Annotated in this window: 190 protein-coding genes and 4 tRNA genes (2 of these 194 cut by a window edge); 89 read left to right on the plus strand and 105 right to left on the minus strand. The window is 62.2% G+C overall.

Features of this window, described 5'->3' with window-relative positions; translation table 11 throughout:
* From MUN81_RS16795 to MUN81_RS16805, 3 genes are all read right to left on the minus strand, one after another.
* Nucleotides 1–367, minus strand: partial view of a radical SAM protein gene (locus MUN81_RS16795; RefSeq protein ID WP_245112486.1) — the 5' end (the start) only. 878 nt of this gene lie to the left of the window's left edge; 367 of the gene's 1,245 nt are visible here — the first part of the coding sequence; it begins with the start codon at nt 365–367; its stop codon lies beyond the left edge, outside the window.
* Between the two features lie 5 nt (nt 368–372).
* On the minus strand, nt 373–2,064 hold the full coding sequence (locus MUN81_RS16800; RefSeq protein ID WP_245112487.1) for a hypothetical protein: 1,692 nt from the start codon (nt 2,062–2,064) through the stop codon (nt 373–375).
* A gap of 204 nt (nt 2,065–2,268) precedes the next feature.
* Nucleotides 2,269–2,880, minus strand: a complete 612-nt coding sequence (locus MUN81_RS16805) for a hypothetical protein (RefSeq protein ID WP_245112489.1) — start codon at nt 2,878–2,880, stop codon at nt 2,269–2,271.
* Between MUN81_RS16805 and MUN81_RS16810 the strand changes: the two genes are divergently transcribed.
* The 6 genes from MUN81_RS16810 to MUN81_RS16835 all read left to right on the plus strand — a co-directional run bounded on the left by MUN81_RS16810 (nt 2,879) and on the right by MUN81_RS16835 (nt 7,492).
* Entirely contained in the window at nt 2,879–3,637 is a 759-nt protein-coding gene (locus MUN81_RS16810; RefSeq protein WP_245112491.1) for a prolipoprotein diacylglyceryl transferase family protein, read from the plus strand. The two genes, MUN81_RS16805 and MUN81_RS16810, sit on opposite strands and share 2 nt — an antisense overlap.
* Before the next feature lie 26 nt (nt 3,638–3,663).
* Complete coding sequence (locus MUN81_RS16815) at nt 3,664–4,230, plus strand: hypothetical protein (protein ID WP_245112493.1); 567 nt, start codon at nt 3,664–3,666, stop codon at nt 4,228–4,230.
* A 7-nt stretch (nt 4,231–4,237) separates the two neighbouring features.
* Nucleotides 4,238–5,644, plus strand: coding sequence for a radical SAM protein (locus tag MUN81_RS16820; RefSeq protein ID WP_245112494.1), 1,407 nt, complete (start codon nt 4,238–4,240; stop codon nt 5,642–5,644).
* Between the two features lie 6 nt (nt 5,645–5,650).
* Nucleotides 5,651–5,971: a hypothetical protein gene (locus tag MUN81_RS16825; RefSeq protein WP_245112496.1), complete on the plus strand. Its 321-nt coding sequence runs from the start codon at nt 5,651–5,653 to the stop codon at nt 5,969–5,971.
* A 15-nt stretch (nt 5,972–5,986) separates the two neighbouring features.
* Nucleotides 5,987–6,286, plus strand: a complete 300-nt coding sequence (locus tag MUN81_RS16830; protein ID WP_245112498.1) for a hypothetical protein — start codon at nt 5,987–5,989, stop codon at nt 6,284–6,286.
* Nucleotides 6,287–6,367: 81 nt separating this feature from the next.
* Nucleotides 6,368–7,492 (plus strand): acyltransferase, encoded by a 1,125-nt coding sequence (locus MUN81_RS16835; RefSeq protein ID WP_245112499.1) that lies wholly within the window; start codon nt 6,368–6,370, stop codon nt 7,490–7,492.
* A 16-nt stretch (nt 7,493–7,508) separates the two neighbouring features.
* Here the strand turns inward: MUN81_RS16835 and mutM are convergent, their stop codons facing one another.
* From mutM to MUN81_RS16850, 3 genes are all read right to left on the minus strand, one after another.
* Nucleotides 7,509–8,357 (minus strand): DNA-formamidopyrimidine glycosylase, encoded by an 849-nt coding sequence (gene mutM / locus MUN81_RS16840; protein ID WP_245112501.1) that lies wholly within the window; start codon nt 8,355–8,357, stop codon nt 7,509–7,511.
* 80 nt (nt 8,358–8,437) lie between these two features.
* Entirely contained in the window at nt 8,438–9,346 is a 909-nt protein-coding gene (locus MUN81_RS16845; protein ID WP_245112503.1) for a PhzF family phenazine biosynthesis protein, read from the minus strand.
* Between the two features lie 115 nt (nt 9,347–9,461).
* On the minus strand, nt 9,462–10,430 hold the full coding sequence (locus tag MUN81_RS16850) for a membrane-binding protein (RefSeq protein ID WP_245112505.1): 969 nt from the start codon (nt 10,428–10,430) through the stop codon (nt 9,462–9,464).
* Nucleotides 10,431–10,795: 365 nt separating this feature from the next.
* Between MUN81_RS16850 and MUN81_RS16855 the strand changes: the two genes are divergently transcribed.
* From MUN81_RS16855 to MUN81_RS22750, 4 genes are all read left to right on the plus strand, one after another.
* On the plus strand, nt 10,796–11,260 hold the full coding sequence (locus MUN81_RS16855) for a hypothetical protein (protein ID WP_245112507.1): 465 nt from the start codon (nt 10,796–10,798) through the stop codon (nt 11,258–11,260).
* 29 nt (nt 11,261–11,289) lie between these two features.
* Entirely contained in the window at nt 11,290–11,805 is a 516-nt protein-coding gene (locus MUN81_RS16860; protein ID WP_245112509.1) for an MOSC domain-containing protein, read from the plus strand.
* A 260-nt stretch (nt 11,806–12,065) separates the two neighbouring features.
* Entirely contained in the window at nt 12,066–12,590 is a 525-nt protein-coding gene (locus MUN81_RS22745) for a DUF4394 domain-containing protein (protein ID WP_280638209.1), read from the plus strand.
* Between the two features lie 17 nt (nt 12,591–12,607).
* Nucleotides 12,608–16,372 carry a fibronectin type III domain-containing protein gene (locus tag MUN81_RS22750; RefSeq protein ID WP_280638210.1) on the plus strand — a complete coding sequence of 1,255 codons (3,765 nt, stop codon included), beginning with the start codon at nt 12,608–12,610 and terminating at the stop codon, nt 16,370–16,372.
* A gap of 947 nt (nt 16,373–17,319) precedes the next feature.
* Here MUN81_RS22750 and MUN81_RS16875 read toward each other — a convergent pair.
* The 4 genes from MUN81_RS16875 to MUN81_RS16890 all read right to left on the minus strand — a co-directional run bounded on the left by MUN81_RS16875 (nt 17,320) and on the right by MUN81_RS16890 (nt 22,859).
* Nucleotides 17,320–18,720 (minus strand): RtcB family protein, encoded by a 1,401-nt coding sequence (locus tag MUN81_RS16875; RefSeq protein ID WP_245112510.1) that lies wholly within the window; start codon nt 18,718–18,720, stop codon nt 17,320–17,322.
* A 949-nt stretch (nt 18,721–19,669) separates the two neighbouring features.
* Nucleotides 19,670–19,738: transfer RNA gene (locus MUN81_RS16880), tRNA-Ser, on the minus strand.
* Between the two features lie 365 nt (nt 19,739–20,103).
* Nucleotides 20,104–21,630 (minus strand): TROVE domain-containing protein, encoded by a 1,527-nt coding sequence (locus MUN81_RS16885; protein WP_245112512.1) that lies wholly within the window; start codon nt 21,628–21,630, stop codon nt 20,104–20,106.
* A 50-nt stretch (nt 21,631–21,680) separates the two neighbouring features.
* Nucleotides 21,681–22,859, minus strand: a complete 1,179-nt coding sequence (locus MUN81_RS16890; protein ID WP_245112514.1) for a PcfJ domain-containing protein — start codon at nt 22,857–22,859, stop codon at nt 21,681–21,683.
* Between the two features lie 1,003 nt (nt 22,860–23,862).
* Here MUN81_RS16890 and MUN81_RS16895 point away from each other — a divergent pair.
* Together MUN81_RS16895 and MUN81_RS16900 are read left to right on the plus strand one after the other, a co-directional pair.
* Nucleotides 23,863–24,765 carry a histone deacetylase gene (locus tag MUN81_RS16895; RefSeq protein ID WP_245112515.1) on the plus strand — a complete coding sequence of 301 codons (903 nt, stop codon included), beginning with the start codon at nt 23,863–23,865 and terminating at the stop codon, nt 24,763–24,765.
* 92 nt (nt 24,766–24,857) lie between these two features.
* Nucleotides 24,858–25,874: a J domain-containing protein gene (locus tag MUN81_RS16900; protein ID WP_245112516.1), complete on the plus strand. Its 1,017-nt coding sequence runs from the start codon at nt 24,858–24,860 to the stop codon at nt 25,872–25,874.
* A 19-nt stretch (nt 25,875–25,893) separates the two neighbouring features.
* On the opposite strand, the gene MUN81_RS16905 is transcribed toward MUN81_RS16900, so the two are convergent.
* From MUN81_RS16905 to MUN81_RS16925, 5 genes are all read right to left on the minus strand, one after another.
* Nucleotides 25,894–26,526: an MOSC domain-containing protein gene (locus MUN81_RS16905; RefSeq protein WP_245112518.1), complete on the minus strand. Its 633-nt coding sequence runs from the start codon at nt 26,524–26,526 to the stop codon at nt 25,894–25,896.
* 117 nt (nt 26,527–26,643) lie between these two features.
* The gene (locus MUN81_RS16910; RefSeq protein WP_245112519.1) at nt 26,644–27,570 is read right to left on the minus strand and encodes an alpha/beta fold hydrolase; all 927 of its coding nucleotides are present in this window, start codon (nt 27,568–27,570) and stop codon (nt 26,644–26,646) included.
* 58 nt (nt 27,571–27,628) lie between these two features.
* Complete coding sequence (locus MUN81_RS16915; protein ID WP_245112521.1) at nt 27,629–28,222, minus strand: TetR/AcrR family transcriptional regulator; 594 nt, start codon at nt 28,220–28,222, stop codon at nt 27,629–27,631.
* A 107-nt stretch (nt 28,223–28,329) separates the two neighbouring features.
* The gene (locus MUN81_RS16920) at nt 28,330–30,756 is read right to left on the minus strand and encodes a T9SS type A sorting domain-containing protein (RefSeq protein WP_245112523.1); all 2,427 of its coding nucleotides are present in this window, start codon (nt 30,754–30,756) and stop codon (nt 28,330–28,332) included.
* A gap of 238 nt (nt 30,757–30,994) precedes the next feature.
* On the minus strand, nt 30,995–31,717 hold the full coding sequence (locus MUN81_RS16925) for a PD-(D/E)XK nuclease-like domain-containing protein (protein ID WP_245112525.1): 723 nt from the start codon (nt 31,715–31,717) through the stop codon (nt 30,995–30,997).
* A 137-nt stretch (nt 31,718–31,854) separates the two neighbouring features.
* On the opposite strand from MUN81_RS16925, the gene MUN81_RS16930 reads away from it, so the two are divergent.
* Nucleotides 31,855–32,277, plus strand: coding sequence for an EamA family transporter (locus tag MUN81_RS16930; RefSeq protein WP_245112527.1), 423 nt, complete (start codon nt 31,855–31,857; stop codon nt 32,275–32,277).
* 1 nt (nt 32,278) lies between these two features.
* Here the strand turns inward: MUN81_RS16930 and MUN81_RS16935 are convergent, their stop codons facing one another.
* The 4 genes from MUN81_RS16935 to argB form a co-directional block, all read right to left on the minus strand.
* A complete protein-coding gene (locus tag MUN81_RS16935; RefSeq protein WP_245112529.1) occupies nt 32,279–34,516 on the minus strand; it encodes a TonB-dependent receptor in 2,238 nt (745 codons plus the stop codon).
* A 39-nt stretch (nt 34,517–34,555) separates the two neighbouring features.
* On the minus strand, nt 34,556–35,860 hold the full coding sequence (gene argH, locus MUN81_RS16940; RefSeq protein WP_245112531.1) for an argininosuccinate lyase: 1,305 nt from the start codon (nt 35,858–35,860) through the stop codon (nt 34,556–34,558).
* Nucleotides 35,861–35,949: 89 nt separating this feature from the next.
* Entirely contained in the window at nt 35,950–37,017 is a 1,068-nt protein-coding gene (locus MUN81_RS16945; protein ID WP_245112533.1) for a M20 family metallo-hydrolase, read from the minus strand.
* A complete protein-coding gene (gene argB, locus MUN81_RS16950; RefSeq protein WP_245112535.1) occupies nt 37,005–37,787 on the minus strand; it encodes an acetylglutamate kinase in 783 nt (260 codons plus the stop codon). The genes MUN81_RS16945 and argB overlap by 13 nt, the downstream gene beginning before the upstream one ends.
* 419 nt (nt 37,788–38,206) lie before the next feature.
* On the opposite strand from argB, the gene MUN81_RS16955 reads away from it, so the two are divergent.
* The 9 genes from MUN81_RS16955 to MUN81_RS16995 all read left to right on the plus strand — a co-directional run bounded on the left by MUN81_RS16955 (nt 38,207) and on the right by MUN81_RS16995 (nt 49,935).
* On the plus strand, nt 38,207–38,839 hold the full coding sequence (locus MUN81_RS16955; protein WP_245112537.1) for a GNAT family N-acetyltransferase: 633 nt from the start codon (nt 38,207–38,209) through the stop codon (nt 38,837–38,839).
* 2 nt (nt 38,840–38,841) lie between these two features.
* Entirely contained in the window at nt 38,842–40,032 is a 1,191-nt protein-coding gene (gene argG, locus MUN81_RS16960; RefSeq protein ID WP_196287649.1) for an argininosuccinate synthase, read from the plus strand.
* A complete protein-coding gene (gene argC / locus MUN81_RS16965) occupies nt 40,022–41,002 on the plus strand; it encodes an N-acetyl-gamma-glutamyl-phosphate reductase (RefSeq protein ID WP_245112539.1) in 981 nt (326 codons plus the stop codon). The genes argG and argC overlap by 11 nt, the downstream gene beginning before the upstream one ends.
* Before the next feature lie 73 nt (nt 41,003–41,075).
* Entirely contained in the window at nt 41,076–41,420 is a 345-nt protein-coding gene (locus MUN81_RS16970; protein WP_245112541.1) for a hypothetical protein, read from the plus strand.
* Nucleotides 41,421–41,500: 80 nt separating this feature from the next.
* Nucleotides 41,501–42,640, plus strand: coding sequence for an aminotransferase class III-fold pyridoxal phosphate-dependent enzyme (locus MUN81_RS16975; protein ID WP_245112548.1), 1,140 nt, complete (start codon nt 41,501–41,503; stop codon nt 42,638–42,640).
* A 469-nt stretch (nt 42,641–43,109) separates the two neighbouring features.
* Complete coding sequence (gene carA / locus MUN81_RS16980; RefSeq protein ID WP_245112550.1) at nt 43,110–44,189, plus strand: glutamine-hydrolyzing carbamoyl-phosphate synthase small subunit; 1,080 nt, start codon at nt 43,110–43,112, stop codon at nt 44,187–44,189.
* Nucleotides 44,190–44,836: 647 nt separating this feature from the next.
* Entirely contained in the window at nt 44,837–48,082 is a 3,246-nt protein-coding gene (gene carB / locus MUN81_RS16985; RefSeq protein ID WP_245112552.1) for a carbamoyl-phosphate synthase (glutamine-hydrolyzing) large subunit, read from the plus strand.
* 106 nt (nt 48,083–48,188) lie between these two features.
* Entirely contained in the window at nt 48,189–48,932 is a 744-nt protein-coding gene (locus MUN81_RS16990; RefSeq protein ID WP_245112554.1) for a hypothetical protein, read from the plus strand.
* Nucleotides 48,933–48,990: 58 nt separating this feature from the next.
* Entirely contained in the window at nt 48,991–49,935 is a 945-nt protein-coding gene (locus MUN81_RS16995) for an acetylornithine carbamoyltransferase (RefSeq protein WP_245112556.1), read from the plus strand.
* A 159-nt stretch (nt 49,936–50,094) separates the two neighbouring features.
* Here the strand turns inward: MUN81_RS16995 and MUN81_RS17000 are convergent.
* Nucleotides 50,095–50,167 (minus strand) — tRNA-Lys (locus MUN81_RS17000).
* A gap of 119 nt (nt 50,168–50,286) precedes the next feature.
* Here MUN81_RS17000 and MUN81_RS17005 point away from each other — a divergent pair.
* The 3 genes from MUN81_RS17005 (at nt 50,287) to MUN81_RS17015 (ending at nt 52,656) form a co-directional block, all read left to right on the plus strand.
* Nucleotides 50,287–51,009 carry a hypothetical protein gene (locus MUN81_RS17005; protein ID WP_245112558.1) on the plus strand — a complete coding sequence of 241 codons (723 nt, stop codon included), beginning with the start codon at nt 50,287–50,289 and terminating at the stop codon, nt 51,007–51,009.
* A gap of 57 nt (nt 51,010–51,066) precedes the next feature.
* Entirely contained in the window at nt 51,067–51,891 is an 825-nt protein-coding gene (locus MUN81_RS17010) for an MOSC N-terminal beta barrel domain-containing protein (RefSeq protein ID WP_245112559.1), read from the plus strand.
* Between the two features lie 87 nt (nt 51,892–51,978).
* Entirely contained in the window at nt 51,979–52,656 is a 678-nt protein-coding gene (locus MUN81_RS17015; RefSeq protein WP_245112561.1) for a DUF2461 domain-containing protein, read from the plus strand.
* A 139-nt stretch (nt 52,657–52,795) separates the two neighbouring features.
* Here MUN81_RS17015 and MUN81_RS17020 read toward each other — a convergent pair whose 3' ends face one another.
* A complete protein-coding gene (locus MUN81_RS17020) occupies nt 52,796–53,419 on the minus strand; it encodes a deoxynucleoside kinase (RefSeq protein WP_198975860.1) in 624 nt (207 codons plus the stop codon).
* A gap of 127 nt (nt 53,420–53,546) precedes the next feature.
* Between MUN81_RS17020 and MUN81_RS17025 the strand changes: the two genes are divergently transcribed.
* Nucleotides 53,547–53,999, plus strand: coding sequence for a hypothetical protein (locus tag MUN81_RS17025; protein ID WP_245112563.1), 453 nt, complete (start codon nt 53,547–53,549; stop codon nt 53,997–53,999).
* Here the strand turns inward: MUN81_RS17025 and MUN81_RS17030 are convergent.
* Nucleotides 53,996–54,448 carry a hypothetical protein gene (locus MUN81_RS17030; RefSeq protein ID WP_245112564.1) on the minus strand — a complete coding sequence of 151 codons (453 nt, stop codon included), beginning with the start codon at nt 54,446–54,448 and terminating at the stop codon, nt 53,996–53,998. The genes MUN81_RS17025 and MUN81_RS17030 overlap by 4 nt on opposite strands.
* Nucleotides 54,449–54,564: 116 nt before the next feature.
* Between MUN81_RS17030 and MUN81_RS17035 the strand changes: the two genes are divergently transcribed.
* Both MUN81_RS17035 and MUN81_RS17040 read left to right on the plus strand, forming a co-directional pair.
* Nucleotides 54,565–55,092, plus strand: a complete 528-nt coding sequence (locus MUN81_RS17035; RefSeq protein WP_245112566.1) for a GNAT family N-acetyltransferase — start codon at nt 54,565–54,567, stop codon at nt 55,090–55,092.
* A 23-nt stretch (nt 55,093–55,115) separates the two neighbouring features.
* Complete coding sequence (locus MUN81_RS17040; RefSeq protein WP_245112568.1) at nt 55,116–55,346, plus strand: CDGSH iron-sulfur domain-containing protein; 231 nt, start codon at nt 55,116–55,118, stop codon at nt 55,344–55,346.
* A gap of 59 nt (nt 55,347–55,405) precedes the next feature.
* Here the strand turns inward: MUN81_RS17040 and MUN81_RS17045 are convergent, their stop codons facing one another.
* Nucleotides 55,406–56,446, minus strand: a complete 1,041-nt coding sequence (locus tag MUN81_RS17045) for a hypothetical protein (RefSeq protein WP_245112576.1) — start codon at nt 56,444–56,446, stop codon at nt 55,406–55,408.
* A 68-nt stretch (nt 56,447–56,514) separates the two neighbouring features.
* Nucleotides 56,515–56,769: an acyl-CoA-binding protein gene (locus tag MUN81_RS17050; RefSeq protein ID WP_245112578.1), complete on the minus strand. Its 255-nt coding sequence runs from the start codon at nt 56,767–56,769 to the stop codon at nt 56,515–56,517.
* A 73-nt stretch (nt 56,770–56,842) separates the two neighbouring features.
* Between MUN81_RS17050 and MUN81_RS17055 the strand changes: the two genes are divergently transcribed.
* Both MUN81_RS17055 and MUN81_RS17060 read left to right on the plus strand, forming a co-directional pair.
* Entirely contained in the window at nt 56,843–58,141 is a 1,299-nt protein-coding gene (locus tag MUN81_RS17055; protein ID WP_245112580.1) for an amidohydrolase family protein, read from the plus strand.
* 146 nt (nt 58,142–58,287) lie between these two features.
* Entirely contained in the window at nt 58,288–58,839 is a 552-nt protein-coding gene (locus tag MUN81_RS17060; RefSeq protein WP_245112581.1) for a CinA family protein, read from the plus strand.
* On the opposite strand, the gene MUN81_RS17065 is transcribed toward MUN81_RS17060, so the two are convergent.
* The gene (locus MUN81_RS17065) at nt 58,836–59,450 is read right to left on the minus strand and encodes a hypothetical protein (RefSeq protein WP_245112583.1); all 615 of its coding nucleotides are present in this window, start codon (nt 59,448–59,450) and stop codon (nt 58,836–58,838) included. The genes MUN81_RS17060 and MUN81_RS17065 overlap by 4 nt on opposite strands.
* Nucleotides 59,451–59,625: 175 nt before the next feature.
* On the opposite strand from MUN81_RS17065, the gene MUN81_RS17070 reads away from it, so the two are divergent.
* Both MUN81_RS17070 and MUN81_RS17075 read left to right on the plus strand, forming a co-directional pair.
* On the plus strand, nt 59,626–60,810 hold the full coding sequence (locus MUN81_RS17070; protein ID WP_245112585.1) for a zinc dependent phospholipase C family protein: 1,185 nt from the start codon (nt 59,626–59,628) through the stop codon (nt 60,808–60,810).
* Between the two features lie 155 nt (nt 60,811–60,965).
* Nucleotides 60,966–61,691: a peptidylprolyl isomerase gene (locus tag MUN81_RS17075; RefSeq protein ID WP_245112587.1), complete on the plus strand. Its 726-nt coding sequence runs from the start codon at nt 60,966–60,968 to the stop codon at nt 61,689–61,691.
* Between the two features lie 9 nt (nt 61,692–61,700).
* On the opposite strand, the gene MUN81_RS17080 is transcribed toward MUN81_RS17075, so the two are convergent.
* From MUN81_RS17080 to MUN81_RS17090, 3 genes are all read right to left on the minus strand, one after another.
* On the minus strand, nt 61,701–62,093 hold the full coding sequence (locus MUN81_RS17080; protein ID WP_245112589.1) for a BLUF domain-containing protein: 393 nt from the start codon (nt 62,091–62,093) through the stop codon (nt 61,701–61,703).
* Between the two features lie 166 nt (nt 62,094–62,259).
* Nucleotides 62,260–64,359, minus strand: coding sequence for a M13 family metallopeptidase (locus MUN81_RS17085; RefSeq protein WP_245112596.1), 2,100 nt, complete (start codon nt 64,357–64,359; stop codon nt 62,260–62,262).
* Nucleotides 64,360–64,511: 152 nt separating this feature from the next.
* Nucleotides 64,512–66,578, minus strand: coding sequence for a M13 family metallopeptidase (locus MUN81_RS17090; protein WP_245112598.1), 2,067 nt, complete (start codon nt 66,576–66,578; stop codon nt 64,512–64,514).
* 162 nt (nt 66,579–66,740) lie between these two features.
* Between MUN81_RS17090 and xseA the strand changes: the two genes are divergently transcribed.
* From xseA to MUN81_RS17120, 6 genes are all read left to right on the plus strand, one after another.
* A complete protein-coding gene (gene xseA, locus MUN81_RS17095; protein WP_245112600.1) occupies nt 66,741–68,135 on the plus strand; it encodes an exodeoxyribonuclease VII large subunit in 1,395 nt (464 codons plus the stop codon).
* Entirely contained in the window at nt 68,132–68,437 is a 306-nt protein-coding gene (gene xseB / locus MUN81_RS17100; RefSeq protein ID WP_245112601.1) for an exodeoxyribonuclease VII small subunit, read from the plus strand. The genes xseA and xseB overlap by 4 nt, the downstream gene beginning before the upstream one ends.
* A gap of 100 nt (nt 68,438–68,537) precedes the next feature.
* Nucleotides 68,538–68,849 (plus strand): hypothetical protein, encoded by a 312-nt coding sequence (locus tag MUN81_RS17105; RefSeq protein ID WP_245112603.1) that lies wholly within the window; start codon nt 68,538–68,540, stop codon nt 68,847–68,849.
* A gap of 29 nt (nt 68,850–68,878) precedes the next feature.
* The gene (locus tag MUN81_RS17110; RefSeq protein WP_245112605.1) at nt 68,879–69,574 is read left to right on the plus strand and encodes a hypothetical protein; all 696 of its coding nucleotides are present in this window, start codon (nt 68,879–68,881) and stop codon (nt 69,572–69,574) included.
* A gap of 199 nt (nt 69,575–69,773) precedes the next feature.
* Entirely contained in the window at nt 69,774–70,556 is a 783-nt protein-coding gene (locus MUN81_RS17115; protein WP_245112606.1) for a sensor histidine kinase, read from the plus strand.
* A complete protein-coding gene (locus tag MUN81_RS17120; protein ID WP_245112608.1) occupies nt 70,553–70,966 on the plus strand; it encodes a response regulator transcription factor in 414 nt (137 codons plus the stop codon). The genes MUN81_RS17115 and MUN81_RS17120 overlap by 4 nt, the downstream gene beginning before the upstream one ends.
* Nucleotides 70,967–71,046: 80 nt before the next feature.
* On the opposite strand, the gene MUN81_RS17125 is transcribed toward MUN81_RS17120, so the two are convergent.
* Nucleotides 71,047–73,716: a TonB-dependent receptor gene (locus MUN81_RS17125; protein ID WP_245112617.1), complete on the minus strand. Its 2,670-nt coding sequence runs from the start codon at nt 73,714–73,716 to the stop codon at nt 71,047–71,049.
* A 192-nt stretch (nt 73,717–73,908) separates the two neighbouring features.
* Between MUN81_RS17125 and MUN81_RS17130 the strand changes: the two genes are divergently transcribed.
* Nucleotides 73,909–75,357 (plus strand): hypothetical protein, encoded by a 1,449-nt coding sequence (locus MUN81_RS17130; RefSeq protein ID WP_245112619.1) that lies wholly within the window; start codon nt 73,909–73,911, stop codon nt 75,355–75,357.
* Between the two features lie 61 nt (nt 75,358–75,418).
* Complete coding sequence (locus tag MUN81_RS17135) at nt 75,419–76,837, plus strand: hypothetical protein (protein ID WP_245112620.1); 1,419 nt, start codon at nt 75,419–75,421, stop codon at nt 76,835–76,837.
* 15 nt (nt 76,838–76,852) lie between these two features.
* Here the strand turns inward: MUN81_RS17135 and MUN81_RS17140 are convergent, their stop codons facing one another.
* Nucleotides 76,853–77,209 (minus strand): MGMT family protein, encoded by a 357-nt coding sequence (locus MUN81_RS17140; RefSeq protein WP_245112622.1) that lies wholly within the window; start codon nt 77,207–77,209, stop codon nt 76,853–76,855.
* 181 nt (nt 77,210–77,390) lie between these two features.
* Between MUN81_RS17140 and MUN81_RS17145 the strand changes: the two genes are divergently transcribed.
* The 3 genes from MUN81_RS17145 to MUN81_RS17155 all read left to right on the plus strand — a co-directional run bounded on the left by MUN81_RS17145 (nt 77,391) and on the right by MUN81_RS17155 (nt 83,315).
* Nucleotides 77,391–78,608 (plus strand): efflux RND transporter periplasmic adaptor subunit, encoded by a 1,218-nt coding sequence (locus MUN81_RS17145; protein WP_245112623.1) that lies wholly within the window; start codon nt 77,391–77,393, stop codon nt 78,606–78,608.
* Nucleotides 78,609–78,761: 153 nt separating this feature from the next.
* Nucleotides 78,762–81,851 carry an efflux RND transporter permease subunit gene (locus tag MUN81_RS17150; RefSeq protein WP_245112625.1) on the plus strand — a complete coding sequence of 1,030 codons (3,090 nt, stop codon included), beginning with the start codon at nt 78,762–78,764 and terminating at the stop codon, nt 81,849–81,851.
* A 57-nt stretch (nt 81,852–81,908) separates the two neighbouring features.
* Nucleotides 81,909–83,315: a TolC family protein gene (locus MUN81_RS17155; protein ID WP_245112627.1), complete on the plus strand. Its 1,407-nt coding sequence runs from the start codon at nt 81,909–81,911 to the stop codon at nt 83,313–83,315.
* A gap of 84 nt (nt 83,316–83,399) precedes the next feature.
* On the opposite strand, the gene MUN81_RS17160 is transcribed toward MUN81_RS17155, so the two are convergent.
* From MUN81_RS17160 to mltG, 12 genes are all read right to left on the minus strand, one after another.
* Nucleotides 83,400–84,254, minus strand: a complete 855-nt coding sequence (locus tag MUN81_RS17160) for a T9SS type A sorting domain-containing protein (protein ID WP_245112629.1) — start codon at nt 84,252–84,254, stop codon at nt 83,400–83,402.
* A gap of 154 nt (nt 84,255–84,408) precedes the next feature.
* Complete coding sequence (locus MUN81_RS17165; RefSeq protein ID WP_245112630.1) at nt 84,409–84,870, minus strand: hypothetical protein; 462 nt, start codon at nt 84,868–84,870, stop codon at nt 84,409–84,411.
* Between the two features lie 90 nt (nt 84,871–84,960).
* Nucleotides 84,961–90,366, minus strand: coding sequence for a choice-of-anchor D domain-containing protein (locus MUN81_RS17170; protein ID WP_245112632.1), 5,406 nt, complete (start codon nt 90,364–90,366; stop codon nt 84,961–84,963).
* Between the two features lie 162 nt (nt 90,367–90,528).
* Nucleotides 90,529–91,791, minus strand: coding sequence for a zinc dependent phospholipase C family protein (locus tag MUN81_RS17175; RefSeq protein ID WP_245112633.1), 1,263 nt, complete (start codon nt 91,789–91,791; stop codon nt 90,529–90,531).
* Nucleotides 91,792–91,862: 71 nt separating this feature from the next.
* Nucleotides 91,863–92,588 (minus strand): DUF92 domain-containing protein, encoded by a 726-nt coding sequence (locus MUN81_RS17180; RefSeq protein WP_245112635.1) that lies wholly within the window; start codon nt 92,586–92,588, stop codon nt 91,863–91,865.
* Between the two features lie 17 nt (nt 92,589–92,605).
* Nucleotides 92,606–93,070, minus strand: a complete 465-nt coding sequence (locus MUN81_RS17185) for a hypothetical protein (RefSeq protein ID WP_245112637.1) — start codon at nt 93,068–93,070, stop codon at nt 92,606–92,608.
* A gap of 86 nt (nt 93,071–93,156) precedes the next feature.
* Nucleotides 93,157–93,411, minus strand: a complete 255-nt coding sequence (locus tag MUN81_RS17190; protein WP_245112639.1) for a hypothetical protein — start codon at nt 93,409–93,411, stop codon at nt 93,157–93,159.
* 153 nt (nt 93,412–93,564) lie between these two features.
* Nucleotides 93,565–93,649 (minus strand) — tRNA-Ser (locus tag MUN81_RS17195).
* Between the two features lie 76 nt (nt 93,650–93,725).
* Nucleotides 93,726–93,812: transfer RNA gene (locus tag MUN81_RS17200), tRNA-Ser, on the minus strand.
* Between the two features lie 113 nt (nt 93,813–93,925).
* Nucleotides 93,926–94,906, minus strand: coding sequence for a YihY/virulence factor BrkB family protein (locus MUN81_RS17205; protein ID WP_245112641.1), 981 nt, complete (start codon nt 94,904–94,906; stop codon nt 93,926–93,928).
* A gap of 77 nt (nt 94,907–94,983) precedes the next feature.
* On the minus strand, nt 94,984–95,475 hold the full coding sequence (locus MUN81_RS17210; protein WP_348533142.1) for a thioesterase family protein: 492 nt from the start codon (nt 95,473–95,475) through the stop codon (nt 94,984–94,986).
* 131 nt (nt 95,476–95,606) lie between these two features.
* Nucleotides 95,607–96,695, minus strand: coding sequence for an endolytic transglycosylase MltG (gene mltG, locus MUN81_RS17215; RefSeq protein ID WP_245112644.1), 1,089 nt, complete (start codon nt 96,693–96,695; stop codon nt 95,607–95,609).
* A 204-nt stretch (nt 96,696–96,899) separates the two neighbouring features.
* Between mltG and MUN81_RS17220 the strand changes: the two genes are divergently transcribed.
* Nucleotides 96,900–97,532 carry an L-threonylcarbamoyladenylate synthase gene (locus MUN81_RS17220; RefSeq protein ID WP_245112646.1) on the plus strand — a complete coding sequence of 211 codons (633 nt, stop codon included), beginning with the start codon at nt 96,900–96,902 and terminating at the stop codon, nt 97,530–97,532.
* A gap of 193 nt (nt 97,533–97,725) precedes the next feature.
* On the opposite strand, the gene MUN81_RS17225 is transcribed toward MUN81_RS17220, so the two are convergent.
* Both MUN81_RS17225 and MUN81_RS17230 read right to left on the minus strand, forming a co-directional pair.
* Nucleotides 97,726–98,640 carry a lysophospholipid acyltransferase family protein gene (locus MUN81_RS17225; protein WP_245112647.1) on the minus strand — a complete coding sequence of 305 codons (915 nt, stop codon included), beginning with the start codon at nt 98,638–98,640 and terminating at the stop codon, nt 97,726–97,728.
* 2 nt (nt 98,641–98,642) lie between these two features.
* Nucleotides 98,643–99,512, minus strand: coding sequence for a hypothetical protein (locus MUN81_RS17230; RefSeq protein ID WP_245112649.1), 870 nt, complete (start codon nt 99,510–99,512; stop codon nt 98,643–98,645).
* Nucleotides 99,513–99,666: 154 nt separating this feature from the next.
* Between MUN81_RS17230 and MUN81_RS17235 the strand changes: the two genes are divergently transcribed.
* The 9 genes from MUN81_RS17235 to MUN81_RS17275 all read left to right on the plus strand — a co-directional run bounded on the left by MUN81_RS17235 (nt 99,667) and on the right by MUN81_RS17275 (nt 115,798).
* Nucleotides 99,667–100,083: a hypothetical protein gene (locus tag MUN81_RS17235; protein WP_245112656.1), complete on the plus strand. Its 417-nt coding sequence runs from the start codon at nt 99,667–99,669 to the stop codon at nt 100,081–100,083.
* Nucleotides 100,084–100,231: 148 nt separating this feature from the next.
* Nucleotides 100,232–104,725 carry a CusA/CzcA family heavy metal efflux RND transporter gene (locus MUN81_RS17240; protein WP_245112658.1) on the plus strand — a complete coding sequence of 1,498 codons (4,494 nt, stop codon included), beginning with the start codon at nt 100,232–100,234 and terminating at the stop codon, nt 104,723–104,725.
* 119 nt (nt 104,726–104,844) lie between these two features.
* Nucleotides 104,845–106,026: an efflux RND transporter periplasmic adaptor subunit gene (locus MUN81_RS17245; protein WP_245112660.1), complete on the plus strand. Its 1,182-nt coding sequence runs from the start codon at nt 104,845–104,847 to the stop codon at nt 106,024–106,026.
* A gap of 160 nt (nt 106,027–106,186) precedes the next feature.
* A complete protein-coding gene (locus MUN81_RS17250; RefSeq protein ID WP_245112661.1) occupies nt 106,187–106,864 on the plus strand; it encodes a WbqC family protein in 678 nt (225 codons plus the stop codon).
* A 180-nt stretch (nt 106,865–107,044) separates the two neighbouring features.
* A complete protein-coding gene (locus tag MUN81_RS17255) occupies nt 107,045–109,657 on the plus strand; it encodes an ATP-dependent Clp protease ATP-binding subunit (protein WP_245112663.1) in 2,613 nt (870 codons plus the stop codon).
* Between the two features lie 143 nt (nt 109,658–109,800).
* The gene (locus tag MUN81_RS17260) at nt 109,801–111,945 is read left to right on the plus strand and encodes a S9 family peptidase (protein ID WP_245112665.1); all 2,145 of its coding nucleotides are present in this window, start codon (nt 109,801–109,803) and stop codon (nt 111,943–111,945) included.
* A 150-nt stretch (nt 111,946–112,095) separates the two neighbouring features.
* A complete protein-coding gene (locus MUN81_RS17265) occupies nt 112,096–113,664 on the plus strand; it encodes an acyl-CoA carboxylase subunit beta (protein ID WP_245112667.1) in 1,569 nt (522 codons plus the stop codon).
* Nucleotides 113,665–113,800: 136 nt separating this feature from the next.
* Nucleotides 113,801–114,871 (plus strand): M42 family metallopeptidase, encoded by a 1,071-nt coding sequence (locus tag MUN81_RS17270; protein ID WP_245112668.1) that lies wholly within the window; start codon nt 113,801–113,803, stop codon nt 114,869–114,871.
* Nucleotides 114,872–114,982: 111 nt separating this feature from the next.
* The gene (locus tag MUN81_RS17275) at nt 114,983–115,798 is read left to right on the plus strand and encodes a helical backbone metal receptor (protein ID WP_348533143.1); all 816 of its coding nucleotides are present in this window, start codon (nt 114,983–114,985) and stop codon (nt 115,796–115,798) included.
* On the opposite strand, the gene MUN81_RS17280 is transcribed toward MUN81_RS17275, so the two are convergent.
* Both MUN81_RS17280 and aroB read right to left on the minus strand, forming a co-directional pair.
* Nucleotides 115,782–117,023, minus strand: coding sequence for a 3-phosphoshikimate 1-carboxyvinyltransferase (locus tag MUN81_RS17280; protein WP_245112670.1), 1,242 nt, complete (start codon nt 117,021–117,023; stop codon nt 115,782–115,784). The genes MUN81_RS17275 and MUN81_RS17280 overlap by 17 nt on opposite strands.
* A gap of 94 nt (nt 117,024–117,117) precedes the next feature.
* Nucleotides 117,118–118,164: a 3-dehydroquinate synthase gene (gene aroB, locus MUN81_RS17285; RefSeq protein WP_245112672.1), complete on the minus strand. Its 1,047-nt coding sequence runs from the start codon at nt 118,162–118,164 to the stop codon at nt 117,118–117,120.
* Between the two features lie 135 nt (nt 118,165–118,299).
* Here aroB and MUN81_RS17290 point away from each other — a divergent pair, with 135 nt between their 5' ends.
* Both MUN81_RS17290 and MUN81_RS17295 read left to right on the plus strand, forming a co-directional pair.
* Nucleotides 118,300–118,731, plus strand: coding sequence for a hypothetical protein (locus MUN81_RS17290; protein WP_245112680.1), 432 nt, complete (start codon nt 118,300–118,302; stop codon nt 118,729–118,731).
* 28 nt (nt 118,732–118,759) lie between these two features.
* Nucleotides 118,760–119,191: a hypothetical protein gene (locus MUN81_RS17295; RefSeq protein WP_245112682.1), complete on the plus strand. Its 432-nt coding sequence runs from the start codon at nt 118,760–118,762 to the stop codon at nt 119,189–119,191.
* A 3-nt stretch (nt 119,192–119,194) separates the two neighbouring features.
* On the opposite strand, the gene MUN81_RS17300 is transcribed toward MUN81_RS17295, so the two are convergent.
* On the minus strand, nt 119,195–120,322 hold the full coding sequence (locus MUN81_RS17300) for a chorismate mutase (protein ID WP_245112684.1): 1,128 nt from the start codon (nt 120,320–120,322) through the stop codon (nt 119,195–119,197).
* Nucleotides 120,323–120,469: 147 nt separating this feature from the next.
* On the opposite strand from MUN81_RS17300, the gene MUN81_RS17305 reads away from it, so the two are divergent.
* From MUN81_RS17305 to lysS, 6 genes are all read left to right on the plus strand, one after another.
* Complete coding sequence (locus MUN81_RS17305) at nt 120,470–121,669, plus strand: proline dehydrogenase family protein (RefSeq protein ID WP_245112685.1); 1,200 nt, start codon at nt 120,470–120,472, stop codon at nt 121,667–121,669.
* 289 nt (nt 121,670–121,958) lie between these two features.
* Nucleotides 121,959–122,252 (plus strand): hypothetical protein, encoded by a 294-nt coding sequence (locus MUN81_RS17310; RefSeq protein ID WP_245112687.1) that lies wholly within the window; start codon nt 121,959–121,961, stop codon nt 122,250–122,252.
* Between the two features lie 541 nt (nt 122,253–122,793).
* The gene (locus MUN81_RS17315; RefSeq protein ID WP_245117412.1) at nt 122,794–123,288 is read left to right on the plus strand and encodes a hypothetical protein; all 495 of its coding nucleotides are present in this window, start codon (nt 122,794–122,796) and stop codon (nt 123,286–123,288) included.
* Nucleotides 123,289–123,522: 234 nt separating this feature from the next.
* Nucleotides 123,523–125,691 carry a carboxy terminal-processing peptidase gene (locus MUN81_RS17320; RefSeq protein ID WP_245112688.1) on the plus strand — a complete coding sequence of 723 codons (2,169 nt, stop codon included), beginning with the start codon at nt 123,523–123,525 and terminating at the stop codon, nt 125,689–125,691.
* A gap of 269 nt (nt 125,692–125,960) precedes the next feature.
* The gene (locus tag MUN81_RS17325) at nt 125,961–127,049 is read left to right on the plus strand and encodes a hypothetical protein (RefSeq protein WP_245112690.1); all 1,089 of its coding nucleotides are present in this window, start codon (nt 125,961–125,963) and stop codon (nt 127,047–127,049) included.
* 143 nt (nt 127,050–127,192) lie between these two features.
* Nucleotides 127,193–128,749 carry a lysine--tRNA ligase gene (gene lysS, locus MUN81_RS17330; RefSeq protein ID WP_245112692.1) on the plus strand — a complete coding sequence of 519 codons (1,557 nt, stop codon included), beginning with the start codon at nt 127,193–127,195 and terminating at the stop codon, nt 128,747–128,749.
* 315 nt (nt 128,750–129,064) lie between these two features.
* Here the strand turns inward: lysS and MUN81_RS17335 are convergent, their stop codons facing one another.
* Together MUN81_RS17335 and MUN81_RS22835 are read right to left on the minus strand one after the other, a co-directional pair.
* Nucleotides 129,065–129,421 carry a YtxH domain-containing protein gene (locus MUN81_RS17335; RefSeq protein ID WP_245112693.1) on the minus strand — a complete coding sequence of 119 codons (357 nt, stop codon included), beginning with the start codon at nt 129,419–129,421 and terminating at the stop codon, nt 129,065–129,067.
* 124 nt (nt 129,422–129,545) lie between these two features.
* On the minus strand, nt 129,546–129,983 hold the full coding sequence (locus MUN81_RS22835; RefSeq protein ID WP_348533144.1) for a CsbD family protein: 438 nt from the start codon (nt 129,981–129,983) through the stop codon (nt 129,546–129,548).
* Between the two features lie 243 nt (nt 129,984–130,226).
* On the opposite strand from MUN81_RS22835, the gene MUN81_RS17345 reads away from it, so the two are divergent.
* The 5 genes from MUN81_RS17345 to MUN81_RS17365 all read left to right on the plus strand — a co-directional run bounded on the left by MUN81_RS17345 (nt 130,227) and on the right by MUN81_RS17365 (nt 133,150).
* Complete coding sequence (locus tag MUN81_RS17345) at nt 130,227–130,475, plus strand: kazal domain protein (protein ID WP_245112695.1); 249 nt, start codon at nt 130,227–130,229, stop codon at nt 130,473–130,475.
* 10 nt (nt 130,476–130,485) lie between these two features.
* Nucleotides 130,486–131,442, plus strand: coding sequence for a GNAT family N-acetyltransferase (locus tag MUN81_RS17350; RefSeq protein WP_245112697.1), 957 nt, complete (start codon nt 130,486–130,488; stop codon nt 131,440–131,442).
* 70 nt (nt 131,443–131,512) lie between these two features.
* Entirely contained in the window at nt 131,513–131,884 is a 372-nt protein-coding gene (locus MUN81_RS17355; RefSeq protein ID WP_245112704.1) for a cupin domain-containing protein, read from the plus strand.
* A gap of 37 nt (nt 131,885–131,921) precedes the next feature.
* Nucleotides 131,922–132,779 (plus strand): dienelactone hydrolase family protein, encoded by an 858-nt coding sequence (locus MUN81_RS17360; RefSeq protein ID WP_245112705.1) that lies wholly within the window; start codon nt 131,922–131,924, stop codon nt 132,777–132,779.
* Between the two features lie 89 nt (nt 132,780–132,868).
* Nucleotides 132,869–133,150, plus strand: a complete 282-nt coding sequence (locus MUN81_RS17365) for a hypothetical protein (RefSeq protein WP_245112706.1) — start codon at nt 132,869–132,871, stop codon at nt 133,148–133,150.
* A gap of 154 nt (nt 133,151–133,304) precedes the next feature.
* Here the strand turns inward: MUN81_RS17365 and MUN81_RS17370 are convergent, their stop codons facing one another.
* Nucleotides 133,305–134,861, minus strand: a complete 1,557-nt coding sequence (locus tag MUN81_RS17370) for a M20/M25/M40 family metallo-hydrolase (protein ID WP_245112708.1) — start codon at nt 134,859–134,861, stop codon at nt 133,305–133,307.
* A 325-nt stretch (nt 134,862–135,186) separates the two neighbouring features.
* Between MUN81_RS17370 and MUN81_RS17375 the strand changes: the two genes are divergently transcribed.
* Together MUN81_RS17375 and MUN81_RS17380 are read left to right on the plus strand one after the other, a co-directional pair.
* Complete coding sequence (locus tag MUN81_RS17375) at nt 135,187–135,597, plus strand: hypothetical protein (RefSeq protein ID WP_245112710.1); 411 nt, start codon at nt 135,187–135,189, stop codon at nt 135,595–135,597.
* Nucleotides 135,598–135,711: 114 nt separating this feature from the next.
* Entirely contained in the window at nt 135,712–136,287 is a 576-nt protein-coding gene (locus MUN81_RS17380) for a DUF4890 domain-containing protein (RefSeq protein WP_245112711.1), read from the plus strand.
* A gap of 89 nt (nt 136,288–136,376) precedes the next feature.
* Here MUN81_RS17380 and uxuA read toward each other — a convergent pair whose 3' ends face one another.
* The 8 genes from uxuA to MUN81_RS17420 form a co-directional block, all read right to left on the minus strand.
* Nucleotides 136,377–137,546, minus strand: coding sequence for a mannonate dehydratase (gene uxuA / locus MUN81_RS17385; protein ID WP_245112713.1), 1,170 nt, complete (start codon nt 137,544–137,546; stop codon nt 136,377–136,379).
* Nucleotides 137,547–137,722: 176 nt separating this feature from the next.
* Complete coding sequence (locus tag MUN81_RS17390; protein ID WP_245112717.1) at nt 137,723–138,544, minus strand: SDR family oxidoreductase; 822 nt, start codon at nt 138,542–138,544, stop codon at nt 137,723–137,725.
* Nucleotides 138,545–138,646: 102 nt separating this feature from the next.
* Complete coding sequence (gene bglX / locus MUN81_RS17395; protein ID WP_245112725.1) at nt 138,647–140,902, minus strand: beta-glucosidase BglX; 2,256 nt, start codon at nt 140,900–140,902, stop codon at nt 138,647–138,649.
* A gap of 218 nt (nt 140,903–141,120) precedes the next feature.
* Complete coding sequence (locus MUN81_RS17400) at nt 141,121–141,975, minus strand: sialate O-acetylesterase (protein ID WP_245112727.1); 855 nt, start codon at nt 141,973–141,975, stop codon at nt 141,121–141,123.
* 153 nt (nt 141,976–142,128) lie between these two features.
* Complete coding sequence (locus MUN81_RS17405; protein ID WP_245112729.1) at nt 142,129–143,637, minus strand: hypothetical protein; 1,509 nt, start codon at nt 143,635–143,637, stop codon at nt 142,129–142,131.
* 63 nt (nt 143,638–143,700) lie between these two features.
* Nucleotides 143,701–145,572, minus strand: a complete 1,872-nt coding sequence (locus tag MUN81_RS17410) for a glycoside hydrolase family 2 TIM barrel-domain containing protein (protein WP_245112731.1) — start codon at nt 145,570–145,572, stop codon at nt 143,701–143,703.
* Between the two features lie 128 nt (nt 145,573–145,700).
* The gene (locus MUN81_RS17415) at nt 145,701–147,215 is read right to left on the minus strand and encodes a RagB/SusD family nutrient uptake outer membrane protein (protein WP_245112733.1); all 1,515 of its coding nucleotides are present in this window, start codon (nt 147,213–147,215) and stop codon (nt 145,701–145,703) included.
* A gap of 22 nt (nt 147,216–147,237) precedes the next feature.
* On the minus strand, nt 147,238–150,441 hold the full coding sequence (locus MUN81_RS17420) for a TonB-dependent receptor (protein ID WP_245112734.1): 3,204 nt from the start codon (nt 150,439–150,441) through the stop codon (nt 147,238–147,240).
* A 315-nt stretch (nt 150,442–150,756) separates the two neighbouring features.
* On the opposite strand from MUN81_RS17420, the gene MUN81_RS17425 reads away from it, so the two are divergent.
* A complete protein-coding gene (locus tag MUN81_RS17425) occupies nt 150,757–151,773 on the plus strand; it encodes a LacI family DNA-binding transcriptional regulator (RefSeq protein ID WP_245112736.1) in 1,017 nt (338 codons plus the stop codon).
* Nucleotides 151,774–151,846: 73 nt separating this feature from the next.
* Here the strand turns inward: MUN81_RS17425 and MUN81_RS17430 are convergent, their stop codons facing one another.
* From MUN81_RS17430 to MUN81_RS17455, 6 genes are all read right to left on the minus strand, one after another.
* On the minus strand, nt 151,847–154,021 hold the full coding sequence (locus tag MUN81_RS17430; protein ID WP_245112737.1) for an RICIN domain-containing protein: 2,175 nt from the start codon (nt 154,019–154,021) through the stop codon (nt 151,847–151,849).
* Nucleotides 154,022–154,138: 117 nt separating this feature from the next.
* Entirely contained in the window at nt 154,139–159,544 is a 5,406-nt protein-coding gene (locus MUN81_RS17435; protein ID WP_245112739.1) for a carbohydrate-binding protein, read from the minus strand.
* 371 nt (nt 159,545–159,915) lie between these two features.
* Nucleotides 159,916–160,548, minus strand: coding sequence for a class I SAM-dependent methyltransferase (locus tag MUN81_RS17440; RefSeq protein WP_245112740.1), 633 nt, complete (start codon nt 160,546–160,548; stop codon nt 159,916–159,918).
* Between the two features lie 17 nt (nt 160,549–160,565).
* Nucleotides 160,566–162,803, minus strand: coding sequence for a xanthine dehydrogenase family protein molybdopterin-binding subunit (locus tag MUN81_RS17445; protein WP_245112742.1), 2,238 nt, complete (start codon nt 162,801–162,803; stop codon nt 160,566–160,568).
* A gap of 66 nt (nt 162,804–162,869) precedes the next feature.
* Nucleotides 162,870–165,614 carry a glycoside hydrolase family 2 TIM barrel-domain containing protein gene (locus MUN81_RS17450; protein WP_245112744.1) on the minus strand — a complete coding sequence of 915 codons (2,745 nt, stop codon included), beginning with the start codon at nt 165,612–165,614 and terminating at the stop codon, nt 162,870–162,872.
* A 160-nt stretch (nt 165,615–165,774) separates the two neighbouring features.
* The gene (locus MUN81_RS17455; RefSeq protein ID WP_245112745.1) at nt 165,775–166,179 is read right to left on the minus strand and encodes a hypothetical protein; all 405 of its coding nucleotides are present in this window, start codon (nt 166,177–166,179) and stop codon (nt 165,775–165,777) included.
* Between the two features lie 215 nt (nt 166,180–166,394).
* On the opposite strand from MUN81_RS17455, the gene MUN81_RS17460 reads away from it, so the two are divergent.
* The 8 genes from MUN81_RS17460 (at nt 166,395) to MUN81_RS17495 (ending at nt 172,490) form a co-directional block, all read left to right on the plus strand.
* A complete protein-coding gene (locus MUN81_RS17460) occupies nt 166,395–166,886 on the plus strand; it encodes a group II truncated hemoglobin (protein ID WP_245112747.1) in 492 nt (163 codons plus the stop codon).
* Between the two features lie 60 nt (nt 166,887–166,946).
* Nucleotides 166,947–167,576, plus strand: coding sequence for a hypothetical protein (locus MUN81_RS17465; RefSeq protein ID WP_245112748.1), 630 nt, complete (start codon nt 166,947–166,949; stop codon nt 167,574–167,576).
* Complete coding sequence (locus MUN81_RS17470; protein ID WP_245112750.1) at nt 167,573–169,384, plus strand: ABC transporter ATP-binding protein; 1,812 nt, start codon at nt 167,573–167,575, stop codon at nt 169,382–169,384. The genes MUN81_RS17465 and MUN81_RS17470 overlap by 4 nt, the downstream gene beginning before the upstream one ends.
* A 40-nt stretch (nt 169,385–169,424) precedes the next feature.
* Nucleotides 169,425–169,829, plus strand: coding sequence for a hypothetical protein (locus tag MUN81_RS17475; RefSeq protein WP_245112752.1), 405 nt, complete (start codon nt 169,425–169,427; stop codon nt 169,827–169,829).
* A gap of 58 nt (nt 169,830–169,887) precedes the next feature.
* The gene (locus MUN81_RS17480; RefSeq protein WP_245112753.1) at nt 169,888–170,151 is read left to right on the plus strand and encodes a barstar family protein; all 264 of its coding nucleotides are present in this window, start codon (nt 169,888–169,890) and stop codon (nt 170,149–170,151) included.
* A gap of 2 nt (nt 170,152–170,153) precedes the next feature.
* A complete protein-coding gene (locus MUN81_RS17485) occupies nt 170,154–170,504 on the plus strand; it encodes an MmcQ/YjbR family DNA-binding protein (RefSeq protein WP_245112755.1) in 351 nt (116 codons plus the stop codon).
* An 85-nt stretch (nt 170,505–170,589) separates the two neighbouring features.
* Nucleotides 170,590–171,393, plus strand: coding sequence for an SDR family oxidoreductase (locus MUN81_RS17490; protein ID WP_245112756.1), 804 nt, complete (start codon nt 170,590–170,592; stop codon nt 171,391–171,393).
* 158 nt (nt 171,394–171,551) lie between these two features.
* Nucleotides 171,552–172,490 (plus strand): D-2-hydroxyacid dehydrogenase, encoded by a 939-nt coding sequence (locus MUN81_RS17495; protein ID WP_245112758.1) that lies wholly within the window; start codon nt 171,552–171,554, stop codon nt 172,488–172,490.
* 44 nt (nt 172,491–172,534) lie between these two features.
* Here the strand turns inward: MUN81_RS17495 and MUN81_RS17500 are convergent, their stop codons facing one another.
* Together MUN81_RS17500 and MUN81_RS17505 are read right to left on the minus strand one after the other, a co-directional pair.
* Nucleotides 172,535–173,497 carry a pectinesterase family protein gene (locus MUN81_RS17500; protein ID WP_245112759.1) on the minus strand — a complete coding sequence of 321 codons (963 nt, stop codon included), beginning with the start codon at nt 173,495–173,497 and terminating at the stop codon, nt 172,535–172,537.
* A gap of 90 nt (nt 173,498–173,587) precedes the next feature.
* Entirely contained in the window at nt 173,588–174,538 is a 951-nt protein-coding gene (locus tag MUN81_RS17505) for a pectinesterase family protein (protein WP_245112761.1), read from the minus strand.
* Nucleotides 174,539–174,730: 192 nt separating this feature from the next.
* On the opposite strand from MUN81_RS17505, the gene MUN81_RS17510 reads away from it, so the two are divergent.
* Nucleotides 174,731–175,645, plus strand: a complete 915-nt coding sequence (locus MUN81_RS17510; RefSeq protein ID WP_245112763.1) for a carboxypeptidase-like regulatory domain-containing protein — start codon at nt 174,731–174,733, stop codon at nt 175,643–175,645.
* An 82-nt stretch (nt 175,646–175,727) separates the two neighbouring features.
* Here the strand turns inward: MUN81_RS17510 and MUN81_RS17515 are convergent, their stop codons facing one another.
* From MUN81_RS17515 to MUN81_RS17550, 8 genes are all read right to left on the minus strand, one after another.
* Nucleotides 175,728–176,558 carry an SDR family oxidoreductase gene (locus MUN81_RS17515; RefSeq protein ID WP_245112772.1) on the minus strand — a complete coding sequence of 277 codons (831 nt, stop codon included), beginning with the start codon at nt 176,556–176,558 and terminating at the stop codon, nt 175,728–175,730.
* Nucleotides 176,559–176,672: 114 nt separating this feature from the next.
* On the minus strand, nt 176,673–178,343 hold the full coding sequence (recN, locus tag MUN81_RS17520) for a DNA repair protein RecN (protein WP_245112774.1): 1,671 nt from the start codon (nt 178,341–178,343) through the stop codon (nt 176,673–176,675).
* A gap of 144 nt (nt 178,344–178,487) precedes the next feature.
* Complete coding sequence (locus MUN81_RS17525; protein WP_245112776.1) at nt 178,488–179,408, minus strand: DUF4835 family protein; 921 nt, start codon at nt 179,406–179,408, stop codon at nt 178,488–178,490.
* A 5-nt stretch (nt 179,409–179,413) separates the two neighbouring features.
* Nucleotides 179,414–180,064 (minus strand): phosphopantothenoylcysteine decarboxylase, encoded by a 651-nt coding sequence (locus MUN81_RS17530; RefSeq protein WP_245112784.1) that lies wholly within the window; start codon nt 180,062–180,064, stop codon nt 179,414–179,416.
* Between the two features lie 115 nt (nt 180,065–180,179).
* Nucleotides 180,180–180,788 carry a flavoprotein gene (locus MUN81_RS17535; protein ID WP_348533145.1) on the minus strand — a complete coding sequence of 203 codons (609 nt, stop codon included), beginning with the start codon at nt 180,786–180,788 and terminating at the stop codon, nt 180,180–180,182.
* A 140-nt stretch (nt 180,789–180,928) separates the two neighbouring features.
* Complete coding sequence (locus tag MUN81_RS17540) at nt 180,929–181,276, minus strand: DNA-directed RNA polymerase subunit omega (protein WP_190923106.1); 348 nt, start codon at nt 181,274–181,276, stop codon at nt 180,929–180,931.
* 19 nt (nt 181,277–181,295) lie between these two features.
* The gene (gene bamD / locus MUN81_RS17545; protein WP_245112793.1) at nt 181,296–182,126 is read right to left on the minus strand and encodes an outer membrane protein assembly factor BamD; all 831 of its coding nucleotides are present in this window, start codon (nt 182,124–182,126) and stop codon (nt 181,296–181,298) included.
* Nucleotides 182,127–182,230: 104 nt separating this feature from the next.
* Entirely contained in the window at nt 182,231–184,006 is a 1,776-nt protein-coding gene (locus MUN81_RS17550; protein ID WP_245112795.1) for an OstA-like protein, read from the minus strand.
* 88 nt (nt 184,007–184,094) lie between these two features.
* Here MUN81_RS17550 and tilS point away from each other — a divergent pair, with 88 nt between their 5' ends.
* From tilS to MUN81_RS17565, 3 genes are all read left to right on the plus strand, one after another.
* On the plus strand, nt 184,095–185,426 hold the full coding sequence (tilS, locus tag MUN81_RS17555) for a tRNA lysidine(34) synthetase TilS (protein WP_245112796.1): 1,332 nt from the start codon (nt 184,095–184,097) through the stop codon (nt 185,424–185,426).
* Nucleotides 185,427–185,615: 189 nt separating this feature from the next.
* Nucleotides 185,616–186,560 (plus strand): malate dehydrogenase, encoded by a 945-nt coding sequence (gene mdh / locus MUN81_RS17560; RefSeq protein WP_198975951.1) that lies wholly within the window; start codon nt 185,616–185,618, stop codon nt 186,558–186,560.
* 122 nt (nt 186,561–186,682) lie between these two features.
* The gene (locus tag MUN81_RS17565) at nt 186,683–187,087 is read left to right on the plus strand and encodes a hypothetical protein (RefSeq protein WP_245112798.1); all 405 of its coding nucleotides are present in this window, start codon (nt 186,683–186,685) and stop codon (nt 187,085–187,087) included.
* A 131-nt stretch (nt 187,088–187,218) separates the two neighbouring features.
* Here the strand turns inward: MUN81_RS17565 and MUN81_RS17570 are convergent, their stop codons facing one another.
* The 3 genes from MUN81_RS17570 to mutL form a co-directional block, all read right to left on the minus strand.
* Nucleotides 187,219–188,127 (minus strand): rhomboid family intramembrane serine protease, encoded by a 909-nt coding sequence (locus MUN81_RS17570; RefSeq protein WP_245112800.1) that lies wholly within the window; start codon nt 188,125–188,127, stop codon nt 187,219–187,221.
* Nucleotides 188,128–188,207: 80 nt separating this feature from the next.
* Entirely contained in the window at nt 188,208–189,002 is a 795-nt protein-coding gene (locus MUN81_RS17575) for a rhomboid family intramembrane serine protease (protein ID WP_245112801.1), read from the minus strand.
* Nucleotides 189,003–189,042: 40 nt separating this feature from the next.
* Complete coding sequence (gene mutL, locus MUN81_RS17580; protein WP_245112803.1) at nt 189,043–191,115, minus strand: DNA mismatch repair endonuclease MutL; 2,073 nt, start codon at nt 191,113–191,115, stop codon at nt 189,043–189,045.
* A 288-nt stretch (nt 191,116–191,403) separates the two neighbouring features.
* On the opposite strand from mutL, the gene MUN81_RS17585 reads away from it, so the two are divergent.
* Nucleotides 191,404–194,427, plus strand: coding sequence for a glycoside hydrolase family 3 N-terminal domain-containing protein (locus MUN81_RS17585; RefSeq protein ID WP_245112805.1), 3,024 nt, complete (start codon nt 191,404–191,406; stop codon nt 194,425–194,427).
* 58 nt (nt 194,428–194,485) lie between these two features.
* On the opposite strand, the gene MUN81_RS17590 is transcribed toward MUN81_RS17585, so the two are convergent.
* Entirely contained in the window at nt 194,486–195,256 is a 771-nt protein-coding gene (locus MUN81_RS17590) for a DUF2490 domain-containing protein (protein WP_245112807.1), read from the minus strand.
* A 272-nt stretch (nt 195,257–195,528) separates the two neighbouring features.
* Here MUN81_RS17590 and bshA point away from each other — a divergent pair, with 272 nt between their 5' ends.
* Nucleotides 195,529–196,665, plus strand: coding sequence for an N-acetyl-alpha-D-glucosaminyl L-malate synthase BshA (gene bshA / locus MUN81_RS17595; RefSeq protein WP_198975957.1), 1,137 nt, complete (start codon nt 195,529–195,531; stop codon nt 196,663–196,665).
* Nucleotides 196,666–196,696: 31 nt separating this feature from the next.
* Here bshA and MUN81_RS17600 read toward each other — a convergent pair whose 3' ends face one another.
* Complete coding sequence (locus tag MUN81_RS17600; protein ID WP_190923096.1) at nt 196,697–197,233, minus strand: hypothetical protein; 537 nt, start codon at nt 197,231–197,233, stop codon at nt 196,697–196,699.
* A gap of 253 nt (nt 197,234–197,486) precedes the next feature.
* Between MUN81_RS17600 and MUN81_RS17605 the strand changes: the two genes are divergently transcribed.
* The 3 genes from MUN81_RS17605 (at nt 197,487) to MUN81_RS17615 (ending at nt 200,339) form a co-directional block, all read left to right on the plus strand.
* Nucleotides 197,487–197,834 carry an iron-sulfur cluster assembly accessory protein gene (locus MUN81_RS17605; RefSeq protein ID WP_046243208.1) on the plus strand — a complete coding sequence of 116 codons (348 nt, stop codon included), beginning with the start codon at nt 197,487–197,489 and terminating at the stop codon, nt 197,832–197,834.
* Between the two features lie 67 nt (nt 197,835–197,901).
* Nucleotides 197,902–200,115 carry a penicillin acylase family protein gene (locus tag MUN81_RS17610; RefSeq protein ID WP_245112809.1) on the plus strand — a complete coding sequence of 738 codons (2,214 nt, stop codon included), beginning with the start codon at nt 197,902–197,904 and terminating at the stop codon, nt 200,113–200,115.
* 41 nt (nt 200,116–200,156) lie between these two features.
* On the plus strand, nt 200,157–200,339 hold the full coding sequence (locus MUN81_RS17615) for a hypothetical protein (protein ID WP_245112811.1): 183 nt from the start codon (nt 200,157–200,159) through the stop codon (nt 200,337–200,339).
* Nucleotides 200,340–200,425: 86 nt separating this feature from the next.
* Here MUN81_RS17615 and MUN81_RS17620 read toward each other — a convergent pair whose 3' ends face one another.
* The 9 genes from MUN81_RS17620 to MUN81_RS17660 form a co-directional block, all read right to left on the minus strand.
* Complete coding sequence (locus tag MUN81_RS17620) at nt 200,426–200,932, minus strand: phosphoheptose isomerase (RefSeq protein ID WP_245112813.1); 507 nt, start codon at nt 200,930–200,932, stop codon at nt 200,426–200,428.
* Nucleotides 200,933–201,023: 91 nt separating this feature from the next.
* Nucleotides 201,024–201,437, minus strand: a complete 414-nt coding sequence (locus tag MUN81_RS17625; protein WP_245112815.1) for a GNAT family N-acetyltransferase — start codon at nt 201,435–201,437, stop codon at nt 201,024–201,026.
* Nucleotides 201,438–201,517: 80 nt separating this feature from the next.
* A complete protein-coding gene (locus MUN81_RS17630; protein WP_245112817.1) occupies nt 201,518–202,402 on the minus strand; it encodes a ChaN family lipoprotein in 885 nt (294 codons plus the stop codon).
* A 144-nt stretch (nt 202,403–202,546) separates the two neighbouring features.
* Entirely contained in the window at nt 202,547–203,929 is a 1,383-nt protein-coding gene (locus MUN81_RS17635; protein ID WP_245112818.1) for an ABC transporter permease, read from the minus strand.
* A gap of 132 nt (nt 203,930–204,061) precedes the next feature.
* On the minus strand, nt 204,062–205,000 hold the full coding sequence (locus MUN81_RS17640; protein ID WP_245112821.1) for an ATP-binding cassette domain-containing protein: 939 nt from the start codon (nt 204,998–205,000) through the stop codon (nt 204,062–204,064).
* Nucleotides 205,001–205,151: 151 nt separating this feature from the next.
* Nucleotides 205,152–205,787, minus strand: coding sequence for a hypothetical protein (locus tag MUN81_RS17645; protein WP_245112823.1), 636 nt, complete (start codon nt 205,785–205,787; stop codon nt 205,152–205,154).
* Nucleotides 205,781–206,296 (minus strand): sigma-70 family RNA polymerase sigma factor, encoded by a 516-nt coding sequence (locus tag MUN81_RS17650; RefSeq protein WP_245112831.1) that lies wholly within the window; start codon nt 206,294–206,296, stop codon nt 205,781–205,783. Before MUN81_RS17650 ends, MUN81_RS17645 begins: the two co-directional genes overlap by 7 nt.
* Before the next feature lie 167 nt (nt 206,297–206,463).
* Nucleotides 206,464–207,603 (minus strand): molecular chaperone DnaJ, encoded by a 1,140-nt coding sequence (dnaJ, locus tag MUN81_RS17655; RefSeq protein WP_245112838.1) that lies wholly within the window; start codon nt 207,601–207,603, stop codon nt 206,464–206,466.
* A gap of 144 nt (nt 207,604–207,747) precedes the next feature.
* The gene (locus MUN81_RS17660; RefSeq protein WP_245112840.1) at nt 207,748–208,326 is read right to left on the minus strand and encodes a nucleotide exchange factor GrpE; all 579 of its coding nucleotides are present in this window, start codon (nt 208,324–208,326) and stop codon (nt 207,748–207,750) included.
* Between the two features lie 140 nt (nt 208,327–208,466).
* Here MUN81_RS17660 and MUN81_RS17665 point away from each other — a divergent pair, with 140 nt between their 5' ends.
* On the plus strand, nt 208,467–208,943 hold the full coding sequence (locus MUN81_RS17665) for a hypothetical protein (protein WP_245112842.1): 477 nt from the start codon (nt 208,467–208,469) through the stop codon (nt 208,941–208,943).
* A gap of 117 nt (nt 208,944–209,060) precedes the next feature.
* On the opposite strand, the gene obgE is transcribed toward MUN81_RS17665, so the two are convergent.
* The 8 genes from obgE to MUN81_RS17705 all read right to left on the minus strand — a co-directional run bounded on the left by obgE (nt 209,061) and on the right by MUN81_RS17705 (nt 218,665).
* On the minus strand, nt 209,061–210,125 hold the full coding sequence (obgE, locus tag MUN81_RS17670; protein ID WP_245112844.1) for a GTPase ObgE: 1,065 nt from the start codon (nt 210,123–210,125) through the stop codon (nt 209,061–209,063).
* A 151-nt stretch (nt 210,126–210,276) separates the two neighbouring features.
* Nucleotides 210,277–210,903 (minus strand): adenylate kinase, encoded by a 627-nt coding sequence (locus MUN81_RS17675; protein ID WP_245112846.1) that lies wholly within the window; start codon nt 210,901–210,903, stop codon nt 210,277–210,279.
* Between the two features lie 78 nt (nt 210,904–210,981).
* Nucleotides 210,982–211,521 carry a phosphoribosyltransferase family protein gene (locus tag MUN81_RS17680; protein ID WP_245112847.1) on the minus strand — a complete coding sequence of 180 codons (540 nt, stop codon included), beginning with the start codon at nt 211,519–211,521 and terminating at the stop codon, nt 210,982–210,984.
* Nucleotides 211,522–211,767: 246 nt separating this feature from the next.
* Entirely contained in the window at nt 211,768–214,008 is a 2,241-nt protein-coding gene (locus MUN81_RS17685) for a sodium-translocating pyrophosphatase (RefSeq protein ID WP_245112849.1), read from the minus strand.
* A gap of 228 nt (nt 214,009–214,236) precedes the next feature.
* Complete coding sequence (locus MUN81_RS17690) at nt 214,237–215,688, minus strand: hypothetical protein (RefSeq protein ID WP_245112850.1); 1,452 nt, start codon at nt 215,686–215,688, stop codon at nt 214,237–214,239.
* A gap of 39 nt (nt 215,689–215,727) precedes the next feature.
* Entirely contained in the window at nt 215,728–216,474 is a 747-nt protein-coding gene (locus MUN81_RS17695; protein ID WP_245112852.1) for a glycosyltransferase family 2 protein, read from the minus strand.
* A complete protein-coding gene (locus MUN81_RS17700) occupies nt 216,471–217,541 on the minus strand; it encodes an NAD-dependent epimerase/dehydratase family protein (protein WP_245112854.1) in 1,071 nt (356 codons plus the stop codon). Before MUN81_RS17700 ends, MUN81_RS17695 begins: the two co-directional genes overlap by 4 nt.
* Before the next feature lie 209 nt (nt 217,542–217,750).
* The gene (locus tag MUN81_RS17705; protein WP_245112855.1) at nt 217,751–218,665 is read right to left on the minus strand and encodes a M20/M25/M40 family metallo-hydrolase; all 915 of its coding nucleotides are present in this window, start codon (nt 218,663–218,665) and stop codon (nt 217,751–217,753) included.
* Nucleotides 218,666–218,779: 114 nt separating this feature from the next.
* Between MUN81_RS17705 and MUN81_RS17710 the strand changes: the two genes are divergently transcribed.
* Both MUN81_RS17710 and MUN81_RS17715 read left to right on the plus strand, forming a co-directional pair.
* Entirely contained in the window at nt 218,780–220,033 is a 1,254-nt protein-coding gene (locus tag MUN81_RS17710; RefSeq protein WP_245112856.1) for a tol-pal system protein YbgF, read from the plus strand.
* 1 nt (nt 220,034) lies between these two features.
* Nucleotides 220,035–221,405, plus strand: a complete 1,371-nt coding sequence (locus MUN81_RS17715; protein ID WP_245112858.1) for a hypothetical protein — start codon at nt 220,035–220,037, stop codon at nt 221,403–221,405.
* On the opposite strand, the gene MUN81_RS17720 is transcribed toward MUN81_RS17715, so the two are convergent.
* The 9 genes from MUN81_RS17720 to MUN81_RS17760 all read right to left on the minus strand — a co-directional run.
* Nucleotides 221,402–222,193, minus strand: coding sequence for a formyl transferase (locus tag MUN81_RS17720; RefSeq protein WP_245112860.1), 792 nt, complete (start codon nt 222,191–222,193; stop codon nt 221,402–221,404). The two genes, MUN81_RS17715 and MUN81_RS17720, sit on opposite strands and share 4 nt — an antisense overlap.
* On the minus strand, nt 222,190–223,212 hold the full coding sequence (locus MUN81_RS17725; RefSeq protein ID WP_245112867.1) for a polysaccharide deacetylase family protein: 1,023 nt from the start codon (nt 223,210–223,212) through the stop codon (nt 222,190–222,192). Before MUN81_RS17725 ends, MUN81_RS17720 begins: the two co-directional genes overlap by 4 nt.
* Before the next feature lie 122 nt (nt 223,213–223,334).
* Nucleotides 223,335–224,525: a glycosyltransferase gene (locus tag MUN81_RS17730; protein ID WP_245112869.1), complete on the minus strand. Its 1,191-nt coding sequence runs from the start codon at nt 224,523–224,525 to the stop codon at nt 223,335–223,337.
* Nucleotides 224,526–224,583: 58 nt separating this feature from the next.
* Nucleotides 224,584–225,489, minus strand: a complete 906-nt coding sequence (locus tag MUN81_RS17735; protein ID WP_245112870.1) for a glycosyltransferase family 2 protein — start codon at nt 225,487–225,489, stop codon at nt 224,584–224,586.
* Between the two features lie 12 nt (nt 225,490–225,501).
* Nucleotides 225,502–226,377: a hypothetical protein gene (locus tag MUN81_RS17740; protein WP_245112872.1), complete on the minus strand. Its 876-nt coding sequence runs from the start codon at nt 226,375–226,377 to the stop codon at nt 225,502–225,504.
* Nucleotides 226,377–227,510: a glycosyltransferase family 61 protein gene (locus MUN81_RS17745; RefSeq protein WP_245112874.1), complete on the minus strand. Its 1,134-nt coding sequence runs from the start codon at nt 227,508–227,510 to the stop codon at nt 226,377–226,379. The genes MUN81_RS17740 and MUN81_RS17745 overlap by 1 nt, the downstream gene beginning before the upstream one ends.
* Before the next feature lie 2 nt (nt 227,511–227,512).
* Entirely contained in the window at nt 227,513–228,904 is a 1,392-nt protein-coding gene (locus tag MUN81_RS17750; RefSeq protein ID WP_245112875.1) for an oligosaccharide flippase family protein, read from the minus strand.
* A gap of 100 nt (nt 228,905–229,004) precedes the next feature.
* Complete coding sequence (gmd, locus tag MUN81_RS17755; protein ID WP_245112877.1) at nt 229,005–230,129, minus strand: GDP-mannose 4,6-dehydratase; 1,125 nt, start codon at nt 230,127–230,129, stop codon at nt 229,005–229,007.
* A gap of 36 nt (nt 230,130–230,165) precedes the next feature.
* Nucleotides 230,166–230,686: the 3' portion of a glycosyltransferase family A protein gene (locus tag MUN81_RS17760; RefSeq protein ID WP_245112879.1), read on the minus strand. Its footprint extends 484 nt past the window's final position; the window shows 521 of its 1,005 coding nt (coding positions 485–1,005); its start codon lies beyond the right edge, outside the window; it ends in the stop codon at nt 230,166–230,168.

A 230,686-nucleotide genomic window follows, 5' to 3' on the forward strand; every position in this document is an offset into this window, starting at 1 on the left:
CGCCCCGGAAAGGCACCAGCCGGTTCACCGTAGAGGCTATGTAGGTGTCGTAGGCCGGGCTGGGCATGCCGGGCGCGAAGTATTCGCGGAAATAGCGGCCGTCGACACGGGCCACTTTCTTCACCTGCAGCGCGCCGTAGTAGGCACGTTTGAGCTCCTCAATGCGCATTTTGGCCAGCTGCATGCGGGCCCCCGAGCGCATAAACCGCCAGAGCAGGCGCGCATCGGTGAGGTGAAACATGGCCGTGGCCCAGGCCCGCTGCAGCCGCGAGGCGATGATGGCCGGCGGCAACGTGGGCGTGACCACCGGCGCCTCAGTGGCGGCGGCGTCGAGAAAGGGCAGGTCGGTGATGAGCGTGGCTTCCATGGGCACTAGCGTTGGGCGATGGCGGGGGCAAATTGCTGACTGGCGCGGCGGTATTCTTCCTTCGAGAACTCGACGAAGCGGCCGGGATTTTTGAAGGCGTACAGCTCCGTCAGTTTGGGCATTCCTTTGAACTCGCGGACGTGTTCGTAGTAACCGCGGGTGTGCAGAAACGCCGTGCGACGCGTGCCGGCGGCCAGTGCGGGCAGGCGGGTTTCGTAGGTGAGGTCGACCACGGTGCCAGCGTGCAGCTGCTTGAGGCGCAGGGTGTCGGCCGCGCGCAGGGCGGCGCGGGCGTCGTTGCCGCGCTCGGTTCGGGCGCTTTGCAGGCGGCAGTTGTCGAGCTGCACGGGCACGTTGGGGCTGCAGTCGAGGGCGGCGTAGTCGACCTCCCAAAACATGAAGCCGCAGGCCAGCTTCACGCGCACGGTACCTGCGGCCGAAGCGGGAAAATCGAGCGGCACCACCAGGTCGCGCGCGGCCAGCGGGCCCACCGTCGGGATGGTTTCGGCCAGCTGCCAGCCCTGGCCAGCCTCCACGTACACCTGCAGCGGAATGTGCTGGTCGAGGGCCCACTGCCGGTTGATGGCGGCGGGCTGGGTTTTCTGCTGGGCGGCCCAGCCATTGTAGGCCGCGCCAAATTTCTCGATGAACCGGCCGTAGAGGTAATCGAGCCACAGCGAGTTCTGGGCGCGCAGCACCAGCTTGCCGTGGCGCGCCGCGGCGGGCTTGGCGAAGGTCAGCACCACTTCGTTGGGGGCGTGGCCGGGCAGGTCTTCGTTGAACAGCTCCACGCTATGGTCGGCGGCTTGCAGCTGGGCGGTGCAGTCGTGGCCGCCCAGGGTGCGGGCCTGCGTGGCCGGCTGCGGGGCTGTGAGGGTTTGTACCTGCCCGCGCTGGTCGAGCAGCACCTGCGTGCCGGCCGGATGCTGGGCCACCCACAGCTCGGCCAGGTTGGTGTACTGGCGCTCCTTGAGCTCGTTGCTGATTTTGAGGCGGTACTGATTGCCCTCGGGCTGCAGGGCGGGCACCGGCAGGTAGTCGTCGCGCTCGGCCGGGGCGAAAATGGCCCCACCGTAGGCCTCGCCTTCGAAATGGTAGGTCTGGCCGTCGTAAGCGTACACAAAGGGGCACGAGCTTTTGGTGAGCAAAGCAATGACCCCGATGAGCACAAAAGCCCCTAAAGCAATGCCAATGGTGCCGAACACATAGGAGCCAGTGGTGCGCCCACTGTTTTTTTCCACTAAATCAATCCGTTGAATGGCGGCTATTGGAATACTCACTTGGTCGCCGGCTCCGGGCTGCGCGTCGTTGACGTACACGTGCACAATGTTCAGCGCCACCTTTTTATCCTTCGATAAATAGCGAGGCGCGTTGCGGCCGGCTGGCAGCTCGCCGTATTTAGCCAGCGTGCCGGTGGCAGACTCGCGGGTGCCTTCCAGCGTTTCCCCGTTGAAATGCGGCTGCCGCAGCACCCATTCCGTGGCACCCTGGTGCACCACGAAAGTTTTCGACTGGGCCAGCAGGTTCACCGTTTCCTTGTCGGCCGGCTGGGTTTTGGTGCGGTAGTAGTTGCAGCCCGTCACGAGCGGCGCGAAGGCTCCCAGCACCATCCAAGCCACTACGGCCGCGACGCTCCGGCGGCGAAACAGCCCCAGCAAGCCCGGAATTTTGGTTAAGCATGCGGCGAAGTACTTCATAGCGGCGTGTGGTGAGGGTGAATAATAATTCGCTCCAAAGTACAAGGCCCCCTATTGCAGTCAATATAAATACATCGATAATTTAGACTTGAATGCGTCGCTCATATCAATAACAAGGCATTTTCCCTCAGCACCTTGCACCCACTATTCCGGGACTTTTCAGCGTCCTGAATTGCTCGTAGGTTTGCCTGGCCTACCCTGAGCTCATTTACGCCGAAGTGGGACCGTCGCGCCCATGGCGGGCAGCGAAACCTCGGTGCCATTGTCGCTCAAGTAGCCGCCGCCCTCTTTTAGCGAAACGTCGACGCTGAGGTTCAGCCAAAGCGTAGAGTCGCCGGCCGTGCCGCGGCGCAGGGCCCGCTGCAAGCGGCGCAGCAAGACCGGGTCGCAAGCCAGCGTATCGGTGAGGGGCAGCACCAGCGGCACGAGCAATTCTTTCTTGGGCGGCACTACCAGCCCTTGGCGGCGCGGCCGATGGAAATCGCTCCAATACAGCCCCTGAAACAGCAGGGCCCCGCTCACGCTTTCCAGCCGGGCCGCGTCGGGGTCGTCGTTGCGGAGGCCAAGGGTGAGGTAGAGCAGCGGCGGGGCGTCCGGCAGCGGCGCGGCCAAGCTGTCGACGCGCACCACCCGCTCGCCGCAGCAGGCCGGGGCTTGGTATTGGTTGCCGCAGGCGCCCCACAGCAGCAGGGCCAGCAGGCCGAGCAGCAACGCGCCGGGCAACGGCAAGCGCCGCAAAGCAACTATCAGGGCCACGGGCTGAAACACGGGCTTAAAAGTAAGCGCCAACGCCCGGCGCGCCCATATTTGCGCCATGAACTTCCCCGTCGAGCTGGCCTTAGGCCCCGTGCGCCTGCCCGTGCACCTGCTGTGCGAAGTGCTGGCGTACTCGCTGGGCTACCGCCTCTACACCCACCTGCGCGCCCACCACGCCGACCGCATCAGCAGCCAGCACCGCCAGTGGATTTTTGTGGGGGCGGCCGCGGGCGCCCTGCTGGGCTCGCGCCTGCTGGGCCTACTGGAGCACCCCGAGCTGCTAGCCCACCCGCCCGGTGGCTGGCTCTACTACTTCACCAACAAAACCATTGTGGGCGGCTTCCTGGGTGGCCTCATCGGCGTGGAGCTCACCAAAAAGCGCCTGGGCGTGAGGGCCAGCAGCGGCGACCTCATGGTGTTCCCCATCCTGCTGGGCCTGGCCATTGGCCGGCTCGGTTGCTTTTTCAGCGGGCTCGAAGACGGCACTTATGGCACGGCTACTCCCCTCCCCTGGGGCATCAACTTTGGCGATGGCATCCGCCGCCACCCCACCAACCTATACGAAATCCTGTTTCTGGGGGCGCTGGCGCTGCTACTGTGGCTGCTGGAACGGCGAGGGCCCCTGGCCGATGGGCGCCGGTTTCAGCTATTTCTGAGCGGCTACCTGCTGTTCCGGCTGCTGGTGGAGTTCATCAAGCCCACGGCGGCGCTGCCGGGCCTGGGGCTCACGGCCATTCAGTGGGCGTGCGTGGCGGGGCTGGGGTATTATGTTTGGGGGTGGGTTAAGCCCCATATTCCAGTGACCAAGTATACTTGATTACAACGGTTTACATACCCGATATTATGAAGACACTTTTGCTTCTTGCAATGGCTTTGCTGCCTTTTCTAGCTTATAGCCAAGACAGTCCTCGAGACTTATTAATTGCGGCAGAAATAACTGGAGAAGGCAAATACATATATCCTGACAGCAACACAAAAGGTCTTTTCGTAAAATTGACTGTTACGAACAATTCGGTTTCGAATAAGAAGATTTTGATAATGTCCTGCTCGTGGATGGAAAACTGGCAAACTGACAATTCAAATCTGATTTTGGATTTTCCAGGATGTGATAAAAATGTACCTGAACACATTACTCTAAAACCACAAAAAACAATTGTGTTTTATGGATTATTGACGCGAATGATTAATAGCAAATCGGATAAAAACAAAACAGAATATATGAGCCCACGACCGCCGTATGACAAGTGGACAGTGCCTGAAGCTGGCGTTAGGGTTCGGTTTGGTTTCTCGGGCCGCTACCCGCAAAATCATTTCAATGATGCTAGCTATAATGATTACTCTGACAAAACATGGTGGAGCCAACCGGTAAGCTTGCAATTCGATAATAATTCATTTGTTGTAGAAGAATAAATTTCCCATGCCCGAACGTCCATACACCTACTACGATTTCACCATCAGCCTATGCCCGCATTGCCTGCGCCGCATCGAGGCCAAAATCGTCTTCGAGGACGGGAACGTGTACATGCTCAAGCGCTGCCCGGAGCACGGGCGGCAGCGGGTGCGCATTGCCACCGATATTGAGTACTACAAGAGCATCCGCAACTACGTGAAGCCCAGCGAAACGCCGCGCCGCTTCAACATGGCCACGCACTTCGGCTGCCCCTACGACTGCGGCCTGTGCACCGACCACGAGCAGCACAGCTGCCTCACCGTCATCGAGATAACCGACCGCTGCAACCTCACCTGCCCTACCTGCTACGCCGAAAGCAGCCCCACCCACGGCCGGCACCGCTCCCTGGAAGAAGTGGAAGCCATGGTGGACCTGGTGGTGGCCAACGAAGGCGAGCCCGACGTGGTGCAAATCTCCGGCGGCGAGCCCACGCTGCACCCGCAGTTCTGGGAAATCCTGAACATGTGCAAGCGCAAGCCCATCAAGCACCTGATGGTGAACACCAACGGCGTGCGCCTGGCCAAGGATGAAGCCTTTGTGGCGCGGCTGGCCACGTATGCGGGCGCTTTTGAGGTGTATTTGCAGTTCGATTCCTTCCGAGAAAACGTGCTGCTGACCATGCGCGGCCGCGACCTGCGCGAGGTGCGCAAGCAAGCCATCGAGAATCTGAACAAGTACAACCTCAGCACCACGCTGGTGGTGACCTTGCAAAAGGGCCTGAACGATGACGAAATGGGCGACATCATCGACTACGCGCTGAAGCAGCGTTGCGTGCGCGGCGTTACGTTTCAGCCCACGCAGGCAGCCGGGCGCCTCGACAATTTCAACCCCGAAACCGACTCGTTTTCGCTCACGGAAGTGCGCCAGGGCATCATCGACCAAAGCCCGGTTTTCTCGGCCCAGGACCTGCTGCCCGTGCCCTGCAACCCCGACGCCCTGGCCATGGCCTACGCGCTGAAGCTCGACGGCGAAGTCTTCCCTCTCACCCGCTACATCGACCCCGCCGAGCTGCTCACCAACGCGGGCAATACCATTGTGTACGAGCGCGACCCGCGCCTGCGCCAGCACATGCTCAAGCTGTTTAGCACAGCCAATACCGTGGATACGGTGGTGCCCGAAATCAACCAGCTGCTGTGCTGCCTGCCGCAGGTATCGGCGCCTAACCTGGGCTACGAAAACCTGTTCCGCATCATCGTCCTGCAGTTTATGGACGCGCACAATTTCGACGTGCGGGCCGTGAAGAAATCCTGCGTGCACATCGTGAGCAAGGACTTGAAAATCATTCCTTTCGAGACGATGAACATCTTCTACCGCGACCAGGAGAAGCTGGCGCGGCTGGAGGAGTTGCGGGCCGAGCGGGTGGGCCTAGTGTGAGAACGTATGACAACTGAACCAACCGAAAAAGGCCAGCGTCGGTACGTCTGGCCGCTGGGCATCAACCTGGCCATTTTGCTGCTGCTACTGGGCCTTAGCTGGCCGAATGTGACCAGCGGTGGCTTTGGCCTGCTGCTGCTGGCGTGCCTGAATGCGCTCATTGGCTTTGTGTTCCTGCTGTTTGAGCGGCGGCGCGATGCGGGCTACGCCGGGGGCTTTTTCCTGTCGTTTCTGCTCCTGCTGCTCATCGGGTTTGGCATGTGCTCGCAGGAGAGGGAAAGCCACCGGCGGGCCGAAGTACTGGAAGCGCCGACAAATACTCCCTGAAATCTATATTCGTGTATGAACAAGCCCACCTTCGGCAGCATCGTGCGCAACAACCTGCTGGCCCTGCTGGCCGCGGCCGTGCTGCTGGGAGTCGCAGCAAACACGGGCGTCGACGCCGGCGTTTTTTTGTTTTGCTTTTTCTACCTGGGCCAGGCGCTGTACAACCTGATTCTGGCCTTCGCGCACATGGGCCGGGGGCCGGAAGACGTGGGGGCCGCGCCTTATTTCCTGAGCGTGCTGCTGGTGCTCATTGTGGGGTTTGGGGCGTGCTCCGGCATTTTTTTGGTGGCGGGCGGCCTTGGCAACATGCACTAGGCCCGCGCGGGCTGGCGCCTGGGCTACCGTGCGGCCTTGCTCAGACGGCCGCGGCTCGCACGGCAGGTAGTTGTTTTGTGCATGCGTTCCACCATATCCCGCACCTACTTTCGCCCGCTCACTGGCCTGCGGGCAATAGCGGCGCTGCTGGTATTCTGTTCGCACAGCCATCCGCTGCGGTTTTTTACCCAGAACCCGCTGTTGCTCCGGCTCGATTTCAGCATTGGGGTCAACGTCTTCTTCGTGCTCAGCGGTTTTTTGATTGCGCTGCGCTACGCCGAGCACGCTTCGTTTCGGTGGGATTTCTGGCGCCGCTACCTCGCCAACCGGCTGGCGCGCGTGTATCCAATGTGGTGGCTGTTGGCCACGGTGGCGCTGCTGTGGCGCTTCCGGCACCTCGCCGGCAGCTCGGCCCGCACCGAATGGCTGCATTACGTGGCCAACCTCACGTTTCTGAAAGGGTATTCGAGCACGCTGCAATTCACCCACATTCAGCAAGGCTGGACGCTGACGGTGGAAGAAACCTTCTACCTGCTGGCCCCAGTTTTACTGATATTGTGGCGAAAAGGCACCCGGCCAGCCGTCTTGTTCGGCGGGGCGGCCGTGGCGCTGCTGGCCCTCGGCTCGCTGCTGACCGAAGCCCTGCACGGCCGTTTTGAAGGGTTTTTCAGCGATTACCGCCTGCTCCTGTGCTGGACGTTGGCGGGGCGCAGCGCCGAGTTTTCTGCCGGCGCAGGCCTGGCCCTGTGGCTGATACGCCGCGGCGACGTGAGCCCGCGTACCACGGGCCGGAACACGTGGCTGGGGCTGGCGGGCACGGGCATCGTGGTAGTTGGCGTGGCCTGCCTGCGCGTGTGGCAGGCCAACGAGCTGCTGGTGCAGGTAGTGGGGCAGCAGTTGCTGCTCACCTTGCCCCTGGTGGCCCTGCTACACGGGCTGCTGGCCGAAACCACGTGGGTTAGCCGCGTGCTGGGCAGCCCGGCCGCGGTGCTGCTGGGCAAAGCCTCCTACATTTTCTACCTGATTCACATGGGCCCTGTGCACGAGGCGATTCACGCCGGCCGGCCCGTTTGGACCAGTCCCCTGGCAATAGCAGCCGACTTGCTGCTGCTTGCAGGAATTTCCGTGGCGAGCTACTACGCGTTGGAAGCGCCGCTCAACCGCTGGCTGCGCAACAGGCTCTCAGGTGGCGTTCGCGGCAAATAAGCATCCGGCCCAATGGCTACGCAGCCGGTTTATCGGCTGAGGCCGGCGCGGGCTGGCATTTCGGGCAGGTGTAGGTGGCGCGGCCGCCCACGTAGTATTTGTCGATTTTCACCTTGGGATGACGGGGGCAAAACGTGTGGGCGTCGTCGCTGGCCGGCGTGGCCGAGGTGTCCCACTCGCGGGCATGGATGAGAAAGCTGGCCGGGAAATGCCGGTAGTTGGCCTCTTGGTTGATGGCCGTGTTGAGCACCAACTGCACGGCCTCGTGCAGGGCCTTGCCCTCCTTTTCCGTGAGCGAGGCGCCAATGCGCTCGGGGTGAATTTTGGCCTGAAACAGCACTTCGTCCACAATCCAGTTGCCCAGCCCGGCCGTGATGCCCTGGTCGAGCAGCAGCGGCTTGAGCAGGGTTTTACGGCGGCTGAGTTTCTGGTGCAGCTCGGTGGCGGTTATTTCCAGCGCGTCGGGGCCTATTTTCTTGGCTTTCTGGTGGGCGGCGGCGCTGTCGGCAAGCCGAATGCGCCCGAATTTGCGCGGGTCGATGAAGGCCAGGCGCAGGCCGGAGTCTTCGAGGTGCAGGGCCACGCGGGTGAAGCGCGGGGCGTCGGGCTCGTCGCGGTAGGCCCCCACGTCGCCGGTCATACCAAAATGTAGCACCAGCACCTTGCCGTTGTCGAGCTCTAAAAAGCAGTTTTTGCCCAGCCGGCTGGTGCCCGTAATGGTGCGGCCCACCAGCCCGGCGCGCAGCTGGTCCTCGGGCGTGGCCAGCACGTGAGCATCATTTACTTGAAAAGCAGCAATGGTTTGGCCCACGGCCAATTCGTCGATAAAGCGGCGGTAGGTTTCTACTTCGGGTAATTCGGGCACAGTGGGAAGGGATGAGTTTTTGTATCTGCTTCAAACGTTATGCTAACAGCCCAAAGCGCTGCCGAGTTGCACCCGAACGCCTACAAATCCCCGCGCAACCCGCCTTCCAGCACCACCACGCCCGTCCCGCCAATCTGCACCGTCGCAATGGCTTCGCGCGGGCCGCTGATGCGCACCTGCACCGTGCCCGCGCGGCCCATGTCGTGGCCCTGCTCGGCGATGAATTCCGGCGCGCTGAGGTAGCCGTGATGCCACAGGTACGCGGCCATGCCGCCGGTGGCCGAGCCCGTCACGGGGTCTTCCGAAATATCCGGCGGCGTGCCGAAATGCCGGGCAAAGGTGTGGCCCGCCGGCGTGGCCCCGCCCAGGCAAAACAGGTGCGGGCTGAAAAAGTCGCTCGCGGCGCGGTACGCCGCCAGGCCCGCGGCATCGGCCACGTGGGCGCGGCGCAGGGCGGCGTGGTCGCGCAGCAGCACCATGAGCTGCGGCGTGCCCGTGCTCACCGTCTGGATAGGCGCGCCGGGCAGCAGGTCGTCGGGCGTGAGGCCGAAAAGCGGGAGCACGGCCTCGGGCGCGTGCACGGCGCCGAACACGGGCGGGCGCTGGGTCATCCACACCAGGGGCGGCTGGCCGGCAGCGCCCGACAGCACGTCTACCCGAATGGGGCCACCCGATAATTGCAGGGTGAGCACCAACGGGGAGCCATCGGCCGGCAAGGCCACCCGGCCCGCGTGCAGCAGCGCCGTGACGGTGGCAATGGTGGGGTGGCCGGCCAACGGAATCTCCTCGGCCGGCGTGAAATAGCGCACCGTGAATTCGGTGCTGCCGGGCATGGCCTGGTTCACGAAAGCGGTTTCGGACTGGTTGAATTCTCGGGCCAGGCGCTGGCGCAGGGCGGAGTTGAGGTCGTCGGCGTCGAGCAGCACGGCGCAGGGGTTGCCGCGCAGGGGCTCGGTGGTAAAGGCATCGACAAGCAGAAACGGCAGCATGTGCAGCGGAACAGATAAGCGGAATGAAACCGCGAAGGAACGGCAAAGCCGCTGCAAACGAACAATGCCCGCCTGCTTGCGCAAACGGGCATTGTTCAGGTATTCTACCTTAGAATTACGACGGGTCGTGCAGCTTGGCCACGCGCTGGCCGGCTTTGTCGTACACGTCGCCGCGGGCCGTGATGAACAGGCGGCGCTGCTGCGTATCGGTCAGCACGAAGGGAAACGTCTCGTTGGTGGTGCGGGTGATGCGGCCCACCTCTTCGGCGTTGTCTTCGTCATCGACGCGCACCACTTTCAGCGCGTTGGTGAGGTAGTAGCGGCGGCTGGGGTCGTTGCGGAAGGTGAGCTGACCCACCAGCTTCACGGCATTGCCGTTGGCCTGGTTGATGGCCACCATCTCGCGGGCGTCGCGGTCGGCTTCTTCGGTGGGGAACAGGCTCACCGAACTGTTGTTGTAGGACGTGGCGCGCACCGGGGCCTGCGGACGGCTGGCCGCCACCACAGCCGGGGCGGCCGAGGGCGCAGCCGACCGGGCGCTGGCCACAATCTGGCCGTTGGCCCGCTGCCAGCCCTGGCCGATGGCCAGCAGGCGCGGCGCCCGGCCGGGGTGCGTGGCCGAGCCGCCGTCGTCGGGCACGGTGGCCATGGCGGCCTGGGCCTGGGCCAGGCTGGCGCCCAGCTTGCGCAGCACAAAGCCCGAGAACTCATCGGCTTCCAGCTCATCGGCCGGCTGCGAGCCGCCGGCGCGCAGGGTGTGGCCGTTGAGGTGGTGGCCCATTTCGTGGGCCAGAATGCTGATGCCAGCCCAGTCGGTGTGCCCGGCACGGTTGATGTCGTTCAGAAAATCGGGGTTGTAGAGCAGGAACCGCTTGCCATTATACACCACGGCGGCGGCGTTGTCGACGTCGCGCGTGGCCCGTAGCTCGAAGCGGGCTTTGAGGCCCACGGCGTCGGTGATTTCGCGGATAACGTCGGTGGGCGCCGGGGCGGTCTGGGCCTGCGCGGCAGAAGTAAAGCCTATGGGCAGCGCCAGCAGCAGCGGAGCGGCCAGCCGGCGGAAAAAGCGGGGGAGCAAAGTCATAGCGAAAGACGAGAGGTGAATGACTACTGACTAAAACCTAGGCAAGCAAAGTGCCAAATGCGGGCGACGGACGGGATAAACCAACCCTATTTTCAACACGAAAACAACGGTAATCCGAAACAGAAAAGCACCAGAACAACAGCGCTTTCACACAACGGCCGCACGCCGGAATTCATTGCGGGGCAGCCGGCTAATAACTCCGCCCGACATACGTGGGCGGGGCTGCTGAAATAACGATTTCGCGGGGTTAGCAGTTCAATTTCAAGAGTCGGACCGGGGTCCCAATGGTTGCGTGGCATCGCCGCGCTGCGAGGCCGGGCGGTAGCTTTGCGGCGCCCGCCGGGTGGGGCCCATTTTTTCGTCAAATGAACCAAGCACACCTTCACCTGCTGGTGAACCACCTGCCGATAATGGGCAGTCTTTTTTCGGCCGTATTGCTGGGCGCGGGCCTGTTGCAGCGCAACGACTCGCTTACGAAAGCGGGGCTGGTGGCCGTGCTGGCGGCGGGCCTGCTGTGCCTGCCGGCCCAACTCACGGGCGAAGGCGCCGCGGCCATCGTGCAGGAACTGCCCCGCGTGAGCCGGGCCCTCATTCAAACCCACGCCGGCGCGGCCGAGCTGGGCTTCTGGGTGCTGGAGACGGCGGCCGCGCTGGCACTGTTTGGCCTGCTGCTGCGCAAAAATGCCTCGCCGCGGGCCGTGCTGGTGGCGTGGGCGGCGCTGGCGGTGGCCACGGCCGGCTTTGGGTTGCTGGCGCGCGCGGGGTACCTGGGCGGCCTCATTCGGCACACCGAAATCCGGGAAGGCTTCGGCACGCCCGACGAGCTGTAACCCCGCCCTGATGCCCGCGTAACCTGCCCATGCCTTTTCCCTTCTTCGGCGACGACAAATCGACCGTGGCCCGCCTGCTGGCCACCCTGCCCCAAACCGGCCGCCTGGAGTGGATTGGCCAGCGCCCGCTGCGGCGCGAGCCTTTGCTTTTGGTGCCCGAGGCAGAGCTGAAAACCGATTCGCACATGCTCGGCGACCACGCTCGGCCCAAGACCGGCGGCAAGCGCCAGGTCACGCTCCTGCAGCACGAGCACCTGGCGGCGGTGGCCGGCTACCTGGGCCTGAACGCGCCACTGGACCCCGCCCGCCTGCGCCGCAACCTGGTGGTGAGCGGCCTGAACCTGCTGGCCCTGAAAAACCGCCAGATTCAAATCGGCGACGAAGTCATTCTCGACATCACCGGCGAGTGCCACCCCTGCTCGCGCATGGAAGAAGAGCTGGGCCCTGGCGGCTACAACGCAATGCGCGGGCACGGCGGCCTCACAGCACACATCGCGCAGGGTGGCCTCATTCGGGTGGGCGACGTGGTGCGGGTGCTGAGCTGAACCGGCGCCGGAGCTTGAATTGCGAAATCCCAAACGATTTCGGTAAATTCATATAGCTAACCGGGCGGGGTAGTCACGCGGCCAGGCAAGGTGGCGGGGTATTTTCGGGCACCGATTGGGTGCCGGCCGCTCTGTTAGGCACGCGGCGCCAGGCATCTTCTTTTACGCGAACCACGTACCTTGGCCAACGGCGTTTTTAGGCCCTGCTGACACTAGCAACGGGCTTTTTTTTATTCTTTCCAACCTTTAAATCTTTATACATGACCACAAACTTACGTGCGTTGTCGGCCCTAGGCCGGCACCTTCGCTACCTGGGGTGCGTCGCCTTGCTGCTAGTCAGCGCGGCCGCGTCGCGGGCCCAGGCTCCGGCCCAGGCCACTACACTTTACGGCTTGGGCACGGCCACGCAGCCTATTGCTCCCAACAGCACCTTGTTCTTCCCGGCCGGGGCGGCCGTTGGCGACCAGGGCCTCATCACTTTTTTCACCGCCAATGCCGGCGGCAATGCCAACCCCGCCGCCTTTCCGGTGAAGATTGCCGGCGTGCAGGGGGGGCAGAAGCTGGTCGGCATCGACTCGCGCCCCCTCACCGGGCAGCTTTACGCCCTGGGCTACGACGCCACCATCGCCTTCGACCCCACCAACACGGTGAAAAACACGCAGCTCTACACGGTGAACGTGAGCACCGGGGTGGTCACAACGGTTGGGGGGGCCTGTCGCTGGACCTGGGCCAACCCACCAACCCGCTGTTCATTTTCAACATCAGCTTCGATTTCAATCCCGTAGCAGACCAAATCCGGGTGTTGAGCAGCAACCGTAACAACTACCGCATTAGCCCGGTCGACGGCTCGCTGGTGGCCACCGACACGCCGCTGGCTTACGTTGGCGGCACCCCGGCCACGCCCGGCGTGGTCACGGCGGCTTACACCAATTCTACCATTGGCAGCACCAGCACCACGCTCTACGACCTCGACAAGGCCAACGGCAACATCCTGACCATTCAAAGCCCGCCGGCTGCCGGCACGCTTACCCGCACCACGCCTACCCTCGTCTACAACGGCTTTGATAACCTGACCAATTCGCTGGCCCTGGGCCTTGATATTGCGAATAACTCAACGCTGGGCTACCTGATTCAAACGACGGTGGCCAACGGCAGTGGCATTTCGAGCACCAACTTGTTCGACGTGAACCTCTCGACCGGGGTGGTCGACAACAAGCGCACCGTGATTCCCACGGCTCAGTCGGCCGGCTTCAACGTGTTCGACCTGGCCGTGCCCATCGCGGCGCCGGTGTGCGACGCGCCCACCAACCCGGCTTCCGGCGGCGTGACCAGCACCGGGGCCACCATCACGTTTACCCCCAACGCCTTAGCTACCAACTACACCGTGACGGTGACGCCCGCCAACGGCCCCGCCACCACCCAAACCGCCACCACTTCGCCGGTGACGCTGACGGGCCTCACGCCCAACACTAGCTACACGGTGAGCATTGTGAGCAACTGCTTTGCCGGCGCGCTGTCGTCGAGCGCCGTGAGCACCACTTTCACCACGCTGGCGCCGGTTTGCACCGCACCCAGCGGTCTGGCCGCTTCGGGCGTCACCAACACCTCGGGCACGGTGACGTTCACGGGCAGCCCTTCGGCCACAAGCTATACGGTGACGACCTCGCCCGCCACCACCACCCAGACGCTGCCGGCCAACGCCACTTCGGTCAGCTTCACGGGCCTCGCGCCCAGCACCACCTACACGGTGAGCATTGTGAGCAACTGCGCCGCGGGCGCCACGGCCGCGCCGGTCACCATCGACTTCACCACGGCCGCGCCCAACCCGGCGCCGGTCATCACCAGCCTCAGCCCGAGTTCGGCCACGGCCGGCGGCGCTGGGTTTACGCTCACCGTGACGGGCACGGGCTTCGTGTCGGGCGCCGTGGTCAATTTCAACGGCAGCCCCCGCACCACCACCTTTGTGTCGGCCACCAGCCTCACCGCTACCATTCCGGCTTCGGATATTGCCACGGCCGGCACCTACAACGTGACCGTGACCAACCCGGCACCGGGCGGCGGCACCTCGGCCGCGGCCACCTTCACGGTGAACAATCCGGCGCCGGCCATCACCAGCTTGTCGCCGGCTTCGGTAACGGCGGGCGCCGCCCCGCAAACGCTGACCGTGACCGGTACCAATTTCGTGAGCGGCGCTTCGCAGGTAACCTTCAACGGCACGGCCCGCACCACCACGTTCGTGTCGGCTACCCAACTCACCATTGGCCTCACCGCCGCCGACCAGGCCACGCCCGGCACCTACAACGTGACGGTAACCACCGCCGGCCCCGGTGGCGGAACATCAGCCCCAGCCACTTTCACCGTGAATGCGGCGCCCTGCAATGCCCCCTCGGGCTTGGCAGCCACCAACGTCACCAGCAACTCGGCTACGGTGAACTTCACTGGCAGCGGCACGGCCACGGGCTACACCGTGACGACTTCGCCCACTACCACCACGCAAACGCTGCCGGCCGGCGCCACGTCGGTCAGTTTCACGGGCTTGAACCCCAGCACCACCTACACGGTGAGCATTGTGAGCAATTGCGCGGGCGGGGCCACTTCGAGCGCCGCCACGGTGAACTTCTCCACCACGGCGGCCCCGCTCACGGACCTCACGGTGAGCTCGCCGCAACCCGTGCAGGGCAACTACAACAACGTGACCGTGACCAGCGGCGGCATTGCCAACCTCACGGGTCCGCTCACGGTGGCCGGCACCCTGACCGTGCAATCGGGCGGTACCCTAGTGCAGAACTGCCAGCCCATTACCGGAACGGGCAGCTTCGTGCTGCAGGCCAACGCCAACCTGGTCATCTGCGACCCGGCGGGCATTGCCGCTACGGGCGCCACCGGGGCCATTCAGGTTTCGGGCACGCGCACCTTCAGCCCCGACGCCAGCTATGGCTATGCCGGCTCCGCGGCCCAGGTGACGGGCCCGGGCCTGCCCGGCCGGGTGTTGAACCTGGCCGTGCAGAACGCCGCCGGGGTCACCTTGAGCCAGGCCGTAAGCATTACCCAACGCGTGGCGCTGCAATCGGGCGACCTCATTACCAACGGCCAAACCCTGACGCTGCTCTCCTCGGCAGCCGGCACGGCCATTGTGGTGAACACCGGCGGCGTGGTGAACGGCGCCGCCACCGTGCAGCGATACATCGACCCCACCCGCAACGCCGGCCTGGGCTACCGCCACTTCAGCTCGCCGGTGCAGAGCTCTACCGTGGCCGACCTGGCCACCAGCAACTTCACGCCGGTGGTGAACCCGGACTACAACACGGTGGGCAATACCGTGGTGCCTTTCCCCACGGTGTTTAGCTACAACGAAACCCGCGTGAACACCAGCGGCGGCGCCGGCTCCTCGGATTTTGATAAAGGCTTTATGTCGCCCCCGGCGCTCAACAGCCTGCTCATCGTTTCGCAAGGCTACACGGTGAACATCAGCGCCGGCCAGGTGGTCGACTTCGTGGGCGTGCCCTTTACCGGTACGCTGTCGGTCAACGGCCTCACCCGCGGCACCCAGGCCCAAAGCGGCTGGCACTTGCGCGGCAACCCCTACCCCTCGGCCCTCGACTGGAACCTGGTGGTGAACAACGGCCGCCTTGGCAACGTCGACAATACGCTGTACGTGTTCAAGAGCAGCGGCCAATACACCGGCAGCTACGCCAGCTACGTGAACGGCCAAAGCACCAACGGCGGCACCAACGTGCTGCCCGTGGCTCAGGGCTTCTTCGTGCGCACCAGCGCGGCCGGGGCTAGCGGCAGCATCAACTTTACCAACGCCGAGCGCCTGACCACGTACGACACCGCGCCCTTCCAGCGCGGCACCGCCGACACCCGTCCGCAACTGAAGCTGAGCCTAAGCAACGCCGCCGTGGCCACGCAGGCTGCTATTTACTTCGAGCAGGGCGCCACCGCCGGCTTCGACGGGGCCTTTGACGCCTACCACCTGCCCGCGCCGAACGGGCTGACCCTGGCCACCGAGGCCGGCACCGAAGCCCTGGCCATCAACGGCCAACCGGCCCTGGCTGGTGCCGACGTGCTGCTGCCGCTGCAAGTGGCTGCGCTCACGGCCGGCACCTACACGCTGGCCGTCGATAACCTCGCCAACCTGCCCGCCGGCTACCACGCCTACCTGCGCGATGCCCTCAGCGGCACCTTCACCGACCTGGCCACCACGCCGTCGGTGAGCCTTACGCTGGCGCCCAACGCCGCGGTCGGGGGCCGCTACTCCGTGCTCTTCACCACGCAGGCGCGGGTGCTGGCCACGGCGCCTGCCGCCCTGGCCCAACTGGCCAGCGTGTACCCCAACCCGGCCCATGGCGCGGCCACCCTGCTGCTGCCGGTGGCCCTGCGGGGCCAGCAGGCCACGGCCGTGTCGGTGGTCGACAACCTGGGCCGCACGGTGCTCGCCCGCACCCTGGCCGCCGGTGCCGCCGAAACGCTGGAGCTGCCCTTGGCCGGTCTGGCCGCGGGAGTGTACTCGGTGCAAGCCCGCACCGCCGCCGGCCTGGTGGTGAAGCGCCTGGTAGTTGAGTAGCCTTCGCTTCAAACCCGGCGGCTTGTCCAATCAAAAAGCCCCGACTGCATGCAGTCGGGGCTTTTTGTTGCTTAATGAATTGAGTACGTGTATGGGCTATAGCTGTGCGGATAAGTTGAAACAGCCGGCTTCAAGCCCGTACTAAAAAACCTTCCGCCAAGGGCGGAAGGCTTTCCTAGCTATGAAAACAACTGTCTCCTGTAGAAGACTTAGTAGTATCTACGCCAGAAGGCAGCTGTGTGGTTTGATTGATTGGATTTTATTGTCGTTTTATATGCTGAACGGCATGGGCGCCAGCTTCTGCTGAGGGGCCCGTGCCGGAGGTCTTCGTAGGCAGCCGGGTCTTCGGAAAAGCCGATTTTGCGGAGGTCGTTGCTGCGAATCCGGGTAGCCATGCGCAAAAAAGAAGAAGGCAGGAACGCAGATGCACGCGGGCCCCTATGCGATAGATGGCCCGAACACCAACGGAAAAGCCCCGCCAGTTGCTACCGACGAGGCTTTTTTGATGGCTCTGGTGTTTCCTCAGCTTGGCCAGCAGCTGGTGTTCGCACTCCGGGGGCAAGAAGCAAATCAAGGCCCACAATACCAAACACGGCCGTCGCAAGTGGCGTGTGCCAACCAACATGTTTGTTATCTGCTTCTAAATACGTCATTCCAAGGCATTCCGTTCAGGATACGGCCCCCGGCGAGATGTCTTTTTCATGACGTTTTGCTAACCAACGCGGGCCTTATTGCTAACTAACTTGGGCAGAATCAATTCCGTCGGCACACTCCACGAAGCAGCTTATTCTTTTCGTAAAAAATCGGGCTCCTATTGATTTAGGCTGGTTTGTAACTCCAAAACCTAATTAGCATCAATCGAAAGAGGCCCCAGCCATCCCGGCTGGGGCCTCTTCGAATTGCGCCAGAACGTGCTCATGATAAGACGCACGGGTTAGCTAGGCTTATTACGCTCCGTCCATCCGCACGATTTTCGGCGTGAACGAGCCCAGCACGTCCACCAACTCGCGCTGGCTGGCCATCACGGTGTGGATGTCCTTGTAGGCCATCGGCGCCTCGTCGAGCCCGCCCCCGATGAGCTCGATGCCGTGCTCGGCCAGGTGCTTGCGCACGCCCGATTCGGTCAGCTCCGCCTTGGCCCGCGTGCGCGACATGAGCCGCCCGGCGCCGTGCGAGGCCGAAGCCAACGACTCCGCCAGCCCTTTACCGCGCACGATGAAGCCAGGGGCCGTCATCGAGCCGGGGATGATGCCGAGCACGCCTGCGCCGGCCGGCGTGGCGCCTTTGCGGTGCACCACCACCTCGCGGCCATCGGCCAGCCGCTCTTTCCAGGCGAAGTTGTGGTGGTTTTCCACCTTGGCCAGGGGCCGTTCGCCCAGAGCTTTCGCCAAGCGCTGGTGAATCTGGGCGTGGCAGGCCGAGGCGTAGTCGCCGGCCAGGTTCATGGCCGCCCAGTACTCCTGGCCGGCTTCGGTGTCGAGGCCGAGCCAGGCGAGGTGCTGGGCTTCGGTGGGCAACTGGCACACGTCTTTGGCCAGGCGGGTGTAGTGCTCGGCAATGCCGGCGCCTAAGCCCCGCGAGCCGGAGTGCGACAGCACGCCCAGGTACTGGCCCACCGGCACGCCCAGCTCGTTTTCCGCTTCGGTGATTTCGACAATGCCGAATTCCACGAAGTGGTTGCCGGAGCCGGAAGTGCCCACTTGCTCGGCGGCTTTGTCGCGCTTGTTTTTCAGGAAAGGAATTTCCAGAAACTCGTCGCGCTCCAGCACGGCCGAGGCCAGGCGTCGCCCCCGCTCCCAGCCCCGGCCGGAGCCGAAACGGGTGTTGTTAAGCAGCACCGTCCGCAGTTCCTGCACGCGCTGTGTGAGGTACTTGGGCGGCAAATCAAACACCGACAAAGCCATGCGGCAGCCAATGTCGACGCCCACGGCATAGGGAATCACCGCGTTGTCAGTGGCCAGCACGCCGCCGATGGGCAGGCCGTAGCCGTGGTGCGCGTCGGGCATGAGGGCCCCGGCCACGGTCACGGGCAGTTTCATGGCCGTTTCCATCTGGTGGATGGCGCTGGGGTCGATGTGCTCGGCGCCGAACGTGGCGTAGGGCTTGCGCTCGACCAGGGCAATGTGCCGCGAGGGTGCCGGCAGCAAGGCCGCCGCGGTATGGCTCCAGTCGAGGTCGGTGAGGTAGTCTTTGGGGTTGGCTAACAGTTGACCTAGCAACGCAAGCTGGTCGGTTTGAGAAAGTTTTTTGAGGTGCTTGCGCTGCAATTGCGCGAGGGCAAGCCCGATGGCCCGGCCTTCGGGAAACCCGAGGGTGCGAAGGTCGTTGCCGCGTAAAAGAGTGGCCATGAAATGGTCGTTTGCACGAAGTAGAGACGCGACACTTCGCGTCTCAATCGTTGGGATGAATAAACTGAATAAATAGATAAAAACGGGCCGGGCAACAAGGCACACCGCCCACATATGTGCTCTAACCAACTGAGCTACCGCGGGCCGAAACCCACGAGCCGGACTCGAACCGGCGACCCCATCGTCCGAAGCGAAGTATGGCGGTGCTACGGCACCGGCCCGTTTTATCAGACAAAAACCGGAGCGACAAACGGCCCACGCAACGGGCCCAAAGCCCGACGTGACAGGTCAGAGTCGCGCTTGCCTACGGCATCCGGTAAAAAAATGAGAAGGATGATAAACGCGCAGCCACTTGGTTTTTTCAGTACGAAGTATGGCAGCACTACGACACCTTCTCAACCCGCTCCCTGCCCGGGGCAACAAGCGCCCGACCTCCTAGTCCTGCTCTACCACTGAGCTACGGCGACAGCCTTGCGGCAACTTCCGGCGGGATTCGAACCCGCGACCTGGGCAATCACAATGCGAAGTATGGCCGGGCTACGACACCCGGACAGGGATTGGGCTAACATGTATTGGGGCAACAAGCAGCAGGCGTCTATTGAATAGCGCGTCTACCAATTTCGCCACCCGTAGCGGTTAGGCTTTGGGACGGGATTTGAACCCGTAGGTCTTTACAGAACTACTTCCCGAAGTATCGCCCGCCTACGGCACCCAATACAAGCTTTTCGTTTCCGGAAGGGGCAACAGGCGCCCGGCCAACTGGTGCGGCCCTACCCATTTGCATTCGCCCTGCCCTGCGGCAGCACTTCGGGAGTCGAACCCGCGACCGCACCTGAGGTTGGTGCGAAGGAAGGCCCGGCTACGGCACCCACCCGGAAACGTATTTCATCTCGGCTTCATCCGCAAATTCAGGGCAACAAGCGGCTGGCGTGTCAACCGCGGCCGAGGCTGCGGCAGGGGATTCGAACCCAATCTCTCTGATTAACAGTCAGATTTCAACCAACGAAGTATCGCCCGCCTACGGCACCTGAACCATGCGGATGCCGCCGAGGTGGAACGGGCTACCGCAGCGGGTGCCCGTTCCGGTCGGCGACTGCCCTTTTGGGCAGCCGTCGTCCTAATCGTGGAGTCATGGTTGTAACGTCATACGCGTGTTTTTTATTCTATTTTGCACAGTAGCCCGAAATAACTGGCACTGGCAGAGGGGGTAATTATTTAGAAAACCTCATTGCGCTGTAGAGACGCGACACTTCGCTTCTCGGCGGTTGCGCCGTTCGAATGTCATTCGAGCGTCATCGTTCAATGCTGAGACGCGAAGTGTCGCGTCTCTACAGCGCGGCGGCCGGGGGTTCCGCTTTATTGCCCGGCCGTTCAGCTTGGTTATTACAATTCAATTTTCTCGATTTCGGTGAGCGCCGAGCCGCCGTTGTCCAGGGCCTGGAGCACGTCGAACACCTTGTCGGACCAGCCGGCGATGAGGGCCACGCCCGTTTCGGGGCGCACCTCCAGCGGGGCGGTGCCGTGCCCGGCCAGGTCGAAGAGGTAGAGGCGGGCGCCGGGGGCCACGGTGCGGCGGTACTCGGTCCATTCCTGGGCCAGGGTGCCGCCGTCGCCGGTGCTGTTCCACAGCTGCACGTCGGTGAAGAGCATCACTTTATCCACCACTTCCTGGCGCTGGCGCAGGTCGCGCAGCACGAGGTAGCCGTTGGTGGAGTAGCCCACTTCGCCCTCGCGCTGGTAGAACGCCTCCACGTTGCGGAGCACCGGCCCGCGGGGCAGGCTGATGCGCTTCCACGTGTTGCCGAACATACCGGTGACGACGTTCTGGCAGCGGCTCTGGAGCAACATGCCGAGCACAAGGCTCACGTCGTAGAGCAGCACTTTGCTGCGCGCCGAAATGGGCTGTTGCATGGAGCTCGACACGTCGCAGGCCACTACCACGCGGGTGTCGTGGCCAAAGCCGCGCAGGTTTACGGCGCTGTGCGCGATGGCCGTTTCGAGGGCCGCCAGCACGCCGGCAACGTGGCCGCTCTGCACGTTTTTCACCTCGCGGTAGGCGGCCAGGAAGCGGAACGGCAGCTGCTTGCTGCGCGCCACCGCAAACCGGTCGGCCAGGGTGTCGCACACCCGCTCCATGGCCTGGGCCGATACGTTGGCTTCGAGGAGGTTGCGGAGGTTGCGCAGCAAGGCCATGTAGCCCAGCTTGCCGCTGGCAATGAGTGTTTCCCAGGTGCTGCGAACGGCCGTTTGCCGGTCGGCCTCGGTGGCGTAGGTGCCCTGCCCTACCGCCGACAATTCGGTTTCCCAGGTGTAGGGCGTGGGCAGTTCACCGCGCACCAACTGGTCGAACAAGGCCTGCTGGGCCGCGTCGCGGGCTTTGGGGTGCACCACGAACAGGGCATCGCGCAAGCGCACCGCCCCGGCGCGGTCGTACTTGGCCAGCTGGTAGCCGTCGAAACGGTTGAAGCTGATTGCCAGGCCTTTTTGCAGCTGCTTGGAAACGCGGTTGAGGATTTTGGTCCCGCCGCGGCCGTTGGCCTGCGCGTAGTACGCCAACAATTCCGTGATTTCATCGGGGCGCTGCACCACCCGGGCCACCAGGCGGCTCAGGAGGTTGTCGCCGCGGTGCAGGCGGGCCAGCTCCACGCACAGCACCAAAGGCACCGAGCGCAAGTGCAGGCTTTCGCGGGCATACACCGCTAACTGAGTTACGAACAGAGGGTCGTTTTTAGCCACTAATTCGCGCAAACGCTCCAGGCGGGTATCCGCTTTTTCGTAGAACAAGTCGCTGAGCGCGGCGGTAGCCACGGCGGCGTACAATTCAACCTGGGGCGTGAGGACGAAGGCAGCTGCGCCCTCGTGGTTGACGGTAGTAGGAGCACGGTCTCGGGAGAAGAAGTTGAAGCGCATGTTTGAAGGGGTGGGATTTGAATGTTACAGATTTAGTTGACAGTGGCGCGTTAGTCCTGCCAGTCAATGCCGACGTGTTTCGACAGCACCAGGCGGGCTTCATTGAGCCATTGCATCATCCAGATGTGCTCCTGCGGAGTCATCCAGCGGTTGTATTTGCCGCGCACCTGCACCACGGTGCGGTGGGCGGTTACTTCGATGGTCAGGCCACGGGTGCCGTCCACGGTCAGTGAGAAGATGCCGCAGCGGCCCAGGCGGCACGATTGCAGGTAAGTAGCCACGCAGTTGCGCTGCGCGTTGCCTTCTTCCTGCAGCTGGCCAGCAGTGGTGAGCTGCTCGATGCGCACCGGCCCGGCCAGAAAATTGGCCACCGGCAACCCGCCCCAACTGGTATCGGGGGAAGCAGTGCCGCCCGATTGGCGACGCTCCCGAGCCGAGCCACGATGCCACTGTTCGCTGTGAGCCAGCACAGAAGCCATGCTGCGCCCTTTGAGCGTGAAGCCCGGCTGGGCCGGCTCCGGCCCAATGCCCACGCTGCGCTTCTGATGAATCCAGTCGCAGACGGGACCAAAATGGCACGGGTCGACCATGGGCGCGGCTACGAAAAAGTCCACTACGCTCAGCCAGAAGGCATCATCAACTAGGGGTGCCCGGCCCAGGCGCGATTCCATCACCGGGCCCCACCACGCCAGCGCGTCGCGGGCGGCGAGTTGGGCGTAGCGCAGGGCCTCGCGGAAGGTGCAGCCGGCGGGGGCTTCCCGCATGCCGTGCTCCAGCCGTTTGCTGAGGCGCACGGGCAGCCGCGGAAAGCTGCGCAGCGAATGCCCCTGCCCCAGGTGCACAGTCAAATCGGGCAGGTTCACGCCGTCTTCCACCAGCGTCGGGCGCGTCCAGGATTCAATCAGCCATTCCGGCGTGTTGCCGTAAGGGTCGAATAAATGCCGGACCAGGCTGGTTAGCTGCCGAAACACGTTATTGCTCTTGGGCTTCCAATCAGCCACCTCACGTACTCGCTTGGCATACCGTTCGGTTAGAGCTGCTACGCTTTGGACCAGTTCGGAGCGGTGCAACAGCCCCGTGCGTTTAGAAGCCAAGGCCCGCAACGCGCCCAAAATGTTGCCCTCTTCCGCGCCGGTGCGGCCTACCACGCAAGCCGCGTACAGCTGCGCCAGGGCCGAATCGACGCCCAAGGCTTCGTAAAGCGCATGGGGCGAGCCGAAGGAAAACATGTATTCTATTTGCTTAGACTGAGGCCAATTGCGCCAGTCGACGTGTCGCGAAAGCGCGACACCGGCCTGTTTCCAGCGGTAAGCTTCCGCCGAAATCGGTTTGTTACGGTTTGCCATAAAGCGGGGGCCTGCCCGCGGGCAGTGCCTAGCTAGAAGGTGAAGGGGAGGTGGGCGCACGAAGTCGGCAACCCGTTTTCTGTCGTTGTTGGGGCCACTCATAGCGGCCACGGCGTTTAGAATCGGCCACTACTTGCAGTGGCCGTACCGCACCAGGCGGAATTAAAAAGGAGCTGAATACGTGGAGACGCATGGTGAAAAACTATTAGCTAAGCGTGAGTAACAAGGAAATTAATGCAGGTAATTGCGGCTGATTAATTAACCATTCTGCAATCAACCATTAATTCAATTTGAATTAAACGCACCTCTCCTGTTCAAATAAAAACGGCGTTTTATTTGCGAAGTAATTACACGAAAAAGCCCGGCTTTTACTGGGCCGGGCTTGTCTGGTTCGTGGGGTTTACGCCGAGGCTATCGACGTTTCCGACAAAGAAGAGAAGCACGGCCGCACCGATTCCAGAGGCCGCAATCGGGCCGTTTCGAGAACTGCTTGGGCAGGTAACTGGGGCGGATATTAGGCATGGGGTGAAAGAGTTAAGCGGTTGATAACCGGCTGGCAACAAAAAACCCGAGCTTGTGGGCTCGGGCGGTGTCAGGTTTCAGCAGAGCTGAAATCAGGCAAACGTACCGAGCGGAAGCAGCCGACCGGGCTGCATCTTATCCGAATTGCTGGTGAATAGTTCGTGGCGGTACATGGTTGTTTGCTTTTGGTGCGACAAAGGTTTGCAATTAATTTTTATTGCGCAAATTATTTTCGAAATAATTTTTAAATATTTTTCATAAACCACAAATTGGCCCGAATAAACCAGATTTTATGCGCAACAAATCCGAGCTGTTTTATTACCATCAATAAACTCCACCTCCGCATTTCGGGTATTACGGCCACATGCCGCGCCTCGCCACTTCCGACCACTACACCCTCGACCTGCCCGCCGGACACCGGTTCCCCATCGCCAAATACGCGCTGATTCGGGAGCAGCTGCTGTGGCAGGGCATTGCCGCACCAGAGGACTTTTACGAGCCCGGCCTGTGCGCCGAAGCCGATGTGCTGCGGGTGCACACCGCCGAATATTGGCACAAGGTGCGCGACCTGGAGCTGAGCGCCGCCGAAGTGCGCCGCCTGGGCTTGCCACAAAGCCCGCAGCTGGTGCGCCGCTCGCTGAGCAGTAGCGCGGGCACGCTGCAATCGGCACTGCACGCCCTGCACGACGGCGTGGGCCTGAACCTGGCCGGTGGCACCCACCATGCTTTTGCCGACCGCGGCGAAGGGTTCTGCGTGCTCAACGACCAAGCCATTGCCGCCGCGCACCTGCTGGCACACGGCTTGGCGAAGCAGATTTTGATTGTGGACCTCGACGTGCACCAGGGCGACGGCACGGCCGCCATTTTCCAGCACGAGCCACGGGTTTTTACTTTTTCGATGCACGCCGGGGCCAATTACCCGTTGCGCAAGGAAAAGTCTGACCTGGATGTGGCCCTGGAACTGGGCACCGGCGACGCGGAGTATTTGCACCTATTAACGACCACCCTGCCGTCGCTGGTGGAGAACGTGCAGCCCGATTTCATCTTCTACCAGGCCGGCGTGGATGTGCTGGCCACCGACAAGCTGGGCAAGCTGGCCCTCACGCCGGCCGGCTGCCGCCAGCGCGACGAATTGGTGCTGGGCCTATGCCGCGCCCGGCGTTTGCCGGTGGCCGTGAGCATGGGCGGCGGCTATTCCGAGCGGTTGGCCGACATCGTGGACGCGCACTGCAACACGTTTCGAGTGGCATTTGAGCTGTGGCCGTAGGTGCAGGGCTTGTCCCGGCCCGGCGGTGAAGTGAATCGCGCCAGCGGCGGGCGGGGGCCAGCCCCGCACCCTACGCCGTAATTTTGCAGGCTATGAAAAAATCTGATTCCGCCCACCCGGCGCCTATCACCGTTCCCGTCAGGGTGGAGGAAACGCCCGCGGGCACGCCGGCCCAACAGGCATTTCGGCAGGCCATTCTGGACGTGGAGAACCTGCGCGAGCGGCTGCGCGACCTGCGCGCCGAGCAGGCCGAGGCCCGGCGGCGCTACTGGCAGCAGGTGGGCCCGGCGGCCGCCACGGTGGTGGCCGCGCGGCGCAGTCTGTTTCCGCCGCTGGAGGGGGCGTTGCTGCTGGGCTACTTCAGCCGCCTGGAAGAGCAGCAGATTACGGACCTGATTCTGGGCAATGCGCGGGCGCTGGAAGACCGGTTTGGCGAGGACGAGGACGCCATCATCCGCAAGTATGCCCCCCACGGACGGACGGCCGCGGCCACTGCCGACGCCGCTGAGCCAACGCCGGGCAAAGCCAAAGCAGAGCCAGAATACATCCCCGACCCCACCCTGCCGCCCCACGAGCAGGCCGCGGCCGCCGCCCGGGCCCGCCGCAAAAACAAGGCCCAGCGCAAGCAGGAAGAAGCCGCACAGGCCGACCAGAAGCAGTTGGAGTCCAACGCTAAAACCATCTACCGTCAGCTGGCCCGCACCCACCACCCCGACCTGGAGCGCGACCCCGAAAAGCAAGCCCACAAAACGGCCCAGATGCAGCGCATCACCGAAGCCTACGAGGCCGACGACCTTTACGCCCTGTTGCAGTTGCTGGCCGAATCGGGCCCAGCTGATGCCGAGGCCGACGACGTGCTGACCCGCTACACCCGCGCCCTGCTCCAGCAGCAAGCCCAGCTAAAACAGGCCATGAATGAGCTGAAATACGGGCCTAATGGCTTCGTTACGGGCTCGGGCAAAAAGCAGGAGCTGGAACTGCGCCAGCTCAAGCGCGACCTGCGGGCCGAGGCTGAATACGTGCAGCACGTGGCGCGGCTTATTGGCGAGGCCGAAGGCTTGCGCGACGTGCTGCGCCAACTGGCCACCGAAGGCGTGGACGCCCTTTAGACTTATGCGCAACGCGGCATTACCCGGCCGTGAAATGGCGCCGCACCGAAGCCGGCAGGTACGGAATGCTGAGCAGTTCCTGCACCGCTGCGGGGCTCTGCAGCACGCCGTAATACAAGTCAGTGACGTCCTGAATGGTGACGGCGTAGGGCGAGCGACGGCTCAGCTCGATGGCGTCGCCGGCCTGCAGCACGCCCGGGCGCAGCACCTGGAAGTAGATGCCGCTGCGGCCGGCCGCCACGAAGCGCGACACCATTTCCGGGTCGTTGAAGCGCAGGTTGAGCTTGTAGCAGGGCTGCCGGGGCTGGGCGGCGCGCAACACGGCCGTGCCCATCGTAAACTCGTCGCCGATGCGCACGTCGCGTTCGAGCAGGCCGGCGGTGGTAAGGTTTTCGCCAAAAGCAGCCGGGCCGGTTAAGGCACCGGGCGGCAGCTCGGCTTCCCAATAGGCATAATGCTCACTGGCGTAAGCATACACAGCCTTATCGGGGCCGCCGTGCACGCGCAGGTCGGCCTGCTGGTCGCCGGCTAGGTTCGTTCCGTCCAGCAGCACGGGGCCGGCCACGGGCTCCTTAAAAATGGCAGTGGTGATGCCCCGCCCTATCCATTCCAGCGTGCGGGGCCGGCCTACGTTGACGGAAAGAATGCGCATGATGAAACAGCCAGAAAGTGGAAGCCCAACTTATGAAACCCGGCGACAAGCCTGTTTTCACAGCCAAGATATTCCCCTTTTCTGAAGCATGCCCGCGCGGGCTTCCCAAACCCGTGACTACCCGATAAACGCGACCCCGGCACGCACCACGGCTTCATCGCGCAGAATGCGGTTGTGGCCCAGGCCTTTGGTGGCGTGCAGCACCGCGCCGGGCCAGGCCGCCGCAATTTGCCGGCCCTCGGCGAAGGGAATGATTTCGTCGTCCTCGTCGTGCAGCACGAGCACCTGCTCGGGGCCCGCCGTGGGGCCAGCCACGGCCGCGCCGAAAGAATCGACCGGGCGGCCGGTGGCCTGCTCCACGTACTGCGCAAACTGCGTCACGAACGTGCCCGGTAGCTGCAAAAAATCGGCAAAGCGTCCGGCCACGGCGCGCGGGCCCACCGGCGCGCTCAGCAGCACTAGGCGCGGCAGGGGCGCCCCGCCGGGCAGCCGCACCGGCAGCCCCGCCACCGACGCCGCCCCAAACGAATGCGCCACGATGGCGCGCACCTCCCCCACCGTATCTACCACCGCCTGCACGGCCCCACCGTAATCCGTCAGCGTCACCAGTTGGCCGGCCGAGGCGCCGTGCGCCGGGCCGTCCAGTGCCGCCACGCGGTAGCCAGCGGCCAGAAGCGGCTGCACCCAGGCCCGCCAGAAGCTGGCCCGGTGTTCCCAGCCGTGCACCAGCACCACGGCGGGCGCGGCGGCCGGGCCCCACTCGTACACGGCCACGGGGCCGGTGGCAGCAGGCACGGTGCGGCGCCGGGCATCGGCCAGCACGGGCGCTTCCCAGGCCTTTTGCGGCAGGCGGCGCGGCGTGCAAAACACCTTCCAGGCCGTCCGAAACGCCAGGCTGGGCGCCACCGCCGACAGCACCTTCAGCTGCCAGCGCAACAGGCGCAGGCCGGCGGGCGGCGAGGGGTAGCGCACGCGCGGCGCGGCGGCACGCGCTGGTCCTTCGGCCATATAATAGTCGTGGGCGGGCGAGAAAGTGTTTGTCATAGTTTGGTCAGTTGGGAAAAGCGAAAGCAGCAGCACGGACAATGCAGACGAGCCGCAATCAGGCCAGCAGCTCCAGGCGGAGCTGGGCCACGATGGTGTGGTACGGAGTCTCGTCGTGCACGCGGGCCACCTGCAGAGCCCCGGCCAGCGTGGTGAGCACCTGCACGGCCTTGGCCGACGGACTTCCCACGAAGCGCAGCGCCCCGGTGGCCTTGCCCACGGCCAGCACCTGGGCCAGCCAGGCCGTGAGCTCGCCGTTGAAGGTGCGCAGCTCGGCCTGCATGAGGGCAGGCAGCGTCCGAAAATCGGCCGCCAGCGCGCCAAACAGACACACGCGGCACTCCTGCCGGGCGTGGTTGTCATACACCGCAAACAGCGCCTCAAGCTGTTCGGCGGGCGGCAGGTCGGCCACGCGGGGCAGGTCGCGCCACTTGCGCAGGCGCCGGAGCTGCCGGGCCACAATGGCCGTGCCTAGGTCGTCTTTGCTGGGGTAATGGTAATGAATAGCGGCCGGCTTCACGCCCAGTGCCCTGGCCAAGTGCTGGTAGCTAAAGGCATTGAAGCCGCGCTCCAGCAACAGGCTTTCAGCCAGGTCCAGAATGCGGGTGCGGGTGTCGGGCGGTAAAGTGGCCGGGGCTGCTTGGGTCGTCATCTGGGTCCAAAGATAACACTTACTTACTAATTAGTAAGCAAAATACGTTAAGCACTAAAAAGCCCTCCTCACGAGCGTGAGGAGGGCTTTTACAACGGAAAAGGACGTTAGTTCTTCTGCACGCGTACCGTGTAGGTGCCCGCAGCCGTGGGCACCTGCACGAGGTACAGGCCAGCGGGCTGGTCGCTCAAATCGAAGCTGCTCGCGCCGGTCTGGCTGGCGGGCACGCGGCGCACCACGGCGCCCAGCGTGTTGAACACCACGGCAGGCCCGGCCAGGGGCCGGCCATCGGCATCGACCAGCGCAAAGCGGCCGGTGCCGGGATTGGGCACCACGGCGGGCATGCCCAAGGCGGCCGAGCCGTTCACAGCCACCACCTGCGAGAAAGATTCTGTGCCGTCGAGGTCGGTTTGGCGCAGGCGGTAGTAGGCCAGGCCGGCCAGCGGGTGCTCATCGGCGAAGCGGTAGGTGCGCGAGGCGCTGCTGCTGCCCTGCGCGGCCACCCGGCCCAGCAGCTCGAAGGTGAGGCCGTTGCGGCTGCGCTCCACGGCAAAGTCGCGGCTGTTGTGCTCGGTGGCGGTGGTCCAAGTGCAGGCCACGGCCGTGCCGGCCCGCTGGGCGCCAAAGGCCGTGAGCACCACCGGCAGGGAGCCGTTGGGCAGCGACGAGACGGCAAACGGCGAGAAGCTGGTGATGCCCGTGCGCGTCACCACGCTCGAATTGGCGATGGTGCCCGCGGTAGCGCCCTGCTCGGTATTATACCGGTCCCAGACGCCGTTCAGGTAGTGGTTGATGTGGGCCAGCGCATTCTGGAAGCCCGTCACCACGTCGGCGTCGTTCCACTGCAGCTTGAGGGTGATGCTGGAGTTGCCAGCCACTTCTTCGCCCACAAACCAGGTTTTTTTCACGTTGCGGTCGCGGGCTTCGGTGCCCACCACGCCCACTTCGTTGGTGTAGCGCACATAGGCCTCCGGGGCCACCCGCACGCTATAAGTGTCTTCCGACTGGGCCTGGGTCTGGCTGAGCAGGGCCGGCGTATAGGACGTGGCCGAGGTGCCAACCGGGAACAGCACATCCACGCCGTCGCTCGACACGGTGCGCTGCAGGCTGCCTTTGCCGTTGGTCACGAAGAAAGCGTTGGCCCCGCTCAGGCCGGTCAACGTAGCCCCCTTGAGCAGCAGCAGGTTGTAGTCGTTGAGGCTGAGAATGGACGCCCCGGTGGTGTTGAAGGCCAGGCCGGCATTTACCAGCACGCCGCCGGTGAGCGACTTTGGCCCGGTTCCCGAGAGCTTGAGCGTGCCATAGCTGGCGCCTTTCACGTTCTGGGAGGTGGTGCTGGCGTTCACGTATTCCACGGTGCTGCTGGGGTGCAGCGCGCCCAGGCTTAGGTTGTTGTTCACTTGGTTAATCTGCAGCGTGGAGCCCGCGCCCACGTCCACCGTGCCCTGAATGAGGTCGTTGGCGTTCACGTAGAGCGTGGCCGGCGACGACGGAGTACCCACCACAATCTTGGAGTTGGCGCCGCTCACCGTCCAGGTCCCGTTGATGCGGTCGGCGGTGCCGGTGTTGCCCTGCACGTAGTAGATGGTGTTGGCGGCCGTGAAGTTGGTGGGCGCAGTGCCCGTGCCGTTCACGTTGGTGCCCCAGTTGTTTTTGGAGTCGAGGTTTTTGTTGTCGCCGGGCAGCGAGTAGTAAATGTTGGTTTCCGGCGTGACGACAATGTCATCGACGCTCAGGCCATTGCCGTTGGTGGACGAATTGAACACGTAGCCAAAGCGCACCATGATTTCCTGGCCCGCCAGCAGGTTGATGCCCACCAGCGTGGTTTGCTTCACGCGGCGGTTGGTGGCGGCGTTGCCGTTGCGCGGCGCAATGGCCGTCGAAGTCGAGGGTGCCGGCACGCCCAGTTCGGAAATGGCCGTCCAGGTGCCGCTTGTCAGCGAGGTGATGGTGGCCGTGGTGGTCGTGGTCCGCTGGTAGTCCACCGTTACGTTGGCAGCCTGAGTCTGGCTCGAATTGTACCACTGCTCCATGGCGTACTGAATTTCCAGGTTCACGATGGTTTTCGTGGACGAGTTCTTCAACCGGATGCCCACGTAGCCCTTGCCTGAGCCCGTGGTGGTGCCCGCGATGCCGCCCAAAGAGCGGTCGGTGCCGCCGGGGGCGCCAAAGTGGTACCAGGAAGGGCCGTGGGGCGTGCCGTCGGCGTCGACGGTGCCCGCTGCGGTGGCCCCCTCCGTGCCGTCGTCGGGCCCGAGCTTGGCCGATGTACCGGCCCGCGTGAACGATTCAAGCTCTACCCCGGCAAAGGTGCCCGTGTCGAGCACGTACCTGGCGTATACACCCGTCAGCGTCGAATTGCTGGCGAAATTGGCCTTGGTCCCCGCCAATCCATCAAAATTCTGCGCGTAAGGCCCCAGCCCGTTCGAGGCGGCGTCGGGGCTATCCTTAAACACGTACTGCGCCCGCGCCGGCAGGGCCGCCAGACTCAGCAACAAAGCCGTTGCCAGGCAATGAATAAAAGTTTGTTTCATGTAGAAAAACAGTGAGTGGAAAAGAGAAGAAATTATATAATTACGCTACTGCTTTAGCACGCCGCGCAACAAAATTACTGCTTCAAATTCCAACCAATTGCTTCTCTAAAGAAACCATCCTGTTTTGTATCAGTAATTTACCATTAAATTTATTTAAGCTGATTCCGCTAATGAGCACAGTGCATTTGCTTCCGCTTTTTGCACATATTTCCTACGTCCGGCCGGGGGCCAGGGGCGCTTATTCTTCCGCGCTCAGGCCCAGCGCGTCCACGGCGGCCTGCACGGCTTCGGCCCGGTAGGCGGGCGCGGTGGCCGGGGCCTTCAGCAGGCGCAGCAGGCGCTGGTATTTCTGGCGGCCCTCGGCCAGCATCTGCTCGCTCACCTCGATGGTGAACACCCCAAACGGCTCCACCTTTTGCACGCCCACCAGCAGAAACCGCTCGGCGCGCAGCGCATCGGTATAAAAGGCGGCCTGGCGGTCGTAGTCGTAGGCCGCGCACTGCCACAGGAAATGGTCGGCGTCGCGCGCCATGGTGGTTTTGAAGTCGATGATGGTGAACGGGTGGTCGGCGTGGTCCACGATGAGGTCGGCGCGCAGCTTGCAGAGCGTGTCGGTTTGAGACTCGGTGAAGAGCACGCTCACCTCGGGCTGGCCCACGGCCAGCAGCTCGTTCAGGCGCGAGTCGAGCTTCACGCCGTCCACCAGCCACCACACCAGCGTGTCGTTGAGGCCGGGCTGGCCGGCCACGTAGTCGTTGGGTTCGAGCAGGGCGGTGTGAAAGGCGGTGCCAAAGCTCAGGGCGCCGTCGGCGGCGCTGGTTTGGGGGCGCGGCGGGCGGCCGTCGAGGGCGTCGCGCAGGCGCGACAAGTCGGAATTGGCCACGGCGGGCAGGGCCCGGTAAGTGTCGTAGTCGAGGCGCAGCAGGTCGGGCCGGCGGAAAGTAGAATCGGATTCGGGCATAGGTAAAAAGGTAACAGCAAACTCGGCATAATGGCTCCGCCAGGGCTAGTACTAGGCGCGGGGCCCGACGGTTGCGGGTCGTTGTGCGTAGGCCCGGCTACGGGCAGCTCTTTGCCCGCCATCACGCTGGTTTTCTTATGGCTTCCTGGCTTCCCTACGCCCTGTTTTCGGCCCTCTTTGCGGCCCTCACCGCCATTTTTGCCAAAATCGGCATCAAAGGCGTCGACTCCGACCTGGCCACGGCCATTCGCACGGTGGTCATTCTGGTGCTGGCCTGGGGCATTGCCGTGGCGCGCGGGGCCACGGCGGGACTGCCGGCGCTGTCGGGCCGCACGTGGCTGTTTCTGGTGCTATCGGGGCTGGCCACGGGGGCGTCGTGGCTGTGCTACTTCCGCGCCCTGAAGCTGGGCCCCGTGAGCCGCGTGGCCCCCATCGACAAGCTGAGCGTAGCCTTGGCGCTGCTGCTGGCCGTGGCGTTTCTGGGCGAAACCCTTTCGGCCCGCGGCGCGCTGGGCGCGGGGCTCATCCTGGCGGGCACTTTGGTATTGGCCTGGGCCTGAGCTAGCCTTTCACCCAGCGCCACGTCACCGACAGGTTGATGACGCGGCCCTCCACCGGCGCCCATAGCTCGCTGAACACGGGGTTGCCCAGCGGCGGACTCACCACCCGCTCGCGGCGCGTCTGGCGGTAATCGAGCAGGTTTTCGCCGTTCAGGGCCACCGTCCAGGCATCGGTGTGATAGCGCACAATGGCCGCAAACAGCGGGTAGCCCGGCGTGGTGCGGCCGTCAGACAGGTATTGCTGACCGGTGTAGGAAGCTTCAATTCCGGCATTGAATTGCTCGGTGAGGTCGACCAGCGCCACGGCGGCAAACTTGTGCCGGGCCGACAAGGGCAGGCGCGTGTTCACCGCATCATATTGCTGGCGGGCATCGGTATACACGTAGCCCAGGTAAAGCTCGGTTTCGTCGGCGCGGAGGCGCACGTAGGTTTCCAGGCCGCGCGTCGAGAGCGGGTCAGCGGCATTCTGCCAAGTGAGAAAATTCTGCCCGCTGACACCGGCAAAACCGCTGCCGTTCAGCACCAGTGGGTCGGCCAGCCGCGTGTAGAAAAACGACTGGTTCACGTTCAGCGTGAGCGGGGTATCGAAGCCGGCGAAGGTGTGCTGATAATTGACATCGCCGTTGATGCCGAGCGAAGTTTCGGCCCGCACGCCGCGCAGGGGCTGCACCAGCGGGTAGTCGCGCTCGTCGAGGCTGTTGATGTAGGGCACGGCCGCGCGGTAGCCCAGCCCCCCATTCAGGCGAGCCGTGACGGATGGGCTGGCCTTATACAGCAAAGCCACCCGCGGCAGCAAAAAGCCGCCAAACTGGTTGTGGTGGTCGTAGCGCAGGCCGGTTTGCAGGTTGAGGGCCGGCAGCAGGCGCCAGTCGTCCTGCACAAAAGCGCCCACCGTGGCGTAGCGGTACGGGCTGCGCAGCGGCGTGGCGCTGCGGTTGAACGAGCCCAGCTGCTCGCCGTTGGCGTCGAGGCCGGCCACCACCGTGTGCCGCCCATACGCGTGCAGGTAGTTGACCTCGGCGAAATACGTGGTCTGGAACGCCGTGAAGCTGGCGACGGGCGTGTTCACATCGCGCACAAAATCAGTGCCCGTGGCCTTCACCGTAAGCACGCCCCGCGCCACGCTGTCGTTCACGTACAGCAGGTCCACGGTGTTGCGCAGGCTGGTATTGTCCACGTAAAACAGCCGCCCACTGGCAATGTCGGGGCCGTTCTTCAGCACCTGCAGGTCGCCGGCGCGGCGGCTCTCGGCCGTGCCGTTGTAGCCCAGCGCCAGCTGGCTGTGCGCGTTGGGGTAAAAAAACAGGCGCGGGTGCAGGTTGATGCTGCGGGCCCGCGGCACGTCCACAAACCCGTCGCCGTCCACGTCTTTCTCCTTCTGGTTGACGAGGCCCACAAACGCCGTGTAGCCCCAGCGGGCGCCGCGCCGGGCCGCAAAACCGGTCAGGTTGGTTTCGCGCAACGTGGTTTGGTTGAGGCTGAGGGCGTAGCTGGGCCGGTCAAGCGTGGGCGTTTTGCTCACCAGGTTCACCAGGCCCGCAATGGCGCCGCCGCCGTACAGCGTCGAATTCGACCCTTTAATGAGCTCTACTTGTCGTAGGTCGAGCGGCGGAATGGTGAGCAGGCCGAAGGAGCCCGCAAACCCGCCGTACAACGGCACGCCATCGCGCAAAATCTGGGTGTATTGCCCCGGCAAGCCCTGCAGGCGCAGGTCGGCGTTGCCGGTAGTAGGCGACGTGGGTTGAATTTGGGCGCCAGCAAAGTCGCCCAGCAGTCCCGCAATGTTGGCGGGCTTGATGCTGCTTTCCTCTTCCAGTTCCTCTAGGCCCAATACCTCCACGCGCGTGGGCAGGTCTTCGATGCGGGAGTTGGTGCGGGTGGCCGTCACCACCACTTCCTCTATTTCTTCGGCGCTGGGCGCGAGTTGCACGGTGAGGGCCGCGCCGGCCGCGGGCGCCACCGCCAATTGCGGCCGAAAACCGAGCGCGCTCACGCGCAGCCGCGTGCCGGGCGCCGGAGCCGGGTCGAGCACGGCCGTGCCGGTGGCATCGGTGCCGGCGCCCAGGCCGGTGCCGGGCACGGCCACGCTGGCTCCAATCAGCGGCTCCTGGCGCGCCGAGTCGCGCACCAGCACGCGCAGTCCCTGGGCACGGCCCGCCAAGGGCAGCAAAAGCAACAGCAGTACGGTCAGGAGCCCCCACACACCGAATCGGATACCCGACGGCACCAGTCTATTCATCTTTCAAAATCCCGTAAATGGCGACGTTAACTGCCAATGCTACTTAGTGGTAAAAAGCGTGCTTTGCTGCCAGCGCTCCATTTTGGCAGCTATTTCGGCCAGCCCCAGGTTGTGAATGCTGCCCAGATGCGTGGTGTGAAATTCGCGGTGTGGCACGTAGCTGCCGTCCTCCACGGCGCGCCCCACCTGCTGGTACGCATCGCGAAACGGCACCCCGGCAATAATTAATTGATTGATGTTTTCGACCGAGAAAACAGCGTCGTATTTCTCCTGCTCAATCACGCCGGGCTTAATCTTGATTTCAGGCAAGGCAAACAGCAGAATGTCGAGCAAGTCAGCAAACTGCACCATAGGCCCAAACAGCAGCTCTTTTAGCAGCTGAAAGTCGCGGTGGTAGCCGCTGGGCAGGTTGCTGGTGGCCAGTATAATGTCGTTGGGTAGCGCCTGCAGGCGGTTGGCATGGGCCCGCACCAGCTCAAACACGTCGGGGTTTTTCTTGTGCGGCATAATACTGGAGCCCGTTGTAAACTCCTTCGGCAGCGTCACAAAGCCCAAATCTTGGCTGTTGTACATCACCAGGTCATAGGCCAGTTTGCCCAGCGTGCCGGCCGCGCCGGCGATGGCAAAAGCTACCGTTTTTTCCGTTTTGCCGCGCAGCATTTGCGCCCCCACGGCACTCACCGCCACGCTGCCAAAACCCATTTCGCGGGTCGTCATTTCGCGGTCTATCGGGAAGCTGCTGCCGAAGCCCGCGCCCGAGCCCAGCGGGTTTTGGTTGGCCACGGTGTGCGCCGCTTCAAACAGCGCCAAATCCAGCAGCAAATGTTCGGCATACGCCGAAAACCACAGCCCAAAGCTGCTGGGCATGGCCGCCTGAAAGTGCGTGTAGCCCGGCAGCAAATCGGCCTGGTGGGCCTCAGCCTTTTGCACCAGCACCCGCACCAGCGCCATCATTTTCGTGGCAATGCGCTCGGTATAGTCCTTCAAAAACAGCTGAATGGCCGTCAGCACCTGGTCGTTTCGTGAGCGGGCCGTGTGTATTTTTTTGCCGGCGTCGCCAAACTTCTGGGTGAGGTAATGCTCGATTTTGGAATGCACGTCCTCAAAATCGGCTTCAATGGCAAATGTGCCGGCCTCTACCTGCGCCAGCAGCTCGTCCAGGCCGGTAATTAATTGCTGACGCTCCTCTTCCGATATCAAACCGGCTTTGGCCAGCATGTTGGCCTGCGCTTTCGACGCCAGCATATCAAAAGGCGCCAAGTACATGTCCAATTCCCGGTCGCGACCCACCGTAAATTTCTCAATGGTATCGTTTACCGAAAATCCTTTCTCCCAAATTTTCATAATTCCTGTTTAGTTAAGTCAATTCAGATTACCATGCCGCGCTAATACGCTGTTATACTGAACGCAGCCGGCATCGTTATTCGCCTGCATCAAAAAGAAAAATCCGACAGCAAACTGATATAATCACGAATACCCGACTCAATTTCACTGAGCAAAATGTATTCGTTGGGCGTATGCGAGCGGGCACTGTCGCCCGGCCCCATTTTCAGGGTTTCAAACGGCATCATCGACTGGTCCGACAGCGTGGGCGAGCCGTAAATCTGCTTACCCATGGTCTTTCCTTTCTGAATAAGCGGATGATTTTCGCTGATGCGCGACGAATTTAAATGCGTGGAACGTGGCGTTATTTCTGCCTGCACATTCGCCCGAATTATCGCCAGCACCTCCTGGTTACTATACAGCTCGTTGGTGCGCACGTCCACCACAAACTGGCAGCGGTCGGGCACCACGTTGTGCTGCGAGCCGGCGCTGATTTGCGTCACAGTGGTTTTAACAGGCCCCAGCAGCCCCGACACCTTTGGAAACTGGTAATTACGCAGCCACTGAATGTCATCAAGCGCTTTGTAGAGGGCATTTTCGCCTTCGTCGCGGGCCGCATGGCCGGTTTTGCCGTGCGCAGTGCCGTCAAGTACCAGCAGGCCTTTTTCAGCAATGGCCAGGTTCATGCCCGTTGGCTCCCCCACAATTCCGAGCTCAATTTTGCCAAATTCGGGCAGCACACTGCGAATGCCATTGGCGCCGGAAATCTCCTCCTCTGCGGTTATTGCGCAAATTAAATTAAACGCGTTTGGCTTATTTCGAAAATGCAGGAACGTGGCCAGCAAGCTAACTGCCGATGCGCCGGCATCGTTGCTACCCAGGCCGGTCAATTTATCGCCTTCCAGCACTGCTCCAAACGGGTTCTCATGCCACCCCGCGCCGGGCTTCACCGTGTCATGGTGCGAGTTGAGCAGAATGGTAGGCTTCTGCGCATCAAAATGCTCCGAGAATGCCCATACGTTATTTTGCCGCCGGTGCGGGGTGGCGCCGTGCGCGGTCAGAAACGCTTCTATCAGCGTTGCCGTGTCAGCCTCTTCCCGCGAAAACGAGGGCGTTTTTATCAGCTGCATCAACAACGCAACCGCGGCCTCGTGCAATGAATTTATTACGTCAGGCATAGCGTGGTATGAAGCGCGTCATCGATATAAAGCGCATGCTCAATAATCACTTTTTCCACTCCGAATTGCAGCGCGTCAAATGCATTTTCTAATTTAGGCAGCATGCCGTCGGCAATTACCCCGCTTTCTTTTAATAATGCGTAGTCGGCCAGATTAATTTTTGGAATTACTGATGTTTCATCGGAAATATCAGTCAGCACGCCGCGCTTTTCGAAGCAAAAATGCAGTTCTACTTCGTATTGCTTGCACAAGGCTTTGGCCACCGATGCCGCAATGGTATCGGCATTGGTATTTAGCAACTGTCCGTGCCCGTCGTGATTAATTGGGCAGAGCACCGGCGTAAGCCCCAGCACCAGAAAGTGGTGAAGCATGTGTGTATTCACGCTGGCCTCGCTCAAATCCCCCACAAAACCATAGTCGATTTCCCGCACCGGGCGCTTCACCGCCTGAATAACGTTGCCGTCGGCGCCGGTCAGGCCCAAGGCGTTGACGCCCAGCATTTGCAGCGTGGCCACAATTTGCTTGTTGGTTTTGCCCGCGTAAAACATCGTTACCAAATCCAGCGTGGCGGCGTCGGTGATGCGGCGGCCGTTTACCATGCGCGGCGCAATGCCCAATTGGCGCAGCATGTCGCTGGCGCCTTTGCCACCGCCATGCACTAATATTTTCGGGCCGCTGACGCCGGAAAACAAGCGTAGAAATTCCTGCAATTCGGCTTCGTGGTCAATGATGCCGCCGCCTATTTTAAATATTTTTACTACCGAATTCATCAACTCTTCACGTTAGCGGTGGCCTGCGCTGACACGCTGGCCTACTCAAAAAATAACACGGAAATGTTGCGGGCAAAAGTAGGGCCTTTTACCTTTGCGCCAGATTTGAACCACTTGGTTCTCGGCTTCGTTACAGCGCCGAATCGCCTCATTTTCGCCATGACCCGTTCGGTTTCTATGTCCACTTTGCCCGCCCCCGCCGCCTGGCCGGGAGTAGCCGGCGTGTGCGAAACCGCTTGCGCACTGGTTCGACGACCCTAGCGGCTTCAACAGCCGCATGTTGGCCCCTTGGCCAGCCCTTTTGAGCCGGGCTAGTATCCGCTCACACTTACAGACAGGTTTGGGCTTTAGCAGGAGTTTCCCGTATACAGCGGGTTTCCGGACAGCCGCGTATCTATCCCTAAGTATTTCCTCAATCAATGACAATTCGGGTTGCAACGCCAGCGGACGCACAGTACGCTGAACAATTATGCCAGTGGTACATCGAGTCGGCCAAAACGCGCGGCACGGGCATCGCCAAGCGCGAACCAGCTTACGTGGCCAAAAAGATGGAAAGCGGCGACGCCATCATCGCCTTCGTCGACGACGAGTTGGCAGGTTTCTGCTACATCGAAACCTTTGACGACAAGACGTTTGTGGTAAACTCCGGTCTGATTGTGAACGCCGAAATCCGCAAGGGTGGCGTGGGCCGGGCCATCAAGCAGGCGGTGTTCGAGCTGTCGCGTACCAAGTACCCGCAGGCCAAAATTTTCGGCATTACGACCAGCCTGGCTGTGATGAAAATCAACACGGACCTGGGCTACGAGCCCGTCACCTTTTCAGAGCTGACCACTAGCGAAGACTTCTGGAAAGGCTGTAAAAGCTGCAAAAACTACGGCATCCTGATGGAGAACGAGCGCAAGATGTGCCTCTGCACTGGCATGCTCTACGACACGCCCGAGAAGCAGCTTGTGCAGGTGCAAGTGCCCGATTTTGCCGCGCATATCACCCCCCCGCTGCCCATCGGCACCGACCCCGCCCCTACTCCTTCTGAAACCGATTCTGCACTGTAATCATGAAGAAAAAAGCCATTCTCGCCTATAGCGGCGGCCTCGACACCTCGTTTTGCGCCGTGTATTTGTCGCGCGAGCTTGATTTGGAAGTTCACACCGTCATCGTCAACTCGGGCGGTTTCACGGCCGAGGAGCTGGCCGCCATCGAGAAGCGCGCCTACGAGCTGGGCTCGGTGAAGCACGAAGTTATCGATGTGACCACCCGCTTTTATCAGGATTGCCTGCGCTACCTGCTGTTCGGCAACGTGTTGAAGAACGACACCTACCCGCTGAGCGTGAGTGCCGAGCGCATGTTCCAGTCGCTGGCCATTGCCGAATATGCCCGTGCTAACGAGGCCGATTACATCGTGCACGGCAGCACCGGTGCCGGCAACGACCAAGTGCGCTTCGATGTGGCATTTGCGGTGATTGCACCCAAAACGGAAATCCTCACCCCTATCCGCGACCTGAAACTGTCGCGCCAGGCCGAAATCGAATACCTGCAGAAGCAGGGTTTCGAGATGAGCTGGGAGAAGGCGAAATATTCGATTAATAAAGGCATCTGGGGCACCAGCGTGGGCGGCGTTGAAACGCTGACTTCGCACGAGGCCCTGCCCGAAAGTGCTTACCCCTCGCAGCTGCAGCGCCAGGATTCGGAGCGCGTGGAAATCACCTTCGAGAAAGGCGAGCCGGTGGCGCTGAATGGCGAAACGCTGGAGCCCGTGGCCCTGATTCAGAAGCTTAACGAGTTGGGCGCGGCCTTCGCCGTGGGCCGCGACATTCACGTGGGCGATACCATTCTGGGCATCAAGGGCCGGGTAGGCTTTGAGGCGCCCGCGCCGCTCATTCTCATCAAGGCGCACCACTTGCTGGAGAAGCACACCAGCACCCGCTGGCAGCTGCTGCACAAGGATTACATCGCCAACTGGTACGGCACGCTGCTGCACGAGGCGCAGTATCTTGACCCGGTGATGCGCGACATGGAAGCCTTCCTCACCTCGTCGCAAAACCACGTGTCGGGCAAGGTATTCGTGCAGCTCAAGCCCTACCAGTTCGACCTGCTCGGCGTGGAATCGAAGTACGACATGATGCAGTCGAAAGTGGCCACCTACGGCGAGGAAAACAACGCTTGGGATTCGCGCGACGCGAAAGGTTTCATCAAGATTTTCGGCAACCAGCTGAAAATTAGCGCTAGCCTGCACGATGAAAATTAAGGCCGGCATCGTGGGCGGCGCCGGCTACACGGCCGGCGAGCTCATCCGCATTCTGCTGCACCACGAGTTTGTGGAGCTAGGCGGCATCGTCAGCACCTCGAACGCCGGCAACCCCGTGTACCAGGTGCACGACGACCTGGTGGGCGAAACCAATTTGGTGTTTGCCTCCGAACTAGCCGGCGACGAGGACGTGGTATTTCTGTGCCTCGGCCACGGCAATTCCAAGGCGTGGCTGCACAAAAACGCCCTATCTGAAACCACGCACGTCATCGACCTGAGCAACGACTTCCGCCTGCACGCGGACGCCGAGTTTGAAGGCCGCGAGTTCGTGTACGGTCTGCCGGAGCTGAACAAAAGCCGCATCCAGCAGGCCCAGAGCATTGCCAACCCGGGCTGCTTCGCCACGGCTATTCAGCTGGCGCTGCTGCCGCTGGCCAAGGCCGGCCGCCTCACCGACGACATCCACGTCTCGGCCATCACCGGCAGCACCGGCGCGGGGCAAAGCTTGTCGGAAACGGTGCATTTCTCGTGGCGCACCAATAACGTGTCCATCTACAAGCCCTTCACGCACCAGCACCTCGGCGAAATCGGCGAGAGCCTGGTGCAGCTGCAGCCGCAGTCGGAGGCCGAGATGCACTTCATCCCCTACCGCGGCAATTTCTCGCGGGGCATTTTCGCCAGCGTCTACACGCCGTCGGATTTGACGCAGGACGAGGCGCAGGCGCTGTACCGGCAGTTTTACGCCGACGCACCATTCACCACGGTTTCGGACAAGGAAATTCACCTCAAGCAGGTGGTGAACACCAACAAATGTCTGTTGCATGTGCAGAAGCAGGGCAAGCAATTATTGATTACGTCGGTGATTGATAATCTGGTGAAAGGTGCTTCAGGCCAGGCGGTGCAGAATATGAACTTGCTATTTGGGCTGCCGGAAACGACAGGATTGAATCTTAAAGCGGGGCTTTTGTAATCCTCCAGCACGTCATGCTGAGCGTAGTCGAAGCATCTCTACCGCTTCGTTGAATTTAATTACTGACAGACTTATGGACGCAGGTGAATACAAGCAGTTTAAAAACAAGGGACAAGTCCTTGATTTTGCCACGCTTAATATGACACGTCAGTATCTACAACAGTTTGGAAGGCATGATTTATCTGATACCATCAACCATTTGCTGATTCACAACAAGATTGAGAAACCAGCGCTGCATAACAATCAACAAGAAGTGTATACTGACTTCTACCAAGTTGATATTTCTGCAAGGGATTTGGAAATCATCACTTCAATGTTCCTTGATTTAGAAGCTGCAGCAGTACCAGAATCTGGCGAATCAACAACGCTTACTGCACATTATGGTGCAATGCTGGATAAGTGGAGTAATCTGCAATAGAGCAGTAGAGATGCTTCGAATCCGCTACGCTTCGCTCAGCATGACGTTCTAATTTTAACTACGCTCTGACACCAAAAACCATGGAGCTTTTCAACGTTTATCCCCTCGTCAACATCACGCCCGTTCGGGCGCTGGGCGCCAAGCTGTGGGACAACCAGGGCCAGGAATACCTGGATTTCTACGGCGGCCACGCCGTTATTTCCATCGGCCACAGCCACCCGCACTACGTGCAGCGCCTCACCGAGCAGCTGCAAAACATCGGCTTCTACTCCAATTCGGTGCAGATTCCGATTCAGACGCAGCTGGCGCACAAGCTGGGCCAAGTGTCGGGCTACGAGGACTACGCGCTGTTTCTGTGCAACTCGGGGGCCGAGGCCAACGAGAATGCGCTGAAACTGGCCTCCTTCCACACCGGTAAAACCCGCGTGGTGGCGTTTAAAGGCGCGTTTCACGGCCGTACCTCGGGTGCGGTGGCGGCTACGGACAACCCGAAAATCGTTGCGCCCTTCAACGCGGGCCACGCCATCAGCTTCGTCGATTACGACCTGAAGGCGGTGGCCGACATCCTGCACGGCGGCGATGTGTGCGCCGTCATCATCGAGCCGATACAGGGCGTGGGCGGCATCATCATGCCTTCCGATGAATTCCTGCAGGGCCTGGCGGCGTTATGCAAACAGTATGGCGTCATCCTGATTGCTGACGAGGTGCAGAGCGGCTACGGCCGCAGCGGCAAGTTTTTCGCACACCAGCACGCCGGCATCCGGCCCGATATTATTTCGGTGGCCAAGGGCATGGGCAACGGCTTCCCCATCGGCGGCATCCTCATTGCGCCCCACCTGAAGGCATCCTACGGCCTGCTGGGCACCACTTTCGGCGGCAACCACCTGGCCTGCGCCGCCGCCCTAGCCGTGCTCGAAGTCATCGAAGACGAACACCTGCTGGCCCATGCCGCCGAGATGGGCGACTACCTGCGCCGCGAGCTGCTGGCCCACGCCGGCGCCGAAGAAATCCGCGGCCGCGGCCTGATGGTGGGCATCAAGTACGATTTCCCCATCAAGGACGTGCGCGACCAGTTGCTCTCGGAGCACCACATTTTCGTGGGCAACGCCTCCGACCCCACTGTGCTCCGCCTGCTGCCGCCGCTCAACATTACCAAGGCCGAAATCGACCGATTTCTGCAGGCGCTGTACACACTTATTCCGGCAGAAGTAAGGAAATAAGCGGCTTACGACCTAACTTGCGGCCTTAATGAGTAGCACGACGAAGTTTCCGAGCCTGGCTCCCCTTCTGATAAGCTGCCCGCTGCCATTGGCCCCCGTTGCGCAGCCGTCGGCCGGCTCTTTCCACGAAAGAGCGGCCTCCCCTTTTTCCAGTCCGCAGTTGTGCCCACCCGATTTCCCGATGCCTGACATCTGGAAGCGGCAAGGCGTGGAGTTGATTGATTTACCCGCTTTCGCTCCCGTTTGGCTCACAACCCACTTCGGCTGGAACAGACCCCTGATTTATGGTCCTGTTCCAGCCGAAATTGTATCCGGGCAGTGGCAAAAGCCGCGGAATGCCCTACGAGCACGATATAAAGACGCGACACTTCACGTCTCTTCGTTGAACGGCCCGCCCCACATCCAACCTCGACAACGTTAGCAACGATTGAGACGCGAAGTATCGCGTCTCTACATTCCCTCCCTATAAATGTCCCAAACCGTAAAACTCATCCTCGAAGACGGCACCGAAATCGAGGGCACTTCCTTCGGCGCATTCACCTCGGCCGCGGGCGAAGTGGTATTCAGCACGGCCATGACCGGCTACCCCGAAAACCTCACCGACCCATCCTTCGCCGGCCAGATTCTGGTGCTCACCTACCCCATGGTGGGTAACTATGGCGTGCCCGGCGAAGAGTTGTACGAGTCGATTTCGAAGATTTTCGAGTCCGACAAAATCCACATTGCCGGACTGGTGGTGAACTACTACTCCGAGGAGCACAGCCACTGGGCCGCCGCCAAAAGCCTGGGCGACTGGCTGAAGGAGTACAACATCCCCGGCATCTTCGGCGTCGATACCCGCATGCTCACCAAGAAGCTGCGCGAGAAAGGCGCCATGCTGGGCAAAATCGTGGCCGAGACCGACGTGCCCCTGCACGACCCCAACCTCGACAACCTGGTGGCGCAGGTGAGTCCGGCCGGCGTGCAGCACTACGGCCACGGCCAGCACAAAATCGTGCTCGTGGACTGCGGTACCAAAACCAACATCATCCGCTGCTTCCTGGAGCGCGACGTGGAGCTGATTCGGGTGCCCTGGGACTACGATTTCACGACCCTTGCCTACGACGGCCTGTTCCTGAGCAACGGCCCCGGCGACCCCAAAATGTGCGAAGCCACCATCCAAAACCTCCAAAAAGCCCTGCAACAGGACAAGCCGATTTTCGGCATCTGCCTGGGCAGCCAGCTCATGGGCCTGGCTGCGGGCGGCGACACCTTCAAGCTGAAATACGGCCACCGCAGCCACAACCAGCCCGTGAAGCTCACCGGCACCCAGCACTGCTACATCACCAGCCAAAACCATGGCTTCGCAGTCGATACCGAAACATTACCAGCCGAGTGGGACATGCTGTTCGAGAACCTGAACGATGGCACCTGCGAAGGCATCAAGCACAAAACCAAGCCCTTCTTCTCCACCCAGTTTCACCCCGAAGCCGCCGGCGGCCCGCAGGATACGGAGTTTCTGTTTGATGATTTCTTGAAAGCGGTGGTGGAGTATAAGGCTAGCAAATAGCAGAACGACAAAACCAGAACGTCATGCAGAGCGCAGCGAAGCATCTTGCCCGCTTCGTTGCAAATCATTGCATGATAAAATACTCGTCAAAAATATGATATCATGAAAATTATTCTTGACGGTGCTTTAATAACCAACCTTGACGGCTTCTTCAACCAGATTGAGAAATACCTTTTAGTGGGCGAATGTCCTTGGGGTTGAAATCTGAATTCACTTGATGAAATCGTTATGTGCAATTTCAATTACACAGAAAATCCTAATTTCGATGTGAGCAAAATTGTATGGAATAATTCCCACTCATCTGCTGAGAAACTTGGTTTTGCTAAAACCATTAGATTCAGGCAAGAAGGCATATATGCTCTTAACTCCCGGCCATATCAGCAATGAACAACAGCACAAATTGAACAGGAAATACTGTTGCCACAACGCCGGATATTGGAGGAAATAGAAAAGCTCAAGTGCGGCGAAAGTCAAACCTTATTTGAGTTACTTAAAGAAATTCTGAGCAGCAACAAGTCAATTAAATTGACCTTGGCTTAACAATAATTTTCTCCTGCAACGAAGCGGGCAAGATGCTTCGCTGCGCTCTGCATGACGTTCTTTTTTAACACGACCCTTTCCAACCGGTCTGTTACCCAACCCTTAGAATGAACAAACCCAACAAAGTTCTCATCCTTGGTTCCGGCGCGCTGAAAATTGGCGAGGCCGGGGAGTTCGATTATTCCGGCTCACAGGCCCTCAAGGCGCTGAAGGAGGAAGGCATCCGCACCATCCTCATCAACCCCAACATTGCCACCGTGCAGACGTCGGACAACATTGCCGACGACGTGTACTTCCTGCCCGTGACGCCCTACTTCGTGGAGGAAGTCATCAAAAAGGAGCAGCCCGATGGCATTCTGGTGGCCTTTGGCGGCCAGACGGCGCTGAACTGCGCCGTGGCCCTGTACCGCGCCGGCGTGTTCGAGAAGTATAACGTGAAGGTGCTGGGCACGCCCGTGCAGAGCATCATCGACACCGAGGACCGGGACATCTTCAAGGAGAAGCTGGAGCAGATTGGCGTGCTCTCGGCCCGCAGCGTGGCCGTGACGACGATGGACGATGCGCTGGCGGCGGCCGAGAAAATCGGTTTTCCCATCATCGTGCGGGCGGCGTTTGCGCTGGGCGGGCTGGGCAGCGGCTTCGCCAACAACATGGACGAGCTGCGGGCGCTGGCCCAAAAATCCTTCACCACTTCCGACCAGATTCTGGTGGAAGAATCGCTGAAGGGCTGGAAGGAAGTGGAGTACGAAGTGGTGCGCGATGCCTATGATAACTGCATCACGGTCTGCAACATGGAGAACTTCGACCCCATCGGCATCCACACCGGCGAGAGCATCGTGGTAGCCCCGTCGCAGACCTTGAGCAACCGCGAGTACCACAAGCTGCGCAGCATCGGCATCAAGACCATTCGCCACCTGGGCATCGTGGGCGAGTGCAACATTCAGTACGCGCTGGACCCCGTTTCCGAGGATTACCGCGTGATTGAGGTGAACGCGCGCCTGTCGCGCTCCTCGGCGCTGGCTTCCAAGGCCACGGGCTACCCGCTGGCCTTCGTGGCCGCCAAGCTGAGCCTGGGCTACTCGCTGGCCGAGCTGAAAAACAGCGTGACGCAAACCACTTCGGCCTTCTTCGAGCCGGCGCTCGACTACGTGGTGGTGAAGCTGCCGCGCTGGGATTTGGGCAAATTCGCGGGCGTTAACCGTCAGATTGGCAGCGCCATGAAGAGCGTGGGCGAAGTCATGGCCATCGGCAAATCCTTCGAGGAAGCCATCCAAAAAGGCCTGCGGATGCTGGATACCGGCAAGCGCGGCTTCGTGGCCAACCGGCCCGAGGATGAGCTGGATAACACCGCCATCGACCAGCTCCTGAGCGAGCCCAATGAGGAGCGCATCTTCGCCATCAACAGCGCCTTTGAAGCTGGCTACACGCTGGAGCAGGTGCACGAACTGACCAAAATTGACCACTGGTTTTTGCAGCGCCTCTACGGCATTTTCGAGTTGAGCAACCAGCTGGCCGCCGGCCGCAGCGCGGGCCTCGACGGGCTGGAAACCAAGCTGCTGCGCGACGCAAAAAAAGCCGGTTTCTCCGACCAGCAGATTGCCGTGAAGCTGCTGGGCGAAGGCGACGCCACGCACGGCACAAAAGCCGACGAGCTGCTGGTGCGCGCCCGCCGCAAGGCCTTGGGCGTGCTGCCCGTGGTGAAGCAGATTGACACGCTGGCGGCCGAATTCCCGGCTAAAACCAACTACCTCTACACCACCTACCACGGCACCGAAAACGACCTGACGCGCGAAACCGCGCAGTCGGTGGTGGTGCTGGGCTCAGGCGTGTACCGCATCGGCTCATCGGTGGAGTTTGACTGGTGCGGCGTGCAGGCTGTGCAAACGGCCGCCGCCGAGGGCTACAAAACCATCATTATCAACTACAACCCCGAAACGGTTTCGACCGACTACGACGTCTCGGACCGGCTGTATTTCGAGGAGCTGAGCTTCGAGCGGGTGATGGACATCCTGGATTTTGAGCAGCCCGGCGGCGTGATTCTGAGCACCGGCGGCCAGATTCCCAACAACCTCGCTACCCGCTTGGCCGATGCCAACGCGCCCATCCTAGGCACCGCGCCGGCCCGCATCGACGAGGCTGAGAACCGCCACAAGTTCAGCAGCATCATGGACGAGTTGGGCATTGCCCAGCCGCGCTGGAAGGAGCTGACCTCGCTGGAAGCCATGCAGGAATTCGTGCGCGAAGTCGGTTTCCCGGTGCTCATCCGGCCGAGCTACGTGCTGTCGGGCGCGGCCATGAACGTGGTTTCCAACAACTTCGAGCTGGAAGAATTTCTGAAAACGGCCGCCGATGTCAGCGCCGAATACCCGGTGGTGGTGTCCGAATTCATCCAGGAAGCCAAGGAGATTGAGCTGGATGCGGTGGCCGACCACGGCGACATCGTGAGCTACGCCATTTCCGAGCACGTGGAGTTCGCCGGCGTCCATTCCGGCGACGCCACCATGTACTACCCGCCCCAACGGGTGTACGTGGGCACCATCCGCAAGCTGAAAATTATCGCCGAAAAGATTGCCAAGCGCTACGAAATCAGCGGCCCGTTCAACATCCAGTTTCTGGAAAAAAACGGCGAAATCCGCGTGATTGAGTGCAACATCCGGGCCTCGCGCAGCTACCCGTTCGTGTCGAAAATCTCGGGCAACAACCTTATTAAAAAGGCCACCCAAGTACTGCTCGGCAAACACGTAGACCGTGACGAAAGCGAGCGGGTCTACGACCTGCCCTTCGTGGGCGTGAAGGCCCCGCAATTCTCGTTCACCCGCCTGCCTGGTGCCGACCCGGTGCTGCGCGTCGACATGGTAAGTACCGGCGAAGTCGGCTGCCTGGGCGACACCGCCGAGGAAGCCCTGCTGAAATCGATGCTGAGCGTGGGCTACAAAATCCCGCAGAAATCGGTGCTGATTTCCGGCGGCCCCATCATCTCCAAAGTGGCGCTGCTCGCGCCCGCCGCGCTGCTCATCAAAAAGGGCTACACCGTGTACGCCACCCAAGGCACGCACCGCTTCTTCGCCGAAAACGGCATCCCCAGCAGCCTCCTCTTCTGGCCCAATGAACTGCAGGAGCCCAATGTGCTGACGTATCTGAAGGAAAAGAAAATCGACCTGGTCATTAACATCCCCAAAAACCTGTCGAAAGGCGAGCTGGATAATGACTACAAAATCCGCCGCACGGCCGTGGATTTCGGCGTCGGTTTGTTGACCAATGCGCGGCTGGCGAAGGCATTTATTCAAGCCTTCTGCACACTGGAGATGAAGGATTTGAAGATTAAGAGCTGGAACGAGTATAAGGCGATGTAACTAGCCGAATAAGCGGAAAAGAACGTCATGCTGAGCGCAGCCGAAGCATCCCTCCCACTTCGTTGCAGTTTAGTATGACGTTTTTTCGTTTGTTAGCAACCAATCTTTGGCACTCAATTCAATGCGGCTTTTTAATTCGACCCTATTAGCCCTACTCAGCATTTATTTGCTTGCTTGCGGTTCGGACAAGCCCTCGCAGCAAACGGTTGCCACCTCACCAAAGCAGGCCGTTGCTCCAGATTCCGTGGCAGCAGTTGCACCGGTCTCAACGCATCTGGATGCCTGTGGTGAACGAATGAAAGGGTTTCTGCGGTGGTACCTGGACCTTGCAGATGTTGAGAGGCCACACCCTAAAGGCTCAAGTGTGCAATTCAAAATTCCCATCACCCCAGAAACAGATTCAGCCGTAGCGGCACAGACAACGCCCGACCAAAGAAGCTCAACGAAGTATTATCAAATGGATTGGCGCAGCGTCGACAGCTATTTGGCAATGCTTGGGAAGTCTGGCTACTTCTCAAAAAGCTATTTGCAAGAAAAGCGTGCATCTCTGCTTCGCCGTGGCAAAGCCTTGGATGCCGCCAACATGGAAGACGGTGAGCCAGAGGGCTTCGAGGCAGACGAAGTGTTCTGGATGATGGAGCTTTACGCCGCATCGGATATTGATGGCCTACGAGTTTATCGAGCCCCGAATACAAAAGTCCGCGGAGGTATTTACGAACTACCAGAATCTTTGCCCGAAGGCGAGAAATTCAGCTTTCTACTTTACACTAAACCCGAGAATGGCCGGTGCGTTATCGACAGCGTAGCTCGCTTGTCTAACGGAGAGTATTCGAGCGTCGGAAATAAATAAGGATATTATTCATCCTTTCTCGTAAGCCGCGTTCTGACTTTAAGCTATTGCACATCCTATGAAAAACTTCACCTCCTTCGCCGATGCGGGCGACTACAAAGCCCTGTTGCAGCAAGCCCTTGAAATCAAGTCCAACCCCTACGGCTACCAGCACATCGGGCGCAACAAAACCGTTGGCCTCATCTTCTTCAACCCCAGCCTGCGCACCCGGCTCAGTTCGGTGAAGGCGGCCTACAACCTCGGCGCGCAAGCCTGGGTACTCAACGCCGGCGCCGACTCCTGGACCCTGGAAATGGCCGACGGCGCGGTGATGAACGGCGGCACCCAGGAGCACATCAAGGACGCCATTGCGGTGATGAGCCAGTACTGCGACGTGCTGGGCGTGCGCACCTTCCCCACCCTCAAGGACAAGGCCGAGGACTATGGCGAAGTCGTCTTCAATAAGATTCTGCAATACGCCACCGTGCCAGTCATCAGCCTGGAAAGCGCCACGCTGCACCCACTGCAAAGCTTCGCCGACCTCATCACCGTGGCCGAAACCAAGCAGAAGGAGCGGGTGAAAGTGGTGCTCACCTGGGCCCCGCATGTGCGCGCCCTGCCCCAGTGCGTGCCCAATTCGTTCTGCGACTGGTTTTCGGAAATCGACTGGGTCGATTTCGTCATCACCCACCCCGAGGGCTACGAGTTGGACCCCAAATTCACCAAAGGCGCCCGCATCGAATACGACCAAAAGAAAGCGCTGGAAGGCGCCGACTACGTGCAGGCCAAAAACTGGAGCAGCTACCGCGACTACGGCCAAGTGCTGCAAAACGACCCCGCCTGGATGCTCACCCCCGAGCACATGGCCCTGACGGATAGCGCCAAATTCCTACACTGCCTGCCCGTGCGCCGCAACGTGGAAGTGTCCGACGCCGTGCTCGACGCGCCCGGCTCACTCATCATTCAGGAAGCCGGCAACCGCACCATTTCCATGCAAACGGTGCTGCATGAGCTGCTGAAGTAGCCGCGGTTGCTCCCATACTTAAGAAGCCCTGCAGCGAAAGTTTCTGCGGGGCTTTTTCGTTTGCCTTGTTGTTGGAAATGCGCTTTTGAAACTTGCTGCAACTGGACCGACCGAAAACGAAAGTGCCCCATTCTGTTTCCAGAATGCGGCACTTTGCTGTGATCCCGCTGGGATTCGAACCCAGGACCCGTACATTAAAAGTGTACTGCTCTACCAGCTGAGCTACAGAATCGTACTTTGCACCTTGGAAGGGCGTTTCCTTCTTTGGTGGCACAAAAGTACTACCAGCTCCCGAACTACACAACCTTGATTCAAAAAAAAGTATTCTCTTTCGCTTGGCGGCCCCTTTTGATGGGTTTAATCCTCCTGCCACTCTGGGCATTGGGTGCAAATCCGGCCGCAAAAAAAAAATTACACGCTTCGGCCACCAGCCCGGCCATAAGCCTCCGCCAAGCCGACTCGCTGTTTGCCGCGGGCCAGTTTGAGGCGGCGGCGTCCGGCTACCATCACCAGGTGTGGCGGCAGCGGCAGGTATCGCCGAAACTATTGCTGAAACTGGCTTACGCGCAGCAGCAATTGGGCCATCATCCTGCTGCGCTGCTTTATCTGACCATGGCGCAGGCCCGGCAGCCGCGGGTGCGCACGTGGCGGCAAATGGCGGCCGTGGCGGCGCAGCACCGTCTAGTGGGCTACCCGGCCACCTGGCAGCAGGAGCTGCGCGTGCAGGTGCACCGCTATTATTACCCCGGACTGCAAGCACTGCTAGGCGGGGCCATTGTGGGGGCCGTGTGGCTGCTGTGGCGCCGGGCGGGCCGCACGTTCTGGCTAGGCTATGCGGCTTACGTGGCGCTGCTTGCTGCCTACCTGCAGTGGCTGCGGCCGGTGCCTACGGGGCTGGTGGCCCGCCCGGGGGTGGCCCTGATGGCGGGGCCCAGCCCCGGCGCGGCCTGGCTGAGCACGGCCACCACCGGCGACCGCCTGCCCGTGCTGGGGCGCCAGGACATCTGGTACCGGGTGGAATGGCAGCGCAAGGTGGCCTTTGTGCGGGCAGCCGACTTGTTGGTGGTGGAATGAAGAAGTAGTCTCCGTTTTCGGCACCAGGGGATGACTTAGAGCCGGTACTTTTGTGGTATGTATGCACCGCTCACCCTCACCAGCCTGTACCTCTACCCTGTCAAGTCCCTCGGCGGCTATGCCGTGGCGGAGGCCGAGGTGACCCCGCGCGGCCTGCGCCACGACCGCCGCTGGCTACTGGTGGACGAGCGCAACCGTTTCATGACGCAGCGGCAGCAGCCCGAGTTGGCCCTGCTGGCCGTGGCGCCCGCATACAACGGCTTTCTGATTTCGCACCGGCAACGGCCGGAACTGCTGCCCCTCTTCATCCCGTTTGAGGCCACGCCCGACCGGACACTGTTTGTGACGGTGTGGGACGACATTTTGTGGGCCTGGCGCGGCACCCCGGAAGCCGACGAGTGGTTTGCCGAAGCCTTGGGGCGCCCTTGCCGGCTGGTGTACATGTCGGACATGGTGCGCCGCGACGTGGAGCCTGACCTCAACCCCGAAGGGCAGTTGGTGAGCTTTGCTGACGGCTACCCGTTTCTACTAGCCGGCGAGGCCGCGCTGGCCGATTTGAACACACGCCTGGCCGAGCCGGTGCCCATGAACCGCTTTCGCCCCAACCTGGTATTCGCCGGCGGCGCGGCCTACGAGGACGACCTATGGGAGCAGTTTCAAATCGGCGAATGGCCATTTCGGGCGGTGCGGGGCTGCGGCCGGTGCGTGCTGACGACCATCGACCAGGCCACGGCCCAAAAGAGCCCGGTGGGCGACCCACTGCGCACGCTGGCTACCTACCGCCAGGCGGAAAACAGCACCTTGTTCGGCCAGAACGTGACCGGCCCGGGCCACGGCCGCCTGCGCGTAGGCGATGCCCTGACGGTGCTTAGCCGCAAATAGCTGGCGCAGACGCTGCCACAAATTCCGCTGCAACTCCTGCGTTGGCAGTCGCGTTGTGCTAAGCCCGGCCCTACGCCGGGCTTTTGCATGGAACTGGACTATTTGCTGCACTTCATGGCCGAGCTGGCGGCCAACAACAACACGCCCTGGATGGCGGCCCACCGCCCCGAATATCAGCGGGCCCGCGCGGCTTGCACTGAACTGGTGCGGCAGGTGCTGGCCCGCGTGGCCGCCACCGACCCCGACCTAGCCAACCTCACCACCGGCGACGTCATGTTTCGCCTCCACAAAAACGACCGCGCCCACCGCGACCCCGAGCCCTACAAACGGCGCATGGGCGCCGGCCTCAAGCTAGGCGGGCGGCACGCACCGCGGGCGGGGTATTTTTTGGCCATTCAGCCCGAGGGCAAGAGCTGGCTGGGGGCGGGCACCTTCCATCCCACCCCGGAGATGCTGGCGGCCATTCGGCAGGAAATTCATTACAACGGCGAGGCGTTCCACCGGCTGCGGCAGGCACCGGAGCTGCTGCGCTACTTTCCCGACGGGCTGGACACCACCGGGCCGCAGCTGACCCGCCCGCCCCGCGGCTACGCCGCCACCGACCCCGATGTGGCGTGGCTGCGGCTAAAATCCTTCGGCGCCGGCCGGTTTTATACCGATGCGGAGGTGCTGGCGCCCGGCTTTGTAGATGAGGTGGTAGCCGCCATTGCGGCAGCGCGGCCACTGGTGGATTTTTTCAACGAAGCACTGCCGGGCGGGCAATAACGTGCCGAATGGACTAAAAAGAACGTCATGCTGAGCGCGGCCGAAGCATCTCGCGTGCTGCAGTAATCAGATTACTTCTGCGGTAGAGATGCTTCGGCTGCGCTCAGCATGACGGTTTTGTTATTCCATAATCAGCCCGCTAAAACAGGCCGAACAGCGTGGTATTAATCTTGTCGATGATGGTGCCGAGGTCTTCGGGGTTGCGCACGTAGTCGAGCTCGCTCACGTCCACGATGAGGGAGCGGCCAGCGGTGTAGGTGCTAATCCACTTCTCGTAGTGCTCGTTGAGGCTTTTGAGGTACTCGATGCTGATGCTGTTTTCGTAGTCGCGGCCGCGCTTCTCAATCTGGCTCACGAGCTTGGGCAGGTCGGCGCGGAGGTAAAGCAGCAGGTCGGGCGGCGCCACCAAGTCAATCATCGACTCGAATAGGGCGTAGTAGTTGTTGTAGTCGCGGGTTTCGAGCAGGCCTGACTCGTGCAGGTTGGCCGCGAAGATGTGGGCGTCTTCGTAGATGGTGCGGTCTTGGATGATGCCGCGGCCGGCTTTCTGCAGCTCTTTGATGCGCTGGGTTTGGCGGAAGCGGCCGTTGAGGAAATACACCTGCAGATGGAAGGCCCAGCGGGGCATGTCGTGGTAAAAATCCTTGAGGTAAGGATTGTCGTCCACGTCTTCGAGAAAAACTTCCCAGCGAAAATGCTGGGCCAGCTTGTGGGCCAGCGTGGTTTTACCAGCCCCGATGTTGCCGACGATGGCGATGTGCATGCGCTACAAACGAAAAAGACGAGAGAAAAGCAGAACCCCAAAGGTAGCAGCGGGGCTGTACATCACCTTATCTATTCATCATCGTATATATTTGGAACTGTTGGTGAAATGGTTGTAATTTCCTGCCATGCACTTCCCCGCCCCTACCCAACTGCTGAGCCTAACGGACGGCCACGGCGCGCCCCTGGCCGAATATTTTTATTACCCTGAGAACGAGCTGCTGTATGTGCGCTGGCACGGGCAGCTCACGGGCGCCGAGCTCATCCGCGGGGTGCAGCAAGGGGCGCAATGGCGCGACCAACTACGCTACTCGCTCATTCTTAACGACAAAAGCGACACGGGCGGCGACTGGAGCGACGCCCTGCCCTGGTTGCTCTACGAATGGCTGCCCCAGGCGCTGAGCGCCGGGGTGCGGGCCATGGCCTACCTGTTTTCGCCCGACCGCGAAAACCAGTTTGCCAGCCATGAGTTCATTGCGGCGCTCAAGCCCCACTTGGCCATCGAGCAGTTCGACGACCTGGAAACGGCCATGACCTGGCTGGTGGAGCAGCGGGCGGGCCAACTGACCCGGCCAGATTAGTCCAGCTTCTCCTGCACGTTGCGGGCACCGCGCAGGGCGTGGAATTCGCCCTGGAAGCTGCGGACGCGCAGACGCTCTTCGAGGGGCAGGTCGGTGCGCACCTGCTCGTAGCGCTGGTTGAGGCGGGCTAGGACCTGCGCGGCGGCTTCCCACTGCTGGGCGTTCCAGCCGCGGCGCTCGTCGCGAGTGGTGGCGATGAACCGCTCGTAGAGGTCGGGCAGCTGGTAGGCGCTGGTCTGGGCCAGGTTCACGTCGGAATTAAGAAAGTGTTGCTGCACGGGGTCGGAAGCGGGCTGGCGGCGCACGGCGGGGCCGGCAGCGGCCCGGGCCGAGGGGCGCGAACCGGTGAGCTCGCCGCGCTTCAGCAGCTCGTCCTGAGTGGAGCTCTGGGCCTGCGCGGCAGAGGACAGACCGGCAACAAACAGCAAAAAGAAGGAGGCAGATTTCATGGTGGAGCGAAAAAGGAATGGTCGCAATCGGTATTTTTAACGCAAGGAGCGCGCCAACCGTATCAAACCAGCGGCCGGTTTCGGTTTTTTCGCCGCAATTTCGTGTTTTGCTGCTTATGACTTCTGACGCCCAACTCGCGCCGCCGCGCATCGAGCCCGCTACGCTCCAGGACATTCCCACCATCATTGGCCTGGCGGAGGCTACCTGGGAGCCTACGTACCGCTTCATCATCTCGCGCGAGCAATTGGAGTACATGTACCGGGTAATTTACACTTCGGCGTCGCTGAAGCGGCAGATGACCGAGCAGCAGCATTCCTTTCTGCTGGCCTACGTGGACGGCGAGCCGGCCGGCTTTGCCTCCTTCAGCCCCCAGCCGGCCGAGGAAGACGGCCAGAACGGCTACAAGCTGCACAAGATTTACGTGTTGCCCACCCGCCAGGGCCAGGGCCTGGGCGTGCACCTCATCGAGGCGGTGGAAAACGCGGCCCGCGCCGCCGGCGGCCAGTTTCTGGACCTCAACGTGAACCGCTACAACCCCGCCATTGCTTTCTACGAGCGGCGCGGCTTTGCCCGCCAGCGCGAGGTGGACGTGCCCATCGGGCCGTATTTCATGAACGACTACATCATGCGCAAGGCGCTTTAACTTTTCTTACTTACCCCAACCCCATGGCCACCAAACTTACCGTCCTTTCCAATGGCTCCCTCCGCGTAGAGGGCGAAGAAATCGAACTAGTAGACGCGCAGGGCAACCCCTACGGCCTCGGCGGCCGCCAGCGCATCAGCATCTGCCGCTGCGGGCTCTCCAAGCAGAAGCCTTTCTGCGATGGCTCGCACAAAGGCCATTTCGAGCACGACGCCACGGCGTTTGACCTGCCCGCGCCCAAGCCGGTGGTGTAAGGCATCTGCCTCAAACAAAAAGCCCGCTGACCTAATGGCCAGCGGGCTTTTTGTTTTTCTTACCCGCCGGGCGGCTTGGCGCTAGGGCCCAGCATCACCCACAAATGCAGGCGTACAAGGTCGCCCATCGAGTCGCAGGCGTCGAAAGCGTCAGTATGGTGGTAGCGGTTGAGTTCGGCTTTGAGTTGCTCCACTTTTTCGACCGGGGCCAAGTCGTGCTCGCGCATCACATCCAGCAGGGCCTTGAGGCGGTGACGCTCGGCGCGGGCGCGGCCGGCCATGAGGGCGCGCTCCTCGGTTTGGTACTGGCGCACGGTTTCGGGCTTGAGCAAAGCGGCGCACATTTCCACCACGGGCGCATTGTCTTTGAAGGCGCGGGGCAGGTACATGCTGCGGCGGCCCTCGTAGCTCTGCTGGTCGAAGTCGATGGCGCGCACGCGGTACTGCTCGTCCTCAAAGTCGGGCGTCACGGCGATGACGTAGTTATAGGCGCGCATGTCGCCCAGCAGCCGCACGAAGCAGCGCTCGTTGAACTTCACAAACTCCTTGGCGATGCGCACCTGATTGAGGTGGGGCTGCGTCATATGCCGATTGATAAAGTCGTCGCCGGGAATGCCCACGATGTGCTCTTCAATCAGGGTGTCGCCGCTCACCAGAAAGTTGATGGAATTCGGCGACAACAGATGCTCCAGCTCCAGGCCGTAGAGGCGCGAGGCGTCTGCCTGCTTCACGTAGAAGTAGTCGTAATTGTCGTTGAAGCGGTTGACGATGCGCACCCGAAACGGGCGCGAGTTGCCGAACTCGCAATAGTCGATGCGGTCGGCCACGAGGTGCTGCGTGAAGGACAAGTCCCCGGCCGTTTTCAGCTGCGCATACACCTCGGTGAGGCCCCGGCTGAGCTCCTGCATCTCGGGACCTTCAAAGTAGATGGTTTGCCAGAGCGTATCCTTGCCAGCGCGGTCTATCAGCGGAAAAGAATTGCTGAAGCGCCGCAGGTCGGCGTAGGCCACGGGCAGGTCCACGTCGCGGTCGTAGTCGCGCAGGTACTCGCGCAGGGCCGGCGTGAGCGGGTAGCTGGGCTTTTTGCGGGAGATGTCCATACGGCAAGTGAGTAAATGAGTAAGGCGGGCTGCTCTTTTTGCCTAACCTTACTCATTTACCATTTTACTTATCCGGCCAGCTCGTTCACCAGTTCCACGTACTGCTGGCGGGCGGCTTCCTTGCTGGTGCCGCGCAGGCCGTTCCAGGCGTCGTATTTGGCAATGGCTTTGAAGTCGAAGCCGCCGGGGCGGTCGCCGCTGATGTCGCCCTCCGTGGCTTGCTTGTAGAGGGCGTAGAGCTGAAGCAGCACCATGTTGGAGGGCTTGCTGGGCAGCTGCTGGGCGCGCTGGCTGGCGGCGTCAAATTCTTCTTGCGTGGTCATGGTTGGGGTTGAATTTCGGTGGATTTTAAGTGGGCCGCCCGGGTGTACCTTGGCGGCTCATTCCCACAAACGTATGACGCGCAACTCTATTCCCACACTAGCCGCAGCCGCTTTTCTGCTGGCTGCCGGCCCAGCCTTCGCCCAAAAAACCTACCTGCACTGCGGCAAGCTGCTGGACGTGCGGAGTGGCAAGCTGCTGAGCCAGCAAACGATTGTGGTCGAAAAAGACCGAATTGTAGCCATTCAAAGCGGCTACACGGCGGCGGGCGGCGCGCAGGATAAAATTATCAACCTCGAAAACCGCACCGTATTGCCCGGCTTCATCGACTGCCACGTGCACCTGGAATTTCAATCGAGCCGCAACACCTTCCGCGAGGGCTACACCCTCAACCCCGCCGACATCGCCTTTCGGGCCCAGGGACACGCCCTGACCACGCTGCGCGCCGGCTTTACCACCGTGCGCGACTGCGGCGGCACGGGCGTGAACACCAGCCTGCGCAACGCCGTGGCCCAGGGGCTGGTGCCGGGCCCGCGCATCTTTTCGGCCGGAATGCCCATTTCGGCCACCGGCGGGCACATGGATGAAACCGATGGCTTGAACGAGGACCAGATTCAGAAAGCCGGCCACCCGATAAACCTCGCCAACGGCCCCGACCAGTGCCGCCAGGCCGTGCGCGAGCAGTTCAAGCGCGGCGCCGACCTCATCAAAATTGCCAGCACCGGCGGCGTGCTCGACCTGAGCAAAGACGGCACCGGCGCCCAGTACACGGAGGAAGAAATAAGGGCCGTGGTGCAAACGGCCAAAGATTTGGGCCTGCCCGTGGCCTGCCACGCGCACGGCGCCGAAGGCATCAAGCGGGCCGTGCGGGCCGGCGTGACCAGCATCGACCACGGCTCGCTGATGGACGACGAGGCCATCAAGCTCATGGCCAAAACCAAGACCTGGTACGTGCCCACGCTCATTGCCGGCAAGTCGGTGGCCGACACCACGCGCACGCACCCCGGCTACTTTCCGCCCGTCATCGCCGCCAAAGCCCTGAACGTGGGCACCAAGATGCAGGGCACCTTTGCCCGCGCCTACAAGGCCGGCGTGCGCGTGGCCTTCGGCACCGATGCGGGCGTGTTTCGCCACGGCCAGAACGCCAAGGAGTTCGGCTACATGACCGAGGCCGGCATGCCGCCGCTGGAAGCCATTCGGGCGGCCACGCTGAACGCCGCCCAGCTGCTGGGCGAGCCCGACGACCTGGGTGCGCTGGAAGCCGGCAAATACGCCGACATCGTGGCCGTGGAGGGCGACCCGCTGCAGGACATCGCGGTGCTGACGCGCCCCACATTTGTGATGAAAGCCGGCGTGGCGTACCGCCAGGAATAGCACGGGCCAGGGCACGCCCGCGACGGCCACCCAAGCTCAACCTGCCATATTTTTAGCCCTTAAGCGGCAGCAACAAGTAAGCTCAGCCGCAACCCGGGCGGCGACGGCGGGCGTAAGCGGGGTCCAAGCTCCCACCTTTTTGCGCCATGAAAAAACCCGACGTTGAGGCCCTCGTTCAGCAGTTTCTCAAGCACAAGCTCACCTTGGCCCTGGCCGAAAGCTGCACCTGTGGCCTGGCGGCTGCGCAGCTAGCCCCGGCCACGGGCGTGAGCGAAGTGCTGCTGGGCTCGGTGGTGACGTACCACACCGAGGCCAAGCAACGGCTGCTGGGCGTGAAGAAGGAAACCCTGGCCACCTACTCGGCCGAAAGCCAGCAAACCACCAACGAAATGGCCCTGGGCCTGCAGAAGCACCTGCCGGCCGCCGATGTGCACGTAGCCGTGACGGGGCTGTGCGGCGACGGCGCCTCGGCCACGCCCGACAAGCCGGTGGGCACCACCTTCGTAACGATACTGCTGGACGGGCACGCCCACGAATACCGCGCCGAACTGACCGGCACCGCCGACGAGCTGCGCCAGCAGGCGGCTTCCCTCATCTACGAGAAGCTGACGGACCTGCTGAAGCGCCGGCAAGTGGCAGCCGTAGCGGCCCAGCCCAGCAGCACCCGCCCCGGCCGGAAGGCCAGCAACGCAGCCTAACGGCCGCCCGCCTGGCGGTAGAGACTGGTGAGACGAAAGAGGCCGGTTTTCCGGTCAAAATCGGTCAGGCTTTGGTCGGGGCGAATTTTGCTCAGCAATGACACAAAAACCGGGTTGCTGGCCCCGTAGGCCTCGCGCAGGTAGCGGGGCGTGAGCGGAAAAATGAGCCCGGTGAGGCCGCGGCTGAAAAAGTAGCGCGGGGCCGAGTACGGCCCCAACGCATTGGCGCCGGGCGTGAGCACGGCTGGGCCGCTGCCCCCGCCGCCCCCTGGCACGATGCTGCTGGTGTAGATGGCCAGGGTGTCGGCGGCTTCGAGCTGAAACTCGCCGCCCTGGTAGAGCCGGCGCGTGCGGCCCTTGCTCGACACGTAGCCCCACACGCTGTCGGGGGCCACGCGCAGCTTTTCGGTGCGCGAGCCGCGCGGTACCACTACCACCACCATGCCGTGCTTGTCGGGGTAAAAGGCATCGACGCCGGCCGGGGCGGGCTGGCGGCGGTGATAGGCCGCCGCCGTGCGGTAGGCGCCCGGCGGAATGGCGAACACCTGGGCACTCACCCGCCCGGCCAGCAACGCCCCCAACACAACCAACGACCAGCGAGCAAACATCATAAGCAAAAGCGGAAAAGCAGCACCTGAGCCGCTAAAGATACACCGCCGTACAGGCCGGGGGTTCCCATCCTGCCCCCGCAAAAGGGCTAATTTCCCGAAGGCCAGCAAATGTGGCGGGCATTGCCGAACTTTGGGCAGGGCCAGTGTGTCCGTTCCTCGCATCTTTCCATTTTTCATGAAAAAAACCATCCTGCCGCTGCTGCTTGCGGCCCTCATGCTTGCCCACGGCACTGCCGGCGCCTGGGGTTTTTTCGGTCACCGCACCATCACGCAGGTAGCGGTATACGAGCTGCCGTCGTCGCTGCAAAGCTTTTACTATCGGCACATGGGCGACCTGGTGCGCCAGAGCACCGCCCCCGATGAGCGCCGCAACGACGACCCCACCGAGGCGCCCAAGCACTACATCGACATGGACCATTATTCCGAAGACAACCCCTTCGGCAAGATGCCCCGGCAGTACGATAAAGCGGCGGAAAAATTCAAGCCCGACACGCTGAAGAAGTATGGTACCGTGCCGTGGGTGGTGATGGAAGTGAAGGACAACCTCACCGAGGCCTTCCGCCAGCGCGACACCACGGCCATCATCAAGTACTCGGCCGAGCTGAGCCACTACGTGGGCGACGCCTTCGTGCCGCTGCACACCACCATCAACTACGACGGCCAGCTCACCGACCAGAAGGGCCTGCACAGCCTCTGGGAAAGCCAGCTGCCCGAGCGGTTCATCAACGACTACAAGCTGGTGGGCGAGCCGGCCAAGTACGTGAAGGACCCGCTGGCGGCCATTTGGGAGGTGATTCAGCAGAGCTACGGCTTTCTGGGCGAGACCTTCGACCGGGCCACTAAGATTGAGAAAACCATGAAGCCCGACGTGCGCTTCACGTTCTCGCACCGCTACGGCAAAACCTCGCGCCGCTACTCTGACGCCTTTGCCGACGCCTACGAGAAGGAAGTGGGCGGCATGGTGGACTACCGCCTCAAGGGCGCGCCCACGCTGGTGTCGTCGCTGTGGCTCACGGCCTGGCAAGACGCCGGCAAGCCCGACCTGAATGCGCTGATGACGCCCAGCAAGCCCACCAAAGAGGAGAAAGAGAAGCTCAGCACCGAGCTCTCAGCCTGGAAGAAAAACACCCTAGCTCAGGACCAGCTGCTGCTGGCCCAGCAGAAGGTGAAGAAGGTAGAAACCGCCGACGAAATCAAATCGGCCAAAGAAATGGCGGAGCCGGCTGCCACCGAGGCGCCCGACGGCGTACCCGCCTCAGCGCCGGCCGCTGCCCCCGCCCCCACGCCAGCCACCGACAAAGTGAAAGTGAAAACCAAAGGCAAAGACGGCAGCGAGAAAGTGAAGCTGAAGGGCGAATAGCCCAAGCAAGCCAATGCTGTGACACTTGCTCACGGGCAAAGACCGGCCCAGCGCACAAAGAAGCGGCGCCGCATTCGCAGAACGTTCTGCGGGCGCGGCGCCGCTTCTTTGTGCGCTAAATGAGCCAAAAAACCGCCAGAAGCGTACTTTCGACCATGAACCGCTTCCTATTTGCCGGGCTGGTGCTGCTGGCCGCCTGCAACCAAACGCCGCCGCCCACGGCTGCGCCCCAAGCCAAACCCGCCGTGCCCGGCCCCGACCTGGCCACCCTCGCCGATAGCACCGCCCCGGCGGCGCTGCTGGCCTACGGCAAGCAATACCCCGGCTCCGAAGTGCTGATAAAGACGCGGCTGGGCAACATCCGGGTGAAACTCTACGACGACACGCCCATTCACAAGGCCAACTTTTTGCTGCTAGCGCGCAAGGGCGTGTTCGACGAAACCATGTTCAACCGCGTGGTGAAGGATTTTGCCGTGCAAGGCGGCCAGACGTACAACGCCCGCACCATCCGGCTGAAGCGCTACCGCCTGCCGCCCGAGTTCCGGGCCGAGCATTTCCACCGCAAGGGCGCCCTGGGCATGGCCCGCTACGACGACGAGCAGAACCCCGGCCACCTGTCCTCCAACACCGATTTTTACTTCGTGGTGGGCGAAAAGATGGCGCCGTTTCAGTCGCAGGCCATGGCCGGCCGCAAGCTCACGCCCGCGCAGGTGAAGGCCTACGCCACGGTGGGCGGCGTGCCCTCGCTCGACGGTAAGTACACGGTTTTTGGTGAAGTCATCGAAGGGCAGGACGTGGTGGATAAGATTGCCAACGAGCCCGTGGAATCCGACAAATGGCCGGTCACGGACATTCCGATGAAGGTGGAAGTGCTGAAGTAGGCACGTCCGCTAGGCCAACGGCTCTTCGGCCATGAATGCTTCGAGCAGCGGCACCAGGTCGGCGGTGTGCTCGGACAGCGTGGACGGCACAAACTGCGCAAACCGCGTCGACTCGACGTTGCGAAAGCCCATCGACCAGTCGGAAAACGCCCGGGCCTGCACCGGCCCATCGGCCAGCTTGGTCACGCTGCGGTGGCGGAAGTCGGCCGCAATGGTGGCAAACAGGTCGTGCAGCACAGCGGCCTCGCCTTCCAGGACCTGCAAAATGTGGCCTTCGCTGTGCAGCAGCACCCCCGTCACGGCCAGGTCCGCGTTTTTGCGGCGCCAGCTATTGAGCTGCTGCTGAAGCTCGGCCTCGGTAAGGGCCACGCCGGCCGTGCTGGTGTAAACGAGTTGGTGCATAGCAAGAACGGATATAAAGAACAGCCAAAGCTATATTTATCCGCACACACTCGCAACCCCGACGTCAGCCAAATAAAAAGGCCCGCCCCCAGGGGGAGCGGACCTTCTCGTATCGGGCGCGGAAACAGTTCTCCGTGCTTGATTCAGGTACAGCGTTGCAAAGAGCTTACCAGATTTTGGCGCGGTTCGAAGCCGAGCGCACCATTTTGTCGCCGTCTTTGCACTGGAAGGCCTTGTGGAACTCCGGGAAGTTCTGCAGCGGCCCTATGGTGCGGAAGTGGCCCGGCGAGTGCGGGTCGGTTTGCACCTGCTGGCGCTGGGCCTCGGGGCGCTGGTTTTCGCGCCAGATTTGGGCGTAGCTCAGAAAGAAGCGCTGCTCGGGCGTGAAGCCGTCGATGGGCTTGCCGGCCTTGGCCTGGGGCGTCTTCATGAAGGCCGCGTAGGCAATGGTCAGGCCGCCGAGGTCGGCCAGGTTTTCGCCCATCGTCAGCTTGCCGTTCACGTGCACCGAGTCCAGCGGCGAGAAAGCGTCGTACTGCTTGCCCACCACGTCGGCCTTGGCCGTGAATTTCTCGCCGTCTTCCTTAGTCCACCAGTCGCGCAGGTTGCCTTCCGAGTCCACCTTGCGACCCTGGTCGTCGAAGCCGTGGGTCATTTCGTGGCCAATGACGGCGCCGATGCCGCCGTAGTTCACCGCATCATCCGCTTTGGGGTCGTAGAAGGGCGGCTGCAGGATGCCGGCCGGGAACACAATCTCGTTGAGCGAGGGGTTGTAGTAGGCATTCACCGTGGGCGGCGTCATGCCCCACACCGAGCGGTCCACGGGCTGGCCGAACTTGCTCAGGTTGTCCATGGTGTAGAATTCGGACACCGCAAACAAGTTATTCAGGGCGCTTTCGCGGCTGATATTCAGCTTGGAGTAATCCTTCCACTTGTCGGGGTAGCCAATTTTAACCACGAAGGCGTTCAGCTTTTTCAGGGCTTCGGCTTTGGTGGCCGGGCTCATCCACTCAGTAGCCTGAATGCGCTCGGCGTAGGCCTGGCGCATGTTTTCTACCATGGCCTTAGCGCGGGCCTTGGCGGCAGGGCTGAAATCCTGGTCTACATAAATCTGACCGAAGGCCTCGCCCAGGGCGCCGTCGGTGGCGGCGAAGGCGCGCTTCCAGCGGGCCTGGGGCACCTTGGCGCCCGTGAGCACCTGCGTGAGGCGGAAGCTCTCGTCCACGTAAGCCTTGGGCAGCGCCGACGTCACGCCCTCCACCAGGTGGAAGCGCAGGTACTGCTTCTGGTCGGCAATGGGCTCTTCCTTAATCATCGTGTTAGCCTCCTTCAGGTAGTCGGGCTGGCCCACAATGATTTCCTTGGCCCCGCTCAGGCCGCTTTCCTTCAGGCGCAGCGGAATGTCGAGGTTGGGGTAGGCCGCGGCCACCTGGGCCACGGTCATCTTGTTGTAGTTGCTTTCGCGGTCGCGCAGGGCCACCCGGTCGCGGCTGGCCTTCGCCATGCGCGTTTCGATACGCGTCACGGCGTCGGCATTGCGCTCGGCGGTGGCCTGGTCGTCGCCCAGCAGCTTAAAGGTGTTCACCTGGTAGGTGCGGTAGGCGGCGCGAATGGCTTTCGAGCGGGCGTCGTCCTTCAGGTAGTAGTCGCGGTCGGGCAGGGTGAGGCCACCCTGGCGCATCTGCACGGCATACACGTTGCTGTTTTTGGCGTCCTGGCCCACGGCCAGGCCGTACCAGCCCTTGCCGTAGTTTTTGGGGTCGGCGAGGTAGCGCTGCACGCCGGCCACGTCCTGAATGGCGTTAATCTTGTCGAGGCGCGGCTGCAGGTATTTCAGGCCGGCCTTCTCAACGGCCACGCTGTCCATGGCGGCGGCGTAGAAGTCGCCCACCTTCTGGGCGTTCGAGCCGGGCTTGGCGGTGCGGTCGGCCGCTACTTTTTCCAGAATGCCGTGCACCACGTCGCGGTTGCGGTTGCGCAACTGGTTGAAGCCACCCCAGCGGGTTTCGGACAGTGGAATGGGGTTATTTTTCATCCAGGTGCCGTTGGCGTACTGGAAGAAGTCGTCGCAGGGCGACACCGATTTATCAAGGTTGGCCAAGGTGATGCCCACGCCCGACTGGCCCGTGGTGTTCACCGTGGTTTTGGTCTTGCCCGCGCTGCTGCTCTTGGTTTTAATCTTGGTTTGGGCCTGGGCCGCGCCGGCCGCCAGCCCCAGCACCGCTGCCGATAAAGCCGCGCGCCGCAAAAAAGAAAATTGGGTCATATTAAAAAGATTTGAGCGAAACGTTAGAATGTGCAAGTTACAACACCCTTTTGGGCTTGAGAAATTCAAAAAAAGAAAAGGAAGAATGAAAGTTTAGCAATAGCAGCTAATTCTCTCATTCTTCCTTTTCACGTGTCCATCAAGCGTTCAGCTTACCAGATTTTGGAGCGGTCGGCGGCGGCGCGCATCATCTTGTTGCCGTCCTGGCAGCCGAAGGCTTTATAGAACTCCGGCATGTTCATCAGCGGGCCGTTGGTGCGGAACTGGCCCGGCGAGTGCGGGTCGGTTTGCACCTGCTGGCGCACGGCTTCCGGGCGAATGTTGGTGCGCCAGATTTGGGCGTAGCCCAGGAAGAAGCGCTGCTCGGGCGTGAAGCCGTCAATCAGCTTGCCGGCCTTGGCCTGGGGCGTCTTCATGAAGGCCTGGTAGGCGATGGTCAGCCCGCCGAGGTCGGCCAGGTTTTCGCCCATGGTCAGCTTGCCGTTCACGTGCACCGAGTCCAGCGGTGTGAATGCGTCGTATTGCTTGCCCACCATCGCGGCCTTGGCGTTGAACTTGTCGGCATCCTCTTTGGTCCACCAGTCGCGCAGGTTGCCCTGGGCGTCGAACTGGCGGCCTTCGTCGTCGAAGCCGTGGGTCATCTCGTGGCCAATCACGGCGCCGATGCCGCCGTAGTTCACCGCGTCGTCGGCCTTGGGGTCGTAGAAGGGCGGCTGCAGGATGCCGGCCGGGAACACAATCTCGTTCATAGCCGGATTGTAATAGGCATTCACCGTGGGCGGGGTCATGCCCCACTCGGCGCGGTCAATCGGTTTGCCAAACTTGTTCACCTCACGCTTGTTGGCCCATTCCTGAGCGGCAAACAGGTTGTTCAGGTAGCTTTCGCGGCTCACGTTTAGCGTGGAGTAGTCGCGCCACTTGTCGGGGTAGCCAATCTTCACCACGAAGGCGTTGAGCTTGGTGAGGGCCTCCTTTTTGGTGGCGGCGCTCATCCAGTCGGTGGCCTGAATGCGCTCGGCGTAGGCTTTGCGCAGATTTTCAATCATTTCCTTGGCCTTGGCCTTGGCAGCGGGCGAAAAGGCTTTGTCCACGTAGAGTTGGCCAAAGGCTTCGCCCAGAGCGCGGTCCGTCGAGGCCAGCGAGCGTTTCCAGCGAGGCTGCTGTTTTTTGGCGCCGCTCAGGGTTTGTGAGAATTTGAAGGCTTCGTCGCCGTAGGCCCTGGGCAGGGCCGGGGTCACGCTGCTCACCAAGTGCCAGCGCAGGTACTGCTTCTGGTCGGCAATGGGCTCCTGCTGCATAGCGGCGCTCACTTCCTTCAGGAATTCGGGCTGGCCCACGATGACTTCCTTGGCGGCGCCCAGGCCTTCGCCTTGCAGCTGCTCGGTCAGGGCGAGATTGGGGAAAGATGCGTTGGCCTGGGCCAGCGTCATCTTGTTGTAATTGGCATAGGGGTCGCGCAGGTCCACGCGGCTTTTGCTGGCTTTGGCCAGGCGCGTTTCGATGCGCGTGACGGCGGCGGCATTTTTCTCGGCCGTGGCCTGGTCGTCGCCCAGCAGCTTAAAGGTGTTCACCTGGTAGGTGCGATAGGCGGCGCGAATGGCTTTCGAGCGCGCGTCGTCTTTCAGGTAGTAGTCGCGGTCGGGCAGGCCGAGGCCACCCTGGTTGAGGTACACCGCGTACTCGCTGCTTTTTTTCAGGTCCTGGTCCACGCCCGAGCTCAGCCACACGCTGCCCACGTGGGCTTTGGGGTCGGCCAGCAGCTTCTGCTCGTCGGCCAAGCTGTTGATGGCCATGATGCGGTCGAGGTGCGGCTTGAGGTACTTCAGGCCAGCCGCGTCGATGGCGGCCGAGTCCATGGCCGAGCCGTAGAAGTCGCCCACTTTCTGCGCATTCGAGCCCTTGGGGGCCTTGGCCGCGTTGGCGGCCGTGGTAGTCAGAATGGTGCGAAGAGTGGCTTGGTTGCGGTCAATCAGCTCGTTGAAAGCGCCCCAGCTCGATTGCGCGTCCGGAATGGCGTTGTTTTTGAGCCAGTTGCCCGACGCGTAGTGGAAGAAGTCCTCGCAGGGCTTCACCGAGGGGTCGATGTTGGCGATGTTGATGCCGACGCCTTTTTGCGCCGAAGCCGGTTTGGCGGTTTGAGCCGAAGCGCTGGTGGTCACCAAGCTGCCGAGCCCGAGCACGGCCAGCCCAATGCGCCGCGCAACAGAAGTTGAAATCATGAAAAGAGTGTTGGAATGGGAAATAATGCCGTGAAGGTACAGACGGCCCCGGTTCCGAAACGCTGCACGGCGGCTGGAAAAAGTACCTAGCCTGCGGCGGTCAAAGCGCCGCCCCGCCCACGCGGCCTGGCGCATCCGTAGCACCGCCCGTAACTTGCGCCAATGCCGCTCTACAACCGCCGCCCCGAGCTTCCGTCTCTGCTGCCGCCGCCCCCGCTGGGGCTGGCCGACCTGCTGGCGCGCGTGCGCCAGGCCCTGCAGCAGCAGCTGGCCGACTCCTATTGGGTGGTGGCCGAAGTGGCCGAGCTCACCGCGCCGCGTTTTGCCGGCGCGCATTGCTACCTCACCCTCACCGAGCAAACCACCGACGGCCGCGGCACGCCCCTCAAGGCCCAGGCCCGGGCCACCCTCTGGAGCCAGCGCTACCAGCAGCTGGCCCCGGCTTTCGAGCGGCACACCGGCCAGCCCCTGCGCCCCGGCCTGAAGCTGCTGCTGCGCGTACAGGTGCGCTTTCATGAGCAGTACGGCCTCAGCCTCGACGTGCTGGCCATCGACCCGAGCTACACCGTGGGCGAGCTGGCCCTGCAGCGTGCGCGCACTCTGCGCCAGCTGGAGGAAAAAGGGCTGCTGGAACGCCAGAAGGGGCTTTCACTGCCGCTGGCCCCGCAGCGCCTGGCCGTCATCTCCTCCCCCACCGCGGCCGGCTTCCAGGATTTTGTGCAGCAGCTCGACGAGGCGCCCTACGATTTTGCCCTCACGCTGTTCCCGGCCACGATGCAAGGCGACGACGCCCCGGCCAGCATTCGGGCGGCGCTGGATGGGGTGCGGGCCCGCCGCGGGCAGTTCGATGCCGTGGTCATCATCCGGGGTGGCGGCAGCCGTACCGACTTATTGGCGTTCGACGAATATGGGCTGGCCGCCGCCGTGGGCGCATTTCCGCTACCCGTGCTCACGGGCATCGGGCACGAGCGCGACGAAGCTGTGGTGGACCTGGCCGCCCACCGCGCCCTGAAAACCCCCACCGCCGTGGCCGCTTTTCTGGTGGAGCGCCTGGCCCGCCTCGAAGCCGCCTTGCTGGGCTACGGCGAACAGGTAGCCGCCCTGGCCCGCCGCCAGCTGGCCCAGCGCCACGCCCGGCTTGACCAGCTCAGCGGGCGCAGCCGCTACGCCGCCCACCGCCAGCTCGATGCCGCCCGCGACGCCCTGCGCGAACGCGCCCGCCAGGCCACGCTGGGCCCGCGCGAGCAGCTGCGCCTGCTGGGCCTGGGCCTGGTCCGCTTCCGCCACCAGCTGCCACGGGCGGCGCGCCGCCGGCTGGCCCGCGAGCAGCGCGGCCTGCGCCGGCGCGGCCGGGCCTTGCTGAGCCGCTTCATTCGCCACCACCGGCGCCGGCGCGAAGACGTGCTGCGGCGCCGCTTCCGGCTGCAGCTGACGCTGGAGCGCCACCTGCACCGGGCCGAAATACGCCTGGCCCGCGCGGCGGCAGTGCAGGAATTTCTGGCGGCAAAGGCTCAGCCAGTGCCCCCTATCATTACCCCTAAACCACCCCTTGCATGACCTATCGCGAAGCCATAGAAGAACTGGAGACCATTTTGCGGGCACTGGAGACTGATGCCGTTGACGTAGACGACCTGACGACCCGCGTCGAGCGCTCCGCCGAGCTTATCCGGCTGTGCCGACACAAGCTGCGGCACGCCGAGGCGTCGCTCGACCGGGTATTTGACACACTGGATGAGGAGGATGAATCCGACGAATCGACTGACGAAGAAGAGGTTGAGGACGACGAGGACGCTGACGCCGACGAGGAAGATGATGACGAGCACGACCATTTGCCCGGTGGGCCGGGACGGGCGTGGTAAAGATTTTTCTATCCGAATATTGTTTACCACAACCTACTCCTATATTTGACCCCATACATCCAACCAAAACTTTTTTTATTACAGTTTTTTCACCCTTTTTATGGCATTTGACGGCAACGAAGGCAGTCCTATTTCTGAAGCCAGAGCTACCGAGCTCACCAAACACTACCGCGAAGCAAATCCCGGCCAGGTGCAATCCTACTTCTTGGGTCGCAAAATCATCGAGACCCTGCTGAACCAAGGCGGTATGGGCATCCGCATTTACTACGGCATCGACAACGGCGTGCCGCAACTACTGGCCGTGGGGGCCGACGCCAACGAAAACGACCAGCTCGGCGACGGCTTCATCATTGCCGACGAGGGCACCTGCGGCCCGCCTCACTCCGGCCAAGCCAACTTTCTGAACAGCTAATTCTCCCCTGCCCCGCTCTACCCAGCCCAATGTTGACGAAAGAACAGCTTAATGCACTGAGCATGGCGCTGATGCATACCATGCAGGCCAGCATCGTCATCCCCATGGCGGTGGTGTGGCTGCGGCGGAAGCATTTTTTGCCCACGGTGAAGCTGCTCAGCAACTACGTCTACATCTCGACCTTTTTCGTGGTGGCGATGACGGTGCTGTACCCGGCTTATCTGTCCACCAACTGGTGGCTGCTGGCCGGGTTCAACTGTTGCAAGGTGGGCTTGTTCTGGGCCGTTTACCGGCAGGTGCTGGATGCGGCGTGGCAGCGGCGGCTGCTTGGCGTTGCCAGCGCTTTTATGGTGCTGAGCACCGTGGGCCTGTATTGGTACAACGGTGCGTTGGGGGTCGCCTACGCGCGCATCATGCAGTGCGCCCTGCTGGCCGCCGTTGCCATGGCATACCTGGAACAAAAAATGAGCCGGGCACCTACGCTACGCCTGTGGCACGACCCGCTGTGGCTGCTCAGCGTGGGGCAGCTGGTATACTCGGCTGGCACGGTCACGGCCTTTAGCCAAGACTATTTAACCGTCACCATCTACGACCAAACCTGGAAGTACGTCATGGTGGCCCTGTCCGGCCTGGCGTTCAACTGGTTTCTCACGCTTGCTTTTCTGCGAGCGAAACGAGAGTTGCTTGCGCCGGCCCAGCCCAGCTCCCAACTGGCAACTTATTAGTTCACAAGCCGAATAGCAGTCGACAGCAGCGTAGCCATGTTGGGGGAAACCCAAACCGGCGCCACTGGGCGCCAAATTCTGACGAGCTACAGAATACCCGCCTTCTACAAGCGGCTTTTTTTCTACTTCTTTGTGACACCCGCCCGTCGAGGGCCTTCATGTGAATAGCCTTTTACCGTTGTTTCTACTCACCCCTACATTGCTCCTGCTCGTGCTTGGGCTGGTGTGGTTTGTGGTACGCTACCAACGGGGACAGCTGCGCCAGCAACAAGAGGTGGCGCAGCTGCAGGAGGCCGCCCAGCAGCAGGCCCTGGCCGCCGCGCTGGTGGCGCAGGAAGACGAGCGCCAGCGCATTGCCGGCGAGCTGCACGATGGCGTGGGCACCATTCTGGCCCTGGCCAAGCTGCACTTGTTTGCGCCGGGCAGCCCGCCCTCGCCCGAAGCCAGCGCCCTCATCGACCAGGCTGTGGCCGAGGTGCGGCGCATTTCGCGCAACCTGCAGCCCGCCACCCTGCAGCAGCTGGGCCTGACGCAGGCATTGCGGGCGCTGGTGCAGGCCGTGCCCGCCGACCACGGCCCGGATGTGCGCCTGGAGCAGGACGGCCACCTGGGTCGCCTCATTCCGCCGCACGAGCTCATGGTGTACCGCATTGCCCAGGAGCTGCTCACCAACGGCCTGCTACACGCCCAGGCGGCGCACATTGTGCTGCGCGTGGGCGCCAGCCCCGGCCTGCTCACCCTCACGTATTCCGACGACGGCCAGGGCTTCGACCTGGCCGCCCTGGAGGAACTGCCCCCGCCCGGCCCGCACGGACAGCCGGTGGGCATGGGCCTCATCAACCTGCGCAGCCGAGTGGCCGTCTTGGGCGGCCAGTTGCACTACCAGTCCCAGCCCGGCGCGGGCACCCGCGTCGAGGCCATTTTACCCGTTACGCTGCTGCCCACGGGCACGCCGGCGCCTACTTTCACGCTCAACACATGACCTCCTCCTCCGCCTCCTCGGCCGCGGCTGTGCCCGTGCGCCTGGCCATCGTCGACGACCACATTCTGTTCCGCAAGGGCCTGCGGGCGCTGCTGAGCGGCTACGCAGGCATCGAAGTAATATGCGAAGCCGGCAACGGCCAGGAGTTGCTCGAGTTGCTCGACCAGGGCAGCCGCCCCAACGTGGTGCTTATGGACATGCAAATGCCCATCCTCGACGGCCTGCAAACCACCCGCCTGCTGCGCACCCAGTTCCCGAACGTGCGCGTGGTCATCATCTCCATGCACGACGACCCGTCGCTGGTGACCACCGTGCTGGCCGAAGGTGCGCACAGCTACCTCGTCAAAAACACCTCGCCGGAAGAAATGCGCAGTGCCGTGCTGGCCGCCGCCGCCGCGGGAAACCGGTAGCGCTGCACTCCTGCGTTTATACAAAAGCCCCGCTTCCTGCAGCAGGAAGCGGGGCTTTTCTGTGAGCTTGGGCCGCTGAACTACAGCGTGGCCGAAAGGCCGAGGGTGAAGGTGCGGCCACGGTTGAAGAAGGCCTGCAGCAGGTCGAGGCTGCTGCTGTTGGAGTTGGAGCGGTTCGACACGTCGGTGAAGTAGTACTCGTTCAGCACGTTCAGCACCGAGCCTTTGATGCCCAGGCGCAGCCGGTCCTTGAGCACGGGCTTGAAATCGTAGCCGAAGTGAATGTCGAGGTTGCGCGAGGTGGGCAAGCGGTACGAGTCGGTGCTGGTGGCCTGGTCGATGATGGTTTCGGGGTTGAAGTCGGCGTAGTACTTGGTGAAGAGCAGGAACGAGGGCCGGATGTAGGCGCCGCGGAAAGGCTCGTAGCGCAGGCCAATCTGGAACTGGTTCTGGGCCGCGTCGCCCACGTGCACGCCGTCGAGGTACACGGGCTGGTCCACCACGTCGGGGTTCACGAAGGAGCCGTCTTCCTTGGTCTGGTTGAGCAGGCCCTTGCCGGTCCAGCGCCAGTCGCCGAGCGAGATGGCCGCGTTCAGCTGCAGGCGGCGGCTGATTTCCTGGGCCACGCTCAGTTCCACGCCAGCGTGCCGGGCGTTCACGTTGCGCACGTTGCTGTAGATGGCCTCGCCGGTGGCCGTCGATACCGAAGTGGTGGTTTTGTTGGCCCACAACGTGTAGTAGGCGTTCAGGGTCACTTTCAGGCTGGGGTAGCTGATGCCGTAGCCAATTTCAGCGCTCGAAATGCCTTCGGGCTTCACGTTGTCGTACTTGCGGCCCTGGTTAGTGTAGAGCAGGTTGAAAAACGGCACCTTGCTGTTGTAGCCTACGTTGAAGAACACGTTGTCGTGCTCGGTCAGGTTGTAGTTGGCTCCGCCCTTCACGCTGAAGCCCGTGAAGCTGGTCCAGTCCGTCGACACGGGGCTGCCGTCGGACCGCACTTTCTGGTAGTAGTCGATGCGCTTGTAGCTCACCTGCGAGAGCGTGCCGCTGATAACGGCCGAGAGCAGCGGCGTCTTATATTCGAGTTGCGAGTAGCCGCCTAGCCAGCGGGTGCGGCCGTCGTAGTTGTAGCCCAGCTTGTCGCCCACGTACAGCTTTTTGTTGGGGTCGGCGTTCTGGTCGCGGCCAGCGGCGGGGGCCAGGGCGTAGTCGGCGCCCACCAGGTCGCGGATTTCGCGGTAGTGCAGGCCGGTGTAATCGCGGCCGTCCAGGCCGGCCGACAGCGTCAACTTGTCGCTCAGCAGGTAGTCGCCGCCCACCACGAAGCCGTACCAACGGTGGCTGTTCACGCTGTTAATCAGGAACTGCGTGGCTTTGCGCGTGGGGTTGGAAGGGCTGTTGTAGTTGTCGTCGTAGATTTTCTGGAAGTCCGTCTGGCCGGTGATGTTGTTCTGGCTGATGGTGGTGGAGTTGCCGCTGGTGAGGCCGCTGCTGCCGCCGCCGGTGCCATACGAGGCATACAGCACCGTGGAAATGAACAGCTTGTTGTTCACCTGCCACAAATCGTTGAGGTTAATCTGGGGCTTGTGGTAGAAGTTGGTGCGCTCGTTCAGCACTTCCTGCCCGTTGCTGGTTTTCACGCCGTTGTTGATGGTGTAGCGGTCCAGCGTGCCCCAGTAGGGGTTGTACTTGAAGCCCCGGTCGCCGTACTTATCGAAGCGAAGCTGGGAGATACCCAGCTCGCGGGCCTTCTCGTACGACGTCGTGCTCACCGCCACGGGAAACGAGCGTTGGCCGTGCTTCTGGGGCGAGCCCAGGGCCGTGAGCGACAGGCTGTGCTTGCCCAGGCGCTTGCTCACGTTGCCGAAATACGTCCAGGCGTCATCAAAGGCCTTATCGACCCAGCCGTCGGAGGTGCGGCGCGACCCATATACCGTCACGGCCCAGTCACCCTTCAGCTGGCCGCTGCTCAGCATGAGCGAATACTTCTGGTAGTTGTTGGAGCCGCCTTCCACGCGGGCCAGCACCGACTTCTTGTCGTCGAAGCCCTTGGTAAGCACGTTGATGGTGCCGCCCACCGAGGGCACGGCAATCTTGGACGCCGACAGGCCGCGCTGCACCTGCAAGGACTTCGTGACGTCGCCCAGGTCCCAGTTGCTCCAGAACACGTTGCCGTTTTCCATGTCGTTCACGGGCACGCCGTTGATGAGCACGGCCACGTTGCGCTGGTCGAAGCCGCGCACGTTGATGCGCGAGTCGCCGGTGCCGCCACCGCTCTGGGTGGCGTACACGCCGGGCGTCTCGTTGAGAATCATCGGCAGGTCGCGGTTGGAGAGGGTCTCGCGCAGCTTCACCTCGTTCACGGCCGAGAAGGCCACGGGCGTAGAGCGCTCTTGGGCCTGGGCCGCCACCACGGTCACTTCTTCCAGGCTCGCGTTGTCGGAGCTCAGGCCGAAGGTGGCCACCACGCTTTGGGTCGTGATTTTGACGGTTTGGGTGGCCGGCTTGTAGCCGATGAAGCTGGCCTGCACGGTGTAGGTGCCGGCGGGCAGGTTCGCGATTTTGTAGCCGCCGTCGGCATCGGCGCCGCTGCCGGTGTTCTGGCCGTTGCCGGTGACTTGCACGGTGGCGCCGGGCAGGGTTTCGCCCGTCACCTTATCCAAGACCCGCCCGCGGATGGAAAACGTGGTTTGCGCCATGGCCGGCAGGGAAAGCAACCCGGCAAAAAGGACAGTAACAAAGTGCTTCATACCAAAAGAAAAGACCCCGGCACAGTCCGGGGACAACAAATATACAGCACAGCCGGGGCCGGCAATGACGGCGCGGGTTGAAATGAGGTTGTCAAAATGTTAGCTACCCGGTCCGCCCGGCAGCAGGTACCACGGCGGCAGGCGGCCGATTTTACCCTTTTCCGGGTCATTGGGAATCAGTAGCTTTGGCTCATGAATCGTTTGTTGCCCTTCTCTGCCTTATTGGGCGGGCTATTGCTTTCTGCGTTTGCTGGCTACTCCCAGTCGCAGCCCTACCGCTTCACCCTGCAAGCCGAGAAGCTCGACGTGCCGGCCGGCCCCTGGCAGGTAACGCGCGTGCTCGACCTGCGCCCCGACCGCAGCCGCCTCGGCTCGGTGCGCCGGGGCCTCGGCAACGAAATGGCCTCGGCCGACTTCGCCCAGCCGCTGGCCGCCGAAGTGACGCAGTTTCTGCGGGTGCGGCAGCCGGCGCAGGCGGGCGCCCGGCCCGTGCTCATGCGCGTGTTTGCCCTGGCGCTGGCCGAAGACCTGCGCGCCAACTCCGAGCACGCCGAAGCCGAGCTCGTGGCCGACTTCCTGGTGCCGCAGCCCGACAGCACTTTTCAGGTACTGCTGACCGTGGGCGAAACCGCCCGCCGCGGTGGCCTCGACGTCACGAAGTTCCACCCGGCCAACGTGGCGCTGGTGCTGCAACAGGGCCTGCGCAAGCTGGAGGCCCTACCCGCCACGTTCGCACCCACCGAAACCCTGAGCCGTGCCGATGCGCTGGCCGGCCGGGGCGGGGCAGCCACGCAGCGCTTCCCCATTCAGGCCGCGGCCGAGCCTGCCCGGGGCTTTTACCGCAGCTATCAGGAATTCATCACCAACCAGCCCAGTGAGGCCGACTACCCGTTTTCCATCACGCACGTGGCGCGCACGGGCAAGCGCTGGGCGGGCACCGACGAAATTCAGGTGAACTACCTCGGCACCGACGACCAGCACCCCACCCGCCCCCTGTACACCGGCAACCTCTGGGGCCTGAGCGACGGCAAGGAAATCCTCATTGCCTACCGCAACCGCTTCTATAAGCTGCTGCCCGCAGCCGATGGCCGAAACTTCACCTTCACGGGCCCGCCGGTGTTCGATGAAAAAGCGGCGTCCAACGTGGCCGTGGCCGGCGTGATGGGTGGCGCATTAGGTGCCGCGCTGGCCAGTGCGGCCAACGGCACCAACGTGATGGCCCCCTATGAGTTGCACCTGGCCAGTGGCCGCGTGGTGGCCGCCCAGGACGCGGGCCAGACCGACGCCGACGGCTTCGCCACTACCCCGGACACAGCCAAGGTTTACGTGTATCGCCGCCCCGATGCGGCCAAAGACCAGGTGGTGACTTTCAGCGCGTCGGGCCGGCCCGCGGCCTCGCTCCAGGCCCGGCAGTGGACGGTGCTCACCTGGCAGGACCGGCGGCAGGAACTCAAGCTTTGTGTGCAGGCAGGCCAGGGCCCTGAGTCGTGCAAGGCCTTTGTGCCCGATTTCAGCCAGCCCACCTACCTCGAATGCGTGGTGCCGGCTGGGGGCGGCGCTCCTACCCTGCGGCAAGTGCCCGCTAAGGAGGGCCTGTTTGAGCTGCGGCGCATTCAGCGCCTGGCAAAGGCAGATAAATAAGGTTTCGGACTGCCTTCTCTACCACTTAGTCATGCTAAGCACCAGTTTACTTTCTACCACTTTGACGCGCTTTGCACTCACGGTGTGCTTCACGCTCGGGGCGCTGCGGCTGGCGGCCCAGTCGCCGCTTTCGCCGCAGGGCAAGCCCTTCTACCTCGACCTGCACGCCGAACGCATTGCGGTGCCCGAACGGAATTTTTACATTGAACAAGTGGTGGACGGCCGGGGTGCGCAAACCGCCATCGGGCTGATAAACCACGGGCTCAACAACAACTTCGCAGCCGTGCTCTTCCGCAACGGCCTCGAACCCGAGCTTACCACCTGGCTTCAGCAGCAGGTGACGCAGCGGCCCACCGACCGCCCGGTGGTGCTGTGCGTGCGCCAACTGCGGGTGGGCGAAATCGTTACGGTGAAGGCGCTGGGATACGCGAGCACCGCCACAGCCGACCTGGTGGCCGACGTATACGAACACCGCCCAGACGGCTACCACTTTGTGAGCAACGTGGCCGACCGCATCAGCACCCGGGGCGTGAGCGCCGACTACGAACATATTCGACACCTGGCGGGCTTGCTGGAAAAGTGTCTGTACCAAGCCAGCAAGGCCAATTTAGACGCAGCCGCCAAGCGCCCCGCCCGCACCCTGGCGCAGCTCGTGGCCGAACGCCCGCAGGTAGCACGACCAGCCATTTTGCGGGCGGCCTACCCCCGCGCCGGCGTGTACTACACGGTGGAAGATTTCCTGGCCAACCGGCCCGACAGTACGGCCAGTGTGGACCTCGATACGGTGCGGTCGGCCCGCGTGGGCGGCAACTCATCGGAGTGGGACGGCACGGTGTTGCTGAAGGCCCAGGTGCGCACCGCCGCGGGAGCCCGCGTCAACAAAAACAACGTGTGGGGCTTTTCCGACGGCTGGCAGTCCTACATACGCCACGTGAACCTCTACCACCCCCTTTCGCAGCAGGCCGAAATCTTCACCTTTGTCGGGGCGGCCCCCGTCGATGTGGCGGCCCAAAACCAACAAGCCAAGCGCACAGCCGAAAACCAAGGGCTTGGAGGCGGTTTCTTCGGCGGGCAACTGGTGGGGACCACCGGCAAGCCCATAGTGTATGGGGTGGACTGGCGCTCTGGCCTGGCGGCGCCAGTGCTCAATGCCAGCACGCGTCCACGCCACGACACGGCCTTTGTGTACGTGTATCGGCCGCTGGGCGGGCCGCCCGCCCCCCAGCGCCTGCTGCTCAACGACCGCGAAGTGGGCCAGCTCAAGCCGGGCCAGTACCTGGAGTTGGTGTGGCCCCACTTTGGGCGGCCCATGCGCCTGAGCGTGGGCACGCCCGGTGGCCCGGCGCTGCTGCTGGCGCCCAGCACCACGGCGGCCAACTACGTGCGGCTAGGGCCCAGGGCCGCGTCGCCCTGGGAATGGATGCCCGCTCGCCAGGGCGAAGCCGAAGTCGACGCCCTGGAAAAGCAGCGCAGCCGCTAGCGCACCGCTGCCGGCTTAAGCCAGCTCGGTACTGGGGTCCCAGAACAGCTTCTGGAAGCCTATCACCCGGTCCTCCTCCACCCGAATGCCTTCGGCTTCGAGGGCTTCCTGCATGGCGAAGGGCGTGGCGTAGTGCAGGCGGCCGGTGAGGTGGCCCAGGCGATTCACCACGCGGTGGGCGGGCACGAACTGGTCGGCGGTGTGGGCGGCCATCATGGCGTAGCCCACGGTGCGGGCGCCGTGCCGGGCGCCGAGGTAATGGGCAATGGCGCCGTAGGTACTTACCCGGCCCCGCGGAATGAGGCGGGCCACTTCGTGCACGTCCTGAAAAAAATTGCGCGGCTCGGGCGGGTTTTGGGCGGTGGGCTTCATCGGGGCGAAGGTAGTCTCGGTCTGGGTGTTGGCCCTCTACGTCTAGTTTCAACACCCCGGACGCAACTTTTGGGGTAAAAACCGGACTTTTGCAGTCTGAATTCAATTCCGGGCGCTCCAAATTTTGCCGCCTTTAGTCGGGGGCCGAACATCCGTCGGCGCTTGTGCGTTCTTGCCTACTATGCCATTGGAAAACACCACCGTTGCCTCGCCCAAAAACTGGGAAACCACTTCTACCCCCGCCCCCACCGCGGCGCCCCCGCCCGCGCAGCCCGACCCTGAAACGCCGCCCTCCAAGGGCCGCAGTTGGCTGGGGTGGCTGATTGCGGCGCTGCTCATTGCGGCGCTGGTGTTTGTAAAAATGAAGTACTTCCCCAGCAACACCGCCGGCGATAAGAAGGGCGGCGACAAGGGCGCGGCCGGCAAAGGCGGTGCCGCCGGCAAGGGCGGCAAAGGCGGCGGCGGCGCGCTCCCCGTGCAGGTATATGTAGTGAAAGCCACCAACCTCACCGACGAAGTGGCCGCCACGGGCTCGGTGCTGCCCGAGGAATCGGTGGTCATCAAAAGCGAGTTGTCGGGTAAAATCACCAGCCTCAACATCAAGGAGGGCCAGTCGGTGAGCAAGGGCCAGCTGCTGTTCAGCATCAACGCCGACGAGGCCCAGGCGGCCATTCGCAAGCAGGAATACAACATCAAACTGTTTCAGGACCAGGAGCGTCGCCAGCGCATTCTGCTCGATAAGGAGTACATCAGCGCTCAGGAGTATGAGCAGTCCAACAACCAGCTGCTTACGGCCCGGGCCGACCTGCAGGCCCTGCGCGCCACGCTGTCGAAGGCCTACGTGCGGGCACCCTTTGCCGGCGTGCTGGGCCTGACCACCGCCACGGTGGGCACCTACGTGAGCCCCGGCGCCGAAATCACGACGCTCTCGCGGGTGAAGCCGGTGAAAATTGACTTTGCCGTGCCAGGCCGCTTTGCCACCAACGTGAAAGTGGGCGACGTAGTGAGCGTGCTCGACGAAGCCACCAGCAAGAAATACGACGCCAAAGTTTACGCCATCGACCCGCAGATTGACCCCGTGAGCCGCACCCAGCCGGTGCGCGCCCGCTATGCCAACTCCAACAATGAACTGCGCCCCGGCGCCTTCGTGCGCGTGAATCTGCAGCTGGGCGAAACCACCTCGGCCCTGCAGGTACCCACCGAATCGGTGATTCCAGAGGCCAGTGGCTACAGCGTATACACGGTGAAGAACAACAAGATGGTGCCGAAGAAAGTGAAAATCGGTATCCGCTCTGACAAGGTTATTCAGATAACCGACGGCCTGGCCGTGGGCGACACCGTGCTGCGCACCGGCATCCTGCAGGTGAAGCCCGGCGACGCCGTGAAAGTGACGAAGTAAGTACGTAAAAATTGGGGTGGGTGAATCGGTGAATGATACCCGAACGAAGTAGGCGCAAGTTGTTTAACGCCACAGCCACCCCCGTTCGAGCCCTTGGCTCGAACATCCCCACCTTGGTAAGGAGGGGAGTTTGATGTTCTATCAGCAGCAGCTATGAGCCTTTCTTCAACCAGTATTAACCGGCCGGTGCTTGCCATTGTGATGAGCCTGGTCATCATCATTTTTGGCGTCATCGGCTTCCGCTACCTCAGCATTCGGGAATACCCGAGTGTGGACCCGCCCATCATTACGGTGCAGGCCACGTACACCGGAGCCTCGGCCGACGTGATGCAGGGCCAAGTGACCGAGCCGCTTGAAGAAGCCTTGAATGGCATTGCGGGCATCAAGAACCTGACCTCGAACAGCCGCGACGGCCGCACCCAGATTACGGTAGAATTTGACCTTGACGCCGACCTGGAAAGCGCCGCCAACGACGTGCGCGACAAAGTGTCGGGCGCTCAGGGCCGCCTGCCGCGCGACATCGACCCGCCCGTGGTGAGCAAGGCCAACGCCGACTCCCAGCCCATTGTGATGACCTACCTGAGCAGCAACCAGCGCACCCTGCTGGAGCTGACGGACTACGCCAACAACACGCTCAAGGAACGCATCCAGACCATTCCGGGCGTGTCGGAAGTGCGCGTGTACGGCGAACGCAAATACTCCATGCGCCTGTGGCTCGACCCCGTGAAACTGGCCGCGCTGCGCGTGAGCCCGGTGGAGGTGCAGGCCGCCCTCACCCGCGAAAACGTGGAGCTGCCCAGCGGCGCCGTGCAGGGCGAAGCCACCCAGCTCACGCTGCGCACCATGGGCCGCCTGAGCACGGTAGAAGATTTCAACAACCTGATTATCCGGAAGGACGAAGTTTCACTGATTCGTTTGTCCGACATCGGCTACGCCGAGCTTTACCCCGAAAACGACCAGACCATCTTCAAAGTAAACGGCGTGCCCATGGTGGGCTTGGCCGTAATTCCGCAGCCGGGCTCGAACCAGATTGACATCGCCACCGAGTTCAACAAGCGCATCAAGCTCTACGCCAAGGACCTGCCCAAGGACCTGGTGCTGAAGCCGGGCTTCGACAACTCGGTCTTCATTCAGAAGTCCATCAGCGAGGTGGAGCACACCATCATCGAAGCTTTTGTGCTGGTGGTCATCATCATTTTCCTGTTTTTGCGCGACTGGCGCTCCACCATCATTCCGGTGGTGGCTATTCCGGTGTCGCTGGTGGGCATTTTCTTCGTGATGTACCTGCTGAATTTCTCCATCAACGTGCTCACGCTGCTGGCCATCGTGCTGGCCATTGGCCTGGTGGTGGATGACGCCATTGTGGTGCTGGAGAATATCTACTCCAGGATTGAAGAGGGCGAAGACCCCAAAACGGCGGCCATCAAGGGTTCCGAGGAAATCCTGATGGCGGTGGTGAGCACCACGGTGGTGCTGGCGGCGGTGTTTCTGCCGGTGGTGTTCCTCACGGGCATCACGGGGCGCCTGTTCCGCGAGTTCGGCATCGTGGTGGCGGGCTCGGTGCTGATTTCGGCCTTCGTGTCGCTCACGCTCACGCCCATGATGTGCTCGAAGCTACTGAAGCGCCAGGAAACGCACAACTGGTTCTACCGCAAAACCGAGCCCTTCTTCGAGAAGATGATAAACGCCTACCAGAACAGCCTGAAAACCTTTCTGAGCAACCGCTGGCTGGCCTGGGTAATGATTGTGGTGACGGGCGGCAGCATCTACTTCTTCATGAAATCCCTGCCCTCGGAGCTGGCCCCCATCGAAGACCGCAGCCGCATCAGCATCAACTCGACCGGGCCGGAAGGCGCTTCGTTTGAGTTCATGGACCGCTACATGGCCCAGGTCACGAAGCTGTCGATGGACTCGACGGGCGAAAAAAATCTGAACAGCGTGTTTGCCGTCACCTCGCCGGGTTTTGGGGGCGGCTCCAATTCGGGCATTGCCCGGGTGCTGCTGGTGGAAGCCGACCAGCGCGAAAAGTCGCAGGACGACGTGGCCAAAAGCATCACCAACGGGGTGAAGCGCCTAACGGCGGCTCGCACGTCCGTATCGCAAGACCAGAGCATTGGCGGCGGCGGGGGCGGCTTGCCGGTGCAGTTTGTGGTGCAAAACCAGAATTTTGACAAGCTGCGCACGGCCGTGCCCAAGTTTCTGGACCTGGCCCGGCAAGACCCCACCTTCCAGTTTGTGGACGTGAACCTGAAGTTCAACAAGCCCGAGCTGCGCGTGAACATCGACCGCGAGAAAGCCCAGAGCCTGGGCATTTCGGTGCAAAGCATCTCGCAAACGCTGCAGGCCGGCCTGAGCGGCCAGCGCTACGGCTACTTCATCCGCAACGGCAAGCAGTACCAGATTATCGGCCAGGTGGCGCGCGAAGACCGCAACCAGCCGCTGGACGTGCGCCTGCTGTCGGTGAAAAACGACAAGGGCGAGCTGGTGCAGCTCGACAACGTGATTCGGCTGGAGGAAAGCAGCACGCCGCCCCAGCTCTACCGCTTCAACCGCTACAACTCGGCCACGTTCTCGGCCTCGCTGGCGCCGGGCAAAACCCTCGGCGACGGCATTGCGGCCATGCGCGCCATTGCCGAGAAGAACCTCGACGACACTTTCACCACTGAGCTGGCCGGCACCTCGCGCGACTTCGAAGAAAGCTCCTCTTCCCTCCTCTTCGCCTTCGGCCTAGCCCTGGTGCTGATTTACCTGGTGCTGGCCGCGCAGTTCGAGAGCTTCCGCGACCCGGTGGTGATTATGATTACGGTGCCGCTGGCCCTCTCTGGCGCCTTGCTCAGCCTGTGGTACTTCAACCAGACGCTCAACTTGTTCTCGCAAATTGGCATCATCATGCTGATTGGCCTCGTGACGAAAAATGGCATTCTCATCGTGGAATTTGCCAACCAGCGCGTGGAGAAAGAAAACGTGGACTACATGACCGGGCTAATTGAAGGCGCCACGGCCCGCTTCCGCCCCATTCTGATGACCTCGCTGTGCGCCATTCTGGGCATTTTGCCCATTGCCATTGCCACCGGCGCGGGCGCGCTCAGCCGGCGGGCGATGGGCATTGGCGTGGTGGGTGGCCTGTTTTTCGCCACGGCGCTCACGCTGTACGTGGTGCCGGTGATGTACTCCTATTTCGCCACGGCCAAGAAACACAAGCCTAAAGTGGCCGAAGCCAATGCCGAAGCCGTGACGGCTTAGGCCATCACGCGACTCCTCTCTTCAAATAGGGGGAGTCTGATGTTCTGAATTTCCTCCATGAAACGATTACCGCTTCTCATTTTTGTTCTTGGCCCGCTGCTCAGCTACGCGCAGGTGCCCAAAAGCAGCTTGCCCAAGGGCGGCTTGCCCGCGTCGCGCCCGAGCCAACTGGCTCGGCCGGCCAGCGTGGCGGCGGCCCCGCCGCTGTCGTTGCAGCAAGCCGTAGCAGAAGCCCTGCAGCACAACTTCGGTATTTTGCTGGCGCGGCAGGACGAGGCCATTGCCCAAAACAACGTGACGCGCGGCAACGCCGGCCAGCTGCCCAGCCTGACCGGCAACCTGACCCGCACGTTCAACAACAACAACATCAACCAGAAATTTGGCGAAAACGACCCGCGCATTGTGAACGGCGCCACGTCCAACGCCTTCAACAGCAACGTGACGCTGGGCTGGACGGTGTTCGACGGCTTCGGCATGTTCATCGCCTACGACCGGCTGAAAACCCTGCGCCAGCAGCAGCAGCAAATCACGCGCGCCACGGTGGAAGAAACCGTGGAAACCGTGACCAACGCCTACTACGACGTGGTGCGCCAAGCCGGCAAAATCACCTCCCTGGAAGCCGCCCTCAAGATTGGCCAGGCACGCATCGACCTCACCCAGGCGCAGGTTGACGTGGGCGTGGCCGCCAAAGTGGAAGTGCTGACGGCCCGCGTGGACTACAACGCCGACCGCAGCCTGTTTCTGCAGCAGCAGCAGGCCCTGGCCGCCGCCAAAATCCGGCTGAATAACCTGCTGGGCCGCAATACCCGCGAGGATTTCTCCCCCAGCGACAGCCTGACCGTGACGCGCGACCTCAACGAAGCGGCCATCACCGAAGGCATCAAAACCCGTAACCCGCGGCTGGCGCAGGCCCGCCTCGGCACCGAAGTGGCCACCTACGACCGCCGGCTGGCCCGGTCGGCGCGCTTTCCGCGCATCGGGCTGGTGTCGGGCTACGGCCTCACGCGCAACGTCAACAACGCCGCTTTTGCCGGCACGGTGCTCACCTCCAGCGTGAACCAAGTGCAGGGGCTGAACTACGGCATTACGGCCTCGGTGCCCATTTTTGACGGCTTCAACCTGCGCCGCCAGGAGCAAAACGCCCGCGTGGTGGAAGAGCAAAGCAAAATCAGCCTCGACCAGGTGAGCCTGCAACTCGACGCCGACGCCGCCACGGCGTTTGCCCAATACCAGAACTTCCTGCAGCTACTCGACCTCGAAGAAGCCAACATCCAGCTGGCCCGTCAGAATGTGGACATTGCGCTGGAGCGCTACCGCCTGGGCCTGCTCACGCCCCTGGCCCTGCGCGAAGCCCAGCGCACCCAGCTCGACGCCGAAACCCGCCTGCTCGACATTCGCTATTCGGCCAAACAAGCCGAAATCCAGCTGCGCCGCCTGAGCGGCGACTTGGTGCAGGCGCAGTAATAATGCCTGCTGCAATGCACAAAAAAGCCCCGCTTATATAGGCGGGGCTTTTTTGGTTCGTAAGGGCAACTTTACTTTAGTGTGTTACTCCTTCACAAACCGCTTGGTTTCGCTGCCCGATTTGGTCGTGATTCTGTAGAAATACGTGCCGGCGGGCAGGTCGTGCAAATCGAGCTGTTGGGTGTGATTCCCTTTTTCAGCCTGCGCTTCGGTAAAAATCGTACGCAGCTTGTTGCCGGTGGCATCGAGCAAATCGACTGACACGGGGCCGGCTTTTTTCACCTCGTACTCCATTTGGGTGGTGGCGGCGGCGGGGTTTGGGTAGAAGCTGGTGGCTCCCAGCGTGGGCTCGGCCGCGGCGACCGGGGCGCTGGCATCCATCAGCAGGAACCTGGCAGCCTGGAAAAACTGCGGCTGACCGCCGTGGCCATGCCCGCTTCCCCCGAAGCGAGCCATGTGCTCCTGCTGCTCGGGCGTAGCGTTTTTGCGGACGATGGCTTGCATTTCAGTGTTCCATTTCTCCTTTTGCGGCTGCAGCTCAGCGGCCAGCGCTGCAATGGCACTTTCGTATTTCTGCGCCATCTCGAACACCTTCAGCATAACGCCACGGGTTTCACGGTGCAGTTGGTGCATTTGCTCGCGCTGGGCGTCGGTCAACTGAGGGCGCTGGTCGGTAGGCGTGCCGGCGGGGCGCAGGCTTTGGCGCAGAGCCTGCCCCTGGGCCTGTAGCGCTTTCAGCTGCGTGCGATAGGTAGCCAGTTGGGCCCGGTCTTCGGCGGCGAGCTGGGGCTCCAGCTTCTGGCGCTGCTGCCGCAGCACGGGTGTCACGTTGGCCGCCACGTAGGCCTTTACTTCGGGGTTGCCGGGCCGACCATCGGGCCGGTGCTGGGGCTGGGCGAGGCTCGTCAGGCTGGCGGCCAGCGAGACAAACAGCGACATCCCTAAAAGTGCGAGTGAGTTTCTTTTCATACTATTTCGGCTTAAGTGCTGGAATTTCAACGAATACTCCATAGACGCAAGCCGCGGCGCTGAGTTTAAGGTCAGCCCCTATTTTTTGCTGTGCCAGACTCAGCGCCTTTCTCTACCGCCGAGCTTACAGGCACTCCCGAAACACGATGGGCGGCGTTCGGGCGATGACTGTGCTGCGACCGGGTGCCGTGTTGCGGTGCAGATAGAAGTAGCAAGTGAGCGGCCGCTTCAGGCGCGGGTTGGCCCAAACGCGGGCCAGCGGGTATTCCAGCGTCAGCGTGTCGTGGCGGCTCGACACCGAAATGTCGCCCTGCTGGCCGCTGGAAAACGTCATGCGCGGGTCGGTGCTCTGAAACTTGATGGACACCGCGAAGCCCTGCTCCGACTGCTCCCGGCTGGCGATGGTATACACCACCTTGGCTTTGAAAACCGATTGGGAGTTCGGCACCGTGCAGGGCGGCTGGTTGAGAACCAGCAGCGCGATGCTATTGGTATCGGGTTCCTGGCGGGCAGTGCCGACGGGCGCGGAGGCCATCAATGCCGCTCCCATCAAGGAGCACAGCCAAGCTGCAAGTTGTTTTTTCATAGCGGACGAGCAATTGAGTGCCTAAGTACATACAAAAAGGCCGGCCCCACAGCGGGACCGGCCTTTTTTACCAGAGATGGCGCAGCAGGATTACTCCACCACCACCTTGCGCACCACAGGCGTACCGTCGATGCTCAGGCGCAGCGTGTAGACGCCCGCGGCCAGGCCGCGCACGTCAAACTCCTCGCTGATTCCCTGACCGGCCGGGGCACTCAGCTTGCGCGTCAGCACGGTCTGGCCCAGGGCATTCACCAGCGTGGCCGATACCGCGGCCTTGCTGCTCAGCACCGGCAGCTGCAGGCGGAACGAGGTCGAGGCCGGGTTCGGGAACAGCTGTGTTTGGGCGGCCAGGGCTTGGGCGGGCGTAGTAGCCAGCACCCCGGCCGCACGGAATTCCAGCGAGAACCGACCCGGGGCCGTGGTGGCGGCCAGCGTGAAGGCGTAGCTGCTGCCCGTGCTCAGGGCCGTGCGGGTGCCGGTGAGGGCATCTACCAGCGTTACAGTTCCGGTGAAGTTGGCCACGTTGGCAGCCGCAAAGCGGTAGCTGCCGGCCTGCGGCACCTGCACCGCCAGGGGCACGATGACGGCGGCGCTGCCCGGCAGCGGCAGGCCGTTGATGGCCATTTCCTGGCCATTGGCTACCGAGGCCAGGTTGAGGCCGCTGGGGTTAGCCAGCTTGGTGGCGTCGAACTCCGCGTCGCGGCCGGCGGTGGCACCGGCTTCAAAGTACACATAAGCCTCGTCGAGGCCGGTGCTGGCGCCGCTCAGCTGCAGGTGCACCTGCGGGCGCACGTCCACGGTGCCGCGGCCGAAGGCAGGCTGCGGGCCGTAGGTGGCCACGCGGTTGGCGTTGGTCAGGTTCACGGCGCCGGTGCTGCCCTGGGTAGCCACGCGCACGAAATAGCCCGAAGCCGTGGGAATGAGCGAGGAAGCGCCCACGCCGTTGGCGTAGCTGCGGTAGCTGCCGCCGTACTGGCCGCTGCTCTGGAACACGTACATGGCAGCGTCCATGCCGGGGCGCTGGGCAGTGCCCACGGTGCTCCAGTCCAGCGGTGCCGGGTACGGGTTGCCGAGGAACTGCCAGCCGCCATCGGCGCCGGTGTAGGCCAGCGTGCCCGAATTCTGGCTGCCGTTGTTCAGCGTGCCCACAAAATCAATCAGGGCCGTGTTGGGTGCGTTCACGGTGTAGCCGCGGTTCACGGCCATGGCATCGCCGGCGGCGGGCGAGAACCAGCCTTTGTCGAAGCCGACGTAGTTCGAAGTCACCGTGCTCACGCGGCTCTGGTCGTAGCCAAATACCGTGGGGAACTGCGTCACGGTGCTGGGCGTGGGCGACGTGTTATAGGCCGTATTGAACGTGGGCGAGAAGCCCGGCGCAGCCAGGTCGTTCACGGTGGTGTTGCTCACCGGGGCCGAGTAGTGGCGGTAGCCTATGGCGTTGGCGCTGTTGATGTAGCGCTGCACCGTGGCCGTGCCGTTCACCACACTGCCTAGGGTGCCGTTGTCCAGCACGGCCGTGCCGGCAGCCGACGAGAGCAGGGTGAAGGATTGGCCGTTCGTGTTCAGATTGCCAAGCTGCAGGGTCACCTGCTGCGCCACGGCCACGGCCTGGCTCAGGCTCAGGCCGCCAGCGTTGGTCACGCCCAGGGCCGATACCTGCGCGGGCAGGCCGGGGCCCGTCACCTGAGCCACCGTGCCATTATAGATGTAGGCAGCACCTGGGCTATACGTGCGGGTGCCCGACAGGCGAATAGCGCCCAGCGCACCCGTTGTATAAATGCCGGCCGCGTCGCAGATGGCCAGCCCGGCGCCGGATTGCAGCACGAAATTGCCCGCTCCGGTGATGGGCTGGCAGTTCTGAATGAGCAAGCCAGTAGGCTGCACCGTGAGGGTACCGGCCACAGTAAGCGGACCGGCCACAATGGCGTTGCCGCCGGCCGCAATGGTGACGTTGTTGTAATTGCCCGCAATGGGCGTGGGCGAGGTGGGCGTGCCGGAGCTCACCGTCAGGTCGGGCAGCGGGGCGGCCGTGGCGTTGCCACTCAGGTTGATGACGTAGCTCGCCTCGTCGGCGTCGTCGTTGACGAGCGTCACCGAACCGGTGCGCGTGCCGGGCGCCGTGGGCCCGAAGATGAAGCTCAGCGCCAGCGAGCCGCCCGCCTGAACGACATAGGGCGCCGCGCCGGAAGAACCAACGGAAAAGTCGCCCGACGGCACCACGCTACTGATGGTCAGCGGCGCCGAACCGGTATTCAGCACCGTGAAGGCCACCGGGCTGAAGCTGCCCACCGTGGTGCTGGGGAAGCCGCTGAAAGTGCTGCCGCTGGCGTAGCTGGTGCTAGCCTGTTGCACGTCAATTTCCGGGGCGGGCACGGCCGTGCCGTTGCCGGTCAGGTTCACGGTGTAGGTAGCGCCGGTGCTGGCATCGGAAACAATAACGAGCGTGCCGGTGCGTGTGCCCAGCACCGTGGGCGTAAAGGTCACGCTTACGGTAGCCGTGCTGCCGGCCGCTACGGTAGCAGGCGCCGTGCCGCTCACGGCAAAATCGCCCGTGGCGGTAATGCTGCTGATGGTGAGCACGCCCGTTCCGCTGTTAGTGAGCGTGAAGGCCACCGGGGCGCTGGTGGTGGCCAGCGTCTGGTTGCCGAAGGCGTAAGCCGCGCCGTTGCTGGGGTAAGCGGTGCCGTTTTGCGTCACGGCCAAGGTGGCGGTGGGCGCGGCCGTGGTGGTCAGCGTGGCCGCGGCCGACGTGGCGCTCGGGCTGCTGAAGCCTGCGTTGCAGGTCGAAGTAGCCGTCACAGAATAGCTGGTACCGGCCGTGAGGCCCGTAAGCGTCACGGGCGAGGCACCCGATGCCGTGATGGGCGCACCGCCCGCCGTGGGCGTGGCCGTCACGGTGTAGGGCCCCGAGCCGTTCGGGCCGGGGGTTACGGTTACGTCGGCCGTGGTTTGGGCGATGTTGGTGAAAGTGGGCGTGTCGGGGGCGCTGCAGGCCGCCAGCACGGGGTTGGCCGTCACCGAGAGGTCGTCCACGGCCAGGCCGTCGTCGGCGCCGGAGGCATCAGCATCCAGCCACCGAATGAAGAACGTCGCGCCGGGGGCGATGGACAGGCCCGTGATAATACCCGAAACAGCCGTGCGGTTGGCGGCGGCGTTGCCGTCTTTGGCGCCGGTGGTGGCCGTGTTCGGCGTCACAAAATCAAGCGTGTTGAAATCCACGTAAGTCCCGGCATTGACGCCGGTGGCCGTGGTGCTGTACTGGAAATCGAGCTGGTCGGTGCGGCCGGCCGTGCCCAGGCGCCACTCCTCCCCGGTGTAGCTGACGCCCAGGCTGGTGATGGTCTGGCCGGTGTTGTTCACATACTGGGCACCGAAGCGCGAAGTCACCGAACCGCTGAGCACGGTGCCCAGTGCCCGGTCGGTGGGCACGGCCGTGCTGCCGAAGCTGTAGGTATCGCCGGCGTTGGACGAGCCCGTGCCGGCCGAGTAGTTGGTGTCGCCACCGGCTTCAAAAAAGTCGAAGCCCGTGGGCAGGGTGGTTTTGGCTCCGGTGCCGGAAGCCGCCAGACTGTTGAAGTCCTCCGTCACGGGCGTATTCACGGCCGCCAGGCTGATGGGCACCAGCGTAAAGACGCCGGTGGCCGTGAGCGTGCGCGCCGCGGTGACGCCGCTGGGCGTGGTCACCGTTACGGGGTACGTGGCCGTGGCCGACTGCGCCGGCGGCGTGATGCTGGCCGTGAGCGTGGTGCTGCTCACAAACGTGGTGGTCAGCGTAGCGCCGTTGAAGCTCACCGTGGCGCCGTTCACGAAGTTGGTGCCCGTGAAGGTGACCGTAGTGGCCTGCCCGGCCACAATGGAAGCAGGGTTGATGCTGGTGAGGGTGGGTGCCGGCAGCGGGTTCACCGTGAAGGTGGCCGCGGCCGAAGCCCCGCCGCCCGGCGTGGGATTGGTCACCACCACGTTGTAGGTGCCGGCGGTGGCCACGTCGCTGGCCAGAATAGCCGCCGTGAGCTGCGTGGCCGACACGAAGGTCGTCGCCCGGTCTACGCCGTTGAAGCTCACCACCGCGCCGCTCACAAAGCTGCTGCCGTTCACGGTGAGCGTGAAGGCGCCGTCGCCAGCCGTGGCCGAGGCCGGCGCCAGGCTGCTGATGGCCGGGGCGGGGTTCAGCCCTTCCCCTTGCAGGGCAATGGTGTAAGTGCTTTCGTCCTGGTCGTTGCTCGTAACCACGAGCGAGCCCGTGCGGGTACCCGCCGCCGTGGGCGCAAACACCACGCTCACGGTCACGGAGCCGTTGGCGGGCACGGTGGCCGGCGTGGCAAGGCCCGACACCGAAAAGTCGCCCGTGGTCGAAACGCTGCTGATGCTCAGGGCATCGGTGGTACTCAGGTTCTGGATGGTGAACGTCACCGCAGCGCTGGACGCGCCCGTAGCCGTATTGGCAAAGCCGCTGTAAGTGCTACCCGTCAGGAAGGTGATGCCTCCCTGTTGCAGGTTGATTTCGGGGTTGGCCGTGGAGGCCTGCCCCTGCGCGCTCAGGTCGATGACGTACGAGCCCTCGTCGGCGTCGCTGTTGGTGATGGTGAGCGTGCCGGTGCGTGTGCCAGCGGCCGTGGGCGCAAAGCTCACGCTAAACGTGGCCGAACTGCCGGCTGCTACGCTGGTGGGCGCACCGCTCACCGAAAAATCACCGGTGGCCGCGACGCTGCTCACGGTCAGGGCCGTGCCGCCGGTGTTTTCAATGGTGAACGTCTTGGTGTCGACGCTGCCCACGGTGGTGGTGGCAAAGCCGCTGTAGGTGCTGCCCGTGAGGTAAGTCACGGTGCCATCGGTCACGTTAATCTCGGCCGGGGTGGCGCACGGGTTGGCCGTGGTAGCCGAGTTGCGCGGTGCCGCCGCCGCCGCCGTAAAGTCGTTGCCGTTCACGTTGGTGTCGGTGCAGCCGCCGTTGGCGCGCAGGTTGGCGTTGCTGTTGCTGGGGGCCGGAGCCGCCGAGGCGCCCTCGTAGGCCGTGGCCGAGCCCGAGCCCAGGAAGTCGACCACGTTGGCCGAGAACGTGGAGTTGGGGCCCGTGGTGGCGGTGGCCAGGGAGGTGTTGTTCACCAGGGCCACCCGGAAGCCGGTGCCGCCCATGGCAATGGTGCCCGTGGCGTCGGGGGTGGGCAGGTTGGTGGTGCCGCCCGAGCCCGCCGCTTCCTGAATAAGGTAGTATTTGCCGGGCTGAATGGTGCCCGAGAGCGTGGTGGAGTTGGCGGTGGTAAAGGTGCCGGTGGTGCTGGCGTACTGCACGGTCCAGCCCGTCACGTTCACGGCCGTGGTGCCCCGGTTAAACAGCTCAATGAAGTCGTTTTTATATACCGACCCGGAGTTGCCCCCGCCCCCATAGGCTTGGCTGATGACGACCTGGGCCCGCCCCGTCAGGGGCAGCAGCAAAGCCAAGGCATAAAACAGTTTCAGCCAGTGAGCCGGCCGATGATGCGTAAGGAGTTTGCTCATATGGAGAAAGGAAAAGGTGAGAAATAAAGTACTACAGAAGCCATCGGGGAAGCAAGTGCCGAACAGGCGAACGCGCCCAACGGCTGTCCCGCCAGGCACTCGCCAAACTTGCATCTAAAGTAGGTTATATTAGATACACCACCCAGCCCGGTAACGATTCCTTTACTTCAGGGCGCGCAGCTGCTCCAGCGCCTCCTGGGTTTCTTTCTGCTTGCCGGCCTCCTTCTCCTCTTCCGACAGGGGCTTTTTGGGCACGGTGCCATAAAACGCCAGGATGTTCTGGCGGGCCACCGGGTTCAGGTTCTCAAACTTTTTGTTGGCCAGCTTGCGCACCCATTCGCCGTAGGTTTCGTCGGCCAGGCCGTACTCGCCGGCGTGGGTGGGGTGGCCGGTATCAAAGTCGATGTTGGCCAGCGCGAGGGGCGCGGCGGCCGTGTCGGCGGGCTGGCGGGCAATATCGGCGCAGTACTTGGCCATCACCGAGCGGAAGCTGCTGCGGAATATCTTTTCGGCCTCGGGCGTGGGCAGCTTGAAGGCAAACGGCTTGAGCGGCCCGATTTTGGGCAGCACGCGAATGAAGTACGAAATGATGCGCGCCCCAAACCCCGGCCGCTGGTAGTCGTTGCCGTACTCCTTCTGGAAAGCCTTGGGGTGGTTGCGCTCCATGTAGTCGCGCCGCCGGGCGCCGGGGCTCAGCTTCAGAATGTCTTTGCGCTTGTAGTGCCACGCGGCCCGCGCCGCCTGCGGAATGAGCTGGCTCACGGCAAAGCGAAAGCTGGCAATGCTCAGGTCCACGTTCACAATGACCTGGCCCAGCTCCAGGCCGTAGGTTTTCAAAAAGGCCCGTTCCAGGGCCGATTTACTTACTTGAAAACCAATCTTCTGGTGGTAGTCCTGGCTATGGTATTTGCCGCTGGCCAGCTGCACCACATCGAAGGAAAACTCCAGTTGCCCGTGCTGCACTTTGCCCTGCTCGTAGGTCACCACGTCGCCGTACTTGGCCTTCAGGTCGGGGTACACCAGGGGCACGGCGCGGTTGGTGCCTTCGGAGTGGCCGTTGCGGTCGGCGGCGTAGTGAGCCAGCGCGCCCAGGGCAAAGGCGTAGTCGTTGCGGTCCTCGGCTTCGAGCAGCAGGTTGCGCACGAAGTCGCCGGAGCGCACGTAGTGCGTGAGGTTGGTGAACAGCTTCGAGCCGAACGGGTAGTAGCCCATGTCCTGAATGATGGCCCCGCCGTAGGCATAGGCCTTGGCGTCAATCAGCTGCTCCGGGGTCGAGGTCGGATAGCGCTTCAGAATGGCGGGCACCAGACAGCGCTCCCAGGTTGAGTCGATGTTGGCCTCGTGGGTGAGCACGGCGTAGGCGGCCGCGGGACGCGCAGAAAAAGCCAGCCCCAGGGCTAGCAGCAAAAGAGTAAGGCGAGGCATGGACTAAGGCTAAGCACAACGTTAGGTGCCTGCAACGACAAACGGGCCCGCGCCGTTGTCAGCGGCGCTGCTCAGGCGCTTGCCAGCCACCACAGCCCGGCCGCCACCAGCGCCCCCACCAGCGTGTTGAGCAAGTTCACCGCGTTGTTGGGCAGCAGCCCTCGGCGCTCCAGCGTGGCCCCCAGCACCGAGTCGGCCAGGTTGCCGGCCGTGCCGGCCACCAGCAGCCAGCCCACCCACGGCCCCCACCCACCGCCGAGGCAATACGCGCCGGCAATGACTGCGCTGCCCGCCAGGCCCAGCAGCGTGCCTTCAAGGCTCACCACGCCGTTTTCACCCCGGGCATCGGGCCGAAACGTGAGGATGTTGTAATACCGGCGCCCATACACGTTGCCCAGCTCCGACGACAGCGTATCGGCGGTGGCCGCGGCAAAGGCCCCGGCCAGCATCAGCTGTCCCAGCGGCGCGAAGGCCGGAAAGGCACCGCTCAGCAGGCCCAGTGCACCCGCCACGCCGGCGTTGGCCAGCACCTGCCCGGCCGTGCGGCGGCCCTTATTTTCCTCGGCCAGGCCCAGCCGGTGCTTGTCGGCCACCCGCCAGCCCGAGGCCGCCGTACCCAGCCCGAAAAACAGCGCCAGCAGCCCCAGCCCCACAAAGCCCGCCCCCCAGTAAATGGCCAGGCCCACGGCCCCGCCCAGCCACACGCCCGCCGGCGTCAGCTTGCCGGTTCGGGCCGCGTAGCCCATGCCCACCGCCAGAAAAAATGCCACCAGGGCCAGTTGCCACGCCTGCGTCATGTATACAGAGTAGCCGCTTACAGCAGGCCCGGCAGCCCTTTCACATTCAGGCGAGCAAACTTCTGCACCCGCGCAAACCGCGCCGTGGTTTCGGCCAGCTCTTCGTCCTTGGGTAAAGACGCGGGCACGTCGGTGTGCAGCCGCGCAAACACGGCAGCCGCAATGTCCATGTAGCCGAGCAGCAGCAGATACAGCTGCTTTTTCTCGTCTTCGGCGTAGCCTTTCTGCCGAATGGCCTTCGTCAGGGTATCGAGCTGGTTGGTTTCGTCGGTAAACAAGTCGCGCAGGGTCCGCCGATGCTGCCCGTACAGGTCCAGCTCTTCAGCCGTGGCCGCCGAGGCCGCAAACGGAAACGTCCCAGCGGCAAAGGCCACGCCCCCGGCAAAAGCGGCTTCAGCCTCGTACACGGCGGCCAGGTGCTTTTGCAGGCTGGTCCACAGCCCCGTCCGGGCTTTGTCGAAGGCAGAAAGGTCGTTATTCATGTGGGGAAAGCAATTAAAACGGTGAATCAACAAAAAGAGGCGCTTCTTCTGCAAGAAGCGCCTCCTTTCAACGGGGTAACCGGTGCTTAGGCGTTTTTCTTCGGCCGGCCGGGCTTTTTGGCGCCGCCTTCGGCGGGCGCTTTGGGCGTCCGGGGCTTGCGGGTGCGCGGCGTCGACACGTAGCCGTCGGCCAGTACGGCTTCCATCTCACCCAACGACGCCTGCAGGGCGCCCAGGGCGGTGGTCACCTTGCGCAGGGCGCGCTTCAGGTCAGCTTTTACCGCGTCGGCTTGTTGCGCCGATTCCACGACTTTCTGGAATTCATCAAAGTTTAAGGCCATATGCAGCAAATAATGAAGTGTGGCCAAAGATAGAATGCCATCGATATACTTGCACGGCCTGCCAACCGGAACTCCACCCGCAGCATAAGTAGAAATCCTACCCGGCTACAAAGCAAAAGCCCCGTTTCTAGCCTAGAAACGGGGCTTTGGGCGTAGAGAGCGAGGGATTCGAACCCCCGGAGGTTTAACCCTCAACGGTTTTCAAGACCGCCGCAATCGACCACTCTGCCAGCTCTCTGGGGCAATTGTGTAGCGCGCTGTGGTAAGCTTGGGCAACAAAAAAGGCTTTTTCCAGCGCAGAAAAAGCCTTTTTGTAGAGAAGGGGGGATTCGAACCCCCGATACCGTTGCCGGTATAACGGTTTTCGAAACCGTCGCATTCGACCACTCTGCCACCTCTCTATACAGGCCCCCGAGTGATTGGGGAGTGCAAAAGTAGAAAGGAATGCGGAATGAAAAACCAGGAGCGAAGAAAAAATTTCACACTTTTTCCTATTCCATTCAGAATCAATTCCTCACTCCTCGTTCCGCATTCGCAGCTGCTCGCGCATCATTTGCCGGCGGCGGCCGGTGATGGCGTCCATGCTCACGTTCACTTCGAAGCCGATAATCAGTGTCATGCACACAAATTCCAGCCACACCATGAAGCCCACCAGCGCCCCAATGGAGCCGTAAAAGGTGTTGTAGGAATTGAAGATGCGCACGTAGAGCGTGAACAGGAACGACACTAGAAAGATGAGCAGCGTGGCCACCACGGCCCCGGCCGAGAGCAGCGGCCACTTGTCGTGCACGGGCGGTACGAAGTAGTAAATCACACAGGTCGTGCTCAAAAACAGGCCCACCAGCGAGCCGTACCGAATAAGCGTGAGCACCAAATCGGTGAACCGCTCGGGCACGATTTCATAGAATACCAGCCCGTCAATCAGGTAGGTGCCAAAGAAAATACCGGTGATGGCCAGCACCAGTATCAGCGACAGCACGAAGGTGAGTGCCGTGGCAATCATGCGCTTGCGCAGATAGCTGCGGTGCTTAAACCACGGGTACTTCTTCTCGAAAGCATCGAGCAGCGCCATGATGCCGTTGGAGCTGAGCACCAGCGCGGTGCCAAAACCGAACGAAAGCAGGCCGCCGTGCGGAATGTTCACGATGTCCTCGATGGTGGAGGCGGTGGCCGCGTACAGCTCGTGCGGCATGAAATCGGCCAGAAACTGCAGAATGTCCACGTTCAGGTTCGGCACGGGAATGTACGGAATAAGCGTGAACAGGAAAATGATGGTCGGGAACAGGGCTACCGTGAGGTTGAAGGCCATATAGGCGGCGCGCTTTTCCAGCGAGTCGAGCCGCAGCTCGTGCAGGATGCGGTCCAGAATGTCGTAGACCGAGGCCTGGCCGCCGGGCAGCCGCAGCCGTTTCAGGCCCACAATCAGCCGCCGGTAGGTGCGCTGGCGGCGCACATCCGGAAAGCGGGCTCGGCTGATGGCGGCAGGGGCTTTCAAGGGACAGTTAACAGTTATCAGTGAACAATATCAGCTGCGAAAAGCGCTTTACTAACGGTTAACTGTTCGCAGCTTTTCTATTTCCGAAACGCGGCCGGTGCGGGCGCGTCGGGCAGGATGGCGCCGGGCTTGGGCAGCACCGGGCTTTCGAGGTCGTCGTCGCTAAAATACGGCGCCAGCTGCTGCTGGATGCTTTCGGGGATGGACACGGGCCGGCCGGTGGTGGTTTTCACAAACACCATGAGTGTGTGGCCTTCGGTGAGCAGCTCTTGGGCTTCGTTATAAATCTCATAATCAAACAGCACGCGCGTGCCTTCAGGCGGCTGGCGCAGCAGCAGGCGCACCGTGAGCAGGTCGTCGTAGCGCGCGGGCCGGCGGAAGCGGGTGCGCAGCTCCCCCACCGGCATGCCCACGCCGTCGGCTTCCAGCTCCTTATAGCTGATGCCGAGCTTGCGAAAGGCCTCGGTGCGGGCCACTTCGAAATAGGCCGCGTAGTTGCCGTGGTAGACGTAGCCCATCTGGTCGGTTTCGGCGTAGCGCACGCGGATTTGGATGTCAGATTGATACATTTTTGGTAATTAACTGAACGTCATGCAGAGCGCAGCGAAGCATCTTGCCCGCTACCAGTAATTCTGTCGATTGGATTGCTTCCTGCGGGCAAGATGCTTCGCTGCGCTCTGCATGACGTTCTAATATTAAGTTATTTAATCCCGGCCCGGTTCAGCGCGGCTTGGTAGCGGCGGGCATTGGCAATGTGCTCCGTCTCGTTGGTAGCAAACGCGTGGTAGCCGCTGAAGTCTTCCTTGGCGCAGAAATACAGATAGTTGTTGCTTTCCGGCTTCAGCACCGCGTCGATGCTGGCAATGCTGGGCAGGTTGATGGGGCCGGGCGGCAGGCCGTTGTACTTATAGGTGTTGTATGGCGAGTCTTTTTGCAGGTGCACGTTGAGCACGCGCTTGATGGTGAAGTCGCGGTTGGCGTACACCACGGTGGGGTCGGCCTGCAGCTTCATGCCGCGCTTGAGGCGGTTGAGGTACACACCGGCGATGCGGGGGCGCTCGTCGGCGTGCTGCTGCTGCTCGGCTTCCACAATGCTGGCCAGGGTGCTTACCTGGGCGCGGGTGAGGCCCAGCTTTTCGCGTTGGGCGTCGCGGGCAGGCGTCCAGAACTGCTCGTAGGCGGTTTTCATGCGCTGCATCAGGCGCCTGGCCGAGGTGTTCCAGTACGTGTCGTAGGTGTTCGGAATGAACATGGTGAGCACCGTGGTGGTGTCGAAACCCAGGCTCTTGGTGTAGGCGGGGTCGCGCAGCAGCGAGTCGAGGCGGGCGGCGGGCACGTCGACCTGGCTGGCCAGCTTGGTCACCAGTTCGTTGCGCAGGCGCACCGTGTTGAAGGTGAGCTTCACCGGCGACTGCGAGCCGCTCTTGAGCACGTTGATGAGCTGGCGGTTGGTGAAGCCGTCCTTCAGCTCGTAGTTGCCGGGCTTCACGGCGCCGGGCTGGTCGTACTTCATCAGCCGGGCCACGAAGTGCAGCGAGAGCTTATCCACCACGGCGCCGGTTTTGTCGATGGCGCCCAAAGCCGTCTTCCAATCGGCGCCGCGCGGTATCACCACGTAGGTGGGCTTGCCCTTGGTTTCGATGTTGGCGGTGAAAAACACCTGGTAGAAATAGTAGGAAAAACACACCAGCGCCAGCGTGAAAACGATGCTGACGACGCCCCAGCGCCGGCGGCGCTTCAGGGCTTGGTTGCGGTAGTCGAGGGCCGTCTTTTTGGCAGGCTGGGACATGGGAATGACGAAGAATTGCGAGGGAGCGGCGTCAAAAGTACGAAGCCCGGCAACCCGGACGCGCGGGCCGGGCGTAGTTGGTTCGTTTCGGCCGGGCGTAGTACCTTGCCCGCCCCTACGGCTTGGCCGGCCCCGCGCCGCCGCCCGGGGCTGTCCATCGCCGGCCGCGGCTGGCCTTCACGCTTTCATTCCCCACCTCACCCCATGCCCGCCACTCTTCTTCGCATTCACCCCGAAAATCCGCCGCAAAACCGTATTCAGCAAGCCGTTGAAGTGCTGCGCAAAGGGGGAGTCATTATTTACCCCACCGATACCGTGTACGGCATCGGCTGCGACGTAACCAATGCCAAAGCTGTGGAGCGTGTGTGCCGCATCAAAGGCATTCACCCCGAAAAGGCCAACCTGAGCTTCATCTGCTACGACCTGTCGCACATCTCCGACTACGCCCACGGCATCACCACCGCCACTTATAAAGTCATCAAGAAAGCCCTGCCCGGCCCCTTCACCTTTTTGTTTGAAGCCAGCGCCAACGCCCCCCGTTTCGGCGGCGTGAAGCGCAAAACCGTCGGCATCCGCGTGCCCGACAACCAAATTATCCGCCAGCTGGTGAAGGAATTGGGCAACCCCATCGTGAGCACCTCGGTGCGCGAAAGCGAGGAAACCTTGGAAGAATACGTGACCGACCCGGACCTGATTTACGAGAAGTACCGCCTGCTCGTGGACCTCGTCATCGACGGCGGTTTCGGCGGCAACACCCCCAGCACCATCGTCGACTGCATCAACGACGAGTTTGAAATCGTGCGCGAAGGTGCCGGCGACATCGAGCCGTATCTGTAGGCACCTGTCATTACGAGGCGGCCCGACAAAGCAATCCGTCTTCTCTCAGCGACGAACCTTAATAACATAGAAAGCCCCGGCTCTGCAGTAGAGTCGGGGCTTTTTGTTTAAATAGGTTTGGTCACATCTAGGACTTTTCTGCATCGAGAGGAAAGATTGTTACGCTGCGCTTGCAATGACAAACGGGTCTCCCCTACCGCTTGTGTTTCCAGCGGCGGTGCGTCCAGAGGTACTGCTCCGGCGAGGCGCGCATGTCTTTTTCCAACTGCCGGGCAAAAGCTTCCGTCACCGGGAACGTGCCGGCGGGTGCGGTGGCCGCCTCCCGGCCATCGGGCAGCTCGGTAAAGGTCACTTCGTAGTACCCGCGCCGCACTCGCCGGATGCCCACGTAGAGCACCGCGCAGTCGAGCTGCACGGCCAGCCGGTCGGCGCTGGTGTAGAAGCTGGTATCCTGGTGCAGGAAGTCGGTCCAATAAGGCCGGTCTTCTGGGCCGGCGGCCTGGTCGGTCAGCAGGCTTAGGGTGTGCCCCTGGCCTTTGTGGGCCACCAGGTACCGGAGCGTGGCGAGCATGGGCACGGCATCGGCCCCCAGGCGGGTGCGCAGGCGCCGCATGAAGCTCTCGAAAAACAAATTGTTGAGCGGCTTGTACACGCCCGCCGCCCGGCCCGGAAACTCCAGCGCGGCGCCGCTCAGTATCCATTCCCAGTTGCCCATGTGCGAGCCCAGCGACAGCACCAGGCGCTTGTCGGCGAAGTGGCGCGTCATCAGTTCGGGGTTCACAAAGCGCATGCGCTGGGCCAGCTCGGCGGGCGAGATGGCGGCCAACTTCAAAATCTCTACCACCACCTGCGAAAAGTGGCGGTAGAACGCCTTGCCGGTGCGCTCAATTTCGGCCGGGCTTTGTTCTGGGAATGAGTTGCGCAGGTTTTCCGTCACCACGCGCCAGCGGTAGCGCACCACGTAGGCCAACAGGAAATAGATGAACTCCGCCAGCCCGTAGAGCACCGCCAGCGGCAGATGCGCCAAGCCCAGCAGCAGCCAGCGCAGCGGCTCAAAGTACCAGGCATAAGGCCGGCCGGTGCCGGAAAGAGCGCCTTTGGTGGCCATGCTTAGCGGGGTACTGCTGCGCCGCCGGGCGCAAATTCGGCCGAGGCCCGCTGGCCAATGGCGCGATGACCGGCCAGCAATTTCTTGTTGCCGGGCCCGCCGTATACTTCAATGAAGAGCGTAAACGGCCCGTCGGGCAGCGGCCCCAGCGGCATTTGCCCCGCGATGGTGGTGGGGCGGCCCGACTGCGGGGTGAGCGAGGCGTCGGCGTCGGCGGCCGAGCCGTCGGGCGTGGTGAGGTGGTAGTGCACGCGCAGGGGCTGGCCCTGGGGCGCGTTGTGCAGCTCCGTGTAGAAGAAGATGTTGTCGGCGCCGCGGCCGTAGGTGCCGCCCGGCGCGCGGGTGAGGCGGTAGCCGCCGCGGGCAAAGTTGTCGTCGCCGCCGCTCTTGGCGGCCGGGCGCGCCAGCAGCACCACGTCGCTCAGGAAAGGCCCGGCCGGCGCTTCCAGCACCAGCGGTTTTTCCACGGTGGTTTCGCCGTTGGCGCTGCGGTACTGGTCTTTCACGGTGCCGCGCAGGGTGTACTTGCCATCGGGCAAGAGAATGCGCTTGAGAAAGCTCTGCGGGTTTTTGATGGCAATGGTGGTGTCGTTGAGCACCGGTGGCTTCAGCGTCACCACCTCGTGGTAGGCCGAGCTACCGTCGGCTTTCAGCACGTCGAGCGTAACGGTGGCCGCCGATTGAAACGAGCGGGGCGCCCGCTGCCGGTAAGTGAGCGGCTGGGTGGGCACGGTCACGTAGATTTCAACCTCGGCGCCTTTCACCACTTTGTCAATGTTGCGAAAGCGGGCGACGTCGAGAAGCAGTTGCGGCGGCCCGGCCTGAGCGGCCAGCGCGGTGAAGCTGATAAGGAAAGCAAGGAAGAAGCGCATGGGGCAAAAGTACGGCGGGTGCAGGGGAGACGTTGGGAATGGCAGAACGTCATGCCGAGCGTAGCCGAGGCATGACGTTCTTTTAGCCCAGCGCTCTATTTTTGTGCCAGCCTCGCGCCAAACATTTCCCTGCTCCGGCCGTTTCTCTCCCGCCATGCGCTCCACCCTCGCCTTCTTTCTGGGAATACTGATGCTGCTCGGCAGCTTCGTGCCCGAGAATGACCTGGGCGAGCTGGCCAAGCTGCCGGAACTGGTGAAGCATTACGAGTACCACCACTCGGCCGCGGGCGGCGGGCTGAATTTTGGCCAGTTCATTGCCGAGCACTACGGCGCCGGCACCAAGCACTACGCCGGGTGCAGCCTCTCGCCGCGCCACCAGCAAGACCACCACAACCTGCCCCTGCGCTGCCACCACGGCTGCGTGCAGCTCAGCTTCGTGGTCGCGCCCGTGACGCGGCTGGTGCTAGTGGCCCAGCCTGCTACGGCCGTGGTACGGGCTTACCGTGCCGCCGTTGCGCCGCGCTATGCCTTCCGCATCAGCAGCTCGCTGGGCCAGCCGCCCCGAGCCTAATCCGCCCGCGCCCCCGGACGCAGTGTGCCCACGCCCCAGCCGGCGTCGGCCCCGAACTCCGGCCCCTCTCCTCTTTTATTGGATTAGCAGCCCTTCCCGGCCGGCTCAATAGCCGCGCTCGGGACGGGCCGTATTGCACCGTATTCGCATGCTTTCGGCGATTATCAATTTTAGCATCCGCAACAAGATATTGGTGGCCCTGATGCTGGCCGGCCTCGTGGCCTGGGGCGTGTTCTCGGCCGCCAGCCTGCCGCTCGACGCCATTCCGGACGTCACCAACAACCAGGTTCAGGTCATTACCCAAAGCCCCGCACTGGCGGCGCAGGAGGTGGAGCAGCTCATCACCGTGCCGCTCGAATTACAGCTGCGCACCATCCCGGGCGTCACGGAAATCCGCTCAATTTCCCGCTTCGGGCTGTCTGTAATTACCGTGGTGTTTGAGGAAGATGTGGACACCTACCACACCCGCCAGCTGGTGGCCGAGAAGCTGAAAGTGGCCGAAGCCGACCTCGGTCAGGGCCTGGGTGCGCCGGGCATGGCGCCCATCACCACTGGCCTGGGCGAGATTTACCAGTACACCATCAAAGTCCAGAAGGGCTATGAGAAGCAGTACGGCCTGGCCCAGCTGCGCGAAATCCAGGACTGGCTGGTGAAGCGCCGCCTGGCCGGCGTGAACGGCGTGGTTGACGTGAGCAGCTTCGGCGGCTACGTGCGCGAGTACGAGGTGAGCGTGGACCCCGCCCGCCTGGCCGGCGCGGGCGTGAGCATGGCCGAGCTTTACGAAGCCCTGCAAGCCAACAACGGCAACGCCGGCGGCAGCTACCTCGAACGCGGCCCGCGGGCGTTTTTCATTCGGGGCGAAGGCCGGGCCACGTCGTTGCAGGACATCGGCAACATTGTGGTGAAGCCGGTGGGCACGCCCGGCCGGGGCGGCGCGCCGCTGCTGGTGCGCGACGTGGCGGCCGTGCGCTTCGGCCACGCCGTGCGCTACGGGGCCATGAACCGCGACGGCCTCGGCGAAACCGTGGGTGGCGTGGTGCTTATGCTGAAAGGCGCCAGCTCCGAAGCCACCATCAAAAACGTGAAGGCGCGGGTAGCCGAAATTCAGCAAACGCTGCCGAAGGGTCTGGTCATTGAGCCCTTTCTCGACCGTACCAAGCTGGTGGACAAGGCCATTCATACAGTAGTTAAAAACCTGATTGAGGGCGGGATTATCGTGATTGTGGTACTGCTGCTGCTGCTCGGCAATCTGCGGGCCGGGCTGGTGGTGGCGGGCATGATTCCGCTGTGCATGCTCTTCGCGCTGGGCATGATGAAGACCTTCGGCGTATCGGCTAACCTGATGAGCCTGGGGGCGTTGGACTTTGGACTTATCGTGGATGGGGCCGTGATTATCGTGGAGGCTGTCATCGCCCACCTGCTACACGAGCGCCTCAAAGCCGCCCACGAAACCATGGACGACATTACCGAAGGCGTCACCAACCGGCTCATGAAATCGGCCCTGTTCGGTCAGCTCATCATTCTGATTGTGTATTTGCCCATTCTCTCGCTCACGGGTGTGGAGGGCAAGATGTTCCGGCCCATGGCCCTCACCGTGAGCTTCGCCATTGTGGGCGCCATGCTCATGTGCCTCACCTACGTGCCGGCCGTCACGGCCTGGGCGCTGAAGAAGAACATCAGCGAGAAGCCTAACCTGGCCGACCGCATTGTTGGCTTTCTGCACCGCGGCTACGCCCCCATTATTCGGGCGGCGCTGGGGGCACGCTGGCTGGTGGTGGGCGTGGCCGTGGGCCTGCTGGCACTGGGCGGCTTCGTGTTTTCGCGGCTGGGCGGCGAGTTTATTCCGCAGCTCGATGAGGGCGACTTCGCCATGAATGTGACGCTGGCCCCGGGCTCGTCGCTCGACGAAAGCATCTTGCTCACCACGCGCATTCAGCACATTCTGAAAAGCCAGTTTCCGGAAGTGTTGCAGGTAGTGGGGAAAATCGGCACGTCGGAAATCCCCACCGACCCGATGTCGCTGGAAGACAGCGACCAGATGATTATTCTGAAAGACCACGCCGAATGGACCAGCGCCCAGACCCGCGAAGAGTTGGCCAACAAGATGCAAAAGGCCCTGGCCGGCGTACCCGGCGTGAGCCTGGAGTTTCAGCAGCCCATCCAGATGCGGTTTAACGAGCTGATTTCGGGTGTGAAGTCGGATGTGTCGGTGAAGATTTACGGCGATGACCTCGACGTGCTGAAGGAAAAGGCCGACGAAGCCGCCGCCCTCATCCGCCCGTTGCAGGGCGTGGGCGACATTAAAGTGGAGCAGATTATCGGCCTGCCGCAGCTGCGCGTGAGCTACGACCGCGCCAAGCTGGCCCAGTACGGCCTGCGCGTGATGGACCTCAACACGCTCCTGCAAACCGCTTTCGCGGGCCAGACCACCGGCCAGGTGTACGAAGGCGAGCGCCGCTTCGACCTCGTGCTGCGCCTCGACTCGCTGCACCGCCGCGGGGCCGACGACCTCAACCAGCTCCTGGTGTCGCTGCCCGACGGCAACCAGATTCCGCTGGCCGAAGTCGCCACCGTGGCCCTGAAACCCGCCCCGGCCCAGATTTCGCGCGACGACGCCCGCCGCCGCGTCAACATCGGTGTGAACGTGCGCGGGCGCGACGTGCAAAGCCTCGTGCAGGACATTCAGGGCAAGCTCAAAACGGGCCTGCAACTGCCCGCCGGCTACAGTATTGAATACGGCGGCCAGTTCGAAAACCTGAACCACGCCAAAGACCGGCTGGCCATTGCCGTGCCGGTGTCGTTGGTGCTCATTTTCATGCTGTTGTTCCTGGCATTCCGCTCGGTGAAGGAGGCGCTGCTGATTTTCACGGGCATTCCGCTGGCGGCCATTGGCGGGGTGCTGGCCTTGTGGCTGCGCGGCATGCCGTTCAGCATTTCGGCCGGCGTGGGCTTTATCGCGCTGTTTGGCGTGGCGGTGCTGAACGGGATTGTACTGGTTGCCAGCCTGAACGAGTTGGCCACGGCCGGCGTGAAGAAAATCCACGAGCGGGTGCTGCGTGCTACCGAGGAGCGGTTCCGGCCGGTGCTGCTTACGGCCTCGGTGGCCTCGCTGGGCTTTTTGCCGATGGCGCTGTCGGGCTCGGCCGGGGCGGAGGTGCAGAAGCCGCTGGCCACCGTCGTTATCGGCGGGCTGATTACGGCCACGCTGCTCACGCTGGTGGTGCTGCCGGTGCTCTACACCTTCTTCGTGGATGACGACGAGCCCAGTCCCGAGGTGGCCGCTGAAGAAGCGGAAGAAGCTAAGCGGCAGGAGGAAACCGGCGGCGAGCCCGCCAATGAAACGGATAAAACGCCCGTTGCCAAAGCCTCTGACGCGGCGGGAGAAACCCAAGCAGCAGGTGCGACAAGAGCAGCAGGCGGTACCATCATAATGCTATTGCTGCTAGCCTCCATGGCCCTGTGGCCGGCTAGTGCCCACGCCCAGAAAGCGCCCACCAACTCCCAGCTCAGCCTGGCGCAAGCCCTGAGCACTGGCCTGGCGCAAAGTCCGCTAGTGCAGTCGGCCACCCTGCAGGCCCAGCAGCAGCAGGCCCTCACCCGCACCGGCTACGACCTGCCGCGTCTGGTGCTCGACTACCAGTATGGCCAGATTTCGGGCTCGCTGGCCGACCACAGCTTCAACATCCTGCAGCAGTCGGCTTTCCCCACCGTGTATGGTGCCCAGCGCCAGGTGCTACAAACCACGGCCGAGGCCGGGACCATCCGGGCCCGCGCCCAGCGCCGGGAGCTGAGCCGCAGCATCCGCTCGGGCTACTATAATCTGCTGGTGACGTATCGCCTCGCGGCCCTGCTGCGTCGGCAGGACAGCCTGTACCAGCGCGCCGCCCGGGCCGCCCGCATCCGCTACCAAGTGGGCGAAACCAACCGCTTGGAGCAGGTGTCGGCCGAAGCGCGCAGCCGCGAGCTGCAAAACCGCCTCGCCACCCTGCGCTCCGAGCTGCTGGTGCAGCGCCGCCAGTTGGGCCTGCTGCTGGGCCAGTCCGGCTTGGCCGACATCGACACAACCGCCAGCCCCCGCGCCGTGCTGCTACCCGCCGACACGGCCGCCCTCACGCCCGCCACCAACCCCACGCTGGCCCTCTACCAGCAGCAGCTCACCCTCAGCCAGCAGCAAACCCGCCTCGAAAAGCTGCGCCGCCTGCCCGACCTGCGCGCCGGCTACTTCAACCAGACCATCAACCAGGAGCGCGGCTTCAACGTGGCGCAGGCCGGCATTGCGGTGCCACTGCTCGGCGGGGCGCAACGGGCCCGCATCGCCGCCGCCAAAATCGGCGAAGAAGCCGCCCAGGTGCAGCTGAGCTACGCCAACACGCAGTTCGGCACCCAACTCAGCACCCTGCGCCAGCAGCTGGCCCGCGCCCAGGCTTCGCTGCTCTACTACGAGAACTACGCCCTGCCGCAAGCCCGCCTCATTCTTGACACGGCCGAAAAAAGCCGCCGCGCCGGCGATATCGAGTACGTGGAATACGTGGTGAACACCCAGCCCGCTTGGCAGATTCAGGAAGCATATTTCGAGCAGCTCCGGCAATACAACGAACTGGTGGCCAATATTCAGGCATTGGCCGGAGCAGACGCGCAGTAAGGCCGTCATGCAGAGCGCAGCGAAGCATCTCGCGTGCCGCCTAATCACTTGATTTACCATTGCACGCGAGATGCTTCGCTGCGCTCTGCATGACCGGCAGAATATTCTTGCAACTTCCCATGAAATACCTTCCCTTCCTCCTGCTTCTCCTCGCCGCCTGCGGCAAAAAAGCCGACGAAACCGCCGACAAGCCCGCCGCCGCCCCACCGCCCCGCGCGCCCAACGAAGTCTTCCTCAATAAAGCCCAGTTGCAGGCGGCCGGCATTGAGCTGGGCACTTTCACCCGTCGCGACCTTGGCACGGAGGTGCAGGCCACCGGCCAGATTGACGTGCCGCCGAACCACAAGGTGTCGGTTACAGCCATCATGGGCGGCTACGTGCAGCAGCTGCCCGTGCTGCCCGGTCAGTTCGTGCAGCGCGGTAGCGTGCTCGCCACCCTGCGCAATCCCGACTACCTCAAGCTCCAGCAGGATTACCTCCAGAGCCAGGCCCGCATCGTGTTTCTGAAGCAGGAAACCGCCCGCCAGCAAATTCTCAACGACGAGGACGTGGGCGCGCGCCGCAAGCTCCAACAGGCGGCCTCCGAACTGCGCACCGAACAGGCCGCGGCCGGCAGCCTCGCCGCCCAGCTCCGCCTCATCGGCCTGAAACCAGAGACGCTGAGCGCCACCAGCATCCGGCCCAGCGTGCCGCTCATCGCGCCCATCGGCGGCTACGTGAAAGCCGTGCTGGTGAATCCCGGCCAGTTCGTGAACCCGCAGGATGTGCTGATTGAGCTGGTCGACCGCTCCGACCTGCACCTAGAGCTGAAAGTTTTCGAGCGCGACATTGCCAAGGTGAAAGTGGGCCAAGACATCTTGTTCCGGGTGCCAGCCCAGGGCGCCAGCGCCCGCCCGCTGCCGGCTACCGTATTCCTCGTAGGCAAAGCCTTCGACGACGACGGCCGCACCGTGAGCGTACATGCCCACCTGCACGACACCGGCCCCGACGCCGCGGCCACCGCCGCCCTGCTACCCGGCCAATACGTCAGTGCCCGCATCCTCACCGGCCGCACCCCGCAGCGCACCCTGCCCGAAGACGCCCTCGTGCCCGGCGGCGAAGTCAGCTACGCCTATTACCGGGTGAAAATCGATGCCAAAGGCAGCACCTTCCGCCGCTTCAGCGTCCGCCCCGGCGCGACCGACCAGGGCCAGGTCGCCATCAGCCCGCTTGATAAGCTGAGCGACACCACGCATCTCGTGGTGAAAGGCTCGTATTTCTTGGACGCCGAGCGCAGCAAAGGGCAAGGCGGCGACGAGTAACGTCAAGATAGTTAATTAGAACGTCATGCCGAGCGCAGCCGAGGCATCTCGCGTGCAATAGTAAACCTTGGCATCGGGGATTACTATTGCACGCGAGATGCCTCGGCTGCGCTCGGCATGACGTTTTTTGTTTAGGTGCTCTAGCACCCACCATTGTATTATGCTTCTGCTCACCGAACTGCACTACTTCCCGCCGGCCGCGCTTTTCGCCGAACTGCAGCGGGCCGACGGCCTGCTCATCGAAGCCCGCGAGCACTACCGCAAGCAAACCTTTCGCAACCGCTGCCTCATTCGCACCGCACAGGGCGTGCAGCCGCTCACGGTGCCCGTCATCGACGGCAACCGGGCCGAAAAGGTGAGCGTGTCGGAAATTGAAATCGACTACCGGCAGAACTGGATTCACCGGCATTCGCGCACCCTGCAAACGGCCTACGGGAATAGTCCGTATTTTGAATATTATGCCGACTACCTGCACGATATTTACGTAGGTAAGCCTATCTTGCTTTTCGACCTGAACCTGCAATTTCTGCAGTTATTGCTCCGCTGTTTTCGACTGACCCTGCCCCTCCACCTCACCGCCGAATACCACGCTCACTACTCCGCGCAACCTTCTTCCGAGAATCTTGGTCTTGTAAATAGCCCGCCCGCCGCCGTCACCGACCGGCGCGACTGGCTGACACCCAAAGCGGCCTCCCGCCCCCCCGAACCTGACAGACCGGCAGCCCACACCCTGGTGCGGCCCTATCCGCAGGTGTTTGGCCCAGGTTTTGAGCCGGGCTTGAGTGTGCTGGACCTCTTGTTTTCGCAGGGACCAGCCGCCGGTGGTTTTTTACAATAAGTTGTTGCGAAATGCGGCAACCTGTAAATTTCCCCCGACGTTACCAGTAAAAGCTTGCGGGCCACCCCCCGGCCCGAACCTTCGCCCGAACCGGCTTGTTTTCAAGCTACATCGGCCCAACCCGTACTTCGTGTATTTGCCCGACGCGGGGCTGTCTGATTTTTCACTACGTTTATTGGCATGGAAGCTAAATTCTCAAACCGCGTCAAAGAGGTTATTTCCCTGAGCCGGGAGGAAGCCATCCGTCTCGGCCACGACTATATCGGTACCGAACACCTGCTCCTCGGCATGATTCGCGAAGCCGAAGGCACGGCCCTCGGGCTGCTGCGCAAGCTGGGCGTGAGCATCGACGAGCTCAAGTTCTCGCTCGAGCAGGCCACCCGCAACACCGCCACGCAGGGCACCAGCATCACCGGCTCGATTCCGCTCACCAAGCAGACCGAGAAGGTGCTGAAGATAACCTATTTGGAAGCCAAAATCTTCAAGTCCGAAATTATCGGCACCGAACACCTCCTGTTGTCTATCCTGCGGGACGAAGACAACATATCTTCCCAAATTCTTTCCAAGTTTAACGTGAACTACGAAACTGTGCGCGACTCGCTGGATTACCACGGTAATGCCGGCGCTGCTCCGCAAAACCGTACGCCCGACACCGACGACGACGACAACGACAAACTGTTTGGCTCGTCGGGCCCCGGCGGCCGCGGTGCGGGCACGGGTGCCGGTGCCAAGAAACCGGGCGAAAAATCGCGCACCCCGGTGCTCGACAATTTCGGCCGCGACCTTACCAAACTCGCTGAGGAAGACAAGCTCGACCCCATCGTGGGCCGCGAGAAAGAAATTGAGCGCGTAGCCCAGATTCTGAGCCGCCGCAAAAAGAACAACCCGATTCTCATCGGTGAGCCCGGCGTGGGTAAAACGGCCATCGCCGAAGGCCTCGCCCTGCGCATCATCCAGAAGAAGGTAAGCCGCGTGCTGTTCAACAAGCGCGTTGTGACCCTCGACCTCGCTTCGCTGGTGGCTGGTACTAAGTACCGCGGTCAGTTCGAAGAGCGCATGAAGGCCGTGATGAACGAGCTGGAGAAGTCACCCGACGTAATTCTGTTCATCGACGAGTTGCACACCATCGTGGGTGCCGGCGGTGCTTCGGGCTCGCTCGATGCCTCGAACATGTTCAAGCCAGCCTTGGCCCGCGGCGAGATTCAATGCATCGGCGCCACCACGCTGGACGAGTACCGTCAGTACATCGAGAAAGATGGCGCCCTGGCCCGTCGTTTCCAGATGGTGATGGTGGACCCCACCACGCCCGAGGAAACCATCGAAATCCTGCACAACATCAAGGACAAGTACCAGGACCACCACCACGTGGTGTACACCGATAAGGCCATTGAGCAGTGCGTGATGCTGTCGGACCGTTACATGTCGGACCGTTTCCTGCCGGACAAAGCCATTGATATTCTCGATGAGGCCGGTGCCCGCGTGCACATCAACAACATCGTGGTGCCTGAGGACATTCTCACGCTTGAAGAGCAGATTGAGAACATCAAAGGCGAGAAGAACCGCGTGGTGAAATCGCAGAAATACGAGGAAGCCGCCAAGCTCCGCGACACCGAGAAGAAGCTACTTGACCAACTCGAAACGGCCAAAAAATCGTGGGAGGAGGAAACCAAGAAGAAGCGCTACACGGTGAAAGAGGAGAACGTGGCCGAGGTTATCGCCATGATGACCGGCATCCCCGTTTCGCGCGTGGCCCAGAACGAAAGCCAGAAACTCCTCAACATGAACGAGGAACTGCAAGGCAAGGTAATTGGCCAGGACAAAGCCATCAAGCAATTGGTGAAAGCCATCCAGCGCACCCGCGTGGGCTTGAAGGACCCAAAGAAGCCCATCGGCTCGTTCGTGTTCCTCGGCCCAACTGGTGTGGGTAAGACGGAGCTGGCCAAGGTGCTCGCCACATACCTCTTTGACAAAGAAGATGCGCTGGTGCGTGTTGACATGTCGGAGTACATGGAGAAATTCAGCGTATCGCGCCTGGTGGGCGCGCCTCCCGGCTACGTGGGTTACGAAGAGGGCGGCCAGCTGACGGAGAAAATCCGCCGCAAGCCCTACTCGGTTATCCTGCTCGATGAGATTGAGAAGGCGCACCCGGACGTGTACAACCTGCTTCTGCAGGTGCTGGACGACGGTATCCTGACCGACGGCCTCGGCCGCAAGGTGGACTTCCGCAACACCATCATCATCATGACCTCGAACATCGGGGCGCGTGACCTGCAGGACTTCGGCGCCGGCATCGGCTTCGGCACCAAGGCACGTCAGGAGAACATGGACGAGATTACGAAGGGCACCATCACCAATGCTCTGAAGAAGACCTTCTCGCCCGAGTTCCTCAACCGTTTGGATGACGTTATTGTCTTCAACTCGCTGGAGAAAAAGGATATTCACAAAATCATCGACATCAGCCTTAGCAAGCTCCTCTCGCGGGTGCAGGCTCTGGGCTACCGTGTTGAGTTGACGGAAGCCGCCAAGGACTTCGTGGCCGACAAAGGGTACGACCCCAAGTACGGTGCCCGTCCGCTGAACCGTGCCATCCAGAAGTACATCGAAGACCCGATTGCGGAGGAAATCCTCAAGGCTCAGGTGGTGCACGGCGACGTGATTACCGCCGACTACACCGAAGGCGCCGAGGAACTGACCTTCTCGGTGAGCAAGAGCGGCGAGGCGCAGAACCTCGCCAGCGACGAGCGCCCGGCCGAAACGCCGGAGGCTCCAGATGCGGATGACAAAAAGAAGTAAGATTGTTGCATCAGCCTTGGCTCGTGCCAATTAGAGTAAGCCGGTTCCAGCAATGGAGCCGGCTTTTTTTATTTCGGTTATTCTATATTAGACGTTGGTTTTACCACAATTAAGGGGTTTTTAGCACTCTTATCTCTCTTATTATGAAATTTCTACGCAGAGCGGCCCTGACGGGCGCTGGCGCGGCAATGGCCGGAGCAGCAATGGCCCAATCAGCCCCGGTTGCTCCCCTCAAGCCAAAGGTGTTCACCGATTTTGGCATCACGCGCACCGACAATTACTACTGGCTGAACCAGCCTTCCGACCCGGCGGTGCTGAAATACCTGAATGCCGAAAACGCCTATTATGACCAGCAGATGGCCGGCGCCAAGGAAACCCAGAAAAAACTGGCCCAGGAAATCAAGAACCGCATCAAGCAGGAAGATTCTTCCGAACCCTATCGAGACAACGACTACTACTATTACACGCGCTACGAATTCGCGTCGGAGTATCCCATCTACTGCCGGAAGAAAGGCAGCCTGATTGCCACCGAGGAAGTGCTGTTGAACGGCGACGAAATGGGTACCGGCCGGCCCTACTTCCAGATTGGCGACTGGGCCGTGAGCGACAACAATCAGTTGCTGGCTTTTTCGGTCGACACCGTGAGCCGCCGCCTCTACACGCTGCGGTTCAAGAACCTGGCCACGGGAAAGGATTACCCCGAGCGCATTCCCAACACCAGCGGCGAAGTGGTGTGGGCGGCCGACAACAAAACCGTGTTGTATGTGCGCAAGGACGTGAAAACGCTCCTGCCCTACCAGGTGTACCGCCACACGCTGGGCACCGACCCCAAGACGGATTCCTTCGTGTACGAGGAGAAGGACAACACTTTTAATGTGTCCATCAACCGGTCCAAATCGCGCAAATACATTGGCATTGAGCTGCACAGCTCGCTGTCGTCGGAGTACCGCTACCTGGAAGCCAACGCGCCCACGGCCCAGCCCAAGGTGTTTCAAAAGCGCGAGCCCGACCACCTGTATCAGGTAGAGCACCTGGGCGACAAGTTCTACGTGCGCACCAACTGGCAGGCGCCCAACTACCGCCTGATGGTGACGCCCATAGCCACGACCAGCAAGGCCACCTGGACCGATGCCCTGCCCCGCAATCCCGTCATCTTCCTCGACAACTTTGACGTGTTTAAGGAATACCTGGTGCTGAATGAGCGCAAAGGCGGCCTGCGCCAGCTGCGCGTGGTGAGCCTCAAAGACAAGCAGGAGCACCACATCCCCTTCGACGAAGCCGCTTACACCGCCACCATTGGCGTGAACCGCGAAATTGACACGCCGCTGCTGCGCTACAACTATACCTCGCTCACCACGCCGCCGTCCATTTACGAGTACGACATGAGCACGCGCACCGGCACCCTGCTGAAAGAGCAGCCGGTGCTGGGCAACTACAACAAGTTCGACTACGTGACGGAGCGCGTGTTTGTGAAGTCGCGCGACAACAAGTTCATTCCCATGTCCATCGTGTACAAGAAGGGCACGAAGCTGGACGGGAGCGCGCCCCTGCTGCAATACGCCTACGGCTCCTACGGCTTCTCGCAGGACCCCACTTTCAGCGCGGCCCGGCTGAGCCTGCTTAACCGGGGCTTCGTGTACGCGCTATGCAACATCCGCGGCGGGCAGGAGATGGGCCGGCAGTGGTTTGAGGACGGCCGGATGGGCCACAAAATCAACAGCTTCAACGATTTCATTGACTGCTCCGAATACCTCACCAAGCCGCGCGAGGTGCAGGTGGGCGCCACCAAGCTGAAACAGCAGCTTACCTCGCCCGCCGCGCTATTTGCCATGGGCGGCAGCGCCGGCGGCCTGCTCATGGGCGCCGTGGTGAACATGCGGCCCGACCTGTACAAGGGCGTCATTGCCGCCGTGCCGTTTGTGGACGTCGTCACGACGATGTCGGACCCCAGCATTCCGCTCACCACCAGCGAGTACGACCAGTGGGGCAACCCCGCCAACGAGGAGGAGTTCAAGTACATGCTGTCGTACTCGCCCTACGACAACGTGAAAAAGCAGGCCTACCCGAACATGCTCGTCACCACCGGCCTGCACGACTCGCAGGTGCAGTACTACGAGCCGGCCAAGTGGGTGGCCAAGCTGCGCGCCCTGAAAACCGACAAGAACCTGCTCTTGTTGCACACCGACATGGCGGCGGGCCACGGCGGGGCCTCGGGCCGCTTCAAGTCCATTGACGACACCGCGCGGCAGTACGCGTTTATGCTGCTGCTGCTGGGCAAGAACATTTAGCAACAGGGAATCAAAAAGAACGTCATGCTGAGCGGTGCTTCGATTTCGCTTGGCATGACGTTCTTTTTCTGACTTCCATAATCTACCCATAACCTACCTTTGGCATCCCATTCCCGCGCACACTTCCCACCCGCGCGCTTAGCCCTACTCATGCCCGACCCGCACGCCCACGCCCACCTTTCGAAAACCGAACTACTGGCCCGCAAAAACGAAGAAGCACTTCTCGGCGGCGGCCAGGCCCGTATCGACGCTCAGCACAAAAAAGGCAAACTCAGCGCCCGCGAACGGATTGATTTGCTGCTGGACGAAGGCTCTTTCGAAGAAATCGGCAAGTTTGTGATGCACCGGGCCAAAGACTTTGGCCTCGACAAAGAGCACTACCTCGGCGACGGCGTGGTGACCGGCTACGGGACCGTAAACGGCCGTCTGGTGTACGTTTTCTCGCAGGATTTCACGGTGTTTGGCGGCTCGCTCAGCGAAACCCACGCCGAGAAAATCGTCAAAATCATGGACCTGGCCATGAAGAACGGTGCGCCCGTCATCGGCCTCAACGACTCGGGCGGCGCCCGCATTCAGGAAGGCGTGGTGAGCCTCGGTGGCTACGCCGACATTTTTTATAAGAATACCCTGGCCTCGGGTGTGGTGCCGCAGTTGTCGGCCATCATGGGGCCGTGCGCGGGCGGCGCGGTGTACTCGCCGGCCATCACCGATTTCATCCTGATGGTGGAACACACGAGTTACATGTTCGTGACCGGCCCTAACGTGGTGAAAACCGTGACCCACGAGAATGTGACCAGCGAGGAACTCGGCGGCGCCAGCACGCATTCGGCCAAAAGCGGCGTCACGCACTTCTCGTGCGCCAACGAAGTGGTGGCCATCAACCACATCAAGCAGCTGCTGAGCTACATGCCGCAGAACTGCGAAGAAACGGCCCCCGCTCAGCCCTACGAAGCGGCCGGCGACGAAAGCCGCCCGGTCCTCGACAACCTCATCCCGGAGAATGCCAACCAACCCTACGACATGCGCGAAGTGGTGGAAGGAATCATTGACGAGGGCTCTTTCCTTGAAGTGCACCAGAATTTCGCCGAGAATATTGTGGTAGGCTTCGCTCGCCTAGCGGGCCGCAGCATTGGCATTGTGGGCAACCAGCCGGCCGTGCTGGCCGGTGTGCTCGACATCAACGCCAGCACCAAGGCTGCCCGGTTCGTACGCTTCTGCGACTCGTTCAACATCCCGTTGCTGGTGCTCGAAGACGTGCCCGGCTTCCTGCCCGGCACCGACCAGGAGTGGCGCGGCATCATCACCAACGGCGCCAAGCTGCTTTATGCTTTCTGCGAAGCTACCGTGCCGCGCATCACCGTCATTACCCGCAAAGCGTATGGTGGAGCGTATGATGTGATGAACTCCAAGCACATCGGCGCCGACATGAACTACGCTTGGCCCACCGCTGAAATTGCGGTGATGGGCGCTAAAGGCGCGGCCGAAATCATCTTCAAGCGCGAAATTGCCGCCGCCGAAAACCCCGAAGCCAAGCTGCAGGAAAAGGTGGACGAGTACCAGGAGAAATTCGCCACGCCCTACCGCGCCGCTCACCGCGGCTTCGTGGACGAGGTGATTCTGCCCTCGCAGACACGTCAGAAATTGATTCGCGCGTTCAAGATGTTAGAAAACAAAGTGGACGTGTTGCCGCGCAAAAAACACGGAAACATTCCGCTGTAATGCTACTTTCTTTGAACGTCATGTTGAGCGCAGTCTAAGCACCGCTCCTGCAATACCAGAATTGAGTTAGTTGCGCGGTGGAGATGCTTCGGCTGCGCTCAGCATGACGTTCTTCCATCCCATATTCCGTGCTACCATGCGTCCTGAGTCCTTCGAGTTTCTTCAGAACTACCTCAACAACCCCTCCCCCACCGGCTTCGAAAAAGAAGGCCAAAAACTGTGGTTGGAATACCTCAAGCCCTACATCGACGAGTATTTCGTGGATACCTACGGCACCGTAGTGGGCGTCATTAATCCCGACGCGAAATACAAAGTCGTCATCGAAGCGCACGCCGATGAGATTTCCTATTTCGTGAACTACATCACCAAGGAAGGCTACCTGTACCTGCGCCGCAACGGCGGTTCCGACCCGCTGGTGGCGCCTAGCAAGCGTGTGAATATTTTTGGCGAGAAGGGCATCGTGAAAGGCATTTTCGGCTGGCCCGCTATTCACGTGCGCAAGGTGGAACAGGACAAAGCGCCGACCATCGAAACCGTTTTTCTGGACTGCGGCGCGAGCAGCGCCGACGAAGTGGCCGAAATGGGCATTCACGTGGGCTCGGTGGTGACGTTTGAGGACGAATTCACGGTGCTCAACGACAAGTTTTACGTGGGCCGCGCCCTCGACAACCGCGTGGGCGGCTTCATGATTGCCGAGGTGGCCCGCATGCTGAAGGAGAACGACAAAAAGTTGCCCTTCGGCCTCTACATCGTGAATGCGGTGCAGGAGGAAATTGGCCTGCGCGGCGCCGAGATGGTGGCGCACCGCATCAATCCCGACGTGGCCATCATCACCGACGTGACCCACGACAGCCAGTCGCCGATGTACGAGAAGAAGACGGCCGGCGACATCAGTTGCGGCAAAGGACCGGTGATTACCTACGGCCCGGCCGTGCAAAACAACCTGCGCGACCTCATCATTGACACGGCCAAGCAGGCCGATATTCCCTTCCAGCGCGCCGCCGCCACCCGCGCTACCGGCACCGACACCGATGCCTTTGCTTATTCCGGCTCCGGCGTAGCTTCGGCCCTGATTTCGCTGCCTCTCAAATACATGCACACCACGGTAGAGACCGTGCACAAAGACGACGTGGAGAGCGTGACGCGCCTGATTTACGAGACGCTGCTGCGCATTGAGGACGGGCACGATTTCCGGTACTTTAATTAAGTTTTAGAAACCCTTTGTCATCCTGAGCGCAGCGAAGGACCTTATCACGTTCGGAATCCAAACGCGATAAGGTCCTTCGCTGCGCTCAGGATGACATTTTTTTGAATCAACGTGGAACTGCCAACTATTCCGTCCCTCCCGCTGAATGTCACCGACCACATGGGTCGGCAAGTGGCAGTGCCGTTTCCGCCGCGCCGCATTGTGTCGCTGGTGCCGTCGCAAACGGAATTACTATTTGATTTGGGACTAGGCGACAAGGTAGTGGGTGTAACTAAATTCTGTATTCACCCGGCTGAGGCGCGCACGCAGGCAACGGTAATTGGCGGCACGAAGAACTTTGATTTTGAAAAAATAGCCGCGCTTCGACCCGATTTAATTATCGGCAACAAGGAAGAAAACTATCAGGACGGCATCGAGCACTTGGCTGCCACGCATACCGTATGGCTGAGCGACATCAGCAACCTACCGGAAGCGCTGGACATGATTCGCCGCGTCGGCTTTATCGCGGGCGCCAAGGAAAAAGCCGACGCGTTGGCCGCCGAAATTGAAACCTCTTTTGCAGGATTAGCAGCGGCTGTGAGTGAGGCCGAAAAGCCGCCTGTTTCTGCTGCCTACTTCATCTGGCGCAAGCCTTATATGGTGGCTGCAACGGGCACATTTATCGACGACATGTTGCGCCGGGCGGGCTTTGCCAACGCATTCGCAACCCACTCTCGCTACCCCGAAATCAGTGCTGAGCAACTAGCAAAGGTGGCACCGCAACGCATCCTGCTTTCGTCCGAGCCCTACCCCTTCGGCGCCAAGCACGTAGCCGAATTTCAGGCAATGTGCCCGGGTGCCAAAATCGACATTGTCGACGGCGAATTGTTCAGCTGGTATGGCAGCCGGCTGCGCAAATCAGCGGAATATTTTAGTCAGCTTCGGTAGTTACGAAGCCGCTTTTCGCCAATTCCTTCCAGAATCGTGGGTACGACTTTTTAACCACGCTTGGCGCCTCAACGGCGAGCGGGCCACGCAGCGCCAGCGGCGCAAAGGCCATGGCCATGCGGTGGTCATGGTAAGTCGCCACAGACTGGCCACGTACCGCAAATCCACTCGACTCGGCCCGGAACCGGCCCTCGCCCAGGTCACGCAGGCCGCCGCCAAATTTGGCTAACTCGGTTTGTAAGGCCGCAATGCGGTCGGTTTCCTTGATGCGCAGGCTTTCCAGGCCGGTCATTTCCACGGGCTGGTTGAGGGCGGCAGCCACTACGGCAATGGTCTGGGCCAGGTCCGGGCAGTCGGTAAAATCCAGGGTCAGCGGTTCGGTGTTCGCCGAAACGGCGTGCTGCTGCAAGTGCACTGCATCGGCCAGAAAAGTGGTTTTCACGCCGAAATGCGTCATCATTGCCGCAATGGCCTGGTCGCCCTGCAGCGATTCCCGGCGCAGCCAGGGCAGGGTGATTTCGGAGCCGGCCGGAGCCAACGCCACCATGGCATACCAGTAGCTGGCGGCCGACCAGTCCGATTCTACGGTGTAGTCGGTGGCCTGATAGGGTTGCGGGAGCACGGTCAACACGTTGCCCTCGGCCGAATAGCGGGCGCCAAACCGCTGCATGAGCGCGGCCGTCATGTCGATGTAGGGGCGCGAGCCGACGTGGCCCGTCAGCTCCAGGCGCAGGCCGCCGAGCAGGTAGGGCCCCACCATCAGCAGCGCGGAAATGTATTGGCTGCTGATGTCGCCGCGCACGGCCAGGCGGGTGGGCTCGTCATCAGCTTTAGCCGCAAAGCCTTCGATTTGCAGCGGTGGATAGCCCTCTTGGTTTTCATACGAAATGCTGGCGCCGGCCTGGCGCAGGGCTTCTACCAGCACGCCAATGGGCCGCTCTTGCATGCGTGCCGTGCCCGTGAGGCGGCCGCGCCAGTTGGTCACGCTCAGGTAAGCCGTGAGGAAGCGCATGACGGTGCCGGCGTCTTCGGCGCTGAGCTCGGCAGTGCCCGGCGCGGCGGCCAGCAGGCGCTGCATGAGTTGCGTATCGTGGGCATCGGACAGGTTTCCGATGGTGCCCCCACCGGCCAGGGCTTGCAGGATGAGGGCGCGGTTGGCTTCGCTCTTGGAAGCCGGAAGGTGAGCGGTGCCGCGCAGCGGGCCGCCGGGCCAGGATAAGTGCATATATATCGTGCGGGCTTCGGCCCGCCGTGAGAAACAGAGGCGGAGCTCCGCGCAAAAGCGTGATTGAAATAGGGCTTGCCGAACGGCGGTCGGGCTACGACTGCAAGCGGTGATAATACCGCAGCGACTCGGCGATTTCGTCCACCGTCACGGGCTGGTCGAATACGCCGTGGCCGATACCCTTGAGCATGGTGCAGTTGATGGTGGCGCCCGCATTTTTCTTGTCCTGCAGGGCAAACTCGGCAATGGCCGCCGTTTCCATCAGCACGAAGGAAAGTTTGTCGAACACCGAAAACACGAAGGTTTCGGTTTTGTCCAGCTCCTCGGCACTCAGCAGGCCGCGCTGCACCGAGAGCCAGCTTTCGCACACCATGCCCGCGGCCACCGCCTCGCCGTGCAGGGCCTCGCGGCCGGGCTGCAGCAGCAGGTAGCTCTCGATGGCGTGGCCCACGGTGTGGCCGAAGTTGAGCAGCTTGCGCGGGCCGCTTTCGAGCGGGTCCTGGGCCACGATGCGCTGCTTGAGCGCCACCGACTCGCGGATGATGCCGGTCCAGTCGTCGGTGAGCCAGCCCAGGCGGCGGTTGAGGTCGAAGGCGTGGGCATCGGCAATAAGCCAGTGCTTGATGACCTCGGCGTAGCCAGACTTGAGCTGGCGCGGGTCGAGGGTTTGCAGAAACCGGGGCTCGATGAACACGGCGGCCGGCGCCTGAAACACGCCCAACTGGTTTTTGTAGCCCTGAAAGTCGACACCGGTTTTGCCGCCCACGCTGGCGTCGACCTGCGCCAGCAGCGTAGTGGGCACCTGCACGAAGCGGATGCCGCGCTTGTAGAGCGCCGCCGCAAAGCCGCCCAGGTCCGTGACCACCCCGCCACCCAGGTTCACCAGCACAGCGTGGCGGTCGGCGCGCTGCTCGGTGAGCTGGCTCCACACGGTTTCGCAACTGCTCAGGGTTTTATATTCTTCGCCGGCCGGAATGTCGATGAGGCAATAATTGGCTGGCAGGTGCGGTTCGAGCAACGGCAGGCATTGCCGCGCCGTGTTGCCGTCGACCAGCACAAATACGCGGCTGACAGCCGGACGGTAAAGAAATTCGGCCAAAGCCGGCAGGGCCTCGGGCCCGATGATGACGGAACTATCCATGGGGCAAAAGTCAGGATAAATTTTTCAGGGAATTCGCCGGGAGCCGAGCAACCATTCGGGCCTGGCCCCGGTCAGAGCGATAACGGGCGCCCCGGCCGCCCGTTGGCTTTTCTCACTTGCTTTCTGCGTTCTGCTATGAAACGGATTTCTCACGCTCTTCTTTTTGCATTGCTGGCCTTGGGCTGGCTGGCGGCCGGCTGCTCCAAAGGCGCGGTATCGCCCGAAGACGCCCAAGCCAACCTGTTGGTAGGCCACTGGGTGCTCACCCAAACCGACGGCGGCCTGTCGGGCCACGTCACGCCCGCCGACCCGGCCCGGCAGCAGGGAATCATTTTCGGCTCCGATAAGCAGGTTTCCTTTCTGCTAAACGGAGCCGTGACCGGCAAGACCACCTATTCGCTGTTTCAGGCCAATTCTTACGTCAACCGCCGGCCCCAGACCTTCCTGAGCTACGGTGCCCGCACCGGCAGCGAAAAGGAGTTCATCGAGCGCGTGTCGGCCACCGAGCTGGTGATTGTGGAAGACTACGCCGACGGCCGCGGCTATTACTACCAACGCCGCCCCTAGCGCCCTTTGCGCCCAATTGCCATTTGGTATGAGACTCTCCTTGCACGCCTGCCTGCTCATGGCGGCGCTGGCGGGCTTCGGCCTGCTGAGCTGCGACACTTCCGACGACGCCACGCCCGCGGTGATGGGCACCGGCTTGCCCGGCACCTGGCAGCTCACCAAGCTCGAATGCGAATGCCTGCCCAGCGTGCCCGCCGAAACCGCGGAATTCACCGACAGCACCTTTGCCGTGTACGGCGGTAACGGCCAGCTCACAGCGCGCGGCAGCTACGTGGCCGTGCCGGGCATCATCACCTGTGGCCTCTCCAACAATTCGACGCCCGGCCTGCGCTTCACCGAGAAGCTAACCGCGCCGTTTTTCCGGCACGACGCCCAGGTTTCGGTACAGGGCAATACGCTGGTGCTCGACTACGGCCTGCCCTGCGATGCGCCGCGCAAAACCTACCGGCGCATCCGCTAGCGGCTACAAGCCCGGCCCGTGGTGCTGCACGCCGTCTACCTGCGGGCGGCCGTTGAGCACCTCGGTTTGCTTGCGAATGCTCTCGATGTGAATAAGCTTGTAGAGCTCGGCCACAAACTTGTCGTTCACGTTTAGCTTGCCGGCCCACTCGGTGCGGGTATTGAAAATTTCCTGCCAGCGGTCGAATTGCAGGATTTTCACGTTGTTTTCCTTCTTGTATTCGGCCAACTCTTCCACCAAAGCCATGCGGCGGGCCAGGGCTTCCACTATTTCGCGGTCGGCCACGTCCATCTTCAGGCGCAGTTCCTCGGCTTTGTTGAGGTATTCGGCGTTGTTGGAAGAGCGGTAGCGGTATTTCAGCTCGCTCAGGATTTCGCCCAGGCGCGCGGGCGTCACCTGCTGCTCGGCGTCGCTCAGGGCGTGGTCCGGGTCGGGGTGGGTTTCGATGATAAGGCCGTCGTAATCGAGGTCGAGGGCTTTTTGGGCGATGGGCAGCAGCAAGTCACGCCGGCCGCCGATGTGGCTGGGGTCGCAAATGAGCGGAATGTGCGGGAAGCGCGTTTTCAGCTCAATGGGCAAAATCCAGGTGGGCGCGTTGCGGTAGCGGCTGGGCGCAAACGTGCTGAACCCGCGGTGAATGGCCGCCAGGTCCTTGATGCCAGCCCGCTCCAGGCGCTCCAGGGCGCCGGCCCAGAGGGCCACGTCGGGGTTCACGGGGTTTTTCACCATCACGGGCACGCCGGTGCCGGCCAGGGCGTCGGCCAACTCCTGTACCGCGAAAGGGTTGACGGTGGTGCGCGCTCCAATCCAGAGCACGTCGATGCCATGAGCCAGGGCTTCTTCCACGTGGCGCGGCGTGGCCACTTCAATGGTGGTCGGAATGCCGGTTTCGGCCTTCACGCGCTGCAGCCAAGGCAGCGCCACCACGCCCATGCCCTCAAACGAGCCCGGCCGGGTGCGCGGCTTCCAGATGCCAGCCCGAAACAGGTCGATGTTGCCGAGCGCCTTGAGGCCGTGGGCGGTGGCCAGCACCTGCTCTTCGGTTTCGGCCGAGCACGGCCCGGCGATGAGAATGGGCTGGCCCTTTTGGGCCAACAGGCGGGTGAAGAACGTATTAGAGTCGGAGGGCATCAGAACGGGGCCAGATGAAGGAAATTTGTGGCCAGACGCCGCAAATTCCAACAAACGTAACTCGTTTCTCCCGAACGTTGTTTACCGGCTACCTTCGTTCACTGGCTCGCCGCTGCCCCAATTCCCACCGCTTTATTTCCCTGCCTCATGTCGCCCGACGCCCCCACTCAAGCCCCGCCGATTTCCTTCGAAGACACCCGCGTGGCGTTTGCCTCCAAGTCCGACGCCCAGCTGCGCAAAGTCTACACCCTGTTTGCGGCCATGAACAACGGCAGCCTCGTGAAAACCGGTAGCGGCCTCATGAAAACGGCCCTGAAATGGGGCATACCCGGCACCAAGTTCCTCATCAAGCACAGCATTTTTGAGCAGTTCTGCGGCGGCGAAACCATTGCCGAGTGCCGCCCCGTCACGGCCGAGCTGGGCAAATACAACATCGGCACCATCCTCGACTACTCGGTGGAGGGCGAAGGCAGCGACGCCAGCTACGACCACACCCGCGACGAAATCCTTGCCACCATCGACGAGGCCCACCGCTCCAAGCACATTCCGTTCTCGGTGTTCAAAGTAACCGGCGTGGCCAACGTGGCCATTCTGGAGAAAATTCAGGCCGGCAAGCTGCTCACGGCCGCGGAAGAAGCCGCCCACGCCCGCGCCGTGGCCCGCGTGGACGCCCTGTGCGCCCGCGCCCACCAGCACGGCGTGCGCATCTTCGTCGACGCCGAGGAAAGCTGGTTCCAGCACACCATCGACCTGCTGGCCTACGATATGATGGCCAAATACAACCGCGAAACGGCCATTGTCTGGAACACCTACCAGCTCTACCGCCACGACCGCCTCGATGCCCTGAAAGCTGCCCACGACGCCGCGGCCGAGGCCGGCTACTACATCGGGGCCAAGCTGGTGCGCGGCGCCTACATGGAAAAGGAAGCCCGCGTGGCCAAGCAGCGCGGTTACCAAAACCCCATCAACCCCACCAAAAACGCCACCGACGCCCTTTACGACGAGGCGTTGCGCTATTGCATCGAGCACATCGACCGCATCAGCATCTGCGCCGGCACCCATAATGAGGCCAGCTCGCTGCTGCTCACTCAGCTCATGCAGCAAGCCGGCCTGGCACCCAACGACCCGCGCGTGTGGTTTGCTCAGCTCTACGGCATGAGCGACAACCTCACCTACAACCTAGCCAACGCCGGCTACAACACGGCCAAGTACCTGCCCTATGGTCCGGTGGCCGCCGTGATGCCCTACCTGCTGCGCCGGGCCGATGAGAACACCGCCATTGCGGGCCAGAGCAGCCGCGAGTTTCTGCTCATTCAGAAAGAAATCCGTCGGCGGCGCGGACGATAAATTCGGCGGCAAAACGTCGGCTTTCGCCGGTCAGATAGGCTCTCGACGGAGCCGTTGGGCGATTGCGCAGCATTTTCGGAACGATTGTGGTATGGGCCGACCCCGCGGGGCCGAAAATTAGCACCTGCAAGCACTGCTATATGTAGTGCCGGGCAGTTAATATTCGCTAATTTTCAGCCCCCAAAACGGTTTTTTGTTCATTCAAAGCCCTATCATGATTGGTCGCATTCGCACGTATTTAATTCGCTATTCCCGGCTGCAAACCGGAACCGTAAGCTACCTCACGCTGGTGCAGGAAGCCGAATTGGGGTTAAATCTTGATATTTCTCACGAAAAATCCCGGCTCAATGAAATGCTGGCCGAAATCTCGGCCGCCGAGCACGAAGAAGGGCGCCCGCCACTGAGCTGCCTGGTGAAAGTGCAAGGCTCTAAAGGCCAGGGCGACAACTTCTACAAGCTCTGCGAAAAGATGGGCATGGGCGAGTGGCGCAGCCTGAAGCAGGATGAGAATTTTTTGAAAAATCTCATCAAAGAATGCCGGGATTTTTGGCGCGACGAAGCCAACTTTCAGCAGTTCGCGTAACGCGCACGCAAAGCCTTAGTAGGCGCAAGTGAGCGCGGTTGGGCTGGTGCTTAAGCAGGAAAAGTTGGAAAACTAGCGGGATGTAACCTCCACTGCGGTGGTCCCGTTAAGGTCATCAACTAGCCGGGTAGGCTGGTTTTCCTTTCCACATTTTCAACTCCTTCCTAGCATGAACACCAACGATTCGAACAACCCGCAGAATTCCGGCACCGGCGCAGGCGCAAACTATGGCACCCAGAACACGGGCACCGGCATGGGCAACAGCACCGGCCTGAGCAACGAAGGCACCAGCTACAACGCTGGCACCGGCGTAACGCCCGGCACGGGCACGTCGAGCCCCTCGGGTGCCTCGCTGGGCAACGTAAATAACAGCACCGACGGCGACGACTTCAGCGCCACGGCTAAAGGTGCAGCAGTAGCCGGCACTCCCGGCGCCGTGGTAGGCCGCGCCATCGACGGTGTGCAGAACACCGCCGACCATGCCGCCCACGCCGTAACCGGCCAGCCCTACGATTCGAGCCCCAGCGCAAACCTGACCGGCATGTTCCGCGACCGTAGCAGCGCTGAGAAGGCTTACCAGTCGCTCTCGTCGCGTGGTTACGGCAAAGACGACGTGAACGTGCTGATGTCGGACGAAACCCGCAAAACTCACTTCGGCGACGACACCGCCCACACCGACCTCGGCGATAAGGCCATGGAAGGCGCTGGTGTAGGCTCCGCCATTGGCGGTACGGCTGGTGCCATCATCGGCGCCATTGCCGCCATCGGCACTTCGGTAGCTCTGCCCGGTCTGGGCCTCATCATTGCCGGCCCGCTGGCCGCTGCGCTGGCCGGTGCCGGTGCCGGTGGCCTCACGGGTGGCTTGGTAGGCGCCCTGGTGGGCTCGGGCATTCCCGAGGAGCACGCCGCTGAGTACGAAGAAGGCGTGAAGAACGGCGGCATCGTGATGGGCGTGAAGCCCCGCAACGAAGAAGATGCCCGCTATTTCGAAGAGGAGTTCCGTCGCCACAACGGCGACAAGATTTACAAGTACTAAGTACGTCGCAGGTTCCGGCCTGCTCGTCCCGAAAAAAGCCTTTCCCGTCTGGGAAAGGCTTTTTTGTTGCAACCTTCGCCCGGTAGGGCTAGTTCTTGTAGAGTGCGCGGCAAGCGTGGCCGCTGGCGGGCACTTATTTCACCCGCCGGGGCGTTTTCGACGTACACCATACGGCCCAAACGTGCATAGCGCCGGCCGTATATTTGAATTTCAACTCCGTTTTATTTCCCGCAAATGTCTTCCCCCCGCTTGAAAGTCGGGCTGTACGCCTTTTTGGTCGCGGCCGTGTTTGTTCTGGCATCCTACCGGTTGTTCCGCCGGGCCGACTCGGCAGTGCCGAGCAAGGACCAAGTGCTTATTGGCCTTATGCTGAGCGGACTGAACTCGCAGCATTACCAGCCTGAAAAAATTGATGACGCGTTTTCCAAGCGCGTGTTCGACCTGTATCTCAAGCACCTCGACAACCGCAAGCAGTTTCTGCTGGCCAGCGACGTAGACCAGTTGCGCCGCTATCAGACGCAGATTGACGACGAGGTGAAGCGCGGCACGCACGAGTTTCTGGACCTGAGCAACAAGCTCATGGCCGACCGCACCAAGGAAATGCAGGCCCTGTACCGCGAGCTGCTGGCCAAGCCCTTCGACTTCACGGCGGACGAAACCCTGCAAACCGATTTCGATAAGGCTACCTTCCCTGCCGACAAAGCTGCCCAGCGCGAGCTATGGCGCAAGCTGCTGAAATACGAAACCTTGAGCCGTGTTTCGGAAATGATGGACGCTCAGGAGAAGGCCAAAGAAGCCAAGCCCAGCGGTGCCACCGCCGCCCCCAGCGCGGCCAACGCCGATGCCCCTACGGCCGCCGAACCCGTGCGCACCCCCGCCCAAATGGAAGCCGAAGCCCGCAAGCGCGTGCTGAAAGCCTATGACGAACAGTTTGAAGACATGGCCGACATCGACGCCAACGAGCGGTTGGCCGAGTACGCCAACACCATCGCCAATACCTACGACCCGCACACCGAGTACTTTGCCCCCAAAGCCAAGGAAGATTTCGATTATGAAATGACCGGCCGCTTCGAGGGCATCGGGGCCACGCTGCGCGAGAAGGACGGCCTGATTTACGTGGACGAAATCATTCCCGGCTCGGCCTCGGCCCGGCAGGGCGATTTGAAGAAGGGCGACGCCCTGCTGCGCGTGGCCCAGGGCGCGGCCGAACCGGTGAGCATTGAGGGCTGGCGCACGGCCAAGGCAGTCACCCTGATTCGGGGTAAAAAAGGCTCCGAAGTGCGCCTTACGGTGCGCAAGCCCGACGGCAGCACCAAGATTATTCCCATCATCCGCGACGTGGTGGTGGTCGACGACAAGTACGCCCAGTCCTCGGTTATTACCGACAAGGGGCAGAAAATTGGTTACCTGCGCCTGCCGGGCTTCTACGCCGACTTCAACGACAACGGCGGCCGCAGTTCGTCGGACGACGTGAAGAAAGAACTGGCCAAGCTCAACGCCGAGGGCGTGAAGGGCGTGATTATGGACCTGCGCTTCAACGGAGGCGGCTCGCTCACCGATGCCGTTTCGATGGCGGGCCTTTTCATGGAAAGCGGCCCCATGGTGCAGGTGCGCGACGGCCAGGGCCGTACGCAGGTGCTGACCGACAACGACCCGCGCGTGCAGTACAGCGGCCCGCTGGTGATTCTGGTGAACAAGTACAGCGCCTCGGCCTCCGAGATTCTGGCCGCGGCCATTCAGGACTACAAGCGCGGCGTGATTATGGGCTCGACCAGCACGTATGGCAAAGGCACCGTGCAGCGCATCTTCGACCTAGATGAGGCCCTGCCGGCCGAACTGAACAGCGTGAAGCCCATTGGCTCGCTCAAGCTCACCACGCAGAAATTCTACCGCGTGAATGGCGGCTCGACCCAGTTCAAAGGCGTGGTATCGGACATCGTGGTGCCCGACCTCTACTCCTACCTCGACCAGGGTGAAAAGGAATCGGACTACCCGCTGAAATGGGATGAGATTCAGCCCGCCCGCTACCGCCCCTGGAACGAATCGCCCAACCTGGAGAAGCTGCGCGCCAACAGCAAAGCCCGCGTAGCCACCAACGCCAGCTTTAAGGTGATGGACGACATGGTGAAGAGCATGCGCAAGCGCAAAGACGAAAGCGTGGTATCGCTCAAGCTAAGCGCTTTCCGTGCCGAGCAGCAGGAGTCGAAACTGATTTCGGACCGGTATGAGGCTGCGCAGAAGACCACCACGGCCCTCGCCTTCTCGCCCTTGGCGGCCGACATCCGCGCCGTGAATGGCGACACCGTGAAGGTGAACCGCGCCGCCCGCTTCACTAAAGGCCTGAAAAAGGACATCACCATTGGCGAAGCCGTGGCAGTCATTCAGGATGAGATTAAGCAATAGCTAACTGCTGATGTTGAGTGGCCGGTTGACAACGTATTGCTAGCCTGCCGCCTTCAGAAAAGCCCCCACACCATATGGTGCGGGGGCTTTTTTTGGCACTCTTTTGGCACGACAACCATATTAGCAAACAGCCAGTCATTAATTTCAACACAACCTTTTTTACAAGACCTCACAACACACTGATTTACAACGATAAATAACGTTAGCAAAATTGACAAAAAAGTTAGTAATTAAGCAACTAAATACCCGCCGAAAGCTGTTTACCTGACATGAAGACTACAGAGGAAACCCGCATCATTCCGCTCAATCCCCAGGTCGACGCGCCTGCCGATGAGCTTCAGCAGAAGTTGGCTGATGAAAACTGGCGTAAATCAATCCCAGCGCAGGTTTTCCTCAACTACTTCTTTGCCATCAACTATCATATTCAGGAGAACGACGACGTGCTCGGCGGCCTCCAGAACCTGCCTTTCTTCCGCAGCCACACGGCGGAGTTGAGCGATGCCGACGTGGCGGCGCTCACCAAGCTGCTGCACACCAGCTGGAGCACCGAGTACGCGCTGCGCGCCACCGCCGAACTGGGCGACGAGAACTTCCTGCGCAACGCCCTGCACTGGACGTTCCCGCAGGCGTACCACGCCATCCTGTCGGGCTTGCAGGCGTTCCTGTACACCACCGGGGTGCGCTCAAACAACGGCCAGCTTATCCGCCGTGAGGTGGGGCGCTTGGTGGTGAAGAATGCCTACCCGCGTCCGGTGTCGTTTTACGCCGCTGGTGCTTATGGCGACTTCAGCATTCACCGCTTGCCGCTGGCGGGCTACAAGGCCGGGCTGCACATCGCCAGCAAGGAGATTGACGCCCAGGCCCAGATTGGCCAGATGCTGCGCACCACGCGCAAGATGAAAGCGCAGTGGACCCGCCAGCAGGTGCAGGCCAACCCCAACACGGCCATTCGCAGCCAGAAGACGGGGCGCCCGCTTGATAAGTGGACGGCCGCGCACTGGCAGCAGATTACCTGGCGCCTGGGTTACACCACCATCTTCGACCTGCTGGGCCGCCTGCGCATCTCGGAGAGCACCCGCGAGATTGAGCGCTACGTGGAGGCCGACATCGACTTCCGCCTGTTCCACAGCTCGCTGCTCAACATTGTGAGCTACCTCAACGGCATCCACGAGACGTATGTGGCCAAGGCCCTGGGCCTGGAGCGCTACCGCGAGCTGGTGGCCGAGCTGCCGGTGCATTTGCAGTCGGGCTTCGTGCAGGAGCGGTTGCGCACCCGCGTTGAGCCGGTGCTGGCGCCCACGCCGCCCACGGCCCCTGCCATTGCCGCCGAAAGCCAGCAGTTCCGCATGGCTGCTTAAGCCCCGCTTTCTGCGGATTTTATGAGAGGAAAGCCGCTCCGGTTCGGAGCGGCTTTTTTCGTGCCGTACTTTTGCGGTTCACTTTTAATGACCACGGCCTTGCCTGCCCCCAACTTTTGCCGGCAGTAAGGGTTCAGAAGACCATGCAGCACCTCAGCGAACAGGAATTACAGCGCCGCCACAAACTAGAAGAACTGGAAAAGCTGGGCATCGAAGCGTACCCGTCGGAGCTGTTCGACGTGACGTTTTATGCCAAGGAGATTCACGACAACTACCACCCGGAGCTAAACAACTTCCAGGAAGTGGCGCTGGCGGGCCGCCTGATGTCGCAGCGCGTGATGGGCAAGGCCTCGTTTGCGGAACTGATGGATACCTCGGGCCGCATTCAGCTGTATGTGAACCGCGACGAAATCTGCCCCGGCGAAGACAAGGAGCTGTACAATACCGTGTTTAAGAAGCTGCTCGATTTGGGCGACTTCATCGGCGTGAAAGGCCGCGTGTTTAAGACGCAGGTGGGCGAGACTTCCATCCACGTGACCGAACTGAAGCTGCTGGCCAAGGCCTTGCGCCCCCTGCCCGTGGTGAAGGAGAAGGTGGACGAAGCCACCGGCGAGAAAGTGACCTACGACGCCTTCACCGACCCCGAGCAGCGCTACCGCCAGCGCTACGTGGACCTGGTGGTGAACCCGCAGGTGCGCGACACCTTCATCAAGCGCACGCAGTTGGTGCAGTCGATGCGGAATTTCCTTAACGACAAGGGCTATCTGGAAGTGGAAACCCCGATTCTGCAGCCGCTGTACGGTGGCGCGGCGGCGCGGCCCTTCACCACGCACCACAACACGCTGGACATGACGCTGTACCTGCGCATTGCCAACGAGCTGTATCTGAAGCGCCTCATTGTGGGCGGGTTCGATGGCGTGTACGAGTTCAGCAAGGACTTCCGCAATGAAGGCATGTCGCGCTTCCACAACCCCGAGTTCACCCAGATGGAGCTCTACGTGGCCTACAAGGACTACGCCTGGATGATGGACCTAGTGGAGGAAATGGTGGAGCGCGTGGCCTTGGCCCTGCACGGCCAGACGGAGGTGCAGGTAGGCGCGAACGTCATCAACTTCCAGCGGCCCTGGCAGCGTTACACCATGTTTGAGGCCATTGAGAAGTACACGGGCAAAGCCATCGGCGAGATGGACGAAGCGGCCCTGCGCGAAACTGCCCAGGAGCTGAACGTGCACCTCGACCCCAGCATGGGCAAGGCCAAAATCATCGACGAAATCTTTGGTGAGCACGTGGAGCCCAAGCTCATCCAGCCCACGTTCATCACCGATTACCCGGTGGAGATGTCGCCGCTGGCCAAAAAGCACCGCGACCGTCCCGGCATGGTGGAGCGCTTCGAGGCAATCTGCAACGGCAAGGAAATCTGCAACGCCTTCTCCGAGCTCAACGACCCCATTGACCAGCGCAAGCGCTTCGAGGACCAGTTGGAGCTGGGCAAGCGCGGCGACACCGAGGCAATGGTGCTCGACGAAGACTTCCTGCGCGCCCTGGAGTACGGCATGCCGCCCACGGCCGGCTTAGGCATTGGTATCGACCGCCTGAGCATGATTATGACCAACTCCCACTCCATTCAGGACGTGCTGTTCTTCCCGCAGATGAAGCCGGAGAACGTGCAGAAGGAAAAGCCAGAAGCCGAGGAAAAATAATGGCTCTGCACGGCGTTGAGTCGTGACGTTATAAAAATCGAAAAGCCCCACACGAAATGTCGTGCGGGGCTTTTCTTTTTTACAACCTTCTTACCCTTCAAACCGCTGTTTTTATCAGAAGCTTGCGATGGATTCGTCTGATTTTACTACTGAACTTTTTAACCTAATTCAGCAGAAGCTCCTACGACCGGCAATTTTACTGACAACACATTTCGGCCTTCTTTCAAGTCGGTTGTGAGGGATTTTACGAGGCCGTAGGGAGCAGGTTGCGATAATGGCGAAAATGCCAAAATTATGTTTCTCCCCGGCAGGGTACTACCCGCGCGGCTGGTGGCGCGTGTCGTCGCCGAAGCCGTCGTAATCGGGATTATCGATGCTGTGGGTGTGGGCCGTGGATACGCTGCCCAGTCCTTGCAGGAGGCGGTCGGCGGCTTGCTTGTCTTCGCTCAGAACGGCATCGGCGTTGGTGTGGCCGGAGGCATCGCCGCCTTGCACCTTGGCCAGAGTGTCCTTGAAAAGCTTGCTGAGGTCGCCGCCCCACTTGGTGGCCGAGCGTTTGAGGTTGGTGCGGGCGTCGTCGCCGGTTTCGGGGGCCAGCAGCAGGCCGGCCACGATGCCGGCCGTGGCGCCGGCCAGCAGCGAGAGAATGACTTTGCCTTTGTCGTCTTTCATGGGAGTGCAGGAAAAAAGAAATAACTACTTATTGCCTAACGGGAAAACCAGCCGACTTGTTGGGACAGCAAAAAGCCCCGCACCTTGCGGCGCGGGGCTTTTTGCTACAAGTGACTGGCGTCGACTACAGGTCGTTCAGCATCTTGGTGATTTCGGCTTTGCCTTTGCCAAGCTTTTCCTGCAGGCGGCCCACCAGCTGGTCGCCCTGGCCTTCGGCGTAGGTCAGGTCTTCGTCGGTGAGCTGGGCGTACTGCGCTTTCAGCTTGCCTTTGGCCTCGTCCCAGTTGCCTTTGATTTTGAGGCTGCTGCCGGGCAGGGTCACGCCGAGGTCTTCGAGCTTGCCGGCGTATTCTTTGAATTTAGCTTCGAGGTCGGAGCCCAGCTTTGTGGCTTGCTCGCCGAGCTGGCCGCTGTATTTGGAGGCAACGCCTTTCCAGTTTTCGCGGGTAGCCGAGCCTTTGTCGGGGGCCAGCAGCATACCGGCGATGATGCCAGCGCCGGCACCGGCGAGGGCGGCCAAAAGTACTTTACCGGCGTTGTTGTCTTCTTCGTGGTACGACATGGTAATGGGTAATGAAGGGTGATGAAGTGAAAGTAGGCCAGGGGAAACGCGGAGCCGAACACAAAACCAAATATTTTGTTTTAGCCCCGCGATTGGTCTGGCTGCCTATACGAAGGCCAACGTCAGGGGTTGAGCTTGGCAATAAATTTTCCGCAACGCCACGGCCGGAAAGTGCCCCTGAGCCCCGGACGTGCCCGGTTCCGCCCGGAACGGCGTAGATTCGCCCCTCTTCCGCCTGGCCCCATGAGAAAGCTCCTGCCCCTATATATTGCCCTGCTGCTGGCCCCGGCCTGCCGCCGCAACGCGGCACCCGCCGCCGCGTCCGACTGCATCGACCCGGCCAAGGTGAACCCCGGCGGCATTTGCACCATGGAATACAACCCCGTGTGCGGCTGCGACGGCAACACCTACGCCAACGCCTGCGTGGCCGGCAACGCCGGCGTGCGCAGCTTCACCAAAGGCCCCTGCCCGGAAGCCTCACCAAAGCAGTAAGTGCCTGACTATGGCCATTGCCAGCGCCCGCGTGAACCAAGCCCGCTACCGTGAGTTCTGCCGCACTGCGCCCCATGTACCGGTTTTTGCGCAGGCTTGGTACCTGGACGCCTGCCGCGAAGGCGGTGCCTGGGACGTGGCACTGGCCGAAGAAGACGGGCGCGTGGTGGCAGCGCTACCCTATTTTTTTAAGCAGAAAGGGCCGTTTCGCTACGCCACCATGCCGCCGTTTGTGAAGTGGCTGGGACCGTATGTGCTGCCCGAGTTTCGGGGCGTGCTGAAGAAGGAGCATGGGCTGCTGGAGGAGCTCATCCGGCAACTGCCGCCGCTGGCCGCGTTCAAGCAGAATTTCTACCCCGGCAGCACCAACTGGCTGCCTTTCTACTGGCAGAAATTCCGGCAAACCACCTACTATACCTACCGCCTGCACGACCTGCAAAACCTAAAGCAGGTGGAAGCAGGCCTCAATCGCAACATCCGGCGCAACCTGCAAAAGGCCCGGGAGCAGGTGCGGGTGGTGAACAACCTCGGCCCGGAGCGGTTTTATGCAATCAACAAGCTGAGCTTTGACCGCCAGAACTTAGCCATGCCCTACTCCTGGGGGCAGTTTGAGCGGCACGATGCGGCGCTGGCGGCCAACGGCGCCCGGCAGCTATTCTTCGCGGTGGATGCGCAGGAGCGCGTGCATTCGGCGGCGTATCTCATCTGGGACCAGCAGGCGGCCTATTATCACCTCTCGGGCGACGACCCTGCCCTGCGCGACAGCGGCGCCGGCATTTTGCTGATTTGGGAAGCCATTCGCTACGCCAGCGAGGTGCTGGGGCTGGACTGCTTCGACTTTGAAGGCAGCATGCTGCCGGCGGTGGAGCGCATTCGGGTGCAGTTTGGGGCGGTGCAGACGCCGTATTTCTTTGTGTGGAAATACAACTCGCGTGCTTTTGAGCTGCTGGAGAAACTTCGGCCGTAGCAGTTAGAACGGTCATGCTCATCTGGCGTTCTTTTGATTTGTTCACTTATTCGTTCCTTCTCCCAAATCCATGTCTGAAAAACGTTACGTCCTCAACCCCTCCCCTTTCATTGTGCCCACCACCGACGGCAAGCTCATTGAGGAGCACGTGGGCGGGGCCAGCACCGGCACCACCGCCTACAGCCTGGCGCACATGGTGGCGCCGCCACACTGGAGCGAGCCCCACCAGACGCCCACATTCGACGAAATCACCATCGTGGTGCGGGGCCGGAAGCGGTTTGAAATCGACGGCGACGTGGTGGAGCTGCAGGCCGGGCAGGCCCTGCTAATAAAGGGCGGCGCCCGGGTGCGCTATTCCAACCCCTTTGAGGAAGAATGCGAGTACTGGTCCATCTGCGTGCCGGCCTTCAACCCCGATACCGTGAACCGCGAAGCCGAGTAGCCGCCGTATCCCTCATTCAATCAGTACATTTAGCCTCATGGACCAACGCATCATCGACCTCTTCGACGAATACACCCACGCCCCGCTGTCGCGCAAGGACTTTATGGAGCGGCTGGTGAAGCTGGCCGGCGGCACGGCGCTGGCTTTTTCGGCACTTTCCATCCTGGAGCCCGGCTACGCGGCGGCCGCCACCGTGAGCCCGCAAGATGACAACCTGGAAACCGAGGACGTGAGCTGGCCCGGCGACGGCGCCACCGTGCAAGGATACCTGGTGCACCCCAAAGGCAAAAAGAAACGCGGCGCCGTAGTGGTCATTCACGAAAACCGCGGCCTGACGCCGCACATCAAGGACGTGACGCGGCGCGTGGCGCAGGCCGGCTACCTGGCCCTGGGCGTGGATGCGCTGAGTGTAGTGGGCGGCACGCCGGCCGACGAGGACAAGGGCCGCGAGCTCATCGGCAAGCTCGACCCGCTCAAAAACCTGAATAACTACCTGGCGGCCCTCACTTACCTGCGCGCCCGGCCCGACTGCAACGGCCGCACCGGCGCGGTGGGCTTCTGCTGGGGCGGCGGCCTGGTGAACCAGCTGGCCGTGCACGACCCCAAGCTCGACGCCGGCGTGGCCTACTACGGCGCCCAGCCCAAAGCCGAAGACGTAGCCAGAATCAAGGCTACGATGCTGCTGCACTACGGCGGGCTCGACCAGCGCATCAACGCTGGCATTCCGGCCTACGAGGCGGCCCTGAAAGCAGCGGGCACCAAGTACGAGCTGTACGTGTACGAGGGCGCCAACCACGCTTTCAACAACGACACCTCGCCCGCCCGCTACAACGCCGAAGCCGCCAAGCTGGCTTGGGACCGCACCTTGAAACTATTCAAGGAAAAACTGGGCTAGCCGGGCAACCGCGCCGTTTTTAGCGGCATCTTTGCGGTATCGACCCGGTATTCATGTCGCGTAAGAAGCTACCCCTTCTCTTCGTTGCGTTGGCCTGCAAAGTCAGCAGCAGCATGGCCCAAAGCCAGCCAGCCCCGGCCCGGCCACCGGCCCCCGACCCTGACTATCAGGAGCTGACGGTGCCGGTGCCGCGCGCCGTGTCATTGGTGACGGACGTGGCCGCAGCCCTGTTTTCGCGCAACCCGGAGGGTAAAAGCAAAGTGCAGGACATCGTGGACCGCCGCCGCAAACGCTCCGAATCCGGCGACCAGAGCCTGAAAGTCAGCATTCCGAAGAACGGGCTGACCCGCACGCTGGGATTGGTGGAATGAGATGGAGCAAACGAAAAAAAATGAACGTCATGCAGAGCGCAGCGAAGCATCTTGCCCGCCACCACTAATCCAATCGACAGGATTTACTGGTGGCGGGCAAGATGCTTCGCTGCGCTCTGCATGACGTTCCGATAATCGAAACATTCGTTCTGCCTTACTGCGGCTTCGCGGCTGAGGGCAGCGGCTTGCGGGGCAGCTTCTGGTCGCGCATGGCGGCATCGTACACGAAGCTGGCCACCACCACGGACGCTTGTTTCAGGTCGTCGGCAATGAGACGGTCGTAGGTGTCCTGATTGGTGTGGTGGGTGACGGGGAAGTAGTCGAGGCCGTCTTGGATGAACTGGAAACCGGGCAGGCCCACAGCGTCGAAGGCGATGTGGTCGGTGCTGCCGGTGTTGCGCAGGGTCACGGTGCTGGCGCCGAGGTCGGCAAAGGGTGCCAGCCACTGCTGGAAGATGGGCGCTACAGCCTCGTTGCCCTGGGCGTAGATGCCGCGGATTTTGCCGCCGCCGTTGTCGAGGTTGAAGTAGGCCGCCAGTTTCTCGTGCTCGGGCTTGAGCTGCATGGTGGCGGGGTCGGCGAAGTGGTTTTTCACGTAGCCGCGCGAGCCGTGCAGGCCTTCCTCCTCTTCGCCCCACAGGGCAATGCGGATGGTGCGGCGCGGCTTCAGGCCGGTGGCTTTGAGGATGCGGACGGCCTCCATCATTACGGCGCAGCCGGCCGCGTTGTCGGTGGCGCCGGTGGCGGCGTGCCAGGAGTCGAGGTGGCCGCCGAGCATCACCACTTCCGATTTCAGCTTTTTGTCGGTGCCGGGGATTTCGGCCACCACGTTGTAGCCCTTTAAATCCTGGGTTTGGAAACGGGTTTTGGTTTCCATTTCCACCTCCACCGGTACGCCGGCTTCTACCAGCCGGATGAGGCGCAACTGGTCTTCGGGTGCGGTTTCAATTTCGGGCAGCGCGGGCTTGGCGTCGGCGGCGTAGGGCGCGCCGTTGCTGGTGTTGAAAGTGCCATAAATGCCGCCACGGGCACTGAGCACGCCAGCCGCGCCTTCGGCCACCAGCATATCGGCCACGGCGGTGCGCAGGGCGGCCATCGCCTTGCGGGAAGCCAGCATGGCAGCATCGGGAGCGGTGCGGGTAGGGTTGCTGGCCGGCTCGGCCATTTTCTTCAGGTCCTCATCGGAATAGCGCCGGATGGCGCCTTCGGTAGCGGGCTTGAGGGGCGCGGCCACGCTCATCACCACGATTTTGTCGCGCAGTTGGCCTTTGTACTGGGCCAGGTCGGCCTCGGTGGCGGCTTTCATCACCACCACTTGCTTGCGCACGGGGCCGGGCGTGCTGGGCGTCCAGGCCTTCGGAATGCCCACTAGGGCGTGGTAGTAGGGCGCCGTCATGGCCACGTACGACTTCTCGATGTCCCAGCCGCGGCCGAAGTCACCCCAGGCTTCGATGTTGGCGTTCGTGAGGCCGTATTTGGCGAGTTGGGCCTTGGTCCATTCGTTGGCGCGCTTCAGGCCGTCGGAGTTGGCGAGGCGCGGGCCGTTCACGTCGGTGAGGTAAAAGGCCGTTTCCATCACCTTGGAGCGGTTCATGCCTTCGTCGCGGATTTTGGCCAGCGCGGCGGCATCGAGCTTTTCGGACGATTGGGCCGCGGCGGGCGCTGGGCTGGCCAGGCTTCCGGCCAGGGTCAGGAGGACAAGTTTATTCATTGAATGAGCTGTAAGACGGTTTTTTCGTCTCTAAGGTAGGCAAAACCGAGGGGGCGCCGCAGCCCATGAGAGCTTTTCAAGCGCCATAAAACGCCTTTTGGAGCGCCATGCCGCGATGGTATCGGCGGTTCGGTCTGGCAATTCAGCCGCTTGGTCGGTGCCCGGCGCCTGCCCGTCCAGCCCGGCGTTTTTGGCCGCATTTCGGCCGGTGGTTTGCAAATACCCTGGCAGAACGAGTCGATTCACAACCCCCGGAGCCCGCTGCCTGCAGCACACGAGCCCAGCCTTTTCAATCTCCACTCCTCACTTTCTTCATTCAGAAATCATGAAAGCTTCCTTGTTTTCCCTCCTCGCCGCCGCCGCCCTGTTCACTTCCACCGCTTCTTTCGCCGCCGAAGGTCCTTTCGACCACCGCTACGACGACCGCAACAGCAAAGACTTCAACTACGGCTACGACCGCAACCACCGCGTGACCGCCGCCGAAAAAGCCCGCTGGGAAGCCGCCCACCGCAACGACCGCCGCGACAACGATGACCACTTCGACCGCAACCAGAACTACGGCTACGACCGCAACCACCGCGTAACGGCCCAGGAGCGGGCCCGCTGGGAAGCCCAGCAGCGCGCCCAGCGCGAAGCCCAAGAACGTGCCCAGCGCGAAGCCCAAATCCGGGCCCAGCGCGAAGCCCAGGAACGCGCCCGCTACGAAGCCGCGCATCGCCAGTATGGCCGCCGCTAAGCCCTGGCCCTGTTAACCCCGCCGCTAAAGTCCCGTTCCATACGCTGGAACGGGGCTTTTTCGCGGTAATCACCAAAGCTCCACTTTTTTCCATTTCTCACCCCCACATTCAACATGAAAAAGTACCTATTGCCTCTGTTCGCCGCGTTCGCCTTCACCGTAGGCACCGCCGCTGCTCAAACCACCCCCGACGGCGCCGGCATGCAGGGCCCGGGCCGCGGCTACGGCCGCATGCAAGGCTCGCCCGAGGAAATGGCCAAGCGCCAGACCGAGCGCATGACCCAGGAGCTGGGCCTCAGCGCCGACCAGGCCGCCAAAGTGCAGCAAATCATGATGGCCCGCGGCCAGGAAATGCAGTCGATGCGCGGCCAGATGGCGGGCGGCGACCGCGAAGCCATGCGCACCCAGATGCAAACCATGCGCACGAAGTATGACGCGCAGTTTAAGGAAGTGCTGACCGCCGACCAGTACACCAAATACACCGCCATGGAAGCCGACCGCATGAACCGCGGCGGCGGGCGTGGCATGGGTGGCCCGAGCATGGGCGGCCCCGACGGCGACGGCATCGACAAGATGAAGGCCAAAACCGACGACGGCACCAAGGTGAAAACCAAGGATGACAAGCTCAAAATCAAAGAAGACAAGGCCAAAGCCAAGGCCGAGAAGCTTAAGCTGAAAGCCGACAAGTAAGCCCTTGCGCTGCCACCTGGCACCCAAAAAAGCCCCGACCATCTGGCCGGGGCTTTTTCATGCCCTGCTGCATCAGCAATACCTATGGGTTATTCATTAAGGCCGCGGCTGATGCCCAGTTCGAGGCCGCGCAGCTCGGCCAGGCCGCGCAGGCGGCCGATGGCCGAATAGCCGGGGTTGGTTTTCTTTTTCAGGTCGTCGAGCATCTGGTGGCCGTGGTCGGGGCGCATGGGCAGGTTCACGCCCCGCTGGCGCATGGCCAGCACCAGCTCGCGCATCACGGCGTACATGTCCACGTCGCCCTCCAGGTGGTTGGCTTCGTAGAAGTTGCCGTCGGCGTCGCGCTGGGTGCTGCGCAAATGAATGAAATGAATGCGCCCGGCAAATTGGCGCACCATGGCGGGCAGGTCATTATCAGCCCGCACGCCAAAGGAGCCGGTGCAGAAGCACAGCCCGTTGGCGGGCGAGGGCACGGCGGCGGCCAGGGCGGCCACATCGGCGGCGGTGCTCACCACGCGCGGCAGGCCCAGAATGGGGTACGGCGGGTCGTCGGGGTGAATGGCGAGGCGGATGCCCACTTCCTCGGCCACCGGCACAATTTCCCGCAGAAACAGAATCAGGTGCTCGCGCAGCCGGGCCGCGTCGATGCCGGCGTACGCATCCAGCGCCTGCTGAAACTGGGCCAGCGTGAAGCTCTCTTCGCTGCCCGGCAGCCCGGCAATGATGTTGCGCTGCAGCAGCTGGCGCTCGTCGTCGCTCATGGCGGCGAGGCGGGCTTCGGCCCGAGCCAGCTCCTCGACGGTGTAGTCCTGGGCGGCGTTTTGCCGCTTCAGCAGCAGCGCATCGAAGGCCACGAAGGCGATTTTTTCGAAGCGCAGGGCCCGGGAGCCGTCCTCCACCTCGTAGGCCAGGTCGGTGCGCGTCCAGTCCAGCACGGGCATGAAATTATACGTCACCGTGAAGATGCCGCAGGCCGCCAGATTGCGCAGGCTCTGCTGGTAGTTGGCGATGTAGCGCGGGAAATCGCCGGTGCGGGTTTTGATATTTTCGTGCACGGGCACGCTTTCCACCACGCTCCAAATGAGACCAGCGCCGGCCACTTCGGCCTGACGTTTTTTGATTTCCTCGACAGGCCATACCTGGCCGTTGGGGACGTGGTGCAGGGCTGTCACCACATCGGTGGCGCCGGCCTGGCGGATGTCGGCCAGGCTCACGGGGTCGTTGGGGCCGTACCAGCGCCAGCTTTGAAGGATGGGCATCTTTTTCAGTTAACAGTTAGCAGTGAACAATGGGCAGCTATCACTCGCACGCCATGCTGAGCGCAGCCGAAGCATCTCGCGTGCAATAGTAAACCCAATCGAAAAGATTACTACCCCACGCGAGATGCTTCGGCTGCGCTCAGCATGACGTTCTTTATCTTGTTCAGGGAGTAAAATCAGACCCCGCTGAACGCGTTAAAACCGCCATCTACTACCACCGTTTCGCCGTTCACGAAGCGGGAGGCGTTGCTGAGCAGGTAGATGAGCGTGCCGGTCAGCTCTTCGGGCTCGCCGAAGCGCTGGAAGGGCGTGTGGTCGATGAACTTGCGGGCGCGGTCGGTGTGCGAGCCGTCGGCGGCCACGAGCAAGCCGCGGTTTTGCTCGGTGAGAAACACGCCGGGCGCAATGGCGTTCATGCGAATGCCGCCGCCGTAGCGCTGGCCCAGCTCGTTGGCCATCCAGCGGGTGTAGCCTTCGATGGCGGTTTTGGCCAGGGTGTAGCCCATCACGCGGGTGAGCGGGCGCTGGGCCGTGAGCGAGGAAATGTTGACAATGGAGCCCGTGCCCTGCCCCGCCATCACGCGGCCAAACACGGTGGTCGGAATCACGGTGCCGAACAGGTTCAAATCGACGGCGCGGCGGGTGTCCTCAATGCCCACGTCGAACAGGTTCTGGTCGGGGCCCACGGTGGCGCCGGGCATGTTGCCGCCCGCCGCGTTTACGAGGCCATCGATGCGGCCCCAGGTGGTCATGATTTTATCGCAGGCGGCACGCATCTGGGCCGGGTCGAGCACGTCGCCGAGCACCACCAGCGCTTCGCCTCCGATGGCCCGAATGGCCTCGGCCCGCGCCTGGGCCCGCGCAGCATTGCGGCCCAGAATGGCCACTTTGGCGCCCGCCTCGGCCACGGCCAGCGACATGGATGCGCCCAGCACCCCGGTGGCGCCCGTGATAACGACGACTTTATCGGCTAATGAAAATTGGTTAGGCGTTGGCATAAGATTGCAGGGTGCGGGGCTTGCCCCCGCCCGTCGTGGAAAGGAATTGAAATAGAAATGAGGGTAGCGGCGCGGCCGTCCGGGCAGGGACAAGGCCCGCCCCTACTGCAGCTCCACCGTGCCTTCGAGCCGGATGTCGTCCGAGGCGCTGCCCACCATCAGGTTGAAGGTGCCGGGCTCGGCGGCCCACTCCAGCCTGGAGTTGTAGAAGGCCAGCTTGTTCTGGTCGATGGTGAAGGTGATGGTCTGGCTTTTGCCGGGCTTGAGGCTGACTTTGCGGAAATCCTTCAGCTCCTTGAGCGGGCGCACCACCGAGGCCACGGGGTCGCGGAGGTAGAGCTGGGCCACTTCCTCGCCGGTCACTTTGCCGGTGTTGGTGAGCGTGAAGCTGACCTGCACCGACTCGCCAGCTTTGAGCTGCGGGCGGCTGATTTTGAGGTCGGAGTATTTGAACGTGGTGTAGCTCAGGCCGTGGCCGAAGGCGTAGCGCGGCGTGCTGGGCGCGTCGATGTAGGCCGATTTGTAGCGGATGTCGCCGGGCTTGGTAACGGGCCGGCCCGTGTTGTACTGCTGGTTGTAGGCGATGGGAATCTGGCCCACGTTGCGGGGGAAGGTGATGGGCAGCTTGCCGGCGGGGTTGTAGTCGCCGTAGAGCACATCGGCCAGCGCCAGGCCGCCTTCCGAGCCGGGCCACCAGGCGTAGAGAATGGCATCGGCCTGGTCGGCAATGGCGTCAAAAATGAGCGGACGCCCGCCAAACACCACCACGGCCACCGGCTTGCCAGTGGCCTTCAGGGCTTTGAATAGTTCTTCCTGCACGCCGGGCAGGTGGATGTCGGTGCGCGACTTGGCTTCGCCGCTCATGTCCCAGGCTTCGCCCACGGCCAGCACCACGAGGTCGGCGTTTTTGGCGGTGGCCACGGCCTGTTCGAAGCCGGCGCGGCTGTCGCCCGCCACGTTGCAGCCTTTGGCGTAAAGCAGTTGGGTGTTTTTGCCGGCGCGCTGGCGCAGGCCGTCGTAGAGCGAGGTAATGCGCGTGGTGTCGGTGTCCACGGTCCAGCTGCCGTTGAGGTCGCGCTTGGCCTTGGCCACGGGGCCGATGAGGGCGATGCTGCGCAGCTGTTTGGTGAGCGGCAGGGTGGCGCGCTCGTTTTTCAGCAGCACCAAGGATTTTTGGGCCATCTGGCGGGCGGCGGCGCGGTTTTGCGGGTCGGCCAGCACTTGCTGCTCGCGCTTTTCATCCGAGAAGCGGTAGGGGTCGTCGAACAAGCCCAGCTCAAATTTCTTGCGCAGAATGCGGCGCACGGCATCGTCCACCAACTCCATTTTCACCTTGCCGTCCTGCACCAGCTGGGCCAGGCTCTTACTGTACACGTCGGCTTCCATGTCCATGTCGGAGCCCGCCACGATGGCTTTTTGCGCTGCGTCTTTCTTGTCGGCGGCATAGCCCCAGGTCACCAGCTCGCCGATGGAGCCCCAGTCGCTCACCACGAAGCCGGGGTAGTGCCACTGGCCTTTCAGGATGTCGCGCTGCAGGTAGCTGTTGCCGGTGGCCGGCACACCGTTCAGGGTGTTGAAGGAGTTCATGAACGTGGCCACACCGGCATCGGCAGCGGCCTTGAAGGGCGGCAGGTAGGTTTCCCACAGCTGCTGCGGGCTGAGGTCGACGGCGTTGTAGTCGCGCCCGCCGATGGCGGCCCCGTAGGCGGCAAAGTGTTTGGCGCAGGCCATCACGGCGTCGGTGCCGCCCAGCTTTTCGCCCTGAAAACCCAGCACCCGAGCCCGGGCAATGAGCGAGCCAAGGTAGGTGTCTTCGCCGGCGCCTTCCATCACGCGGCCCCAGCGCGGGTCGCGGCCCACGTCGACCATGGGCGCAAATGTCCAGTGAATGCCCGAGGCCGCCGCCTCGCGGGCCGCCACGTGCGCGCCCAGTCGAATGGCGTCGAGGTCCCAGGAAGCGGCCTCGCCCAGCGGAATCGGGAAGGTGGTTTGATAGCCGTGGATGACGTCGAGGCTGAAAAGCAGCGGGATTTTAAGGCGCGATTTCAGAGCCTCGGCCTGGATTTCGCGGGTGTCCTTCACGCCTTTCACGTTCAGCATCGAGCCCACTTTACCGCTGCTGATGCTGCTGAGCAGGGTGCTTTTGCGGTCGCTGGCCGGGCCGGTTACTTCTCGGCCGGAGTATTGGTTGAGCTGGCCCACTTTTTCTTCCAGGGTCATCTGGGCCAGCAGCGCCGTCACGCGCTGGTCGATGCTGGCATTGGCGGACGGCGCGGATGCGGCATTCTGGGCCAGGGAAGCGGCGCCGGGTAGCAGCAGGCCCAGCACCAGAAGCGGCTTGGTAAGCAAACGAGTCATTGAGTAATGGGAAAAGGCCACCGGGGCGGCCGGGAAAAATTTGCGAATACTGGCGACCACCGGCCCTAGCTCCTCCGCCCGAGGCTTCCGTTGTACGTTCCCACCATCACCAGGAGGCAGCGGGTTGGCCGGAAGAGCTATTACTGAAATGGGTGTTTCGGGTCGGCGGTCGCCAGATATACGCAGTGCCCTCGCGGGCAGAGAAGAGAGGGTGTAGTTTAGTTTTTGCGGGAAGGGCGGCGTTGCAGCGCTTGCATGGCGGCTGCGTAGCGCCGGCCCAGCAGCCGGGCCGAAGCCGCGTTGAAATGCGTGTGGTCGCCGATGTCGGCCGTGCCCTCGGCGCTGATGTAGGCGTAGCGGGGCACCTGCCTGGCCAGCGCCGCCACGGCTTGGTTGACGCGCCGGGCGGCTTCGTTCGGGTGCGGCTGGCCATCAGGGCCGGCTTTGTTTATCTGGAAATCGGGCAGCTGCCCGGCCACAAATGGCACGTCAGGCGCCTGCAAATCGGCGCGCAGCCGCGTAATCAGCGCCTTGAGCTTTTGCTCGTATACGGCGCTTTTTTCGGGGGTGCTGTCGGTTTCGCCCTGGTGCCAGATGATGCCGGCCAGCGTGCCCATGCGCAGGGCCGTGCGGGCGCGGGCCAGGGCGTCGTCGTAGGGGTGGGTTTTGGTGCCTTCGTAATAAGCGCCGGGCGCCCAGGCGTCGATGCCGGAGCCGCCCACTGCGCAGGGAATCAACCCGATGGTGACGCTGGCGTCCTGCGCCGCCATCAGCCGGCCGAAGCTCAGGCCCGGCCCCACGCCGGCAATGGTTTTATCGAAGTGAAGGGGGTCCTGGGCCACTTCCCACTGTCCGGCCGGGTTCAGGCGCAGCACCCGGGCATTAGGCACGGTGTCCTCAGCTTCCACCAGGCCGCGGCCGGCCATGTTTGACTGGCCGATGAGCAGGTAGAGGCGGAACTTCTCCTTTCTAGCAGGCAGCGTTGCGGCTTGGCGCAGGCGCGGCTTCAGGGCTTGCGCGCGCAGCCCGGTCGTTGGCAGCAGGGCCACGAGCAGGAAGTATAGCAGAGGCAAGCGGCAGGAATTCATGGAACGGAGTAGAGACGCAATATTTTGCGTCTTGTCGTTGCTGATGTTGTTTAGGCCGTGCGGGTCTGGGCAGTCGGAGCGGTTCCAATCGTTCAACGACGAGACGCAAAATATTGCGTCTCTACCTTGTTTTGGCAATTATTGGGGCTGGCGCTGGTCGAAGAAATCGGCCAGGTGGTACATCTGCTGGTTGAGTTCGCGCATCTTGTCCAGCAGCGGCGTGTAGGGCTCAAGGAAGTTGTCGACGATGCCCTTGTTGGCGTTGGTGTTCGAGGGTTCGGCGCCCACGATGGTGGGGTCATTGTCCTGGTACTTGAACCAGTGCCAGCCCACGCAATTCTTCGATTCCAGTAAGCCCAGTGTGAAATTCTGGTAGAACAGGCCACGGTCGGCCTGGGTCTTCACCACCCAGCCGGCGCCGGCGGTGTTGGCCAGGCCGGGGGCGTCCTCCCCTTTCACGTACCACTCCGTCACCATAAAGGGCTTGCCGGCGAAAAGCTCCCAGTCGCGCACCCAGGTTTTTTCGGGCGTCCAGTTGTTGTAGTAGTTGATGCTCACCACATCGAGGTACTTGCCGGCCACCTTCATCAGCTCGGGGTAGTAGCGCTGGGCGCCGTGGAAGCGGCACCCGAGGTACATGTGGTTGGGGTCGTACTTTTTCATGGCCGTGGCCACGATGCTGAAATAGCGGTCGGCGGCGTAGGCCAGGAAGTCCTGCCGGTTCTGGTCGGTAATGGTTTCGAGGGTGATGTTGCGCTCGTCGGCCCACTTTTTGGCGGCCTGGTAGCCGGGCTCGGTGGTGGGCAGCTTGAGGTAGCCGTCGAGGTTTTTGCGCAGCAGCGGCATCTCGTTGTCGGAGAAATAGCCGAAGAGGTTTTTGTCCTTCTTGTTGCTGGCCAGAAATTTGGCGCGCTCTTCCACGTACTCCTGAAAGCCGGGGTCGAAGGTAAAAATCACGTCGTTGGGGTAGCCTTTGTGGCCGGGTTGCACGTAGGTGCCGCCGCGCTTGCTGCCGTAGCCACTCATCAGGTCCAGGTTGATGGTGTAGGCCAGCGGATGGTCGGCTTTCTGGTTTTCGGCCTGAATCTCCTTGGTGGCCGACCACGCCCCCGCCCCATTAAAGCCATTGGCAAACAGAAATTTGCGGGTGGCCGCCATCCAGCCGGCGCGGTCGGTGTACTTATCGGCCAGGGCCTTTTTGGTGCGCTCCGAGCTGCCGGGCTGCACGTCGTTGGGGGCGTTGTGCAGGAAGTAGTAGCCGTCGGGGTCCACGGCCCACCAGCGGCCTCCCACCTTCTTCACGTAGAAGAAGCCGGTGGCCTTGGTCTTTTTGTCGAGGCGCCCGCCGTATTTGTCCAGCTTCACGGTGGCGGGCTTGAAGCCCTGCAGCGTGGCCACGGTGCGCGTGGGGTAGTTCTTATACTCCGTAAAGCCCGCTTTGCCGTCAATAGAAGAATTGTTGATGGTTTTTTTGGCGGCTACGCGCAGGCTGTATTCGGCGCTGTCGCGGGAGGCGGTTTGGGCGTGGGCGGTGAGGGTGAGCAGAAGCCCAGCGGCGACGAGGAGCTGTCTGCCCCGGTCCGACGGCGCAGCCGTCCGACCGGTTGTCGCTTGGCAGCGTGGCTGCGGGTGTCGTTCTGCTTTCAATCGGTCGGACGGCTGCGCCGTCGGACCGAATCCGGTAGTCGGATGCTGGTTAATCGTTCCCATTTATTTACCTGCTTCGTATTTCGTCGCCATCTGCCGGTAATAGTCCTGCAGCACATAAAAAGCCTTCTTCTTCACGCCCGTGCTCGAAATCAGCCCCTTGCGGTTGAAGCCGTTCTGATAAACGGGGTGCTGGCGACGGGTGGCACGGAAGTCGGCCAGAATCCAGGGGGTCATGCCGCGCAGGCCCTTTATGGTGCTCAGCATCTTGAGCTGGTTCACATAGAGCGCTTCCTGGTACTCTTCGCTCCAGCGGGTTTCGGCGTCGCCGTGGTAGCCGGCCAGCGCGTCGCCGCCGAATTCGCTGATGACGACGGGCTTGTTGTACTTGATATCGAAAGTGTATTTGGTGATTTCGCTCGGACTGCCGCCCCAGTACCAGCCGGCGTACTCGTTGAAGCTGGTCAGGTCCAGCGACTCGCCCAAAGCATCGTCCACGTGCACCACGTTGTCGGGGGTGCGGTGCAGTTCCAAGGCGGCCGCGATGAGGCGGGTGTCGTCGAGGGAGCGGGCTTTGGTTACCAGGCTGGTCATAAATTTCAGGCGGGGGTCGCCGAGCGGCGTTTCGTTGCCCACGCTCCACACCACCACGCTGGCGCGGTTTTTCCCCATCGAAATCAGGTCCGAGAGCTGGGCTTCGGCGTTTTGGTAGGTGGCAGGGTTTTCCCAAGCAATGGTCCAGTACACGGGCACTTCGGCCCACACCAGCAGGCCCATCTCGTCGGCCAGCCTCAGCATGGCTTCGTTGTGCGGGTAGTGGGCCAGGCGCACGTAGTTGCAGCCCAGCTCCTTGGCCCAGGTGAGCAGCATGCGCAGGTCGCCTTCGCCGCGGGCCCGGCCCGGAATCAGCGGGTTTTCGTCGTGCATCGAAATGCCGCGCATGAAAATGGACTTGCCGTTGAGCAGAATGTCCTGGCCCTTGGTCTGAATGGTGCGGAAACCGATGTTATCGGTCACAGCGTCGGCGCCGCTGCTCAAGCTCACCGCGTAGAGCTTGGGGCTTTGCGGCGACCACAGCTTCAGCTTCTTAGCCGGCAGGCTGAAGGTGGCGCGGCCGTCGGCATCGGTCTTTAGGGTTTGCTTGAGGCCGGCTTCGGCAATGGTCAGCGTCACGGCCTGGCTGGCTTTGGCGGGGCCGTCGAGCTGCACGTAGCCGGCCAGCTTGGTGGGGTCGTTTTTGGCCAGCTGCACCTTGTAGTCCACCACGAAGGTTTCGGGCGCTTCGGCCACGAAGACGTCGCGCGTGATGCCGCCGTAGTTCCACCAGTCGGTGTTGATGGTCGGGACTTCGTCGGCGTGGCGGGTATTGTCGGCCTTCACCACCACGAAGTTGTCGCCGGAGGCGCTCAGCTGGCTGGTGATGTCGTACTGAATGGGCGTGAAGCCGCCCTTGTGCATGCCCAGCTTCTTGCCGTTGAGGTAGATGTGCGCCTCGTAGTTGATGGCCCCGAAATACAGGAAATAGCGCTTGCCGGCCGCAGGCTTTAGGTTGAAGCTTTTCTTGTACCAGATGGTGCCTTCGTAGTACAGCAGCTTGGGGTCCTGCGAGTTCCAGTCGCCGGGCACCATCAGGCCCGCCGATTGGTCGAAGTCGTACTCAATCAGCTCGGGCTCCTGCTTCGTGCTGGGCTTTTGGTTGTCGTAGTAGCCGCCTTTGCCGGTTTTCGACTGGTCGAACGCCATGCGGCGGTAGTCGTAAAAGCCGTTTTCGTAGGGGTCGATGATATAGTTCCAGCGGCCGTTGAGGCTGAGGACCTGGCGGCCGGGCGCGTGTTGCAGCAGGCCGGTCTGGGCCTGCGCGGCCGACGCGGTGAAGAGGCCGGCGGCGCACAGCAGGGCCGCCAGCAGCCGCTTCATCGGGGTGAGTTGGGTCATGAGGAAAGGAGGAAGTGGGGAGGCAGGCAGACGGGGCACTGGCAAGCGGATGAGACGACGGCCCCGGCCCTTGCAGGGGCCATTGGGAACCGTCGCGGGCTCACCCACTCACCAGTTCACCCATTTGCCTAGTTGTAGCCCGGGTTCTGGGTCAGAATCGGGTTGGTTTGAATTTCCTGCACCGGCAAGGGGAAGAGCAGGTCGTTCGGGTCGATGCGGACCGTGGAGTTGTAGCGGGCAAAGAAGGCGTTCATCACCGGAATGGCGCGGTCGGTGCGCACCAGGTCGAACCAGCGGTGGCCTTCGAAGTTGAGCTCCAGGCGGCGCTCCAGCTCGATGCGGTCGCGCAGAGCGGTCTGGCTGATGGTGGCGGGCAGGTCGACGGTGGCGTTGGCCGTGGCCACGGGCAGCCCCCGCGAGCGGCGAATGACCTGGTTGATGGCCGCCAGCGCGCCAGCACTAGGGCCGGTGGCCTCGTTCACGGCCTCGGCGTACATGAGCAGCACGTCGGCCTGGCGCAGCACTATCCAGTCGTTTTCGGCGTCGGTGGCCGCCGTGGGGGTGTCGATGTACTTCTTGGTGTAGTATCCCAGCGTTGCCGCGGCGCCCGCGGGCAGCACGTACGACGTGGCCGCCCGCACATCGGTCGGGCCGCTGGCCGTGAAGGCGGCAATCAGGTCGTTGTCCACAGTATTGAACTGCTGGCCGGTGAAGGCCGCACCCAGCAGGGCCGTCGATTGCGCGGTGCCGTACGCGGGCATAAACCACGTGGTGAAGGCGCTGCCCAGGCCCAGCGTGCCCTTGGTGTAGCGCGCCGCAAAAATGATTTCGCTGTTCATCTCGTTGGTGGTGGCGAAGATGTTGGCGTAGGTAGCCTGCAGGGCGTAGGTGGTGCCGGTGGCCAGGGGCTGCAGCTTGTCGGCGGCGGCCTGGTACTTCTTCTGCGTCAGCAGCACCTTGCCGAAAAGCGCCGTGGCGGCGCCCTTGGTGGCGCGGCCCAGGTTGGTGGTGCCGGTGTAGGTCACGGGCAGGTTCTTTTCGGCAAAATCCAGGTCCTGCTCAATCTGGGCATACACCTCGGCCACCGGCCGGCGGCCAAAGGCATAGGCATCCTGAATGGCCGGCAGCTCCTGCGTCACCAGCGGAATGTCGCCCCAGATGCGGACGGCGTTGAAGTACGTCAGGGCCCGCAGGAAGCGCACCTCGCCGTAATAACGGTTGCGGGTGGCATCGGTGAGCTTCACGGCGCCGGCGCGGCTGAGGATGAGGTTGCAGCGCGCAATCATGCGGTAGGTCGAGAGCCAGTAGCTCTGGATGTGCTGGTTGTCGCTGAAGAGCGTGAAGTCGTTGTACTCGTTCAGGCGCTCGCCCGAAGTGACGGTGTAGCTGTTGTCCGACGGAATTTCGGCAAAGATGAACCAGCCGCGGCTGCCGCCGGCCTTACCGTAGAGGTCCTGCAGCGACGAGTACGCCGCCGTCACGCCCGTAAGGATGCTCAGCGAGTCCTTATAGCTCTCCGTGGTGGGAACCCGCGTGGGGTCGTTCAGCTCGATGAAATCCTTCTGGCACGACGTGGTGCCCAGCACGCCCAGCCCCAGTACCGTGGCCACGGCTGCTCCCGAGAAAAATTGATTGAAAGTCATGGTGGGAATTATTCAGTAGTGATTAGAAGCCAACCTGGAGGCCCAGCGTAACGGTGCGGTTCATCGGGTACGAGCCCTGGTCCACGCCGTAGGTGGGGTTGGTGGTGTTGCCGTAGTTGTTGGCTTCGGGGTTGTAGCCCACGTATTTGGTGAAGGTGTACAGGTTCTGCACCGAGGTGTAGATGCCGGCGGTTTGCAGGCCGGCTTTCTTGGCCCAGCCCACGGGCAGGTTGTAGCGCAACGTCACGTTGCGGATGCGCAGGAACGAGCCGTCCTGAATGAAGTAGGAATTGAACTGGGTGCGTAGCGAGGTGGCGGTGGTGGCAAAGGGGGTTTTGCCGTCGCCGGGGTTTTCCGGGCTGCGCCAGCGGTCCACGAGCTGCACGCGGCCGTTGGTCTGGCCGGGGGCGTTGAAGGTGTACCGGTCGCCGGCGTACAGCACGTCGTTGCCCTGCGAGCCCTGGAGCGTGACGGCCAGCGACACATCCTTGTAGCCGAAGGTGTTTTGCAGGCCGTAGGTGAAGTCGGGGAAGGGGTTGCCGATGACGCCGATGTCGAGCGAGTTAATCTGGCCGTCGCCGTTCACGTCCTTAAACTTGAAGTCGCCCGGCTGCACGGCCAGGTTGCTGCCCGTCCACTTGGGGCTGCCGTCCACGTCGGCCTTGTCGCGGTACACGCCTTCCTGCTGGTAGCCGTAGAACACGCCCAGCGGCTGGCCCGGCACCACCCGGATGGAGCTGGTGTAGCCAAACACGGCGTCGAAGGTGATTTGCTCGTTGGCCCCGGCCAGGGCAATTACCTGGTTGCGGTTCAGGGAGACGTTGAGGGCGGTGTTCCAGGTGAAGGGGCCGTTCACGATGTTGGCCGTGTTCAGCTGGAACTCCAGGCCGCGGTTGCGCACCTCGCCCACGTTGGCCAGGGCCCGCGACGAGTAGCCCAGAATGGCCGGGATGTTGCGGTTCAGCAGCAGGTCGGTGGTGTTGCGCTGGTAGGCGGCCACGGTCAGGTAGATGCGGTCGCGGAACAGGCCGAAGTCGAAGCCGGCGTCAAACTGGGTGTTGGTTTCCCAGCCCAGGTTGCGCAGGGCCAGGCCGTTGGGCGCAAAGCCGTAGTTGCGCACGCCGTTGCCGTTGCCAAACACGTAGTTGGCGGCCGTCTGGTAGCTCTGGTAGTTGTAGTCGCCGATGTTGTTGTTGCCCGTCACGCCGAAGGAGGCGCGGAACTTCAGCTCCGAAATGGCCGGAATGCCCTTGATGAAGGTTTCCTCGCCGGCGCGCCAGGCCAGGGCCACCGAGGGGAAGGTGGCGTAGCGGTTGTCGGGGCCGAAGCGCGACGAGCCGTCGGTGCGCAGCGCGGCCGTCAGGATGTAGCGCTCCTTGAAGGCGTAATCGACGCGGCCGAATATGGAAACCAGCGAGTTGGCCGAGAAAGCGGTTTGGCCGAAGAGCTGGCCGGCGGCCGTGGCGTACTCAATGTCGGGCGTGGTGTAGGTGCCGGTCTGGCCCAGCACGGTGCTGCCTTCGTTCTGGTTGTACTGGGCCGAATAGCCGGCCAGCAGGGTCACGTCGTGGTCGGCGCCGAGCTTGCGGTTGTAGGTGGCTGTGTTTTCCCACACCCAGTTCAGGTTGGTGTTGTTCACCTGCCGGGCGTCGATGTTGTTGAGGATGGGGTTGGAGATGTTGGCGCTGGCGTTGTTCACGGTGCTCAGCGTGGCCGGCACGTAGATGGCGCGGCGGTTGTTTATCATCTCGGCCCCGAAGTTGGTGCGCAGGTTCAGGCCCTTGATGATTTCAAAATCCAGAAAAGCCGAGCCCAGGCCGCGCACCGAGCTGGTGCGGTCCTTATACAGGTCGATGGTGGCCACGGGGTTGAGCAGGTCGCCGGGCGTGGTCACGCCCGAGCCCGAGTTGCGGATGGCGCCGTAGTCGCCATTGGCCAGGAAAACCGGGATGATGGGGGGCAGAATCAGGGCCGCCGTCACGATGGCCGTTTCGCCGCCGGGGCCGCCGCCCGAAATGTTGCCGCCGTTGTAGCTGCCCGAAATCGGCTTCACGTCGGTGCGCGAGAAGTTAGGGGCCAGGCTCAGGCCCAGCTTCAGCTTCTTGCTCAGCTGGGCGTCGTAGTTGGCGCGCAGGGCAAAGCGGTCGAAGCCGGTGTTTTTGATGACGCCCTTCTGGTTGAAGTAGCTGCCCGAAATGTAGAAGCGCGAATTGGTGGTGCCGCCCGAGGCCGACAGCTGGTACTGCTGCTGCGTGCCGGTGCCAAAAATCTCGTTCTGCCAGTCGGTGTTCGGCAACTCGGGAGCGCCGGGTGCCAGCTGGGCCGGCAGGGCGCGGTTGCCGTTTTTGAAGGATTCGCGCAGGTAGTCCAGGTACTGCTCCCGGTCCATCAGGTCCACCTTCTTGGCCACGTTCACCACGCCGGCGTTGGCCGTGAAGTTGAAACGGGTTTTGTCGTCGTTGCGGCCGCGCTTGGTGGTCACAATCACGATGCCATTGCCGCCGCGCGAGCCGTAGATGGCGCAGGCTGCGGCGTCTTTCAGAATCTGAATGCTCTGGATGTCGCCGGGCGGAATCTGGTTGTAGCTGTCGGCGCTGTTGAGCGGGTAGCCGTCCACCACGTACAGCGGGGAGTTGCCGGCCGAAATCGAGCCCAGGCCGCGCACGCGAATCACCGCGCCCTGGCCGGGCTCGCCCGAAGGCTCGGTAATCTGGGCGCCGGCCACCAGGCCCACCAGGGCTTCGGACGGCGACGACACCGGAATCAGCTCCACCTGCTTGGCCGAAATCGAGGAAATGGACGTGGCCAGCATCTTCTTCTCCTGCACGCCATAGCCCACCACCACCACTTCTTCCAGCGCTTTCGAGTCGGGCGCCAGCGTGGCGTTGATGGCGGTGCGGCCGCCCACGCTCTCTTCCTTGCTCAGGTAGCCCACGAAGGTGAAAATCAGCGTCGCATTTTCGGGCGCTTTGATGGTGTAACGGCCATCCACGTCGGTTTGGGTGCCGTTGGTGGTGCCTTTCACAATAACGTTGACGCCGGGCAGGCCCGCGCCCTTCTCGTCCAGCACGCGGCCGCTGATGGTGATGTCGGCTTTCACGCCGCGCGCCACGGTGGGCGCGGCGGCCAGGGCCAGAGTGGGGGCGCACAGGCCCAGGCTGAGCGCGGGCAGCAGCACCAGGGGCCGCAGGTAGCGCCGGAAATCGGGTCGTATTGAATCCGTCATGTGGTGGGTGGGTTTGGTGACTGTGGGAGGGCCACGGCGGGCGGTAGCGGGGCCGCGCGGGCAGTGAGAAAGTGGCCTGAAGCCACTGGCAAGCGCGGTCAGTGAAGACTTACCCAACCGATTGCCCTGCGAAGTACTGGGTTCTTCCCGCCGATTGCAGCTAGTGGACAGGTGTTTATTTACGCAAACGTTTTCGGTAGCTGCCCCCAAAACGGCGGTTTTCCGGGGTCCAACCGTTAGGTTTGTGTATTGCGGCTTTGCCACTTGTTATAGAAAATTGTCTTTTCTTTTCTTCCGTCTTCCCCCGTTCCTGCCATGACGCCCGTGAACCTGAAGTCGCTGGCCGAGCAACTCAACATGTCTATCGCCACGGTTTCCAGGGCCTTGCGCGATAGCCACGAGGTTTCTGAAGCCACCAAAGCGCGCGTGCGGGCCCTGGCCACGGCCCTCAACTACGAGCCCAACGCCTACGCCAGCAGCCTGCGCCGCAACCTGAGCAAAACCATCGGGGTGGTCATTCCGAAGGTGGCCAACCACTTTTTTGCGCTCGCCATCAACGGCATCGAGGAAGCGGCCCGCCAGAGCGGCTACCACGTCCTCATCTACCTCACCCACGACGATTACGCCCGCGAAGTGTCCATCATGCAGCACCTCAAGGGCGGCCGCATCGACGGCCTGCTCATGTCCGTGGCCAGCGGCACCGAGGACTTTGCCCACATCAAAAGCCTGCAGGAAACCAACCTGCCCATCGTGTTTTTCGACCGGGTGTGCGCCGAGGTGGCCACCGCCAAAGTGACCACCAACGACTACGAAAGCGGCTACCGCGCCACCGAGCACCTGCTGCAGGCCGGCTGCCGCAACATTGCCCACCTGCTCATTTCCAACAACCTGTCCATTGGCCAGTTTCGGCAGCAGGGCTACCTCGACGCCCTGCAGGCCCACGGCCTGGCGCCTGACCCTGAGTTGGTACTGTCCGGCGTGATGGACAACGACCAGAACGTGGCGCTCATCCGCGAGCTGCTGCAGCGCCGGCCCGACATCGACGGCATCTTTGCCTCGGTCGAGCGGCTGGCCATCAGCACCTATCACGTGTGCCGCGAGCTGGGCCGCCGCATTCCGGAAGACATCAAAATCATCGGTTTTTCCAACCTGGAGGCCGCTTCGCTGCTGGCCCCTCCCCTCTCCACCATCACACAGCCGGCCTACGACATCGGCCGCGAAGCCGCCAAAATCCTGCTCCGCGCCGTGGAAAAGAAGAAGCCCGTGCTGCCCAGCCAAAGCCTGGTACTGGAGTCGACGCTGTTTGAGCGCGAGTCCACAGCCCCGCGCTAGCCCGGCACCTCTGCCGCGCAAAAAAGGGCCGCCCCTGTACAAGGACGGCCCTTTTTTGCGTTTACAACCCGGCTTACTCCTTCACGATTTTCTGCTGAAGCTGGCCGGTAGCGGTGGTCACAGTGAGGTGGTACATGCCGGAGGCCAGGCCCTGCAAATCGAGCTGACCGTTGCGGCCCACGGCCCGCGACAGGCACACGCGGCCGGTGAGGTCGCGCAGAATGGCCTGGCCGGCATCGGCGTCGAGGGCCAGGTAGAGGGTGCCGGTGGCAGGATTGGGGAAGGTGCTCAACCCCGCTGCCGGCGCGGGGCCGCTGGCGAGACCGGCCACGGCGGGGCGGGCCTGCACGGCCTCGTTGTCGGCCGCCGCGGCATCGAAGCGCCATTGCTCGGAGAGGTAGGTGGGCTGGTCGGTGTACTGCACCAGCGGCAGGTCGGCCGTCACGCCGCCGCCTTTCACGTTGAGGTACTTGCCGCTGCGCTTGTTCTGGAAGCGGTAGTAGCCGCCGCTGCCCGTGTACACCACCTTCCACATCATATAGTCGCCGTTGGTGCCGCTGGTGCTCAGGGCTTCCTGACTGATGGGCTGGTTTTCCTGCAGGCGCTCGGCGTCGGTGGCGCCTTTGGGGCGTAGGGCTAGGTTGGTTGACTGGTTGAGCACGTAGTAATAGCCGGGGTCGGCGGGCTGCAGCACCCAGCGCGTCGAGCTCAGGGCCGAGGCATCGCCCACAAACTGCGTGACGTCGGCCGTGGCCGCGCCGCCGGTGGGGCGGGCGTAGCCAGCGGTGCCGGCAGCAATGGAGCTGCGGCTCACCAGGTTGAAGGACAGCTGGTGGCGCGGGGCTGCGTCGCCGTCGGTGTAGTACAGCTTTTCGAGCACGTTGCCGCTGGCATCGAGCCGGTAGAGGTGGGTGGTGCGGGCGGGAATGCTGCCAACCAGCTCCCGGCTCAGCGGAGTGTAGGCTTCCAGGCTCAGCTTCACGGCTTCGGAGCCGGCGTGGTAAGTGCCGTCGAAAGAGGCGCGGTAGGTGTAGGACGTGCTGGCCTGCATGTTCATTATCAGCAGGGTGTAGCCGTCGGGGCCGCGCATGCCGATGAACACCAGGTTGTTTTGCTCGGTGCTCTGGGTGCCGTTCATCACGTTGGCCTGGCGGTTGTTGCTGAGCATGGCCAGGTGCCACATGGTGGAGCGGCGGGCCGGGCTGCCGGTGCTGCCCATGGTGGCGTAGAGCGAGTAGTCGAACTCGGTCTGGCCCGCGCCGCTTTCGTAAATGCTCCAGGGCGTGAAGCAGAGGGCGCTTTGCTGCATGGCATTCTTGGCCATAAGCGCCACAAACTGCCCGGCTTTGAACTCCCAGGCATTAGCCTCGTTGTCGGCAGCGTTGTTCACGTTCACTTCGGTCACAGCCAGGGTAATGGGAGCGGCCGGGCCATTGTTCTTGCGCGGCCCGTTGTTGATGGTGTTGAGCATGGTGCGCAGCGTGGCAAAGCGGCTGCTCACCACGGACTCGGTGCGGTCGGCGTAGAAATGGAAGGCGAAATGGTCGAGCAGCGGAATGGTGGTGCCGGCCAGGTAGGCATCGCCCAGGTCGTCGAGAAAAGTTTGGTAGTAGCTGGGCAGGCCGGCGGTATCGCCGGGGTTGGCCACGTTGTAGAACAGCCGGAAATCGGGGCCCACCAGCTTGGCGTTCGGGGCTACGGTTTTGAGCTTTGCAGCCAGCTCGCGGTAGTGGGCCGCCCAGGTGGCGTAGGTGTAGCCGAGGTAGGTGGAAGAGCCCGAAACCCAGGTCAGCGTGGTGCCCGAGGGGTCGGGCTCGTTGCCAATGGCCCAGTAGGTGATGTTGTAGCCCCGGTTGGCGCAGTCCGCCACAAACGCCCCCAGCTCGGTGGCGGTGAGGTGAATGGGAATCTGCACCAGCGGCGTAGCGCCCACCGAGCGGGCGTAGTTGATGGCGCTGGCGTAGTTGGCCGCGTTTTCCCAGAGCGGGTCGGTGTCGAAGCGGTTGCCGCCGATGCGCATCCATTTCAAATCGGCCTTGCGCAGGTCGGGCGCGATGTTGGCCAGCGGGTCGGTCAGGGCCGTCGAGCCCGACTTGATATTCCAGTAATTAATGCCAAAAAACTGCGGCGAAATGGCCTGGGCCGACGCCACAAACCGGGCCAAGCCCAGCAGCAGCACGAGGCCCCAGCGCGCGGCACGGGGCCGGGCAAGAAGAGAAATGAGCGAAAGGGTAGCTTGCTTTTTCATGTGGGAATTGGGGTTGGTGAAGGAAAGAAAAGGCAATAGGGAAGCCAGCGCCCCCATTTGGGGACGCCGGCATTCCAGCAATGGCAGTGGTAAAAAGGCCGCAGCGGCCGGGCCCTGCTAGTGCAGCACCACGCGCTTGGTCAGCACCTGCGTGTCGGCCTGCAGGCGCAGCGTGTACACGCCGGCGGCCAGGCCCGAAGTGGCAAACTCGGCCGTGGCGCCGGCCCCGCTCAGGCCAATGGTGCGGCTGAGCACCGCCTGGCCCAGGGCGTTAAACAAGGTGGCCCGCACCTCGCGCAGCCCCGCCAGCGGCGGCAGCAGCACCGTGAAGCGGGCGTGCGCCGGGTTGGGGTACATGCTCACGGCATCGGCCGCCAGCTCGGCTTTAGCCGCCGTGGCCAGCGCCGCGCCAAACGCCAGGCTGAAGCGCCCGTTGTTCGCCCCCGCCGCCAACGTTACCGAATAGCTGCCGCCCAGCACCAGCAGTTGCTGCGTGCCCGCCGCGGCATCGCGCAGGTACACGGACGTCGAGCCAAAGTTGCTCAAATCGGCCACCGCGAAGGTGTAGGTGCCAGCTTGCGGCGCGCGCAGGCTTAGCGGCACCACTTGGGCAGCGCTCAGCGGCGCCAGACCGTCGATGGCCAGCGGCGTGTTGCCAGCCAGCACGGCCAGGTCGAGCCCGGCGGGATTGGGCAGCTTGGTGGCATCGAATTCAGCGTCCACACCGGCCGTGGCGCCGGCTTCAAAGTACACGTAGGCGTCGTCCTGCAGGTTGGCACCGCTCAGGGTGAGGCGCAGCAGCGGCCGGGCGTCCAGGGTGCCGCGGCCGAAAGTGGGCTGCGGGCCGAAAGTCGTGACGCGGTTGGCATTGGTCAGGTTCACGGCGCCGGGCGTGCCGGGGGCCGAAACGCGGGCAAAGTAGCCCGAGCCGGCCACAATAAGCGGGGAGGCGCCCACGCCGTTGGCGTAGCTGCGGTAGGTACCCGCGTACTGGCCGGTGCTTTGGTACACATACATGGCAGCGTCCATGCCCGGGCGCTGGGAGGCCGTCACGGTGCTCCAGTCCAGCGGCGACGGATACGGGTTGCCGAGCAGCTGCCAGCCGGCGTCCACGTCAGCCCCGCGGCTGAGGGCGCCGGAGGCCTGCGCGCCGTTGTTGAACGTGCCGGTGAATGCCACCGGGGCGGGCGTAGCGGGCGCATTCACGCTGTAGCCGCGGGTGGGCTGCATGAGGTCGGCGCCGCTGGCGGGCGAGAACCAGCCTTTGTCGAACGCGCTGTAGTTGGAAGTGGCGGTGGCAATACGGCTTTCATCGTAACCAAACACTGTGGGGAAGGGCGTCACCGCGCTGGGCGTAGCGCTGGCGTTGTAGTCCGTGTTGAAAGTCGGCACGAAGCCCGCGGTGCCCACGCTGCTAAGGGGCGCACCGGCCACCGGCGAGCTGTAGTGGCGGTAGGCCGGGCCCGTCACGGAACTCGTGATGGCGCGCTGCATGGTGCCCGCGCCCGTCACCACGCCGCCCGTGTTGTCGAGCAAAGCCGTGCCGGCCGCGCTGGAAAGCAGCGTGAAAGCCTGGCCGCCAGTGGCGAGGTTGCCGCTTTGCAGGCGGGCCACCTGGGCCACGCTCAGGGGCTGGCTCAGCGTCAGGGTGCGGTCGGTGCTGAGGGCGGCCGTGTTGTTCACCGTCAGGCTGCGCACACTGGCGGGCAGGCCGGCGCCGGTTACTTGCGGCGCGGTGCCGTTGTAGGTGTACACGGCATCGGCCGAAAACAAACGCGGGCCGGTGAGCTGAATGGCACCCGTGGCCCCGGTGGCGGCAATGCCGGCCGGGTCGCAGATGTGCAGCTCGGCGCCGGCCTGCAGCTCGAAGCTGCCCGCGCCGCCCAGCACCGCGCAGTTGGTGATGAGCCGTCCGCCCGTGAGCACGCGCACCGAGGTGGCCACCGTGGTGCCCAGCTGCAGCGTGAGCGTGCCGCCGCTCTGCACCGTGATGCTGTTGTAGCTGCCGCCAGCGCCCATGCTCTGGCCGCTCAGCACCACCAAATCGGGCCCAATGAGAGCGTTGCGCAGGCTCTGGATGTAGGTGATGTTGGGCGTGCCGAAGCCGAAGCCCCAGTTGAGAGCGGTGCTGCCCGAGGCGTTGGCTTTGCCCGTGCCGTTGTAGTCGGCCAGGGTCTGGGTTGGGTTGAGCGGGTAAACGAATTTGCTCGGGCTGCCGCCGTTGTCGAGGTCGGGGGCGGCCATCTTGTAGCCCAGTATCGACTGGTAGTTGGTCGTGACGGCCGCCCCGGCCCCGCCGATGGCCCCGCGGGTAGCAAAGGCATGAATGGAACCCGTAACGCCCGCAGCACCCGAACCGGCTGCTTTCACCATCACCATGTCGTACTGCGTGATGTTGAAGATGTTGCCGCCGCCCGCGTTGGTGAGGTAGGTGGTGTTGCCGAGCAGCAGGTCCAGGGTGTAATCGGAGGCGTCGGCGTCCTGCACGTAGCCGGCGGGGCCGGCCAGCTGGCGCAGCACCACGGTGGTGCCGCTGCGCACATCGGCCCAGAAGGCGGTGTTGTTGAACTGGTACTTGCCGCCGTTGTCGGCCGTGCCGTTGGTTTCAAAGTCCTTCACAATCATCCCGCGCATGTCCACGTGGTCCTGCACCACCAGCAGCTCCACGGCGTCGAGGTTGCCAGTGCCGTCGTTCGAGCCGTTGTAGACGCGGTTCACCACCACGGGCGGCGCCGGGTTGGCCAGGCCGCGCAGGGTCAGGATGTAGTTGATGTTGTTGGCGCCGAAGCCGTCGCCCCAGTTGCGGCTGGCGCTGCTCGACGCGGCCACGGCGGTACCGTTGTAGTCGGCCGTGCTCTGGGCCGGGTTGGTGGGATACAGGAAGGAGCCCGCCGGCAGCGTGGTGCTGTAGGTAAGCTTGGGCCCGGCCACGGCCGTGTAGAAGGCCGATACAGGGCTCCCGCCGTTGTTGCTGGCCAGCGCGTGCACAGCGTTATCAGTACCGGTGGGGGCACCGGTTTTCAGCAGCACCATGTCGGTGCCAGTGATGTTAAAATTCTGGCCCGCCGTGCCCAAGGCATCGAGGTAAGTGGCGTTTTCCAGAAAGAGGTCGAGCTTAAAATCGGCGGGGTTCAGGTCTTCGGCGTAGCCCGCCACGTCCGACAACAGGCGGCGCAGCACGATGGTGGTGCCAATGCGCAGGTCCTTCCACAAGGCGTTGTCCTTGAACTGGAACTTGCCGCCGTTGTCGGTGGTGAGGTTGCTTTCGAAGTCCTTCACAATCAGCCCGCGGATGTCGAGATGGTCCTTCACAATCAGCAGCTCCACGGCGTCTTTGCTGCCGTCGAACACGGAAGCGGCTTCGTTGTAGGTGCGGTTCACCACAATGCCTGTCATGGGCTGCTCCTCGAAGGTGAGCTTGGAGAAGTTGAGGCTGGCACTCACGATGTCGAACTTCAGCGTGGCGTTGGGGTCGGCCGCCAGGTACACGTTATTGATAACCAGGTCTTGGTAGGTGCCAAAGCCGCCGGTGGCCGGCACGGCTACCACACCTGTGCGGTCCACGTCGTTCACGCTCAGCCGCAATGAGCCCGTCGAGGTGGCGCCCGTCGACACCCGCACCGTCACCTTGTAGAGGCCACTGCGCAGGATGTTCACGGAGTATTTCAGCCACTCGCCGGTAGCCGAGTAGCCCACGTTGCCGTAGCCGCCGTCACCGTTTTCAGTGTCCACAGCTTCGTTGGGGCGCGGCACGGTGGGGTCCACGGCCGCCCCGCGGTTGGCCGCGTCCGAGTCGTTGAAGGCCGCGCCCTGGCCACCGAAATCGTACTCCACGGCCCGCACCACGCCCGGAATCACGGCCGGCGTGCCGTTGTAAGGGGTTCGCACGCAGGCACTCACCTGCACGTAGGCTGGCTTGCTCAGCACGATGGTCGTGTCGGGGTTCACCAGCGTCAAGGTCACGTCTTTGGGGCCGGCCGTGGCGTAGGTCACCGCAATGGGGCCTTTGCCGCTGGCGGTGGCCGGCGTAGCGCCCGCGCCAAAGTTCCAGTCCAGGGTGGTGTAGCCGCCCAGCACGGCGGCCGTGTACGTCACGGCTTCGGGCGCGATGCAGCTGAAGGTTTTATCGGCCGAAAACGACAGCTGCGTGTAGTTCTGGTTTGGGCCGAGGTAGGTGGGCGGCAGCGTCTGCTGGGCGTGCTGCAGCGAATAGATGATTTTGCGCGTGAGCTGGCCCTGGGCATTGAACAGCAGCACCAGGGTCGACTGCGCGTACAGCCGGTTCGTGTAGGCGGCATTGATGCCGGCCGGCACGTTGACCTTGAGCGCGCTGGCGCCCCCAATGGCCGTATTGTCGAGCTGCACCGTGAAATCGTAGTCGTCCGCCTCGCTTTCGTTGAGCAGCATTACGGCCGTGGTGCCGTTGTCGGTGCTGCTGAGCACTTTCACCAGGGCCTGATTGTCGGTGGCATTCAGGTTGAGCCCGTGCATGTTTTCCGACACCAGCATCTCGTGCCAGAACGCCGAGCGGGGCTTGAACGTGGCCGCCGTGCTGCCGTCGATGTAGCCCAAATCGCCGGCGCCGCGGGCCCCGCTGCCCTCGTGAATGGACCAGGGCTGCATCGACACGGCCTCGTACTTCATGCCCACGCCAAACACCTCGGCCCAAAACTGCCCGTTCAGGAAGGAGTGCACGCCCACGCCTTCCACGGTGTTGTTGCCGGGGTTGGCGTAGTCCACGTTGAACTCGGTGAGGGCCCAGCGCAGGGCGTTGGTGCCGGTGCGGTTGTTTTTGGCATTCGCGGCGGCCATCAGGCCCAGCAGGTTCACCACGTTGTTGGTGAGGTTGGTGGTGCCGCTGGTGACCTGGGCCCGCGTCTGGGTGCCGTTGAAGGGGTAGGTGTGGAAGGAGATAACGTCGACGTAGTAGCGCCCGTTGGCGTCGGTGCCGGTGATGTCGTTGGCGCCGCCCACCAGCGCGGGGAAGTAGCCCCCGCCGTAAGACGCATTCTCGGGACCCACGATGAGGATGCTGGGGTCCACCGCCTTCATGGCCGAGGCGAAGGACTTGATATAGGCCTCCACGCCCGCAATGCTCACCGGGTTGGGCTGCGAGGCCAGGTCGGGCTCGTTGCCAATAATCCAGTACTTGATGTTGCGGCCCATGGTGATGTTGACGTACTGCACTACCTGCGCCGCCTGCGCGGCCGTGAAGCGGCCCCGGCCCTCCGATACCTGCACCATGGGCTCTGCCCCGATGCGGCGAATGGAATCAATCAGGGCAATGTATTGGGCGTTGGTGACCAGGTTGGAGTTGACGCCGTTGCCGCCGATGCGCACCATGCGCACCTTCGACTGCTTCACCAGCGGCCACAGCTTGTCGAGCTGCCCGTTGAACACCTGCGTGCCCAGGGCCGTGGGCAGCCAGGCGTTCTGGCCCGCCAGGTAGGGCGAAATGGTCTGGCCCGACGCTGCGGGCAGCGCCAGCCAGCTCAGCACGAGTAGGAATAACAGTCTCTTCATGAAAGGGGGTGGGGTTTGGTTGAAAAGCAGCGCAGGGGCCGGCGGCGTTCGCGGCCGGCATGAGGATTCCGGGGCCCGCGTGGCGGGCCGGTTCGGCAGGGCAAGGGCCCTTTCCCAGGGTGATTTCCGCTACTGCGCGTGGCCGTGCAGAGGGGCCGGCTGCAGCAGTAGCGCGTTTAAAGGTATTGGCGCCCCCAACCGGAAAGCAAGGAAACTCACCGATTTATCTATGAAAACGTTTGCGGAAAAATACCGCCGCGCCTAACGCACGCCCGGTGCGCCAGTGGCGCTCGCGCACCCCGCCCTGCTGCCCCAAAAAGCCGTTCCTTAGCCCGTAAACGTGCTTTTCTCCTCACTCCTCCCCTACTGCCTCAGGCTTCTTTCTGAAACAAAAAGCTGACGATGCGCGGCACGGCGGTGCGGTCGTTGTCGTCGAAGTACTCGCGCAGGTCCAGGCAGCGAAAACCGTGCGGACGGGCGGCCGCGAGGAAGTCGGACAAGTGGTGGGTGTAGCATTCCACCGTCACCTCGGCCCCGGTGGCGGCCAAGTAGCGGGCCTTGCTGCCCTGGTACTGCTTGAATGGGTGCAACTCGCCCACGTAGAACCAGCCGCCCGGCCGCAACGCCTGGCTGCAATGCCGAAACACGGGGCCCATGTCCGCGATGTGCTCCAGAATCAGGCTACTGGTCACGAGCTCGGCCGGCTGCTGCGCCCAGCTCCACGGCTGCGTCACGTCGGCCTGCTGGAAGCGCACGTTGCCGCCCGCCAGCTTGGCCTGGGCGCGGGCCAGCATCTCGGCCGAAAAATCCACGGCCGTGACGTGGGCGGCTTTCGTGGCCAGCCATTCGGTGTTCTTGCCCGTGCCGCAGCCCAGCTCAATCACCTCCGCAAACGGCAGTTTGGCCAGCAGTTGTCGGATGGCCACGGCCTCGAGGTCGCGCGTTTTATTCAGGACCGTGTCGTAGGTATCGGCCCAGGCGTTGTAGGCGGTTTGAATGCTCATGGCCAGAAGTAAAAGTATCAGGTGCCTTTGGTGGCGGGCAGCAGCTTGTCGGGCGTGATGGGCAGCTCGCGCACGCGCTGGCCGGTGGCGTGGTACACGGCATTGGCCACGGCGGCGGCAAAGCCCACCAGGCCAATTTCGCCCAGGCCTTTGGCGCCGATGGGGTCGAGCCGCTCGTCGGGCTCGTTGATGAACTCGACTTCGATGGTGGGGACGTCGGCGTTCACGGGCACGTGGTAGTCGACCAGGTCGTGGTTCACCACGCGGCCGTAGCGGTGGTCGAGGCGGGCCTCCTCCATCAGGGCCAGCCCGATGCCCCACACCACCGAGCCCAGTACCTGGCTGCGGGCCGTTTTGGCGTTGAGCACCCGGCCGGCGTCCACCACCGACACCACCCGGCTCACGCGCACCTCGCCGGTGAGCGGGTGCACCTGCACTTCCACGAAATTGGCGCAAAACGACTTGCCCGAGTACGGCTCCATCTCCGGCGACTTCTCGGCTTTCTGCGTCACTTCCAGCGCCGGCAGCCCGTGCTGCTTCAGCACCTCGCCGAAACTCAGGCGGCGGTTCTTTTTGGCCGAAACCACGAAGCCGTTTTCCACCGTCAGGTCGGCGGCGCTCACCTTGCCCAGCGCCTGGCCCGGCACGCGGGCGGCCAGGTCCAGCACCTGCTTTTTCAGGGCCGCGCAGGCCTCGTGCACCGCCGAGCCCACCGACGTGGCCGTGTGCGAGCCCGCCTGCAAGGGCGCCTCCGGGTACGCCGCGTCGCCCAAGTCGAAACGAATCTGGGCCGGGGCCACGCCGCTGGCATCGGCCGCAATCTGGGTCATGATGGTGGCAGTGCCGGGCCCCGTGTCGGCGGTGGCGCTTTGCACGATGAGGGAGCCGTCGGGCAGCAGGCGGGCGCGGGCCGTGGCAGGGCTGCGCTCGGCTTTGTAGATGCCCGTGCTCATGCCCCAGCCCACCAGCCATTCGCCCTGCTTCATGGAGCGCGGCGCGGGCGGGCGCTTGGCCCAACCGAAAAGCGCGGCGCCGCGCTCGTAGCACTTGCCCAAGCCTTTGCTGCTCCAGGGTTTGTCGTTTTCGGGGTCGCGGTCGGCGTAGTTTTTCAGGCGCAGGGCCAGCGGGTCCATGTTCAGGGCCACGGCCAGCTCGTCCATGGCCGATTCCAGGGCGAACGAGCCGCTGGTTTCGCCGGGGCCGCGCGTCCAGGCGGGCGTGCTCAGGTCGAGCGGCACGAGGCGGTAATTCGTGTTCAGGTTGGGGGTTTTGTAAGCCGACTTGGTGGGGTGCACGATGCGCTCGGCAAACTGCTCGTAGCGCGAGGTGTTGCCGTAGGCGCGGTGCGTGATGCCCACCAGCGTGCCATCGGGTGTGGCACCCAGGCCCATCTTTTGAATGGAAAGCGGCCGGTAGCCCACCAGGTTGAACTCGTGCTCGCGCCGGTTCATCAGCTTCACCGGCCGGCCCACCTTCTTCGCCCCCAGTATGGCCGCCACCTCCGGTGGCCAGATGCGCGACGAGCCCCCAAACGCCCCGCCCACGAACTGCGAATGCACCCGCACGCTCTCGGCCGGCAGCTGGAACATCCGCATCAAATCCTGCTGCGCCAGTTTCGGGCCCTGCGTTTTGGTGTGCACCGTCAGCTTCTCGCCTTCCCAAAGCGCAATCACGGCGTGCATTTCCATGGGGTTGTGCACCTGTATGGGCGTGCGGTATTCGGCCTCGATGTGCACCGGGGCCGTTTTGTAGGCGTCGGGCTGGCCGCGCAGGTAGTCCTTTTCTTTCTGCGGTACGAGGTTTTGCGCAAGGCTGGCGGCCAGGTTGGTCTGATGCGGGGCTACCTCGTATTCCACCCGCACCAGCGAGGCCGCGTAGCGGGCCTGTTCCAGCGTTTCGGCCACAGCCAACGCCACCGGCTGGTTGCTGAAGTGAATTTGGTCGTCATAGAAAACCTTCACTTCCTGCCCGGCCACGCGCGGGTTATTGCTGGCTGTGGCGTCCTGGTAGCCGGGCACTTTCGGCGCGTTCAGGTGCGAGACGATGCTGAGCACGCCGGGCGCTTTTTCGGCCGCGGCCACGTCCAGCCGCTTGATGCGGCCGCGGGCAATGGCACTGGTCACCAGCACGCCGTGCACGCAACCCGCCACCTGCTGCTCGGCGGCGTAGCGGGCCTGGCCGGTCACTTTCAGGCGGCCGTCGACGCGGCTCAGCGGCGCGCCGGTGCTGGGGGTTGGGGGTGGGGTGTTTTCCATGGCAGTCAGGCAGAAGGGCTCTGACTTTACGGCGGAGCTAGATGGGCGTTTCACCCAAGGCCCAGGCTAGTACTGCTGCTTTACTTGAATGCCGTTGAGAATGGTCATGCCGGTGCGGGCTTTAAAATCCAGCACCAGGCCCTTGCCGCCCTGGGCACTGGCGGGCAGCCTGAAGCTCGTGGCCTGCAACGGGCTCAGGTAGGTATCAGCGCCCAGGCCGGGCAGCACCAGCTGGCCGTTCAGCCACACATCGAACGAGCGGCCGGCCGTGGGTGCGGCCTTTGCCGCCGCGCGCTGGTCGAGGTTGTAGGCCAGCTGTTCGGCGGGCGGGGCGGTTTCCAGCTCGGCAAAATGCAGCGTGACTTCGTACTGCCCGTCGGGCACATCGAGGCGGAACTGGCGCAGGCCCACGCGCTGCGTTTGGTACAGGGCGTCGTACTCGGTGCCCAGAATGTTGCGGCCCGAGCCGTAGGGCAGCCGCCCATTGCTGGGCTCCACGTAGGCCTGGCCGCCCACGTACCCCCACCGGCCGGGCGTGTACTCCTGCTCCGGCACCCACACTTGGTGCAGCGGCGCATCGGTGAAATAACGCTGGTCGCCCAGGCTCACGTTGAGTTCGGTGAAGGGGAGCCTGGCATCGGTCAGTTGCTGGGGCAGCAGCAGAAACTCGATTTCGGCCTGGTCGCTCAGTGCCTGGCCGGGCACCTGGGCCGTCAGTTGGTTCGGGCCCTGGCGGAAGGGCACCCGGAACCGTGCCACGCCAGCCACGACCGGGCGCGTGCCCAGCTCCTGCCCGTTCAGGAGCAGACGCACGGTGGGCTGGTTGGTGTACACCTCCACGGGCTGCGCGCAAAACAGCGAGTCCGGGCCCGCCGCAGTGCCGCTGCGCAGGTTCCAGGCGCGGGAGCCGATGCGCACAAACGGCGTTTTCAGCAGCTGCGACTGGTAGTAGAGGTAGGCGGCTTTTGGCTGGCGGTCGGCCGTGAGCAGTCCCTTGGTGTTGAGGTGGGGGTTGGCTTCCTGGCGCTGCTCGGCGTTGAACTCCACCAGATTCCACACGGCCGCGCCGGCCACAAACGGCCGCTTCCGAATGGCGTTCAGATAAAACTGGTGGTACTGCGCGGCGTATTCCTCGGTCTTATCGAAGCGCTGGCCCGGGAAAGCGTGCAAGCGGCTGTCGGCATCGGCCCCAAACTCGGTTATCAGCAGCGGCTTGGTGGGCAGTTCGCGGTGGTGCTGGTCCATAAAGGCCGGAAAGTCTTCCAGCTTGGGCGAGTACCAGCCGGCGTACAGGTTCCAACCCACCAGCATGGGAATGGCCGTGAGGCCGGCCCGCTGGTAGAGGTCGAAGGCACCGTGGTTCACTATCATGGTGTAGCGGGCGGGGTCTTCGCGCCGCGTGAGGGAGTCGAGCCGCTGGGCCAGCCGCGCCACCCGTTTGAAATACGCCTGGCCGGCAGCGTTTTCGCGGGTGGCGCCATCGGGCAGGCGCAGCAGCACCTCGTTCATGTAAGCCCAGATAATGACGCTGGGGTGGTTGAAATGCTGCCGAATCATCTCGGTTTGCATGGTTTCGCAGGTGCGAAAAAACTCCGGCGAGTCGGTGATGCCGTTCACCACCGGTATTTCTTCCGCCGCCAGCACGCCCAGCCGGTCGCAGGCGGCCAGCACGGCGGGGTCTTGCGGGTAGTGGGCAATGCGCAGGAAGTTGCCGCCCATCTGTTTCAGCAGCAGCACGTCGCGCTCGTGCAGGGCATCGGGCAGGGCGTTGCCCAAGCCCTGAAAATCCTGGTGCCGGCTGGCGCCGGCCAGAGCGAGGTGTTGGCCGTTGAGGAAAAAACCTTCGTTGGGGTCGAAGCGGAACCAGCGCATCCCCAGCGGGTTATTCACCTCATCGAGCGTGGCGGCGCGGGCGTTGTCATCGCCAAGGGTGGTCACGACGCGGTAGAGGTACGGGTCGTCGGGCGACCACAGGTGCGGCTTGGGCACCGAGCCCAGCGCATGCCGAAACTCCTGGCGCTGCCCGGCCGCCAGCTTCACCCGCGTCTGCTGCCGGGCCACGGTGCGGCCGCTGCGGTCCAGCACGCGGGTGGTCACGCGCACGGTGCGGGCCGCGCGCGCGTCGTTGGCGACGGTGCCGCGCACGGCCACTTCGGCCGCGGCCGCCGACACGCCGGGCGTGCTCACAAACACGCCGCCAGAGCCGTAATTGTCCAGGTCGAAGTGCACGTCGTTGGCCGCCACGAGGTACACGTCGCGGTAGATGCCCCCGTAGAAGGAGAAATCGCCGGAAAGCGGCGGTATGTTGGGGTTGGGGCTGTTGTCGACTTTCACCAGCACTTCGTTGGCCGACAAGCCCGCGCCGTCGAAACGCAGCAGCTTGCCCACGGGCACGCTGAAGGCCGTGTAGCCGCCCACGTGCCGGCCCGCCAGCTGCCCGTTCACGTACACCTCGGCGGTTTGGCTGGCGCCTTCAAAATGGAGATACAGGCTGCGGCTTTGCCACGCCGCGGGCACATGGAGCGTTTTGCGGTACCAGCCCACGCCCCGGTAGTAGCCGGGCGCGTCGTCGAGCACGTCGGCCGCGTTCCAGGTGTGCGGCACCGACACCTTCTGCCACTCAGCCGACGCCGGGGGCACTTGGGCCGTGCCCTTGCAAAACCGCCAGTCTGCGTTGAGCGACTGCGTGACCCGGCCCTGCGCCGCCACCGCCCCGGCCGCCGCCAACTGCAGCAGGCAAGCCCCCCAAACAATCAGAAAACAGCTTTTCAGCTTGCCTGCGGCGCGTGCCCAACCCGGTGCGAACATCATATTAAACCAGCATTACCGCAACGCAATCCACTGCAGTTGCAGCGGCAAGTTTCCGCAGGCGCTGCCGCCCAAGCAAGCATTTACGCTGGTTTATTAACGCAAACGTTTCCAGTCGAGGCAGCGAGTTTAATCGTCTTTGGGAACATGTGCTTGGCCAGTGCTATGGCCGGCCACGCAACCAGTTCTGAGCGTTTTCGAGCGAGTCGAACAAGTGAATGTGGAGCAGGTCGCCGATGCGTATTTGCAAATTCTCGATGGCCAGCTGCCCAAAAATGTCCGGCGAAAGCACCTGCGCAAAGTAGCGCAGCCCCGCCCCCACAATGAGCGGCGTCCAGACTTGCTCAATCCAGTCGTTGGCCGCTGAAAAATCACCAACCAGGCCGCGGTGGTCATTCAGCAGCTTCGGGCAGGGCTCTTCGCGCAGCATGTCGACATAAGTCAGGCCGCCGTCCATGATGGAGCCCAGCGTTTGCCGTCCGTGCCACTGGGCGTGAATCCAGTTCTCGGCGCGGTTGCGCTCCACGGTGAGGTACACGCTGCCGTCACCCCGCGTCAGGGATGTCATTGACTGTGAGAAATGGGCAGAAGTAGTGGCTGAGGTAGCATCCATGGTGCAAAGATGGGAGCCAGGCGCGGTATTCTAGGGCGTTGCGTAGGTGCGCAGCAATGGGGCGTTATAACACAGCAGCTCTAGTTGCCAGGCCGGTCAGCAGCGAAGTGAATAGGCGCCAGCGGAAGAGTACCTTCGCTTTAAAGCGTATTTCTACTCTCTCGGCTGCCATGACTTCTTTGCCTGATGCCAAACCCGTGCCCACGCTCTTCGAATGGGCCGGCGGCATGCCCGCCTTCGAAAACCTGACGGCCGCCTTTTACAAAAAAGTGCTACAGGACGAGCTGCTGGAACCCATTTTCCGGCACATGGCCCCCAGCCACTCGGTGCACGTGGCGCATTTTCTGGCCGAGGTATTCGGCGGCCCGCCGCAGTACAGCGCCAGCGAAGGCAGCCACTTCCAGATGATTCAAAAGCACTTCTCGCGCCACCTCACCGAGCAGCACCGGCGGCGCTGGGTGCACCTGCTGCTGGAAACCGCCGACAAGCTGCAGCTGCCCGACGACCCCGAATTCCGCTCGGCCTTCGTGGCCTACCTGGAATGGGGCACGCGCATTGCCGTCATTAACTCGAACCTCACCGGCGAGGACGCCGGCGTGGCGCCCGATGCGCCCATGCCGCGCTGGGGCTGGGGCGAGCCCGGCGGGCCGTATCAGGGGTGAGAGATAATCTGGGCCAGCGAGAGCTTTTTATTAAATCCGTAAATCGCAGATTCGTCTATCATGGCAGAACAATTAATCGGCGTTGGCTTTTGGCGCAACCTTCGCCAACCATCATTACCAGACCCCGCTTGGTTTGTGGACCAGCAATGGTCACCGATGGAGCAACAAAAGGTGCTCGCGTACCTCGCACAAGGCCGATACCTGCACTACTGGATGGGCCTTAGCTGGTGCAGATTTCGCTGCGGAGAGAATAATATGGGTGCTTGTGACCTCACAGACGGCACTTATTGCTGGCCAGAAGGCCTAGCCCATTACATCATCAAGCACCATGTTCGACTGCCAAAAGAGGTTGTACAGCACATCCTTTCGCAGTCAGAATTTCCGTTTGCCAAGGCTGCCCAAGCACTTCAAGGCCTTTATGACACCTCATGGTGGCAACAACAACGAGGCTGGCATTCTGCAGATAGCAGTTTCGTGAGTGGAGACGACGGAGAGGAAAGAAATTACTTGCGCCGTTTCGACAGAAATCAAATTGAGTTCAACGAAACAACCGATGTGACAGCAGAAGCTGTAGCAGCAAGGGAAAGGCTGGTTCAGTCACTTCGAGAAAAGTATTCTACCGGCCAGAGTAGCCAACCCCGCCCCCGCCCCCCTCGTCTAACCGGCTCCACTCCTTCCCCGCTTAGATGAGTCTCTGGCAAATTATTGCACGCCTGCTGCCCTTCGTGCGGCCCTACCGGCCGCTGGTCATTGCCACGCTGCTGCTCACGCTGGTGGGCTCGCTGGCCGCACAGGTGAATCCCTTCGTGCTGCGCTACATCGTCGATAACGTGCAGGGCCTGCTCGACCGCCATGAGGCGCTGGCCGCCGGCTGGCCCATGCTGGCCGCGGTGAGCGGCATCCTGCTGGGCAAGGAAATCATCAACACCTTCATCACCTTCGGACAGAAATATTACGGCGAGAAAATCCGCATCAATGTGTCGAGCACCTTATCGAACACGGCCGTGAGCCGGATTCTGAGCTACGAGCTGGGCTTTTTCTCCGACGAGGGCAACCAGACCGGCAAGCTCCAGACCCGCATCGACCGCGGCGTGGAGAGCCTCATGAAGCTGGTGCAAAACTTCTTCATCGACATCCTGCCGCTGTTTGCCAACGCCATTGTGGCGCTGGTGGTGATGTTCGTGGCCAACAAATGGGTGGGGCTGGTGGCGCTGGCCATCCTGCCGGTGTACTTCTGGCTGAGCTTCCGGCAGGCCGACCGGCTGCAGGGCGTGCGCCGCGGCCTGCAAAAGTTGCGCGAGGAGAAAAACCACGGCCTCATCAGCATCATCGACTCGATTGTGGTCATCAAAAGCTTCGTGCGCGAGCAGTTTGAAGGCCAGAAACAGGCCGATACCCAGGCCAAGCTGGTGAACGCCCAGCTGGTGACGCGCAAAACCAACTTCCGCTACGACGGCCTCAAAACCTTCGTGGAGCAGATTGGCGTGGTCGTCATCATCGTCCTCACGGCCTACCTCGTGCTCGACCGCCAGATTTCCATCGGCGCCATTATGTTCCACATTTTGCTGTTCAACAACGTGTCGGCGCCCATCCGGCAGCTCCACCGCATCTACGACGAGATGAACGAGGCCCTCACCTACTCCGAAGGCTTCTTCGCCATCCTCGACGCCGACGCCGCCATCGAGGAAACCGGCCCGCTGCAACCGGCTGACGTGCGCGGCACCTTCGAGATTTGCAACGTCGATTTCACCTACCCCAGCGGCACCCAGGCCCTGCACGACGTCTGCCTCACCATCGAAGAAGGCAAAACCACCGCCCTCGTGGGCCTGAGCGGCGCCGGCAAAAGCACCATCATCAACCTGCTCTGCAAGTTCTACGCCCCTGACCACGGCAAGATGCTGCTCGACGGCAAGCCCCTGGCCGACTACGACACCCACGCCCTGCGCCAGCGCATCGGCCTGGTGCTCCAGAAAAATCACATTTTCAAGGGCACCATCGAAGAAAACATCCGCTACGGCGACTTCACCTCCACGCAGGCCCAAATCGAAGCCGCCGCCCGGCAAGCCTACCTGCACGACCAGATTCTGGACCTGCCCCGCCAGTACCAGTCCGATGCCCAGCAGCTCAGCGGCGGCCAGCAGCAGCGCATCGCCATCGCCCGGCTCTTCCTCAAAAACCCGCCCATTATCTTCCTCGACGAGCCCACCGCCAGCCTCGACGCCATCGCCACCGAGCAAATCAAAAACTCGCTCGACGCCATCAAGCAGGACCGCACGGTGGTCATCATCTCCCACAGCCTCGCCCAAATCGTGGATTCGGACTGCATCCACGTCATGAAAAAAGGCCGCCTCGTGGAAAGCGGCACCCACGACGAGCTCTACGCCCGCCACGGCACCTACCGCGAGATTTTCGACGCCTCCGCCCGGAGTTTAAATATCGAGAAGCTGGCCAAGACGATGGCCGACGACGGCGACGAGGTGCTGGATACGGCTTCGTGAGTGTTTGCTTTGTCGATGAATAGGTTCATGAATTCAACTTATGCGTCCAGCGAATCAAGTATTACAGGATATTCAGCACTTTCAACCAACCGAGGGCAATTGGTTGAAGCTTGACGATTTAATAACCGAGCTGTGGGAAACTGGTGAGCCTGATAGGTACATCGAGCAACTATTTGAATTATTGGAACGGTTTCCTACTGATGAAAGCCAAGGTGTCTTGTGGGGGGTATTGCATGGGATAGAGGCTCTAAATAACTACGAGCTTGAATTGCTCAAATCTATCCAGCGTCAGCCCACCGAGATTACTACATACATGGTGCATCGTATTGCCAACACCGGAGCAACAATGACTATGGGCCGTTCCATATCTGAACTATACAGATTAATTGCCACACATCCCTTGGCTCCTGTCGCAGCAAAAGAAATTGCAGAGTCTTATTTATAGTCCCGCAACCGCGTCAAGCCAGCAGAAATTTGTGCAACAATGAATTTGTATCCATCGAATGAACATTGACCTAACTGGTATCAACACAAAATCGGCTTTTCACCAGTCGCTAAAGAAGCAATTAGATTTTCCTGAATGGGCTGGCGAAAACTGGGACGCTTTCTGGGACACTATTACTGGTTTAATTGAAATGCCAGAAAAAGTAATTTTGCAGAACTGGCAGGAATTCGAGCTTGCTTGTCCAAGGGACATGCAGATACTGCGCGAAATTATTGAGCAGTACAACGACGAAATTCCAGACAAAAAAATCCTCTTGGGTTAGGTATGACCATCGAAGACCTCCAAGCCCTATGCCTGCGCCTGCCCGGCACCACCGAGGACCTGAAATGGGGCGTGCATCTGTGCTTCAGCGTGGGCGGCAAAATGTACCTCGGCACCTCGCCCGATGCCCTGCCGCCCACCGCCTCGTTCATCGCCCCGCCCGAGGAGTTGGAAACCCTGCTCGAAAGCCCCGGCTTCAGCCCCAACAAGCACCTGGGCCGCTACGGCTGGGTCACGATTGACAACATTGCCCGCCTCGGCCCCGCGCAGTGGGAGCGCTACCTCCGGCACTCCTACCGCACCGTGCGGGCCAAGCTGCCGCGCAAGGCGCAGCAGCAATTAGAGGCTCTGTAGCCACGCCGCGGCAATTTCGGCGGTAACCTCTGCCAAACCGGACTCGTTAGGAAACACTCCTTTCCTCCTAACCTTTCCACATTTTATGGCAACCCAAACCGCCCTCATCACCGGCGCCAGCAGCGGCATTGGCCGCGAGCTGGCCACCTGCTTCGCGCAAGACAAATTCAACCTCGTGCTCGTGGCCCTCGAGCCCGACCTGCTCAACCAGGCCGCCTCGGAGCTGCGCCAGCAATTCGGCGTCGAAGTCACGACCATCGCCAAAGACCTGTTCAAGCGCGACGCACCGTTTGAGGTGTACAACGAAATCAAGCAGCAAGGCCTGCAGATTGACGTGCTGGTGAACGACGCCGGCCAGGGCCAGTACGGCACCTTCGACACCACCGACATCAACCGCGAGCTCGACATCATTCAGCTCAACATCGGCGCCTACGTGGTGTTTGCCAAGCTCTACCTGCAGGAATTTAAGGCCCGCAACGAGGGCAAAATCCTGTTTGTGGGCAGCATTGCGGGCGAACTGCCCGGCCCGCTGCAAGCCGTGTACCATGGCACCAAGGCCTTCGTGAATTCCTTTGTCGAATCCATCCAGGAAGAAAACAAGGACTCGAACGTCACCATCACCAACCTGCTGCCGGGCATCACCAAAACCGACTTCTTCAACAAAGCCCACATGACGCAGGCCAAAAACGTGGCCGAAGGCCAGGGCATGGAGCCCGCCGACGTGGCCAAAGAAGGCTACAAAGCCCTGATGAAAGGCGAAAGCCGCATCATTGCCGGCGTGATGAACAACGTGCAGGTGGGCTTCAGCAAAGTGATGCCCGACCCGCTGGTGGCCGCCCAGGTACACCAGCAAAGCAAGCCCGTCGACGGCGACGAAAGCGCCCGCTAGCGGCATTTTGGAACCGCTCAGCTCGTAGCGCGGACCACCGAGCCCGCGCTACGAGTCGACCGGCTTCATGAAACGTACGCCATTTACGCAGCAACTTTGCCGGCCCGCTCACGTTTTGGGCGTTCCCCCAATTTTGCCGCGTCCTGCGCGGCTCCTGCATGCGTCTTTTTGTTTTTTCTCCGCTGAGTGCTTCGGCGCGCGGGCACCTGCAACGGCTGGCCCCCTCCGACCTGGAAATCATTTTCTGCAACGACCTGCCCACCGAGCAGCAGTTTCCGGCCTTCCAAGACGCCGATTTGCTGATGGGCAACCCGCCGCCGGCCTGGTTTGCGGCCGGGGCCCCACCCCAGCTGCAGTTCTGGCAAATCGATTCGGCCGGGTTCGAGCGCTACCGACAGGTGCATCTTTCCATACCGGTGGCCAACATGGGCGACTTTTTCGCCTGGCCCTGCGCCGAAACCATGGTGGGAGGCCTGCTGGCCCTCTACCGCCACCTGCCCGAGCTGGCCGTGCTGCAGTCGCAGAAGAAATGGGTGGGCGGCGCCTTCGTGCGCAACCGCGCCGGCCTGCTGCGCGGCAAGCGCGTGGTGGTGCTGGGCGCCGGCGCCATTGCGGTAGCCGTGCGCCAGCAGCTCCACGGCTTCGAGTGTGCGGTTCAGCTGCTGGCCCGCACCAGCCCCTCGGCCCAGCTCCACACCAAGGAGGAGCTCAAAGCGGCCCTGCCCGACACCGACATCGTAATAAACACCCTCCCTGGCAGCGCCGTGGGCTTTTTCTCCGCCGACTTGCTGGAAGCCATGCGCCCGGGCAGCATCTACGCCAGCGTGGGCCGCGGCAACACCACCGACGAGCCCGCCCTGCTGCGCCTGCTGCAGGCGGGCTACCTCGGCGGCGCCGTGCTCGACGTGACGGCCATCGAGCCCCTGCCCACCGATAACCCGCTCTGGAGCCTGCCCAACGTGCTGCTCACCCAACACACCGGCGGCGGCCAGGCCCTCGAAGACGAAAGCAAAGTCGACATGCTGCTCGAAAACCTGGAGCGCCTGCGCACCAGCCAGCCCCTGGTGAACCTGGTGGAGCTGAGCAAGGGCTATTAAGCACTAGTTGAACGTCATGCCTCGGCTGCGCTTGGCATGACGTTCTACTTCCCCGGCAGCCACGGCTCACCGGCCGCAAAAATGGTCTTGAGCGTGTACTGCTTCGCCTCGGCCGCGGTGAGCTGGTGCGACCACGCCACGCGGCCCTTCGGATTGGCACCCGGCCCGGTCGACTTGTATTCCGCGAAATAGGCCGTCTTTTCGTTTTCGGGGTTTTTCCAGTTGTCCCAGGCGGTGGGCGTAATGTGGGCGCCCATGGCGGTGTTGAGGTACACCACTCGGGCATTGGGGCGCCAAGGCCGGCCCAGGTTTACTTTTTTGGCCAAGGCCGTGTCGGCGGTCAGCGTGCACTTCATAAACACGAAGCCGAACGCCTGCCCCGCCGGCGTGGACGCCGCCGTGATGAAGGAGTTTTTCTTGCTCTTGATGGTGCAATGGTCGAAAACGGCCGTGCTGGCGCCGAAAATGAAATCGGTAGTTCCCTCGATGTAGCAGTCCTTGAAGTACTGGCGGGTGCCGCCCGTGGCCAGCAGCAACACGTCTTGGTTCCCCACCATGCGGCAGTGGCGGAAAGTGGCGCGGTCGCCCTCCACGTGCAGGGCCACGGCCTGGCCAGCGGTATAGCCCGCGGCGTTTTCAAACGTCAGGTTTTCGGCTGCAAAGTCGGGCGCCTGCACCAGCACCGAGTGCGAGGTTTGGGTATTGTGCCCGGCCGCGTCGCCGGTGTGGTCGCTGAACGTGATGACGGTGGCCGCCGCGTCCTCTCCCACCAGCCGCAGATGGGTTTTGCCGGCGGGCACCACCAGCTTTTCGCGGTAAGTGCCCTTTTTGATGCGGATGGTGACGGTGGTGGGCGACTGGTTGGGCACGGCGTCCACGGCTTCCTGCACGGTGCGGTAGGTGCCGCTGCCATCGGGCGCCACGGTGATGGTGCCGGACTTGGGAGCAATTTGGGCTTGCGCGGCAATGGAAGCCAGCAGCAGAACCGCCCAGATAGATTGTTTCATTAGTAAAGGGGAGTGTAGCGTGGCCTCTGCGAGTCCGCGCATGGACTAACGTTCAATTAGGCGCGGACTCGCAGAGTCCACGCTACCGCATCATTTAGCTTCGGGGTTCCAGCCGTGCAGCACGTTGTCGCGGGTGTACACTTTGGCTTCGGCCTCGCTGAGCTGGTGCGACCACGGCGCGCGCTTGGTGGGCGCCGCACCGGGCCCGCGGCTTTGGTATTCGGCGTAGTAGGCCGTTTTCTTGTTCGACTCCTTATCCCAGGGGTCCCAGCCCTCGGGCCGAATCACGGCGCTGAGTTCGCAGTTGAGGTACACGGTTTTGGCGAAGGGGCGCCAGGGCCGGCCCAGCCCGAAGCTGCCCACCGGTGCGTCGCCGCCGATGCGGCAGCGGCTGAACACGTAGCCAAACCGAGCCGTGTCGGGCGTGGAAGCCGCCGTGACGAAGCCGCCCTTCTTGCAAAAAATCTCGCAGTCCTCAAACCAGGCCGTGCTGGAGCCGAAGATGAAATCCACCGTGCCTTCGATGTAGCAGCTCTTATAAAACTGCCGGCTGCCGCGCCCATACGTGTACAGCGTGTCCTGAAAGCCCAGAAACCGGCAGTTCACAAACGACGCTTTGTCGCCATCAACCCACATGGCCACGGCCTGCCCCACCGGCCCCGACGAATTCTGAAATGTGAGGTTCTCAGCCGAAAAATCGCCGCCGTAGATGTAGCAGCTTGCCGAGCCCGACGTGCCCTTGTCTTCGCCAAAGATGTTTTTCTTCTGGTTGTAGTCGTCGTAGGTCAGGATGGTGCGGTCCCGGTCCTCGCCAATGAGCTTGACGAATTGCTTGGAACCGGCCAGAATCAGTTTCTCCTTGTAAATGCCCTTTTTGACGAAAATAGTGGTGACTTTTTTCCGGAAGTCGGGCACGGCATTGAAGGCCTCCTGCACGGTGCGGAACTTGCCGCTGCCATCGGCGGCCACCACGAAATCGTAGCCCCAGGCCCGGCCCAGCCCGCCGCAGCTCAGCAGCAGTAGCAGCAATAGATTCTTCATGGTTTGGGAGGTGTTGCGGCCGCAACTTACCGGCCGCCCCGGGCAATTGGCGCGGCCGGGCACGGGTATTTTCGCGCAATCGTTGCCGGGAACGATGGCGCGGGCCCGGCAAAAACCATTTTCGGCCGGCGGCTTATGCAATTCCGGCGCGGGCCGCATCAGCCTGCTACTTGCACCCTTAAAGCCTCGCTGATGCGGTTTTTACTACTCCTATTTTGCGGCGTCTGGCTGCTGCCCCACCTTGCGCTTGCTCAAACCACCGTTTCCGGCCGCGTGCTTGATGCCGAGACCGGTAATGGCCTGTTTGGCGTCACCGTGCTGCAAACCGGCACGCTCAACGGCGTCTCCGCCGATGCCGAGGGCCGTTTCTCCCTAACCTTGCCATCGGCAGCCGACAGCATTGCGCTCACGTTCTACTATATCGGCTACGTTACGCAGCAGCGCCGCGTGGCCGCCGGCAGTACCAGCATCGTGCGGCTGGTGGTTGATACCAAGCAGATTATCGACTGCGAAGTAGTGCAGCCGCTCGCCGAAGTTGGCCTGAGCAGCGGGCTTCGCTACGCCCCCTTCGGCGGCGCGCTGAAGCTGTACGGGTCGCGGCTGGCGCGGCTGCCCATCACGGCCAGCGTGGGCTACCAAACCAATTTTAGCAGCAACCAAGTAGTCACCGCCGGCCTGAACATACATAGCATACAGTCAGGTCGCCACTTCGTCATTTACCCCAGCCTCGACTACCAGCACCTGCGGGCCGCGCCGGCCAACCTGCTGTTCAGCAGCTACACGGCCACGGCAAGCACGTCGATTCACGGCATCGGGGCCGCGTGGCTGCCCAACCTACTCCTGGGATGCGGCTACGCCCAATTCACCTCCCTTACCGCCGAGACTCCGACCACGGTAGCTGGCTACGGCTACGTGTTTGGCCTCAGCAGCTCGGAGCTGCCGCTGAACCTGGTGGGTAGCGCGCAGGCCACACACTGGCCCGGCGGCTGGCAATGGCAGGCGCGGCTTCAGCACTACCTGCCAGGGCACTTGTTGGCCGGCGTGGCCTTCAACCAAGTGCGCAGCTACGCAGAACTCTCTCTGACCGTCAGCCGCACCTTGTATTAGGCGACGGCCACGGCTGCCCAACCCAGCCCACAAAAAAAGCCCGACCAACCGGTCGGGCTTTTTCCTTTTCAGGAAAGCACCTCTATTCCTGCATGCCGGCCACTTTCGTCAGCACGTCCACAATCTCGGCCGAGATGCCGGTGGTGCTGAAGCCGCCGTCGTGCATGAGGTTCTGCATGGTCACGTAGCGGGTCAGGTCCGAGAAGAGCGAGATGCAGTAGTCGGCGCAGGCCTCGGCCGGGGCATTGCCCAGCGGCGACATCATGTCGGCGAAGTTGTAGAAGGCGTCGAAGCCGGTGATGCCGGTGCCGGCCGTGGTTTTGGTGGGCGACTGCGACACCGTGTTCACGCGCACTTTCTTGAGCTTGCCGAAGCGCTGGCCGTAGCTGCGGGCAATGCTTTCGAGCATGGCCTTGGCCTGCGTCATGTCGGTGTAGTCGAGAAAGGCGCGCTGCGCGGCGATGTAGCTCAGGCCCACAATGCTGCCCCACTCGTTCATGGCGTCGAGCTTCTCAGCCACGGCCATCATCTTGTGGAACGACAGCGCCGATACGTCGATGGTCTGGTTGAAGAATTTGTAGTCCAGCTCGCCGTAGTGCTTCTTTTTGCGGATGTTGGCGCTCATGCCAATGCTGTGCAGCACGAAGTCAATCTTGCCGCCCAGCTGCTCTTGCGCCCCCGAAAACAGCGCCTCCAGCTCTTCCACCGACGTAGCATCGGCCGGGATGATGGGCGCGTTGCACTCCTCGCTCAGCTTGTTGATTTCGCCCATGCGCATGGCCAGCGGCGCGTTGGTGAGCACAAAACGGGCTCCTTCGGCGTGCGCCCGCTGGGCCACTTTCCAAGCAATGGATTGGTCGTTGAGGGCGCCGGAAATAATGCCGACTTTGCCGGCGAGGAGGTTGTTAGCCATTGTTTTTTAGGGTAAGAGGGTATGGGGGTAGGAGGGTACGAGGGGCCACAGGCCACCAAACCCGGCGCAAGTTAGCTAATCCTTCCTACCCTCCTACCCCCATACCCTCCCGCATTATCCCACCGTTTCGCCCCGCAGCGCCAGCAGCTCGCGGGCGCTCTGGAAGGCGTTTTCGCTGGGCTTGGCCCCCGCAATCATGTGCGCGATTTCCTTGATGCGCTCCTCCTGGCTCAACTCGCGGATGCGGCTCACCGTGCGGTCGGCGCGGTCTTCCTTGTACACGAAGTAGTGCACGTCGCCAGCAGCAGCCATCTGCGGCAGGTGCGAAATGGCCACCAGCTGGTGCTTCTGCGCCATTTGCTGCATCATGCGGCCCACTTTCACGGCAATCTCGCCGCTGATGCCGGTGTCAATTTCGTCGAACACTATCGTGGGCAGCGCCGTTTTATCGGCCAGCATGTACTTGATGCACAGCATCAGGCGCGAGAATTCGCCGCCCGAGGCGGCCTTGCTCAGCGTTTGCGGCTGGGCGCCTTTGTTGGCGGTGAAGAGAATGTTCACCACGTCGATGCCGCTGGCGGTGGGCGCCCCTACTGCGTTTTGCACCACGATGCGGGCGTGTGGCATGCCGAGGTCGGCCAGCAACAGGCCCAGCTGCTTCTCGAAGTTGGGGAACGACTTGCGGCGGCTTTCCGACAGCTTGGCGCCCTGCTTGGTAACGGCGGCCAGGGCGGCGTCGGAGTCCTTGCGCAGGCGGTTGATTTCCTTGTCCAGGTTCAGCACTGAGCTCACTTTCTGGCGCAGGCTGTCGCGCACTTCAATGAGGGCGGGCAGGTCGCGGGCCTGGTGCTTGCGCTGCAAAGTGTAGAGCACGTTGAGGCGGTCCTGCAGTTCCTCGGCGCGGGCGGGGTCGCCTTCGGTGCGGCGCTCGGCCACTTCCACTTCGTCGGCGATGTCGTGCAGCTCAATCAGGCAGCTTTCCAGACGCTCGCGCAGCTCCTTGAAGTTGTCGGCGTAGCTGGCCACCTGGCCCAACAGCACCGAAGCTTCCTTCATGGTGCCAGTGGCGCAGCTTTCGCTGTCGCGTAGGCCGTGCAGCGCCTGGCTCAGCTTGTATTTGATTTCCTCGGCGTGCTCCAGCTGCTTCACCTCCTGTTCCAGGGCTTCCTGGTCTTCGTTGTCGAGGCGGGCTTCTTCGAGCTCGCTCAGCAGGAAGCTATTGTAGTCCAGCTCCTTGCTAGCCTGAGCAGCCTGGCTTTCCAGAGCCTGCAAGTCAACTTCCAGCTTGCGGTAGGTGCGGAAAGCGCTGCCGTACGCGGTGCGCTGTGGCACCAGCCCGGCGTACAAATCCAGCAGGTTGAGTTGGAAAACCCCGTCGCCCAGCAGCAGCGTGTCGTGCTGCGAGTGAATGTCCATCAGGTTGGCCCCAATTTTCCGCAGGGCTTCCAAGGTCACGGGCGTGTCGTTCACGAAAGCGCGCGACTTACCATTTGGGCTGATTTCGCGCCGCAGAATGCAGTGCGTGTCGTAGTCCAGGTCTTCGGCGTCGAAGATGTCCTGCAGCTGGTAGTTGGCAATGTCAAACTGGCCCTCAATCACGCACTTGCGTTCGGTATCGAACAGCATGCGCGAGTCGGCGCGGTTGCCCAGCAGCAGGCCAATAGCGCCCAGCATAATGGATTTGCCGGCTCCGGTTTCACCCGTAATGATATTCAGCAATGGCGACGGCCGCAGCTCCAGCTGCTCAATCAGCGCGTAATTCTTAATTCGTAAATCGACAAGCATAACTAATGTAAAGTCGTTGGATAATCAGCCGTCATGCTGCGCGCAACCGAAGCATCTCTAGCGCGAGAGTAGTTAGGTACTTCCCCGGTAGAGATGCTTCGGCTGCACTCAGCATGACCGTTTTTCTGGTTCCAATTCCAGGTTTTACTTCAATACAGTTTGGTATTTAGCCGAATTGCCGGGGTCCACTTCCGTGAGCATGGTCACAAGCTGCTGCTTCTGCGACTGGTCCGGACTGGTGCGGAAGATGTTGGCAATTTCCTCGGCCTTAGCGTCGAAAAACGCCCGGAAAATCAACGAGCCCGGCCGCGTAATGGCGGCTTTCTGGATGCCGGTGAGAGCAGCCATTACCGAGGCGCGGGCTTCTTCGGGCTTTTCGATAAACACGTCCATGCCCAAGCGGTAGTAATTGTACAAGCCGGTGCGCACGGCTTCAAATTGCGGGTCGGTGAGGTTGTCGAGCAGGAAGTGACGCTCGCGCGAACCCGTGCCGCGCCATCCTTCGTCGGGCTCGTTGGTGGTGGTCTGGTTGGCCGAGTAGTTCACAATGTTGCGGGCCAGCTCGTAGTACGGCGTGCCGCCAAGCTTGCCGAACGTGTCGCGGTCGATGCCAATGACGAGGTAGGCGTAGTACCCCAGCAGCGACGACAGGTTGGAGTCGAAGCTGTTGGGCGAGAAGCGCAGCGACATCTGCGGCGAGTAGTTGAAATTGAAACTCTTGTCGTTGATGCTGATGACGTTGGTTTCGTAGCCCGTGCCGTACACCGGCCGCGTCGACACCAAGCGCATGATGCAGTTGTAGGTGCCGTTTTGCGGGATGGTGGTGATGCCGATGAACATGCGCAGGCGAATGCGCTCCCCGTCGCGGTAGGTTTGGGTGGTCCAGGCGCGGTTGTTCAGGAACTCGCGGATGTCCTTTTGCATGCTCGTGACGATGGTGGGGTCCGAAATCGTCACGTTTTCGGTGGTCACCGTCACTTCGGCCTGCAGCTCCTGGGCGCGGGCCACGGGGCCGGCCAGCAGCAAAACGAGTATCGGCAGGGCCGCGAGGAGTTTTCGCAACATGGTTTTCAATGGGTTGCGGCCCGGCGGGCCAGAATCAGGCTTACCAGTCCGCGGGCCACGTCGGCTTTGGACTGCAACTCAAAATTAACGATTTGGCCGGCGGCGTCCAGCACGGTCACCTTATTGGTGTCGTGGCCGAAACCCGCACCCGCGTCGCGGAGCGAATTCAGCACGACGAGGTCGAAGTTTTTCCGGTGCAGCTTGTCCTGGGCATGGGCCAGCTCGTTCGTAGTCTCCAACGCAAAACCGACCGCAAATTGTTCAGCCCGCTTGCGCTGGCCGAGCGTGGCGGCAATGTCCACGTTTTTGACCAGCTCCAGCGTAAGCGTGTCGCCCGATTTTTTAATCTTTTCAGCCGCCACGTGGGCCGGCCGGTAGTCGGCCACCGCCGCCGCAAACACCCACACGTCAGCCGTTTCGGCGGCGGCTGCAGCGGCGGCAAACATTTCCGCCGCCGTTTCCACCCGCACCGTGCGGATACGTGGGCTCGCCGGGTCCGCCAGCTGGCTGGGGCCGCTTACCAAGGTCACTTCGGCGCCTTCAGCGGCAAAGGCTTCGGCCAGCGCGTAGCCCATTTTGCCGGTGGAGCGGTTGCCGAGGAAGCGGACAGGGTCGAGGGGTTCGTAGGTGGGGCCAGAAGTGATAAGGACGCGCATGAGGGCTTATAATTTGGAAGAGCAACCCAAAGAACGTCATGCTGAGCGCAGCCGAAGCATCTCTACCGGGGAAGTAAGTACAGTTAGTGCTGCGGTAGAGATGCTTCGGCTGCGCTCAGCATGACGTTCGCTCAAACCCAACACTATCAAAAAACTGCTCGAGTTCCGCCACCATGTCCTCAGGCTCCAGCATGCGGCCGTGGCCGCTCAGGCCGCTGGCCAGCTCACCGCTGGGCGAATCGAAGACGTGGTTGCCGAAGCTGCGCAGCCGGGCCAGGTTCTGCGTCACGGCGGGGTGGGCGAACATGTCCAAGTCCATAGCCGGAGCCAGGAACACGGGGCAGCGGGCCGACAAATACACCGCGCACAGCAAATTGGGGCACAAACCATTGGCCAACTGACCAATGGTGTTGGCGCTGGCCGGCGCAATCAGCAGGGCATCGGCCCAGAGGCCCAGCTCCACGTGGTTGTGCCATTCGCCAGCGGCCGCGTCACGCAAAAAGCCCGTCAGGACGGGCTTTTTGGAGAGCGTGCCCAGGGTGAGGGGCGTCACAAACGCGGAGGCGGCTTCGGTGAGGATGACCTGCACTTCGGCTCCGGCCTTCACGAGCAGGCGGGTGAGCGGCGCGGCTTTGTATGCCGCGATGCTGCCGCTCACGCCCAGCAGGATGCGGCGGCCGCGGAGGGGGCTGGCTAATTGGTTGCTGGTTGTTTGTTCGGCCATGAAGCTAGAAACTGGTAAACAAAAGAACGTCATGCTGAGCGCAGCCGAAGCTCTCTACCGAGGAAGTAATTCGTTACTCTCGCGGTAGAGATGCTTCGGCTGCGCTCAGCATGACGTTCGTATTGGCGAACCCGGCAGCCTTAGAACAGCTCGCGGGGAATCGGCACTTCTTCCGGCTCAGGCGTGGTGTAGGCAATCTTGCCCTGCAGGAACTCCTCGATGGCCAGGCTGGTGGGCTTGGGCATGCGCTCGTACTGCTTCGACACCTCAATTTGCTCGCGGTTCTCGAACACTTCTTCCAGGTTATCAACCGTAGAAGCGAACTCGGCCAACCGGTCGTTCAACTCTTCTTTCAGCTTCACCGACAGCTGGTTGGCGCGCTTCGAAATCACGGCGATGGCCTCGTACACGTTGCCATTGTCGCCGGTGATGTCGGCGATGTTGCGCGTCACGATGGAGCTCGACGGGGTGTTGGGATTGGGTTTCATGGGCATAATGAGTTACTAATTAGTTGGATGCCGCGGTTGGCGTCGCCTTCAACCGGGTGATTTGGGCCTGGCTGACATCGTACATGTCCTGCGCGGCTTTCAGGTTCTTGCTCTTGGGATAGGCGTCGATGAACTGCTGGTAGAAGCTCACCGCCTCCAAATAACGCTCACGCTGCTTGGACTCGATGCTTTCCTGTGCCCAGGCATATTGGGCGCTGAGGCGCAGGAAGGAGGCCTGCTCGGCGTAGGCCGAAGCGGGGTATTGCAGCTGGAAGTTGGTAAGGGCCACCACGGCAGCCTGGTTGTAGCGGAGCTGGTAGTACAGCCGGGCGCTTTCAAAGGCTTTGTTTTCCAGCTTCTTCTGCAGCTCCTGCGACATGTTCTCGGTTTCGCCCTTGAACTTGCTTTCGGGGTAACGGTTCAGGAAATCCTGAATCGACTCCAGGGCCGACACCGTGTTGGTTTGGTCGAGCTCGTAGCCAGGCGAGTCCAAGAACAGCGACCGGGCGTTCAGAAAAGTAGCTTCCTCGGCATAGTCAGAGTTCGGGTACGTATCGATGAACTGCTTGAAATAGAACGCGCTCAGCACATAGTTGCGCTGCTTAAAGTTGGTATTGGCGAAGTAGAACTGGGCTTTTTCGGCCTCGGGGCGGCCCTTCAGCAGCGGAATGAGGTCTTCGAGCAGCGTGCCGGCCCGGAAATAGTCGCCTTTGTCGTAGTACTGCACGGCGGCTTCGTACTTCTTGTTGACGTCGGTGCTTTTCAGCAATTTTTGGTAGCCGCTGGCGCAGGAGCCCAACAAGAGCGTGCTAACGAGCAGAAACAGAACCGTGAGGCGGGAAATCGGCATAAGGGGTGCAAAGGTAACGATTTGAGCCGGCGAAGGCAAACGCGGCGCCAACTCCGGCCGGCCCGTCCGCAGCAAGAGTGCCGGGCCGGGGCCAAAGGTTGCAGCTAGCGCCGCACGTTAGGCGCCGCCAAGGGCGCTTTCGCCGGCGGGGCGGGCTTAGGGCTCGCAGATTTGGGCGTGGTTTTCTTCGGCACCGGCTTGGCCGACTTGCTGGCGGGGCTGCGCTTGGTAGTTGTGGTCTTTTTCTTAACCGGCTTGCGCTTCTTGGGTCGGTCGTCGAACTGCTTGCCCAACACTTGGCGGCGGGTGGGGCGTTCCGCGGCGCGCCACTTGTAGCCCTTCAGGCGCTCGTCGTCGGGCTTGAGCTCGTGCGGCGGGATGAACTTGGCCTCGGGGTTCGAGAGAACGGTGATTTTGTTGAGCTTGCTTTCCAGGAACAGCAGCCGCATGTTGGCCGAGAGCACACGGTTCATGCCGGTGGTGGCGGTGTCGTTGTCGAGGGCGTAGAAGATGCTTTCGGCATTGCCTAGCACGTCCACGCGCCGCAGCTGGTTGTCGCGGAAGTAGGCCATCATGCTGCGGCCCTTGGTCTGGTTGAAGTTCAGCAGCGTGTCCTGGCTCACGGCAAAGGCGTTGCCGTAGAGGCGCATCTCGTCCACCTTGCCGCGCTTCGAGCGGATTTGCATTGAGTCCGAGGTGAGCTGGTTTTTGGCCTGCCACAGCACGGGGTCCTGGTTGAGGTAGATGATGCTGTCCTGCCGGTCGTAGGTCAGCGAGTCGCAGATGCCCTGCATCTGGCCCCGGAATATCTGCACCTTGGGGTAAGCGTAAAGTACCGTGCGCGTGGTGGTCTGGCCGGGCCGCGCCTCGATGCTGATGAGCGTATCGGCGGCCATGTACAGGGTGTCTTTCTGGTTGCCGATGTTGCGCACCACGGGCCGGCCGCCGTAGAGCTTGGTGCGGCCCAGGCCGCGCCAGTACTTGCCTTGGTCGCCGCGCAGGGTCAGGTTGTCTTTCTTGGAAATGAGCGAGACGTGCCCCTTAGCCACGCCATACTGCTTCTTCTCGTCATACACCAGCTGGTCGCCGCCCAGCAGGTAGTTGGGCGTGTCGATTTTGGCGTTTTGTTTGAAGTTGGAAACCCGCGTTATCGTGTTGTAAGTGCCGCCCTCGGCGTAAAGGTTGCCCGACTTGCCCTTGATGCGGGTGGGGCCGTTGAAGTAGGCAATTTTGCTGACCGTGTTGTAGCGCAGCGTGTCGTTGTTCAGCTCTGAATCGGGCGTCACGAGGTGCACATTCCGCTTGAAAACGAACACCTTGCTGTTGGTGTCATAAAAACCCTGCTCGCTGTCGAGGGTGTTTTGCGGGTCGGTGAGGTGGCCGGTTTGGGTGTAGGAGGCCGTTTTGCGGTTCAGGTCGTAGTCGAGGGCCGGCGTGGTCAGGGTCATGCGCGGGTCGCGCATCACCACGTTGCCGGTCATGCGGGCCGTGCGCTTGGTGCCGTCGTAAAAGCCGTGGTCGCCGGTGATGGTCATGGTGTCGCTTTGCACCACGCGCACGTTGCTGAAGGCCTCCACCTGGTTGGTTTCGGTGTATTGGTAGGCCGAGTCGCAATACAGAAACACGTCATCCTGCTGAAAGCTGACGTTGCCCAGCAGCTTGCGAATTTTCACGCCATTGAAGATGCCGCCCACCAGCTGGCCGGTGGTCAGCAGCTTGATGGGCGAACCCTTTGCGCCGGGTTTGGGCGCGGTGCCGGCCCGGGCCGGGGCGGTGGTGACCGGCACGGGCGTGCCGGTGCCCGGCGCGGTGGGGCGCTGCGCTTGCCCCAGCAGCGGCAACAAAATCAGCAGAAGAAAAAAGACGCGCGAGAAGAACATTCGGAGGGCAAAGGTACGGACGGGGCCCGCGCTAACGGCCATCTTTGCGTGGTAGTGTCCGCGGGTCAGCCGGGCACTCGCTTTGTTTATGCTCGATACCGTTCGCCGCTTCATTGAGGAGCACCACCTGTTTTCCATCGACAACGACCCCATCCTCGTGGCCGTCAGCGGCGGGTTGGATTCGGTGGTTTTATTAGACATTCTGCACCGGCTGCGGGTTCAGGTGGCCGTGGCGCACTGCCACTTCGGCCTGCGGGGCGAAGACGCCGACGCCGACGAGCAATTTGTGCGCAAGCTGGCCAAGCAGTACGGCCTCCCCTACTTCGCCGAGTTTTTTCAGACCAAAGCCTTTGCCGAGCAGGAAGGCATTTCGACCCAGATGGCGGCCCGCCTGCTGCGCTATCGCTGGTTTGAACAGGTGCGCCAGACCCAGGGCCTGGCCTACGTGGCCACCGCCCACCACCAGCGCGACCAGGCCGAAACCATGCTGCTGAACCTCGCGCACGGCACCGGGCTGGCCGGCCTGCACGGCATTCAGGTGAAAAACGGCCACGTGGTGCGCCCGCTGCTGGGCGTGGGCCGCGACGACCTGCACGACTACTTGGTGGAGCGCGGCCTGCGCTGGCGCGAAGACGACAGCAACGACAGCCCCGTGTACCAGCGCAACCTGCTGCGCCACGAGGTGCTGCCCGTGCTGCGCGAAATCAACCCCAACCTCGACGAAACCATGGCCGGCACCGCCGAGCGCGTGGGCGGGGCCGAGGAAATTGTGCGCCGCTACGTGGCCGACACCGCCGCCCAGGCCCGCCGCGACGAAGCCGAGGTGACGTACCTCAACATCAGCACGCTGCAAAAAACGGCTGCCACCGCGCTGGTGCTGCAGGAGATTCTGCGGCCCTTCGGCTTTTCGTGGCTGCTGGTGAAGGACATTGTGGCGGCGTTCGGCGGCGAGAGCGGCCGGCGCTTCGACTCGCCCACGCACCGGCTGGTGAAGGACCGCGAAAACCTGGTTATCACCCCGCGGCGCACGTCGCAGTTCGGCACATTCCAACTGGCGGCGGGCCAAACCGACCTGCTGGCCGACGGCATGCGCCTGAAAGCCGAACTGCACGACGACGCCCGGCACTTTATTATTCCGCGCTCGAAAAGCACGGCCGCGCTCGATGCCGACAAGCTCAAATTCCCGCTCACGCTGCGCAAGTGGCAGGAAGGCGACTGGTTTATGCCGCTGGGCATGAAGGGCAAAAAGCTGCTCAGCGACTTCCTCATTGACCAAAAGGTACCACTCAACCTGAAAGACGACGTGCGCGTGCTGACCTCGGCCGACGGCAAAATCTGCTGGGTGGTGGGCTGGCGCGTGGACGACCGGTTCAAGGTGGAAGACAGCTCCGAACGCGTGCTCACGGTGCAGCGCATGTAGAGACGCAACATTTTGCGTCTCGTCGTTGAACGATGGAGTCCACCCGGCAACTGGCCGATATCCACGCGGCACGGACGACGAGACGCAAAATGTTGCGTCTCTACATGCGCCGTTGTCGCTTTTCATTGTGCCTTCCTTCGCGGGGAGGTACTTTTACCCACGAAACTCCAACCCCCCAATTCTTTTCCTATGAAAGTTACCGTAGTCGGAGCCGGCAACGTGGGCGCAACCTGCGCCGATGTGCTCGCCACCCGTGAAATTGCCAACGAAATTGTACTGGTCGACATCAAGGAAGGCATCGCCGAAGGCAAAGCACTCGATATCTGGCAGAAAGCCCCGATTATCGGCTACGACTCGCGCACCGTGGGCGTGACCAACGACTACGCCCGCACGGCCGGTTCCGACGTGGTGGTGATTACCTCGGGCCTGCCCCGCAAGCCCGGCATGAGCCGCGACGACCTGATTGGCATCAACGCCGGCATCGTAAAATCGGTGACCGAGCAGGTAGTGGCCCACTCCCCCAACGCCATCATCATCGTGGTGAGCAACCCGCTCGACGTGATGACCTACCAGGCCCACCTCACCGCCAAGCTGCCCCGCGAAAAGGTGTTCGGCATGGCCGGCATCCTCGACACGGCCCGCTACCGCGCCTTCTTGGCCGAGGCCCTGAACGTGAGCCCCAAAGACATTCAGGCCGTGCTCATGGGCGGCCACGGCGACACCATGGTGCCCCTGCCCCGCTACACCACCGTGGGCGGCATCCCGGTTACCGAACTCATTTCCAAAGAGAAGCTTGACGCCATCGTGCAGCGCACCGCCGTGGGCGGCGGCGAGCTGGTGAAGCTGATGGGCACCTCGGCCTGGTACGCGCCCGGCGCGGCCGCAGCCCAAATGGTGGAAGCCATCGTGCGCGACCAGCGCCGCGTGTTCCCTGTGTGCCTGGAGCTGCAAGGCGAATACGGCATCAACGGCGTGTACCTCGGCGCCCCGGTTATTCTGGGCAAAAACGGCGTGGAGCGCGTGATTGAGCTCCAGCTGAACGACGAAGAGAAGCAGCTGCTCGAAACCTCGCGCGGCCACGTGAAAGAGGTGATGGACGCCCTCGACAAAATGAGCAGCGCCCAGCCCGCTTAACGTTTCAGTTTTAATTGCAAAAAGGCCAGTGCTTTGCAGCACTGGCCTTTTTTGTTGCAGCTGTTAGCTTAAATTATATGCTTACTTTGCAATATTCCCGCCTGCCTTTTCCATTTCAACCCATGAAAAAAGAGCTCATCAATTCGTTCGACAAGGTGTACCTGACCATCGAGCTGGATGAAGCCAATGGCTGGATTTATAACAACTGGGTGGGCGTGCTGCCCACCGAGAAGGTGATTCAGGGCTGCCAGGCCACCATCGATTTTCTGCGGGAAAAGCCGTGCGCCCAAATGCTGAACGACAACCGCGAAGTAGTCGGCTCGTGGAGCTCGGCCAACGACTGGATTGCTCAAAACTGGATGCCGCAGGTGCTGCGGCTGGGCCTCAAGCGCTTTGCCCACGTGGTGTCGCCCGGCATTTTCGGGCAGGCCTCGGCCGCCGAGATGGTGACGAGGGTAGGGTCGCAGTTTGAGATGCGCTTGTTTCAGGACATTGAACTCGCTAAAAACTGGCTGCGCGAGGCGTAACCAGAACGTCGTGCTGAGCGCAGTCGAAGAATCTCGCGTGCAATAGTAAATGAATTACTGCTGTGGCAGAGATGCTTGGATTGCGCTCAGCACGACGTTCTTTTGCCTTTCTGGCTGCTTGTAATCGTAGCCTATTGCTGGCTGGCGCGGAACAGCTTCTGCTTTTCTTCCTTGGATAGGCTCTCGTAGCCGGAGCGCGAAATCTTGTCCAGAATGGTATCGATTTCGTCCTGCAGGGGCTGGCCGGGGGCGGCGGGCTTTTTGGCTCCGCTGGCGGAGGTGGCGGCCACGGGCTCGGCGCGGCGCGGGGGGCTCACGCGCATGGCGGGCTGGCGGTGGGTGAGGTTGCTGAAGAAGTTGCCCACGGCCTGCACGGGGCGGCCCAGGTCGCGGCCGGCCTGCAGCTGCTTGATGAACACAAAGCCGAGCAGGGCGCCGCCCAGGTGTGCAATTTCGCCGCCGGGATTGCCACCGTTCACGCCGGCCAGCGAAATGAGCACCACCACGGCCGCAATCCACTTAATCTTGACCGGGCCAATAAGAATGAGCATGAAAGTGTAGTCGGGCAGCAGGGTGGCGCCGGCCACAATGATGGCCGTAACGGCCGCCGACGCGCCAATCATGGGCGTGCCCACGCCGGGCTGAAACACGGGCAATAAGTTGAAGCTCAGCAGAAAAATGGCCGCCCCGGCCAACGCACCCAGCACGTAGATGCTCACCAGGCGGCGGTCGCCGAGGTACTCGCGCACCAGCTGCCCAAACCAGTAGAGGTTGAGCAGATTGAAGAGAATATGGAAGAATTCCTGGTGGCAAAAAGCGTAGGTCAGCAGCGTCCAGGGGTGGCGAATCAGCACGGGTAGCGACGACGACAGCTCCAGCTGCTTCATCACCACGGGGTAATACCCGCCGGCGCTGCTCAGCGTGAGGATGGCCCGCAGCACGATGAGCGCCGCAAACACAATCACATTCAGCAGAATGAGCTGCATGAGGGCGTTGTCGCGGCGGCTAAAGGCAGTACGGATGTCTTGAACAATGCTCATGGCAAGGGTCAGGGATTAAACAGATGCAACGAAATCCGCCGTCCAAAGGTGGCGGCGGGGGCAGTATCTCAACTCATTTTTTAGTAAAACCGCTCCCGGCCGCCTTCCCAGTACTTCACCACAAAGAAACCGATGAGCAGGCCGCCCAGGTGGGCAAAGTGGGCCACGTTGTCGCCGGGCACGCGGTGCACGCCGCTGTATAGTTCATACAAGGCATAGAGGCCGACAAAATATTTCGCCTTGATGGGAAAGGGTATGAACAGCAGCATCAGCTCGGTGTTCGGAAACAGGTAGGCGAAGGCGAACAACAGGCCAAACAAGGCCCCGGAAGCGCCCACCATGCCGCCGAATTTCGAATTGAGGGTTTCTTCCACGGCGCCGTCAACGGCACTGGTGGCGGCGCTGATGTATTCCTGGTTTTGCGGATTGCGCTGCAGGGCGCCGGCCAACGTTTCGTAGCCGGTAGCGTCGGGGAAATAGGAGCGAAAGAAGTTGGCAAAATCCGGCCCCGAGGGCGTCTGGTGAAACTCCTGCCGCGCCTGCTCCATTTTGTATATCTCGTAGCCCCGTACGCCTTCGTACAGCAGCCCGGCCCCTACCCCGCATATCAGCCAGAAGGTGAGGAAGCGCGACGGCCCCCAGCGCTGCTCCAGCAACGGCCCGAAGGAAATCAGGCCGAACATGTTGGAAAACAAGTGCCCCCAGCCGGCGTGCAGAAACATGTAGGTAAAAAACTGCCAGGGGAAAAAATACGGCGAGCCAATGGGATACAAGCTACCGATTTGGGTGAGCAGCGGCAGCAGGCTCATTTGGGCCAGCAGAAACGCAATGTTCACAATCAGCAGGTTGCGAACGGTGGGGGTCAGGTTGAACATGCAGGGATAATAGGGCGCCGCGCAAGCCGCACGGCCGGACTTACTTACGGAAAAAATCGGCCAGCTGCTGCCCATCAAGCAGCACCAGGGTTTTGCGGCCGTCGGGGGTGTAGCCGGGGGTCTGGCAGGCAAAAAGGCGGTCGGCCAGGGCGCTGAGCTCGGCCTCGGGCAGGCGCGTGGCGGCCGTGCTGGCGGCCACGCGGCGCGCCAGGGCCCGGGCCAGGCCCTCGCTTTGGTCGAGCTTGAGCGGGCCCGCGGCCGTACGGAACTGCTCAATCAGGCTTTCCAGCAGCTCCTTTTCGTTTTGAGGCGGCATCCCGGCCGGGATGGCCTCTACGGCAATCGTGTTCGGCCCGAACTCCACGAAGATGAAGCCCAGCGCGTGCAGCGGCTCGGTGAGCTCGCGCAGCACGGCGAAATCGGCGGGCGAAAACGTGACCGTGCGCGGAAACAGCAGCGTTTGGGACGTGCCCACGGCGCGGCCCAGCTCCTGCCGGTACTGCTCGTAGAGAATACGCTCGCGGGCCGCCTCCTGGTCAATCAGCAGCACACCCGACTTCACCGGCACCAGCACGTATCGCTGCTGCACCTGCAGGGCCCGGCTGCCCGAGCCGCCCTCGCGGGCAGGAGTGGGCGTGGCGGGCGAAGCTTCGGGCATGGCGAGGCCCAGCGTGAAATCTTCGGTGCCAACGGAGGCTGGCGCCACGGGCGGCTCCGGCGGAAAATCGGCCTCGAAGCTGCGCACTACGGGGTTGTCGGCGCCCACGGCCTTGTCTTCACGCACCGGCTGGCCGAGCTCACGGTAAAAGGCTTCGAGTTCGCGTCGGGCCTGCTCGGTGGGGCGCGGCGGCAGGCCCCGCTCATAGCCATCGCGCCGCACTTCGGGCGAGAAATTGGAAAAGCCGGAGCTGTTGGCCGACGGGCTGCGGGTGGCGGCCGAAGCGGCGGCGGCCAGCGCATCGGGGCGGTAGGTGTCGTGGCTGGCGGCAGCGCGGGCGGCGGGCGTGGCCGCGGGCAGGTGGTCGTGGGCCGTGACGGGCGCCTCGCCGGTACCCTTGCCAGCCCGCAGCGGCCGGATGGGCGCAAAATTCACGTCCCCATCGAAGTCCAGCGACGGCGCGATGTTGTGGATGCCCAGGCTTTGCTTCACGGCGGCGCGCACCACGGCGTAGACGGTTTTCTCGTCCTCGAACTTTATTTCCGTCTTCGTGGGGTGTACGTTGATGTCGATGGCCTTGGGGTCGAGCTCCAGAAACAGCACGTAGAACGGGTGCGTGTCGCGGGCCAGCAGGCCCTCGTAAGCCGCCAGCACGGCGTGGTTCAGATAGGCCGAGCGGATGAAGCGGTTGTTGACGAAAAAGAACTGGTCGCCCCGGCTTTTCTTGCTCGACTCGGGCTTGCCCACGAAGCCGCGCACCGAGATGGAGTGCGTCACTTCCTCGCAGGCGGCCAGCTGCTCCTTGTAGCCATTGCCCAGCAAGGCCACAATGCGCTGGCTGAGCTTGCCGGCCGGCAGGCCAAACACCTCCAGTTCATTTTGATAAAGCGAGAAGGCAATCTGCGGATTGGCCAGTGCCACGTGCTGAAACTCGTCGAGGATGTGCCGCATTTCCACGGCGTTGCTCTTGAGGAAGTTGCGCCGGGCCGGCACGTTGAAAAACAGGTTTTTGACGGAGATGCTGGTACCGTCGGGGCAGGCGGTGGGCTGCTGGCTGGTCACCTGCGAACCTTCCACCAGCAGCAGGGTGCCGGTGTCGTGGTCGCGCTGCTTGGTGCGGATTTCGACCTGGGCCACGGCCGCGATGCTGGCCAGGGCCTCGCCCCGGAAGCCAAGCGTGCGGATTTTGAACAGGTCTTCGGTTGAGCGGATTTTGCTGGTGGCGTGGCGCTCCAGGCTCATGCGGGCGTCGGTGGGCGACATGCCAGCGCCGTTGTCGACCACCTGCACGAGTTGCTTGCCCGCTTCTTTCACAATGAGTTGGACCTGAGTGGCGCCGGCATCAACGGCATTTTCCAGCAGCTCCTTCACCACCGAGGCAGGGCGCTGCACCACTTCGCCGGCCGCAATCTGGTTGGCTAGGTATTCGGGAAGCAGGCGAATGATATCGGGCATTTCGGGAAAGCTAGAGGCGGGTAGCGGAAAAGAGCGTAGCAGAGCTAACGGGCACGCAGACAAGCGCAAACGCACCCGGCAATAACCGGAAACTGAACGCGTTGTAAACCCTTGACGGGGTTTTGTGCGTACCTTCGCGGCTAAATAGCGGAGTTCCAGCTTGAAATTTTCCGGCAGTGCCGGGAGTATTTCAAGCCGCAGCCGGCTTCGTTTGGAACCTCCAAACCCAACCGCCGGGTTCCGCTGTTACCCACGACAAAAGTACGGCCCCCGCGGCCCGTTTGCCTCTTGAACCAACCCATCAACTCCACGGGGCTCCTGCGCATCCCACTTCAGCTGAGCCTGGCCGCTTTGCTGCTGGCCGCGGGCATGCTGCTGTCGTTTTCGGAAACAAAGAAGCTGCCCGCCGACCCGTTGCCGGCCTCGCCCAAGGAAATGGCCTGGGTTGACAGCGTGTTCAACTCGCTCACGCCCGAGCAGCGCCTGGGTCAGCTGTTCATGGTGGCGGCCTATTCCAACAAGGACCGCAGCCACGTGGAGCGCATCGAGCGCCTGGTGCGCAATCAAAACATTGGCGGCGTTATGTTTCTGCAGGGCGGTCCCAAGCGCCAGGCCATCATGACCAACCGCCTGCAGGCCGCTGCCAAGGTGCCCCTGCTCATCGCCATGGACGCCGAGTGGGGCCTCGACATGCGCCTCGATTCCTCGGCCCACTACGCCAAGCAAATGACGCTGGGCGCCATGGACGACCCCAAGCTGGTGTACCAGATGGGCCGCGACATTGCCCGCAAAATGCGCGCCCTGGGCGTGCACATCGACTTCGCGCCGGTGATTGACGTGAATTCCAACCCCGGCAACCCCGTCATCGGCAACCGCTCGTTTGGCGAAGACCAGAACCGCGTGGGCGCACTGGGCATTCAGTACATCAAGGGCTTGCAGGAAACCGGCGTGATGGCCGTGGCCAAACACTTCCCCGGCCACGGCGACACCGACACCGACTCGCACGTGTCGCTGCCGGTCATCAACACCGACCTGGCCCGGCTGCAGAAAGTGGATTTGGTGCCGTTTCAGCAGTCGTTCGAGGCCGGCGTGATGGGCGTGATGGTGGCCCACCTGTACATGCCGCTGTTCGACACCACCAACGCCAAGACCACCACGCTGTCGCGGGCCCTGGTGACGGACCTGCTCAAGGACAAGATGGGCTTTAAGGGCTTGGTTTTTACCGATGCGCTCAACATGAAGAGCGTGAGCAAGCTCTACAAAGACGGCGAGCTCGACGCCATGGCCCTGGCCGCCGGCAACGACATTCTGCTGTTTTCGGAAGACGTGCCGGCCGCCCTCAAGCGCATTCAGGAGGCTGCCGCTACGGGCGCGCTCAAGCAGGAAGACCTGGACCTGCGCATCAAAAAGATTTTGCGCGCCAAGTACTGGGCCGGGCTGGCCAGCTACAAGCCCACGCGCCTCACTACGCTGCGCGACAGCCTGAACCAGCCGTTCACCAAGGTGCTGGCCCAGAGTATTTTTGAGCACGCCGTGACGGTGGTGAAGAACGACGACAAGCTCCTCCCCTTCCAGCGCCTCGATACGCTGCGCATTGCCGCCATCACCATTGGCACGCAGGCCGAGGGGCCGTATGCCACCATTTTCAACAAGTACCAGCCCGGCCCGGTATACGCCGTGCCCGACCGCTACGCCCCGGACAGCACCTTTACCCGCATTGCCAGCCGCCTCACGGGCTACAACGTGGTGGTGGTGAGCCTGCACCAGATGAACAACACCCCCAGCCACAGCTACGGCATCGGCGACGGGGCGCTGAAGTTCATCAAGCAGCTTGAAGCCAACAAGCGCTTCAAAACCGTGGTGGTGGCCATGGGCAATGCTTATTCGCTGAAATTTCTGGAGGATGCCCGCACCCTGGTGTGCGGCTACGAAGACCATTACGCCGCGCAGCTGGTGGTGCCGCAGGTGCTGTTTGGCGCGCTGCCGGCCCGCGGCAAACTGCCCGTCACGGTGTCGCCCACCATGCGCGCGGCCACGGGCATCGCCACCCCCGACCTGCACCGCCTGCGCTACGCCGCCCCCGAAAGCCAGGGCCTGAGCTCGCGCGTGCTGGCCCAGATTGACAACATCGCCCTGGAAAGCCAGACCTACGCCGCCGCCCCCGGCTGCCAGGTGCTGGTGGCCAAAAACGGCACCGTGGTGTTTGACCAGAGCTACGGCTACTGCACCTACGACCAAAGCCAGCCCGTGACCAGCAGCACCTTGTACGACCTGGCTTCGGTGACGAAAGTGGCCGGCACGCTGCAGGCCGTGATGTACCTCAAGGACCAGGGCAAGCTCAACATCGAGGAAAAAGTAGCGACCTACCTGCCCGAGCTGGCGCGCACCAACAAGCGCGACATGACCGTGCGCGACGTGCTGCTGCACCAGGCCGGCCTCAAGCCGGGCATCCCGACCTGGGAGCGCACCATGCGCGACGGCCAGCTCAAGCCCACGTTCTACGCCAGTATTCGGTCCGACGACTTCCCTAACGAAGTAGCGCCCGGCGAGTATAGCACCAAAGCCGCCGACGACTCGGTATGGGCCTGGACCATGCGCTCGGGCCTGTTGCCTAAAATCAAAGGCAAATACCCCACGGAGTATTCCGACCTCAGCTTTATTGTGATGAAGCGGGTGTGCGAGAAGATTCTGAAGCAGCCCATCGAGAATTTCCTGCAGGACAATTTCTACCGGCCGCTGGGCCTGGGCAGCATGACCTACAACCCCCTGCAGCGCTTTCCCAAAAGCTGCATCGCGCCCACCGAGAAAGACACCTACTACCGCCGCGAGCAACTGCAGGGCACCGTGCACGACCAAACCGCGGCCTTGGTGGGCGGCGTGGGCGGCCACGCCGGCCTTTTCGCCACCGCCAACGACCTGGCCGTGCTGATGCAGATGAACCTGCAAAACGGCAACTACGGCGGCACCCGCTACTTCCAGAACCCGGTGGTTTCGGAATTTGCGCGCCCGCAGAACGGCGGCCGGCGCGGCCTGGGCTGGGACCACGGCGACCCTAGCAAGCCCGAAGGCCCCACCAGCAACCTCGCGCCGGCCAGCACCTTCGGCCACACCGGCTTCACGGGCACCTGTGTGTGGATGGACCCCGATAACGACATCCTCTACGTCTTCCTCTCCAACCGCGTGTACCCCGACGCCGGCAACAACAAGCTGCGCCAGTACAACATCCGCACGCGCATTCAGGAGGTGATATACAAGGCGTTGGCGGCAGAGAATGCCAAGAAGCTGGCTTCCGCCAACTTAGAGCAGAAGTAACCTCTCCCACAGCACAAAAGCGCGAGGGCGTGGCGGCAAAGCCACGCCCTCGCGCTTCTTATTTGATGATGAAGTCCATCATCAGGTTGTAACTGGTGGTGAAGGCCGTTTGCTGGGTTTCGCGCCAACGCTGGTACATGATGCCGATGTCCCAATCCAGCTTATGTTCGGCAAAGCTGCGGCGATAATACAGGGAAGCACGGTTTTCCGTGAATTTATATGGGCTCCACTGGTGCCCCAGCTCTTTGGCGGTGCCGGCGCTGTAGTCGTCGGTAGCCGTCAGCACTTCGTCGTTGAGGATAATCCAGTGGCGGTGGCTTTGGTCGATGGGGATTTTGAAATTCACCATATCCCGCACCCGCAATTCAAACGGCGTAGGCCAGCGGCCAAAATCGGGGGTAAAGTAAAAGCGGTAGTCAACGCGCAGCGTATTGGTGAAGAACACCTTGCCAAACTTCGTGTCGTAATAGAGCTTTTGAAACGGCCGCAACTCGTTGCGGAATGCATTGGTGGGGCTGGCCTCGTAAGGCTCGTCCTCCTGATAGGAATTGCGCCGCCAATATCCCGCCGAAACGGCTGTGCGCCAGTGCGGGCTCATGCGGTAGATGAAATCCTGCGTGACCACAAACAGACCCTGGCGCTTCACCGGATTCAGGTCGCCGGTGGGGTCGCTGTGCCGGCCGAAACCGACGTCCGTCACCCAGGTCCAGCGCTCGGGAATCTCTTTATCAACGCCCAAAGCCACCCAACTGGTGAGCTTGCCGCCCTGGGCCTTGGCGCCAATCTGCGCGGCCGCGTGGCCAGGCACAAGCCCGAGGCCGATGACCAAACACCCGGCTGGAAGCCCGGAAATCCGCCACCATCGGGGAATGAAATGGCCTGCTTGAGAGCAGGTTTGGGCAAGAATATTCGGTTTAACCAAGCATATCTTCATTACGTAACGTTTTCACTTTCACCTATTCTGCCCGACGTCATTCTCCTGCTGCCAGGAAAAAAAGCCGATGCGCGCAAGGTAGAAGGAGAAAGATGGCGTTTTCATTAACATCTCGGCGGGAAGGCGGTTAGGCAGAACGCGCGGCTCATTTTCGCGTTAGCTTCCCTATGAACATCGGAATCGTCTGTTATCCCACCTTTGGCGGCTCGGGCGTGGTGGCCACGGAACTGGGCAAAGCCCTGGCCCAGCGCGGGCACCGCGTTCACTTCATCACCTACAGCCAGCCGGTGCGGCTCGACTTCTTCAACGAGAACCTCTTCTACCACGAGGTGTATGTGCCGGCCTACCCGCTGTTCCAGTTTCCGCCCTACGAGCTGGCCCTGACCAGCAAAATGGTTGATATTGTGCAGAATGAGAAGCTCGACGTGCTGCACGTGCACTACGCCATTCCGCACGCCTCGGCCGCCTTTATGGCCAAGCAGATTCTGCGCTCGCGCGGCATCAACATTCCGGTGGTGACCACCCTGCACGGCACCGATATCACGCTGGTGGGCAAAGATTCCAGCTTTGAGCCGGTGGTGACGTTCAGCATCAACCAGAGCGACGGCGTGACTTCCGTGTCGGATGACCTGCGGCGCGAGACCTACGAGTATTTCGCCGTAGAAAAGGACATCACCGTCATCCCCAACTTTATCGACCTGCACCGCTTCAAAAAGCAGGAAAAAAGCCATTTCCGGGCCGCCATCGCGCCCGAGGGCGAAAAGCTGCTCATCCACACCAGCAACTTCCGCACCGTGAAGCGGGTGGAAGACGTGCTGCGCATTTTTGTGGGCGTGCGGGAGCAGATTCCGGCCAAGCTGCTGCTGGTGGGCGACGGCCCCGACCGCAACCGCATGGAAAAGCTGGCCCGCGACCTCGACGTGCACCGTGACCTGCGTTTCCTGGGTAAGCTTGAAGCCGTGGAGGAGGTGCTCAGCGTGGGCGACCTGTTTCTGATGCCCTCCGAAAACGAAAGCTTTGGCCTCGCCGCCCTCGAAGCCATGGCCTGCGAAGTGCCCGTGGTGAGCACCAACGCCGGCGGCATTCCCGAGCTGAACGTGCACGGCGTAACGGGCATGATTAGCGACATCGGCGACGTGCCCGACATGGTAAAAAACGCCCTCTACGTGCTGGCTGACGAGAACCTGCCGCGTTTCAAAGCTGCCGCAAGAGCAAGAGCCGAGGAATTTGCCGTGGAGAACATTGTGCCGCGCTATGAGGAGTGCTACCAGCGCGCCATTGAGGCCGTGAGCGCGGCAGTGTAGCAAACGTCTGCCTCGTCGGTCATCGCGAGCGCTAGAACAAACTCGCCGCCTCGTTCTTCACCACCGCAATGGCTTGGGCCGTGGGCTCGGCGCCATCCATCATCAGGCCTTCCAGAATGCGTTTGGCCAGCTCGGTGCCGCGGGCCTGGGCGGGATTCTGGATGCCGTGAAATGCGCGGTTTACCATGGTGAGCACGTTTTCCTTGGCTTCCTTCACCAGCGTCCAGGCATCGGCCGAGATGTAGAGCTGCTGCGAGAGGTTGTGCTCATACTCGGCCCGGATTTCCTGCTGCAGCAGGCGGTGAAACTCCGGCGCGGTGGAGCCGGCGCTGCTCAGCCGCACCAGAATGTTGTTGGGCGAAATGCGCTCCAGAAACAGAATGGCCCGCTCATAAGCCTGCAGGCGCAGCGGCAGCGTGGTTTTGTTGCTTTCGAGGCGCAGCTCAATCAGGCGGCGCTGCTGCTCTTTCTCCAGAAACTCCTTGAAGAGAAAATAGATGGCGCCGGCCACGATGAGGGCGGGCAGAATAATCTTGAGTAGGTCGTAGAAATAGGTGGTCGAATCCATAATTTTAAATACTTAGCCCGTCATGCAGAGCGCAGCGAAGCATCTTGCCTGCTACTACTAATGCATAACGAACCAACGAAGCAGTAAAGATGCTTCGCTGCGCTCTGCATGACGGGCTGATTGCACGTTGGGCCGCAAACTTACGCCGTGAACCGCCGGCCCCCAACTGCTGTTTACCCCCCGAAGCAGGCGCGTACCACTACGCCCGACTGCCGTATCTTTGCTATCCACCTCTCTTTAAATCGACTTTCGCATGGCTGCTGTTGCCACCCTCGCCCCCATTAGCCTCACCGACCGCGCCTTGGTCGAAGTGAAAAACATCATTCAGGAAAAGAACGTCCCGGCCGACTATGGCCTGCGCATTGGTGTGCAGGGCGGCGGCTGCTCGGGCATGAGCTACCTGCTGGGCTTCGACAAAGCCAAAGATGCCGACGAAACCTACGACCTCGACGGCCTCAAGCTCATCATGGATAAAAAGCACGCCATGTACGTGTTGGGTATGGAAGTCGACTTCCAGGACGGCCTCAACGCCCGCGGCTTCGTCTTCAACAACCCCCAGGCCAAGAGCACCTGCGGCTGCGGCTCGTCGTTCTCGGCGTAAGCATTTCGACTTTTTACCAAAAAAGCCCTGGCCAACCGGCCGGGGCTTTTTCGTTTACTTTCGCGCCATGCGTTTCCTCTCCCTTCGCCATTCCATTCTGCTGCCGGCTTTGCTGGCCGTCGGCGCCGCGCAGGCCCAGAAATTCACGGCTCCGGAACTGGCCCGCTGGAAACAGCAGGCCCAGCAGGTGAGCATTACGCGCGACACCTGGGGCGTGCCGCACATATATGGCAAAACCGACGCCGATGCCGTGTTTGGCCTGCTCTACACGCAGTGCGAGGACGATTTTGAGCGCGTAGAGGCCAATTACCTCGACGCCATTGGCCGGCAAGCCGAGGTAGACGGCGAGGCGGCGCTCTACCACGACATGCGGGCGCGCCTATTTATGGACAGCACGCAGGCGCTGGCCATCTACCGCAAGAGCCCGCCCGAGATGAAAAAGTTGCTCGACGCCTTCGCGGCGGGCACCAACTACTACCTCGCCACCCACCCCACCGTGAAGCCCAAGCTGCTGCGCCGCTTCCAGCCCTGGATGCCGCTCATGTTCAGCGAAGGTAGCATTGGCGGCAACATCAGCGTGGTGAGCATTGAGCGGATGAAGGCTTTTTATAGCCAGAAGAAATCGAGCTCGTGGATTGACACCGACTTTGAGAAGAAGGACCGGGAGCCCACCGGCTCCAACGGTTTTGCCATTGCGCCCGGTAAATCGGCCAACGGCCACGCGCTGCTGCTCATCAACCCGCACACCTCGTTCTACTTCCGCTCCGAGGTGCAGATGGTGAGCCAGCAGGGCCTGAATGCCTACGGCGCCGTAACCTGGGGGCAATTCTTCGTCTACCAGGGTTTTAACGAGCATTGCGGCTGGATGCACACGTCGAGCCAGGCCGACTCGATGGACGAGTACCTGGAAACCATTGAGAAGAAGAACGGCGCGTTTTTCTACAAGTACGGCGGCAAGCTGCGGCCCGTGCAGGTGGAGAAAGTGTCGTTGCCGTACCGCGACGGCAACCGGATACTGCGCCGGGAATTCACCGTGTACCGCACGCACCACGGCCCCGTCGTGGGCCAGAAAACCGACCAGCAGTGGGTGGCCGTGCGCATGATGAACGAGCCGCTGGCCGCCCTGCAGCAGTCGTACCTGCGCACCAAGGCCACGGGCTACGCCGGCTTTCAGGAAGTGATGAAGCTGAACGGCAACGCCTCCAACAACACGGTTTTTGCCGACAGCAAAGGCAGCATTGCGTACTGGCACGGCAACTTCATGCCCCGCCGCGACCCTAAGTTTGACTGGAGCCAACCCGTGGACGGCAGCAACCCCGCCACCGAGTGGAAGGGTTTTCATGGCGTGAACGAGCTGGTGCAGGTGCACAACCCGGTTAGCGGCTTCATTCAGAACTGTAATTCCACGCCTTACACGGTATCGGGCCCGGGCAGCAGCCCAGACGTGGCGAAATACCCGAAGTACATGGCGCCTGATGCTGAAAACTACCGCGGCCTCAACGCCGTGCGCGTGCTCAGCCGCAAAGCCGTCTTTACCCTCGATACGCTGATTGCCGCGGCCGACGACCCACACCTCACGGCCTTCGACGACATGCTGCCGCCGCTGCTCACGGCCTACCAGCCCACCTCGGCCGAAAAGGCCGCGGCCCCGGCCCTCGACGAGGCCGTGCAGATGTTGCGCACCTGGAACCACAACTACAGCAACACCTCGGTAGCCCAGACGGTGGCCATCTATTGGGCCGAGCGCCTGCTGGCCAAGGCCCGCGCCCGGGTGCCCGCCGCCCAGCCGCAGCTCGACTACATCAGCTTCACCAAGTTTGCCCTGGCCGACACCAGTCCGGCCGAAAAAATGGCCGCCCTCACCGAAGCCCTCGACGACCTGACCCGCGACTTCGGCACCTGGAAAACGCCCTGGGGCGACATTAACCGTTTCCAGCGCCTTACCGGCAAGGTGCAGGAAACCTATGACGACCAGCAGCCCAGCTTGCCCGTGGCCTTCACGTCGTCGGCCTGGGGCTCATTGGCTGCATTTGGGGCACGCACTTACCCCGGCACCAAAAAGCGCTACGGCAACGTGGGCAACAGCTTCGTGGCCGTGGTGGAGTTTGGGCCGCGCATCGTGGCGCGCTCGGTGGTGACGGGCGGCCAAAGCAGCCGCCCCGGCACGCCGCACTTCACCGACCAGGCCGATTTGTATTGCAACGGCCGCTTCAAAGAGGTGCGCTTTTACCCGGAAGACGTAAAAGCCCATGCGGAGAAAACCTATCACCCGGGCGATTAATCGCATTCACTCCATTATTTCTCACTTCACTCGCTCAGCCCATGGACGTTAAATATCTCTCCGATGACAAAGGCAAAATAACCGGCGTCTTCATCCCCATTGAAGAATGGGAACGCCTGCAAAAGCAGTACAGCATCACCGAAGAGGCCCCGGCCGACTCCGGTGCCAAGCTTCAGCAGTCGCTGGCCGACGCGCTGAAAAAAGCGAAGCCCAGCGAGAAGTAGCCACGTGTCGCCACTAGGAAAACGTAACTGGTAGTTCACAAAAAAGCCCGGCAATGCCGGGCTTTTCGTTTTCTTCTCTCCTCGGATTAGCGGCCGAAGTCGTCCTGCACGCGCACGATGTCGTCCTCGTCGGAAGGGTTGTCGCCGTCGGTGTGCTGCCAGATTTCGGCCAGCACGCCCCAGTCATTCAGGCCCACCAGGCGGTGGCGCTCGCCTTGCTTGAGCACGATGCGCTCGCCTACCTGGTGGGTTTTTACTTCGCCCTGCTCGTCGGTGTCGCTGGTGGCCACGCCCACGGGGCCCTGCACCACCTGCCAGATTTCGGCGCGGCGGTGGTGGTACTGCCAGCTCAGGCGCTGGTGCGGCGCCACCACCAAGACCTTGGGGCTCAGCTTGCCCGAAATGCGCAGGTTTTCAACCGAAAGGCCATTGAAATACGTGTCGGCAAATTGCTGGGCCTGGTCTTCGTCAATCACAAAAAAGCCGCCCCAAGGGCGCGTGGGGTCTTCCTTGGCAATGGTGAAGCCCTGCTGCCGGAGCTGCGTGGCTATTTGCTGAAAAAGCGCTTCTTTTTGAGGGGCTGAGGTAGGCATGCAATCACCAGGGAGGGTATTCGTCCGAAATTGGGGCTGCAATTTAGCGAATGACGCGCGGCTGGCTGGGATATTGAGCCCGGTGCTGACGTCAGGCGTTTTCGTGTGGCTGGTTTTGCCAAAGCGACATCGTCATTTCAAATTTCGCTTCGCCACTTGCTAGTAAGCCCAGGAACTGCCACCCGGCCCGGCAGTAAAAGGCTTCGGCACGGGTGCCCGGCGCGGTGCTCAGCCACACGGTTTCGGCGGTTTGGCTGAAATACCAGTTTAGCATGGCATCGTGCAGCATCCGGCCGGCACCCCGCCCGGCAAAATCGGGGTGCACAAACAACGCCCAGATGCTGTGCCCCTGCAGGTCGGCAATGGCAAAACCCACCGTTCGGCCGTCGGCTTCGGCCACCCAGCCTTTGCCGCGCCGCGTGAGGTGGTCCACATAGTCGGCAAACGTCACGAGGCCGGGCGTGTTCAGCACATTCTCCCGAACGGAGAGTCGGACGTCGGACATCGCCGGAATATCAGCAACAAGAGCTTCTCGTAGGAGCACAGCAGATTGTGTGGGGCCGTAAAAGGGCCCATCCCTTTGTGTTAATACGACTTGCCGGCGTCGGCCGGCACCACCACCACGTAGTCGGCCACGTTCAGCTGCTCCTTTTCCAGCGTCTGCAGCTGCTCTTGCGTCACCACGCTCAGGGTGCGCACGCGCAGCTTGGGCGCATACTGGCGCAGGTAGGCCACAATACCGTCGTGATGGTCGGAGTGGTAGCTGCCGTTGAAGTGCAGCAGCGTCTGGCCGGGCTGGCGGCTGGCGGCAATGAAATGGGCCATGGTGGCATCCTTCAAAGCCTGCGCTTGGATGATGTTCTGGGCCCCGCCGCCGTGGGCACTGCCCGCGCCGCTGAACATGGCGGCCATGTTTTTGTAGCCGGGCAGGTCGTAATCCACTTTCAGCGGCAACGGGGCCAGCAGGGCGCGGTCGGTGGCGGGCAGGTTGTCGAGGGCGGTGAGGCTGCGTTGGGCCACCACCCGGGCGAAGGGCCGCGGGGCATTGGTGCCCACCACGGGCACCTTGTTGCTGCGGGCAAACTGCAGCAGCGGGCGGTAGTCGGTACCGTAATTGGGCCACGGGCGGGCCAGGCGCTCAAAAGTCGAATCGGCCAGCATGCCGACGGCGTATTGCGCCACCAGCGGCTGCACGTCGCGCTCAAACATCTCCATGCCCAGCACCAGCTGGCCGGGCTTCTTCAGCTTCAGCAGGTCTTTGGCCACCTGCAGCTCCAGCCAGTGGGCCAGGGCATCGTTGTGCTGCTCGCCAAAGAGCACCACATCGGCCTGGGCCAGCTCGGCCAGCATCTGGTCGTAATCGGCCGCCTGGCCGGTAGCAGTGAAAAGGCGGTACGCCGGCCGGTCGCCGGTGAAGCTGGCGAGGCCGATGAGGAGCAACAGGAAGCTGGTGAGGCGGAGGAAGCGCATAGAATGAAGGGAGTGCTTACAAAAAAACGTCATGCTGAGCTTGTCGAAGCATCTCTACCGTGAGAGTAAATAATTACTTGCGCGGTAGAGATGCTTCGACAAGCTCAGCATGACGTTCAAAGTTCGTCAGGCCGGCAGTGGAATTTACCCTTTATAAAACATCCACTTGCCCAACTCCTTGTAGGTCACCTTTTTGCCGTACATCAGCACGCCCACGCGGTAGATGCGGGCTGCCACCCACACCGTGCCCACAAAGCCCAGAATGAGCAGGAAGATGGACAAGGCCAACTGCCACATGGGCACGCCAAACGGCAGGCGGATGACCATGGCAATGGGCGAGGTAAAGGGTATCATCGACATCCAGAAAGCCACCGGCCCGTCAGGGTTGCGCAAAATGACCGACACGCCCACGATGTAGCTCAGAATGAGCGGCATGGTGATGGGAAACATGAACTGCTGGGTGTCGGTCTGGTCATCCACGGCCGCGCCCACGGCGCCGAACAGCGCGCCGTAGAGCAGGTAGCCGCCCAGGAAGTAGATGATGAACCCGAACAGGATGGTGCCAATGGGCAAGTTGGCAAGCGCACTGAACATGCCGTCGGCACGGTTGGCCGGGTTCATGGCGGTTGCCGAGCCACTCATGGCCTGGTCCATTTTTGCGCTGCTGGATTGCGGCGCACGCACGCCCTCCCGGGCAGCGGCCGGCGGCGCCGTGGCCACCTCGGTTTTGGGCTTTTCGCGCAGCAGCATGGGTGTGAGCACCGTGCCCACGCCGTAGGACAGAATGCCCCACAGCAAAAATTGGGTTAGGCCAACGGCCGCAATACCTACAATTTTACCCATCATTAAGTCAAAGGGCTTCACCGAGGACAGCATCACTTCCATGATGCGGCTCGACTTCTCTTCCCCCACCCCGCGCATAATCTGCACGCCATAGACGAAAATGAACAGGTAAATGGCCAACGCCAAGCCGTAAGCCGTAAGCGAAGTAGCCTTTGCGTTGCTGTTGGCTTCTTTGCCCGATTCATCGAGGCTTATGGCTTTCAACTCCACTTCCGACCGCAGCCGGTCGAGCTTTTCCTGCGAGATGCCCGATTTCTCCATTTTCAATTCGGAGAAGGCTTTATTCAGCGCATCTTCTACCGCGCCTTGCTTTTTCAGGCTGATGTTGCCTTTGCCGAAAAACTGCACGCCGTTCGGTTTCTCCACGTCGAGGCCGGCGGGCAGGTACACCAGGCCGTCGTGCTTGGCTTTCTGGAAGCCTTTTTTGGCATCAGCCAGAGAGCCGGTGGCAGTTTCGAAACGCAGCTGCGGCGTGCTCACCAAGTGGCTGGCCACGTTCAGGCCTGAGTCGTCGCGCACCTCCACCACGTCGGTGGTGTCGTTGTCGGAGCTGGCAATTTTGGCAATGAACACGCCAAAGCCGGCCAGCAGCAGCGGCACGGCCAGCGTAAGAATGATAAAGGCCCGTTTGCGCACCCGGGTTAGGTATTCGCGTTGGGCAACGAGTAAAAATTTAGAAGCCATGATGCAGATTAAAAGGTAGTGGCCGTCATGCTGAGCTTGCCGTAGCATCTCGCATGGGGCAGTATTTATTTTCTTTTGATTGAGTTAGTGAAAGCACGCGAGATGCTTCCTTCGTCAGCATGACAGACGTTTTTAAACGGTTTCCTCGACCAGCGTTTCGGGCATGGTTTCGCGCACGCGCCGAATGAAAATCTCGTTGATGCTCGGGATTTTTTCGCGGAAGGCTTCCACCTCTACCGCGCCGATGAGGTAGCGCAGCAGGTCGTTGGGGCGCACACCGGCGTGCAGCTGCACGCGGGCGTAGAAATGGCCGTTTTCGCGCTCCTTTTGCTCCACCACTTCAAAATCGGGGTGCACCACCAGGAGTTTGCCCTTGCCTTCTACCTCGTAGGTGTTGGTTTTGAACTGGTCGCGAATCACGCCGATGGGCCCGTCCAGCACCTTGCGCGAGCGGTTTATCAGGGCAATGTTGTCGCACATTTCCTCCACCGATTCCATGCGGTGCGTGGAGAAAATGATGGTGGCGCCCTGCTTGCGCAGCTCCAGAATTTCGTCCTTAATCAGGTTGGCGTTGATGGGGTCAAAGCCCGAGAACGGCTCGTCCAGAATAATCAGGCTGGGCTCGTGCAGCACCGTGGCAATGAACTGCACTTTCTGCTGCATGCCCTTGCTGAGGTCCTCCACGTTTTTGCCGGCCCACTCCTTTATCTCGAAGCGGTTGAGCCAGTGCTTGATGCGGGCGGTGGCGTCGCTGCGGCTCAGGCCGCGCAGCTGGGCTAGGTAGAGCAATTGCTCGCCCACTTTCATCTTTTTGTAGAGGCCGCGCTCCTCGGGCAGGTAGCCGATTTGGGCAATGTGGCTCGGGTTCAGCCGCTCGCCCCGGAACCGGATTTCGCCTTCGTCGGCGCCCGTAATCTGGGTGATGATGCGGATGAGCGAGGTCTTGCCCGCGCCGTTGGGGCCCAGCAGGCCGAAAATGCTGCCCTCCGGGATGGCGAGGCTCACCCCGCTGAGGGCGACGTGGTTGGCGTAGGCCTTGCGCACGTCGATGGCTTCCAGAATTGGTTTCACAGAAAAAAGAGTTGGTTGGCGGGTTAAATGTAGAAGAATGCAGCTGAGCAAATGTATCAATCCCGGCCCTCACGCACCAGCCGGTGGGCCCCAAGCGGCTGAAAGAGGCCCCCGAACGGGGAATAAGCCCGATGAGCCGGCCCCGGCGCCGCTAGTGCGCGGCCACCGGCTCGGCCAGTTCGCGCAGGCTGGCTTCGAGGCGGTCAAGGTGCTGGCCGTAGAGACGCTGCAGGTAACGCTTCGTCAAGCTGGCCACGGGTAGGTACAGCAGCGCGGGCAATACCACCACCAGGCCCAGCACCAGTGCCAGGCCAAAGCCGGACGTCAGCCCGATTTCGCGCTTCGAGGTCGATACCACCATCAGCAAATTCAGCAGCCCGCCCACCGGCAGCATGGCCAGCGTGAAGCGGTAGTAGAAGCGGATGAGGGCCCGCAGGCCACTGTCGAGGCGCAGCAGGTGGGCACGCAGGTCGCCGGCCGGGTCGTCCATGCGGAGCAACAGGTGCAACTTTCGGAACAGGTACACGATGCACACGGCCCCAATGGCGGCTAGTACCCCACCGGCTACCCGCAGCCAAAGCACCTGCGCCAGCCCAGCCAAGGCCAGCGCCCCCGCAAGTATCACGAAGTTTGCCCATAGCTCCCACCGGGCGCTCCGGCGCAGCTTGGCAATGATGCCATCGGATTGCTGGGCCAACAGGCGCGTCAGGGCCGCTGCATCGAGCGGGGCGGGCACATCAGCCGCGGGCTGCTGCCACTGGCAGCGGAGTTCATCGAGTTCTAGCATCGGGCGGCGGGGACTAAAAGGGCGCGGAGTTTTTCCTGCACGCGGTGCATTTTCACGCGCACGTTGTTTTGGGTAATGCCCAGAATGTCGGCCATTTCCTCATAGGGCCGGTCTTCGAGGTACAAGAGGATGAAAGCCTTGTCGACTTCCGACAGCCGGCCTATGGCCTGGTACAGCTGGGCGCGGTCGTCGGCGTCGAAGCCCGTTTCCGGGGCTTGGGCCACGGCCAGCGCCTCGGCGTCCAGTTCCGTGGGGGCCGGGCGGCGGGTGCGCTGGCGCAGGTTCGAGATGGCCACGTTCAGCGCAATGCGGTAGAGCCAGGTGCTGAGCTTGGCGTTGGGCTGCGGCACGTAGCGCGGCCACGCCCGCCACAGCTGCAGCACCATCTCCTGGAACAGGTCCTGCCGGTCGTCGGCGTCCTGACAGTAGAGGCGGGCCACGCGCCGCAGCAACGGCTGGTACTCGTGCAGCGCAGCAACAAAATCAGCAGACGGAGTGGCGGAGGCCATGCGGTGGGTGAGAGTTTCGGGAAGTGAATCGCATGGCTGCAAAAGTCATTACAACTGCCGCGAAAATTTCCGCAAGACCCGCTATTAATTCGTCCTGCTGAAGGACAAACAAAAAGCCCCGTCCGACCACAGGTCAGACGGGGCTTTTCAATCACTAGCCTTCGGGCTTACTGGAAGTACTCCTTCACCTTCTCGAAGAAGCCTTTCTCGTTCTTGCCGGGGTGGGGCGTGAAGTTGTCCGATTCGCGCAGCTTCTCCAGCAGCTCGCGCTCCTGGCTGCTCACGTTTTTGGGCGTCCACACGTTCAGGTGGATGAGCTGGTCGCCGCGGCCGTAGCCGTTGATGTCCTTGATGCCCTTGCCGCGCAGGCGCAGGATTTTGCCGGGCTGGGTGCCGGGGTCCACCTTGATTTTCACCTTGCCCTCGATGGTGGGCACTTCCAAGTTGGCGCCCAGGGCGGCATCCACGAACGAGATGTACTGCTCGAACATGATGTTGTTGCCGTCGCGCTTCAGGAACTCGTGCGGCTCCTCCTCAATCTGAATGAGCAGGTCGCCGGGCACGCCGCCACGCTCGGGGAAGTTGCCTTTGCCGTTCATGCTCAGCTGCATGTCGTTGGCCACGCCGGCGGGAATGTTGATGGGAATCACTTCCTCGTGCAGCTGGCGGCCTTCGCCTTTGCACACGTCGCAGGTGGCCACAATGGTTTTGCCCTCGCCGTTGCAGGTGGGGCAGGTGCTGCTGCTCACCATCTGGCCCAGCATGGTGTTCACCACGCGCTTGGTTTGGCCCTGGCCCTGGCAGGTGGGGCAGGTTTTGAGGTCGGTGCCGTTTTTGGCGCCGGTGCCGCTGCAGGGCTGGCAGGCCACGTAGCGCTTCACCTTGATTTTCTTCTCAACGCCGTTGGCGATTTCCTCCAAATCCAGCTTCAGCTTGATGCGCAGGTTCGAGCCCTTTTTCTGGCGTCGGCCGCCCTGGCGCCCGCCCCCGAAGAAACCCTCGAAGCCTCCGCCGCCACCGAAGATGTCGCCGAACTGCGAGAAGATGTCCTCCATGTTCTGCGGACCGCCGCCGTTGCCGCCCATGCCCTGGTGGCCGTACCGGTCGTAGCGCGCCCGCTTGTTGGCGTCGCTGAGTACCTCGTAGGCCTCGGCGGCTTCCTTGAATTTGTCTTCGGCCGTCGGGTCGTCGGGGTTTTTATCGGGGTGGTACTTGATGGCCATCTTGCGGTAGGCCGACTTGATAACGTCGCCTTCCGCATTTTTGGCGATGCCTAATACCTCATAATAATCGCGCTTCGTAGCCATCTGCGTGGTTGTATCTGGCCGTCATGCTGAGCGAAGTCGAAGCAGCTCTACTGCAGTAGTAATTATTTACTCTCGCGGTAGAGCTGCTTCGACTTCGCTCAGCATGACGGCCTTTATTTATTGTTCTAAATCCAAACCCTAAAATTACTGACCCAGCACCACTTTGGCGTGGCGAATTACTTTGTCACCCAAATAGTAGCCCTGCTCCACCACGTCCACGATTTTCCCTTTCAGGTCGTCGCTGGGCGCGGGAATCTGGGTAATGGCCTCGTGCAGCTCGGCATCGAAGTCGCCGCCCTTGGCTTCCATGGCGGTCAAACCCTTTTGCTGGAGCGTTTTGTTCAACTTATTCTGAATGATGTCGATGCTTTCGCGCACGGCGTTGGCGTCTTCGGTGGCGGCGGTGGCGTTGCGGGCGCGCTCGAAGTCGTCGAGCACGGGCAGCAGGGCCGTCATCAGCTCCTGATTGGCGGTTTTGAAAAGCTCAATCCGCTCCTTGGTGGTGCGGCGCTTGTAGTTCTCAAACTCGGCGGCCAGGCGCAGGTACTTGTCCTTGAGGTCGGCCAGTTCGGCGTCGGTGCGGGTGCCTTCGGGCGCAGGGGCGCCGGTGGCCGTCATGTTGGGGTCGGTGGTTTCGCCGTCGGCGTCGGCCATTTCGCCAGCTACGTGGTTGGGGTCGGCGGTCAGGTTGTCGTCCTGCGGCAGGGTGGTTTCGTCAGCCATTTGCGGAAATATTCGTCGGAAGGGGTTTTTCACGGGGTTAGCCGGTTAGTCAGGGAGCGGGCGCAAGGAGTGGGCCAAAGGGGCGCAGGCTGCCATAGTGGCATTGGCATATGCTGGCAACTTTTACTAATCTTTACGGAATGAAGTACTACTGGGCAGGTTTATTAGCGGTGATGCTGGGCATCCTGTTTCTCGGTCTGAATACAAATACTAACTCTTCCGATGCTTTAGGGCTTCTGGCCTTCGCACTCATTTTTGCGGCTATTCCTTTTACTATTTATAAAACATTTCCAACCAGCCGCTTCGCTGTAATTATTGCTCTTGCATCTCCACTAATCCTTGGCCTAGCTTGGGGTAACTGGGCAACTTATATCCGAAACCGCCAGCTTGACTCAAGAGGCGTCATGACGAAAGGTGTCGTAATCGCAGCATGGAAGCTGAGAACCAAAAACGGTGGCCAACAGAAACTCTTCAAAGCCACATTTCAAGCAGCTTCCGAAGCGCATGAAACTGCTTCAATAAATAATTTTAATGATTTCCAAAAAGGTGACTCGATTGTATTTCAGTACATTCCGACAGACCCAAACACTTACCGAATCATTGGCTTGAGGGAATAATCTACTGGTGTAACGCCTTCCAAATCCTGTTTTCTAGCGGCTGACTGTTCTTATTCGTGAGGCCAGGAATGAAGACGGAAGGCACATATGCTAGAAGTGCCTGCTAACCCTAATGCATTAGGAAGGCCATTCCTCGTCGCCCTCCTCTTCGCCAAGGCCCTGGCGTTTGGTTGGCGCAGCGTCGCGGCGGGTTTCTTCCAGCGCCTTCCAAATCATGTCCTTCAGCGGCACGATGTTTTTATTCGTAAGGCTGGAAATGAAGATGGACGGCACATCATCCGGGAGCGTGGCGCGGATTTCGGCCTCTAGCTCCTCGTCAATCATGTCGGACTTGGTGATGGCCAGCAGGCGCTTCTTATCCAGCAGCTCGGGGTTGAACTGCTCCAGCTCGCCCACCAGCACGTCGTATTCGGCGTTGATGTCGGGTGAGTCGCAGCTTATCATAAAGAGCAGCATGGAGTTGCGCTCGATGTGGCGCAGGAAGCGCGTGCCCAGGCCCTTGCCCTCGGCCGCGCCCTCGATGATGCCGGGAATGTCGGCCATCACGAAGGATTTGTAGTCGCGGTAGGCCACCACGCCCAGATTGGGCACCAGGGTGGTGAAGGCGTAGTCGGCAATCTTGGGCTTGGCCGCGCTCACCACCGAGAGTAGCGTGCTCTTGCCCGCGTTGGGGAAGCCCACGAGGCCCACGTCGGCCAGCAGCTTCAGTTCCAGGATGATGGTGGCTTCCACGGCGGGCTCGCCGGGTTGGGCGTACTCCGGCGCCTGATTCACGGAGTTCTTGAAATGGTCGTTGCCCCAGCCGCCGCGCCCGCCGGGCACCAGAATGGCGCGCTGGCCGTGCTCCGTGATTTCGAGGACCACCTCGCCGGTGTCGGCGTCGCGGGCCACCGTGCCCAAGGGCACTTGCAGCACTATGTCCTCGCCCTGTGCGCCGGTGCGCAGGTTCTCGCCCCCGCCCTCGCCGTCTTTGGCAAACACGTGCTTCTGGTACTGCAAGTGCAGCAGCGTCCAGAGCTGCGAATTGCCTTCGAGGTAGATGTGGCCGCCGCGGCCGCCGTCGCCGCCGTCAGGGCCGCCGTTGGGCAGGCCCTTGGCCCGGAAGTAGTGGCGCGAGCCCGCGCCGCCTTTGCCCGAGCGACAGATGAGTTTGACGTAGTCGATGAAGTTGTTGGAAGCCACGAGGATTGGGGATTTGATGTAAAAGAACTGTCATCCTGAGCGCAGCGAAGGACCTTAGCACCGCCGAACGATTTGCAGTAACGCTAAACCGGGCAAGCGTGCTAAGGTCCTTCGCTGCGCTCAGGATGACAGCCGTATTGGTGGCGTAAAGTTACGCCTTTACTTCGTTGGTGGCGGCGGCCGGCGATTCGGGCACGGCGGGCTTGTGCTGGTCGATGATGGCGCAAATCTGGCCAAAAATGCTCTCAATGGCGCCGATGCCGTTCAGGGAATGGAATTTCTTTTGGGCGGCGTAGTAGCCGGCCACTTGGGCGGTTTCGGTGTTGTACACCGTCACGCGGCGACGGATTTTGCTTTCGTCCTGGTCGTCGGGGCGGCCGCTGGTTTTGCCGCGCTCCAGCAGGCGGGTCACCAGTTCTTCCTCGGCCACTTCCAGCGCAATCATGCAATTGATGCCGCTGTCGTGCTGCTGCATCAGCTGGTCGAGGCGTTCGGCCTGGGGCACGGTGCGCGGAAACCCGTCGAAGATGAAGCCGCCGGCGGTGGCCTTGTGGGCTTGCAGCGCCGAGTCAATCATGCCGATGACCACCTCATCGGGCACCAGCAGCCCCTCATCCATCAGCTTTTTGGCCTGCAGGCCGAGCTCCGTGCCCTGGGCAATCTGGGCGCGCAGCAAATCGCCGGTGCTCAGGTGCACAAGGTTGTACTTGGTGATGAGTTTCTGGCTTTGGGTTCCTTTGCCGGCACCGGGAGGGCCAAACAGCACAATATTCAGCATGTGGGTAATGAAGCGTTTTCGCTAAGGGAAGGGTGAGGTGGTTTGGGCAAGTTAATCAATCGGCGCCAAAAGCGTGGGCTATACGGCCACGTACACATCGGGCAGGTTGCGGCCCAGGCCGTCGTAATCCAGCCCGTAGCCCACCACAAAATCGTTGGGAATCTCGCGCGCCACGTACCGTACGGTAAGTTCGTGCCGCAGGCTGGCGGGCTTGAAAAAAAGCGCCGCGATTTCGACCGATGCCGGGCCTTTGGTCAGCAGCGTGGGCAGCAGGTGGTGCATGGTAGTGCCCGTGTCCACAATGTCTTCCACGATAATCAGGTCGCGGCCTTGCACCTCCTCGCGCAGGCCCAGAATTTCCTGCACCAGGCCGCTGCTTTCGGTGCCCTCGTAGGAAGTCACCCGGATGAAGACGATTTCACACTCGCCGGTGTATTTCTTGAGTAGGTCGGATGCAAACATGAACCCGCCCGTGAGCACCACCACGAACAGGGGCTGCCGGTCGGCGTACTCGGCACTGAGGCGGGCCGCCAGCTCCGTCACGGCCTCATCCAGTTGAGCCGCCGACAGGTAGGGGCGGAAAGCTTTGTTGTGGATGGTAATCTGGGAGGAGCCCATGCGGCGCGTGAAGTACTGATGAGGCAACAAAGCTACTATCGGAACCACGGATTGGCGCGGCTTTATGGGAGCTCACGGATTTTGTGGACGTTACGACCCTGTTTTTTCAGCCATGCAGCATCCGGCTCCTTTATTACGCATCCGTTCAATAATGCCCAAAAGCAAGCAAAGCCGCTCCTGGGAGCGGCCTTGCTTGTATTCATCATCCATAAAATCCGCAGAAGCCCTGCGAACCCGTGGCTTCGGCTATTCGACATCGCGGATGGCAGTAAAAATGACGCGGAAGGCGGCCGGGGCCAGCACTTCGGCGTAACGCACGTGCGGGCGGGCAGCCACTTCCACCCGCTCCTTTTCCACCTGCACCGGGGCCATGCCACGCTCCCCGCCTTTCTCGGCAATGTGAGGCGCAATTACCAGCGACACGATGCTCATCAGCTTGATGAGAATGTTCATGCTCGGGCCGGAAGTGTCCTTGAAGGGGTCGCCCACGGTGTCGCCGGTCACCGAAGCCTTGTGGGCGTCGGAGCCTTTGTATTCCATCTTGCCGTTCACCATCACGCCTTTTTCGAAGGATTTCTTGGCGTTGTCCCAGGCGCCGCCGGCGTTGCTCTGGAACATGGCCATCAGCACGCCGCTTACGGTGACGCCGGCCAGCAGGCCGCCCAGCACGTGCGGGCCAAACAGGAAGCCCACGATGATGGGCGAGAGCAGGGCAATGGCGCCCGGCAGAATCATTTCCCGAATGGCCGCGGTGGTCGAAATAGCCACGCACTTTTCGTACTCCGGCCGACCGGTACCCTCCATGATGCCCGGAATCTCGCGGAACTGCCGGCGCACTTCCTGCACCATGGCCATGGCCGCGCGGCCCACCGCCGCAATGGCCAGCGCCGAGAAGATGAACGGAATCATGGCGCCCACAAATAGGCCCGCCAGCACTTCGGCGTTCGAAATATCGATGGTATCGATGTGGGCCGTGCCCATGAAGGCGGCAAACAAGGCCAGCGAGGTGAGGGCGGCCGAGGCAATGGCAAAGCCTTTGCCGGTGGCGGCGGTGGTGTTGCCCACGGCGTCGAGAATGTCGGTGCGTTCGCGCACTTCCTTGGGCAGCTCGCTCATTTCGGCGATGCCGCCGGCGTTGTCGGCAATGGGACCGAAGGCGTCGATGGCCAGTTGCATGGCCGTGGTGGCCATCATGCCGGCGGCGGCAATGGCCACGCCGTAGAGGCCCGCGGCTTTAAAGCTGAGCACGATGCCGGCCGCTAGCACCAGAATGGGCAACACCGTCGACTCCATGCCCACGGCCAGGCCGCCGATGACGGTGGTGGCGTGGCCGGTGCTGCTTTGCTGTACAATGCTGTTCACCGGGCGCTTGCCCATGGCGGTGTAGTACTCGGTGATGATGCTCATCAGCGTACCCACAATCAGGCCCACCACTACGGCGTAGAATACGTGCATGGCATCGAAGCTGATGCCGCGAATGGTGAAGGTGCCCGCCGGCAGAATCCACATAATCAGCCCATAAGCACCGAATGCCGACACCACCACCGAAATGTAGTTGCCCGTGTTGAGGGCGCCTTGCACGTTGCCACCTTCTTTCACCCGCACGCAGAGAATGCCAATGAGCGAGGCGATGATGCCCATGCCGGCAATGGCCATGGGCAGGAAGATGGGCGACAGGCCGCCAAACTGGTCGCCGGTTACCGTCACTTCGCGGCCCAGCACCATGGTGGCCAGAATGGTGGCTACATAGGAGCCGAACAGGTCGGCGCCCATGCCGGCTACGTCGCCCACGTTGTCGCCCACGTTGTCGGCAATGGTGGCGGGGTTGCGGGGGTCGTCTTCCGGAATGCCGGCTTCTACTTTGCCCACCAGGTCGGCCCCCACGTCGGCCGCTTTGGTATAAATGCCGCCGCCCACGCGGGCAAACAGCGCGATGCTCTCAGCGCCCAGCGAGAAGCCGGTAAGGACTTCGAGGGCTTTTTCCATTTCGGTGCCGTTGGCGAGGCCACTGGGCACGAACATTTTATAGAACACGATAAACAGCGAGCCCAGGCCCAGCACGGCCAGGCCGGCCACGCCCATTCCCATCACCGAGCCGCCCGAAAACGACACGTTGAGGGCGCCGCTGAGGCTGGTTTTGGCGGCTTGCGCGGTGCGCACGTTAGCCTTGGTGGCAATCTTCATCCCGATGAAGCCGGCCAGGGCCGAAAAAACGGCACCAATTAGAAAGGCAATGACGATGACCGGGCTGGAGTTGCCGCTGGTGCTGCCCAGGTAAAACAAAAAGGCCCCGGCAATCAAGCCAAACAGGGCCAGCACTTTGTATTCAGCTTTGAGGAAGGCGATGGCCCCATCGGCGATGTAGCCGGCAATGGTAGTCATGCGCGCGTCGCCCGCGTCTTGTCGGGACACCCAGCCCGCACGGAGCCACGTGTAGAGCAGCGCGAAAATGCCCAGAGCGGGCACTGCGTAAAGGTAATTCGTCATAAACGGCGAAAAAGGGTGATGGTGAAGAATGAATGTTGTTGGGTAGGGATACGAGCAAAGGTATATGGCCGCCTTTACAATTCCTGCATCAAAACCCGCTAACGCCTTAGCATTCTGGCAATGTCGCGGCTGCCCGCTACCACGCCCTGCATGCAGGCGGCGGGCGCTACCGGGCGCCCGTCATCGTTCACTTCCCTTTTTCGCCTTCGTTTTGTAGTTCCTGACAGCTTACGCCGACACAGGCGCTTGAGTGCCGCCTTGGGTTCGGCGAGTTAGCCACGCCCCCACTGCCAGCGCAATGCTCAGCAAGAGCCACGGCCGCACCGGTACCGTGTAGCGGGCCTGAATGGCAAAGGGCAGGTGAATGAGCCCGAAATACACCACCAGCGCCAGCGACAGCCGCCAGGTTGGCGCGCACGCCATCCGGCGCCGGCTCAGCAGCACCCACCCGATGCTGGCCACGGCCAGCAGGAAGGTGAAGCCGCTCACGAGCGTGGGGTATAGCACCTTAATTTTGGCCACGGGGCTGGTGGCCGCGCGCCAGGCCGGGCGTTGCACACCCGTTACCCACAGGCGTACCAACGTGTAGAGGCGCGTTTTGAAGTAGTAGCCGGGCTCCCGCAGAATGTCGGCCACGTTGGCCTTCATCAGCAGTTGCTCGCGCTTGATGGTGTAAGCCGAACTATAGGTGGGAAACAGAAAGCCGTAGTCGGGCCAGGCCGGCGGGGTGTAGTGATACATCTGGGCGGCGTAGCGGCGGTCCAAGTCGGTGAAGAGTGGCTTGGTTTGGGCATCGATGACGTCCCATTCGTGGTTGAAGGCGGCAATGTGGTCCTTCACGGCAGCGGTATCGGTGAAGGACACCACTTCGTCGCCCATCTGGTTGCCCCAGTAGCGGCCTTCGTGGTAGCCGGGCATGCGCAGGGCCCAGAAGCCAATCTGCATCACCCCCGCGCCGCCCTCCAGCGAAGTCGTCTTGAACACGCCGTGGTGCCGCAGGTTCCACAAGCCGTACGGCAGCATGGTGGCCCCAAAAACGAGCAGCAACGCCGCGGCATGCATCCAGGAAAAGCCCTGGCGCCGCGTTTGCCAGTAATCAAGCATCAACTGAATGAGCGGCACGAACACAAACACCGGCCGCAGCTGGAACACCATGCCAGCCACCAGCGCCAGCGTCAGGGTGCGCTTCCAGGATGGCGCCCACGTGATGGCCACCACGCCGTAGAAGGCAATCAGAAACGCCACCAGCACTTCGGGGTAGATGTAGGCCGCCAGGTAGGCCAGTTGGATGTTGGGCAGCAGCAGCAACAGAAACAGGTTGCGCACCAGCCATGTGTTATTGGCGCCTTCGCAGTGCTTTATCAGCCGCAGCACGAGGGCGATGGTGCCGATGTAGAGCCCGGTCTGGAACAGCCGGATGCCGGTTTCGTGCAGGCCAATGCTTTTCAGCAGCAGCAAAAACACCGGGTAGCCGGGGTTGCGGAAAGTATCCGGAAGGTAATCGGGCAGAAAATACCACGCCGAATACCGCCCGTGCAGCATGCCCTCGGCCAGCCCCATGTAGGAGCTGCGGTCATCGGGAGTAATGGCGTGGAGCGAAGCCACGGCCAGCACCACGGTAACGAGCAGGTTGAGCCCCGCCAGCACCCGAAACAAACGAGCGCTGGACAGCCATGCCATCCAACGCTCTGTCTTGTAAACTATACCCATTTGCTGGTTTTAAGCAGTAGTTTTTGCCTTATGGAAGTCGCCCCGAGAGAAGTGCTTTTCGATGAGGCAGTACATCATGATGAAGAAATAGCGCGAGCCCATCTCCTTGATTTTGAGCTTGCTCTCGCCGTACTTGCGGTTGGTCCAGGAGTTGGGCACCACGGCGTAGGAGTAGCCCCGCACGATGGCCTTCAGCGGCAGCTCGAGCGTGAGGTTGAAGTGGGGCGAGAGGAAGGGCTTGAGCCCGTCCATGGTGTGGCGGCGGTAGAGCTTGAAGGCGTTGGTGCAGTCGTTGTACTTGAGCCGGAACAGGGTCTTGACAATGGCATTCGCCACGCGGTTGAGCGTCTTTTTGTGGGCCGGGTAGTCCACCACCCGGCCCCCCTTTATCCAGCGCGAGCCGAAGACGCAGTCGTAATTGCCCGCCACCATCGTGCGGTAGTAGCGCACCAAATCGGCCGGGTCGTCCGAGAGGTCGGCCATCATCACGGCCACGCACTCGCCCGTGTAGCGCTCGAGGCCGTAGCGCACGGCGTAGCCGAAGCCGTTGGGGCCGGCGTTGGTGTAATACGTCAGCGTGGGGATTTCCCGCGCCAGGGCTTCGAGCGCGCCCAGGGTGTTGTCCTTCGAGTTGTCGTTGGTGACGACGATTTCGTGGGCAATGCCTTCGGCCGCCAGCGCCGCGTGCAGCGTGCGCAGCGTCTCGCCGAGGCTCTCCTCTTCGTTGTAGGCCGGAATGACGACGCTTAGCTTCATGCCGGCTGGCGCTCCCGCAACTCGTTGAAAATCTGCGTCAGCGTGGCCGTCAGCCCGTACTCGAACCGCCAGGTGGGGTAGTGCTGCTCGAAGCGGCGCACGTCGGAGACGTACCAGATGTGGTCGCCCACGCGGTTCTGCTCGGAGTAAGAGTAGTTCATTTTGTTGCCCGTGATGGTTTCGCACAGGGCGATGGCCTCCTGCATCGAGCAGTTGGCGAAGCGCCCGCCGCCGGCGTTGTAGACCTGGCCGCCCGGGCGCGGGGCCTGGTAGAAGTGCCAGAACATGTTCACCAGGTCGTGGGAGTGGATGTTGTCGCGCACCTGCTTGCCCTTGTAGCCGAAGACGGTGTAGTGCTGCCCGGTGAGGGCGCACTTCATCAAATACGACAAAAAGCCGTGCAGCTGCGCCCCGGAGTGGCGCGGCCCCGTGAGGCAGCCCCCGCGGAAGACGGCCGTTTTCATGCCGAAGTACCGGCCGTATTCCTGCACCAGCACGTCGGCCGCCACCTTGCTGGCCCCGAACAAGGAGTGCGTGGTGTGGTCGATGCTCATCTGCTCGTCGATGCCGTGGGCGAAGTAGGGGTGGCGCTCGTCGATTTCCCAGCGGGTTTCGAGCTCCACCAGCGGCAGGAAGTTCGGGTTGTCGCCGTACACCTTGTTGGTGGAGGTGAAGATGAACACCGCTTCCGGGCAGTGCTGCCGGGTCATTTCCAGCAGGTTGAGCGTGCCGTTGGCGTTGACGGTGAAGTCGGTGAAAGGCTCGCGCGCGGCCCAGTCGTGGCTGGGCTGGGCGGCCGTGTGCACCACCAGGGCGATGTCGGCGCCGTACTCCCGGAAAATGTCCCCGAGGGCTTCCACGTCGCGGATGTCGGCCGCGTGGTGGCGGTAGTTGGCGAACGTGTTCTGCAACCGGGCCCGGTTCCAGTCGGTGCTGGCCTGCTCGCCGAAGAAGTAGCGCCGCAGGTTGTTGTCGATGCCGACCACCAAGTCGAACTTGTCGGCGAAGAACTCCACCGCTTCCGACCCTATCAGGCCCCCGGCCCCCGTGATGAGTGCGATTTTCATAGAATAATGTACTGGGTTTCAGGCCCGGATTTGAGAAACGAAATGAATGGCGGGCGGCGCATTTGCCGAAGCAAACCGGCTGCCTTTATAATACCAGGGGCAAACAAAAAAGCAGTGCCCCTACGGGAATGTGCTGCAAATTTCGGAGGTAATGCCCGATAACCTACCCTCTTTCCGAGAAATCGCAGGATAAAAAGGCGCGGCCCTGGCTACAACTCCTGCATTAACACCTGATACAAAGCCAGCATGCTGGTAATGTCGCGCTTGTCGACCAACTCATCGGGCGAGTGCACGTGGTCTTCGGGGGCGCCCACAAAGCACCAGTCCCAGGGCGCGGCGGCGTGCTGCAATTCCTTGGCGTCGGAGCCGCCGCTGCCTTCCACTTCGAGCTGGTGCGGGATGCCCGAGGCGGCGGCAATGGCCCGAATGCGGTCGACGTAGGCCCGGCGCGGAATGAGCGAGTCGCGCAGGGAGATGGCGCAGCCCTGGCCGGCGTGCACGCCCTCCGTCACCCAGGTGATATCGGAAATCAGGGCCTGGCGCACCCCGTATTTCTCAAAAATATACTTGGCCAGGTAGGCCACCGAGCCGCCGCCGTGCTCTTCCCAGCAGGAAAACGCCACGACGCCGTGCTCCAGCGTTTCGCACAGCCGCAGGGCGTTCCACACGCCCAGGCGGTTGTCGAGGTAGCAGCTCTGCACGGTGGTATCGGTTTCGCGGAAGTCGCAGTAGAAGGTGAGCTCGGTGCCGCGGTCGATGTCGCGGTGGAACGCATAGCCCAGTTCCCCGGTTTCGTCATCTATTGTTAGTGTGCAATCTATCTGTCCTTGCGAATCCTCTCCTACCAGTCGGTAGCCGGCCTCGGCCTGCGGCCCGCCGATGCGCACCAGCTGCCGCCCGTAGCGCACGGTGAACCCAATGCTGTCCAAGTGGGCAAACACGGCCGTGCGCGGCTGCCCAAACACCAGCACAATGCAGTCCTGAAACCGGTCGTCGGCCACAACCTGGGGCTGGTGGCGCCAGGTGCCCTGGTGCTGGCGCACGTAGTCGAGCACAAAGCGGGTAAGGGCCGATTCGTTGCCGGAGGGGGCCTGAATGCGGCAAAGGGAGCGCAACAATTGCATAAGCAGGGGGATTGTCGCCCAAAGCTAGGCCAAAGTCCGTACTTTAGCAGGCCCGTTTCCCCTGGCCCGTTTTTCGATGGGCCGCGGCTCAGGTCCGCTCTCTACTCGCTTTCTATGCTGCGCTCGCTGTTTTGTATCTGCCTGGGGCTGCTTTTGGCGCCGCTGCTGGCCAAGGCCCAAAAGACCGATACAATCCGCACCCCCCCGCCCATCAAAACGGTGGCCCTCGACACGGTGGGCATCTTGCCGTCGGCCATCGACACCAAGGGCTGGCTGCTGCTCGACAAGGACATCCAGCTCGAGCTCGACGGGGCGGTGCATAACATCTACAATTTCAAGTACGACCGGGCTGAAAAGCAGTTCCGCTCCCTGCGGCGGCGCTACCCCAACCACCCCATGCCGTACTTCCTGCTGGGGCTGAGCACGTGGTGGAAAATCATGCCCACCAACTTCCAGACCAACCAGTACGACAAGACCTTCTTTGCCTACATGGACACAGCCGTGACCAAGGCCCAGAAGCTCTACGACGCCGATAACAACAACTACGAAGCCAGCTTCTTCCTCTCGGCTGCCTACGGCTTCGACGCCCGCCTGCACGCCGAGCGCCACGACTGGCGCAAGGCTACCGTGGGTGCCCGTCGCTCGCTCAACTTCCTCAAAAAGAGCCAGGAAGCCAACGGCCTAAGCCCCGAGTTTCAGTTTGGGCAGGCGCTGTTCAACTACTACGCCGTCTGGATTCCGGACAACTACCCGCTGCTGAAGCCCGTGCTGCTGTTCTTCCCGAAGGGCGACAAAAAGCTGGGCATGCAGCAGCTGCGCAGCGTGGCCAACAACGGTTTCTACACCGCCACCGAAGCGCGGGTATTCCTCATGCGCATCCTCAAAAACGAGGAAAACAACGCCGAGGAAGCCATGCCCGTGGCCCGCTACCTGGCCACTACTTTCCCCGACAACGGCTACTTCCAGCGCTTTTACGCCCTGCTGGCCTACGACCAGGGCGAGTTTGCCGACTGCGAGCGGGTGAGCCGCGAAATTCTGGACAAAATCAACAAAGGCATGCCCGGTTACGAGGGCATCAGCGGACGCTACGCCAGCTATTTCCTGGGCTACCTGATGCAAAACCGCTACCGCGACCTGGCCAAGGCCAAGGATTATTACCAGCGGTGCATCGTGTTTGCCGAGAGCACCGGCGACACTTCCGGCGGGTTTTATTTGTTCGCCAACATGAACCTGGCCCGGCTGGCCGTGCGCGACAAAGACACGGCCGCCGCCAAGCGCTACTACGCCGTGATTGCCGACAAAGCCGACCACAAGTCGGAGCAATACAAGGAGGCCAAAGCGTGGCTGAAAAAGAACGGAAAGGCCTGATATGCTTAGTTTACAAGACTTATTTCTTACGCCGATATTCCTGGCCATCTTTTACGTGGTGGCCTATGCTATTCGGGACAAATTCACCAACGTTTACACCCGCCCGTATTTCATTCGGGCCCTCACGCTCAAGTTCATTGGCGCCATAGCGCTGGGCTTGATTTACGAATACTACTACGGCGGGGGCGACACCACGGGCTATTGGCGGCACGCCTCCTACATCCAGAATGCGTTTCACGATTCCTTTCAGGCGGGCCTGAAGTTGATGCTGACAAGCGGGGGCACCTACGACCCTCAAACGGTGAAGTACACCCTGCCGATGTACTGGTATCAGGCGGGCTCGTCGGAATACCTCATCGTGCGCATCACGGCGTTCTTCGGGCTGTTTTGTGGCAACACCTACACGGTCATTGCCTTGTTTTTTGCCTTCATCAGCTTTAGCGGAGTGTGGGCGATGTATCTCACCTTCATCAAGATACGCCCCCAACTGTATAAGGAATTGGCCATTGCCACGCTGTTTGTGCCTTCGGTTTTTTTCTGGGGTTCGGGGCTCATGAAAGACTCGCTGTGCATCGGGGCACTGGGCTGGGTCTTCTACTGCTTTTACAAGGGCACCATTCAGAAGCGCAGCTTGCTGTTTTGTGCCGTAATGGGCTTTTTCTTCGCCTACTTCATCGTGCTGGTGAAAGTGTACATTCTGCTGTGCTTCCTGCCCGCGGCTTTGCTGTGGGTGTTCAACGAAAACAGCGCCCGCATCAAGAGTCCCTTGCTGCGCGTCATGGCCAAGCCCGTTTTGCTGAGTATAGGCGCGGGGCTGGCCTTCTTTGCCGCAACCAACCTGACCAAAGGCGATGACCGTTACGACCTCGACAAAGTGGGCGAACGCAGCAAAATCGTTTCGGAATACCTCTACGAAACGAGCATTAAGCAAAACGGCTCGGCCTACACGTTGGGCGAGCAGGACGGCACCATCGGCGGCATGATGAAGCTGGTGCCGCAGGCCATTGTGGTGTCCTTGTACCGTCCCTTTCTGTGGGAAGTAAAGAACCCGGTGATGCTCCTGTCGGCCATCGAAGCTCTTGTGTTTCTGATTTTTACCCTGCGCATCATCATTCGCTCGGGCTTTTTCAAAACCTTGTCGCTTGTTATCAGCACGCCGTCGCTCACGCTGTGCTTTTTGTTCGCCTTCGCCTTCTCGGCCACAGTAGGCGTCGTGTCGAACAACTTCGGTACCCTGGTGCGCTACAAAATCCCGATGATGCCCTTTTACTTGGCGGGTTTGTACATCACGCAAAGCATGAGTGTGCCCCGCCGCCGGTCAGCCGCCGTGGCTCAGGCCCAGAAGTCCGGGGGCCGCTTGGTACCCGCTTAGCGCACGCCGGTCCGGCGCCGGTTGGCCCAATACTCGCCCAGCGTGGGGTGCGACCACAGCCGCGAAGTGCCCTCGGGCGCGGGCCGCAGCTGAATGTTGCCACGTAAGGCGGCCCGCACGGCGTCTTTCAGCAGGGGCATGCCAGCAATGAGTTGGTGCAGCGGATAGGTAGCAAAATTGTCTTCGGGGCCGGGCTGAATGAGGGCCTGCGCAATGATGCCGCCGGTGTCGATGCCGGCATCGACTAAGTGCACCGACACGCCGCAGTGCGCCGCGTCGTTGTTGGCCAGCGCCCAATAGCCGCCGTGCACGCCCCGGTACAGCGGCGTGATGCCGGCGTGGGTATTCAGGAACGGGCAGGGCACGCTGGTAAGCACCCGCTTGGCAATGATGCGCGTGCCGTTTACCACCACCACGTCGGGGTTGAGGTCTTGCAGCTGCGCGATGCAGGCCGGGTCGTTCACCGAAGCCACCCGAATGGTGCGGTCTTCGGGCAGCGGCTGGTCGTTGAGCTGGTGTGCTTGCTTCAGCGCCGTGAGGCGCGGCTGCGAAGACCGGCCCAGCGGCCCGGCCACGGCCAGCTTGAAGGCAATCTGGCCCAGCACGGTGCCCCAGCCCAGCTTCTCGGCCCGGCGCTTGAGCAGTTGCTTCTGGCTCACGGGCGTTTCGACGATGATGCGGTGCACGCCGAACTCGGCATCCAGGGCGTGAAACAGGATGTTGGTGGACTCGCCGGGGCCGGCCAGCATCACGATTTTCTTACCGGCAAATTCAGGGGCAGCGCTCATGCGGCGGGGGGGTTAGAATACGATTGAAGGCGGTCGGCCACTTCGCCCATGCTCAGGCTCTCGAAGCCAAAGCGGGCCTGCAGGCGCCGAAAGTGCTGGGCAATGCTGCGCAGTACGTCCATGTTTTCGGCCAGGTTCACCCCAAAATTATGCGGGTGCCACCACAGATGGAACACCTCCCCGTGCTTAGCGGCATGTTCCATACCCGCCAGAATGCGGCGCAGGCGCAAGCCTTCCAGCACCTTAAGCCGCCCCGACCACGGCCGCAAAAAGCGGCTGGCGGGCACGTTGTACGGGAAGCTGCGGGCCATATCGGCCCAGCGCGCCGTGTGCTGGCCCGATAGGTTGACATAAGCGTCGAGCAGGCGCGCGCCGCGCTTGTACAGCGCCTGCTGCTCCTCGCTGCGCTCCTTGTATATCCACGACTGCTCGTTGCCGCGGTAGCTGGTGATGCCCACCACGCGGCAGGTTTCGAGGTATTCGGCGTTGTACTGGTTGCGCGGAAACACCAGGCTGCGCAAGGCCATGCCCTGCTCAGCTCCTACGCGCACAGCAGTTTCGATGTCGTGCCGGAAGGTTTCCACCGTCTGGCCGCGCTCTAGGCAGTAGTAGTGGCAGAAGGTGTGCGAGGCCATTTCCTGCCCCGGCGTGGCGTGGATTTGCCGAATGAGCGAGCGGCCGAAATGGTAGGGGTCGTGGGCTTCGTCCTCTCCTACCTGGTCGAGCGCGAGGTAGGGCGACAGGTTGGGGTCGGCGTACTCAGGGCGCACGGCCGGCAGGTGGGCCAGCATTTCCGCTTTGGTGTCGAAGAAGAGCAGGCCCACCGTGGCCCAGGTCACGTGGAGGCCAAATTCGGCAAACAGCGCGAGCATGGCCGGGATGGCCTCGCGCACGCCTAGCAGGTTGGGGCCGTACTGGGCCAGCGTTTGCTGGTCGCGCACGCCCCAGTTGATTTCAAAATCAAGCGAAATGACCAGCGCGCCGGGCATAGCCGAGGCTGGAGAAGGGGAACTAGACATGAAGCAAGCTTGGCAACGGTACAGCAGCACAGGCCGCTGCCTGTGGTTTAATCAAAATAAGCACACGAACAGCCCCGGGCCGGTATTCCCACCACGGTGCAGCCCGGCGCGGGCAGGCTTCCTTACCCAAAAAACGCGCGGTAAGCCTCACGGGCGCGCTCGGGAGAGCGGTGGCGCAACGCCAGGGCCGTGGCATCGGCCCGATGAGAAGGCTGGGCCAGTTGCTCCTCAATGCGGGCCAGGGCCGATGCCACACTGCCGGGCCGGGCCAGGTTGAAGGTGGCGCCGCTTCCTTCCTTCTCCACAATGCCGCTGTCGTCGCCCACGCCCTCAGCCAGCAGAATGGGCAGGCCGCTGGCCCAGTACTCCCCTATTTTGATGGGCGAAAGGCCCGGCGTGGGCCGCGAGAGCAAAAAGGCAAAGTCGGCGGCAGCCAGGTAGTTGGGCACTTCGGCGTGCGGCGCCCGCGTCACGAGGCAATGCGCCGGGTTCAGGCCAGCGGCGGCCAGGCGGGCGCGCACGCCCTCGGCCGGGTGCGCGGTGAGTACAATCAGCCGGAAACGGTCGCCAAAATGCGCCGCGGCCTGCGCGAAAATGGCAAAGCCTTCGTCTTCGTAATATATGCCACCAAACTTGCCCACATAGATGCCCACCACGGCGTCGTCGGCGTAGCCCAGCTGCTGGCGCTGCCGCACCCGGCGGGCCGCGTCGAAGCCAAAATCAGTCATGTTCACCGAGCACGGCACCGTCACCAGATGGTCCGCCGGCACGCCTTCGGCAATGAGCAGGCGGCGGTGGGCTTCGGCCACGGGCATGAGGCCGCGGGCGTGCTTCTTCTGCTGGCGCTCCAGGTAGGTCTGCACCAAATAGCGCGGGTCGTAGGGCTTCCATACGCCGCCGTTGCGCATGTATTCGGCGTGCGGCTCAAACGACTCCACGTAGAACGGCAGCCCGGTTTGGCGGGCCACCAGGTAAGCCAGCGCGCCGGCCGGCGCGCCCCGGGCCAGCATCACCGTGCTGCCTTCGGCCCGGGCCAGCTCGGCCAGCTCACGCGGAAAACGCAGGAAATCATCGGTCTTGTTCAGCAGCAACAGCTTGTGCGGCCGCGAGAGCAGCGGCTTGAAGCTGATTTTGGTGTTCGGGAACGGCAGCCGCAAGGTTAGGTCGGCTTGTGTTTCGGCGCCGCGCTCCACCGTGACCAGGGTAATGTGCTCCACGTCGTCGCGCTCCTGCAAAATGCGCAGGTGCGGGAAGATGGTTGAGATGGTGAGCGGCTCGTGCAGGCTCCAGTAACCGATAAAGAGAATACGCACGGGATGAATACATTAAATGAGAAAAAGCACCGCACGCAGCGGTTGCTACGGCGCGGCGCTAGCCAAGCACGCCTTTCAGGCGACCTATCACCTGCGGGCCCAGCAAGCTGCGCACCGCCAACGCCACGCCTTCACGGGCGGGCAGGCCCGGCCAGGCCCGCCGGGTGTAGCGCAGGGCCTGCCCGCGGTGCCCGTCAGCGTAGGCGTGAATGGCGCAGAGGTAGTATACCCGCCCCAGCAGCCGGCGGCGCTGCTCGCCGGTGAGCGTGAGGTGTTGCTGCATCCAGGCGCCAGCCAGTTCCAAGCGCCGGATAAGGCCTTGGTTGTCGGCGCGCATCGAACGGGTGTCGTGGTCGTTCATGGTCACCGTCAGCGCGTCGAGCAGCAACACGGTGTCGCGCTGGGTGTTTTGCAGCAAAAACAGCCAGTCCTCTACGGCGGCGTAGCGGCGGTCTTCCTCAAACAGGAAGAGGTCGGGGTTCAGGCGGCGGGCGGCGAAATTGCAGGCCAGCATGTTGCCGTCCACAAAGGCGTCGAGCCCGTAGCGGCCGGCTGGCACCGTGGCCACCGGGCTGGGGTGCAGCCGCCCTTCGCGGGAGAAATCGTAGCGCGTGGCAATGAAGTTGGGCGGCGGCGTGGCCGCCTGTATGCCGGCCCGCAACGTGCTCAGGTGGTTGGGGTGCAGCAAGTCGTCGGAATCCAGAAACAGCACGTACTCGCCCTGGGCGCGAGCCACGCCGTAGTTGCGGGCCGCCCCGCGCTCGGCGTTGGCCTTGGGCAAGTAGTGCAGACGGGGGTCGGTGTAGGCCTGCACCACGGCAGCGGTGTGGTCGGTGCTGCCATCGTCCACCACCAGCACTTCAAACTCGGCCAGGTCCTGGGCCAGTACCGAATCCAGGGTGGCGCCGATGAAGCCGGCCCGGTTGTAGGTGGGGATAATGACGCTGAAGTACGGGGTGCTCATATTGAAAATGGGCTAGGGCAGCAGCTTGAAGCGCGTTTTTAAATAATACAGCTCCAACGGACTGGAAAACACCTGCTTGTCGATGACGGCCATCAGCCCGGGGTGGCGGTCGTACTGGTGCACGATGTTGGCCCGGTGGCCTTGGCCATCAAGCAGATAGCCCTGCGCGTCGTGCTGAAAGGCGTGCTCGTGCCCCACTGTGAGAATGGGCGTGTTGTCGTTGAAGAGCTGGCGCACCGGCTGCAGCACGCCACTGTGCAGCAAGTCGTTGTGCACGGCTTGGTCGGCACAGCCGTAGGCGTCATTCAGGCCGCAAATGGCCGTGAGCAGGGTGTGCAGGTAGCGCTTAATCTGCGGCAGCGGCCCCAGCGTGGTGCCCGCGCAGCTCACAATGTGCTCGGACAGTTCGTTCAGCTTTTGCTCCCCGTAACCGGCCCGTATCCAGTCCGAATTGTAGGTGCAGGAACCAATGGTTTTCTCACGGCTTTCCATGGCCACGTAGAGCGACTGCTCAATGGGAAAGTCGAAGGGCTCTTTCTGGAACACGACATCGCGCACATCGGTCAGCAGCACATTTTCGAACTCATTCTCGTGCTTGAGGATGTAGTCGTAATACAGAAAGTGCCGGAAATTGTAGATGTGAATAGGGTCCGGCAGCTGCTTAAAATTATCCGGGTGCGGGTTGCTGATGTAGGGAAATTTCGGCGTGTAGGGAATCGTTTCCACGCCCATGCGTTGCAGCTTGCTGATGGTATGCGCGCCCGTGTTGGGTCCCACAAACAAGCACATCTTTCCCTTGAAGCCACTTTTAAACAACGACTTGAAGAACCGCGACAGGTGAAAGAAATTATAATTGTCGCTGATGCTGAGAATAAGGTTCGGCTTCATTAGAAATCAGAAGGAAATATGTTGGCAAAAACGCGCTGCAAGGCTGCGTACTCCACTTCCAAGTCGGAATTGTTGGCCTGCCAGTGGTCTTCGCCGCTGGTGCCTTGGCACGGCAGGCAGTAATAGCTCAGCTGCAGGGCGTTGGCCAGGTAATAGTAGCAGGGGTTGAATACTTCCGCATGGGTGCTGCGGTTCATGAGTTCCACCACGGTGGCGCCGGGCCGCATAAACAGCATGTTGGTGAGGTTGGCGCCGTGCACGCCCACCAGCACGGTGGTTTCCGTCATCAGGCGCACCTGCTCGGCAAAGCTGAGCTCTTCGAAATACAACGTTTCAAAACCATACTGCGTCAGTAAGGGTTCGATGGCAGTTTCGTTGAGGAGGCGGCGCAGGCGCTGCCGGCTGCGCGAAACGTACACCCGCCGCTGCCCGGCAAACCCGGCAATGCCGAGGGCTTCCATCACACGGTTGCGCGAGGCCAAGCTCAGGCTGCCGTCCTGAAAACCGGACGGCGCCGGATAGTCGGGCATGGCCAGCTCGGGCACGCGGGCCACGGCGCCGGCCGGCAGCGGCACCAAGCGCTCGAACCCGAACATGGCCGCCGTTTGCCGTACGTAGGCCGGAATGGGCTCGGGCACCAGCAGCGGGCAGCCGGGGTGCGTGCGCTGCAGCAGGTGCAGGCGCGGCAGGGTGTCCACCAGCCAGTGGTAGTAGTTGCCGGCGGCCCAGGGGCCGTGCGCCAGGCCCACTACTTCGGCGGTGGCCACGTCGTGGCGGCGGCCCAGCCATTGGCGCAGCAGAAAGGTGCCGTCGAACTCCGGCGGCAGGCGGGGCGTGGCCCACACGCTGGGCAAAAACAGTCGCAGGTGCTGAAACACCACGCCGTGCCACGACACCACCGCGCGGTGCAGCCGGTGCACCCGCCGCTCGGCCAGGGCAATGCCGTGGCCAAACAAGGCCCGGAAGTCGGCGGGCAGCTGGTCGGCGTTGCGCGGCAGCGGCACGGGCTGGGCCGGCACGGCGGGCAGCAGCGCGGGGCCATCGGCCGCCGTCCAGGAGCCCCGCAAGCCGCCCAGCGCACGGATGCCGCCGTCGGACACCTGTTTGGCAAGCCGGTAGATGCGTGCTTTCATCCTTACGCCATGAAGTGCTGAACGCCCATGCGCCCCAGGTAGAGCACCGCCAGCAGGCCGGCAAAATACGCCACTTGCTCGATGGCTATGCGCCAGGAGCGCACGCCCATGGTGGCCAGCAGCACGTACGAGTTCAACGCCGTCAGCACCAGACTCACAGCGCTATAAGCCCCAACGGCGTAGAGAAACCCGTGGCTCTGCACCACAAAATAGACCGCAGCAAAGCGCGCCACCAACAGCACGATGTTGAAAATCAAATCGTAGAGCTGTTTGTGCACGATGGTGTACACCGACACGAAGATGTAGTAGTTGATGCGGAAGGCGTAGTAGCAGGCCAGCAGGCAGGCCACTGCCCCAGCCACCTGCCACTGCGCGCCGAATACGGTCGGGAAAATAACATCTCCGAGAATGGCCGCCCCCGCAAACGGAATGGCCAGCCCCAGAAATATTTTGCGGAAATAGCCAGCGCAGAATTTTCCGAGCTGGTCTACGCCGCCGTCGTGATAGGCCTGCACCGAGTCGCGCATTACCACCGGCGACAAGGCGCCGCCCAGCAGCGAAACGGGCAATTCCAGCATGCTCGACGCAAAGGCAAACGACCCCACCTCGGCCGATGTACTGAACTTCTTGAACAGCAGAATGGGCAGCTGCGACGACACAATGTTCAGGTACGTGGAGGGCAGCACCTGAATGGGAAAGCGCCGGAAGAAAAACGCCGTTTTCCAGAGGCGCCGCAACGGGGCCGGCACCGTGAGCTGCCGGGTAATGCGCAGCGGCAGGCGCACCAGCACCACGCCCACCGCCACGAGGCGGTTGAGCATGTCGCCCAGAATGAAACCGATGGGCGACGGGCCAAACCACAGCGCGTGCGCAATGGTGTAGCCTTTGCCCGAAAGGTTGGCGCTGACATCGGCCACGGCCCGCACGGAGTACTTGTTCTCGCGAATGCACAAGGACTGCAAACACGACGACAGCACCGACACGACCAGTAGGAAGGGAATCCAGTACACCATGTTGCCGATGCTGTGGATGTCAAAGAACGACAAGATGCTGTCTTCAAACAGCCACAGCAGCCCCAAAAAACCCACCGAAACCAGCGTGCTCAGCCACAGCGTGAGCTGGGCCAGCGCCGCAAACCGGTCGTTGCGCTTGGGCAGCAGCAGGGCCCCCAGGTAGTTCAGGCTCGACACAATGGACAGGTTGCCCAGCAAAATGCTGAACACCGCGTACTCGCCGTAGTCGGTGGGCCGGTACAGGCGCGAAATTACCGGCGAGAGCAGCATGCCCGCCGCCGTGATGGCCGCCGACCCCGAGAAACCAATCACCGCTTTGCGAAAAACGGGGTTGCTGAAAAACCCCGTTATTTTCGCAAAGGGAGAAGATACTGTAGGCATCAGATGTGATTATGCCGGTTGGCGCCCGGCGGTTCAGCAAGTTGCGCGCAGAAACAGCGCCCCATACGCGGCGAACTTGAGTGCCCGGGCGCCTGCCGGTTTACTGGTGCTGTTCGTGCTGGTAGTTCACCTTGTGGCCGCCTTTCAGCAGGTAGGCGTCGCGCTTGAACAGCTCCATGTCGGCCTGCACCATGTCCTGCACCAGAGCGGCCAGGTCGTATTTCGGCTCCCATCCCAGTTTGGCTTTGCACTTAGCCGGGTCACCGATAAGCAGTTCCACTTCCGTGGGGCGGAAATAGTTGGGGTCGACACGGCACACGATGCTGCCGACCCGGGCCTGGTACTCGGGCATGGAGCACGACACCACGCGGCCCACTTCGTCGACGCCCTCGCCTTCGAAGGCCACTTCCACGCCCACTTCGGCAAAGGCCAGGCGCACGAACTCGCGCACGGTAGTCGTCACACCCGTGGCGATAACGAAATCCTCGGGCTCGTCCTGCTGCAGGATGCGCCACATGGCTTCCACGTAATCCTTGGCGTGGCCCCAGTCGCGCTTGGCGTCGAGGTTGCCCAGGGCAATGTCCTGGCGCATGCCCAGCACAATCTGCGCTACGCCGCGGGTGATTTTGCGGGTCACGAAGGTTTCGCCGCGCAGGGGGCTCTCGTGGTTGAACAGGATGCCGTTGCAGGCAAACATGCCGTAAGCCTCGCGGTAGTTCACCGTAATCCAGTAGCCGTAGAGCTTGGCCACGGCGTAGGGCGAGCGCGGGTAAAAGGGCGTGGTCTCGCTCTGGGGCACCTGCTGCACCAGGCCGTAAAGCTCCGAGGTGCTGGCCTGGTAAATCTTGGTTTTCTTGGTCAGGCCCAGCAGGCGCACGGCTTCCAGAATACGCAGCGTGCCCACGCCGTCCACATCGGCCACGTACTCGGGGGCATCAAACGACACCTTCACGTGCGACATGGCGCCGAGGTTATAAATCTCGTCGGGCTGCACTTCCTGGATGATGCGAATCAGGTTGGTCGAATCCGTGAGGTCGCCGTAGTGGTTCGTCAGGCGCGGGTTTTTGTTGCCGTGGTCATCGGTGATGAGGTGGTCGATGCGGTCGGTGTTAAACAGCGAGGAGCGCCGCTTCACGCCGTGCACGGCATACCCTTTCTCGAGCAAAAACTCCGTTAGGTACGCACCGTCCTGGCCCGTGATGCCCGTGATTAATGCAACTTTCATAGTCGGTTTACTAGTAAAGCATTGCGGCCCAAGGGCCTAGCTCAATGCTTTGGTCAATTGATTATTTTTAAAAAGAAACTCGGTAGGGTGCGCCGCGTTGTAGTCCGCCATCAAACGGTCGGCCACATCAAAAGCCGTTGCCAGGCGCGCCGCGTCGTCGAGCGGCGCGGGGCCGGGCACGTAGCCGGTGGGCATCGTGGTGTTGCCCATGTATTGGGGACGCTTCAGCAGGTCGTATAAAACACGCTTGGCCGGACGCAGCGGCTTTTTCAACATTTCGAGCCAGCCCGACTGGTGGCGCACAAAGTCCTTGAACGTGTGGCCGATGCGCTTATCGTAGTAGAACTTCATCCGGGACGACTCCAGGGTGCTGGCGTTGGCGCCCTTGCCCTGGTTCATTACCCGAAAGTTGCTTTGGGGATTTTCCAGCCGCACGCTGAGCATGGCCGTACTCCAGGCCATGTTTATGTTCAGGCTGGTGATGCGGTAGGTAAACTCCGTATCGACCTGCACCACGCCCGTGTGAAAGAGGCCGGTCAAGGCCAGCGACTCGCGCC

The sequence above is a fragment of the Hymenobacter sp. 5317J-9 genome (genome assembly GCF_022921075.1).
In the GTDB taxonomy this organism is placed as follows: Bacteria; Bacteroidota; Bacteroidia; order Cytophagales; family Hymenobacteraceae; genus Hymenobacter.

What these genes read in the sequence shown, in the direction of transcription:
- MUN81_RS17460 (WP_245112747.1), top strand. Translation starts at nt 166,395, where the DNA reads ATGACTTCTTTGCCTGATGCCAAACCCGTGCCCACGCTCTTCGAATGG.
- MUN81_RS16935 (WP_245112529.1), bottom strand. Translation starts at nt 34,516, where the DNA reads ATGAATAGACTGGTGCCGTCGGGTATCCGATTCGGTGTGTGGGGGCTC.
- MUN81_RS16815 (WP_245112493.1), top strand. Translation starts at nt 3,664, where the DNA reads ATGAAGACACTTTTGCTTCTTGCAATGGCTTTGCTGCCTTTTCTAGCT.
- MUN81_RS16875 (WP_245112510.1), bottom strand. Translation starts at nt 18,720, where the DNA reads ATGGCCACTCTTTTACGCGGCAACGACCTTCGCACCCTCGGGTTTCCC.
- MUN81_RS17685 (WP_245112849.1), bottom strand. Translation starts at nt 214,008, where the DNA reads ATGACGAATTACCTTTACGCAGTGCCCGCTCTGGGCATTTTCGCGCTG.
- MUN81_RS16885 (WP_245112512.1), bottom strand. Translation starts at nt 21,630, where the DNA reads ATGCGCTTCAACTTCTTCTCCCGAGACCGTGCTCCTACTACCGTCAAC.
- MUN81_RS17570 (WP_245112800.1), bottom strand. Translation starts at nt 188,127, where the DNA reads ATGAGCATTGTTCAAGACATCCGTACTGCCTTTAGCCGCCGCGACAAC.
- MUN81_RS16900 (WP_245112516.1), top strand. Translation starts at nt 24,858, where the DNA reads ATGAAAAAATCTGATTCCGCCCACCCGGCGCCTATCACCGTTCCCGTC.
- MUN81_RS17415 (WP_245112733.1), bottom strand. Translation starts at nt 147,215, where the DNA reads ATGACTTTCAATCAATTTTTCTCGGGAGCAGCCGTGGCCACGGTACTG.
- MUN81_RS16800 (WP_245112487.1), bottom strand. Translation starts at nt 2,064, where the DNA reads ATGAAGTACTTCGCCGCATGCTTAACCAAAATTCCGGGCTTGCTGGGG.
- MUN81_RS16860 (WP_245112509.1), top strand. Translation starts at nt 11,290, where the DNA reads ATGCCTTTTCCCTTCTTCGGCGACGACAAATCGACCGTGGCCCGCCTG.
- argG (WP_196287649.1), top strand. Translation starts at nt 38,842, where the DNA reads ATGAAGAAAAAAGCCATTCTCGCCTATAGCGGCGGCCTCGACACCTCG.
- MUN81_RS16920 (WP_245112523.1), bottom strand. Translation starts at nt 30,756, where the DNA reads ATGAAACAAACTTTTATTCATTGCCTGGCAACGGCTTTGTTGCTGAGT.
- MUN81_RS17280 (WP_245112670.1), bottom strand. Translation starts at nt 117,023, where the DNA reads ATGCACTTATCCTGGCCCGGCGGCCCGCTGCGCGGCACCGCTCACCTT.
- MUN81_RS17025 (WP_245112563.1), top strand. Translation starts at nt 53,547, where the DNA reads ATGCACTTCCCCGCCCCTACCCAACTGCTGAGCCTAACGGACGGCCAC.
- MUN81_RS17740 (WP_245112872.1), bottom strand. Translation starts at nt 226,377, where the DNA reads ATGAAGCCGAACCTTATTCTCAGCATCAGCGACAATTATAATTTCTTT.
- argH (WP_245112531.1), bottom strand. Translation starts at nt 35,860, where the DNA reads ATGAAAATTTGGGAGAAAGGATTTTCGGTAAACGATACCATTGAGAAA.
- MUN81_RS17420 (WP_245112734.1), bottom strand. Translation starts at nt 150,441, where the DNA reads ATGACGGATTCAATACGACCCGATTTCCGGCGCTACCTGCGGCCCCTG.
- MUN81_RS17550 (WP_245112795.1), bottom strand. Translation starts at nt 184,006, where the DNA reads ATGTTCTTCTCGCGCGTCTTTTTTCTTCTGCTGATTTTGTTGCCGCTG.
- MUN81_RS17065 (WP_245112583.1), bottom strand. Translation starts at nt 59,450, where the DNA reads ATGATGTTTGCTCGCTGGTCGTTGGTTGTGTTGGGGGCGTTGCTGGCC.
- MUN81_RS16930 (WP_245112527.1), top strand. Translation starts at nt 31,855, where the DNA reads ATGGCTTCCTGGCTTCCCTACGCCCTGTTTTCGGCCCTCTTTGCGGCC.
- MUN81_RS17745 (WP_245112874.1), bottom strand. Translation starts at nt 227,510, where the DNA reads ATGAAAGCACGCATCTACCGGCTTGCCAAACAGGTGTCCGACGGCGGC.
- MUN81_RS16895 (WP_245112515.1), top strand. Translation starts at nt 23,863, where the DNA reads ATGCCGCGCCTCGCCACTTCCGACCACTACACCCTCGACCTGCCCGCC.
- MUN81_RS17130 (WP_245112619.1), top strand. Translation starts at nt 73,909, where the DNA reads ATGAATCGTTTGTTGCCCTTCTCTGCCTTATTGGGCGGGCTATTGCTT.
- MUN81_RS16805 (WP_245112489.1), bottom strand. Translation starts at nt 2,880, where the DNA reads ATGGCGCAAATATGGGCGCGCCGGGCGTTGGCGCTTACTTTTAAGCCC.
- MUN81_RS17075 (WP_245112587.1), top strand. Translation starts at nt 60,966, where the DNA reads ATGAACCGCTTCCTATTTGCCGGGCTGGTGCTGCTGGCCGCCTGCAAC.
- MUN81_RS17090 (WP_245112598.1), bottom strand. Translation starts at nt 66,578, where the DNA reads ATGATTTCAACTTCTGTTGCGCGGCGCATTGGGCTGGCCGTGCTCGGG.
- tilS (WP_245112796.1), top strand. Translation starts at nt 184,095, where the DNA reads ATGCTCGATACCGTTCGCCGCTTCATTGAGGAGCACCACCTGTTTTCC.
- MUN81_RS17165 (WP_245112630.1), bottom strand. Translation starts at nt 84,870, where the DNA reads ATGAAAAAACAACTTGCAGCTTGGCTGTGCTCCTTGATGGGAGCGGCA.
- MUN81_RS16855 (WP_245112507.1), top strand. Translation starts at nt 10,796, where the DNA reads ATGAACCAAGCACACCTTCACCTGCTGGTGAACCACCTGCCGATAATG.
- uxuA (WP_245112713.1), bottom strand. Translation starts at nt 137,546, where the DNA reads ATGCCCATCCTTCAAAGCTGGCGCTGGTACGGCCCCAACGACCCCGTG.
- MUN81_RS17335 (WP_245112693.1), bottom strand. Translation starts at nt 129,421, where the DNA reads ATGAAAGACGACAAAGGCAAAGTCATTCTCTCGCTGCTGGCCGGCGCC.
- MUN81_RS17435 (WP_245112739.1), bottom strand. Translation starts at nt 159,544, where the DNA reads ATGAAGAGACTGTTATTCCTACTCGTGCTGAGCTGGCTGGCGCTGCCC.
- MUN81_RS17530 (WP_245112784.1), bottom strand. Translation starts at nt 180,064, where the DNA reads ATGCGCGTCCTTATCACTTCTGGCCCCACCTACGAACCCCTCGACCCT.
- MUN81_RS17380 (WP_245112711.1), top strand. Translation starts at nt 135,712, where the DNA reads ATGAAAAAGTACCTATTGCCTCTGTTCGCCGCGTTCGCCTTCACCGTA.
- MUN81_RS17690 (WP_245112850.1), bottom strand. Translation starts at nt 215,688, where the DNA reads ATGGCATGGCTGTCCAGCGCTCGTTTGTTTCGGGTGCTGGCGGGGCTC.
- MUN81_RS16890 (WP_245112514.1), bottom strand. Translation starts at nt 22,859, where the DNA reads ATGTTTTCCTTCGGCTCGCCCCATGCGCTTTACGAAGCCTTGGGCGTC.
- MUN81_RS17510 (WP_245112763.1), top strand. Translation starts at nt 174,731, where the DNA reads ATGCGGTTTTTACTACTCCTATTTTGCGGCGTCTGGCTGCTGCCCCAC.
- MUN81_RS17375 (WP_245112710.1), top strand. Translation starts at nt 135,187, where the DNA reads ATGAAAGCTTCCTTGTTTTCCCTCCTCGCCGCCGCCGCCCTGTTCACT.
- MUN81_RS17390 (WP_245112717.1), bottom strand. Translation starts at nt 138,544, where the DNA reads ATGCCAACGCCTAACCAATTTTCATTAGCCGATAAAGTCGTCGTTATC.
- MUN81_RS17505 (WP_245112761.1), bottom strand. Translation starts at nt 174,538, where the DNA reads ATGAAGAATCTATTGCTGCTACTGCTGCTGAGCTGCGGCGGGCTGGGC.
- MUN81_RS17125 (WP_245112617.1), bottom strand. Translation starts at nt 73,716, where the DNA reads ATGAAGCACTTTGTTACTGTCCTTTTTGCCGGGTTGCTTTCCCTGCCG.
- MUN81_RS17085 (WP_245112596.1), bottom strand. Translation starts at nt 64,359, where the DNA reads ATGACCCAATTTTCTTTTTTGCGGCGCGCGGCTTTATCGGCAGCGGTG.
- MUN81_RS17070 (WP_245112585.1), top strand. Translation starts at nt 59,626, where the DNA reads ATGAAAAAAACCATCCTGCCGCTGCTGCTTGCGGCCCTCATGCTTGCC.
- mltG (WP_245112644.1), bottom strand. Translation starts at nt 96,695, where the DNA reads ATGTCCCAGCCTGCCAAAAAGACGGCCCTCGACTACCGCAACCAAGCC.
- MUN81_RS17255 (WP_245112663.1), top strand. Translation starts at nt 107,045, where the DNA reads ATGGAAGCTAAATTCTCAAACCGCGTCAAAGAGGTTATTTCCCTGAGC.
- MUN81_RS17300 (WP_245112684.1), bottom strand. Translation starts at nt 120,322, where the DNA reads ATGCCCTCCGACTCTAATACGTTCTTCACCCGCCTGTTGGCCCAAAAG.
- MUN81_RS17110 (WP_245112605.1), top strand. Translation starts at nt 68,879, where the DNA reads ATGTTGACGAAAGAACAGCTTAATGCACTGAGCATGGCGCTGATGCAT.
- xseA (WP_245112600.1), top strand. Translation starts at nt 66,741, where the DNA reads ATGCCGCTCTACAACCGCCGCCCCGAGCTTCCGTCTCTGCTGCCGCCG.
- MUN81_RS17050 (WP_245112578.1), bottom strand. Translation starts at nt 56,769, where the DNA reads ATGACCACGCAAGAAGAATTTGACGCCGCCAGCCAGCGCGCCCAGCAG.
- MUN81_RS17750 (WP_245112875.1), bottom strand. Translation starts at nt 228,904, where the DNA reads ATGCCTACAGTATCTTCTCCCTTTGCGAAAATAACGGGGTTTTTCAGC.
- MUN81_RS17155 (WP_245112627.1), top strand. Translation starts at nt 81,909, where the DNA reads ATGAAACGATTACCGCTTCTCATTTTTGTTCTTGGCCCGCTGCTCAGC.
- MUN81_RS17080 (WP_245112589.1), bottom strand. Translation starts at nt 62,093, where the DNA reads ATGCACCAACTCGTTTACACCAGCACGGCCGGCGTGGCCCTTACCGAG.
- MUN81_RS17260 (WP_245112665.1), top strand. Translation starts at nt 109,801, where the DNA reads ATGAAATTTCTACGCAGAGCGGCCCTGACGGGCGCTGGCGCGGCAATG.
- xseB (WP_245112601.1), top strand. Translation starts at nt 68,132, where the DNA reads ATGACCTATCGCGAAGCCATAGAAGAACTGGAGACCATTTTGCGGGCA.
- MUN81_RS17010 (WP_245112559.1), top strand. Translation starts at nt 51,067, where the DNA reads ATGTATGCACCGCTCACCCTCACCAGCCTGTACCTCTACCCTGTCAAG.
- MUN81_RS22745 (WP_280638209.1), top strand. Translation starts at nt 12,066, where the DNA reads ATGACCACAAACTTACGTGCGTTGTCGGCCCTAGGCCGGCACCTTCGC.
- MUN81_RS17350 (WP_245112697.1), top strand. Translation starts at nt 130,486, where the DNA reads ATGGCCATTGCCAGCGCCCGCGTGAACCAAGCCCGCTACCGTGAGTTC.
- MUN81_RS17055 (WP_245112580.1), top strand. Translation starts at nt 56,843, where the DNA reads ATGACGCGCAACTCTATTCCCACACTAGCCGCAGCCGCTTTTCTGCTG.
- MUN81_RS17320 (WP_245112688.1), top strand. Translation starts at nt 123,523, where the DNA reads ATGTCTTCCCCCCGCTTGAAAGTCGGGCTGTACGCCTTTTTGGTCGCG.
- MUN81_RS17525 (WP_245112776.1), bottom strand. Translation starts at nt 179,408, where the DNA reads ATGTTGCGAAAACTCCTCGCGGCCCTGCCGATACTCGTTTTGCTGCTG.
- MUN81_RS17425 (WP_245112736.1), top strand. Translation starts at nt 150,757, where the DNA reads ATGACGCCCGTGAACCTGAAGTCGCTGGCCGAGCAACTCAACATGTCT.
- MUN81_RS17695 (WP_245112852.1), bottom strand. Translation starts at nt 216,474, where the DNA reads ATGAAGCTAAGCGTCGTCATTCCGGCCTACAACGAAGAGGAGAGCCTC.
- MUN81_RS17235 (WP_245112656.1), top strand. Translation starts at nt 99,667, where the DNA reads ATGCGCTCCACCCTCGCCTTCTTTCTGGGAATACTGATGCTGCTCGGC.
- MUN81_RS17485 (WP_245112755.1), top strand. Translation starts at nt 170,154, where the DNA reads ATGACCATCGAAGACCTCCAAGCCCTATGCCTGCGCCTGCCCGGCACC.
- MUN81_RS17605 (WP_046243208.1), top strand. Translation starts at nt 197,487, where the DNA reads ATGGCTGCTGTTGCCACCCTCGCCCCCATTAGCCTCACCGACCGCGCC.
- MUN81_RS17175 (WP_245112633.1), bottom strand. Translation starts at nt 91,791, where the DNA reads ATGCCTCGCCTTACTCTTTTGCTGCTAGCCCTGGGGCTGGCTTTTTCT.
- MUN81_RS17665 (WP_245112842.1), top strand. Translation starts at nt 208,467, where the DNA reads ATGAAGTACTACTGGGCAGGTTTATTAGCGGTGATGCTGGGCATCCTG.
- MUN81_RS17455 (WP_245112745.1), bottom strand. Translation starts at nt 166,179, where the DNA reads ATGACATCCCTGACGCGGGGTGACGGCAGCGTGTACCTCACCGTGGAG.
- MUN81_RS17245 (WP_245112660.1), top strand. Translation starts at nt 104,845, where the DNA reads ATGAAATACCTTCCCTTCCTCCTGCTTCTCCTCGCCGCCTGCGGCAAA.
- MUN81_RS17475 (WP_245112752.1), top strand. Translation starts at nt 169,425, where the DNA reads ATGCGTCCAGCGAATCAAGTATTACAGGATATTCAGCACTTTCAACCA.
- MUN81_RS17370 (WP_245112708.1), bottom strand. Translation starts at nt 134,861, where the DNA reads ATGAATAAACTTGTCCTCCTGACCCTGGCCGGAAGCCTGGCCAGCCCA.
- MUN81_RS17105 (WP_245112603.1), top strand. Translation starts at nt 68,538, where the DNA reads ATGGCATTTGACGGCAACGAAGGCAGTCCTATTTCTGAAGCCAGAGCT.
- MUN81_RS17190 (WP_245112639.1), bottom strand. Translation starts at nt 93,411, where the DNA reads ATGGCCTTAAACTTTGATGAATTCCAGAAAGTCGTGGAATCGGCGCAA.
- MUN81_RS17150 (WP_245112625.1), top strand. Translation starts at nt 78,762, where the DNA reads ATGAGCCTTTCTTCAACCAGTATTAACCGGCCGGTGCTTGCCATTGTG.
- MUN81_RS17270 (WP_245112668.1), top strand. Translation starts at nt 113,801, where the DNA reads ATGCGTCCTGAGTCCTTCGAGTTTCTTCAGAACTACCTCAACAACCCC.
- carB (WP_245112552.1), top strand. Translation starts at nt 44,837, where the DNA reads ATGAACAAACCCAACAAAGTTCTCATCCTTGGTTCCGGCGCGCTGAAA.
- MUN81_RS17355 (WP_245112704.1), top strand. Translation starts at nt 131,513, where the DNA reads ATGTCTGAAAAACGTTACGTCCTCAACCCCTCCCCTTTCATTGTGCCC.
- MUN81_RS17645 (WP_245112823.1), bottom strand. Translation starts at nt 205,787, where the DNA reads ATGCTAGAACTCGATGAACTCCGCTGCCAGTGGCAGCAGCCCGCGGCT.
- MUN81_RS17210 (WP_348533142.1), bottom strand. Translation starts at nt 95,475, where the DNA reads ATGTATCAATCTGACATCCAAATCCGCGTGCGCTACGCCGAAACCGAC.
- argB (WP_245112535.1), bottom strand. Translation starts at nt 37,787, where the DNA reads ATGAATTCGGTAGTAAAAATATTTAAAATAGGCGGCGGCATCATTGAC.
- MUN81_RS16850 (WP_245112505.1), bottom strand. Translation starts at nt 10,430, where the DNA reads ATGACTTTGCTCCCCCGCTTTTTCCGCCGGCTGGCCGCTCCGCTGCTG.
- MUN81_RS16905 (WP_245112518.1), bottom strand. Translation starts at nt 26,526, where the DNA reads ATGCGCATTCTTTCCGTCAACGTAGGCCGGCCCCGCACGCTGGAATGG.
- MUN81_RS17170 (WP_245112632.1), bottom strand. Translation starts at nt 90,366, where the DNA reads ATGAGCAAACTCCTTACGCATCATCGGCCGGCTCACTGGCTGAAACTG.
- MUN81_RS17720 (WP_245112860.1), bottom strand. Translation starts at nt 222,193, where the DNA reads ATGAGCGCTGCCCCTGAATTTGCCGGTAAGAAAATCGTGATGCTGGCC.
- MUN81_RS17430 (WP_245112737.1), bottom strand. Translation starts at nt 154,021, where the DNA reads ATGAAAAAGCAAGCTACCCTTTCGCTCATTTCTCTTCTTGCCCGGCCC.
- MUN81_RS17450 (WP_245112744.1), bottom strand. Translation starts at nt 165,614, where the DNA reads ATGATGTTCGCACCGGGTTGGGCACGCGCCGCAGGCAAGCTGAAAAGC.
- MUN81_RS16955 (WP_245112537.1), top strand. Translation starts at nt 38,207, where the DNA reads ATGACAATTCGGGTTGCAACGCCAGCGGACGCACAGTACGCTGAACAA.
- MUN81_RS17020 (WP_198975860.1), bottom strand. Translation starts at nt 53,419, where the DNA reads ATGCACATCGCCATCGTCGGCAACATCGGGGCTGGTAAAACCACGCTG.
- MUN81_RS17015 (WP_245112561.1), top strand. Translation starts at nt 51,979, where the DNA reads ATGGAACTGGACTATTTGCTGCACTTCATGGCCGAGCTGGCGGCCAAC.
- bglX (WP_245112725.1), bottom strand. Translation starts at nt 140,902, where the DNA reads ATGACTCGTTTGCTTACCAAGCCGCTTCTGGTGCTGGGCCTGCTGCTA.
- MUN81_RS17035 (WP_245112566.1), top strand. Translation starts at nt 54,565, where the DNA reads ATGACTTCTGACGCCCAACTCGCGCCGCCGCGCATCGAGCCCGCTACG.
- MUN81_RS16910 (WP_245112519.1), bottom strand. Translation starts at nt 27,570, where the DNA reads ATGACAAACACTTTCTCGCCCGCCCACGACTATTATATGGCCGAAGGA.
- MUN81_RS17440 (WP_245112740.1), bottom strand. Translation starts at nt 160,548, where the DNA reads ATGAGCATTCAAACCGCCTACAACGCCTGGGCCGATACCTACGACACG.
- MUN81_RS17615 (WP_245112811.1), top strand. Translation starts at nt 200,157, where the DNA reads ATGGACGTTAAATATCTCTCCGATGACAAAGGCAAAATAACCGGCGTC.
- MUN81_RS17325 (WP_245112690.1), top strand. Translation starts at nt 125,961, where the DNA reads ATGAAGACTACAGAGGAAACCCGCATCATTCCGCTCAATCCCCAGGTC.
- MUN81_RS16845 (WP_245112503.1), bottom strand. Translation starts at nt 9,346, where the DNA reads ATGCTGCCGTTTCTGCTTGTCGATGCCTTTACCACCGAGCCCCTGCGC.
- MUN81_RS17345 (WP_245112695.1), top strand. Translation starts at nt 130,227, where the DNA reads ATGAGAAAGCTCCTGCCCCTATATATTGCCCTGCTGCTGGCCCCGGCC.
- MUN81_RS17500 (WP_245112759.1), bottom strand. Translation starts at nt 173,497, where the DNA reads ATGAAACAATCTATCTGGGCGGTTCTGCTGCTGGCTTCCATTGCCGCG.
- MUN81_RS17120 (WP_245112608.1), top strand. Translation starts at nt 70,553, where the DNA reads ATGACCTCCTCCTCCGCCTCCTCGGCCGCGGCTGTGCCCGTGCGCCTG.
- MUN81_RS16925 (WP_245112525.1), bottom strand. Translation starts at nt 31,717, where the DNA reads ATGCCCGAATCCGATTCTACTTTCCGCCGGCCCGACCTGCTGCGCCTC.
- dnaJ (WP_245112838.1), bottom strand. Translation starts at nt 207,603, where the DNA reads ATGGCTACGAAGCGCGATTATTATGAGGTATTAGGCATCGCCAAAAAT.
- MUN81_RS17705 (WP_245112855.1), bottom strand. Translation starts at nt 218,665, where the DNA reads ATGCAATTGTTGCGCTCCCTTTGCCGCATTCAGGCCCCCTCCGGCAAC.
- MUN81_RS17490 (WP_245112756.1), top strand. Translation starts at nt 170,590, where the DNA reads ATGGCAACCCAAACCGCCCTCATCACCGGCGCCAGCAGCGGCATTGGC.
- MUN81_RS17180 (WP_245112635.1), bottom strand. Translation starts at nt 92,588, where the DNA reads ATGACGCAGGCGTGGCAACTGGCCCTGGTGGCATTTTTTCTGGCGGTG.
- MUN81_RS17700 (WP_245112854.1), bottom strand. Translation starts at nt 217,541, where the DNA reads ATGAAAATCGCACTCATCACGGGGGCCGGGGGCCTGATAGGGTCGGAA.
- MUN81_RS17575 (WP_245112801.1), bottom strand. Translation starts at nt 189,002, where the DNA reads ATGTTCAACCTGACCCCCACCGTTCGCAACCTGCTGATTGTGAACATT.
- MUN81_RS17465 (WP_245112748.1), top strand. Translation starts at nt 166,947, where the DNA reads ATGGCAGAACAATTAATCGGCGTTGGCTTTTGGCGCAACCTTCGCCAA.
- MUN81_RS17625 (WP_245112815.1), bottom strand. Translation starts at nt 201,437, where the DNA reads ATGTCCGACGTCCGACTCTCCGTTCGGGAGAATGTGCTGAACACGCCC.
- MUN81_RS17185 (WP_245112637.1), bottom strand. Translation starts at nt 93,070, where the DNA reads ATGAATAACGACCTTTCTGCCTTCGACAAAGCCCGGACGGGGCTGTGG.
- MUN81_RS16820 (WP_245112494.1), top strand. Translation starts at nt 4,238, where the DNA reads ATGCCCGAACGTCCATACACCTACTACGATTTCACCATCAGCCTATGC.
- MUN81_RS17030 (WP_245112564.1), bottom strand. Translation starts at nt 54,448, where the DNA reads ATGAAATCTGCCTCCTTCTTTTTGCTGTTTGTTGCCGGTCTGTCCTCT.
- MUN81_RS17145 (WP_245112623.1), top strand. Translation starts at nt 77,391, where the DNA reads ATGCCATTGGAAAACACCACCGTTGCCTCGCCCAAAAACTGGGAAACC.
- carA (WP_245112550.1), top strand. Translation starts at nt 43,110, where the DNA reads ATGTCCCAAACCGTAAAACTCATCCTCGAAGACGGCACCGAAATCGAG.
- MUN81_RS17610 (WP_245112809.1), top strand. Translation starts at nt 197,902, where the DNA reads ATGCGTTTCCTCTCCCTTCGCCATTCCATTCTGCTGCCGGCTTTGCTG.
- MUN81_RS17725 (WP_245112867.1), bottom strand. Translation starts at nt 223,212, where the DNA reads ATGTCTAGTTCCCCTTCTCCAGCCTCGGCTATGCCCGGCGCGCTGGTC.
- MUN81_RS17540 (WP_190923106.1), bottom strand. Translation starts at nt 181,276, where the DNA reads ATGAAACCCAATCCCAACACCCCGTCGAGCTCCATCGTGACGCGCAAC.
- MUN81_RS17295 (WP_245112682.1), top strand. Translation starts at nt 118,760, where the DNA reads ATGAGACTCTCCTTGCACGCCTGCCTGCTCATGGCGGCGCTGGCGGGC.
- aroB (WP_245112672.1), bottom strand. Translation starts at nt 118,164, where the DNA reads ATGGATAGTTCCGTCATCATCGGGCCCGAGGCCCTGCCGGCTTTGGCC.
- MUN81_RS17410 (WP_245112731.1), bottom strand. Translation starts at nt 145,572, where the DNA reads ATGACCCAACTCACCCCGATGAAGCGGCTGCTGGCGGCCCTGCTGTGC.
- MUN81_RS16825 (WP_245112496.1), top strand. Translation starts at nt 5,651, where the DNA reads ATGACAACTGAACCAACCGAAAAAGGCCAGCGTCGGTACGTCTGGCCG.
- MUN81_RS17060 (WP_245112581.1), top strand. Translation starts at nt 58,288, where the DNA reads ATGAAAAAACCCGACGTTGAGGCCCTCGTTCAGCAGTTTCTCAAGCAC.
- MUN81_RS17600 (WP_190923096.1), bottom strand. Translation starts at nt 197,233, where the DNA reads ATGGATTCGACCACCTATTTCTACGACCTACTCAAGATTATTCTGCCC.
- MUN81_RS17220 (WP_245112646.1), top strand. Translation starts at nt 96,900, where the DNA reads ATGCCCGCCACTCTTCTTCGCATTCACCCCGAAAATCCGCCGCAAAAC.
- MUN81_RS16835 (WP_245112499.1), top strand. Translation starts at nt 6,368, where the DNA reads ATGCGTTCCACCATATCCCGCACCTACTTTCGCCCGCTCACTGGCCTG.
- lysS (WP_245112692.1), top strand. Translation starts at nt 127,193, where the DNA reads ATGCAGCACCTCAGCGAACAGGAATTACAGCGCCGCCACAAACTAGAA.
- MUN81_RS17620 (WP_245112813.1), bottom strand. Translation starts at nt 200,932, where the DNA reads ATGCCTACCTCAGCCCCTCAAAAAGAAGCGCTTTTTCAGCAAATAGCC.
- MUN81_RS17140 (WP_245112622.1), bottom strand. Translation starts at nt 77,209, where the DNA reads ATGAAGCCCACCGCCCAAAACCCGCCCGAGCCGCGCAATTTTTTTCAG.
- MUN81_RS17005 (WP_245112558.1), top strand. Translation starts at nt 50,287, where the DNA reads ATGGGTTTAATCCTCCTGCCACTCTGGGCATTGGGTGCAAATCCGGCC.
- mutL (WP_245112803.1), bottom strand. Translation starts at nt 191,115, where the DNA reads ATGCCCGATATCATTCGCCTGCTTCCCGAATACCTAGCCAACCAGATT.
- MUN81_RS17225 (WP_245112647.1), bottom strand. Translation starts at nt 98,640, where the DNA reads ATGGCCACCAAAGGCGCTCTTTCCGGCACCGGCCGGCCTTATGCCTGG.
- recN (WP_245112774.1), bottom strand. Translation starts at nt 178,343, where the DNA reads ATGCTTGTCGATTTACGAATTAAGAATTACGCGCTGATTGAGCAGCTG.
- gmd (WP_245112877.1), bottom strand. Translation starts at nt 230,129, where the DNA reads ATGAAAGTTGCATTAATCACGGGCATCACGGGCCAGGACGGTGCGTAC.
- MUN81_RS16810 (WP_245112491.1), top strand. Translation starts at nt 2,879, where the DNA reads ATGAACTTCCCCGTCGAGCTGGCCTTAGGCCCCGTGCGCCTGCCCGTG.
- MUN81_RS16995 (WP_245112556.1), top strand. Translation starts at nt 48,991, where the DNA reads ATGAAAAACTTCACCTCCTTCGCCGATGCGGGCGACTACAAAGCCCTG.
- MUN81_RS16970 (WP_245112541.1), top strand. Translation starts at nt 41,076, where the DNA reads ATGGACGCAGGTGAATACAAGCAGTTTAAAAACAAGGGACAAGTCCTT.
- MUN81_RS17715 (WP_245112858.1), top strand. Translation starts at nt 220,035, where the DNA reads ATGCTTAGTTTACAAGACTTATTTCTTACGCCGATATTCCTGGCCATC.
- MUN81_RS17040 (WP_245112568.1), top strand. Translation starts at nt 55,116, where the DNA reads ATGGCCACCAAACTTACCGTCCTTTCCAATGGCTCCCTCCGCGTAGAG.
- MUN81_RS17710 (WP_245112856.1), top strand. Translation starts at nt 218,780, where the DNA reads ATGCTGCGCTCGCTGTTTTGTATCTGCCTGGGGCTGCTTTTGGCGCCG.
- MUN81_RS17675 (WP_245112846.1), bottom strand. Translation starts at nt 210,903, where the DNA reads ATGCTGAATATTGTGCTGTTTGGCCCTCCCGGTGCCGGCAAAGGAACC.
- MUN81_RS17635 (WP_245112818.1), bottom strand. Translation starts at nt 203,929, where the DNA reads ATGGCTTCTAAATTTTTACTCGTTGCCCAACGCGAATACCTAACCCGG.
- MUN81_RS22835 (WP_348533144.1), bottom strand. Translation starts at nt 129,983, where the DNA reads ATGTCGTACCACGAAGAAGACAACAACGCCGGTAAAGTACTTTTGGCC.
- MUN81_RS17240 (WP_245112658.1), top strand. Translation starts at nt 100,232, where the DNA reads ATGCTTTCGGCGATTATCAATTTTAGCATCCGCAACAAGATATTGGTG.
- bshA (WP_198975957.1), top strand. Translation starts at nt 195,529, where the DNA reads ATGAACATCGGAATCGTCTGTTATCCCACCTTTGGCGGCTCGGGCGTG.
- MUN81_RS17265 (WP_245112667.1), top strand. Translation starts at nt 112,096, where the DNA reads ATGCCCGACCCGCACGCCCACGCCCACCTTTCGAAAACCGAACTACTG.
- bamD (WP_245112793.1), bottom strand. Translation starts at nt 182,126, where the DNA reads ATGCCGATTTCCCGCCTCACGGTTCTGTTTCTGCTCGTTAGCACGCTC.
- MUN81_RS16945 (WP_245112533.1), bottom strand. Translation starts at nt 37,017, where the DNA reads ATGCCTGACGTAATAAATTCATTGCACGAGGCCGCGGTTGCGTTGTTG.
- MUN81_RS16975 (WP_245112548.1), top strand. Translation starts at nt 41,501, where the DNA reads ATGGAGCTTTTCAACGTTTATCCCCTCGTCAACATCACGCCCGTTCGG.
- MUN81_RS17230 (WP_245112649.1), bottom strand. Translation starts at nt 99,512, where the DNA reads ATGCGCTTCTTCCTTGCTTTCCTTATCAGCTTCACCGCGCTGGCCGCT.
- MUN81_RS17360 (WP_245112705.1), top strand. Translation starts at nt 131,922, where the DNA reads ATGGACCAACGCATCATCGACCTCTTCGACGAATACACCCACGCCCCG.
- MUN81_RS17470 (WP_245112750.1), top strand. Translation starts at nt 167,573, where the DNA reads ATGAGTCTCTGGCAAATTATTGCACGCCTGCTGCCCTTCGTGCGGCCC.
- MUN81_RS17250 (WP_245112661.1), top strand. Translation starts at nt 106,187, where the DNA reads ATGCTTCTGCTCACCGAACTGCACTACTTCCCGCCGGCCGCGCTTTTC.
- MUN81_RS17515 (WP_245112772.1), bottom strand. Translation starts at nt 176,558, where the DNA reads ATGGCTAACAACCTCCTCGCCGGCAAAGTCGGCATTATTTCCGGCGCC.
- MUN81_RS17535 (WP_348533145.1), bottom strand. Translation starts at nt 180,788, where the DNA reads ATGGCCGAACAAACAACCAGCAACCAATTAGCCAGCCCCCTCCGCGGC.
- MUN81_RS17630 (WP_245112817.1), bottom strand. Translation starts at nt 202,402, where the DNA reads ATGCGCTTCCTCCGCCTCACCAGCTTCCTGTTGCTCCTCATCGGCCTC.
- argC (WP_245112539.1), top strand. Translation starts at nt 40,022, where the DNA reads ATGAAAATTAAGGCCGGCATCGTGGGCGGCGCCGGCTACACGGCCGGC.
- MUN81_RS16830 (WP_245112498.1), top strand. Translation starts at nt 5,987, where the DNA reads ATGAACAAGCCCACCTTCGGCAGCATCGTGCGCAACAACCTGCTGGCC.
- MUN81_RS17290 (WP_245112680.1), top strand. Translation starts at nt 118,300, where the DNA reads ATGAAACGGATTTCTCACGCTCTTCTTTTTGCATTGCTGGCCTTGGGC.
- MUN81_RS17305 (WP_245112685.1), top strand. Translation starts at nt 120,470, where the DNA reads ATGTCGCCCGACGCCCCCACTCAAGCCCCGCCGATTTCCTTCGAAGAC.
- MUN81_RS17680 (WP_245112847.1), bottom strand. Translation starts at nt 211,521, where the DNA reads ATGGGCTCCTCCCAGATTACCATCCACAACAAAGCTTTCCGCCCCTAC.
- MUN81_RS17315 (WP_245117412.1), top strand. Translation starts at nt 122,794, where the DNA reads ATGTTCCGCGACCGTAGCAGCGCTGAGAAGGCTTACCAGTCGCTCTCG.
- MUN81_RS17045 (WP_245112576.1), bottom strand. Translation starts at nt 56,446, where the DNA reads ATGGACATCTCCCGCAAAAAGCCCAGCTACCCGCTCACGCCGGCCCTG.
- mdh (WP_198975951.1), top strand. Translation starts at nt 185,616, where the DNA reads ATGAAAGTTACCGTAGTCGGAGCCGGCAACGTGGGCGCAACCTGCGCC.
- MUN81_RS17480 (WP_245112753.1), top strand. Translation starts at nt 169,888, where the DNA reads ATGAACATTGACCTAACTGGTATCAACACAAAATCGGCTTTTCACCAG.
- MUN81_RS17495 (WP_245112758.1), top strand. Translation starts at nt 171,552, where the DNA reads ATGCGTCTTTTTGTTTTTTCTCCGCTGAGTGCTTCGGCGCGCGGGCAC.
- MUN81_RS17650 (WP_245112831.1), bottom strand. Translation starts at nt 206,296, where the DNA reads ATGGCCTCCGCCACTCCGTCTGCTGATTTTGTTGCTGCGCTGCACGAG.
- MUN81_RS17160 (WP_245112629.1), bottom strand. Translation starts at nt 84,254, where the DNA reads ATGTCGCTGTTTGTCTCGCTGGCCGCCAGCCTGACGAGCCTCGCCCAG.
- MUN81_RS16915 (WP_245112521.1), bottom strand. Translation starts at nt 28,222, where the DNA reads ATGACGACCCAAGCAGCCCCGGCCACTTTACCGCCCGACACCCGCACC.
- MUN81_RS17445 (WP_245112742.1), bottom strand. Translation starts at nt 162,803, where the DNA reads ATGGAAAACACCCCACCCCCAACCCCCAGCACCGGCGCGCCGCTGAGC.
- MUN81_RS17660 (WP_245112840.1), bottom strand. Translation starts at nt 208,326, where the DNA reads ATGGCTGACGAAACCACCCTGCCGCAGGACGACAACCTGACCGCCGAC.
- MUN81_RS17565 (WP_245112798.1), top strand. Translation starts at nt 186,683, where the DNA reads ATGAAAAAAGAGCTCATCAATTCGTTCGACAAGGTGTACCTGACCATC.
- MUN81_RS17735 (WP_245112870.1), bottom strand. Translation starts at nt 225,489, where the DNA reads ATGAGCACCCCGTACTTCAGCGTCATTATCCCCACCTACAACCGGGCC.